Here is a 230,686-nt window from a genome sequence, read left to right as displayed (position 1 = left end):
AAAGTTAATTGGCCAAATCGCCTTGGCTTTTCTCTTGACCTGGGCAGCCAATCGCTTCCTGGGGCGAGGGACTGATCTTGTTATTCCCTTTACCTCGATTCACTTGGAATTAGGTTTGTTATACTATCCCTTTGTCGCTTTCATTATCGTGGGGATTACCAATGCCGTTAATCTGACGGATGGACTGGACGGTTTAGCGGCAGGTGCTACGACATTCAGTATGCTAAGCTATATCGGTATCGCTTGGCTGGCAGCTTCCCAAGGGGGAAGAGTGGCTATATTAGCCTATGAATCCGATCTTGCTGTCTTTGCGGCAGCTGTAGTCGGGGGTTGTCTGGGCTTTCTTCGTTTTAATAAAAATCCGGCCCGGGTCTTTATGGGTGATACGGGCTCCTTGGCCTTGGGGGGAGCGTTAGTCGGATTAGCTGTGCTAACCAAGACTGAGCTTATTCTCTTGGTTATTGGCGGGGTTTATGTGGTTGAGGCGATTTCCGTGATCTTACAGGTCATTTCCTATCAGACCACGGGTAAGCGAATCTTCCGCATGAGCCCATTGCATCACCATTTTGAACTGGGCGGTTGGAGTGAGCGGAAGGTCGTCATGGTTTTTTGGCTGGCCTCTATTCTTTGCGGTGTCCTTGGGGTAATAGCCTATATGGCTGGAATGTTCTAGGAGCACCGGCTATTATACCGCGATGCATAATCCCTATGACTTTTCCAAGAAGGTGAAAGAATGAATTTGAAAGAAAAAAAAGTACTTGTGGTTGGTGCTGGAAGAAGTGGATTAGCGGCGGTTAAAAGGCTGAAGGCCCTAGGCGCACGAGTCACCTTGACAGATCAACAGGAGCCGGGCCAACTCAGCGGCATCTCAGAATTGGGCTTGCAGGATGGACAACTTGTTTTGGGTCATATCCCTCAATGGCATGAAGTAGAAGCTGAAGTGATTGTCCTCTCACCAGGAGTGTCCCCAAAACTTCCTTTTATTCAAGAAGGGATTGCTCAAGGTGCTTTGATTTGGAGTGAAGTGGAGCTTGCCCTGAGGGATCACCCGGCTTTCAAGATCGGGGTGACGGGAACCAATGGGAAAACCACCACCACGACATTGATTGGAGAACTGGCCAAACGGACTGGAAAACCCACTCTGGTCGCCGGCAATATCGGTGTTGCCTTAAGCGATCAGGTAGAGGAACTGGGTGAGGAAGGTATTATTGTTGCTGAACTTTCCAGTTTTCAGTTGGAACTGGTGGACAGTCTTCGTATGAACGTGGGGATTCTCCTCAATGTTACCCCTGACCATTTGGATCGCCATGGAACCTTAGAGAATTATCTGGCAGCCAAAACCCGGATATTTGAGAATCAGAGACAATCAGATTGTGCCATTTTAAATTGGGATGATGACAAGGTTCGTGAACTGGCTCCTCATTTAAAAGCCAGGGTGGTCTTCTTTAGTCCCACTTCCCTTTTGGAAGAGGGATATGGAGTTCGAGGGGATGAGATCGTTCTCGCTGAAGGGGGGGGAATCACTCCCATCATCAGTCGGGGTGAACTCCAGTTAAGGGGTAATCATAATTTGGAAAATATTATGGCTTCTATCGCTGCTGTAAGGGAGCTGGGACTTTCTTGGGAGGAAATCTCTGAAGGTTTACGGGAGTTTAAAGGGGTTGAGCACCGCCAGGAAGTGGTAGGGACCTATGAGGGGATACTTTTTATTAACGACTCGAAAGGAACCAATCCTGACGCAGCGGAGAAGGCCTTATATGCCTTTGAGGAACCGATCATTCTCATTGCCGGAGGTAAAAACAAAGGCCTGGATTTCCATGATTTTATGAGAACGGTTAAGAAACAGGTGAAAAGCCTTGTACTTGTCGGATCGGCGGCGGTAGAGATGGAGGAAGCGGCCAAAGATGTAGGAATTCAGGATTACATACGGGCTAAGACCTTTGAAGAGGCTGTGGAGCTTGCTATTGCTGAAGGGGAGCCTGGGGATGTGGTTCTCCTCTCGCCGGCTTGTACAAGTTGGGATATGTTTAAGAGTTATGAAGAAAGAGGGGAATTCTTTAAGGAGTTAGTGCGTAGGCATTATAGGGAACCCATTTAAATTTTCAAAGGGGGAACTAGACAATGCCAAGACGCCGTCGCCCTGATCTGGTCTTACTCGGAGCAATCCTGGCGCTCCTTACGATAGGAATCGTAATGGTGTACAGTTCCAGCGCCGTTAAAGGATATGTGATGTATGACGATCCCTATCACTTTCTGAAAATGGAGGTGATGTGGGTTGTCTTCGGATTAGTGGCGATGGTTCTGGCCATGAACCTGGATTTGAACCTTTTGCGCCGCTGGGCAAAGCCTGCCCTTCTTATCGCCATTGTCTTATTGATTATGGTTAAAATTCCCGGGATCGGGCGTAGAGTAAATGGTGCTGACCGCTGGATTGGTCTTGGACCTTTATCCATTCAGCCTTCTGAAGTGATTAAACTGGCCATGGTTTTGGTCATGGCCAGCATATTAGCTATTGATCCTCATAAGATTAAGTCCTTTCGGCGTGGTCTGCTTCCCGTGTTGGGGCTTTTAGGCCTTGTAGCGGGGCTGATTATGCTCCAGCCTGATTTGGGAACAACCCTTGTTATCGCCGGGACGACTTTCTTTATGCTCATTGCCGCAGGTGCCAGAGCAAGCCATATTATTGCTTTAGGATGCTCTGGTGTGGGTTTGGTTGTTGCCGCTATTGCAGCGGAACCCTATCGGATGAATCGCATCTTCGCCTTTCTGGATCCTTGGGTGGACCCCTCGGGGAAGGGATATCAAACGATTCAGGCCTTGCTCGCTCTGGGGCCGGGTGGGCTTTTTGGCTTAGGTCTTGGGCAAAGCAAACAGAAATTTCTCTATCTCCCGGAGAATCACACGGATTTTATCTTCGCTATGATCGGGGAGGAACTGGGCTTTGTAGGAGCCACCATCGTGATTCTGCTTTTTTTTCTACTGGCCTGGCGAGGCTTCCGAGTGGCTATGGGGGCGCCGGATGCCTTCACTGGCTTTCTGGCGGTGGGGCTTACGGGGATGGTGTGCATACAGGCTATGATTAATATGGGTGTTGTCAGCGGAGTGCTTCCTGTTACGGGAATAACCCTACCCTTCCTGAGCTATGGAGGGACGTCCCTGGTCTTTACCATGCTGGGGGTGGGGGTGCTTTTGAATATTTCGCGGGAGTCGCGGTAGGGTCGCTTTGGGCAGGTTTGCAGAGTTTGTGTAAGAGGGGCTTTGCAAGAAATTGTGCAAGGGAGTTGCGTTACAGACGCTCGGAAATTACGTTCGCAGAGCAAACTAAGGGCTCAACTGCTTTTTGCATGTGGCGGGATGCCCGCCTAAATCGCTCCTGCTCTGTAGGCGGCGGGTCACGTCCCTGTGACCCGTCCCGCAGTCTGGGGTGCAGTTCAGCCCAAGTTTGCTGACTGCTCCCGTAAAAACCTCGCTTACTGTAATCGCAACTCGCTTCGCAGGATAAGGTGGCTGGGGAGTGGGGTCTTGCTGAGTAGGGCTTCGCTGGAAGTTGTGCAAGGGAGTTGCGTTACAGACGCTCGGGGTTACGGTCGCAGAGCAAACCAAGGGCTCAACTGCTTTTTGCATGTAGCGGGATGCCCGCCTAAATCGCTCCTGCTCTGTAGGCGGCGGGTCACGTCCCTGTGACCCGTCCCGCAGTCTGGGGTGCAGTTCAGCCCAAGTTTGCTGACTGCTCCCGTAAAAACCTCGCTTATTGTAATCGCAACTCGCTTCGCAGATGAGACCGGCTGGGGAGAGTCTCAAGAAGCACGCCTACACATATACTTATAAGTGAGACCCAAGGATTTTGCTAGACAGCAGGGAACGCCTTCAAAGCAAGCGGAAACCAATCTTCGCGAAAAGACTGCAGCGGAGTCGGGTTGGAAACAGGACGTTTCCAACCAGCCATTGAGAACAAGTGCGAAAGCAGTGCTTTCGAGGAGCGAATTGGCTGGGCACCCGACGGAGCGGAGGTCTTGAGCGATTAGATTGGTCCGCGCAGCTTATAGAGTGACTGCGTAAAGCAAAATCCTGGAGACCATCACTTCAAAGCAATGCCTGAAAAACGAAAGAAATGCCTGAAATACGAAAGTAATACCCAAAACAGGCTAATAAAACACCGCGAAAAACACTTAAGCAATCCAGATAAACTCACCAAAGACGAAGGGAGCGGACTTCCATGCGCGTGATTGTAACAGGTGGAGGAACGGGGGGCCATATCTATCCGGCTCTTGCCATCGCCAAGGGGATTCTCGCCCACCAACCGGATGCTGAAATTCTTTACATAGGTACTCGGGAAGGGATGGAAGCGCGCCTGGTTCCTGAAGCCGGTATTGAATTTGCAGGGGTTTCCGGACAAGGGCTCCCCCGCAAACTCAGCCTGGAGACCCTCAAGGTCGGGGGAAAGAGCTTCAAAGCTCTGTGGGAGACCAAACAAATTCTCAAAAAGTTCAAACCGGATCTTGTGGTAGGAACGGGAGGATATGTATCGGGGCCGGTGGTTTTGACAGCGGCCTTATTTGGGATTCCGACATTGCTTCATGAGCAGAACGCCCTTCCAGGAGTTACCAACAAAATTCTTACCCGTTTTGTGCGTAAAGTCATGGTAACCTTTCCGGAGAGCATTGCTCATTTTGGCGTAGGTCAGAAGTTGATTTTGACGGGCTTGCCGGTTCGTCCTGAGATAGGGAGACTATCCCGGAAGAAGGGGGCGGAATGTTTAGGATTGCGCTCAGATTGTTTGACTCTCCTTGTAACAGGGGGAAGCCGGGGTGCCCGCAGTATCAATCAAGCCATGCCTACAGTGCTTAAGCATTTGGCAGGCAGAAGAGATGTCCAAGTAATTTGGGCCACCGGCAAGGCTACCTATCAGGAAACCCTGGAGAGTTTAAAGGCCCAGGGGATTCAGTGGCAAAGAGAAAATTGGCGGGTGCTTGAATACCTGAAAGATATGCCTGAAGCGTTGGCTTGTGCCGATCTGTTTGTGGGGCGAGCCGGTGCAACGACCTTAGCTGAGATCATGGTGGCAGGTAAACCGGGGCTTCTTATACCTTATCCTTTTGCAGCTGAAAACCATCAGGAGTTTAATGCCCGGGCTTTAGAGAAAGAGGGCGCCGCCCGTGTTATTCTGGATAAAGATTTAACCGGTGAAAAGCTCTGGGCGTTGGTAAAAGAACTTACTGAAAAGCCTGAAAAGCTGCAAAAGATGGCTCAGGCTGCACAGGGTCTGGGCCAGCCTGATGCACTCAATAAGATCGTCAAAGTCTGCATGGATACGGCATGGAAATAATCCTCTCCCTTTCACACCTTCTGACTGGGCTGCATAACATATGACAGTCAGAAAGAAGGGAGTGGGTTTGCTTTGTGGCCAAAGCGGAAAATATTACTTCTCGTTCCCCAAAATAGGGATGGATGGCAAGGAATTCTTTCTCTGTTGAATGTCCTACATAGAGATGTTATAGTCAGAGAAACATCACCTGAAGCCATAGTTGATTGGGCAGATAGAACAATCCCGGGTCTGGAGGAGGAACTGTATGATGTATCCGATGTGGGACCCACAGAAATTTTCTATTGGCCTGGTATCCCTCAGGAGGATCCTTACCGACAATGGGGCCTCTCCCGGGGACTTATCCAAACGGAGCTTACAGAATTCCTACATAGGTATTGGGAAGAAGAAATTGTACTTCCGGTGAATCCAAAGTTAGGTGATAATGAACCTTTTTTGTGGAGAATATTAGACTGTGCCGGGTTTGAGCCTTCATTATTGTGGCAGACCAAGGAAGGTCAATGGGAGGCTCGCATCAATAACGGCCTTCATTGGATCATCCCTGAAAGCTGGTTTACAGAGTGTTGGGGCCATGAGATGTTTGGGCGCCGCCCGAAGCTGGTTCTAGCCGAAAGCTGTTGGGTTCGTCAGGGGGATCAGGTGGAGTTCTATTCCGATAAAGACCGATTCGAGTATCTGGGGGAAATTACCCCTTGTGCGGATAAAGCTCTGGATGATGCTGTGTATACAGTAATGCTTCAAGCACTCCAACTCGGGGTTCCCTGGAGAAGTATTCGGCGTGCCTATGATATGATGAACATAAGGTGGTATACCAATGATATGGCAAGGGATGAGTGGACAGGTCGAGCACCGGTACCCTCTGAAGAAATTGAATACCTGGCGGATAGGGGGGTTGGCTGAAACCGTCTGTTGGCCGGAAAATGAGGAAGAGCTCAGGGAGATTTGGCTTAAATGTCAGGAACAAGGAATACCTTTTCGTTTATTTGGCCGGGGCTCCAATGTTCTGTTTCCGGATGAAGGATTAACCGGGGTAACAGTGATTAGCACGGGCCTAGCTCAGTCCGCATGGGACTCTGAACGAGTCAGAGTGGGGGCGGGATACTCTTTGGCCCGGCTATCTCAAGAAGCTGCGGATCGCGGCTTGACCGGATTGGAGTTTGCCCGGGGAATTCCGGGCACAGTGGGTGGAGCTGTCGTTATGAATGCAGGAGCTCATGGAGGAAGCATCCAGGATATCCTGGAGGAGGTCAAAATTCTCACTCCACAGGGAGAATTGCAGCGACTTGCTAAACAAGAGATACAGTTCGGCTATAGAGAGTGTTCCTTACGGGACCAGGTCATCATCCTGGAGGGGATTTTTTGCCTAAAATCCGGAGATCCGGATGTGATTCAGGCAACTATGAGTGAGAACCTGGCTAAGCGAAAAGCTGCCCAGCCCTTAGAACTGCCCAATGCAGGAAGTGTGTTTCGGAATCCTCCCGGAGATTCGGCTGGACGTTTAATCGAGAAAGCCGGTTGGAAGGGAAAGAGATTAGGTGGGGCTCAGGTATCCTTAAAGCATGGGAATTTTATAGTGAACCAAGGAGATGCTACAGCCCACGATGTATTAGCCTTGATACGAGAGATTCAAAAGGATGTTCATCATCAATTCGGCGTTGAGTTAAAGACTGAGGTGCGGTATATCCCACCCAGCTAAGAGGGAGGAATCTTTCATGGCGATGGATCGGTATGTCATTACCGGAAAACAACGGTTGGAAGGTAGACTGCGCAATAGTGGAGCTAAAAACGCATCCCTACCTTTATTGGCAGCTTCTTTGCTGGTTTCGGGAAAGACCACTTTATTGGACATTCCCCATTTAGCAGATATCGGGAATATGATCGAAGTGCTTGAATACCTAGGTGCTCGTGTGGATGCTCAGCAAGAAGCCTTACTTGTAGATGCTTCAGACCTGGCCCGCTGTGAAGTGGATGAAGGGCTTATGCGTCAAATGAGAGCCTCCAATCTCATCCTAGGTCCCATCCTGGCTCGTAACGGCCGGGTGCGGATATCCAAACCGGGTGGATGTGCCATTGGCTCACGGCCCATGGATCAACATATCAAAGGACTGCAGGAATTGGGTGTCAAGGTCAAGGAAAAGCATGGCTATATCGAGGCTTGGGCGGATCAGCTCAAAGGGGCTAAAATCTATTTGGATCTCCCCAGTGTAGGAGCCACAGAAAATCTCATGATGACAGCTGTCCTTGCCAAAGGAACCACCACCATCTATAATGCAGCCAGGGAACCGGAGATTATCGATCTTCAGAATTTCCTTAACAAGATGGGGGCGAAAATCCGCGGTGCAGGAATGGATGTCCTGCGCATCGAGGGAGTGAGCAAGCTCTATCCTGTGGAGCATACGGTGATACCCGACCGGATCGAAGCGGGAACCCATATGGTAGCCGCTGTCATGACCCAAGGGGATATTGAAATCAGCAATGTGATTCCTGAGCATTTGGAACCTGTGACGGCTAAACTCCTTCAAGCAGGAGCGGAGATCATCATTGGGGATGACACTATTCGGGTCAAGGGCAATAGGAGAATTAAGGGAGTGGATTGCAAAACCATGCCTCATCCCGGTTTTCCAACGGATATGCAGCCTCAATTCATGGCGCTGCTCTCTACGGCTGAGGGAACCAGCGTTATTACTGAAACCATCTTTGAAAACCGTTTTCAGCATGTGGATGAACTTCGCCGCATGGGAGCCCAAATTACTGTGGAGGGGAGAACGGCTATTATCCGCGGTGTGGAAAGTCTGGAGGGCGCTTTTGTTGAGGCTACGGACCTGCGGGCGGGAGCTGCTCTTTTCCTGGCGGCCTTAGCTGCGGAAGAAGCAACTGTGCTGGAAAAAGTAGGGCATATAGATCGTGGCTACGATAATCTGGAGGAAAAATACCGCAGTGTGGGTGCCAAGCTAAAGCGGGTTAAATCCTAGAGTGTTGAAATCAAGGGCTTTTGAAAAGAAAGACATGACAGAGAGGATGGTATTCGATATACTGAGAGCTGGGGGGCGTGACCATGGAGCCTAGGAAATCGACTACATCCTTTCTCTATATTTCAATACTTCTTATACTATCCGTTGTAGGGATAAGCTTTTTTTTACAGTCCAGCTATTTTAACATTGAAGCAATAAGCATTGAGGGGCTAAAAGAAATCCCTCTCAATGAAATTGAACGTTTGACTACGGATGTAACAGGACAAAATCTTATTATGTTGGATCAAAGACAGCTTGAACAAAAGGTTCTGCTTCACCCTCTGGTGGAGTCGGTAGAATTTAAAAAGAAGTTCCCCAACCGCTTGGTTCTGGAGGTCAAGGAGCGTACTCCTGTAGCTCTGGTGCTTGTCAACTCAGGGGTAGTTGAGGTGGATGGCAAAGGGATTTATCTCCGTCGTCTGGAGGGATGGCCAGAGCAAAGCTATCCGGTTATCAATGGGGTGGCCCTTCCTGATACAGCAGGTCCCGGGCAGGAATTGGATCTCCCCGGACTTAGGGCGGCCCTTACTTTGCTAGGACAAGCTCCTCAGGAGTTAGAGCCTTGGATCGGAGAAATCTACGTTAATCCTATCCAACAGATGATCCTTTTTTTGACGGATGGAGTGGAAGTCCGTTTAGGCAAGGCCGATGCCTGGACAGAAAAACTTAAGTCCCTTTATACCCTGATCAATGATGAGGGGTATAAGTCCTTTAAGAATGGGGTAAGGTATATCGACTTTACAGCTGCTAAGCCTGTTATCGGCCGTTGATGAGGAGGAATTTCTTACATGTGGTTACCGTTTTTAGGTCTGATTCTTGGACTGGCTATCGGCTGGTTCAGCCCGTTTTCCGTGCCGGTTGAGTACTCAAAGTACCTCTCAGTGGCTATTTTAGCGGCTCTGGACTCTGTATTGGGGGGTATTCGTGCTAACCAGGAAAACCATTTTGACTCTGTCGTTTTTCTTTCGGGTTTCTTTACCAACATTTTGCTGGCCGGAATCCTTGCTTATGTGGGAGACCGAATTGGGGTGGACCTATTTCTGGCAGCTGTGGTGGCGTTTGGAGTCCGATTGTTTAATAACTTAGCTATTATTCGCAGGCATTTGATTAAAAGATAGAGATTGAGAACGATAAAAGGATTTCTTGGCGATAATCTGTGAACATTTGGGTTTATGGATAATATTTCATGTTAAAAAAATTAAAGTGAAAAGAAGGATAATATGCCTGTCCATAGAATTTATCACTGGTATGAGACTGTTTTGAACTGCGGGATTGTATATGAGGGATAAAAGGTTTTTTAATATAAGCGAGGGGGTCGTCAGCTAAATGCTTGAATTCGATATGGACTTTAATCAATTCGCTCAGATTAAGGTGATTGGGGTCGGCGGCGGGGGAAACAACGCTGTCAACCGCATGATTACGGCAGGTTTAAAAGGTGTGGATTTTGTAGCGGTGAATACCGATGCTCAGGCGATCAACCTCTCGCGGGCCGGACAGAAGGTCCAAATTGGCAATAAATTAACTAAAGGCCTTGGTGCAGGAGCTAATCCTGAAGTCGGCTCAAAAGCGGCTGAAGAAAGCCGGGAAGAATTAATTAGTGTCCTGAAAGGTGCCGATATGGTCTTTGTCACTGCCGGAATGGGCGGAGGTACTGGAACCGGGGCGGCCCCTATTGTAGCTGAAATCGCTAAGGAATTAGGTGCTCTGACGGTTGGAGTGGTGACACGTCCCTTTTCTTTTGAGGGCAGAAAGCGGGCCATGCAGGCTGAAAAAGGGATCGCTGAGCTCAAAAGCAAAGTCGATACCTTGATCACGATTCCCAACGATCGCTTGCTTCAAGTCGTGGACAAACATACCGCTCTTCATGAAGCCTTCCGGATCGCCGATGATGTATTGCGTCAAGGGGTTCAGGGGATTTCGGATTTGATTGCCGTTCCCGGACTGATTAATTTGGATTTTGCCGATGTGAAGACCATTATGCGCAACACCGGTTCAGCCTTGATGGGAATCGGCGGGGCGACGGGTGAGAATAGAGCGGCGGATGCGGCGCGGAAAGCTATTTCCAGTCCTTTGCTTGAGACCTCCATTGAAGGGGCTCAAGGGGTTCTGCTGAATATCACCGGAGGTCAGAATCTGACCTTGTTTGAAGTCAATGAGGCCTCTGAGATCATTGCTGAAGCCGCAGATCCTGAAGCTAATATTATTTTTGGTGCAGTGATCGATGAAAGCCTGAAGGAAGAGATTCGGGTGACGGTCATTGCTACCGGATTTGACCAACAAAAGTCCGCTACCAGTACCTTAAGAGGAAGTGCCAATGAAGCGATTCGCCCTGTAGCGGCAACATCTGAGGATCTTGATATTCCGGAGTTCTTACGTCGCAGACGTTAATTAATTTAATGAAATACATTGAAGCCAGGCTTTGATTGCTTAATGAGTATGCAAAGCCTGGCCTTTTATTATTGGCTCTCCAGGTCTTTTTCGGGGCAGGGTCGGCCTCCATGCCGTGCAGTAGCACATTTGCCGCAGCACAAGAAAAGGATGAAAAGTTTTTGCTCGGGTTGTGTAGCTTTACGCACAACGCGAACTCCATAGCTCCGGGGCTGGTTAACTCGCTTTCTTAACAGCTCCGCCAAACCTCCAGGTAATACTTGATGTGAACCGGTGGCTCCGCAACGTTAAGAAAGCCTCGTTAACCTGACCGCCCCTCCGCTTAAAGAAAGCTTGGCTTATGGTGAGTGAAGCGAAGCAGAAGCCTTAGCTGCCTTATACACAGTGAAATCCGTCCGCTTTTGTGCGTAAAGCTACGCTTGCGGGTCCCTTTTCAGCATTTTTTTTGGGGTCCTGGGGCCTTTTGCGAGGATTTTCCGGGGTTATCTTCAGGCATTTTCCCAGAGTAGCCGACTATGCCGCTCAAGCGGCGGTAAAGACGGAAAAAGCGGCTCGGGGCAGGCAACTTGCCCAGCATTTCTCACAACGCCCCGCCTGCTCAAACTCGAAAAACAGCCCAGGGATTTTGATTTACAGCAGAGAACGGATTTAAGCGAGCGGAAACAAAATTTCGCGAAAAGCACGCAGCGGAGAAAGGTTGGAAACAGGATGTTTCCAACCCGCCATTGAGCAGGAGCGATTTGGCGGGGCACCTTTCGGAGTGGAGGGCTTAAGCGTTAGTTTTGTCCGCGCAGCTTATGGAGCGAACGGTGTAAATCAAAATCCTGGAGAATCAGCTTTCAGAGCTTTCCGGAGTTTTTTCGGAGCAGGCTGCACTGTAAGTGGTTATCTTGCGTGCGAACAGTTGATAAAAATCGTACGATGATATACAATTATCGTACGAGGTGAGAATAAAATGGACGATAAGAAAGAAGGAAATACGAAAAAGGCGAGCGACGCGATTACAGCCACGGAGCTTAAAAGCAATCTGGGAATGTACTTGGATTATGTTATGAACGAAAATGAGGAAGTGGTGATCACCAAAAACGGCAAAAAAGCTGTGCGTCTTACCCCTTACATCACAGATGCCGACCGTTATTTCCTCATGAAAGAAAAGGCCCTGGACTACCAGTACGGCGGCAAAAAGGTCTCCTATGATGAATTTATGGAGATTTATGAGAAAAGCGAGCTGCGCATGGAATTTATCAATGGGGAAATCGTGCTGTTAAGTTCGCCAAGCACCCTTCATCAGGAAATCTCGGGAAACTTGCATGTTGAGTTTAAAGGGTATCTTAAAGGGAAACCCTGCAAGGTGTTCTATGCCCCTTTCGATGTGCATTTCCGCAAAGAGGGGTTCAAAGATCCCGATGTGATGCAGCCGGACTTGTTCATTGCCTGCGATGTGGCTGAGACCACCAATGAAAAAGGGCGCTATATGGGCACGCCGGTTCTGGTGGTGGAGATTCTCTCCCCCAGCACCCGTTCCAGGGATATGGTGGATAAGCTGAACACCTTTATGATTTCCGGGGTCCGGGAGTTCTGGATTGTCGATCCTGTCCAGGAAATTGTTCTGGTTTATGGCTTTAAAGACTTGGATATTGATCATTTTATGACCTACCGGAAACAGGACGCGGTTCGGTCCTGCTGGTTTCCTGATCTGGAGATTGTGGGGACTGAAATCTTCCCTTGAACCCTTGAAACGAACTTTGGCAACAGCGTGTTCTCCAATGAGATGGTCTGAAGCGACCGATTGGAGGGCATGCTGTTTTTGTCCATGGGCATGATTCTTGAAAGGGAGATGGACTGATTAGGACGATATTATCATAAAAGGCTTGCCGAAGAGCACAAGATCGTCATAGTACTCTTTGTTTAGAGCAAATTAACGCTTTTATTATATTTGGAAAATTCAAATAACTCTTTGACACTAACACTATTCGGCGTTATGATGATAATGTCGTGTGCTCCTTTTTCCCTCCATAGTGGACATAGACAGCAAAGGACATAATTTCTGCGCAATTGGTCGGCAGCAATATTATGAAATAAAGAATCAAGCCAATGAATCAAATTGATTCATCAGCCGGAGGGGGAGTAAGCGGTTGAAAATCCTCCACCTAAAATTAGGGACTAAAATCGCAATGCTCTCATTCCTGCTCGTTCTTTTATCCGTTTTTCTGGCAGGAGTGATTATTGTCAACCAAATTTCGGATAAGATGGAGAAAGAAATAGGACATCGAGCGATGGCTATTGCCCGAACGGTTGCCCAGTTAAGTGAGGTACAAGAAAATCTTAGCAAGTCTGAGGGTTCGAAAGTAATTCAACCTCTTGCCGAACGGATCCGTCTGGCCACAGGGGTTGAATATATCGTAATTTTTAATATGGAAAAGACAAGATATTCTCATCCTTATTTAGATCGCATTGGCACTGTCTTTAACGATGGAGATGAAGAGCTTTCTTTACAAAGAAAGGAATATCTCTCCCAAGCTGTAGGAGTACTGGGACCGTCGATTCGTGCTTTTGTACCTGTCCTGGCTGATGAAGGGACCCGTCAGGTAGGGGTTGTTGCGGTTGGAATTCTTGTACCTACCATCCGGGAAATCATCAGTACCATCAAGACTGAACTCTATTCTTCGATTCTGATAGGGTTAATTCTGGGGGGACTGGGTTCATTTTATTTGGCCAGCAATATTAAGAAGAATATGTTTTCCCTTGAACCCAACGAGATCGCGCGGATGCTGGAAGAAAGAGTGGCAATTTTCCAGGCTATGGATGATGGGGTTGTAGCCCTTGATATGGAGAACCGCATTACCGTAATTAATGAAAAAGCGTGCCGGATTGTAGGAATTTCTGAAAAGGAGGTAGGATGCCGCTTAAAAGAACTTCCTGCCTTTAATGCCTTAAACGATTTATTGGTGGCAAATGATCCTACGGAGACCACAGAGCTTATCCTAAATAATACTTGGGTTTTCGTGGATTTTTTGCCGGTCAGAGTCAAGGAGCAGATAGTTGGAAGGGTCATCACCCTTAAAGAAAAAACTGAAGTACGCAAAATGGCGGAGGAATTAACTGGAGTAAAAACCTTTATTGAAGCGCTGAGGGTACAGAATCATGAATCCCTGAATAAATTGCATACCATTGCCGGGTTGATACAGTTAGGGAAAGCTGATCAAGCCAGGGATTATATTTATAGAGTGACTGAGGAGCAACAGGAGGTTACAAGATTCCTGAGCAGTAAGATTAGGTACCCTAACGTTGCAGGCTTGCTCTTAGGAAAGTATAATCGCGGCAAAGAGCTGAAAGTCGATGTTTTATTTGATCCGGACTCGAATTTGAGTGAATTGCCGGAGGGCTTTGACAGCAGCACATTGACCATTATTCTGGGAAATTTACTGGAGAATGCCATGGAAGCGGTGGTGGGAAGTAAGTTAAGCGAAGTGCACTGTCGGATTAAGTATGAACACCATGAATTGGTATTGAGTGTAGAGGATACCGGGTCGGGGATTTCCTCAGAAAATCAAGCAAAAATTTATCAATGGGGATTTTCAACCAAAGGGAATGGCAATAGGGGAATTGGCCTATCACTGGTTAAGCAGACAGTAGATTTGTTAGGTGGGACCATAGAGCTGGAGTCGGGTAAATGGGGGACACGTTTTGGGGTTAGAATTCCATTGAATAAAATTCAAGCGTGATCACACTGAGGTCTTTTAGGAGAGGTTCAAAAGGAGGCCATAATCAATGAATCTGATTGACTTGATCCTAGTTGAAGACGATCCGATGGTAATGGAAGTAAATGAAGGGTTTATAAAGAGAATTGGAGGGTTTCGAATTTGTGGTAAAGCCAGAACCGGAAAAAAAGCGTTGGAAATTATTCGGAATTTGAGACCGCGTTTAGTAATTCTCGATATCTATTTACCGGACCTCAACGGAATTCAAATCCTTAAAGAGATCCGCCAACTGGGTATACCTACCGATATCATCCTGATTACAGCGGCCCAGGACGTGGCAACGGTCCAGGCTGGGCTGCGCTTCGGTGTGGTGGATTACATTATCAAACCTTTTAAATATGAGCGGATCCATACTGCACTCAACAATTATTACTCCTACGCAGAGCAGCTGCAAAATCGCTGGGAGATAAATCAGGAGGATCTGGACCGTTTGATCAAAATTCATCCCCATCAGGATACCCTTGCCAATAGAAGTCGGGAAGAGTTACCCAAAGGCTTGCGCGAAATTACCTTGCAGCAAGTTTATAATTTTCTTAAAGAAACCCCGATCGGACTATCGGCAGAGGAAGTGGCGGAAGGGGTTGGGCTGGCGCGGGTAACAGCCCGCAGATACCTGGAATATCTTGAAAAAATGGACCGGGTATTATTGGAAACTCAATATGGGGCAGTGGGCAGGCCCATCAACAAATATAAAATTGTACTTTAGGGTGCATTTTTTTATTTTTACAGACCAATAAGACCATAAATATCAAAAGGACCAAAAGGTTGTTAATTATCAGAAAATATAATAAATTTACAATATTCAGATAAAAGGATCAACAGAGGTACAATGTATGGCTAGAAATAGCTGGCTCTTTATTTTAAGTATGGTTGTTCTTTTATTGGCCGGATGTGGTACCAGAGTTATTGATGGTCAGCAAGTGGATAAAAAGGATAAGATCATCATCAAGTTTTCTCACGTCGTTGAGGAGAACACTCCCAAAGGTTTAGCCGCCATACGTTTTGCCAGTCTGGTCAGGGAACGATCTAAGGGCTCTATTGAAGTTCAGGTATTTCCAAATTCTCAATTATTTAAAGATGGTGAAGAATTTGAGGCCTTGAGCAGAGGGGATGTGCAGATGATCGCTCCCACCACTTCAAAAGTTGCCCAATTATTTCCCCAGTGGCAAATCTGGGATCTTCCCTATCTGTTTGATGATCTAGACAGTGTTCATCAAATAATAGATGGGCCTTTGGGCAGGACCTTGCTTGAACAATTACGCCAGAAAAGTATGAAGGGACTGGCTATGTGGGATAACGGCTTCAAACAATTGACCAATAACGATCATCCTATCACTAAGCCCAGTGATTTACAAGGGTTATGTTTTCGGATCATGTCTCAGGGAATCCTGGAAGAACAATTTCATTACTTTGGCGCCGACACCCTCTATCTACCCTTCAATGATGTTTATCAGTCTTTGGAAGAAGGGCGGGCTCAAGGCCAGGAAAATACGATCTCTAATATTTATACGAAGAACTTTGACCAGGTACAGAGTTATTTAACCCTCAGTCAACACGGCTTTATGGGGTATGCGGTCATAGTCAATGAAGAATTCTGGAATCAGCTGCCATCTCAGGCTCGGGAACTCCTGGAGACAACCTTGGCTGAAGTGACACTGTGGGAAAGAGATATCGCCAAAAAGTTGAACGATGAACAATTAAGTGAACTGCAAAAACGCAATAAAATCAAGATATACACCTTGGATAGTCAGGAGAAAAGGTTTTGGAAAGAGGATTTTGCTTTGGTTTATGCAAAATTTGTCCAAGAAAACGGCGCAGACTTTCTTAATGATGTGAAACAATCCATTGACTTGGCTGGGAATAGGTAAACGATGAGGTTTAAGGAGGTGGGACCGGATTGGGATGAAGTTACAATTTTAAAAATAAGGCAAGGGGGTGAAACTTCTATCTTCGAGGGGTTAATGTCTACAAACTAGATTAGATGAGGAGAGGGTTTAAATGAGAAAACCAATTTGGCGGTCATTAATGGCTTTTGTTTTAATTCTTGGACTTTTAGTCACCCTCGGTGGTTGTGGAAGTCAGAATGCCGCAGGATCAGCGGATGTGATTAAAGTGGGGATTATTCTGCCCTTAACCGGTAGTGAGGCCACTTTCGGCAATATGGAAAAGAATGCTTTTGAAATGGCATATGAAGAACTAAAAGCTGCGGGTAAAACAACGATAGGCGGTAAGGACATTCAGCTCTTGTTTGAAGATGATCAGGGAAAGCAGGATATGGCCAAGTCTGCAACGGAGAAACTTGTCAACCAGGACAAAGTCGTAATGATAAGCGGTGCTTACAGCAGTGCTTCTACTAACGTTATTGCCGGCGCGGCCCAGTCGATGAACATACCTTTACTTGTCACTACGGGATCAGCGGATGACATCACTAAGAAGGGCTGGGAATGGGTTTTCAGGGGTGCTGCCGCTCCAGCCAGTAAATACACGGTTGCTCTTTGGGAGATGCTTGATCAGGTCATAAAGCCAAAGACGGCTGCTATTATTTACGAAAGCACAGATTTCGGTAAGTCATCTGCCACAGGCTTCAGGGCCGAAGCAGAAAAAAGAGGGATAGAAATCGTCTATGATCAACCCTATGAGGCTGGAGCGATAGATTTTAAGCCCATGCTGGCTAAGGTTAAAACGACTAACCCTGATATGGTTTTTGCGGTCTCCTATCTGATGGATGCTTCCATGATCGTCAAACAATCCAAGGAACTGGATTTTAACACGAAATTGGTAGTAGGGGGCGGTGCTGGCTATACCCTGCCTGAATTCAGGGAAAATGCGGGTGAGGCTTCGGAATATATTGCCTCCAGCACTCTGTGGGTACCTAGTGTAACCTGGCCGGGAGCAAAGGAATTCTTTGATAACTATGTGAAGAAATATGGAAAAGAACCTGATTATCATGGCGCACAGGCTTATGCAACCATGCATATCATTGTGGATGCTCTTAACAGGGCTCAAGAGCTTAGCAATACAGGGATTCAAAAAGCTCTTAAAGAAACGGATCTGATGACAGTTATGGGTCCAATCAAGTTTGAAGACTGGGAAGGCTATACCAATCAAAACAGACCCTATACTTATGTAGTGCAATGGCAGAAGGGCAAGTTGGAAGTAATCTGGCCCGAAGATGTTAAATCGGCTCCCCTTGTCTATCCGGTGCCTAACTGGGGAGAGAGGTAATAATTCTTTAGTATAGTAGTGTAATGGAGCAAATAGAAGAAGTCTGATCTTCTTCTATTTGCCCCCTTGGATCAACGCAGAATATCTCGCATTGTATTGGGGGTAGTTATAATGGTTTTATTCGGCCAATCCGTTATCTCCGGTGTCCTGCTAGGGTCTATGTATGCTTTGATTGCGCTGGGAATGACTTTAATTATGGGAGTCATGAAAATAATCAACCTTGCTCACGGAGCTATTGTCATGGTAGGGATGTACGTTACCTATGTTTGTTTTCATCAATTTGGTCTTGATCCTTATCTGGGGATGTTCGCGGCAATGATCGTAGCATTTTTGTTAGGCTGCATCATCCAGAAGTATATGATTAATATCTTGGTTAAGGTTGAATCGATCCTTCCCCAGAATCAGGTTTTACTAACCATTGGGATAATGCTGGTTTTAACCGAAATTGCCCGGCTCATCTTTACATCAGACTATCGGTCAATAGCCACAGGCTATTCATCAAAAACCGTTTTTATAGCGGATATGTCAATCAGTGTGCCAATGCTCATTGGATTTTTTATTGCTATAGCGTTTACCACACTCCTACATCTGTTTTTGACTAAAACAGATTTGGGTAAGTCTATCAGAGCCACGGCTCAGGACCGGGATGCTGCGGTCTACATGGGAGTCAACTCTTCAAAGATTACAGTAATTACCTTTGGTATTGGCTCGGCTTTGGCGGCAGCTGGGGGGTCCTTGTTATTACCGATCTTTTATTTATATCCGGATGTGGGGCAGCTGTTTAATGCCAAGTCTTTTATAATAACCATTTTGGGAGGAATGGGCAGTACCATGGGTGCCATAGTTGGAGCTATCATCCTCGGTACTGCGGAATCATTGGGTGCAACGTATATTTCTATGGGGTACAAAGATTTAGTCGGCCTGATCATGTTTATTCTAGTTCTGTTATTTTTGCCAGGTGGCTTAAAAAGCTTTATCAGGAGGTGAGCGGGATATGAAAAACAAAAAGTTGCTATTGACAATTATAGCTCTTATCGCAGCGCTGGCGGTTCCATTGATTATTAAAGCCCCTTACCAATTGCATATGGTGATTTTAATCCTTATTTGGGCGACGATTGGTACAGCCTGGAATTTGCTCGGTGGATATGGGGGGCAGGTTTCCTTTGGCCACGCGGCATTCTTTGGGATAGGTGCTTATTCCGCAGGAATGCTGAACCTCTATTTGGAGGTATCCCCTTGGTGGGGTCTGCTGTTGGGACCTATCGCGGCTACCATGATCGCTTATCCAATTGGCTTGATTTGTTTCCGGCTGAGAGGCCCTTACTTTGCACTGGCCATGCTGGCCTTGGGTGAAATCTTTAGAATTCTATTTACTAACCTGTCGGTAACCAACGGTGCTCAAGGGATACTGATTATGCCGGAAATTACTTCAAAAGTTTTCTATTATTACATAGGCTTAGCAATTTTGGCTTTAACGATTATGACCACTTACAAGATTGTTAACTCTAAAATAGGCTATTATCTGGTTTCCATAAGGGAAGACCAGGATGCAGCAACTTCTCTGGGAATTCCGACGACGACCTATAAAATAATTGCCCTCCTACCCAGTGCCTTTTTTACAGGATTGGTTGGAGCGTTTTATATGAATTATGTATCTTTTATAGATCCGAAAATTGCGTTTAATTTAGTCAACGTCTCAATTATGATAATTCTGGTTGTTATGCTGGGGGGGCCTGCCACAACCTGGGGACCTACTATTGGCGCAGCAATTTATATAATTTTGGGAGAACTGTTTCGCGCAACCCTTGGAGCGGCTAATGTTCTGGTCTTTGGAATGCTTGTGTGCATAATCATCATGTTTATGCCTAATGGGATTATCGGGGCACTCACCAACCTTGGGCGACTATTGAGGCAAAAGAAAGGCTGGCCGGGAGGGACTAAACATGAGTCTATTTGAAGCAAAAAACATTGTTAAGCGATTTGGGGGCGTAGCCGCCGTTAATAACCTGAGTTTCACGGTTGAAAAGGGAGAAATCTTAGGGATTATTGGTCCTAATGGTGCCGGCAAAACAACCGTCTTCAATCTTATCAGTTGTTTTTTTCCCCCTTCTTCAGGAGAAATATACTTCAAAGAGAAAAGGATTGACCAGGTGCCGGCCCATGATATATGCGACCTAGGAATAGGGAGAACATTTCAAGTTGTTAAACCCTTAAAACGGATGACCGTGCAGGAAAATGTTATGGTAGGAGCATTTCTACGCACCAATAGCACGGCAAAAGCAAAAAGCAAGGCTGAGGAGATCGTGGATTTCTGTGGACTGACTAAGTTTAAAGATTATGAAGCGAAAAGCTTGCCCTTAGCACTGCGCAAAAGGCTGGAAATTGCCAGGGCCCTGGCCACGGAACCGGAATTGCTTATGCTTGATGAAACCTGTGCAGGCCTAAATCCGAGGGAGTCAGAAGAGGCAATAGCCATCATCAAAAAGATCCGAGATTCGGGAATGACAATAATCATTATCGAACACATCATGAAGGTGATGATGGGTATCTCTGACCGCATTTTGGCTATAAACTTCGGCAGCCAAATCACGATTGGAAAACCGCAGGAGGTAGCGAGTCATCCTGAGGTAATTAAAGCATATTTAGGTGATGATCATGCTTAAAGTAAAGAGCCTTAATGCATCCTACAAAGATCTGCAGGTTTTATGGGATGTTTCCTTTGAAGTCAGAAAAGGGGAGTTTGTGGTACTTCTTGGTGCCAATGGAGCTGGTAAAACAACCATTTTAAACACAATCTCGGGAATCGTAACAAATAAAAGCGGAGTTATAGAGTTTATGGGCACAGATATTGCCAAATTGCCTGGCTACAAAGTTGCTGCTCAAGGAATTATTCATGTCCCTGAAGGACGGCGTCTTTTTCCGGAAATGACCGTAAAAGAGAATTTGGAAATGGGATCGCTATTTCCTGAGGCTAAAGCCAAACGTAAAGAGACTATAAAAAAGGTCTTTGACTTATTTCCAATTTTACAGGAAAAGCAAAACCAGGAAGCGGGGAATCTCAGCGGTGGCCAGCAACAGATGCTTGCTATAGGCAGAGGATTAATGGCTTTGCCGAATTTACTTATCCTGGATGAACCCTCCCTTGGGCTTTCGCCGGTGTTGGTAAGCCAGATTTTCGATATAGTAAAAGAAATCAATCAACAGGGTGTCACTGTTCTGCTGGTCGAGCAGAATGTGGCCAAGACTTTAAGCATGTGCGACCGGGCCTATGTTTTGGAGAACGGCAGGGTAATCATGGAAGGTCAGGGTCAGGAACTATTGAACAATGAACATATCAAAGAAGCATATTTAGGAATATAACAAGTCATTTGTTTAAGGTAAGGTCGTGTTGGACTAATCTGAGGATTGTATTATGGTATGGCTTTGGGGGTGGAACATTGAGTTGCCTGGCAATTCAATGTTCCACCCCTTTTAGCAATTTTGGCGTCTGTCGATTATCCTCAAGCCCTATGTCGCTATTGCAGCACCATCGGATGATGGAAATTATTAACCTGCTGAAGTTTGCTTAACCGCGATTATGCGTCACCAGTCGCAATAGTTTTCCTAAATATTCCCACCTATTACGACAGCTTTTATTCACCATCTTCGGTATAATTTGGGAGAGATGGTTGAAAGGGCTGCAATGAGTCATGGAGAGGTATTTGGATCTTGATCTTTTAGTGAATGGGAGTATGGATGCCTTGCTCTTAATCCTCGCTGCCCGACTATCGAATCTTCCCTTTCGAGGCAAGAGAATTGCGGCGGGAGTAATCGCTGGAGAAATTCCGGTCATTCTATCTGCCTATGTTCCAGCCTCGTTGCTTTTTGATTTGAGCAAATATTTTATTCCTTGGCTGATGGTTTGGCTGGCCTATCCCTATCGGGGATTTAGGCTATATTTCAAGACTCTCCTGATATTTTGGGTCTTATCAGCCGGACTGGGTGGGCTTGTCTACGCCTTATGGGGCTGGATCAGCTTCGACGGCAGGATAGGGGGTTCTTTGCGGATTGGGCTGAAGAATCTTTGGATTTTGCCCTTGGTTGCAGGATTATGGTGGTTTACTCAAAAAGCGTGGCATCAAATTCTAGGTTCAGCGGCCCGGCAACAATCCTTTATCTATGACCTTGAGATTGATATGGGTAAAGGGAATTCCTTCAGGGTGAAAGCCTTGCTGGATACGGGGAATCAATTGCGGGATCCTTTGACCGGGTACCCAGTAATTTTAGTCGAAGAGGAAGCAGCGGTCGCCGGGATGCCGGAAGAGCTGCTCCCGGTTTTGCAAGGAGCCTGGCGGGATCTGGACGATCCCTGGCCTTGGCTTTGGCAGTCCGATTCTTTGTGGATTAAACAATGTGCCTTTATCCCTTACCAGGGAGTAGGGCATAGAAGCTGGCTTCTGGGTATCCGGCCCCAAAGGGTGGTTTGTACATCCTTGCCGGAACCGAAAGAAATGAAAGCAACCTTAGCTTTCGTGCAGCAGGTTCTTAGTCCGGATAGAGCCTATCAGGCCTTGCTGCACTCAGAGCATGTTCGAGGAGCGGAGGAAAGCTGATGAGAAGGATAGTAGAACGTTTCAAATTATGGGTATTGAAAATTAAATCAATGATTATAGCCAAGTTTACCGATTGGCGGGAAATCTATTATGTAGGGAGCAGTGAAGCCCTGCCTCCCCCCCTGAGCACGGATGAAGAGGGGGAATTATTAGAACGCCTTGAACGGGGGGATGTGAGTGTCCGAGATATCCTCATCGAAAGAAACCTGCGTTTGGTGGTGTATATTGCCCGCAAATTCGAGAATACGGGGGTAGGTATAGAGGATCTGGTCTCCATTGGAACCATTGGGCTGATCAAAGCGGTCAACACCTTTGATCCTCAGAAAAAAATTAAGCTGGCTACCTATGCTTCACGCTGCATCGAAAATGAAATCCTTATGCATTTGCGCCGCAATAACAAGACGAGAACCGAGGTATCCTTTGATGAGCCTTTAAATATTGATTGGGACGGCAATGAGCTCTTACTTTCTGATGTATTGGGGACGGAAAACGATATTATTTCCCGTCCGCTGGAAGAGAAGGTGGACCGTCAGCTTTTGCATTTGGCTATGGCCAGACTGACGGATCGGGAAAAACTGATTATGGAATTGCGCTTTGGTTTGGACAATGGTGAGGAAAAAACCCAGAAGGAAGTTGCCGATCGGCTGGGGATATCCCAATCCTATATTTCTCGGCTGGAAAAACGGATTATTCGTCGCTTGAGGAAAGAATTTATCCGTTTGGAATAAGTTTCAACTCCATCGGGCATACTCTTCCAAGAATAAAGGAAACTTGCTTCAGTGGAGTTTTAGACTCTATCTGAGCTTAGTTGACTTATCCTCACAGAGGAGAAATCGGCTTGGAGGGTGCTCAAATGGCTTTAAACAAAGTAGAAATCTGTGGAGTGAACACCTCAAAATTGCCTGTTCTTAGTAGCGCAAAAATGAAGGAATTGTTTGTTGCCTATCAAAGCGGGGAAAAAGAAGCTCGGGAGAAGTTGATTTATGGTAATTTAAGATTGGTTCTCAGTGTGATTCAGAGATTCACCAATCGCGGAGAGTATGTGGATGATCTCTTTCAGGTAGGTTGTATCGGTTTGATGAAGGCTATTGATAATTTTGATCTAAGCCAGAATGTCAAGTTCTCGACCTACGCTGTCCCGATGATTATCGGAGAGATTCGCAGGTATTTAAGGGACAATAACCCGATTCGGGTCAGCCGCTCCCTTAGGGATATCGCTTATAAGGCGCTCCAAGTCCGGGATCAGCTGGTTAATGAGTGTTCCCGGGAACCAACGGTGTCGGAAATTGCGGCTAAACTCACTCTTCCCCGGGAAGAAGTGATTTTTGCTCTGGATGCTATTCAGGAACCCATCTCTCTGTTCGAGCCCATCTATCATGATGGGGGAGATCCCATTTTCGTGATGGACCAGATCGGGGATGAGAAGCACTCCGATAACAGTTGGCTGGAGGGAATTGCCGTACGGGAAGCCCTGCGGCGTCTGAGTGAACGGGAGAAACTTATTTTGTCTCTGCGCTTTTTCCATGGCAAGACTCAGATGGAAGTAGCCGATGAGATCGGGATATCTCAAGCCCAGGTTTCCCGTTTGGAGAAGGCGGCTCTGGGGCATATGCGCAAGTATGTCTGAAGGGGCGCCGGCACCAGCAGGGGGTGAAACGTACCTGCATTGAGGCAAACGGAGTCCTGAAAAAGACTCGAAAATAGTGGCCTAATGACCTGACCTGAGCAATATATGTTAATTTTAAGGAAGAATAGCAGCCATAGTATAAACCCTCTTTCCATGGAATATATATGGAGAGAGGGGAGGTATAGTGGATGCGGATCTCTGAGCTGCGCTTACTGGATATAGTTAATATTAAAGACGGTCGCCGGTTAGGTCCTATTAAAGACCTGGATCTGGACCTTGAACGCGGTTCCATTAAAGGGATCGTAGTGCAGGGCGCCTCCCGGAGCTGGGGTTTCTTTGGGGGACGGACGGAGGATATCCTTGTTCCCTGGGAGCGGGTTAAAAAAATCGGGGTGGATGTCATTTTAGTGGATGCGACGGATTTGCCGGAGTTCAATTCCCTGGTGGACGACCGTCGGTAATGGCAATAGACATCTGTAGAGATAGAGAAAGCCTTCTGAAGGGCAATGCAGCCTTCAGAAGGCTTAAATCGTATAAAGATAGGACTTTTGGGGAGTACATCCCCCCGGAACTTTATGGTATAGTTAAAATTGAGAATCGTATGGGGGTAATTCGATGACTTGGAGTTGGCGTCAGGGAAAAGGCCTAACCTATCTTACCATTCCCTGCTGGGAAGCGGAGGGGATTCAGATTGGGTTTTCTACACGCTGGGGAGGGGTAAGCTTATCACCCTATGCCAGCCTGAACCTGGGGCTCCATGTTGGGGATGCTCCCGATAAAGTACAGATCAATCGTGATTTATGGTTTAAGGAATGGGATGTTCATCCATCCCAGGTTGCTGTTGGGGAACAAGTCCATGGAACCAGGATTCACCAGGTTAAAGAAGAGGACGGGGGACGAGGAAGCGAGTCCCTGGATAGCGCGATTGTCGGGGTCGATGGATTGTACACGATGTGCCATACCGGCCTGATGGCCTTTTTTGCGGACTGCGTTCCTGTGTTCTTTTACCATCCCCGCCTTCAATCTGTAGGAATTGCTCATGCCGGATGGAAAGGAACTTCGAGGAAGATCGTTGGTCAGATCCTGGAGGAATTTCAACGCCTGGGAGGGGAACCCGATGAGACTTGGGCAGCTATCGGACCAAGTATTGGGCCCTGCTGTTATGAAGTGGATGAACGGGTTATTGACGAGTTTGCCAAAAACTTTACCCAGATGCCTTTTATAAGACCAGGCAGAAGTGGACATGCACTACTGGACATAAAGGCTGCCAATGAGATGGTATTGAGGGAAGCGGGGATACCCCGGGAAAGGCTATGGATAGCCCGGGAGTGTACAGCATGTCATACGGACTCTTTCTTTTCTCATCGCCTTGAGGGTCCACATACAGGACGGATGGCAGGTTGGATTCGCCGGTTACCGAAAAGGGAGGAATAATTGTGGCCGTAATTTTGGTGGTTGATGATGAAGAACCAATTCAAGAACTACTTAAATTTAACCTTGAAAAAGAAGGCTACCAGGTATTGATCGCTTCGGACGGTTCTGAAGCATTACATATCCTTGAGGAGAAACAACCGGAGCTTTTAGTCCTTGATATTATGCTTCCTGGCATAAGCGGTCTTGAGGTATTGAATCAAATCCGCAAGATGCCCAGATTTGCCGATCTGCCGGTCATTATGCTGACAGCAAAAGGGGAAGAGATAGATAAAGTATTGGGGCTGGAGATCGGAGCCGATGATTATATTACGAAACCCTTTAGCCCGCGGGAGCTCGTGGCAAGAATCCGGGCAAGGCTGCGGCGGATAAAGCCTTCCGAAGAGAACAACGATATCGTTCGGCAGGATCTGCATATTGATTTGGACCGTTTTCGAGTATCCGTTCGAGGACAGCACATAGAATTAACTCCGAAAGAATTTGAATTACTGCGTGTCCTGGCGGCCTATCCTGGGAAAGTCTACACCCGGGATGAGCTTCTTGAACGAATTTGGGGATATGAATATGCTGGAGATACGCGAACAGTGGATGTCCATGTGCGGCATCTCAGACTAAAAATCGAAAAAGACCCTTCTAATCCTGAATATATCGAAACATTGCGCGGTATTGGGTATCGTTTGAAAGGATAGAACATGAAGATTAAGTGGCTTGTGTTAGGTCTTTATCTGTTGGTTAATTCCCTTTCAATACTGCTTTTCTGGCTGGGTGCTCAAGTACAAACAGGGATTCGTATGGATATCGATGTTTTGGCGATAGTTTTGGCGATTCTTCTCCCCGGGGGAATAATTTTCTTCTTTGCTTCCCAATTTGAAAGGCGAATCCGAAAAATTAATGATGCGATTGCAGGGATTCTTCAAGAGGAGTTTCGGCCGGCCCATCATCCAGAGGATTCCGATGAATTAGGAACCCTATCGAGAGCGATTACTAACTTGGGTCAGCAAGTCAATCTCAGCATGTTGAACAATCGACAAGAAGCTCAGAAGATCCAGGCCATTCTTGCCGGTATGCAGGAAGGAGTTATTTCCCTGGACCATGTGGGACGTATTGTATTGCTCAATCGTGCGGCCGAAAGGCTTTTCGGCAGAGAGCAGGAGGCTGTCCGGGATAAACACTTTAGTGAATTATACGGGTTTGAGGAGCTGGAAGACCTTGTGACTCAAGCTTTGGAAAAGGGTATCTCCGGCCAAATCGAGCTGGTTACCGATTCCAAGCTTATTATTCGGGCACAGGTCAGTCCTATAACCGGAGAGAAGGTCCGCTCTCAGGGGGCAGTGATTGTGTGCTATGACATTACGGAAATTCGCCGCCTGGAGCTGCTTCGGACGGAGTTTGTCGGTAATGTATCCCATGAGCTGAGAACCCCTTTAACCTCGATTAAGGGCTTTGTAGAAACTCTGCTGGATGGGGCGTCGGACGTGCCTCACTTGCGGGAGCGTTTTTTAAATATCATCCATAAGGAGACGTTGCGCTTACAGCGATTGGTGGATGAGTTGCTCACTCTTTCCCGAATCGAAAATCAACGACAGGACTCGGGTCAGGGCATGAGCAAAGTCCAAGAGGCTTATGAGAAGATACGTCCGGTGATTGAGCCTTATGCTGAGGCCAAAAAAATCGAGCTGGAAATTAAAATCCCCAGAGATCTGCCGGAAGTTGGTATAGGAATAGATTTATTAAGCCAGGTACTTCTCAACCTTATGGAAAATGCTGTAAAATATACAGTGAAAGGAAAAGTGTGGTTACATGCTTTTCATGATGACGGAAAGATTTTATTAGAATTCGGCGATACAGGATGTGGGATTCCAGAAGGGGACCTGCCCCGGATCTTTGAACGCTTTTACCGAGTGGATAAGGCCCGCTCCCGGGAACAAGGGGGAACAGGGCTGGGCTTAAGTATCGTCAAGCATATCGTCGAAGGAGTCAAAGGAAAAATTACGGTGGCCTCTGAACTGGGGTCAGGCTCGGTATTTATCTGCGAATTACCAACGGGAAATGGAGAGAAAAAGAATGAAGAGGAGTCCAAGGAGGGGAATTTATAAGGTTATTCGAGTGTTTGGCGTAGGAGTTTTTCTTCTTCTTCTCCTAGGTTCTCTAGGATGGGTTTACCGTTCCAGCTTCCTAACGGGATCACTTAAGGTTGATATAGCAAGGCAGGGGAGTATTGAACATCTCCAGACCGTTTCAGCAGTTTTTGCTAATGAAGAGGTCTTGCTTAAAGCGCCTGGTGCAGGAACACCGGAGTTTTTGGTTAAGGAAGGGGAAAGAGTACGCAAGGGAGACCTTATCGCCAGAATTCAGTCCGGAGGGCTGGCATTGGGACAGGAGACCTCTCCTTCCGCTCATCCCATCTATGCACCCAGTGGTGGGATTGTATTTTCCGTGATTGATGGCTTGGAAACTTATTTGACACCGGAAAATCTGTTGGCTATGGATGTGGGTAAAATTCTTCAACCAACCCAGGATTTATCCACAGCTCAGGAAGACCAGGAGGTACAACCCCCTCAGAACAGCGGCAACGTTGCAGCAGGGAGAGTCATCGGTAAGATCGTCAATAATCTCAAGCCTACAGTGGCGGTGATTAAGGTTGATCCAGATGAGTATGAGGTGGGGAAGAGCATTAAGTTGATCATCAATGATCAGAGCTACAATGCTAAGATTTTGCGGCTCTTGGATGAACCCCATGGTTTGGTTGTCCAATTTAACCAATATATCAATGGGACCAGCCGACAGAGGCTTCAGGATATTTCCCTTGTACAAAGGCCCCCAGTCAGCGGAGTGCTTATTCCTAAGAGCAGTTTATGGATTAAAGGGGAAGAGCAAGGGGTCTATATCGTTAAGGAAGGGGCAATTCAGTACCGTAAGGTAAAAATCCTGGACCAAAACGACCAGGTCATTTGTGTTGAGAACTTGCCCCATGGAATTCCCGTCATCACCAATCCCCGGATGGGGATAGACGGGTTAATCATGAATCTAAAAAATGTTTCTCAATCCTGACCTATATTATAAAATAGGCAGGAAACAAGCCTTCTTTGTAGAATTGAAACAAGATGGACGGTGTAAAAATGGATATATTTGGAAATCTATCTGCTGTACAGCAGAGGATTCATCAGGCTGCCGTGAAAAGCGGCCGGGATCCATCCGCAATAAAACTACTGGCAGTAAGTAAAACGATGAGCGTCGGGACAGTTGAAAAGGCGTATGAAGCAGGACAGCGGTTTTTCGCCGAGAACAGAGTTCAAGAGTGGCAGGATAAGGTAATACAACTTCCGAAGGATTGTGAATGGCATTTAATCGGACGTTTGCAAACCAATAAGGTAAAGTATCTTGACGAGAGGGTCACCCTTATTCACTCCCTGGACAGGCTTAGCCTGTTAGAAACTCTGGAAAGTCAAGGAGCTCAGCGGAATATTGTCTGGCCCACACTTGTCCAGGTTAATATTGCCCGGGACTCCCAAAAGGCAGGATTGCTGGAAGAGGAAGTGGAGGATTTCCTGACGGAGGCAGCAGGCTATAAGCATATTCGGGTGTATGGATTGATGACCATCGGGGCATTAAATGCTTCACCTGAGGACACTCAAGGCTTTTTCCGGCAACTTCGTCTGCTCAAGGAGCGGCTGGAGAAGAAGACCCTGCCTCATGTGAACCTCAAAGAACTATCCATGGGGATGAGTCAGGATTTTGAGTGGGCCATTCAAGAAGGGTCCACTATAATCCGGGTAGGAAGACAAATCTTTGGAGAACGAATAGATACCACCAATGAGTATATTAAAGGAGGTCGATGAACAATGGCTAAGTTATTTGACAAAGTTATTGGTATTATGGGTTTCGCGGATGAAGACTATGAGGACGATTATTTCGAAGAAGAAGAGGAGAAGGAAGAGATTCGCGAAGAGACCAGAGGGAGCGGCAGCCGCAAAGGAGCCCAGGTGGTCAGTATTCATACTCAAAAACAAATCAAAGTGGTGGTCATAGAACCCCAGGCTTTTGAAGACTCTCAAAACATCGCCGATCAATTAAAGAACCGCCGTCCAGTTATCGTCAACCTGGAAAATGCCGAGCGCAATTTGGCCAAGCGGATTGTGGATTTTGTCAGCGGTGCTACTTATGCTTTAGGTGGTAATATGCAAAAAGTCGGCAATGGCATCTTTCTCTTTGTGCCCAACAATGTGGATATCTCCGGAGAGATGAAAGATGATTTTAAAGAGAAGGGCTTCTTCTGGTCTCTCACAAAATAAGGAGTGATTATTATACTTTTCGTTTATCAAGTCACGGATACGGTTCTGATGATCCTTATGTACGCTATTATTCTGCGTGCTTTGTTATCCTGGATTCCCAATTTGCCCTATAATGCTTTTGTGCGTATGCTCTACGATATTACGGAGCCGCTGTTAAAGCCCTTTCGGCGTTTTCAGTTCGGGGGGGGAGGCTTCTCCATCGATATTTCGCCGATTCTTGCCTATTTTGCGATCATGATTATTCGCTCCGCTCTGCTGCCGGGATTATTCAGACTTTTAATGATGAGGTAGGGGTGGTCATCCTATGGGATATGGTATTGATCGCAGTGTCCTGAGTTTTTGGACAGAAAAGGAGAAAAAGCTGGAAGGGGCTCATTTGCTGGATTTGTGCAATGAGGCTCTGAAAAAGGCAAAGCCGGTATGGACTCCTTTTCTCGGACAGGCTTTGGGCAATTGGCTGGAGGGGATTCTGCGGCGGGAAGGTCTTGCTTTTCGACCGGAGGGTGGCTTTCCCGATTCAGAAAGAGTGCGGTTTCTCATCGGAGAGGATGCTGATGTCCTGGATAACATCCCCAGTGAGATCCGGACTTTGCGGGCGACCCCGGTTGATCCCCGGGGCAAGCTTGAACATCGGCAGGTTTTAGGTTCATTAATAGGTTTGGGCCTGAAACGGGAAGTTGTCGGGGATATACGTTTCACTGAACACAGTTGCCTTGTTGCCGTTGCCCAAGATATTTCCGATTTTCTTCTTAGCCAATGGGATAAGGCGGGAAGGGAACGGATTCGTGTGGAGGCCGTGGAGGGAGATGTAGAGGTTTCGGTGGAACAGGGGAAAGAGCGGCGTATTACAGCCGCATCTTCTCGTATTGATGCGGTGGCTTCCAGCGGTTTTAATGTTTCCCGCACTGTGCTTCAGGAGCTTATTCAACAGGGGAAAGTTAAACGGAATGATCTGCTGGTTTCCAAAGCTGATATGGAAGTGAAGCCTGGGGATATTCTATCCTGCCGCGGTTATGGCCGTATGCGTTTAATCGAGTTTCAAGAGACCCGCAAGGGGAGAATTGCATGGAACATCATACTTTATACACCTCATAAGCACTAAGAGGAGGATAATTATGGCATTAACTCCCATCGATATTCAAAATAAAGAGTTCCGCAAAGGGGTTCGCGGCTATAACACCGAGGAAGTGAATAAGTTCTTAGAAAGCGTCAGTAAAGAATTCGAGGGAGTCTATGCTGAGAATTTTGAGCTGAGAGACAAAGTTCAGCGTCTGGAAGCGGAGTTAAAGCAGTATAGGCAGTTGGAGTCCACTTTGCAGCAAACCATGGTGTTGGCTCAACAGACTGCCGATGATGTGAAGCAAGCGGCACGGCATGAGGCTGAGCTCCTCGTGAAGGAAGCTGAACAAGAGAAAGCTAAGCGCATGAACGAGGCTCAGAAGAAGCTTGATCAAGTGAACGAGGAGATTGAAGGGCTACAAAAGCGCCGGGAAATGATACGCACCCAATTGAAATCCTTTTTGCTCGCCCAACTTGACTTAGCGGAAGCTTTTGAAAAAGATCGTGTTTCTTGAATGCTTGCGAAACAATGAGTGATTGTGCTAGAATTAAATCTAGACATTTTTTGCACTTAAAAAGTATAAGTGCAACTAAGGCTTTTGCCTGCGCCTATGCAGGCTTGGCACAAGCCAAGTTTTCTTTAAAGGGGAAGAAGATTTCGCATGAAGTGCATTTTGTATTCGGAGCTTGGCTCCGACTTTCTTGTGCAGGGATTAGGATTACATGAAGAGGAGCAAGGTTCTTTCACAGGGAAGTTAGGTCGCCACGAAATAGAGATAACCTCTTCGCCGGACTCTTTGAAGAATCAAGAGGAAGTACAGGTCATCTATATTGGTAAAGCGGAACCTGGTCCTTATCGAGACGGAGACATCCTCATGGCTGGGAGCGATGACTTATTGGACCGTGCCTTTCATGCTTTGGATGAAATGGAGCAGCGTGGTGTGGTCGTCGGTTTATCCTCTGAGGCAGACTCCTATCAACTAAACTTAAACAGGGATGATCTCAATCAAACAACCCTGGCTTGGAAAGAGAAGAAAGTTCCCGTTCTTTGCCTGTTTATGAGAGAGCCAGTTGATTTGGAAGGTCAGGCCAAACTTGTAACCATCATTCGTAAGGTGTTAAATGATTAAGCACCCATCCTTTTTGGGCATTATATTCTATAAGTATCATTCATAAACTCTAAACAATTTTCATATAGAACAGCGTTGATAAGGACTGTCCTTGCTGGAACCTCTAAAGCGAGCAGGAAATGGTGAAAGCCTGTGAGGAAAATCAAGGAGTATCCCCTTAGAGTGAAGTGCTGAAATAAGAGTAAGCTTTCCGCCTAGTCCCCGTTAAAGGACCTCCGAGTGGCCATGGAATATGGCAACAAGGGTGGTACCGCGAGTGATATCCCGTCCCTTTTTTGGGTGCGGGATTTTTTATATCCACCGGATTCCCATGGCTTATGGATGCGGTGGGGTGGCGCCGGCAGAGGATGAAAGGTAAAGCTGCTGGGGTGAACGTACACCTCTAAGGCCGCGTATAGCAAGGAACAAAGACTAAGATTGGGAGGAATTTTAATTATGGATTACCGGAATACACTGAATTTGCCTGAGACAGACTTCCCCATGCGGGGAAACCTGCCTCAGCGGGAACCGGAAATTTTGCAGAAATGGGAAGAGGAAGATATCTATGCAACGGTGCAAAAAGCCCGGGCAGGACGGCCGAAGTTTGTTCTTCACGATGGCCCTCCTTACGCCAATGGTGATATTCACCTTGGCCATGCTTTGAATAAAGTGATTAAAGATATTATTGTCAAATACAAAACCATGGCGGGTTTCGATGCCCCCTATGTTCCAGGTTGGGATACTCATGGTCTGCCTATCGAGCAGCAGGTGATTAAGAAATTAGGTGTTAATCGCCATTCTGTTTCTGTCGTGGAATTTCGCCGGATGTGTAAAGAGTATGCCAAAAAATACATCGGTATTCAGAGGGAGCAGTTCAAACGGCTAGGTGTCCGGGGAGATTGGAAAAATCCATATATAACTCTGGAAAAAGAGTATGAAGCTGCACAAATCGGAGTCTTTGGCAAAATGGCGCGCAAGAAGTACATCTATAAAGGATTAAAACCGGTGTATTGGTGCCCCTCTTGTGAGACGGCTCTGGCAGAAGCGGAGATCGAATACGCTGAGAAGACTTCCGATGCCATCTATGTCAAGTTCCCTGTTAAGGAAGGGAAAGGGGTTCTTACGGATGAAAACACTTTTGTCATCATCTGGACCACTACTCCTTGGACTTTGCCCGCTAACCTGGCCATCACCTTGCATGGGGAGTTCAGTTATGCTCAGGTTCAAGTGGAGAAGGAGCATTGGATCGTCGCGGAAGGGATGCTGGAGAGCTTGCGTTCCCTTTGGCAGCTTGAGCTCCCTGTGGAAAAGCGTTTCGTAGGCAAAGAGCTGGAAGGTGTTATCTGTAAGCATCCTTTCATTGAGCGGGATTCTGTACTCATTCTGGGTGAACATGTTACCCTGGAAGCAGGAACAGGCTGCGTTCACACCGCTCCCGGACATGGGGAAGATGACTTTAATGTCGGTAAAGAATATGGGCTTCCCGTACTTTGCCCTGTGGATCATCAAGGGAAGTTCACCGCTGAAGGCGGGGCCTATGCGGGCATGAAGGTGGACAAAGCGAACCCGGTTATTATCGAAGATCTAAGAAGTCTCAATGCCTTGGTTCATGAGGATAAAATAAAGCATAGCTATGCCCATTGCTGGCGTTGTAATAACCCCATTATCTATCGGGCCACAGAACAATGGTTTGCTTCCATCGACGGATTCCGCAAAGCGGCCCTCGAGGAAATCGACAAGGTTCAGTGGATTCCTTCCTGGGGCAAGGACCGTATCTATAACATGGTAGCTGACCGGGGAGACTGGTGTATCTCCCGGCAACGGACCTGGGGTGTTCCCATTCCCATTTTCTACTGTGAAGATTGCGGGAAAGAGATCATTACCGATGAGACCATTGCTAAGGTTCAGGATATCTTCCGTGAGGAAGGGTCCGACGCCTGGTTTGCCCGTCCCGCTGCAGAGCTTTTGCCTGAAGGATTCACCTGTCCCTGCGGAGGTAAAACCTTCCGCAAAGAGACAGATATCATGGATGTTTGGTTCGACTCCGGAACCAGCCATACCAGCGTCTTGATGGAACGGAAGGAGCTCACCTGGCCCGCCGACCTGTATATGGAAGGCTCGGACCAACACCGGGGCTGGTTTAATTCTTCCTTGTCCACAGCGGTAGCCGCTTATGGAAAAGCTCCTTATAAGGCAGTTCTAACCCATGGCTTCCTGGTGGACGAAAAAGGACGCAAAATGTCCAAGTCCCTGGGCAATGGAGTGGACCCACTGCAGGTAACTAAGGAGATGGGGGCGGATATCTTAAGACTCTGGGTGTGCGCCGCCGATTATAAGAACGATGTAGCGGTATCACCACGGATTATGAAACAGATGTCCGAAGCCTACCGCAAGATTCGCAACACCTTAAGATTTTTGCTGAGCAACCTTAATGATTTCGATCCGACCAAGGACCGGGTGGATTATAAGGATTTGCCGGAGATTGACCGCTGGGCCTTGCTGCAGCTGGGTAAAGTTACCGAGCGGGTGCTGCAGGGGTATGAAAAATACGAATTCCACTGGGTTTACCATACGGTGCATAACTTCTGTGCCGTAGAACTAAGTGCCATTTATCTGGATATCGTTAAAGACCGTCTTTATGTGGAAGGAAAGAATTCTACCCTGCGCCGTGCTTCCCAGACCGTACTCTATGACGTTCTGAATGCTCTGGTGCGCTTGATTGCACCGGTGCTGACCTATACGGCGGATGAGATCTGGTCTTATGTTCCAGGGGTGCCCGCCGGTTCCCCTATTCAAACTGAGGAAATGCCAAAGGTTGATCCTCAGTGGATGGATGAAGCGCTGGAGCAAAAATGGGAAACCCTGTTGGCGGTTCGCTCAGAAGTAACGAAGGCCTTGGAAAAAGCCCGTCAGGATAAATTGATCAACCATCCTTTGACAGCTCAAGTAGATCTGTATCCCAATGCTAAACTGGAAGGATTCTTAAGAGATATTCCCAATCTGTCGGAAATCTTCATCGTATCAGCAGTTCAAATCCATAGCGGAGGAGAAGATAAACCTGAGGGTGTCATCATGGCAGAAGACTTGGAGGATTTCGGTATAGCTGTGAATTCAGCAGCAGGGGAAAAGTGTGAACGCTGCTGGATTTACGATACGGGTGTTGGAGAGAATCAAGAACATCCTAGTCTATGCCCCCGCTGTGCTTCCGTTGTAAGCCATCTCTAATAATAGCCTTTCTTTAATATTTCTACTTTTAAGACTTGGGCGGTACAATCCGCTCAAGTCTTATCTATGCTATCGGAACTTTCGTGGCACCGGTCGAGTTTTGTTTAATGTATCTAAAAGGATAACGTTTATTATTAAGGTAAAATCCATGGACAATAGTTTGAATACTTAGTATTATATTTAGTAATGAAAAGCAATGGGTTTATTTACATAATTTTTAGGATCAGGTACTAAATTTCACTTGATGTTTTCTTCTAAAATTTTGAAAAATTATTGACCTGCAGAGGTGGGAGTGAAGAGAATGAGACTTACAGAGAATCTGGCCAACCGGATCGTCGACTTGATTTATTCTGAGAGTGGGTTTCATGGAATTGTCTGTGACACGTCAGGGACCATTATTGCAGATTCAGCTAAACAACGGGTAGGCGTTGCCCATGCAGGTGCAAGGCGGATCATGACGACTTCTATCCAAGAAATCAGAATTACTGCGGAAGATGAAATTAATTCTCAAGGAAAACAGCGGGAAGGCTTGAATATTGCCATTTTACTCGATGATGAAAAGCTGGGGACCTTTGGAGTGGCCGGACCCTTGGAGATTGTTAGTCCTGTGGCGAAGGTTGCAGCTGCGATGATTGCTTTTTTACTTCGGGATGAAGAGCTGAAAGAAATTCTCAAGGATCATGTGGAGCGGATGGGAGAGGCCCTGGAACAGGCGGCTGGGGCCATACAGGAAATGGCGGCCTCTTCTCAAGAGGTGGCAAGTGTGAGTCAGACTGTAGCCACGGTAGCTCAGAATGCCAAGCAGCATGTCAAGGCCACAGAAGGTGTCACCGAATTTATTCGCCGGGTGTCGAAGCAGACCAATCTCTTAGGGCTTAATGCGGCTATTGAAGCGGCCCGCGCGGGAGAACAAGGAAAAGGATTCTCCGTGGTCGCCGGTGAAGTGCGCAAGCTTGCAGATGAAAGCAATCGCTCAGCTAATGAAATCAATGATTTGCTGATGACCTTTCAGGATACCATGGAAGAGATTGTCGATGGTGTGTTTCAAAACAATGTTATAGCTCAAGAACAGGCAAAAGCCACTCAGGAGATTGCTCAGATGGTGGAGGAGCTGCAACAGGTCGGCACTGAATTAAACGATCTCGCCCACAGGCTGTAAGGGATTAATTTGTACCTTTTATTATTTTGTGGAAATGGAATATTTGTGTAGACGAAAATCGGTTTGCTGACTATAATAAAAGCAGGTAAAAATACATAAGGTTCGAATGATCCCAGTAGGAGAGACTCAGTATCATGAGCGCCGAAGGAGAAACTTCCTGAATGTCGCCTGTTCAGAAGGGGAAACTCTCAGGCAAAAGTACTGCTGGAAGACGGAACTCTGGAGAGCTTCTCAGAAGAGAACACCAAAGGGGTAGCCCTAAACAAAGGGTAAATCTCTCAGGTCAAAGGACAGAGGTAGCGCGACGTGCTATTCCTCTGTTTTTTTATTTTGCACTATCAGAATGAACAGCCAAGTTTTCTTTATCTATGTTTCATTAATGTTTTTTCCGGTTTTGGTTAATACTCAATTCTAGGGAGGTGTCCTAAGTGACGAATCTAAAAAGAACACCACTGTATGAAAAGCATCAGCAACTAGGAGCAAAGCTCATCGATTTTGGCGGCTGGGAAATGCCGGTCCAATACGCCGGAGTCCTTGAGGAGCACAAGACGGTGCGCAGTAAAGCGGGGCTTTTTGATGTCTCTCACATGGGTGAGGTGGAGTTAAAGGGAAAGGATAGCCTTGCTTTCTTGCAGTACATACTTACCAACGATGTCTCACGGATTCAGGATAACCAAATTCAATATTCTCCTATGTGCGCTCCAGATGGGGGTGTCGTGGATGATTTACTGGTGTACCGCTATAGTCAGGAACATTTTTTAATTGTGGTCAATGCCTCCAACACGGATAAGGATTTTGCTTGGATGCAGGATAAAGCTCAGGGCTTTGAGATACATCTGGAAAATCGCTCTGAGGATTTTGCCCAGCTGGCATTGCAAGGCCCCTTGGCGGAGAAAATCCTCCAAAAGCTTACGAGGTTGGATTTATCTCAAATAAAGTACTATTGGTTTACACATGGGGAAGTGGATGGAGTCCTTTGCCTGATCTCCAGAACAGGGTATACCGGGGAAGACGGCTTTGAAGTTTACCTCCCTCCTGATCATGCTCCCCGGATGTGGGATAGAATCCTCGCAGTCGGGGCAGAGGAGGGAGTTCAACCCATCGGTCTTGGCGCCCGGGATACTCTTCGTTTTGAAGCCCGGCTGCCCTTATATGGAAATGAGCTCGGCTCGGATATTACACCGTTGGAGGCTGGACTGGGATTTTTTGTTAGGTTGGAAAAGGAACATTTTGTTGGCAAGGAGGCATTATCAGCGCAAAAGGAGAAGGGAATTCCGAGAAAGTTGGTAGGTCTGGAAATGATCGAACGTGGAATAGCCCGCTCCCATTATCCCCTTCAGAAAGTAGGAAAAGAAATCGGCTTTATTACCTCAGGCTCTTTTTCACCGACTCTAAACAAAAACATTGCCCTTGGGCTGATTCCCCCGGAGTATGCTCAAATCGGGGAAACCTTGGATGTCATCATCCGTGGGAAAGCCGTCAAAGCCCGGATTATTCCCTCTCAGTTCTACAAGCGGTAGGGTCAAGGGGAGTACCTTGGGAATTTCTATAAAACAATCAAATGGGGTTAAGAGACCTGTTCCTTTTCCCCGCAAAATAAGGAGGATGATAGTATGAATCCAGTAGAATTAAAGTACAGCAAATCTCATGAGTGGGCTAAGGTGGAAGGGAATACCGTGACTTTGGGGATTACGGCCCATGCCCAGGACAGCTTAGGTGATGTGGTCTTTGTAGAACTGCCTGATAACGATACCACTGTGGTGGCCGGAGAGGCTTTTGGAACCGTTGAATCCGTTAAAGCAGTGTCCGATCTTATTGCCCCGATTGGTGGCAGGGTTGTTGAATATAATGAAGAGGTTCTGGATTCTCCTGAACTCTTGAATAATGATCCTTATGGCGAGGGATGGCTGGTCAAAGTGGAAGTGGATGATCTGAAAGTATTGGAGCAGTTATTATCTGCCGCAGAATATGAGGCGTTTCTAGCGGAGGAGGGCCAATAAATGAATTATGTGCCGAACACGGTGGACCAGCAGGAACAAATCCTCACCCGGATTGGAGTAGGCTCCCTTGAAGAGCTTTTTGCGGATATCCCGGAAAGCGTTCGGCGCCAAGCTCAATTGAAGATTCGGGAGGGACTATCGGAGCTTGAACTGGTAAAATACTTCAGCAAGCTGGCTGCGGAGAATAAAACCGTAGAAGAGTATACCTCTTACTTGGGTGCGGGGGCTTATGAGCACTTTATCCCCAGCTATGTGGATCAGCTCTTACTGCGCTCGGAGTTCTATACGGCCTATACCCCTTATCAGCCGGAGATCAGTCAAGGGACCTTGCAGGCTATCTATGAGTTCCAGACTCTTGTCTGTGAGCTGACGGGTATGGACGGTGCCAATGCTTCCATGTATGACGGGGCGTCGGCCCTTGCTGAAGCAGCTTTAATGAGCTGTGATGCCACCCGAAGAAAGAAAGTCCTGGTACCCCAAACGATTCACCCGGAATACCGGGAGGTACTCCAGACCTATCTTCTTCCCCGAGGGGTAGAAATCCTTGAGGTCCCTTATGGGGAGGGGGCCGTGGATCTTGAAGCTTTAGAAAAAGTACTGAATACTGAGGTGGCGGCTGTCCTTCTCCAAAGTCCTAATTTCTTTGGTACCATAGAAAAGGCCCAAGAGATTGGCGAAATGGCACATGCCAAGGGGGCGCTTTTTGTCATGGTGGTTAACCCCGTGTCTTTGGGATTGCTTAAATCTCCAGGGGAGCTGGGGGCGGATATTGTGGTCGGTGAGGGTCAGCCCTTTGGCAATCCCCTGAATTTCGGCGGCCCTTATCTGGGGTTCCTGGCTTGTCGGGAAAAATATGTACGCCGGATGCCCGGGCGGATCGTAGGTGCCACCAAAGACAAAAACGGCAAGAAGGGCTATGTCCTCACTCTGCAAGCCCGGGAACAGCATATCCGCCGGGAAAAGGCGGCATCCAACATCTGTTCCAACGAGGCTCTTTGTGCCTTGGCCTTTACCATCCATCTCTCAGGATTGGGAAAACAGGGATTAAAAGAAATGGCAAGACTTAATCTGCAGAAGGCCCATTATGGGGCCCGGGAGATTAGCAAGCTCCCCGGTATGAGCCTTGCTTTCCAGAGTCCTTTTTTTCATGAGTTTGTGGTCAAGACTGAGATCAGTCCTCGGAAAATCAATGAAGTGCTTTTAAGCCATAAGATCATTGGCGGTCTTGAACTTTCCCGCTTCTACCCCGAACTGGATCATCATCTTCTCTTCTGTGTAACAGAAACAAAGGCTAAAGAAGATATCGACAGGCTTGTGGCCAGAATGGGGGAGATAAAATGAGAGCCTTAGAACCGCTGATCTTTGAACTAAGCAGGGAAGGGCGGACGGGAGTAAGCCTGCCCTCCTGTGATGTGCCGGAAATTCCTCTGGAGGATTTGATTCCTCAAGAGTTTTTAAGAGATAAGGAACCTGAACTGCCGGAGATCTCTGAGGTGGATGTGGTCCGCCATTTCACCCGGCTGTCTTCCTTCAATCATGGGGTGGATACAGGGTTTTATCCTTTAGGTTCCTGCACCATGAAATACAATCCCAAGGTGAATGAGAAACTGGCCCGATTGCCGGGCTTTAGTCAGATTCATCCCTATCAGCCGGAAGAATTGACCCAAGGTGCCTTGGGCTTAATGGTCGAACTCCAGGAGGAACTTGCCGAGATTACAGGCATGGATGCCTTTACCTTGCAGCCTGCTGCAGGGGCCCATGGGGAGATGACTGGAATTCTCATCATCAAAGCCTACCATGAGCATCGTCAGGATGTTAAACGCAAAAAAGTCATTGTTCCCGATTCCGCTCATGGGACCAACCCGGCAACAGCGGCCATGGCCGGATATGAAATCGTTCAGGTGCCCAGCAATAAGCGGGGAGGAGTGGACATCGAGGCTTTACGCCAGGTCGCCAACGATGAAGTGGCCGCCTTGATGCTGACCAACCCCAATACCCTGGGATTATTTGATGAAAACATCCTGGAAATCGCCCAAATCATCCACGATGTGGGGGGCCTGATCTATTATGACGGAGCCAATGCCAACGCCATCATGGGGATAGCCCGTCCTGGCGATATGGGTTTTGATGTGGTTCATCTTAACCTGCACAAGACCTTTTCCACTCCCCATGGCGGAGGGGGACCAGGAGCAGGGCCGGTGGGGGTGAAGGAATTTCTCGCTCCCTATCTGCCCAAACCTGTGGTGGCTCGGACGCCTGGGGGCCAATATACCTTGGATGCCCACCGTCCTCTCTCCATTGGCCGGGTAAGAGCTTTCCAGGCTAATTTCGGAGTATTGGTGAGAGCCTATGCCTATATCCGGGCTCTGGGCGGGGAGGGGCTGACTGCTGCATCCCATAATGCTGTCCTCAATGCCAACTTCCTTATGAGCATTTTGAAGGAGCATTATCACCTACCCTATGATCGGGTGTGCATGCATGAGTTTATTATCACCCCCAAAAATCTGAAGGATTATGGAATCCATACCTTGGATATTGCCAAGCGGCTTCTGGATTATGGTTATCATCCCCCTACGATTTACTTCCCCCTCATTGTGGAAGAGGCGATGATGATTGAGCCCACAGAGACGGAGAGCATGGAGACTCTGGAGGAATTTGCCAGGGTGATGATCCAAATCGCTGAAGAAGTGAAGCAAGATGCGGAAAAGGTGAAAAATGCTCCCTACGATACCCTGGTGACCCGTTTGGATGAAACGGGAGCTGCCCGCAAGCCTGATTTGCGCTGGCGGAAGTCCCAGTAAGGAATTCGTGAGCAATAAAAAAACTATTGTGTTGATGAAGAAGATCTCCCTGCCGTTTTTCGGCGGGAGATCTTTTTGTATAAACGAAAACCACCTGCTATGCAGGTGGTTCCAAGAAGCTTTAGCTATGAGTAGAAAAACCTACCCCCCTTTGATAGAATAGTGCAGGTTTCGCCAACCGCACTAGACAAAGAGGAGGTAGATATCCCAATGGATACAGAAAGTTTAGCACATACTCGATAGAACTGTAAATATCATATCGTATTTGCCCCAAAATATCGAAGACAAATCATTTATGGAAAAATCAAAAAGGATATAGGAAAGATAATAAGAACATTGTGCGATTATAAGAAAGTAGAAATCATCGAAGCCAATGCCTGTGCGGATCACATCCATATGTTGTGTCGATCCCTCCGAAATTAAGTGTATCGGCATTTATGGGATACCTGAAAGGGAAGAGCTCATTGATGATTTTCGATCGACATGCCAATTTAAAGTATAAGTATGGTAACCGGCATTTCTGGTGCAGAGGCTATTACGTTGACACAGTAGGGAGAAATAAGAAAGCGATAGAACAGTATATCCGAAAGCAGTTGCAGGAGGACATTGCAGCAGATCAACTAAGTATCAAGGAATTTGTAGATCCATTTACAGGGGAGGCTATAGAGAAGAAGAAAAAATAGCCCCCCAACCCCTTTAGGGGTAGCACGGGGCAGAGTGCGGTTGGCGGAACTTTCAGTGAGCCTTAAGGCTCAGCCTGTACCCTGCCCTTATAGGGCTAGAGCAAACCACCCGCTGAGCGGGTGGTCATGATTTGGTAAATGGCCCTTTTCTTTTTAACAGGACGGGTGCTTGAATAAAGAGCGAGGTAGGTCATTAGTCCTGCTTCGTTTAGGTCCCTAGGGAAAATCTAACATCTTCACATAATGTGACAAAATTAGCCAAAAACAAGATGCTATACTGGCTTAAACTACATAGAGACCCCCATTCCAACAGTCTGGGCACAAGCGGGTTGGGTTTAAGGCCTTTTTTTGTCAGAATCGACACATTGTTGTCACGATAAACGTGGAGGAGGAAGAGAAATGCGTACAAGAACCACAAAGAAAATCCTCAGCTTAGTGATTGCCATCATCTTTTTCATCAACGGTATCTTCACCGATGTTGCCCTAGCCCAAAGCGGCAGCGAAGGAAACAAAAAAGGAAACTACTATGGCCGTACCTTACCGGCCAAAGAAAAAATCAAAAACATACCCCCTCAGAAAGGAAAGACGAAAAAGCCCTTTAAAGAACCAAAAGAACTGAAACAGGATCCCCCCTATGAGCACCGTTTCAGCAAGGAGCAAGAGAAAATCAGCCGCAGAACAGCCAACAGCAAAACATTCAACGATCGGCAAGGGAAGGCCACCACCTTTGTCTTCATGGACAAAATCCATTTTCTCAATGAATCAGGCACCTATCAGGATGTGGACAACACCCTCGTGCCTGTAGACCAAAACAAAAAAGGGAGCAAAGGAAAACCGGCGAGTGTGAACGACTCTCCCGCAAACCAGAGCTATGAAAACAAAGCCAATGACTTCAAAGCCTCCTTTCCCGCGAGGCTTAGCAAAGGACACCCCCTCAACGTCAGCTCCGCCGGGGCCTCCCTCGGGCTGATCCCGCTGGAAGGGGACTTCCAAAACAGCACCATTCAAGGCAATACCATCCTCTATCACGATGTCTTCGATGGCATAGACTACCGCTATACCGTTCTGAACACCAGGATCAAAGAAGATATTATCTTCAACAACTATGTGGATAAAACTACATTCAGCATGTCCGTAAAAACAGAAGGCCTTACCCTTAGAGAAGAAAATGGTGCTATCTACGGCTATAAAAAAGGGAGCCACGACGCCTCTTGGGTGTTCCCGGCTCCCTATTTAATTGATGCCTCCGGCATCATCTCGACCAACGTCCAGATGCACCTGGAGAAAAAGCTCTTTACCAGCGACCAAATCATCATTACGATGGATCAAGATTGGCTCGCCGCCCCGGAGAGGGCCTATCCGGTAATCCTTGACCCGACCCTCACTATCGGCGCGGCAGCCATCCAAGATACCTGCGTTGAAGAAGGCTCTCCGGCACTCTATACCGATAATAGCTTTTCCTACATCGGTTTCGATGACGGAATCACCAGCGGCAACATAGCTAACCATCAAAGTGCTCATTTAAGAACAAGAACCTTTCTTAAATTTAACCTCCCCACCCTAGACGAAGACCAAACGATCACCTCCGCCCAATTCAATATGTATAAATACACCGCTTGGAGTGACGAACCCCGCACTGTAGAACTGCATCAAGTCAAAGAACCCTTTTCGATCACCGGTCTCACCTGGCTTAATCAGCCCCAAGAGACCGCATGGGCCGCCGAGACCACCATCACCGGCACGACCGGCTACTACCAATGGGATATAACCGGACTTCTTAACACGTGGTACAGCGGTACACCCAACGAGGGCATCGTTCTCCGCTACACCGAAGAAATGAAGCAGGCTGAAGTATTCTATTCAGCCGATGCCGCAGGCAACCCCACCCCTTACCTTGAATTCACCTATGAAGACCAAGGCAGCATCGATCCGAATCTCCCCTTAGAAAAACCATCCATCCAGCTCAGACCCTTTACCGCAGCCAATAACAATGGCTTGCTTCAGTTTGTCGGTCTGACTGCCGACGGAATGGCCCAACCAGACGCTACCGTCGATTATTACACCGTCGGGAGAGGTGGGGGATTATCCGGCAGCGCCCAAGCCGCCAAGGACTACCTTTATCCTAATTTTAGGCCCGAAACCCTCCCCGAACTCCAAGCCCTGATCGCCCAGGGCGGCTCATATAACCACTACCCAGGCCAAGAGAGCAACTGGCAAACCAGCTTTTGGCGACTCCCTGAACAGGACACACTCTACCATATTGAAGCCACCTTCACCGACAAAGAAGGAAAGATCAGCGGGGTGGGCATCAGTGACCCCTTCCAGATCTATCAGGCCAAAGCCAAAGATCTGCTGCCCCGCGTCGCCCACTTTTATGGTGTGGAAAAACGTCAGCTCATGCAAGATAACAACATGAAAGACGACCTGCTCACCGAGAACAACCTCATCTTCATCCGCGCCCCAAAGCAAAACCAAGGGAAACCCTATACCCCGAAAGACCTTACCGATGCTGATAAAAGGCGCATCGACGACCTCCTCGCCGGACGGGCCAAGAATTGTGAATTCGGCTTTGAACCGATCAACCTCCTCACCGGCAACTTTTACTATAGCGCCACAGATGTCAGTATCCCCGATTTCGGCGGCCCCTTCCAGATCAGCCGAGACTATAACTCAAAAATGATGACCCGGCGCGGCCCCTTCGGCCAAGGCTGGACCTCCATCCTCAGCCAAGCCATCGCAACACTGGCTGACGGCTCCCTCGCTTACCTGCGCAGCGACGGCAGTGCCATCACCTTCAGCAAAAAAACCGATGGGACTTACAAAGCCCCGCCCGGTGAAATCTACACCTTAGAGAAAACCGAAACCGGCTTTCGCCTCAAACAAAAAGATCAAACCACCTTCTCCTTTGCCCGCTCCGGCCTTCTCACCGGCATCGAAGACCCGCGGGGCAATAAGACCTTCCTCACCTATGATGAGGAAGATTTCCTCACCCTGATCACCTCCCCATCCGGCAAAGATTTCCCAGTCAGCATGGACCCCGAAGGACGCATCACCTCCATCACCCTCCCCAACCGGAGCACCCTTTCCTACACCTATGACCCAGCCGGCAACCTGGTCACTTTCCAAGATGCTGATGGCGAACAGACCCACTACCACTATGATGAGCAAGGGCGGATGCTCTCCTTTACCGATCCCAATGGTAACCCAGTAATCCACAACAGCTATGACGAAGACAACCGCATCACCGCCCAAACCGACGCCAACGGCCAGAAAAGCCGGATCATCTACCATGAGGGCTATAACGAAACCATTGACAATAACGGCAACAAAACCACCTACACTTATGACGAACACTACCGCACCAGCCAAATCATGAAACCGGATGGAACAAGGGAAGCTTACACCTATGATGAGGACAACAACCTCAAAACCTACCAAGATCCCCTTGGCCGGATCACTACCTACAGCTATGATCAGCGGGGTAACCGCGTCGAGGAAAGACGCTGGGACGGCTTAAGGCAATTCTACCGCTATGATGCTCAGAACAATCTCACCTCGCTCACCGATTTTAACGGCTACACCACTGATTTTGCCTATGACGCTCAGGGTGACCTCCTAAAGCGCACCACTCCGGACGGCAGCTTGACGGAGTATACATACAACGCCCAAGGTCAAATCACGAGCATCAAAGATCCTGAAGGCTACATCACCCGCTATGACTACCGCGGTGCCGATCTCAGCCAAGTGATCGATCCCTTGGGCCATACCTACCAATACTGGTATAACCCCCTCGGTCAACCCGTCACCCTCATCGATCCGGAAAGCAACCTCACCCGGTTCGCCTATGATCCCAGAGGAAAACTTCTCAATACCCTGCTCCCTGACCAGAGTATCCATCGCTACAGCTATGATCCTAATGGCAACAACACCGCCATGACCGACCCTAACCAAAATGTAGTCCTTTTCAGCTATGACAACATGAGCCGTTTAACGACTGTCCAAGATCCTTTAGGGAATCTCACCGAATATACCTATGACCGTAATGGCAACAAAATCAAGGAAACCGATCCGTTAGGCTACATAATAAGGTACACCTATGACTCCCTCAATCGCCTGATCGCAATCACCGACCAGGACCACGGCGTGACCCATTTCGAGCGCGATGCTCTCGGACGCCTCCTCGCGGTCACCGATCCGCGGGGTTACCGCAGCACCATTGCTTATGACGACCGAGTGGACAAACCGCAAACCATCACCACCCCCCTCGGACAAACCTCCAGCTATACCTATGATGCCCTTGGCAATCTTCTCCAAACCACCCACCCCGATGGCACCTCCCAGCATTATCGCTATGACTCCCTCCGGCGGCCCATCGAAATCACGGACATCAGCGGTGTCAAAACCAGCCTCCATTATGATCGCCTGGGCCGGGTTACGAGTGTCGAGGACAGCCTCGGCAGGGATTACCACTACAGCTATGATCCGAATGGCAACCTGCTCCAAAGCACGGATCCCTTAGGCTATAGGGTCAATTATACCTACAATGCCCAAGGTCTGCCCTTAAGCCGCACCAATGAGGAAGGTCAGACCACCGCCTATCGGTATACCAGCCTGAATGCTGTGGCCGAACTCATCGAACCAGGCGGCGCTAAACACTCCTTCATTTACGATCCCAGCGGCAACTTACGTACCCACACCGATGCCTTAGGTCACACCACCACCTACATCTATGACCCCCTCGATCGCCTCGCAGCAATCCAGGATCCCCTGGCCAATATAACCCAATTTCAGTATGATCCCGCCGGCAATCTCCACGCCCAGATCGATGCCCTTGGCAACACCACCACCTATGCCTACAACGGGCGCGGCCTCGCCATCAAGGCCACCGATGCCCTCGGCAATGTGAGCCAATTCCACTACGATGCTAGCGGCAACCGTACCGAACAGATCGACCCGGCAGAGGGCCGCTATGAGTGGACTTATGACGCCATGAACCGTCTCACCGGCACCACCGATCCCCTGGGACTCCACACAGTTTTCGACTATGATAAGATGAATCGTCTTGTGCGCCAGGAAGACAACGGCGGCAACCTGAGGCACCTCGCCTATGATCCCTCTGGCCGCCTCCGTGAGGAGCAAGATGTTCTTGGCCGCAGCACCACCTACGGTTATGACCTGGCCGGCAACCTCACCACCCTTACTGAAGTGGATGGCAATACCACCATCTTGGACTATGACCCGAAAGGCCGTCTGAGAACCGTCACCGACCCGGAAGGGAAAGTCACCTCCCTCACCTATGATGGGTTGGACCGGATCACAGGCAAACTGGAACCAGGAGGTAGGAATACTCTCTACCGCTATGACCCGGCCGGTAACCTGATCGAGGAGCAAAACCCCCTCGGGGCTCTTCAACACTATAGCTATGACCTCAACCATAACTTAATCGAGTCCCAAAACGCCAGGGGATTCAGCAAGACCTATACCTACGACCCCCTGGACCGGCCCATCACCTCCACTGATGAACGCGGAAACCAGGCCAGCTTTGCCTATGATCCAAACCATAACCTGATCCGGCACACCGATGCCTTAGGCAACATCACCCAGTATGCCTATGACCCCCTGGACCGCCCCATCATGGAGGTCGATGCCCTCGGCTTTGACAGTCATTACGACTACGACAGACTGGGACAACTCATCACCTTTACCGATGCCCGGGATAACCAGACCCATTACGAGTACAACCGGCATGGCATGCTCACTAATACCCTCGACGCCCTTCAGGGCGTGACGGCTTACCAGTATGATCTGAACGACAATCTCCTCGCCTTCATCGATCCCCTGGGAGCCGAGACCCGATTCACCTATGATCCTGTCCACCGTTTAACCTCAGTTACTGATCCGGAGCACTATAGCCGTTATTTCAGCTACGATGCCAAGGGGAACCTGGAGCAGGAATTCGACTCCGCCGGTAACATCAGAACCTCTACCTATGACATCATGCACCGGCAGCTCAGCGCCCGGAATACCGCCGGGCATCTCACCGACTACAGCTATGACACCCTAGGCAACCTACAAGCGGTGACCTTGCCTAACGGCAATACCACCACCTATGACTACGATCTGCTGGGCCGACTTACCCAGGTCACCGACCCGGAAGAGAAAGTCACTCAGCTGAGTTATGACATCCTCGGCAACACCGAACGCATTGCCCATCCCGGGAATCAGGAGGTTCACTATACCTATGACCCGGCCAATAACCTGGACAGCACAACCAATCCCTTAGGGGAAACCACCCGCTACGGCTACAACAAGAACAACCTGCCCGAATCCAGCACCGATCCCTTGGGGCACCAAACGAGTTACCGCTATAACCCTCTCAACTTACTCCAGGAGGTCGCAGATCCCCTGGGGAATACGACCAGCTTTGCCTATGACCCCAATACCAACCTCGCAGCCCTCACCGATCCTAACGGACATACCACCGGCTATGGCTATGACCCCTTAAACCGGCTGACCCAAGTGACGAGTCCGCTCGGCCATAGCACCCGCTACGGCTATGACCCGGCCGACAATCTCATCTCGGCCACCGATGGGAATGACCACACCAATAATTATACCTACAATCTTAGGCATGAACTCACCTCCCTGACCAATCCTCTGGGGGAACAGGACAGCTACACTTATAACCCGGTGGGGACCCTGCAAAGCCATACCGATCCCAAGGGCACCACCACGAACTATAGCTATGACATCCTTAACCGTTTAATAGGCAAGACTTATACAAAACCGCACCTCCCGGAGGGTGTCCCAGCCGGGGGTGAAACACCCCCTGCCGGTGGCACGGGGGAGGGCAGCGAAAGCACCGCTGATGAAGACGCAGCTGAAGACAGTGAAGATGTTGAGTATGAGTACAACCTTATGGGCAGCCGGGTCAGCCTGTTTGGCCCAGAAGGAGTCACTGACTACGAGTATGACTTCATGGAGCGCTTAACCTATGTCAGCTCCCCCACTGCCGAAGAAGTGAGCTATGACTATGATGAACTGGGCCGCAAAGCCCGAGTCATCTATCCGGACGGTAAGGCTGTCGAGTACCGCTATGATCTGCTGAACCGTATTGTTTCCGTCACCGACTGGCAGGGGCAAGAAACCACGACCTATGATGCCGACGGCAGGCGTACGGAAACCAAACTTCCGAACGGTATCCAAGTCCGTTATACCTATGATGCGGCCCATAGGCTGCTCAAGCTGGAAAATATCGGTGCCCAGGGCAAATTGATCTCCGGCTTTACTTACACCTATGACCCGAAGGGGAACATTCTCACCGAAACCCAAAACCAATCCGGGTCGGTATATAAGCGCACCTACACCTATGACGCCTCGGATCAAGTCATCGCTTTCAGTGAAGAAAAAGACCATGAACGAAGGCTCTACACCTATAGTTATGACCGGGCCGGCAACCGCCTGAGTCAGGAGATCCAAGGGGGAAATGACAGCAAACGCTTTGCCTACCAGTACAATGAGGCGGATGAACTGATCACGAAAACCCAAGGGGATGGGGGCAACCGGATCCGCTATACCTATGACCCCAACGGGAACCTGATCCAGGCGACCACTCAGGGCAACCAAAGCACCACTTATTTCTATGACAGTGAAAACCGGCTAATTCAGATCACTGAGCACCAGGGCAAAATCCAGACCTTTGGCTATGACAGCGATGGAAACAGGCTCTACAAAACGGTAGGCGTAGAGTATGAAGGCTATGAGGCCGGGAGCTATGAAGCTGAAAGCGAAGAGGAGAAGATCAGTTCTCTGATGCCGCCTTTAGCCGCCAATTTTGGCCTGTTCGGGCTGCAGAAATTCATTGCGGCGAATGATAAGGGCAATAACGGCAACGGTGGAGACAAAGGGAACAGTGGCAACGATGGGAACAAAGGCAACGGTGGAGACAAAGGGAACAGTGGCAACGATGGGAATAACGGCAAGGGTGGAGACAAAGGGAACAGTGGCAACGATGGGAATAACGGCAAGGGTGGAGACAAAGGGAACAGTGGTAATGATGGGAACAAGGGCAACAATGGCAACAACGGCAATAGCGGTAACAACGGTAACAACGGTAACAAAGACAATAACGGAAACAGCAGCAACAGTGGCAACAGCGGAGACAAAAGCAATAACGGAAGCAACGGCAATAGTGGGAACAAAGGAAACGGTGGCAATACCAAAGTCCATGATGATGGCAGTGATAAAGTCAAGGGTGGGGACAGCGGAAAGCATCTCGGGTGGTATAAAACCAAGCAGGATGCTAAAGAAAAGCCGGGCAACCCAGGATTACACCTGGGCTGGTATAAACAAGCGGAAAACCCCAAGGGACCTAAAGATCCGAATCACCCGAATAACCCCAATAATCCCAAAGATCCCGATGATCCGACCGATCCCGATAATCCCGACAACCCAAACCCAGATAAACCCTTGAACAAGCCCGATGCCTATGAGGTCATTAACTATTTCAACGACCTCTCTGTGGAACACACTCAAGTCTTAATGACGACGGATAAAGAAGGGGTGTACAGAGGAGTTTACACCTATGGTCTCGAAAGAATAGCGGAACGTGATCTGGCAGCGGTGGAAGGGGTTCCCAATGATCCCCTCTATTACCTCTATGATGGACGGGGCAGTGTGACCCAGCTTATCAATGATGCCGGACATGTGCGGGATAAATACCGCTATGACGCTTACGGTATGCCGATGCCCGGCGGAAAAGTGGGTCCGAACACCCGGCTGTTCAACAATCCTTACGGTTATAATGGTGAAGCCCATGAACAGGAGTCCGGCTTCCAGTACTTAAGGGCCAGGTATTATGACCCTGATGTGGGCCGCTTCATGAGCAGGGACAGCTATCTGGGGAATGTGATGGAGCCGTTGACCTTGAACCGCTATGCCTATGTAAGCAATAATCCAGTGATGTATGCTGATCCAAGTGGTCATATGCGTGAAGCAGGAGATAGCAGCGGAGTCATCGCCATGAAGCAGGGCAAGTATAAGCCCCTTGAGTATACTGTGACGCCAGGGGATACCTTAGGAGCGATAGCGCCTAAACATGGCACAACGGTTAATACATTGGTTCGGATGAACAACATTGCTGACCCTAATAGGATCTATGTTGGGCAGAAGATAAAGATCCCTGATCCTAGTACAGGGAGTCGCGGGGATTATGTCAAAGAAAAGACTGCCGGGAGGCAGGATTATAACAAGGTGGTGTGTCTTGAAATTCCTGGTCCTCAGGGGACGGGTAAAGCCAAAATATATGCCTCATTACAGTTGAGTGAAAGCGATCTTGAAGGTCCACTTCAACCAGTTATACGCGATTTTCAATCTTGGGTAGATCAAGCTCACGAAAAAAATCTAGATGATATGAGTCTTGCCGAAAGAATCGCAGTACCGCTATTTCCTAGTTCAGAATTACTTAGTGAAGTTAAAATAGGAATTATGCCGTTTGGAATAGGGGGTGTCTTTAAGGGCGCGGGTAAGGTTATAAGTCCATCGAATGCAGCAAAGCAAATAGTGAATGCAGAACGCACCGGCACAGCATTAATAAAATCTGATCCTACCCATAGAGCAGCAAGTTATTTAACAGAGAAGCAGTTAGCTGCAGGAAAGACTTTCCCCTTACAAGGTGGAGACGGAGTACAGCGAACCTTATTACAAACGCCTGGAGGATTAAACGGAAAGTCTGGAATTTATGAATATATTCTTGAACCAAATGGAATGGTATCCCATCAAAGATTTATTGGAAAGGGAATAATAACCGGGACACCAAACCAAGTGGTTAAACCATAAAGGAGACTCAAAATGAATACTTTAAATATTTTATTGCCATATGAATATGCTTCAGAAATAGTCAAATTAAATTGGAGGGACATTTTATTTGCAATCGAGCAAAGATTTATGACTCCAGATGCTGCAATAGATCATGCTGTCGCTGTAGTTAATCAAGTTGCTAATCCTCCAAAGGCGGCTGTTGAATTAGCTTGTTTGCTTAAAGGTGAATCTATCCACCCATATATTGAAGAACTGGTAAATGAAGAAGTTGACGATAATAATGATTCAGCGAGTGAAAAGATTATGTTTTTAACTCTTAATTGGGTATACAATCACAAAGCATCATATACTGAGCCACTTGAAATAGTTGAGATCATTTATGCCGATTTCAATTACCCTGAAGAAATAGCCAGTTTTGTGAGATATATGCCCAGTGAACAACCACCCCTTGCTTCTCTTGAATTGAATAGAGAGCGACTGTATAGAAATTGGAAGGAATATTTAGATAGGAAAGCTCAAAGCTGGAAATAAAAAATAACAGAGGTCAGCAATGACCTCTGTTCGAACCTTGACAAATGCAGAAATCTGCCAAGTGCAACCCCGATTGTGACCCCATAGCCGAAAACCTGGCCCCTAAGGGATCACCCTCCGACCCGCATTGCGGGGCGGTGTGAGCCGGAGCGGGGAAGCTCTGCGACCCCGCTCCTTTAACCTGCATGGTTTTCGACCCCATGGTTCACCCTGTATTTGAGGTGACGAAACACATTTTGCACTGCATTTTGAAGGGTAAGACCTTTTCGCAGAAGGCCGCCAAATCCGGTTTCATTTTTGTCGAAGGGGCAAACACCTTATGGCGGTAACTAAAACGCGACACAGGGGTACACGGTGGCTCACGGTGTTAAGCATTTGAGTGCCGGATAACACGTGTATTTATGAAAATGTAATATGCAGCTTTTTTGTAGAGTGCCAGCAACGAACAGATAAACCGTCTTGTATCCCATGGTTCATGGTGAACCATGGATTTACAGGAAATCTGCTCTATGGTAAAATTTGCGCCAGAGGGGGGTATAAGGGGGTAAAGCTTATCCTGTTCCCCCCTCTTTTTCTTTTCTGCAGTTGACAGTTTTGATACAAGCGCAGAAATGACTTGCAATCCGTTTCAGACAGAGTTAACATCACACATCAAAGCAAATAACCTGTTTGAAACGGTGAGTCTTGTGGTAGATAGGCTGTCGCGCCCTTGCCCGTTCTGAGAACGAAGGCTATCATCTGAGGTTGCCGGTACTCTGGCTTTATGTGGATGGCAGGACAAAAGAAGGGATGATATGCAGAGAAGAGAAAATTACCTCTATATCGGTATGGACTTGCATAAGGACACTCATACCGCTGTTCTGGTGAATTGCTGGAATGAAAAATTAGATGCAATTGTCATCGAAAATAGGCCCAGCGAGTTTAGCAAGTTGGCAAAGAAGGTTGATAAAGCAGCATTAAGACTGAATTTGTCACCGATCTACGGTTTGGAAAACGCTTACGGATACGGAAGAAGCCTTGCGGTATGGCTCATTGAAAAAGGTTATGTGGTCAAAGATGTTAATCCATCCTTAGCTTACGACCAACGCAAAAGTGCGCCCATGATGAAGAAAAACGACGAGCACGACGCTTATTGCGTAGCGACAGTGTTGATCAACCAGCTTCACACCCTGCCCGACGCAAAGCCGGAGGATAATCACTGGACACTGTCCCAGCTGGTCAACCGCAGGGACACCCTTGTTAAAGACGGTATCCGGTTGAAAAACGGTTTGCATGAGCAAGTTTCTGTTGCTTATCCCAGTTATCGTAGATTTTTCTGTGATATTGACCGGAAGACGGCGCTGTATTTTTGGAAACACTATCCGTCACCCATCCATCTGCGGAATAAACCCGTTGATGAACTGTTTGAAGAATTTAAAGCGATTGCGTCCAATACAACGAAACGTAAGATTGAATGGATATTTGAATGCGTCCATCATGATGGGGATACGATACGGGACTACCAGGAATCCAGGGATTTTATCACCCAAAGCCTTGCGCGTTGTCTTGAGCAGCAAAAGGAAGAAATAGCCCTGGTCGATTGTGAAATCGAAAAAATGCTGAAGTATTTTGACTATCAACTCACAACCATACCGGGCGTCAGCATAGCCACAGCAAGCAAGCTGATTGCCGAAATCGGTGATATACGCCGTTTTCCCAGTGCTGATAAACTGGCCCGTTATGCAGGAATTGCACCCATCAAGTTCAGCTCCGGCGGCAAAGGCAAGGAGCAAAGCTCGAAACAAGGAAACCGTGAGCTGCACGGATTATTTTACTTTCTGGCGGTATCCATGGTCACGGTTCCCAAGACAGGAAAGCCGAATCAGCCGATATTTTACGCCTATTATCAGCGTAAAATCAGCGAAGGCAAAACGAAACCCCAGGCGTTGGTCTGTATTATGCGACGATTAGTCAACATTGTTTATGGGATGATGAAGAACAAGGCGGAGTATCGCCCTTTCGCGGTTGAGGATCATGTTGTAGAAGAGCAGTAGCATAGCATTGAGATTATTTTTGAAAATTGAATACGGGTTCCCAACCTTAATCTGAGATATAGATTCTTCCACCTGAGGGCGCGGGTAAGAGCCTTACTAATGGTGCAAGGATGACAACCAATAAGGCACTTGATGCAGCGAGTGACTTTCTGGGGCCTGGGTACAAAGATATGGGTAATGGGAGGTTTGTGTCTGCCGATGGAACACGCCAAGTTAGAATGGGAGATTCAGATATCTTAGGACAACACGGTGGAGGGCCACATATGAATTTCGAAACAATGGTTCCGAATCCTGCTAAGCCAGGAAAAATGATGCCAGACCCAAAACAAAATATACACATATTTTTGGAGGACTAAAGATTTATGGAAGAATTAGTTTTTGAACTATTAAAGACAAAAGGGCTTGTTGAGGAAAAGGATAACTCAATTGCTAATAATGAAATTGAAATCAATGGAAACGAAGTGATTATTAAAGGAAACAAGAGGGGACTGATTTTACTTGCTGATTATTTAGTACAAATTGCTATTAGTGACAATACAAAACAACATATACATTTGGATATAGACAATTTCTTTGATAAGGCAAACTGTGAGATGATTATTTCGAAAGAGTAAAAAATGACTATCAAGAAATTGTGTTGATGAGAACGTGTCTGTTCTGCACATTTTAATTAAAAGCCATAGGGGTCAGCAATGACCCCTATAAAATCTTTCATAACTGCGGCTATCAGCAAAGCATGACCCCGGTTGCGACCCCATTGCTGCAAATCCGACCCTGATACTTATGTGCTTTCAGCCCGTACTGCGGGCTGATGTGAGCTGCGCCGGGGCGCTCTGCGACCCCGGCGCTTTAACCTGCATGGTTTTCGACCCCATGGTTCACCCCGTATTCGAGGTGACGAAACACATTTTGAACTGCATTTTGAAGGGTAAGACCTTTTCGCAGAAGGCCGCCAAATCCGGTTTCATTTTTGTCGAAGGGGCAAACACCTTATGGCGGTAACTAAAACGCGACACAGGGGTACACGGTGGCTCACGGTGTTAGCATTTGAGTGCCGGATAACAAGTGTATTTATGAAAATGTAATATGCAGCTTTTTTGTAGAGTGCCAGCAACGAACAGATAAACCGTCTTGTATCCCATGGTTCATAGTGACTTAGAGTAAAATTATCGTAGGCAAAAAGACAAAAAAAATTAGGAGAAGAGCTAAAAAAACTCTTCCCTAAATCACGAACTTCCTGTAATTTGGTAGTTGCTAAGCCACAAAGAACAGAGGTGCGTGACATGAATAGTTTAACCAAAGAAAAGATAACATTCAAGGATATTGAGAGAGATTTTTACAAAATAGGTTGTGAAGTTGCAAAAATGCTTCTCCAAAGGTTTCTGGAAGAAATCGATCTAGAACTTGCAGGACACAGGGATAAAGCAGTTCTAAGGCATAGAGGCAAAAAGACAACCTTAATCAAGACCCTAATGGGAGAAGTATCAGTCGATCGAGCGATATATAGGAAAGCTAAAGACGATGGTAGTCAAGAGTATGTTTATCTATTGGATGAAGCTTTGGGAATGGAAACAATAGGGTTTATGTCTCCCAATCTCGTAGAGAAGATCTTGGAATATAGTTGTGAAATGTCCTATAGAGAAGTGGCGGAAGCGGTTTCAACCTTAACGAATCAAACCATAAGCCACCAAGGAGTATGGAACATCGTTCAAGCCGTTGGAGAGAAGCAAATCGAAGCAGAAAAGGTGCTGGTGGAGTCATTTAAGAGAAATGAAGTTACCGCTATAACCCTCTCAACTTACTCCAGGAGGTCGCAGATCCCCTGGGGAATACGACCAGCTTTGCCTATGACCCCAATACCAACCTCGCAGCCCTCACCGATCCTAACGGACATACCACCGGCTATGGCTATGACCCCTTAAACCGGCTGACCCAAGTGACGAGTCCGCTCGGCCATAGCACCCGCTACGGCTATGACCCGGCCGACAATTTCATCTCGGCCACCGATGGGAATGACCACACCAATAATTATACCTACAATCTTAGGCATGGACTCACCTCCCTGACCAATCCTCTGGGGGAACAGGACAGCTACACCTATAGCCCGGTGGGAACCCTGCAAAGCCATACCGATCCCAAGGGCACCACCACGAACTATAGCTATGACCTCCTCAACCGTCTCATCGGCAAGACCTATACTCAACCCCGCCCCCCGGAGGATGTCCCGGCCGGGGGTGAAATTCCTCCTACCGGCAGCACGGGGGAGGAGAGCGAAGGCGCAGGTGAGGACAGCAAAGGCACCGCTGATGAGGGTGCCGCTGAAGACAGCGAGGCTGTGGAGTATGAGTACAACCTCATGGGCAGCCGGATCAGCCTGTTTGGCCAAGAAGGAGTCACTGACTACGAGTATGACTTCATGGAGCGCTTAACCTATGTCAGCTCCCCCACTGCCGAAGAAGTGAGCTATGACTATGATGAACTGGGCCGCAAAGCCCGAGTCATCTATCCGGACGGTAAGGCTGTCGAGTACCGCTATGATCTGCTGAACCGTATTGTCTCCGTCACCGACTGGCAGGGGCAAGAAACCACCACGACCTATGATGCCGACGGCAGGCGTACGGAAACCAAACTTCCGAACGGTATACAAGTCCGTTATACCTATGATGCCTCGGATCAGGTCATCGCCTTCAGTGAGGAAAGGGACCATGAACGAAGGCTCTACACCTACAGTTATGACCGGGCCGGCAACCGTTTGAGTCAGGAGATCCAAGGGGGAGATGACAGCAAGCGCTTTAGCTACCAGTACAATGAGGCGGATGAACTGATCACGAAAACCCAAGGGGATGGGGGCAACCGGATCCGCTATACCTATGACCCCAACGGGAACCTGATCCAGGCGACCACTCAGGGCAACCAAAGCACCACTTATTTCTATGACAGTGAAAACCGGCTGATTCAGATCACTGAACACCAGGGCAAAATCCAGACCTTTGGCTATGACAGCGATGGAAACAGGCTCTACAAAACGGTAGGCGTAGAGTATGAAGGCTATGAGGCCGGGAGCTATGAAGCTGAAAGCGAAGAGGAGAAGATCAGTTCTCTGATGCCGCCTTTAGCCGCCAATTTTGGCCTGTTCGGGCTGCAGAAATTCATTGCGGCGAATGATAAGGGCAATAACGGCAAGGATGGAGACAAAGGGAACAGTGGTAATGATGGGAACAAGGGCAACAATGGAAACAACGGAAACAACGGAAACAACGGCAATAGCGGTAACAACGGCAATAGCGGTAACAACGGAAACAACGGTAACAAAGACAATAACGGAAACAGCAGCAACAGTGGCAACAGCGGAGACAAAAGCAATAACGGAAGCAACGGCAATAGTGGGAACAAAGGAAACAGTGACAATACCAAAGTCCATGATGATGGCAGTGATAAAGTCAAGGGTGGGGACAGCGGAAAGCATCTCGGGTGGTATAAAACCAAGCAGGATGCTAAAGAAAAGTCGGGCAACCCAGGATTACACCTGGGTTGGTACAAACAAGCGGAAAAACCCAAGGGACCTAAAGATCCGAATCACCCGAATAACCCCAATAATCCCAAAGATCCCGATGATCCGACCGATCCCGATAATCCCGACAACCCAAACCCAGATAAACCCTTGAACAAGCCCGATGCCTATGAGGTCATTAACTATTTCAACGACCTCTCTGTGGAACACACTCAAGTCTTAATGACGACGGATAAAGAAGGGGTGTACAGAGGAGTTTACACCTATGGTCTCGAAAGAATAGCAGAACGTGATCTGGCAGCGGTGGAAGGGGTTCCCAATGATCCCCTCTATTACCTGTATGACGGATGGGGCAGTGTGACCCAGCTCATTAATGATGCCGGACACGTGCGGGATAAATACCGCTATGACGCTTATGGCATGCCGATGCCCGGCGGAAAAGTGGGTCCGAACACCCGGCTGTTCAACAATCCTTACGGTTATAATGGTGAAGCCCATGAACAGGAGTCCGGCTTCCAGTACTTAAGGGCCAGGTATTATGACCCTGATGTGGGCCGCTTCATGAGCAGGGACAGCTATCTGGGGAATGTGATGGAGCCGTTGACCTTGAACCGCTATGCCTATGTAAGCAATAACCCGGTGATGTATGCGGATCCGAGTGGGCATATGCGTGAAGCAGGGGATAGCAGCGGGGTCATCGCGATAAAGCAGGGCAAATATAAGCCCCTTGAGTATACTGTAACGCCAGGGGATACCTTAGGAGCGATAGCGCCTAAACATGGCACAACGGTTAATACATTGGTTCGGATGAACAACATTGCTGACCCCAATAGGATCTATGTTGGGCAGAAGATAAAGATCCCAGATCCTAGTGCAGGGAGTCGCGGGGAATATGTCGAAGAAAAGACTGCCGGGAGGCAGGATTATAACAAGGTAGAGTGTCTTGAAATTGAAATTCCTGGTCCTCAGGGGACGGGTAATAGTAAAATTGATTTAAATCCAATGCCGGAAATTACTCATTCAAAAGTGAATGCAGAAAAATATATTGGTAATATTGACTGGAATAAAATAATTGGACTTGATTTGTTTACAAAGATTTATAGTCCTGATGAAATTAGTAAATTTCCAAAAGAAATAACCTATAAAAGTGGTGATTATTCATATACGTATGTACTTACTTTAAGCCATCCAACTGTAGGTCTTTTGGGTGGCATGGAAATGGAGGAAGTAGACCAATATAGTTATCAGCTTGCTTTAACTAATGAACCTCAAGTGAAGATAGGGATTATTGATGTAACTGGATTTGGTAAAGGGGGGAAGTTAACTGGTAAGGGCGCGGGCAGTACGGGTCGTACAGTGGCTAATAATCTTAATGAGCAATTAGTTATGAAACAAGTAAAGTCCAATCCACTGAATGGAGCGACAAAAGTACCAATTGAGTTAAAGGATACTCGATGGCCAGCTACTGATGGATGGGTTAAAATGCAGAATGTAGTAGAAACTTCTGAAGGAAAAATTACTATACATTTTAATTACAATACAAATACTGGTGCAACAGCGGATTTTAAATTTAAATAAAGTAGGTGATTATTATAGCTGTTCTTTCAATTGAACGAATATGGGAGGATGTTGACTTCTTTGAAATTGAGGTCATAGCGCAATCAGAAATTATTAGCGCAAGTGTCAGAAGCTATACAACAGTAGCATCAATCAATGAACTTGCTTTGCGGTTGGCAACTTTCCCCCAAAAAATTGATGACAGATACATTTGGGAAAATGGCGATAAAGGAGATGACTCGACACCATATGTATCTCTTGAGTTTTGGTGCGAAGACAAACTCGGTCACATTGTTATTGAGGTCTATATGGAATTAGATGACGGGGCTTCATATAACAAGCATAATTGTTGTTTCTTTGTCAAGACTGAGGCAGGATTATTAAATAGTTTTGGTAAATCTCTTGTCCTTCTAAATGAACAGGGAATCGGCCAAAAAATAACTCTTTAATTATGGGTAAAGGGTTTAATGGAACTATTCTATTTCACACATAATATTGACTGATTAGAGTTACAATTAAGCCATAGGGGTCAGGGATGACCCCTATGTGAACCTTAATAAATGCGGATTTACGCAAACTATAACCCCTATTGTGACCCCAACGCCGTAATTCCGATCCCGAATAAAATCCTTCCTCCGACCCGCATTGCGGGGCGGTGTGGGCCGGAGCGGGGGCGCTCTGCGACCCCGCTCCTTTAACCTGCTTGGTTTTCGACCCCTAGGTCCACCATGGTTCAGGCTGATTATTTGGGCTTTTGTTTCTCCCGCAAAAGGCGGCCAAATTCGTTTTCAAAGTGCCGAAGGTAAGTTAATCCTACCCCTGCTGTCAGAAGCGGACACAGGGGCATACAATCGCTCACGTTGCTGACATATAGATTGCAGTTGCTGATGCATCAGATATAAACGACAAATACGCAGCCTCAATAGATTGCTGGTAACGAACATATACACTGGATTGTATCCCATGGTTCATGGTGAACCATGGATTTACAGGAAATCTACTCTATGGTAAAATTTGCGTCAGTGGGGGGTATAAGGGGGGACGAAAATCCTCCGTTTTTTCTTTTCTGCATTTGATGCTTTTCACCTTACCGGAGAAATGACTTGCAATAGCTTTCAGACAGAGTTAACATCACACACCAAAGCAAATAACCTGTTTGAAACTGTGAGTCTTGTGGTAGATAGGCTGTCGCGCCCTTGCCCGTTCTGAGAACGAAGGCTATCATCTGAGGTTGCCGGTACTCGGACTTTATGTGGATGGCAGGACAAAAGAAGGGATGATATGCAGAGAAGGGAAAATTACCTCTATGTCGGTATGGACTTGCATAAGGACACCCATACCGCTGTTCTGGTGAATTGCTAGAACGAAAAATTAGATGTAATTGTCATCGAAAACAAGCCCAGCGAGTTTAATAAGCTAGTAAAACGAGTAAATAAAACTGCTGTAAAACTAGGCTTGGCTCCGATCTACGGTTTGGAAAACGCCTATGGCTATGGCAGGAGCCTTGCTGTTTGGCTCATTGAAAAAGGCTATATGATGAAGGATGTTAATCCGTCCCTGGCTTATGATCAACGCAAAAGCGCGCCCATGATGAAGAAAAATGATGAGCACGACGCTTACTGTGTGGCAACGGTGCTGATTAACCAGCTTCACACCCTGCCTGACGCAAAGCCGGAGGACAATCATTGGACACTGTCCCAGCTGGTTAATTGCCAGGACACCCTTGTCAAAGATGGCATTCGGCTGAAAAATGGTTTACATGAGCAGGTTTCTGTTGCTTATCCAAGCTACCATAGATTTTTTTGTGATATTGACCGGAAGACGGCGCTGTATTTTTGGAAACACTATCCGTCACCCATCTATCTGCAGAATAAACCCGTTGATGAACTGTTTGAAGAATTTAAAGCGATTGCGTCCAATACAATGAAACGTAAGATTGAATTAATATTTGAATGTGTCCATCATGATGGTGATACGATACGGGAATACCAGGAATCAAGGGATTTTATCACCCAAAGCCTTGCCCGTTGTCTTGAGCAGCAAAAGGAAGAAATAGCCCTGGTCGATTGTGAAATCGAAAAGATGCTGAGGGATTTTGACTATCAACTGACAACCATACCGGGTGTCAGCATTGCCACACAAGCAAGCTGATTGCCGAAATCGGTGACATACGCCGTTTTGCAAATGTTGATAAACTGGCTCGTTATGCAGGAATTGCACCCATCAAGTATAGTTCCGCCGGCAAAGGCAAGGAGCAAAGCTCAAAACAAGGTAACCGTGAGCTGCACGGATTATTTTACTTTCTGGCGGTATCCATGGTCACGGTTCCCAAGACAGGAAAACCAAATCAGCCTATATTTTACTCCTATTATCAGCGTAAAATCAGCGAAGGTAAGACGAAACCCCAGGCGTTGGTCTGTATTATGCGCCGATTAGTAAACATTGTTTATGGCATGATGAAAAACTAGACGGGGTATCGTCCCCTTTGTGGTTGAGGATCATGTTGTAGAAGAACAATAATGATCGTTATAGCACAGCATTGAAATTATGCCATAATTTTTAAATTGAATACGGATTCCCAGCCTTAATCTGAGATATAGATTCTTCCACCTGAGGGTGCGGGTAAGAGTGAAACTAAAGCATTACAGACATACTATCCACCAAATAACGGCTTCTTAAAAGATCCAGTAAAGACCACATTGAGTCCTGGCACGAAAATTGATAGATATGGCTATCCGTCTGGATATTATGCATCGCCAGTAGGAACCCCTGCAGAGATGCGTGCTCTGGTACCGGGCTCCTTAGAAAAACCATATACGGTTTATGAAGTAATCAAACCGGTTGATACTTTATCTGGTCAAGCAATGCCATGGTTCGGTCAACCAGGGTTAGGAACTCAGTATAAATTTACCCAATCCATTGAAAACATGCTCAAGCAGGACATAATAAAGGAGGTGGGTAAATAACATGACAAAAAAAGAATTAATTAAACTTTTAGAAAAAGATAATATTCCTAAAAACAGCTACAGCTTAGATGGAGGACTTCCAAATGATAGATTGTGCTTAGATAAGACTCATTCGGGATGGGTGGTCTACTATACTGAGATGGGTGAAAAATACGAAGAAATTGGTTTCGCTTCCGAAGAAGATGCGTGTGAATATTTTTATAGACGTATAAGAGAAATGACCGGACGAAAATGACAGAATAAACAAATACCAAAGGACCTTCGAAGTTCATCTTCGGAGGCCCTTTTTCTCGTAAAGGATCTGACCCCCTCATAATTCGACAAAACTCGAAAGAATAGCAGAACGTGTCTGGCAGCAGTTGAAGGAGTTCTCAATACTTGATTTTTTGCAAGATAGATTTGAGCAAAATCGGTTTTGTTTTCGTACAGCATGTAATGTCCCAAGAAACTTTGGGAAATGCTAAGAAAAACCCTTAAGCTAAAGTAGCAATTTTCAGATACAGATTTTTGCCGAATTGTGGAGTATAATTAATCAATGTGTAGATGAGGAGACTCGTAAAATTTAAGCCAGGAGGTTATTATAATGCAAACCTTTAAAGTTCCCGTAGGAATTTCCAATCGACATGTTCATCTTTCAGAAGAACATATCGAAATTTTATTTGGTGCCGGACATCAATTGACTCGGACCAAGGATTTATCCCAGCCCGGTCAGTTTGCCAGTGAAGAAATGGTGACCTTGGTCGGTCCTAAGGGCTCCATGCCCAATGTGCGGGTGCTTGGACCGGCACGCAAAGCGACTCAAGTGGAGCTGGCGGCTACGGACACCTTTAAGCTTGGCGTCAAACCCCCGGTGCGGGATTCGGGAGATCTTTCAGGAACCCCTGGGCTGGAGCTGGTAGGCCCTGCCGGAAAAGTGCAGATTGAAGCCGGAACCATTATTGCAGCTCGTCATATTCATATGACTCCGGAAGATGCTGAGAAATACGGTTTAAAAGATGGGGACCATGTCAAGGTCCAGGTCAATGGACCACGGGCTGGTGTTTTTGAACGAGTATTGATTCGAGTTAACCCCAATTATGCCTTGGACATGCATGTGGATACAGATGAGGGTAATGCCTTTGGTTTAAAAAACGGGGATTTGCTGGACGCTATTATTGAATAAGAGAGTATTTATCTTAAAAGGGCTGCAGTGGGTATCACACTGCGGTCTTTTTTTACCCTATCAGAAAGCATAAAGGTTTAGGACAGTAAGTACGAGAGTAGTGCTTTCGCGGTGCCTGCCGAGTTTTGTTTAATGATGAGGTCGGAAAGGGAAGATTGGTTTAGGTTAAGAAAATAGTGTATTATAGTATATTAAGAGATTTAAGAAGACGAAGGATCTAGGATAAGGGGGGATTGTCATGCCTGAAGGGGTAAAACTCAAGGTCGCCGTGGTGGGAGGGGGTGCCGCCGGCTTGTTGGCAGCGGTAATCGCTGGGCAGGAAGGGGCCGAGGTCTCCATACTGGAAAGGAACCAAAGAGTAGGCAAGAAAATCCTGACCACGGGCAATGGGCGTTGTAACTTAACCAATATGGATTTGCATAGTTCACATTATCATGGCCAAAATCCAAAATTTGCTTATAGTGCTTTACAAAGCTTCGATAATCACCGAGCCATAGATTTCTTTGAGCGATTGGGTATTGCTCATAAGGTTGAGGAGGAGGGGAAGGTCTTTCCTTTTTCCAATCAAGCCTCCAGCGTTTTGGATGTTTTGCGCTATGAAGTGGAACGCTTGGGGATCGAGACGATTACCGAATCCGAAGTGAAAGAGATTCACAAGGTGAGCCAAGGCTTTGAATTGGTCCTCAAGGAGGGAAAGAGGCATTTTGCTCATCGGGTTATCCTGGCTGCCGGAGGTAAGGCTGCTCCCAATCTGGGCTCCAATGGCAGTGGCTATGCTTTGGCCGAGAAGCTGGGGCATCGTGTTGTGGAACCTTTTCCCGCTTTAGTCCAACTTAAACTGGAGTCCCCTTTCCTCAAGCAGATTAAAGGGATTAAATTTGATGGAGAGGCGGAAGTGCTGGTCAAGGGGAAAACTTTGGCCAAAGCCCAGGGGGAAATCTTATTTACGGAATATGGGATTTCCGGGCCCCCGATTTTCCAATTAAGTCGGACGGCTGCCGAAAAACTCAGGATGAAGAATGAAGTCTGGCTTAAAGTGGTGCTCCTCCCCGCTTGGTCCAGGGAAAGGCTTGACCAGTATCTGCGCAAGCGGTGGGAGGATTCTCCGGAAAAGAGCGTGCATTTCAGCTTTGTCGGCTTCATCAATAAGCAGTTGGTCCCCGTGGTCCTCAAACAGGTTGGCATTGAAGATATAAATAAGCCGGTGTCTGCTTTGACCTCCCGGGAAAAGGAAGGTATTTTGCACCTGCTTCAAGACTGGCGTTTTCAGGTCACCGGCACCAACAGTTGGACGGCTGCCCAGGTCACTGCCGGGGGTGTTGATGTTCGTGATATCAACCCCGGGACCATGGAATCCAAACTTGTGCCAGGGCTTTATTTTGCCGGAGAGATCCTGGATATTGATGGAGACTGTGGGGGCTATAACCTGCAATGGGCTTGGTCCTCCGGCTATGTGGCGGGGAAGAATGCAGCCGGCGGATGATGGAAGGTGGTGCGGGAAGATGATGACAAAATCCATTGCCAACCCGGAGATTTTTAAATTCATGGATACAGATCAAAAGCAATTCTATTATGGTGCATGTCAGCGCTGGTATCCTACGACTTGGCAGCGCCTTTCCGGCTGTGGTCCTTGCACTGCGTCCAATATCATGTATTATCTTACCCACACCGGGCCTTCTCCTCAGGAGGGTTTTCAGAGCCGCAATGAATGGGTGGCTCTGATGCAGGAGTTGTGGAAGTATGTTACCCCTTCCCTCAAAGGGGTGAATAAAATGAGTATGCTTTATGAGCCTTCGGTGGCATTTGCTCAGACCAAGGGGATTTCTCTTGAAGTGAAGCGCTGTGAGGTGCCTGAGGAGATGCAGCGCCGGCCATCACTGGCAGAGGTGGTGGATTTTTTGGCTGAAGCCTTGGACCAGGACGCTCCGGTTGCTTTTCTCAACTGGTGCAATGGCGAGGTGAAAAACCTGGACCGCTGGCACTGGGTCAATATAATTCAACTGGAGTTCGATGAGGAAAAGAAGAAAGTCTATGGAACGCTTTTGGACGAAGGCCGAATAAAGAAGATTGATCTCGCTTTGTGGTTGGAAACCAGCACATTGGGTGGGGGATTTGTTTATTTTAGGAAAGCAGGGAGCCTTTAGGCTCCTTTTTTCACTGATTTCTTTCTTTATGCCTGTTTAAGAAATGGATATAATAATGCTGTTGGGTTGTCTCTTTTATGGTAAGATGAGAGGGCATCAGTAAGAAAAATTGAGAAATTCAATGAGGAGAGAGCTATGAGTAGTGATTTCAGTTCCCGTTCAACCCAAAAGCGAAATTGGAAGATATGGTGGGAATTAATTCGCCCCCATACCTTGACCGCCGCTACAGTTCCGGTTCTGCTGGGATCGGTTCTGGCCTTGCTTGAGGGGAAGACTCATCTCCTGCTTTTTGCAGCCATGATGATTGCCAGTCTGCTCATTCAAGCAGCGACGAATCTTTTTAACGAATACTACGATTATAAACGGGGATTGGATACGGAGAAATCTGTAGGCATTGGCGGGGGTATCGTACGCCATGGTATGGCTCCCGGCCTGATTATGACCCTTGCTCTAAGTATGTATGGAATCTCGGTGCTGCTGGGAGTCTATATCTGTGCTTCCACCTCCTGGTGGCTGGCGGCGGTGGGGTCCGTATGTATGCTAATGGGTTATCTTTATACAGGGGGTCCTTATCCTATTTCTTATACTCCTTTGGGGGAGTTGTTTTCCGGTTTATTTATGGGCTTTTTGATTATTTTGATTGCCTTTTTCATCCAGACCGGTTATGTCTCAAGTACTGCTGCTTTAGTGGCGGTTCCCAGCGGTATTTTAGTGGGCCTTATTAATCTGAGCAATAATCTGAGGGACCGGGATGGGGATAAGGCCAATGGACGCAGAACCATTCCTGTCCTATTGGGACCGGAAAAGACTATCGTATTTATGGGGATTATGTTTGCTGTTGCTTTTCTCTGGATAGTGGGGCTTGTGGCAGTCCGGCTTATTACCCCGTGGGCTCTTTTGGCTTTACTGAGTATTCCTAAAGCGGCGCAAACGGCGAAAGGATTTGTAGGGAAGGTGGAACCGATTACCATGATGCCTGCTATGAAAGCCAGCGGACAGACCAATACCTTTTTTGGTTTGCTCTTGGCGCTGGGGTTATTGGTGGGGTATTTTCTCTAAGATAAAACTGACTTTTAATGAAGATACTGCCCGCCTAAGGCGGGTTTTCTTTCACTATTTTTTACGGAGCACTGGGCTGGAAGGTTTGGTAAAACCTTGGCGTATATTGATTTTGTGCTCAGCGTTAAGTGAGGGATAGAAAAGAGAGGAGGGGAAAGATTATGAAGGTGCTGGATCAAAAAATAGGTATTTTCTCCTGGTTTGGGTTCGTCCTTCCCTTTGAGGAAAGAATCGCTCTGATACAAGAAACGGGTTTTACAGGAACCTCTCTCTGGTGGGAGGATGAGGAGGAGCCCTTTCCTATGCCCAAGGAACGGATGCCGGCCTTAGTACGGGAAAGGGGATTAATCCTGGAGAATATTCATGTACCCTGGTGTGATGCCAATGCCCTATGGTCCGATGATAAAGCTTTGCGCAGGGCGATCATAACCAAGCATAAGCAATGGCTAGAGGATTGTGCACGGTTTGAGATTCCTTTGCTGGTTATGCATTTATGCGATGGGGAAAATCCGCCGGAGCCCAATGAGTATGGGTTGGAAAGTATGGGAGAGCTGGCAAAGGCTGCGGAGGAACAAGGAGTCCGGATTGCCGTGGAAAATACCCGCCGTAGGGATAGTGTAGAGTATGTTCTTCGGCATATTTCGTCCCGGGCTCTGGGTTTTTGTTTTGACAGCTCTCATCATAGGCTGACGGATCAGGAGGATTTTCATCTTCTCAGATCCTTCGGAGACCGCCTCCTGACCACTCATCTGTCCGACAATGATGGATTAAAGGATCGCCATTGGCTGCCCGGCCATGGAGTGATTGATTGGGTTAAAGTCGCCGGGGCCTTCCCGAGGGGGTATAAGGATTTTCTGACCTTGGAGGTATACCCTACTCCTTGGGAAGTACAAGAGACACCCGAGGAGTTTCTGGTGAGGGCTTATGAGAGAATTGCGGGAGTCAGAACTTTGCTTGAAAAGAATTCAAAACCTATCATGAGTGGTCCCGTTGCACTGCTTGATATATAGATGCTGCGGCTATAACAGTGATGAAAGGAAGGGGAAAATGATATGAAGAAACGTGACATTAAAAAAATGGTCCGCGGACAGAGAGAAACAGACGGCGCAGGCGTCCGTCTCATCCGTGTGCTGGGGAGCCGGGATGTGGAAGATTTTGATCCATTTCTTATGCTGGATTCCTTTGACTCGACGGACCCCTTGGATTATATAGCGGGGTTCCCTACCCATCCCCACAGGGGGATGGAGACCATCACCTATCTGATTTCAGGGGAAATCGAGCATGAAGACAGTCTGGGCAACAAGGACACCATTCATGCCGGTGAAAGTCAGTGGATGACAGCCGGCAGCGGCATTATGCATCAGGAAATGCCCAGGGAAGCCGGCAGAATGCTGGGATTACAGCTGTGGCTGAACCTGCCCCGGGGGGAAAAAATGGCTCCGCCCGCCTATTTGTCCATCACACAGGATATGATGGGCAAGGTACAAAAAGACGGGGCGGAGATCCGCGTCCTGTCGGGTCGCTTTGGAGAAGCCGTCGGAGTGACACCAAACCATATTCCGGCTTCTATCTATGATGTTTCTCTTGCTAAAGGGGGAGAGATTGAAATTCCCACGAACCTGGAGGAAACAGTGTTTATCTTTCTGATTGAGGGAGATGCCTCCATTAACGGAGAGTCGGTTTTATCCAAAACGGCCCTTCTGTTCGGGGAGGGGGACTATATTTCAGTATCCGCTCCTCCGGAATCTGAGCTGAGGTTCATTTTCTTTTCGGCCAAACCCCTGCGTGAGCCCATCGCCTGGGGTGGCCCTATTGTGATGAATACCCGGGAGGAACTGGAGCATGCTTTTGCGGAGCTGCGTAACGGGTCTTTTATAAAACATAACTAAAGGAATTTGCAGTATCCACATCCAGTGTATTCACGAAAGGCAAAAGCCGGTAAACCTCAGAGTTTGCCGGCTTTTCTCGTATCCGGATATTCAGCTTCATAGCAGCAAAAGTTAAAGAGAATTCCTTTTATAAGCAGAATTCAGTGTAATTTATTTTCACCTGGGGAACACTGATTTTGAAACCATGTGAGGTGAAGAAAGTTGACGGCCTCCGAAGAGGAAATGAGACATTCAAAAGAAGAAGCAGAGCGCGTTGATGAAGCTCTGGATGAAGCCCGGGCGCGAAATGCTGAGCCAACCGATTGGGAGGATCTGCGGGATAAGGTAACGGAGCTTTACTTGGTTCTGGAAAGGATCAATCTCACAGACTATATCGCCTATCTCAACAATCCCCGCAGACTTCTTTGGCTTAATTTTGGGGTCGGGCTAGTTAAAGGCTTAGGAGGTGCGATTGGGGCCACCCTCTTACTGGGCCTGTTAGTGATGTTTTTAAAGCGTCTGGTTCTACTCAATATTCCCGTTATCGGCGGAGTCATCGGCGAGATTGTCAAGATCGTCAATGCTCATAATGGATCTTAGACAAGGAGGAGACTTAGCATGGATACCACGAAGTACGCGCAGCTTATTGAACAACTGAAAAAGGATAAACAAGAAGCCATGGAAACAGCTCAGGAAGTGATTACGGGAGATATGAGAGAATCCATAGCCGAACTCTCCTTAATCGACAACCATCCGGCGGATATTGCCACTGAGGTTTATGAGCGCTCAAGAGATGTGGCCATCCGTGACCGTCTCCACCACCGCATCCAGGCTATTGATTCTGCTCTTCAGCGTTATGAGGAGGGGAAGTATGGCCTGTGTGAGCATTGTCAGAAAGAGATTCCCATGGGAAGGCTTGAAGCTTTGCCTTTTACTACGGTCTGTACTGAATGCAGCCGTCTTGAGGAAAAAGAAGAACAGCACTCCCTGCATCGGGACCCTGTGGAAGATGAATATCTCAACATGCCCTTCTCCAGGACGTTTAATGATGGCACGGATCGGGTGGGCTTTGATGGGGAAGATTCCTGGCAGGCCGTGGCCCGCTTTGGCACCTCGGATTCCCCGCAGGATTTGGGAACCAATCGGGATTTGAGTGATCCCAATACATTTTATGAAGATGGGGATGAAGTCATCGGTGCCGTACAGGCTGTGGAAACTCTCGATGTAGAACTGGAGCCCGGATATGAAAATACAGTGTATTATGGGAAAAAGCACGGCCGGACATAGTCCTTATCATGATTGCCCCATCCTGCCCTCCTATGATAATATAGACTGAGCAAATAGAAGTTCTGGGAGGGTAATCGCTTGCTGATATGGATAACGATTGGGGTTATTTGGTTTATTGACCGTGTGTTAAAGGTTTTAATTCAAGGGAATTTTACCCTCGGCGAATCGGTGGTTGTTATCCCTGACTTTTTTCATTTGACGTATGTCTTAAATCCGGGAGCCGCTTTCGGATTACTGCCGGGCCGGACCTGGATTTTTATCCCAACAGCCATTATTGTATGCATCGGGATTGTTTATGCCCAATTTAAGATACCCCGGCAAGAATGGCTGATGCGTTTGACCTTAGGGTTAATTGGAGGAGGTGCTCTGGGTAATCTCTATGACCGCTTGTTTATTGGCAAGGTCGTGGATTATCTTGATTTCCAAATCTGGCCCTTCGTGTTTAACTTTGCCGACAGTGCCATCGTCGTCGGTGTGGGGTTATTGATGATTAAGATGTTTCTTGAGGAACAAAAGGTACATAAAAGGACCTAATTGAAAAAAATGGGGATAGAACAGGGGATAACTATGGAGTGGGAAGGGTTAAATACTGGATTGGACGCTGAAGAACTGGAACTGGAGTTAGAGATCCAGGATAGGGATGACCAGGAATCGGAACCAAAGATGGAGTTTGAGCTTGCCGAAGGAACCCGCTTGGATGTGGGGGTTACGGAAGTGGTGGGTAAAAGCCGCTCTTTTATCCAGGGATTAATCGAGGATGGCCATGTCTTGGTCAATGGGGCCTCCAAAAAGTCCAATTATAAGGTACGGACAAAGGATAAGATTACGGTGGTCCTTCCTCCTCCCAAAGAATTGCAGGTGGAAGCAGAGGATATTCCTCTGGAAATCCTCTATGAAGATGAGGATGTATTGGTCGTGAACAAACCCCAGGGGATGGTGGTTCATCCGGCGCCGGGGGCATGGACCAAGACCTTGGTGAATGCCCTGCTTTACCATTGCCGGAATCTCTCCGGAATCAATGGAGTATTGCGCCCTGGGATTGTCCATCGTATTGACAAGGATACCTCTGGGCTTTTGGTCGTGGCAAAAAATGACTTGGCCCATCAAGGATTAGCTGAGCAGATCAAAGCCCACAGTATGGCCCGCCGGTATCTGGCCATTGTTCACGGAGTCGTGTTCGAGCCCTCGGGAACGGTGGAAGCTCCAATCGGCAGAGATCCTGCCGATCGCAAAAAGATGGCGGTGGTTTTTCAGAATGCCAAAGAGGCTGTGACCCATTATAAAGTCCTGGAGAGGTTCCGGGATTTTACCCTGATTGAAGCCCGGCTGGAAACAGGGAGGACCCACCAGATTCGGGTTCATATGGCCTATCTTAAGCATCCCGTTCTGGGAGATCCTCTTTACGGGCCCCGGAAGAACCCTTTTGGCTTACAGGGTCAGATGCTCCATGCCCAACTTTTAGGGTTTCAGCATCCGCGAACCGGGGAATATATGGAGTTCAGTGCTCCTCCTTCCGAGCTGCTCCAAAAGGTTTTGGAGGGGATTCGCAGGGATGGCCTTATTTCTTGATCAGGCTAAGATGCGGGAAAAAAGGTTTATTAACTAAAAATGGCTTAATTGCTTAGAATATTATGCCAATTTATTCGGACATTGACAGGGGACAAAATCTAATATAGACTAAATTCAATGAAGCCTTTAAAAAGGTCCCGTGAGACACAGAAGGCAGGAAGAAGTAGGGTAAACTGTCTGCTGTGGTGGGCAGTTTTTTTGCACTGTCAGAAAGTATAAGCTTGCGCTATATACTTTCTAAGCATAAGTGCAACCAGCGACTTCGCTTCCGGGACGCGTGAATTTGAAGTTGGCGAAGTCGGGTTTTCTTTATATATGCCGAAAGGAGTGCAACCCTTTGGAAGGAATCACAAAGAGCAAGATCCTTGATGTGGATGGAATTCGTAGGGCAATCACCCGGATAGCTCATGAAATCGTCGAGAAAAATAAAGGAACCGACGGGGTGGTCCTGGTGGGGATTCGCCGCCGGGGTGTACCTCTGGCCGAGCGGATTCAGCAGAAGATCGAGGAATTTGAAGGGGTTAAGCTTCCTTTAGGAATCCTGGATATCACCTTATATCGGGATGATTTGAGCCGGATCGATGTTCAGCCTGTGGTTCATCAGACCGAGGTGCCCTTTACCATTGAAGGGAAAACGGTCATCCTGGTAGATGATGTTCTCTATACCGGGCGCACGGCCCGGGCGGCCCTGGATGCCACCATGGATTTAGGACGAGCGGAAAAAATACAACTAGCCGTCCTCGTGGACCGGGGACATCGGGAACTCCCGATCCGTGCGGATTATGTGGGGAAAAATCTTCCCACTTCAAGCCGTGAGATTGTCTCCGTCTGCATTAAGGAGATCGATGAGACGGAAGAGGTCCTTTTGCTGGAGCGTGTGGATAAATAAAATCCATAGAAGCTGTCCTTTAAGAGCATGAAGCTCAAACTTCATAGACACCCTTTAAGAGCTTTCCAGAGAGTGAGCCAAGGGTAGAGAATGCAGGATACGTGTATCCTTATATCCTCTTGCCTTTGGCAAGGGGATTTTTTGTAACTATGAAGGGTATAAGAACCACGGATTCGTTCAAGGTAATAAAAAGGATAAGGGGAGAAAGAATATGGGCTGGTCACGTAAAGATTTACTGCATATTGAAGATTTGAAACCTGAGGAAATTCAACTCATTCTCAATACTGCCAAACCCATGAAAGACATCATGTCCCGGGCAGTAAAAAAATTGCCTACCTTCCGGGGGAAATCGGTCTACAATCTGTTTTTTGAATCCTCAACCCGCACCCGGACTTCTTTCGAGACAGCGGCGAAGATTCTCGGCGCCGATACCACCAGCCTGGCGGTGGCTCAAAGCAGTCTGAATAAAGGGGAGACCTTGCTGGATACGGTGAGAACCTTGCAGGCCATGAAACCGGATATCGTGGTCATCCGTCACTCCAGTTCCGGGGCGGCCCAGTTTCTGGCGAAAGAGCTCAAGGCCGGTGTAATAAATGCCGGGGATGGACAGCATGAGCACCCCACCCAAGCCCTGCTGGATGTGTATACTATGCAGGAGCGCCTGGGCAGTGTGGAAGGGCGCAAGATTCTCCTTGTGGGGGATATCCTGCACTCCCGGGTGGCCCGCAGCAATGTCTGGGCTTTGCGGAATTTAGGGGCGGAAGTGGTTCTGGTGGGACCGCCCACCTTGCTCCCCCCTGAGATCCACTCCTGGGGAGTGAAGACAACCTTTAATCTGGATGAGGAACTGCCCGGAACCGATGTGATCATGGCCTTGCGCCTGCAGCTGGAGCGCCAGCAATCAGGACTGCTCCCCAGCTTAAGAGAATACTCACAGCTCTATGGAATTACGGCGGAACGGGTCAAAAAGACGGACAAACAGACCTTGATCATGCATCCCGGTCCGGTGAACCGCGGGGTAGAGATCGAGAGCAGTATCGTCAATTCCAGCCAATCGGTGATTGAGGAGCAGGTGACCAACGGCGTCGCGGTCAGAATGGCTATTATGTACTTATTGATGGGAGGGGGAACCGGTTATGTGGTGGATTAAAAATGCTCAGGTTATTGATCCTGCTCAGAACATTTCCGATATCCGGGATGTCTTGATCGGAGAGGGGAAGATTCTCGAGCTTAAACAAGGAATCACCGAGGCCGAAGCCAAAGCAAAATCCGGAGGAACAGAGTGGCAGGAGATTGAGGCCGGGGGATGCTATCTTTTTCCCGGATTGATCGATGTTCACACTCATTTGCGGGAACCGGGCAGAGAGGACAAGGAAGATATCGCCAGCGGCTCCCGGGCAGCCGTCCGGGGAGGATTCACCACCATCCTGGCGATGCCCAATACCACTCCGGTACTGGATCAAAAAGCCCTTATCGAATATGTGGTGAACCAAGGGGAAAAAGTTGGTTTAGCCAGGATTCATCCCATCGCGGCCATAACCAAGGGCCAGGAGGGGAAAGAACTAGTGGAGATGGCGGAGTTGGCTGCCGCGGGGGCGATGGGCTTTTCCGACGATGGAAGAGGAGTTCAGCGGGGGGAAATGATGCGCCTGGCTCTGGAGTATGCCAAACTGACCTCCTGTCCGGTCATCAGTCATTGCGAAGATGAGAGCCTGGCCCATAAGGGAGTGATGCACCGGGGAATAGTCAGTACCCGTCTGGGCTTAAGAGGCATTCCCAGCAGCTCGGAAAGCGTCATGGTGGCCCGGGATCTTCTCCTTGCTGAGGAAAGCAGAGGGAAGCTCCACTTGGCCCATATCTCTGCTAAGGAGAGCGTGGACCTTATTCGTGAAGCCAAAAAGAGGGGGGTGGATGTAAGTGCTGAGGTCAATCCTCATCATTTACTCTATACCGATGAAGCCATTGCCCGGACCCCCTATAGCACATCCTATAAAGTCAATCCTCCCCTGCGCACGGAAGAGGATCGGCAGGCACTCATCGAAGGCTTGCTGGATGGGACGATTGATATGCTGGCTACGGACCATGCCCCCCACACTTGGGAAGAGAAGACCAATCCCTTTGATGAGGCTCCTTTCGGAATTTCCGGTTTAGAGACTGCTTTGGCCGCAACTTGGCAAGAGATGGTGATCACCGGCATTCTTCCGCAAGAACTCCTGATTAAAGCCTGGAGCATGAATCCTGCTCAGCGTTTCAATCTGTCGGGGGGAACCTTAAAAGTCGGCGCACCGGCGGATCTCATTCTTTTTGACCCTGAGCACACAGAGCTCATCGATACGGATTATCTGGCCTCAAAAGGCAAGAACACTCCTTTCCTGGGGCAGAGACTGAAAGGATTCCCCATCAAGGTCTGGGTGGACGGATGCTTGGTTCATGAAATCTAGGGAACCGAAGGGAGAAAAAGGAGGACTTAGAATGGCGTTTCTTGTATTGCAAGATGGTACTACTTTTGAAGGTGAAGGATTCGGAGCCTGGCCGGCAGATAATACTATGGAGACCCAAGCAGGGGAAGTGGTGTTTAACACCTCCATGTCAGGGTATCAGGAAATGATCACGGATCTTTCCTGTACAGGTCAGATTCTTGTCCTGACTCATCCTCAGATCGGGAATTACGGATGGCATGATGAAGAAAATGAAGCAGATAAAATTCTTCTTAAAGGGTTGGTGGTTCGGGAGCTCTCCCAGGGAGAGGGCAGCGGACATAAGGATCGTTCCCTGGAAGAGTTTTGTAGACTGCATAAGATCTGGGGACTAAAAGGAATCGATACCCGGGCCTTGACCCGCCATATCCGCAACCAGGGCACCCTCCCGGGTGTCTTTGCCCAGACCCGGGAGCAAGGAATGAACTATTGGGGGGAGTATGCCGACAACCTCCAACATAGGGAGAAGGAGCCCCATTGGGTTTATCAGGCCACCATCAAAGAAAGTTATGAGATTCCGGGGAGTGGTCCCTATGTAGCGGTTCTCGATTGCGGGGGAAAGCGCAATATTCTCCGCACCCTGCAGCAGAGAGGATTAAGAATTCGTGTCTTTCCCGCCTGGAGCAGTGCGGAGGAGATTTTAGCCACCTCTCCCAAGGGAGTATTTATAAGCAATGGACCAGGAGACCCCAGCGGACTGTCCGAGATCATTCAGACTGCCCGAGCACTGCTTCCTGAGCTGCCGATGATGGGGATCTGCCTTGGTCATCAGATTCTAGCCTTAGCTGCCGGGGGAAAAACCTATAAACTGCCCTTTGGGCACCGGGGAGGGAATCATCCCGTCCAGGATCTGCGCACAGGCAAAACCACTATGACGGCTCAGAATCACGGCTATGCCGTTGCAGAGGATTCTTTGGCAGGGACAGGGTTCCAAGTCATTCTACGCAATTTGAATGATGGAACGGTAGAAGGGATGGAGCATACCCGGTATCCCATTTTCTCCGTTCAGTATCACCCGGAAGGAGCACCGGGGCCGGAAGAGAACAAAGAACTTTTCGAACGCTTTTTTGCCGCTGTCGGAGCTTGAACCGATATCTGAAGGACTTGGGAAAGGGGAGGAACGTATGAAGAATAAAAAATGGAATAAAGTGCTGGTGATCGGTTCCGGTCCTATCGTCATTGGGCAAGCCGCCGAATTTGATTATGCAGGAACCCAGGCTTGCCGGGCTTTGCAGGAAGAAGGGGTAGAGGTGGTTCTGGTGAATTCCAATCCGGCCACCATCATGACGGACCAGGAAGTGGCGGACCGGATCTATATCGAACCCCTGACCAGCGAATTTTTGGAGAGGATTATTGAAAGAGAACGGCCTGACGGCATCATTCCCACCATGGGGGGCCAAACCGGTCTGAATCTGGCCTTCCAGCTGGCGGAAAAAGGGATTCTGCAGCGCTGCGGAGTTCAGCTGATGGGAACCTCCCTGGAAAGCATCACGAAGGCAGAGGATCGGGAACATTTCCGCAGCCTGATGAGGGAGCTCGGGGAACCGGTTCCTCCTAGTGTCATCGTATCCGACCTGGAAGGAGCCCTCAGTTTTGCCGAGGAGATCGGGTATCCCGTGATCGTCCGCCCTGCTTATACCCTGGGAGGGACTGGGGGGGGCATTGCCCATCATCGGGAGGAGCTCAGGGAAATCTCCAAAAGCGGTTTGCAGGCCAGTCTCATTGGTCAGATTCTTGTGGAAAAAAGCGTGGCAGGCTGGAAAGAAATTGAATATGAAGTGTTAAGAGATGGGCAAGGGAATTGCATCACCATCTGCAATATGGAGAATATGGACCCGGTAGGGGTGCATACGGGGGACAGCATCGTTGTAGCTCCCTGTCAAACCCTTACAGACCGGGAGATTCAAGCCTTGCGCACTTCTGCCCGTAGAATCGTAGAAGCCTTGGGGATTGAAGGGGGATGCAATGTCCAATATGCCTTGCATCCGGAACGGTTGGAGTATGTGGTCATTGAAGTAAATCCCCGGCTGAGCCGCTCCAGTGCCCTGGCTTCCAAGGCGACGGGCTACCCCATTGCCAAAGTGGCCGCCAAGATCGCTCTGGGATATACCCTTCCGGAGCTGACTAATGCCGTCACCGGCAAAACCACCGCCTGCTTTGAACCGGCTTTGGATTATGTCGTGGTCAAAATCCCCCGCTGGCCTTTTGATAAATTCTCCGATGCCGACCGCCGTCTGGGAACCCAGATGAAAGCCACGGGTGAGGTCATGGGCCTGGGTCGGAATCTGGAGACCGCCCTGCAAAAGGCTGTCCGTTCTTTGGAGATCAAAGCCTTTGGCCTCCTTCTCCCGGAATTCCAGGAGCTCTCCGATGAAGAGATACTGGAGCGCTGCCGGAAGCCTGATGATCAATTGCTGTTTATTCTGGCGGAAGGGTTGAGAAGAGGGCTAAGCCTTGAACAGATCCAGCAGGCCAGCCGTTGGAATCTTTACTTCCTCACAGCCATTCAACGGATTGTCAGGATGAGTGAAACTCTGCAGTCCTCCCCTTGGGATGAGGATCTTTTGTTGAAAGCAAAGAGAATGGGCTTTGCGGATCGGGAGCTTGCTCGTCTCTGGCAGACCACGGAAAAAGAGATTTATGCCTACCGGCAGGAAAAAGGCCTGCACCCGGTCTTTAAAATGGTGGATACCTGTGCCGGTGAATTTGAGGCGTTAACACCCTACTTCTACTCCAGCTATGACCAGGAAAGCGAGGGGATACCCTCCAGGAACCGCAAGGTCGTGGTCTTAGGCTCCGGCCCCATTCGAATCGGGCAAGGGATTGAATTCGATTATTGCTCCGTTCACTCCGTCCTGGCCTTGAAAAAAGCCGGTGTGGAGACCATCATTATCAATAATAATCCGGAGACCGTCTCTACGGATTTTGATACAGCGGACCGTCTCTATTTTGAACCTTTAACCTTGGAGGATGTCTCAGCCGTCCTGGACCGGGAGCAGCCGGAGGGAGTCATCGTCCAATTCGGCGGCCAAACGGCTATCGGCCTGGCGAAGCCCTTAGCTGAGAGGGGATATAAGATCCTGGGCACCAGCATTGAAGATATCGATCGGGCTGAAGAGCGGGGGCAATTCGATGAGGTGCTTAGTACCATCGGCGCCAAGCGGCCGAAAGGGGGCCAGGCTTCTTCCTTGGCAGAGGCCAGGGAAGTGGCGGCCCGCATCGGCTACCCCCTGATGGTTCGTCCTTCCTTCGTCCTGGGAGGCCGAGCCATGGAGATTGTCTATTCCTCTTCCGAACTGGAAAAGGTAGTGAACCGAGCCATGGCGGATTTTCCCGGTCAGGAGTTATGGATGGACCAGTACCTGGTGGGGACGGAGGTAGAGGTGGATGCCATCTCCGATGGAAACAATGTCAGCCTGCCCGGAATTATGGAGCATCTGGAACGGGCCGGGGTACATTCAGGAGACTCCATCGCCGTCTACCCTCCCTTGACTTTATCCGAATCTTTAATCGAGCGGATTACCCTGCTAACTACGGAAATCGCACGGGCCTTGAATGTTGTAGGCCTTCTCAATATTCAATACGTTATCTTCCAGGATGAAGTGTATGTGATTGAGGTCAACCCCCGCTCCAGCCGTACGGTTCCCTTTATCAGCAAAGTGACCGGACTGCCCATTGTGGATTATGCCACCGATGTCATCCTCGGGAAGACTCTGACGGAATTAAAGCTGCCCTTAGGGTTGTGGCCTGTCCCGGAACGGGTGGCGGTAAAAGTCCCCGTGTTTTCCTTCTCCAAGCTGCACCGGGTGGAACCTTCCCTGGGCCCGGAGATGAAGTCCACCGGGGAAGTGATGGGAGTGGACCGGACCTATGAAAAAGCTCTCTACAAGGCCCTCTTGGCGGGAGGATTCAATATGTCCGCCCATGGCAGCTTACTGGTGACCTTAGCGGACCGGGATAAGCAGGAGGGCATTCCCTTAGTCAAGAAGTTTGCCGACCTGGGCTTCCGCATCTTAGCCACGGAAGGAACAGCGAACATCCTCCGGGAAGAGGGGATTCAGGTTGCCCCGGTGGCCAAGCTCCATCAAGGCTCCACGGAAATTACCGATGCCATCCGGCAGGGTGTGATTCAATGTGTCCTCAATACCACTACCCACAATAAAAAGCAGGAAAGCGACGGCTTTGCCATACGCCGTACGGCGGTGGAGCAGGGGATTCCCTGCTTTACAAGCTTGGATACGGCCTCAGCTTGGGTCCATGTGCTTAGGTCCTTTCTGCCTAGTTTGATGTCGCTTAAGTAAGGGTGGGGGGAGCTGGGGCAGTAAGGGTATGAAAAGCGTTGTCCGGGGCGGGTAGCTTTACGCACAACGCTCTCTCCATAGCTCCGGGGCTGGTCAACTCGCTTTCTTAACAGCTTCGCCAAACCTCTGGGTAATACCTGATGTGAACCGGTGGCTACGCTAAGTTAAGAAAGCTTCGTTGACTTGACCGCCCCTGCGCTAAATCCGTTCGCTTTTGTGCGTAAAGCTACGCTTGCGGGTCCCTTTTAGCTTTTGCTTTGGGTCTTTCTCAGAGTTCTGAAAAGATACTTGAAAAACCACCCAAGGATTTTGCTTTAAGGCAGAGAACGGATTCTAAGCGAGCAGGAAAGCAATCTTCGCGAAAAGACTGCAGCGGAGTCGGGTTGGAAACAGGACGTTTCCAACCGCCCATTGAGCAGGAGCGATTTGGGCGGGAACCCGACGCAGCGGAGGTCTTGAGCGATTAGATTGCTCCGCGCAGCTTACGGAGTGAACGCCGAAAGCAAAATCCTGGAGAGATTTAGCTTTCAATGCTTGCGGACTTTTTTCAAGAAAATAGTTTTTTAAAAATGGAAAACTGGATTCGGATGAGTAAAATGCCGGAAAGGATGGGATAGAAATGCTGGATAAGGCTCAAGTCGTTTCTCACCAAATCATGGGTGATCCTCGCTATAAGATCATGAAACTGGTTCTTCGGACCGGCATCGCCCGGGAAGGGCAGCCGGGACAATTCGTTCACGTACAGGTTTCTACAGGATTGGATCCTCTTTTGCGCCGCCCCATCAGTATTGCCGATATTGACAGGGAAGCCCGGGAACTGACCCTGCTCTATCGGATTAAGGGGAAGGGCACGGAGTTATTAGCCCAGGCAAGGGTGGGGGAAAGCTTAAGTCTGATGGGCCCTCTGGGTAATGGCTTTACCCTGCCTGAGCAAGGAGCGCTTATCCTGGTTGCCGGCGGGATCGGAGTCTTTCCTCTTCTCCCTTTAGCCAAAGCAGCGCGGAAGAAAAATATTCCTGTGCGTTTGTATTGGGGCGGGGAAGATGAAGGTTTCTTTACCGGTGCCGGGCTTGGGCTTTGGCAGGATGCCGGCGTCCCGGTTTTCCTGAGTTCGATGGACGGAAGTATCGGCACCAAGGGCAATGTTCTGGACCTCATCCGCAAGGATTCCGCAGGTTCGGGAACTGGCCAAGGGTCCGAGTCTTCAGTCGCTATCTGCGGTCCTCAGGTGATGATGAAGGCTGTCAGCGAGTACTTTTTGCAAAGCGGAGCCGCTGTGGAAGTTTCTCTGGAAGAACGGATGGGCTGTGCGGTAGGAGCTTGCTTGGGCTGTGTGTGCACCTTAAAGGATGAGATCGGCGGCAGGATTCGCAGAGGAAAGGTATGTCAGGATGGGCCAGTTTTCCAAGGGAAGGAGGTGCTCTGGGATGATGAACAATGAGATGGCAAAGGTCAATCTGGAAGTGAACTTAGGACCTTTAACCTTGAGAAATCCTGTGCTCACCTGTTCAGGTACTTACGGCTTCGGAGAAGAATATGCGCCCTATTGTCCCGTTGACAAATTGGGAGGAATTACTCTCAAGGGGCTTACCCCGGAGCCTCGTTTAGGGAATCCTTTACCGCGATTAGCGGAGACCCCGGCAGGAATGCTCAATTCGGTGGGTCTGGAAAACCCCGGCCTCGAAGAATTTCTCCACTCCTACCTTCCTAATGTTCGGGAGCTGCCCACGACAGTCATTGCCAATATTTCCGGATTTTCCTTACAGGACTATGAAATGATGGCCGGTGCTTTTCAATCCGGTTCGGGAATCGATGCCCTGGAAGTCAATATCTCCTGCCCCAATGTGAGGCATGGGGGAATGCATTTCGGCACCCATCCGGAGAGTGCGGAAGAAGTGATTGCCTTGGTCAAAGGGAAGACGGATCTCCCTGTCATTGCTAAGCTGTCCCCTAATGTGACGGATATTGTGGAGATGGCCAAAGCAGTGGAGCGGGGGGGCGCAGATATCATCTCCATGATCAACACTCTGCTTGGAATGAGCATTGATATTGAACGCCGCCGCCCTCTCTTGGCCAATAAGGTAGGCGGATTGTCGGGGCCAGCCATCCGCCCGGTGGCTGTGAGGATGGTGTGGCAGGTGGCTCAGGCTGTGGATATTCCCATCATCGGCATGGGAGGAATACTCACCTGGCAGGATGCTGTGGAATTTATGCTGGCAGGGGCCAAGGCAGTCAGCATCGGCACAGGGAATTTTGTGAATCCCCTTGCTCCCTTGGAAGTCATAGAGGGGATCGAGGAGTATTGCCGCCGTCAGGGCTTTGCTTCGGTGGAAGAAATAGTGGGGCTGGCTCTGTAGCATGGAGGATCGAAGATAGCCCTTTCATGTCGCGATGCAGGCAATTCTCAGATAAGAGAAAGGAAGATGGAAATGGAGCTGGAAAGAACGGTGTCGGAGTACAATAGGAAGGTCATGGTGGCCATGGATGTGGATAGCCGGGAGAAGGCTTTAGCCTTGGCCGACCAAATTCAGGGGAGCGGCTGCTGGCTTAAAGTGGGGATGGAGCTCTATAATGCTGCAGGAGCCGGCATTATCCGGGACCTGAAGGAGAAAGGCTTCCCCATCTTCTTGGACCTGAAGCTCCATGATATCCCCAATACCGTGGAAAGTGCCGTGCGGGTTCTGGCCGGGTATGGTGCCGATATGCTTACCATCCACTGCAGCGGTGGTTATGATATGATGGCCCGGGCGGTCCAGGCCACTCATGAAGTTAAGAAGCAAAGGAACGCCGAAGAACGGATGAAGATCATCGGCATTACGGTCTTGACCAGTCTTGATGAAGAGAGACTGCAGAAGGACCTGGGGGTGGGCAGAACCTTACAGGATCAGGTAGTCGCTTTGGCTGAACTGGGGCAAAAGGCAGGTATTGACGGGGTGGTGGCCTCAGCTCAGGAAAGCTCAATCCTCCGCCAACATTCAGGGCCGGACTTCTTGGTCATTACTCCGGGGATTCGCCCCAAAGGCAGTGAAACTCATGATCAGGCCCGTACCCTTACCCCCAGGGAAGCTTTGGAGGCCGGAAGCTCCTATCTGGTGGTGGGCAGACCCATTACCCAGGCGCCGGATCCGCGGCAGGCTTTGGAACAGCTTTGGAATTAGGGCTTTATATAGAAATGTACAGTGCATTGGTTGGAAAGGAGTTTATGATCTATGACAGTATCGAATACATCCCTATCCCCGGAAGAGGTTTTAAACCTATTCAAAGAAAGTGAAGCCTTATTGGAAGGGCATTTTCGACTGACCTCAGGGAGACATAGCCGTCAATATATGCAATGCGCCAAAGTTCTGCAATATCCTCATCATGCAGCCCGCTTGGGAGAAGCGTTAGCGGAGTCCTTCCGGGACCAGGGGATTGACCTGGTGATCGGGCCGGCAATGGGAGGGATTTTGGTCGCTCATGAAGTGGGCAAAGCTTTAGGAACCATGGCCATTTTTACCGAGCGGGAGAATGGAGAAATGAAACTGCGGCGGGGATTTGAACTCCAACCGGGTATGAAGGTCCTCGTGGTGGAAGATGTGATCACTACCGGAGGATCGGTCCGGGAGGTTATAGAGGTGGTCAAATCCTATGGGGCAGAACCCGTGGGAGTGGGAGTGCTTGTGAATCGGAGCGGTGGAAAAGCTGACTTCGGAGTACCCTTGGCCTCCTTGCTGGAGATTGAAATTGAATCCTTCGACCCTGAAAGCTGCCCTCTTTGTGCCCAGGGGATTCCGGCTATCAAGCCGGGAAGCCGGGCTGTGCCGACGGGGAAATAAGAGCTTTTCCATTGGATTAGTCGAGATTTTTAATACACTATAAATGCTCTCCTTGAGGCAGCCGGTTTTTTATGACCTGTCTACCTAAGGAGAGCATACTTATTTAAGGCGGTCTTCCCGAAAAGAGGAGTGAGGGCTCCGGTGTCAAATAGTATACATAGAGGTTTTACAATCAGGGCGATACTGAAGAAGCATGGGAAGAGGAAGGAAAATGAATTTAGAGATTTATTTTAAACCTTTGCGGGAACCGGTTGTGTTGCCAATTCATTATAATTATTTGGTACAAGCAGCGTTATACAATTCCATTGACCAGGAACTAGCGGCCTTTTTGCATGAAAAAGGCTATAGCGACGGAACCCGCGCATTTAAGCTGTTTTGTTTTTCTTTAATACAAGGTACGTACCAAATGGATAGGGTGAAAAAAACCATTGCCTTTGAAGGAGAGATAAAGCTTACAGTATCATCTCCTTTACAAGATTTTTGTCAGTCATTGGTCAATGTCTTGCTTACCAAAGGGGTTATGCGTTTAGGTGCACAGGAACTGGAGATTGATAGGATAAATGTTCGCCAATATGAGGTGCGGCAAAATAAAGTAATGGTTAGAACACTTTCCCCGGTAGTATTATACAGTACGCTCCTTAGACCGGATGGCAGAAAATATACGGTGTATTTCCAACCGGGGGAGACGGATTATACCCGTTTATTCAATGAAAATCTTCGCAAGAAATATCGGGCTCTTTATGGAACTGGAGAACCAGAAGGGGAGGTGGAGATCAGACCTATTGGAACGCAAAGGATGAAGATTATAAATTATAAGAACACGGTAATTAAAGGTTATGCCGGTAAGCTGCTTTTAATTGGGCCAAAAGAGTTGCTTCAGCTGGCCGTTGATGGAGGAATAGGAAGTAAGAACAGTCAGGGGTTCGGATGTGTGGAGGTTCTAGACGGTTAATAAAAATGTCGTCGATGTGCAATAAGGTAAAAAAGCCTGGAGAGCGACGACAGGAGATAGGGCTTAATAAGCGGCCTGAGGCAAAAATGCTAATTTATAGAACTTTAGACGCTTGCCGTAATTGCTGATTTTATGCGGGTAAAATGGGTTTTTAGCTTACCTATGAGGAATTGAAACGACAGTCTCTTTGGGACTACGATATTAATTCGGCCTATCGTTTTTAGCTTACCTATGAGGAATTGAAACAATCGATATTTTTCAACATCCGTTACTCTATATTGGTTTTTAGCTTACCTATAAGGAATGAAACATGGAGTATCATAGTAACACCATCTAAAGCTTTTTATTTACTGATAGAGGTAGGATTACCGTAATGCCTGCGGTAATCCCTCCGGGGTGAAAAAAATGGCGCATGGATATTGTGGTAAAAAGGTGTTCTACGACAGGCTAAGATTAATATTAGGATTTTGAGCAAAGATTTGGGGTATGGGGGATTCTTATGGAGTTATTGGCTAAACCAGGTGTTGGTGGAATCATTGAGCACACTTTGAATGAAGTTCATTATATTTTACTTCAAGAGCGATATAAAGATGATGCCCCATTAGAATCAGGCATGATAGAAATCCCGGCTGGCAAGATTCGCGAATTCGAAAATATCTTTGATTGCTTAAGACGTGAAATATTTGAAGAGACCGGCCTTGAGGTAACGGAAATTGAAGGGGAACATGAATCAATTATCATAGAAATGAATGGCTATAAAGTAGTGACCTATACACCTTTTGCGTGTTCTCAAAATATTAAGGGTGATTACCCGATAATGGTAGAGACATTTATATGCAGAGTGCAAGGAAATATTATTACTCAAAGTAATGAAACAAAGAATGTTCGCTGGGTTTCGCTTGAAACTTTGAAAGAAATGATGTTGAAACACGAGGGCTGTTTTTATCCTATGCATATAACAACTTTAAAGAGATACATAATTTACAGGGAATCGCGGAGATAGTTTATTACTGTGAAAAGGAATAACTAAATTCTTATGTATTGTGTTACCGCCCGTCGTATAACACGAAGATTCCCGCGAGGGTGCGGTTAAGAGAGTTTATCGGGTGAGCCGCACCACATGTCCTCTGTTACAAGACTTGCAGTTTGGGGTTGTTAAGGAGAAGCAAGTCTTGCGCCAGCCCTGCGGGACGGACACGTCGGGAATCCCGGGGACGTTATACGATAGCCCAAAGGGTTTATTGTTATGGAAAAATACGGTATAATATGCTTGGGGGTGATAATAATGCAAGTGATTAACTATATTATGGCGAAGCGTGACCAAATTGTATCAATCGCATCTCACTACAAATTTTCTAATGTTAGACTATTTGGCTCAGTACTTAGAGAAGAAGAGAAGGCAGAAAGTGATATAGACTTTTTGGTTGAGTGTAGCGATGATTGTTCTTTATTTGATCTTATTTCACTTAAATATGATCTTGAGGAGATCCTAGGAAGAAAGATAGATGTTGTCACTCAGGATTCTATTCATTGGACATTAAAAGACAAGATTTTTCAGGAGGCTAGGCCTATATGAAAGATGACAAGGTCTTTCTTCACAATATTCTGGAGAGCATCATAAAGATTGAAACATATACGAACTCAGGAAAAGACAAATTCATGACATCAGGAATTATCCAGGATGCGGTTATTCGAAATCTTGAAATTATTGGGGAAGCGACAAAAAGAATTTCGCAAGAACTTAAAGAACAAACCCCTGAAATCCCATGGAGACAAATGGCTGGCCTTCGTGATGTATTAATACATGACTACATGGGGATTGCCTAAAAATTGTATGGAATGTGGTACAAAATGAGTTGCCACAGATCAAAATAAATATTATAGAACTACTGGATTAAGCACTGGACAACTTTGTTCAGTGCATGTTCGCATTTAGGGCTGGGCAATCGTATAACAGCGAATTCCCTAAAGCTGAGAGGATATGAATGTAGTAACCAGACTTCGGGAATTCACGAAACGTAGGTGAAATCACAATACACTAATACTCAAGACTACAAAGGATTCTCTGCCTAAATATGTCAGGTGACCGAGCTTATGTAGATCTCGATGACGTTGCATGTATTTTAGATGCAAGAAGGTTAAGTCAGCCGGGGCAAAAAAGTTGAAAAAATAACTATTTACGGAGGTTCGGGAAAGGCAATATGTACCCTGAAAGATTAACCTAAGTGCACTGGGAAAACTAAATAAAGTTGTTGCAGCCCTGGAGTAAAGCATGATTAAGTTCTCTGAGTATTTCCTTGGGATTAGCTTTAACATAGATAAGGAGGATTTTATGATTGAGCTCGCTTTTAGTCAAAGTTCTGCCGGCGGGCTAAAAATAGCAAAATAAATGAAACAGGAAGATCATATAAGCAACGCGTCCTTCGTTCTTGGTGCCACCGGGAAAGAACGGCAAGAAGCAAGGAAGACACATAATTGCGCTGGCATAGCTATAGAAGGCAGTCCGATGGATATAGAGGCGCTGACCCTTGCTTTGGATATTGGCGATATTTCGGATATGGATACTGGCGTGAACGTGCACCAAAAGCTGCTTGACGAGCTGTTTGCAGAGTTCCCCGGAGTGCCTGACGGAATAGGGGAAACCAATAAGCATGCTTTGGTACGGCTTCAGGAAGTGAAAGCGACGCAGGAGCCTATCCGTATGTGGGTCTGTGCCAGTAATCCGGAGGAATTATGCGGGTTGTATTATGCCTGTCATTTGTTGGTCGATGCCCTGGCCCCTCTTTCTGTTGTGCGTGTACCGGAGCAAATTGAAAAAGATAATGGTATTATCAGCTATCACAGCACAAGAGATATAGTCCCGGAAGCATTCGGTGCTTACACTGCCTGTGAGGAACCTATAAGCGAATTGCGCCGCAGGGTCTATGCAAATACCTGGGTGGGCTTGGTCCATGAAAATGCCCCGCTGCGTGCTGTAATTAACGGAAGCCTCATGGGTCTACCTAAAGATTTTTATGATTTTGCGTTGCGGGCTAACATGCCTGACGGAAAATTCAAGGTTGCCCAGTTAATTGGTAAAACATTAGGGCAAATTCCGGGTGTCGGAGACAGGTGGCTATTCCTACGGGTAAAAGCTATGCTGGAATCAGGGGAATTAATTAGGGTTTCAGCGGCAACAGAAGATTATCCCTATTCAGAAGTTGTAAAACGAAACTTTGCATATCGGCAATAACATATCTACTGACAAAGAAACCACCGCCTATTCGATGACTTTCGGTTTCATCAGAGATTGATCGCGGTTGTGACTGCGTTAAAAAGTGCGAAATACATCTTTTATAGTCGCCATGATGCTCACCTCACCTTATGGTTACCCTCTATAGTTAGTTAAATATGCTCCGGAATCGGAACAAAGAAAGGTATAATGTTGCGGGGACAAAATAGACGTAGACTTTTTTGGGATTTCTGAACTCAAACCCGGCTTTATCTATCGATCATAAGATTAAAATGGAATAGAATAGGTGCCAGAGGATGATTCAGTTGTTATAAATATGTTATTATATGTTAAGAACGGCACGCTACTTGGAGTAGAAAACAATAGGGTCGGAGAAAGGGAGAAACTCTAATCATTTAAAATTGTCGTCGATGTGCAGTAAGGTAAAAATACCCGGGGACCGACAACAAGGGATATGGCTTAACCAAGCGTTTTGTGGAGAAATAACTTTTTTTGGATTTGTTGTGCCTAGCCATGACTACTGATTTTGTGCGGGTGAAATGGGTTCTTAGCTTACCTATAAGGAATTGAAACGTAAATCAACATGTTTTATGGACTTAGTATCAATGGTTCTTAGCTTACCTATAAGGAATTGAAACTGGTGTGAAGAATATGAAGATAACAGGAGAAGAACGTTCTTAGCTTACCTATAAGGAATTAAAACTCCAGTTGCCGCTTTAATCGGCCATTTGTGACATGTTGAAATCATATAACGAAGTAAGAAAGCCTATTGATCTGCTGCTAGAACATTTGGTAGCCATGGCATCCAAACTAAATAGCTAAAGAGAATTCCTCTACTTAATGTTCCGCTTGACAATTACATACTGGAATCTTAGGCTGTTTCTAACCAGCGATCTAAAAAGGACGTAGTAAGCCGACGCCGTAAACCCACAGGACGTTAGCTGAGATGGCTAAGTAAAATTTTGGAGTGCGATATATTGCGAATAATGAAAGCAGTCATTGATTGCATACTCTGATGAGTCAGGAAATACTGGGTTAAATATCTTCGATTTAGCTTAACCCTTTTTCTGGACAGGAACAATTCTATCGGAAGTAGATATTGACTCACAAAATAAACAGGTTTTTGAAGAATGTGTAATGCTTTAGGAGGTTGTTGGGGCATGGTTTAGTCTTCAATATCCTAAGTATAGGCCCATCAGTAAAAAAATGTACATTTACTGAGATAACGGGACTTAGTTTTGAAGAATGAGTTAAAACAAGAACACTATTTTGAAATATCTGGGACTAATGATGATTTGGTAAGTCTTAGCCCAACTCAAGTAATTAGTAGGGTGGTACAGGACCATGAAGTAGAGTTATAACTCGCTATACAACCCTTTATCAATTAAGCAGTGATTTCATAACAAGGGAGGACAAAAAATGGCTGGTAAGAAAGGCATTCCGGTTTTGATCGAAAAAGAGGGACAATTAATGGCGGTCGTTAGTACAAAGGGGGATCCCAACGAGGTAATGGAAAAGGCCATGCAAGCACTATTTGGTTCGGTCTACGGGTTGAAGTTTCAACTGAAGAAACAAGGGATTGAGTTTAAAGTAGGGAAGTTAATTGGCCGGTGGCCAGATGCTCATTTGGTGCCTAAAGACCAGTGGACTGGAATATGGGGACTACCGGTTCCTCAAGGAACAACAGAATTGCCCCAAAAAAGTGCGGAGTTCCCAGTTCGATTGGAACATTGGGATTATGGTACAGTAGCCGAGATTCTACATATTGGTCCATACACAGAGGAAGGGCCTACTATACAAACATTACACACCTTTATTGAAGAAAGCGGATACGAAATTGTCGGTGTTCATGAGGAGGAGTACCTAACAAAACCGACCTCAAAAGTGGTGAAAACGGTAATTCGTTATCCGGTTAAGCAAAAATCTTAAGCGGCTGGGCATTTTATAATTTGACAATCCATAATGCGGCATTCACGAAACTAGAGGAAGATGCATGTTGCTAGGATGCTTCGTGAATACCTAGAACGTAGTTTGAAATCACTTAGATGAACAGGAGTTGTACTATGAGTGAGATAATTATCAGAAACCTAAGCGAGGAATCGATGGAAGAAACAGTGAAATTTATCTCATCCTGTCAGACTGTTGATGAGAGTTTTATTGCATGGCTTGGCTATTCACCTGAAGAAATCAAATCACAACTAATGAACATTACTCCATCGTTTACAGAAAGTTGTTTGATAGCCATAGACAGAGGCGTAATCTGTGGTTTCTTAGGAATTTATGTATCGGAAGAACAGTCTGTCCTTAGATTATTGGGGCCGTATGTTTCCACGCAAAAAAGCTGGACTGAGATTGCTTTAAAGCTGTTATCTGTCTTTAAGGCTAAAATACCAAAAAATATTAATCTGGCAAAGGTAGCTTTTTATGATGCAAATGTGAACTGCAAACGAGTGTATGAAGCAAACTATTTTAATGTATATAATGCAGAAAAGACTTTGATAATGGATAAAAAAAGTTTGATTAGTGCATTAGAAGTGAGCAGTCAGAAGATAAATGTTCGTTATTATAAATCAAGTGATTTTGACGATTTTATTAAACTCCATCCTAGAACCGCCTATTTTACCGGGCCAGAGGTAATTAGTAGGTTAAACCAGTATAATCAGTTGATTGTAGCTGAGGCGGACAATCATGTAATTGGATATGTTTATTTCGAAATGCTTATATCGGATGGATATGCAGAAATCTGTTTCTTAAATGTTTCTTCTGAATTTAGAAGCAGGGGAATCGGTTCACAATTAATTAACCGAGTGATCATAGAAGCATTTAAATATGATTGGGTTAACCACATTCAGATATCAGTTCGTGTGAACAACAAAGAGGCAGAGCGACTCTATACTAGAATAGGTTTTGAAGAGAAAAACGTAATAATAGCCTTACAAAGGGATTTGAAAGTATACCCTTGGGGCGATTTTACATAATAGAGTATTCCCGACAAAGGAGGGAGTGACTGGTGGAAAATTTGCAGGCACTACTTAAAGAAACTAACGTTCCATTTGAATTGATCAATCATGATATAGAAATCCGTACTGCCCAGGAAGGGGCTGCATATTTCAAAATTAACGTTGGACAAACTGCACCAACACTAATACTCAAGACCGACAAAGGCTTCTTTGCCTTAATTATGTCAGGTGACCGAGCTCATGTAGATCTCGATGAAGTTGCGAGGATTTTAGGATGCAAGAAGGTCAAGTTAGCCGGGGCAAGAGAAGTTGAAAAAGTAACTGGTTGTACCGTAGGAAGTGTCTCAATGGTGGGACATAATTTACCTTGTATCATTGATAAGCGATTATTTCAATACTCCAACATTTACGGAGGTTCAGGAAAGGCAACATGTACCTTGAAAATTAACCCAAATGCACTGGGAAAGCTAAATAAAATTGTTGCAACCCTGGAGTAAAGCATGATTAAGTTCACAGAATAGTTCTGGAAAGTAGTCGGCGATTTAGATTACAGATTTGAGACTATCAGACGCATGAATAATCATGATCTGAAGCATTACCCGGAAGATGAAGTCCGGAGGGGCTTATTGCTCTTCCGGACTTCATCTTGCTGACTTGATTCTTTTATATTCAAAATAAGTTAAGACAATCATGATAGCATCAAAAAGAGAAAGCAGTATGAGAAAAATAGACTGAGTAAACGTATAACGGTATATCTGATAAGCTATAAAAAGAATTAGAGAGGTGATAGTAAGCGGATACGCCCACAACTTTCTACGCCACAGCAAAAAAACCAGAATGCACTTTATAAGCCCATGAGACACAAGTAAAACACAGTAAAATGCTGCGCACTTACCGAAAAATTGTTACTTAAGCTAAGCAGAAAATTAGCTACCCTATCCCTTGGATCTTCCAATAACTCATGCTTAGTCAAAAAATGCGCTAAGAAATTCAGTCTACCCGGTGTGAGAAATAACATGAACACTCCACCAATGATCTCCGCCAATCCATGAATGCCTTTTAGAAGCAGCCCGATTTCAAAGCTTACATGAACTATATCTTTTTGCCTGTAAACATGGTTTTTCATTGATACCTCCATTTTGGTGGTAGTATTTGCCGTAAAGTACTTATTTATAACGGAACCTTTCCTGTATTAATTCGATTCCGTTCACAAATAAATAGCATCCCTGTAGGATTTAGAGGCGCTTATGAAATCCTGCTATGCTAATTACATCGGGATAGACAAACGAATTTCTGTCATGCCTAATATTGACAGGTAAAAAGGCAAGGAATATAATGACTTTAGAATCAATGACTTTGGAGTCAATAAAATATGAAAAAAAGCAACCGTCAACTGCAAAAAGAGCAGACGAAAGAGACCCTTTTAAACGCGGCGTACCAGCTATTCTCCAAGCAGGGCATCATGAATACCCGTATGTCCGACATTGCCCAGGCGGCAGGAGTATCTCACGGTACGGTATTCGCTCATTTTCAGACCCAGGAAATGCTGATCACGGAAGTGATCGAAACCTATGGAGAGAAAATTGCCCTGCATACTCATGAGGCGGCAAGTACCTGTGAGCATATGGAAGAACTCCTGGCAGCACATTTGACCGGAATTGGGGAATTCGAACTCTTTTATACCAGGCTGGTAATCGAAAACCGATTGTTGCCGCCTGGGGCAAGGGATGTTTGGATTTCCATTCAGTCCGCTATCTCTTTTCACTTCAGTCAGGTTGCTCAGCGGGAAATAGGGACGGGTCAAAGTATCGACCTTCCCCTTTACTTCCTCTTCAATACCTGGATAGGGTTGGTCCATCATTATTTGGCCAACGGAGATTTGTTTGCCCCGGAAGGCAATGTGGTCGGCCGTTACGGTGATACTTTGGTGGATAATTATGTGAAGATGATTCGCAGGGGATAAGGGTGAGGAAGGCGGGTGGGGCCTTGTACGATCTCATTCAGGTCGTGCCCACCCCTCGGTTCCCGCTTTGGAAGCAATAAATGTTTAACTGAGGAAGTTGAGTAAGGAGGATTGACGATGAAAACCTGTATTGCCTGCGGTATGCCCATGACGAAAGCCGCCGACTATGCTTTAGGAGACGAGAACAAAGAGTACTGCCTCTATTGCGCAAGGCCCGACGGCTCGATGCAGTCTTATCCGGAGAAAGTGGAGGGGATGACTGATTTTCTTACCCGCACTCAAGGTCTGGACAAAGAAGCGGCCCGGCAGATGGCTATCCGTACCCTGGCCAAACTCCCAGCATGGAAAGATCGGGAAATAACCTCTTGTTAGACCGGATGGGCTTGCAAGGACATTCCAAACCCCGTGTTTTAGACAGACACGGGGTTTGGTGTGCAAGACGGTAGAAAAAGAATTTCATCGTTTCATTCTCTTACGCGTAGCTTTGATCAAAAAATCATCCAATTTGCTTATATACCCGGCATGCACATGAGGATCGGGTTTCTCTTTTTGTGGAGGTTTAAGGTAAAGGATTATGTGAAAAAAATTAAAAAAATAAGTCAGATTAACTTTTCAAATAATAATGTTTGAACGAAGCAAAACATGACGCCAAAGAAAATTTGTTAATAAACAGACTAAATAAAGATCTCTCTGTACTCAATACTCCTATGGCTTCAGGCCTGGGCTAGTGTTTCCTCCAGTTTACCTGCCTCCGCCAGCGGGTTGCTTTTGGGATCCACGCGCACCCATACCAGCAAGTAGAAAAGGGGTCCCTTTTCGGTGCGGTCAATATACAGCAGCCGCCCACCCGTGCAGCTTGCAAAGACATACCCCTGCGCCTCCGCGTATTCCAGCAGAGGGGAGATGTCCTGCGGGCTCAGCGAGAAGAGGTCCCGCGTGGTGATACAGGTGCGGATGAAGCGGCCTCCGGGCTGGTAGTAGGAGCGGCCGCCCAGAGGAAGCTGGAATTTTTCTACATAATGGATGAGTGCGCCCAAGCCAATCTGGATGTCGTAAAGATCTAGCCCTTTTCTGCTGTTCAGTTCCTCCAGCGGTATGGTCGCGGACACATAGGTAAAGGGAAACTGCTTCACCCACTGCTCCATTCCGCGGTTCGGGAGAAAGCCCTCTTTTCGGTTAATCGTGGCCACCGCCCAGGTTGGCGGACCTTCGAATTCCTCCACCTTATTCAGAATCCGCACGCCGCAGCTTGCGTAGATCCGGGTTTCATGCATGCGTGAAAGTTCAAGACGAATCATCTCCATATCACGCTTCAACTCCGCTTCCCGGTCTGCCAAAAGCTTGTTGTACTCGCCGATGCTGTCGTAGGAATCCCGTATGGATTCAAGCTGCATACCATAGGTGCGCATTTCCCTGGTCAGCAGCGCCGTAAGTGCATCGTTTACAGTGTAGTCGTAATATCCGTTTTCCCTCACCTTCGGATTCAGCAGTCCGATCTCCCGGTAATGCCGGATGGTTTCCGGCGTTACGCCAATGCAATCCGCAAATTTTCGAATGGTGACTTTCATGAATATTTTCACCTCCGGGTATTGACTCTGTGGTCGCCCCATAGTATACCATGAATTTCACAAAGTCGTATAGTATATACGGCTAAAATTAGGAGGTAGAAGATGAAAAAGACAAAGGTTATCTCAATTCTATCGGTTTTCCTGTGCTTGACGCTGGGGCTGTCGGGTTGTACCGCCGCTCCTGCCGGTGCGGGAAGCTCGGCCCAGGGGGGGATCGTCCCCGGCGACTACCTAGGCGTGGGCAACGGTCGTAACGGCCCGATCGTGGTTAAGGTCACACTCGGGAAGGACAGCATCGACGCCATTAAAGTTGTAAGTGAAAAAGAGACACACAACACCGGTTCCGTACCCATCAAGCAGTACCCTGATCTGATCGTGCAGAATCAGACTTTGGATCTCGATATTGTAAGCGGGGCGACAGTCAGTAGCGCTGCCTTCCTGAACGCTGTCAGGAATGCGATCACCCAGGCGGGTGGCGATCCTGCCCAGTTCACTGGTAAAGTTATCGCCGATGTGCCCCATGAAGACACCACTGCGGATGTGGTGGTGGTTGGAGCCGGTGGCGCCGGCATGACCGCCGCGATAAGCGCGGCGAATGAGGGAAAGAAAGTCATCCTGCTGGAGAAGCTTGGCCTTGTGGGCGGTACCTCTAATTACTCCGTTGAGAGCTTCGGCGCGGTGGGAGATAAAACCCATATCGCGTTGGGCAGCGATGTGACCGCAGAGGAACAAGCGGCAATATTAACAAAGCAAAACCCCAACGGAACGGCGGAGGCCTTCAGCGTACTGACCCATAACAATGGTGCGGCGGCAGACTGGCTGCGCAGTATCGGCGCACAATTGACGGTGGCAAGCGGTCAGGTCAGCTCCACTTCGGCCCGCGAGGTGGGCGAATTTGGCAACACGATTGTATCGGCGCTCAAGGCAGAATGTGAAAAGACCGGCGTGGACGTGCGGGTCAACAGCAAAGCCACTGAGCTGGTTATGAAGGATGGCGTCGTGGACGGCGTCAAGGTTTCCACTAAGCAGGGTGACTACACCATTTCCGCTAAGGCGGTGGTCATCGCTTCCGGTGGATTTGCAGCCAACAACGACATGGTTGCCGAATATGCCCCCACTTTGAAGGGTTATAAGAGTTCCCCTTCCCCCGGAGGTACAGGAGACGGTCATCTGATGGCTCAAGCTGCGGGCGCGGACCTGAAGAACATGGATTATATTCGCGTTAACTTCACCTATACCACGGCAGAGAACGGCTACTACTATTATATGGGCAGCCTGTTCAACACCGGTGCGATTTTCGTGAACAAGGACGGCCAGCGTTTTGTGAACGACCAGGGTGCGTATGGAGTAGGTCCTCAGGTCGTTCAACAGGGTGGCAGTGGTTGGGCGATCTTCGACAATTCCCTTGTCGAGGGTGTTAAGGATGTGCGCGAGTACGAGAAGCTGGGCCTCTTCGTAAGTGCGAACACGATTGAAGAACTTGCGGACAAAATCGGTGTGAACAAGGAGAACCTCGTGAAGACGATCAACAATTACAAGGGTTATGTGGCTAACGGCAAGGACGAGGAGTTTGGCCGCGCTATGCTGAACATGACCTTTGATGAAGCACCGTTCTATGCTGCTCCCATGACCTGCCGCATACAGGGTACATTTGGAGGAATTAACACGGATGTGAATACACAGGTGCTTAAAACAGATGGAAACGCTATTCCCGGATTGTTCGCCGCAGGTGAATGCGCTAACGATGGGACTTGGGGCGCCAACCCGGCCGCCGTCAACGTCGTGTTTGGCCGTATTGCGGGCCAGAACGCCGCTGCGTACGTCAAATAACACCGGAATCACCTGATTTCATTTTGCAACGCAAAAAAGTACAGGGCAAGTCCAGCGTATGGCTAGGCTTGCCCTGTGACTTTAGCATTATATCGGCGCCACCGTTTACTCGGTGGCTTTTGGTTTTTCATCAGCAGAAATGGGCAAAATAGTTAAAGAACTATCCTGGGTTTCAATATACTCACTTTCCCCATCGCGTTGTGCATCCTGAAGATGATTAATCGCAGTTGTAACTGCGTTAAAAAGTGCGAAATACATTTTTTTATAATCCGCCATGGTGATCCCCTTTTGCTCCGTTATCGGAGCAATTATAACATAGGTTACCCTCTATAATCAAGGTAAATATGCTCCGAAATTGGAACAAGGAAAGGTTTAGAGCTATGGGACAAAACATCAAAGCGGATAAAAGTATTGGCGATAATATTCGCAAATGGAGAAACGCCAAGGGTATGACTCAGGAAGAGCTTTCAGCCCAATTACAGATACATGGCTGTGATATTTCCCGGGGAACACTGGCGAAAATCGAGGCCGGTATCAGGCATATTTCTTTGGATGAGTTACATGCCATAAAGACAATTTTGGAGATTACTTACGACGATTTTTTTATGAGGTAAAAAAAGATGGAATAGGTATGTGATCTATTAATTAATACCTAACAGAGATGAGAAGGTGAAAAAGATAAAAGAATACCAGCTATCGAATGGAATTAAGAACCCTTGCCATGGGATAACGGCCCATGTCGCCATCGTTTTCATAATAAAAAACTATAGCCTTTCCAATACAAACGATTGGAGAGGCTATATTATATAAATAAACCTAAAAATATCGAGAAATGGAATTTTTTATCATTTTCTTTAGGGGCAATACTTAATCTAAATGATACCGCATTGAAAATTATAAGTCTAGTATTTTTTGAATTTCCTTCTATACTTTAGATTGTAAATTCAAAGGGATAAAGGAGATTAATTATGTTTAATCAAAAGGAAAGTGATGAAAGAGAGTATTTAGGTGAAGTACAGAGAAAGCTCAAAACAGCGCTGGAACACATGAAAGAAACAATAGACCATTACTCCAGAGAAATATTAGAGACTAAGCGGTATATCTATGAAAATCAACTTGACCTTGCTGAAAAAGCGGCGAATAGAATCGCTGTTCATGATAGCGTTACCTTCGGAGAAAAAGCTATCAAAGAAAGAGGGAAGCTTCAAAAATTAATACAATCTCCCTATTTTGGAAGAATTGATTTTGCTGAGACAAAAGAAGGTAAAGGAGATCCATTCTATATTGGAGTGCATGCTTTTGCTGATCCCGCGACATCTCACAACATCATTTTCGACTGGCGAGCACCTATCTCAAGTATGTTTTATGATTTTGAGATTGGCCCGGCTTTTTATGTGGCTCCTGTTGGAAAAATTGATGGAGTGCTGACCCTAAAGCGGCAATACAGAATCAGACAAACTCAAATGGAGTATATGATTGAAAGCTCTCTGAATATTGGCGACGAAATTTTGCAAAAGGAATTAAGCCAGAATTCCGATGACAAAATGAAAAACATTGTAGCAACCATCCAAAGGGAGCAAAACGCTATCATTAGAAATGACAGTGCAAAAGTCCTGATCCTACAGGGGGCAGCAGGTTCCGGAAAGACCTCTATAGCATTGCATCGGGTCGCGTTTTTACTGTATCGCTACAAAGAGACTTTAACATCAAAGGATCTCCTGATTATTTCTCCTAATAAAGTATTCGGCAACTACATCTCCAATGTTTTGCCGGAATTAGGAGAAGAGAATATGGCAGAAATAAGTTTTGATGATATTGCCACGAGCATGCTTGGAAAGTATCACTATCAGAGTTTTTCTGAACAAGTAGAAAGCTTATTAGCGGATGAGGATGCCGAAGCAATTGCCAGAATTGAGTTTAAGGCGACAAACCTCTTTGTAGAGCAGCTCCAATCGTATTTGGAATATGCTGACGAAAACTATTTTGTTCCCACCGATCTGGCCCTCGGAAGTTTTTTTGTTTCCAAAGAAACCCTGCTTTCTAACTATCATGCTCTGAAAAGGCTGCCTATGAAGAAGCGGTTGCGTAAAATAGCAGACGATTTAATAGAAAAATACAAGAGACATACGAATAAAAAGATGGACGCCGCAATTTCCCGCCAAATAAGAGACAGCATACAAAAAATGTTTCAATTTACCGATACGCTTTTGCTGTATCAAAATTTTTACCGCTACCTCGGTCGGGATGATTTGTTCCGTTTTATCCGTAAAAATACGTTGGAGTTTTGCGATGTCTATCCCTTCATTTATGTGAAAATGTATTTTGAAGGAGAAGAACAGGATTACAAAAGTATACAGCACTTGTTGGTTGATGAAATGCAGGATTATACGCCTATCCAATATGCCGTTTTAGCGAAACTATTTTCCTGTAAAATGACCATTTTGGGCGACAGCTATCAAAGCGTAAATCCTTACAGTTCATCCTCCGCGGAAAAGATTCAGCCGTACTTTGCCGGATGTGATTGTATGGAATTGTGCAGGAGCTACCGTTCAACCATTGAAATTACCGGATTTACCCAAAAAATTTTAGAAAACAAAAAACTAATTCCCATTGAACGGCATGGTGACAAACCAACAATAACAGTATGTCAAACTCAGAAGGAACAGTTGGGCAAGATACGGCATTTGATTGAGCAATTCAGACAATCCGCACAGGCCTCCTTGGGTATTATCTGCAAATCACAGAAACAGGCAAGGCTGCTTTTTGAACAACTTCATACCGCTTATGACACTATGATTCTATTGAGTTTTGGCAGCAGCGAATTTCAAGATGGCATCGTCATCACTTCTGTACACATGTCGAAAGGACTTGAATTTGATCAGGTGATCGTGCCCGATGTTTCCGATGATCTTTATAAAACACAATTAGACCGGAGTCTATTATATATTGCCTGCACAAGAGCCATGCACAAATTAGATTTAACTTGTTGTGGCAAAAAAACGAAGTTTTTGAACTAAAACTGGTCTGCTACCTTCTGGCATTATCAATAGAATAAAGCCTTCGTTAAAGCGGGACAGCCGCCTAAGTTCGTAGGTATGGATGTTGTTCCATCATCCCCCCGCCGCAGCCTGGCTGGATTCGAAAGTGCATTCGAATCCAGGACAGGCTGTTTCATATTAAAGGAACAATTCTAAAGGCGAATGGGCTCAGATTACCACCGAAAATCATACTATAGTAGAGTATTAATCAAGTAACTCTAAAGGAGGTGAGTGACGTGGAATGGGTCTTGGCTATTCCACATGAACAGGCGTTCAAAAGAATAGAGGAACCTTGGGGCGGAGCAAAAACAAGTTACCTAACAGGGGTAAAAGAGATTCTGGAAGCAAAATACGGCCCGATAAGCTTTACGAGGCTTTATTTCGGTGAGGAATTCTGCGAAAGGGCGTTATCGACAGGGAAGGCTTTGGAAAAGGCGATTAGTACGGCTGAAGAACGTGGATGGGGATTTACTTACGTCACCCCCTATGTGACAGAGACTGGGCTGACTAAAGTCCAGCAGCTGCTGGACATCCTAGCGCAAACAAAACCTGAGGCTGAGGTTGTGATTAATGACTGGGGTGTGCTTGATTGGGTGACGGAGCATCATTCCACCCTTACTCCTGTTTTAGGCCGACTGATGAATAAAATTATCCGGGACCCCCGGATGCCGGATTCCTTGCGAAATTCGCCGGATCAAACTGTGATTCACAAGTTCCAGACCAGCTACCTGGCAGGAGGAGAGATGAAGGGCTTGCTTGATCAGTATCAGGTAGGACGGGTGGAACTGGATTATCCCCCTCAGGGGCTGGACCCAAATCTGCCGACTTGGGGTTATGACATCTCTTTATATATCCCTTATGGCGTGATTATGACAGGCCGGATTTGCCTGATGCAATCGTGGGGATTGGATGCCAAGGAAAAGTTCAAGACGACCGGGTCGTGTCCGCAGAAATGCAGGTTAGGTTGGCTGGAAATGTCCGACCTCAGTGGTCGGGTTAAGAAAGATAAGGACTGGCAAATTATGCAGAAGGGAAACACCGTTTTTTATCGTCAGAACAAAGGATTCCTGGCTGAAATCCTGACTGAGGCGGAAAAGATCGGGGTCAACCGGATGATTTTCCAGCCGGAGCCAATCTAATCGGAGTCATTAATCGATCAGGGAGGTGTACGATGAACATCCTGGCACCGGTAAGTTCCGTAAAGGAAGCGGAACGATTAATTGCACATGGCGCCGACGAACTTTATTGTGGAATAGGGCTTGGGGCATTGAAGAATAAGCCGGGGAACACCCAGCGGGAAATCTGGATCAATCGCCGCGAATCGGGTAACGCCAACATCCCCGACCTGGAAAGCTTGTCTCTGCTGGTTGACTTCGCCCATGCCCAAGGGAAAAAGGTATACCTGACGTTGAATCAACCGGGCTATGCCCAAGATCTCTATGAGGAGATTCTGGCTTTCGCAAGAGAGATCAAGAGGAGCTGCAAGGTGGATGCTTTTATTGTTGCGGATCCGGGGCTGATCCGGATGCTGATCGAGAAGGAACCGGATATCGTGATTCATGTCAGCAGCCTGGCCGGCGTTTTAAACAGCTCCGCGGTCCTGTTCTTTAAGAAGCTGGGTGTCAAACGAATCGTTTTTCCCCGTTATCTGGAGGCGAAGACACTTAAGAAGATCATTGACAGGGCGGGGGAAGATCTGGAATATGAAGTTTTTATCCTCAACGACGGTTGTATGTTTGAGGAATCCCACTGCCATGTCAGTCATCAATTTGGCGGCGCCTTCTGTCATAATCCGGCCTGGCGGTATAAGCTGATCCCGCCGGAAGAGGGCGGGGCTTTAGAGACATGGAAGTTAAGGAGCTTAAAAATTTCCGGGGAGACCTTTGAGCGCAATGTGGGTGATTTGAAAAGGTGGCAATGGATCGGGATTAGGAACAGCGGTGGGTATTTCGGAGTAAAATATCCGCTGGGCATGTGCGGTCTGTGCACCTTGCCCGAATATCGGGACATGGGGATAACCTCCTTGAAAATTGTGGGCAGGGAGGCCTCCCTGCGCAAGAAAGTCAAGAGCGTCGAACTGTTAAAGAAAGTATTGGCCTATCAAAGCGAAGGGCATATGCCCGATGAAGTGCGCGATTATGCCAGGACGAATAAGGGAGCCAGGATACTTTGCGAGAGCGGGTATATGTGTTATGAGCGTTAACTATCCTCATCTTCGCGGCAGACCAGATACTATTTATCCTGGCGAGAAAATTAGGGTCAGATAAGAATTATAAAAACAGCCCTCACTGTTTGAGTGAGGGCTGATTTACTATATTGGTTTATTGAAAACTCTGACCGATATCCGAGCTTTGTCCAGATTGTTGAGAACTCTGTCCTGTCTGCATTGAGCTTTGACCCATCTGCATTGAACCTTGTGCTCCTTGTTGTGATGACTGAGAGGTTTGAGGGTTTTGCGAGATATTTTGAAGTTGAGATTGAGCTTGCTCGATAAAGGATGCCATTTGATCTAGAGCATTCATCGATTGGATGGATTGACTAGCTTGATTTAAAGCTTGCGAAGCTGACTGAACAGATTGTTGAAGCTTGCTTAGATTTTGCTGTTGTTCCTGTTTTGATTGATTTTTAAATTGATTCATTTCATCAAATAACTGCGTTAATTGCTGCTGTCCTTGCCCTTGGGCTGAAGATGTATTTTGAGACCCCATGCCAGACTGTAAGCTAGAAATAGACTGCTGCATTTTACTAAACTGATCTTTTAAAGCACTTAGCTCCTCTGCAATTTCCATCTCCACTTTTACCCCAGTAAGACTTTCTAACCCTGTCATCTGCTTTTTAGTGCTCATTTTTACCCTCCTAAGTAATTGTTTTTCAATCTTCAATTATCATGTCCTAAAAATAAAAATATATGTTGAACAAACTTATTACCTCAACTTTTTTATCATAATTGTCACCTACCTATAGGTTGTGACATAAATATTCCCTGGAGATTGGATGATTATTAAACCACAAATATCCAATCCCAGGGCTTATTTTTATTGGCCTTATAGAAATTTTGTCATCACCCACTTTCGTCCATTGACAATGGTGATAGAATTGTAGTATTGACGCTTTATTCGACGGATAGTGGGCGTTTTGACTACACTTTAGCGGAGGACTACCTATGAAGTTCAGAAACATGAGGAAAATCTGGCAACAGGATTGGCGAAGAATTTCGCGCAACCCTGTTGCTATTATTATCGTCGCCGGAATATGCCTGCTTCCCTCCTTATACGCCTGGGTCAACATACAGGCTTCCTGGAACATCTACGAAAATACCGGTTCGATTCCGGTCGCCATTGTCAACAATGACCAGGCCACCACCTTTCGGGACAAGGAAATCCACATTGGCAGAGATGTGGTGGAGGAGCTGAAAGGAAACGACAAAATCGACTGGCAGTTTGTTAACGAACGGCAGGCCGATTTGGGCCTGGCGGACGGTACTTATTTTGCCGCCATTATCTTTCCGGAGGATTTCTCCGCAAAATTCACGACCATGTTTTCCGGCAACCCGGAAAAGCCGAAAATCCTTTATAAAGTCGATACCAAGATCAATCCCGTTGCAGGAAAAATAACGGAATCCGCCAAAAATACACTGGTGGAAGAAATCACCCAGAATTTTGTATTCACCCTTAACGAATCGATTTTTGCCATTCTCAATCCAGTGGGAAAAGATGCCGATACCAATTTACAGGACATTATAAAAATGAAGGATGCCATCGTAGGGCTGAACAACCACCTGCCCCTTGTGACCACGACGATGAACGCCCTGCACGACAATTCCGGCAACCTAAACCAGCTCCTGACCAGTATGAACGCAGCCTGGCCCCTGGTCGAAAGCGGACTGAACACAGTCAGCCAAACCGCTGTCAGCCAGCAGGAGCTTTCCCGCTCCACACAGCAGCGGCTGAACAGCTCCCTGGATTATATGGATACCAATCTGGCCTACATCCATACCTCCAGCCAGCGTGCCCACGCCCTGTTCCTGGAGTTGAACCTTGCGGTTTCGGAAGGAAATACCACAAAGATGAACACCGCATTCTACGATTTGGACGCCTTACTGCGTTCCATGGAAGACTCCGTGGGCGCGACCTCCACTTATCTGAGCCGTTACCAAAGAATCGACTGGAGCTCCGATACGAAAAATGCGGTGGCCAGGCTGACCTCCCTGAAAACCTCTCTGACCAACATGAAACAACAATTGATTGAGGTACAAAAAAATCTAAAGCAGTTTTCTGCTGATTCCGAAGAGCTTTCCGAATATCTGGACCGCACTTTTCCTCAGCTGGAGGAGCAAATCAACACCATCGATTCCTCCATCAGCAGCGCCATCGCAGCTCTGGAATCTGTGAACCAGTCCCTTTCCTCCGAGCAAATCACCGCCTTGATTGAAAGCCTTCGCGCCTTGCAGAACTCCGGCCTTAAGGATGGGGTTCTTGACTCCCTGGAGTCCCTGCAAGCCATTCAGAAAAACACAGGCGCGGCCCTTGAATCGGCCAATAAAGCCATCGATTCGGTGATTCAGTCCATCGATACCGTCCTGCCCAAAATGGATGCCGCCATAAACGTTTTGAACACCACCCAAAAGGCAGACGACATCAAAAAGCAAGAGCTGAGTCGGATGATCAACACCTTGAACCAGATCGATGCCAACCTGGGTGATATCCGGCAAAAGCTATCCGATATCCAGAACGAAGCCGGTGAAGCCGCGGCTCTCATCAAAGAAAAGGCCGACACCCTCCAGAATGATCTCTATCAGATCGAAAGCCGGACCAACGAAGCCCTGACCGATTATCATAACAGCATCCGCGGGGATTTGAACACCATCGGCACCCGCCTGGTCACCTCCGCCGACAACGCTGCCGCCCTGGCCCTATCCGCCCAGAAGCTGGGAGGGGAAATTGGGAGCATGATGCAAACCGCCCAGGAGGGCGCCCAGCTCACCTCGGAAATAAGCGGCAAGCTGCAGAACAAGCTTGTGGAATTCCGGGGCGTCATCGCAAGCCTGGGCGGCAAGCTGGAGTTGGTCAATAACAATGACATCGTCCAAATCATTTCCATTCTGCAAAGCAACCCGGAATTTATGGGCAGCTTTCTTTCCTCACCCTTCGAGCAGAAAACCGAATCCATTTATCCCATTCCCAACTACGGGTCCAGTATGACTCCAATCTATACCACCCTGGCCCTTTGGGTGGGGTGTCTGATTCTGAATTCCCTCCTCAGGACAGAGGTTGCTCCCTTTGAGGGCTCCGAAACCCTGACCCTGCGGGAAAAGCATTTTGGCAAAATGATGACCTTTTGCTCCATGGCGGTCATTCAAGGCCTGATTGTCGCCCTGGGCGACATCCTGCTCTTAAAAGTCCATGTGGTCAACGCCTTTCTCTTTGTCTGTGTGGCCGTCTTCTCTTCCGTAGTGTTCTGCATCATTACCTATACCCTATTTTCCACCTTAGGCAACGGCGGCAAAGCCCTGGCCATTATCTATATGATCTTTCAGCTGGCCGGCAGCGGAGGGAGCTATCCTATACAGGTCGACCCCGCCATTTTCAGGGTGTTTCAGCCCCTTTTCCCCTTTGCCTATACAGTGGGCGGCTTCCGGGAAGCCATCGCCGGCCCCCTGGTCAATGCCGTAATGCTGGATTTTGTGGTGCTGGGCCTATTTGCCTTTGTCTTTTTAATCAGCGGCTATTATCTTATCAATCTGCTTCATCCCCGGGTCCACCGTTTTGAGAAAAAATTCGAAAGCTCTGGTTTAGGAGAGTAAGGAGGGCGAACAATGAAGGGATCCAAAGGAACATTCTTTCAGAAAGTCGGGCATACCCTGCAGCATATCGCCCGGCATAGAATCCACCCCGTCTTTCTGATTTTTCGCAGGGATATCAAGACAATTAAAAACAACCGGGCCGCACTGGCGATTATTGTGCTCCTGTGCCTGCTGCCCTCTTTATACGCCTGGGTGAATATTTACGCCTGCTGGGACCCCTATGCCAATACCGGAAATCTGCCGGTGGCCATTGTCAACAACGATGAAGGGACGGTAATGAACGGGGAAATTATCAATGTAGGCGAAAAGGTGATGGAGGAGCTCAAGGAAAATCGATCCATCGGCTGGCAGTTCGTGGACGAATGGCAGGCCAACTATGGCCTGAATGAAGGCCAGTACTATGCGATGATTGAAATTCCCCGCAACTTTTCCGAACGCCTGACGAGCCTGGCCACCCCCACTCCCCAAAAGCCCGTGGTCACGTACCGGGTCAATGAAAAGCTCAATGCCATTGCCGCCAAAATCACTAATGTGGCAAAAGATCGCCTGATGGAGAGCATAGAGAGCAGCTTTACCAAAACAGTGAATGAAAAAGCTATGGAAATGATCAAAACAGGGACCGACAATCACGAGATCAGCCGCTCCGTACTCCAGGATCTGCAAAGCACTTTGCAAGAAGCGGACGGGGACATCGCCGCGGCCAAGCAACATATCGACAAAGCAGGGGAAAACGCCGCCAGCTTTCAAAACTATTTATTAGAAGCTGCGGCCCTTTCGCCCACCTTGACCGACCAAATCAACAGCTTACAGCAAATCACTGCCGCAGGCGGGTCCCTGGCCCAAAAGACCGACCGCACCATGCAGACCATCGCTAACAACATCAGCAGCGATTTAAGCCGGGTCCAGGAGCTGAATCGGCAGAATCAGGAGCTGATCGGCAGGCTGAAGAACATCAACGACACGACCCTCGATGAAAACACCAAAAGCCTTCTCCAGCAAAATATCGTGCTCTGTTCTTCACTGCATATCCTGATTCAGGCGGATATCTCCTCCTTAAGCGATCTGAACGCCACCTATCATTTAAACGCCCTGACCCTGCTGATCGATTCCCTGCGTTATGCAGACCGTTTGGTTGCCGCGCAACAAACAGCTATGATACAGATCCTGGATGGGCAAAACAGCACGGCCAAGGAAGCTGCCGCCCAGGCACTGGAGACCCTTTCCCAGCTCAGCGCCGAACTGAATCAGCTCGCCCAGAATCTGTCCGCCTCCTATGCCGCCCAGGGACTGCCCCTCTTACAGGGTCTGGGGGATAAAGTCGCCCAATCCCTGGACAATACCAGCGGGCTGGTGGGTTCCGCTCTGGCTATCGTTCCCCAACTGGACGCCTTGTCCGTCTTTGCCGCAGCGTCCAGCGGACTGGCCGCCCAGCAAAGTGCCCAGATGATGAACCGGCTCACCGATCTCCAGGAGGATCTTGATACCATCCTGGCGGAAATCAACAGCATTTCCTCAGAGGATCTCGACGCCCTGGACAACATCATCCAGAACCATTCCTCAGAAATCGCCGAGTTCGTCTCCTCCCCCCTGGACGTTGAACAGGTGGAAATCTATCAGGGCGGGACCTTTGGCGAAGGCCTTACCCCCTTTTATACCGTATTGGCGATCTGGGTAGGGGTCCTGCTGCTTTGTGCCTTTTTAACCGTTCACTGCAATGATCTGGAGAACCACAAGCTGAACCTGAAACAAAAGCATTTTGGAAAAATGACCCTGTTTTTGATCTTATCCCTCATTCAGTCCACCATCATCACCTTGGGAGATGTCTTCATCCTGGGGGTCAAACCGGCCGACTTTGGCTTGATGATGTTTTTCAGTATTTTGTGCTCCATCACCTTTGTAGTCATCATCTTTACCCTGGTTTCCTTATTCGGCAATGTGGGCAAAGCCATTGTGGTCATCATTATGGTCTTTCAGATTGCCGGCGCAGGCGGAATTTACCCCATCCAGACCAACCCCCGCATCTTTGGGCTCCTCCATCCCCTGTGGCCCTTTACTTACGGCATCAACGGCTTTCGTGAAGCCATTGCAGGTTCCAATTGGGCAAGCGTGCGCTTGAATGCCTCCGCTCTGCTGGGCTTCATTCTCGTCTTTTTGCCCCTGGCCGCTTTAAAAAAGCCCTTCCATAAGATCGGTGAATTTCTGGAGAAAAAATATAAAGAAGCCGGAATTTAAACAATCCGCCGCGTCCCAACAGGATGCGGCGGATCGTTTTTTATCGTCATAAGTGCATAGAGCCGGATTATTTGAGACACACTAGCAATGCTGTGGGTTATAACCCTCCCTATAGGGGAACCCCTCGATAAAACCCAGAATATGAGGTAGGGACGATGACAAAGAAAAAGCAATGGGTATTAAATGGAATTATTTTTACTCTTTTCTTTAGTTTTTGGTTGCTTTCCGATGGGGCGGTGGTCCTTGCTCAAACCAATTGCAATCAATGCCATGCCAATGTCGCCAATGATCTAAAAAGCTCCGTCCACAGCTCCTTGAGCTGCACAAGCTGTCACAGCGATGTAACGGCTTACCCTCACCCGTCAGGAGTACATGTGGACAAAAAGAAAAGCGTTGAATTATGCACCACCTGTCATACCGGGCGGGTAGCGGACAGTTATCAGCATAGTTTCCATGGCAAAGGGGTGTTCCTGGGAAGCCAACGGTCCGCCAGCTGTGTGGACTGCCACAGTGCTCATGAAGTTCTGGGTCAGGATAATCCTAATTCTCAAGTGGCCAAGGAGAATATTCCCCAGACCTGTGCCCGATGTCATAAAAATCCTTCCCCAGGCTTTACAGAAGGAGCGGAGCATTTCCAGCTTACGGCCATGGGCCCCGGAAAACCCATGTATTATACGGCTAAGTTTTTTGTTTGGCTGACTATAATTGCGATGACCTTACTGGTGATTCACATTGAAATGCAGTTGTACCGAGAATTACGAATCATCCTACAAAATCGCAAGAGGAGGTAATCCCGTGGGCCATGAACAAGTTTACCAGCGCTTTGATATTCACCAGCGCATCCAGCATATAGGAATGTTCACCAGTTTTATGATCCTCACTATAACCGGCTTGCCTATAAAATTCGAACAAAGCAAACTATCTCAGGGAGTAGTCTCCTTATTTGGCGGCTTTGACACGATGTTTTATGTCCATCTGCTGGGAGGAGCGCTGATGATCGTGGTAAGCATTTACCACTTGATTTACCTTGTATTAGTACCATTAGGCGGGAAAAAGAAATCCTGGGCTATTATGCCCAACTGGAAAGACTTCAGGGATTTGGCCCATAATCTTTCCTATTTCTTAGGGTTCAGAAAGAACCCCGCCCGCTTTGACCGCTATTCCTATAAAGAAAAATTCGACTACTGGGCAGTATTTTGGGGGATGCTCATCATGGGAGGATCCGGTTTGATGATGTGGTACCCTCAATTCTTCACTTTATTTTTGCCTCGTTGGGTCATTGATTCATCACGTTATGCCCATACGGATGAAGCCATCTTAGCCATTAGTGCTATTTTCATCTGGCATTTTTACAATGTCCATTTTAACAATAGATCCTTCCCCATGAGCAAGGTCTGGTATGTAGGCAATCTCACCCGGGAGGAGATGGAGGAGGATCATCCTGTGGAGCTGGAAAGAATTGAAAGAGAACGGGATGTACTGGATAAGGGTCAATCTAAGGAGTGAATGCAGTGGGAGAGTCAAAATTTAAAAACAGCATTACCTTGATAGTTGTTGAAATGATTGTTTATGCGGCGGCCCTTGCCGTGATTCTTAATTGGGCATTTCATTCCGCTATTTAGCAAGGTATGGCAAAAAGCCCGCAGGTTCCATTTGGATCCTGCGGGCTTTTACGTTCTTACTCGTTCTTGTTGAAGGTAGCTTAAGGCATTTCCTCCCCTTCGCGGGGCAGCAAACGTTCCACAATCTCCTCTTGCGGAGTCAAATAAAGAGTCCAATTCTTATCATAGATGACCATACCGGGTTTAGCGGCATTGGGTTTTTTTATGTTCTTAACATGAGTATAATCCACCGGAACCAAAGTGGAGCCCTTGGCCTGACTGAAATGGATGGCCAGGGCGGCCGCTTCCTCTAAAGTAGCATCATCGGGGAACTCTTCACCCTCCTCAAGGGGAATCAGCACATGAGAGCCAGGGATGTTTTTGGTATGGAGCCAGAGGTCTTGGGGGCGGCCTTTTTTAAGGGTCAGCCAATCATTTTGACGATTATTTTTACCCACAAGGATGGGGCGGTTTTGACTGGATAGATAGATTTTGGGCTGAGGGGATTCTGCTTTAGGGTCCTGTTTATTCCTCTTGGCATTCTTGCTGCTTTGTCCCTTACTATGTTTAGAATTCTTGCCGTTCTTCTTGTTTTTGCCGGGATTATTTTTTTCTTCCCCGGCCAAGGATTTGCCATGGTGTTTGCCGGACAAGTAATTCTCATCGATCAGTTCCTTATGAACCTCATCCAGCTCGGAGGGTGCAGAGGCTTGCTCCAGGCTTAAAAGAACGGAATGAAGATAAGTGATCTCCTCCTCGACGGCGTCTTTCAGAGGAGTTGTTTTTTGAATGGTGGCTTTCGCCTTATTGTAAAGCCGGTAATAACGTTGGGAGTTTTCAATGCCCGTGAGCTGAGGGTCCAGTGGAATCGTCACTTGGGGCAGAGATTCCTCATTATAATCCTCCGCCACAATTTCCCTCATCCCCAGTTCAAGACGGTAGAGGTTCGCTGTGAGCAGCTCCCCCCAGCGTTGGTATCTCAACCCCTTGGCTGCCGTGGCCAGGGTATCCTCATAGATGCCCTTTTTCTTGTTCAGATGCTGGAGCTGCTCTTGAAGGATTTTCCGCAGGGAACCCCTTTTGGCCTCTAAAGAATTGTTGGAGGCTTTGCTCTGATAAAAGCTCTCCACGGCCTCAGCCAGAGAGGTGAAGCACTGAGTAGGAAGGCCCTGATACTGCTGGAAAGGCAGAATCGTAAAAGCTGTAGGGAGAGAGTTGGGGCGGGTTGGATTAACTCCCCTCTGATAATAGAGGGTGGGTTCTAAGGGAGGAGTATGAGCTGGGTTAGCTAAAAGGGTATAGGCCTGGAAAATCCGGGATAGATCAATATCACCACATTGATCAAGGGAAATCGTCTGTTCCAATCCGGTCCGAGTTAAGATTTCCCGGGCCAGTTCCGGGCTGATCCCTGCATAGTACCTGACCAGCAAATCTATAACCTTTTCGCCAAGACCATCCTGGAAGAGGATATTTCGCCAATCTTCTTCTGTCCCCAGGGGATCCGCCTTTCCTTGAGAAGGAGGAGCAATATATAGGCGCCCGGGCAGAACCTCGCGATGACGGCTTAGGGCATGGGAATAGCGTTTTAGCCCGTCGAGGATAGCCCCGCTTTGAGGATCCACTAAAATAAGATTGCTATGCTTGCCCATGATCTCGAGATAAAGATAAAAGGTTGCTAAATCTCCATACTCGTTATAGTTTTGCACAGTGAGGAGTACGATCCGTTCCAACCCCAACTGCTCCAGAGCAAGGATTTTACCCCCCTCGATGTGTTTGCGCAGGATCATGCAGAACATGGGGGGAGAAGGAGGGTTTTTCTTGTTTTTTTGGGAAAGATGAAGCCGGGCTCCTGTGGCTGAGATGTTCAGCAGGAGTCGGTAGGACTGGCCCTGGCTGCGCAGTTGAAGATGGATTTCCTCTTTCTCCGGTTGGGTGATTTTATCTATTCGGGCCCCCTCCAGTTTGGGAGCTAATTCATGAACTAAATGATGTAAGGTAATGCCATCTAAGGCCATAGTTGTCTCCTCTCTATAGCGAAAAGTTCTATTTAAAGTTGTCCATAGTATAACACAAATCTTGGGTATTTTTCCTTCTCCTCCTGAATAAGCATGTACAAAAAGGTTGGACAACAGTCCAAAGGAGGACGATAGAGAAATGCGGCAGCAAGCATGGCATGTTTTGCCCTGGCTGGATGTGGTTAAGGCCTTGGAGGTGCATCCTGGGAAAGGATTGAACCTTAAGGAGGTTAACCGGCGGCTGGGCGAAGTGGGAAGGAATATTCTGGAGACCAAAAAAGGGGTTCATCCTGTCTTTCTCTTTCTCGGACAATTCAAGGATTTTATGGTGCTGGTTCTTTTGGCTGCGACCATTGTCTCCGCTCTCTTAGGGGAAATCGCCGATGCAGTGACGATTATGGCCATCCTGGTACTCAATGCAGTTCTGGGATTTATCCAGGAATTTCGGGCAGAGCGCTCTATTGAATCCTTAAAATCCTTAACGGCTCCGGAAGCCCGGGTCTTGCGGGATGGCCTGGAAAGCAGGATTCCTGCGGCGGATCTTGTTCCCGGGGATATCGTTCTCTTGGAGGCTGGGGATCGGATTCCCGCCGATATCCGCTGGATTCAGGCAGTGAATGTGGAAGTAGAAGAGTCCGCCCTAACCGGAGAATCCCATCCGGTGGCCAAGCGGGTGGCTCCCTTGACCGATGAACTGACCCCCATGGCTGATCGGGTGAATATGGGTTATATGGGTACCTCCTTAGTCAGCGGCCGGGGGGCCGGCGTCGTGGTCGCCACAGGAATGGAGACGGAAATGGGCGTCATCGCCGGGATGATCCAGAGTGTAGAAGAGGAAGAAACTCCTCTGCAAAAACGTCTGGCTCAGCTGGGCAAATATTTAGTCGTCATCAGTATTATCGTCTGTGGTATTGTGGTTCTGACCGGAGTCCTGCGGGGGGAAGGCTTCTATAAGATGTTTTTGGCCGGAGTCTCCCTGGCTGTAGCAGCCATCCCGGAAGGGTTGCCTGCTATTGTAACCGTGGCCCTGGCCATTGGGGTACAAAGGATGGTTAAACGCAAGGCCATTATCCGCAAGCTGCCTGCCGTGGAGACTCTGGGTTGTGCTACGGTCATCTGTTCCGATAAAACCGGGACCCTCACTCAAAATGAGATGACCGTCCGCCAAATCTATACGGATCGGAAAATGATCTCGGTAACCGGACAGGGCTATGATCCCAAAGGGGACTTTCATGGGGCGGATCCCGCCAAGGAAAAAAGCCCCCTGCAGGTCGCCCTGAAGATCGCCTCCTTATGCAATAATTCCTCCCTGAACCGTAAGGGGGTTCAGGTGGCAGGAATGTTCCGGGCAGCGGGCAAGGAGTCCCCCTGGGGAATTGAAGGAGACCCTACGGAAGGCGCTCTGCTGGTTGCCGCAGCCAAGGCGGGGATCTGGAGGGAAACCCTGGAACGTAAGGAAGAACGGGTTGGGGAGATTCCCTTTGACTCGGATCGCAAGCGCATGAGCGTCATCTATAAGGGGAAACGGGAAAAGAAGGCCTATGTCAAGGGCGCTCCCGATGAGATCCTGAGGCGCTGCCGGAGTGAGCTGACTTCCGAGGGCATTGTGGAATTAAATGAGATCAGAAGAAGGGCTATCCTCAAAGCCAATGATGAGATGGCCAAAAAAGCCTTAAGAGTACTGGCCTTAGCCGAGAAGCCCTTGCAGGAAAACGAACGGATCGATGAGCGGGTAGAGGAAGATCTGATTTTCGTGGGATTGATGGGGATGATTGATCCTCCGCGGGCAAGTGCGGCCAAAGCCATCAAAGTATGCCGCAAAGCCGGAATTAAGCCGGTCATGATTACCGGGGATCACCGTCTTACAGCGGAGGCTGTGGCCAGGGAACTGGGAATTCTCAAAGGAAATGCTGATGTAATACTCACCGGCTCCGATCTGGACCGGATGTCCGATGAAGAGCTGGAAAAGGAAGTCATGAATGTCTCCGTCTACGCCCGTGTCACCCCCAAGGATAAGCTGAGGATTGTCCGGGCTCTTAAAAAGAACGATCAAGTGGTGGCCATGACAGGGGATGGGGTGAATGATGCTCCCGCCGTCAAAGAGGCGGATATCGGGGTCTCCATGGGCAAGACGGGGACCGACGTGACCAAGGAAGCCTCGGCTATGGTCCTGGCAGACGATAATTTCGCTACCATTGTGGCCGCTGTGGAAGAAGGCCGGGCCATCTACGATAATATCCGCAAGTTTATCCGCTATTTGCTCTCCTGCAATATCGGGGAAGTCCTGGTGATGTTCTTAGCGGCTTTAGTGGGGTTGCCTTTACCTTTGCTGGCCATCCAGATTCTCTGGGTCAATCTGGTCACCGATGGGTTGCCGGCCATGGCTTTGGGAGTGGACGGCATGGACAAAGATATTATGAATCGCCGACCAAGAGATCCGGGAGAGAGCATCTTTGCCCGGGGTTTAGCCCGGAAGATATTGATCCGCGGTACAATCATTGGCTTAGGAACACTGCTTGTCTTTGTCATCGCTCTCTTTATGGGTGTGACTATGCTGGCGGCCCGAACCATGGCTTTTACCACTCTGGTCTTCTCCCAGCTCTTCCACGTCTTCGATTGCAAATCCGAGACCCGGGGTATTTTTGAGGTGGGAATCTTCTCCAATCCTTATCTGGTGGCGGCAGTGATCGGCTCGACCCTTATGCAGCTCAGTGTCATCTACATCGCCCCTCTGCAGGCCATTTTTAAAACCACGGCCTTAACGGGTTGGCAATGGGCATTGATCTTGCTGGTAGCCGGCGGCCCCTCGATTTTGATCGGCTTGTATCGCTTAATACGCAATGCGTGGCGGGGCAAAGAGATCATGGTGAGCGGAAAATAGGTGCGAAATAGATATGGGCAATAGTTTTTTGAGTCCGGGTGGAGCATTCTCCTATCCGGCCTCTTTTTTTCTCTAAATACTATACTTTCATCAATTTTTATCATCTATTGATATTTTCTATACATATTCACCCTACTATAGATTTTATAGCGCCATGTTAATAAGTATTGCGTAGGTAAAAGCTCGTCTTTATGATATAAGAAGATAAAGTATTTAAAAAGTATCAGAAAATGTAAGAGAAAGGCGGTTTAAACATGAGTGAAATTCAGCTGCCTAGCCAATTTGAAAGCTTTGCTGAAGCGCGGAAGCAAGGTTTCATTGCGGTCAAGAATTTAAAAGAGCAGGGGAAAAAAGTAGCGGGAGTGTTCTGTACCTATGCGCCGGTGGAAATTGTCCTGGCTGCGGGGGCCGTGCCCGTCGGGCTTTGCGCGTTCAGTGATGAAACCATCCCCGAAGCTGAGAAAGTACTGCCCAGAAACCTCTGTCCTCTGGTCAAGTCCAGCTATGGCTTTGCCATCACCGACAAATGTCCCTATATGTATTTTTCCGATCTGATGATCGGTGAAACTACCTGCGACGGTAAGAAAAAAATGTATGAGCTTTTGGGGGAAATCAAAAACCTCCATGTCATGCAGCTCCCTCAGACGCAAAATGACGAGGCGTCCCAAGAACTGTGGCATAAGGAAGTTCTGCGCCTGAAGGAAAGAATTGAGCAGGATTTTGGAGTGACCATAACCGATGAGGATATCAGAAAGGCCATTAAGATAAAAAATGAGGAGCGCAAGCTCTTAAAGGAATTCTATGAGCTCAGCAAAGCCTGCCCTCCTCCGATCACGGGGGCTGAGCAGCTTAAAGTGCTCTACGGCTCCCAGTTCAAGTTCGATCCGGAAACCAAAAACCGGGAGATCAGGGAAGCCATCGACAAAGTCAAGGCGGATCAGGAACAGGGTGTGGAGAATGTTTCCCCCTCTGCGAAAAGAATCCTGATCACAGGCTGTCCTCTGGCCGGGGTCACCGAGAAAGTGGTTAAAGCCATCGAGGAATCCGGCGGCGTTGTGGTAGGCTATGAAAACTGTATCGGGATCAAGCCCGTTGAGCGCCTGGTTGACGAAACCATCGATCCTTACCAAGCCATTGCCGACCGCTATCTGCAGATCGGGTGCTCCGTCATGACCCCCAACAACAACCGCTTGGAGATGCTAAGCCGGCTGGTCAAAGAATTCAAGGTGGACGGGGTTGTGGAAATGACCCTCCAGGCCTGCCATACCTACAACCTGGAAACCGCTCAGATCCGAAAGCACATGCAAAAAGAAGAGATGCCCTTTATCAGCGTCGAGACCGACTATTCCACTTCAGACGCCGCCCAGCTTAAAACCCGGCTGGCTGCGTTTATCGAGATGCTCTCGTGAAAAAGATCTTTGTAGGTATTGATTCCGGCTCCACCATGTGTAAATCCGTTGTCATGAGCGGGGAGCGGATCATCGATACTCTCGCGGTAAAAACCGGATGGAACCCCCAAACTTCCGCTGAGGAAAGCTTAGCCATCTTACGGGAAAGAAATGGTCTGGACAGCCAGGAAATCTCTGTTGCGGCGACAGGGTATGGCCGGGAAGCGATTGATTTTGCGGACTATACCATGACGGAAATCACCTGCCACGCATTCGGCGGTGTTTATCTTATGCCGGATATTCAGGGCATCATCGATATCGGCGGCCAGGACAGCAAGGTCATTCAGATTCAGGGCGGGAAACCGGTCAACTTTCTGATGAACGATAAATGCGCCGCCGGGACGGGCCGCTTTTTAAAAATGGCTTGTGATATCCTGGAGATTCCCCTGGAACAGATCGATGAATTTACCGATCCCCACCAGGCGGTTCCCATTAACAGCATGTGTACGGTTTTTGCGGAGTCGGAGATTATCGGGCTGCTGGCCATGCAGAAAGACCGGGCCCAAATCATGGCTGGGGTTCTCCAATCCATTGCCCGGAAAATACAGCAGCAGGCAGGGAGAATCGAGTTCACAGCGGATCAGCCCATTCTGATGACCGGCGGGCTGTCCCGCTCCGGGCTGCTCATGGACACTATAGCCCGGCATATTGGCTATGAGGTTAAATCCTGTCCTCATGCTGTGTATGCTGGTGCTATCGGGGCCTGCCTCTCTGCCGCCCAAAAATCCCAAAATTCTAAAACAAGGGGAGGGTGACCGGCTTGATATATTTTGACAATAGTGCGACAACCCTCATCAAGCCGCCGGAAGTGGGTGAAGCAGTAGCTTACGCCATCCATCATTTTGGCAATGCCAGCCGCTCCTTTTACGATGCCGCTATGACAGCCAGCCGGGAAATCTACAGGACCAGAGTGGCCATCGCGGATTTGGTCGGTTCTGAGGAGCCCCTGAATATAGCCTTTACCTCTTCCTCCACCGAGAGCCTTAATCTGGTGATCGGCGGCCTCGTGAAACAGGAGGATGCCGTCATTACCACCGTAACGGAGCATAATTCCGTCTTAAGGCCCCTCTATCTCAAAGGGTGTCGGCTGGATTTCATCGATTGTGATGAGGACGGGGTTTTACAGCTGGATGCCTTTGCGGAGCTGATCCGGCCGGAAACCCGCTTTCTGATCTGCACCCACGGGTCCAATGTTACGGGCAATATTACAGAGGTTAAAAAGCTGTATGACCTCTGCCAGGCTCATGACTTGATCATGATTCTGGATGTTTCCCAGACTATGGGACTGATCCCGGTCACCGGGGAGATGGCCGATGTGCTGTGCTTTACAGGCCACAAGGGTCTGTTCGGACCTCAGGGCACGGGGGGGATCATTGTCAACGGCCGGCTCCCTTTTGAGATTGTCAAGACCGGGGGAGCGGGGGTGCACAGCTTTGAGATGTTCCAGGACAAAGACATGCCCGATCTGTTTGAGGCCGGTACCCTGAACAGTCATAGCCTTTACGGCCTGCAAAAAGGGGTGGAGTTTATTCTCAGTATAGGGATAGATGGGATTCAAAGCAGGGAAAATCGCTTAACTCAATTGTTTGTCGATGGTATCAAGGAGATTAAAGACCTCAGGCTTTACGGGGACTTTTCCGGAAGGGACAGGTTGCCGGTTGTTTCCCTGAATATGGGCAGGATTCCGGCTGACCATCTGGCCGGATTACTTTGGGAAAAATACGGGATCGCCACTCGGGCCGGAAGCCATTGCGCTCCCCTACTCCACCAAAGGTTTGGAACCATGGAAACGGGGATGGTCCGCTTTTCCTTTTCTTACTTCAATACCGAGGAAGAAATTGAAATCGGGTGCAGGGCCCTGAAAACTATTGCGGAAGTGTATGGTTGACAATATGGAATATATCATTACCTTCAAAAACACCAACTGGGCGATAAAATCGGAACACTATCTGCTGGAAGAAAACCTGCAGGTGAAAGTGATGCCGCTGCCGACCCAAATCAGCGCCGGCTGCGGAATCTGCCTGCGGATACCTGCGACGGAAATTCAGACCGCTTTGGATATCCTCTCGGCTAAAGAGGTTGAGGACGTAGGTCTTTATACAAGGGTTGAGAAGGATCGTGGCTATAGCTACGGCGAAGTCACCGACCGATAATGTGCTGAATATCCTGTTCCATGATGACCGATTTTGAGTTTTTGACAGGCCTAAAGGGCCTGTCTGTTTTTGTATAAACGAAAACCACCTGCTATGCAGGTGGTTCCAAGAAGCTTTAGCTATGAGTAGAAAAACCTACCCCCCTTTGATAGAATAGTGCAGGTTTCGCCAACCGCACTAGACAAAGAGGAGGTAGATATCCCAATGGATACAGAAAGTTTAGCACATACTCGATAGAACTGTAAATATCATATCGTATTTGCCCCAAAATATCGAAGACAAATCATTTATGGAAAAATCAAAAAGGATATAGGAAAGATAATAAGAACATTGTGCGATTATAAGAAAGTAGAAATCATCGAAGCCAATGCCTGTGCGGATCACATCCATATGTTGGTGTCGATCCCTCCGAAATTAAGTGTATCGGCATTTATGGGATACCTGAAAGGGAAGAGCTCATTGATGATTTTCGATCGACATGCCAATTTAAAGTATAAGTATGGTAACCGGCATTTCTGGTGCAGAGGCTATTACGTTGACATAGTAGGGAGAAATAAGAAAGCGATAGAACAGTATATCCGAAAGCAGTTGCAGGAGGACATTGCAGCAGATCAACTAAGTATCAAGGAATTTGTAGATCCATTTACAGGGGAGGCTATAGAGAAGAAGAAAAAATAGCCCCCCAACCCCTTTAGGGGTAGCACGGGGCAGAGTGCGGTTGGCGGAACTTTCAGTGAGCCTTAAGGCTCAGCCTGTACCCTGCCCTTATAGGGCTAGAGCAAACCACCCGCTGAGCGGGTGGTCATGATTTTATATCCCTTTCGAAAAGACAGTTAATTTCTTTGGCATCACTACATTGGTTTAAGGGCTTCACAGTTATGCAGGCGTGCTTTTCTTAAAAAAGGGTTTTTATCCAGAGTGCAGAATACCTAAAAGAAACCACGAATATTAACTATTTTCAGTGGACTATTCAAGGCAAGAGGAGGACCATCATGTTTGAAGTATTGGTAGGAACTGTTTGGGCAGATCATATTGATGCACTATCCTATATCGTAGTGGGGTTATTGGCGATTTTCACGGTGTCCTTAATCATAAAAAAGGTCTTCAAATTAGCCCTCATCTTTACTTTAATTACGATTATGGCTTATTATATGGTACCGGATCTATTTGCTTCCTTTGTCCTTCCCTAAGCAAGAGGACCAAGGATAAGGGATAAGGAGTTGATGTTTAGCTATGGAAATCGTAAAAATGCATGGCCTGGGCAATGATTTTGTGTTTATAGATCACTTTGTGAGCGCCCCTGCAGAAACCCTTGATTATCCGGAGCTGTCCCGTAAGCTTTGTCACCGTCAGTTCGGGGTAGGCGGGGATGGGCTCATTGTCGTCCTCCCTTCGGAAAAGGCTGACGCCAGAATGCGTATCTTTAATTCGGATGGCTCAGAGCCGGAGATGTGCGGCAATGGCATTCGGTGTTTTGCCCGTTATATCTATGATCAAGGTCATGTGACCAAGAACCCCCTCCAGGTGGAGACCTTAGCCGGGATTCTAACGCTGCATCTTACCGTCGAAGGAGATAAAGTCACTGGGGTTCGGGTGGATATGGGCGAGCCGATCCTAAAGCCGGAACAGGTTCCGGTACTCATCCTGGGTGAGTCTGTGGTGGGGGCCAAGCTCAGTATGGATGGGCAGGAATTCGAGTTTACAGCGGTGTCCATGGGAAACCCCCATTGCGTCATTTTTGTCGAAGATTACGAAACCCTTGATTTTGAGCGTATGGGTCCAGCTATTGAAAAACATCCTCTCTTTCCTCGCAAAACCAACGTGGAATTTATCATAGTTAACAGCACCAAGGAATTAACCATGAAGGTATGGGAGCGGGGATCGGGCCCGACCCTGGCCTGTGGAACGGGAGCCTGTGCTTCTGCCGTAGCCGCCGTCCTCAATGGTAAGACCGAGCGGAGTGTGACGGTTCATTTGCCGGGAGGAGACCTGCAGATCGAATGGGGAGAAGATAACCGGGTGTATATGACCGGACCGGCGGCCTATGTATTTAAAGGGGTCCTGCTTGAGGATACCCTTAATTAAGAACAAAGACGTTTGTCATTGAATGATAGCAAAAGATGGACTGCTTCCTTGAGATGAGGCGGTCCATCTTTAAGTTGCGGATGATTTTGTCCCCAGTGTTGATTCCGGCTTCTTTTGCTGCACATTATATAAGGAAAGCTACATTACAATTCACTATCAAAAAAGTACCTTAAATTGTTTTTCTGAACTTTAATAGCTATAATAAATTTAAAATGTGAAAAAGAAAGTTGGTCTGGAAATGGCAAACAGCATGACAGGCTTTGGACGCGGGGAAGCTTCCGGTTACGGTTACCAATTTACTATTGAGTTAAAAGCGGTCAATCATCGCTTTTTCGAGACGTCGGTACGAATGCCCCGCCATCTGAATAGTTTGGAAGATAGAATACGGAAAATCCTCCAAAGCAAAATTAACCGCGGACGAATTGATGTCTTTGTTAATGTGAAGGAAACAGAAGAAAAAAAGAGATTGGTGAAGGTTGACAAAGATTTAGCCCTGTCGTATGATAAGACACTGAAGGAACTCGCTTTAGCTCTAAGTACAACCTATGAGACGGATATTTATCGTTTAGCCGCCTTGCCCGAGGTTTTTTCCGTAGAGGATACGGATATTGACCTTGAACTCATTTGGGAACCTTTAGGCCGTGCTGTTACAGAAGCCTTGGATGGATTCGTAGCCATGAGGAAGGTAGAAGGGGAAGGGCTGGCGGAAGATCTTTTGAGTCGTTTACATACCATCATGCTGGCTAAAGATGACATAGCAGGATATTCCGACACCATTGTCATAGATTATCAAACCCGCTTACAGGAAAGGATTGAGGTCCTTCTAGGGGATAAAGTGATCCTTGATGAAGCTCGCCTGGCTAATGAAGTGGCTTTTTTTGCAGATAGAGTATCCATTACCGAAGAGTTGGTTCGTCTGCAGAGCCATATTGACCAATGCCGGGAAGCTCTGAAAAGTTCTGAACCCGTCGGGCGTAAACTGGATTTTCTGGTTCAAGAAATGAATCGGGAGATCAATACCATTGGCTCGAAGGCTAATAATTTAAACATTACTCAGCATGTTGTTCAGATGAAAAGTGAATTAGAGAAGATCAGGGAACAAGTTCAAAATCTAGAATAATTGGAGGGTTAAGTTTTGGACATTAAATTGATTAACATTGGGTTTGGCAATATCGTATCCGCCAATCGCATTATCTCCATTGTCAGCCCAGAGTCGGCTCCTATCAAACGGATTATTCAGGAAGCACGGGATGCGGGAATGCTGATCGATGCCACTTATGGCCGCAGAACCCGGGCCGTGATTATCTGTGACAGCCATCACGTGATTCTATCAGCAGTTCAACCGGAAACCGTAGCCCATCGCCTCTCCGCGAAAGAAGCCAGCAACACTGCCGAAGACCCAGCTGATTAAGGGGGAGCATCGTGGAACAGAATCATGGATTATTGATTGTTCTATCCGGTCCTTCCGGGGCAGGAAAAGGAACCCTTTGCCAGGAGCTGTTAAGACAGATACCTCAGGTGAAGTATTCCGTGTCGGCTACGACACGCCAGCCTCGTCCTGGTGAAGTGGATGGATTGCATTATTATTTTCGAAGCCGGGAAGAATTTCAAACCATGATCGAACAGGATCAACTTTTGGAATGGGCTGAGTTTTGCGGTAATTATTATGGAACCCCGCAATTCGCCGTGGAACAAGCCATTCAAGCTGGGAATGATGTCATTCTGGAGATTGAAATTCAAGGGGCCTTACAAGTTAAGAAACGCTTTCCACAAGGGGTGTTTATTTTCGTTGTGCCGCCGTCCATGGATGAACTTTCTCAGCGCATCCATAAACGCGGTACCGAATCCGAGGAAGTTATCCAAAAACGACTGCAGACTGCTGCTCGGGAACTGGAATATGTGAGCGAGTATGATTATGTGGTCGTGAATGATGAGATTCCTCTGGCAGTAGATAAACTGAAGAGCATTCTTCTTGCTGAGAAATGTCGTGTCAAAAGAAAACCTTATGTATTTCAGGGGGTGTAACTATGAAACAGCCTTCTCTCGATATTTTGTTGAGCAAAGTGGATAGTAAATATACCTTGGTGCTGGCAGCAGCAAAAAGAGCCCGTACCCTAATGGAAGATCCGGAGTTTGAAGTGAATTACCGTGGAGCTAAGCCGGTAAGTCTTGCTTTTGATGAGATTGCCAAAGGCAAATATCATTTCGAATTGACCCGTGAGGGAATAAAATAATGTTGCGGGGCAAGAAAATCCTTGTGGGGATTACGGGTGGTATTGCATCTTATAAAGCAGCGGATGTGGTGAGCCGTCTCCGTAAGCAGGGCGCAACAGTGTATGTGGCGATGACTAAGGGGGCGACTGAATTTATTGCCCCCTTAACCCTGAGGACCCTTTCCGGTCATCCGGTCTATGTGGAGATGTTCGAAGAGCCCAAGGTGTGGAACGTTGAGCATATCGCTTTGGCGGAAGCCGTCGATGCCGTATTGGTTGCCCCGGCCACGGCTAATCTATTGGCTAAAATGACTGTGGGACTCGCCGATGATTTTCTCTCTACTGTCCTGCTGGCAACTAAGGCCCCTATCTTTGTGGCTCCAGCTATGAATCATAATATGTATCATCATCCCACTACCCAAGAAAACCTGAAGCGGTTGCAGGAACGTTCCGTGCGGATTCTTGGACCGGCAACAGGCTTTCAGGCCTGCGGTACGGATGGAGATGGCCGTATGAGTGAGCCCCAAGATCTTGTGGAGGCTTTGCAGAGCTTTTTTGCCACATCAGGATTATTGGCGGGCAAAAAAGCTCTGGTCACAGCCGGTGGAACCCAGGAACCCCTTGACCCGGTTCGCTATCTGGGCAATCGTTCTTCAGGTAGGATGGGTTTTGCTGTGGCTGAAGCCTTAAGGGAGGCCGGTGCGGAAACCATCCTCGTATCCGCTCCTAACGAATTGCCGACCCCACCGGGAGTGAGGCGAATCGCCGTGATGACAGCTGAAGAAATGCATGCAGCCGTCATGGACGAATTTGCTCATATGGATATTGTCGTCAAAGCGGCGGCCGTTGCCGATTATCGACCCCTAGCCAATGCCGAGCAAAAAATTAAAAAAGACGGGTCAAGTCTTACTCTGGAACTTGTACCCACTCCCGACATTTTGGCGGAATGCGGCAAGAAGAAAGAACGCCAATTTCTTGTGGGCTTTGCCGCTGAGACGGAAAAGCTTTACGAGCACGCTCAAGCCAAAATGCAGCGCAAAAATGTGGACATGCTGGTAGCAAATGACGTAACCAAACCTGGAGCTGGATTTGGCAGCCCTACGAATATCGTGAGCTTGCTTTTTCCGAATGGAAAAAAAATCGATCTGCCCCAAATGAATAAATTAGACGTAGCTCGGCGGCTGGTTCAGGAGATTGCTGAGCGCCTTAGTGAAAAGGAGTGACTTCATTGGTAAGAAAATTATTTACCTCCGAATCGGTCACGGAAGGACATCCTGATAAGATCTGCGACCAGATTTCCGATGCCATCTTGGATGCCATCTTTGCTAAAGACCCCAATGCCCGGGTCGCTTGTGAGACTTCGGTTACCACCGGCCTGGTTTTGGTCAGTGGCGAAATCACGACCAATTGCTATGTGGATATCCCTAGTACGGTAAGACAAGCCATCCGTGAAATCGGTTATACCCGGGCCAAATATGGCTTTGATGCGGATACCTGTGCCGTTCTCACTTCTATCGGGGAGCAGTCCGCCGACATCGCTTTAGGAGTGGACAAGGCTCTGGAAGCGAAAAACGGAGAGATGAGTGAAGAAGAAATCGAAGCCATTGGTGCCGGAGACCAAGGGATGATGTTTGGCTACGCTACCAATGAAACGGAAAGCTATATGCCTCTTCCTATTGACCTGGCTCACCGCCTGGCCCGCCGCTTGAGCGAAGTACGCAAGTCGGATATCCTGGATTATCTGCGTCCTGACGGCAAGACTCAGGTGACGGTAGAGTATGAGGACAATCGTCCCGTCCGTATCGATACCATCGTGATCTCCACCCAGCATCACCCGGAAGCCACCCAGGAGCGGATTCGCCGGGATCTGCTGGAGCATGTGGTATTTCCCGTGGTTCCGGCAGAGTTGCTGGACGAAAACACACGCTATTTTATTAACCCCACAGGCCGTTTTGTCATCGGTGGTCCCCAAGGGGATGCCGGCTTGACCGGTCGCAAGATCATCGTTGATACTTATGGCGGTATGGCTCGCCATGGGGGCGGAGCTTTCTCAGGCAAGGACCCCACAAAAGTTGACCGCTCTGCGGCTTACGCAGCCCGGTATGTAGCGAAAAACGTGGTGGCGGCCGGTCTGGCTGATCGCTGCGAAATCCAGTTGGCTTATGCCATCGGGGTAGCTCATCCCGTATCTGTTCAGGTGGAAACCTTCGGGACAGCTAAGATTGATGAAGAAAAAATCGGGGAATTGGTCAAAGCTAATTTTGACCTCCGTCCCGCTGGGATCATTAAGACCTTGGATCTGCGCCGTCCTATCTATCATCAAACGGCTGCCTATGGCCATTTTGGCCGTACCGATCTGGACCTGCCTTGGGAAAAGACCGATAAGGTAGATGCGCTGCGGGAGCAAGCCGGCTTATAGAGTATAAAGTTCAGAAGCAGATGGATAAGGCCGGAGGATTGTTTCAATAGGAACAATCCTTCGGCCTTGATTAGTTTAGAAGATAGAATAAACTCTTTATTTTTGGAATCTTAATCTTCTGAATAAAAAGATTCCTATGATTAAGCCAATGCTTCCCATAAGAAAGAGAGGTCCTGCTTGAGTGCCGAGTCCGCCAGATCCGCCAAAACCAAAAGTTTTTGCTTCATTTGCCTTTAATTTGATTTCATCCATCAATTCTTTAGTGTCTTTGAGTTGACCTTTTTCCAGCTTATAAGCGTCGTTGTCGCTAAAAGATAAGAATTGGCTGCCGTTGGAAGTTTTGCCGATCAAACCGCTAAGATGGAGAACCGGTTCATCGATATACTTCAGATCCTTCAATCCATTTAATGAGGCAATGTGCTCAAAGCGCACATAATCGATAGCATACTTTTCTTCTCTTACGCCAGAACCTATCAACTTGTAAGCTCCGCCTGCTTTCTCCACAATGTAGGTAATTCTATCCGAAACAGGTATGTGCCAGGTATTCGATTCTGTTAAAGCATCATATAAATCGATAGTTTGAGCCTTTCGGATTTTATGAACATTAATTCTGTGCACCCTATACCCCTTATCGCTTACTTTCATAGCTTCGGACGCTGTCAAATGGTGTGAAACATCACTTTCTTCTATCATCTGCTTTTGAAAACTCTTTACATCGAATTCAAAAGCATTTAGAACGTCATCAGGTAAATTCTCCATGGCCAGTGTGGGGGAACTAAAAATCAATATAAATAGTAAAGCCAGAATTGAAATTTTCGCTTTCACCAAAATCCCTCCTTCTTAATAGATTATCATGCTGTAAAACTTAATGCATCCAGCTTTTTGGAATAGAAAAGATTTTGACTTGACATTATAACATTTTCGGCTAAACTGAATTTAGTAGGTTTTAACAATTTAAGGATTTCAGGTGCCCTTCGCCAAGAAGGGAGAATAGGGAACCGGGTGCAATTCCCGGACGGACCCGCCACTGTAAAGAGGAGTCTCAGCGTTGGATGCCACTGGGTAACTGGGAAGGCAGCAATGAGACAATGACTCGAAGTCAGGAGACCTGCCTGGAGCCGGGAACACATGAAGTTTGGTAAAGTTCATGGTCATTTTGCTTTGTCTGAAAGGAAAAGCGAGGTGGCTATGGACTTTTTATTTTTGCAGAAAAACTATTTGGAGAGGAGAGTTGAATGGATTGGGGTATCAGGGAAGAGATGTTGAGGTGGTTTCTTTGAATGATACGCAATACCTTGTCGCAGCTTGCGACTCATGCGGTGCTATTGGTGAGAAAGAGCTGGATGTGGTCAAAGTTCCCTGGAGGATTACCGGCAGGTTGACGGCCCGGGTAGCCTTAATGGAAGTACTCGCAGTTGGAGCGGTTCCCCAGATGATGAGCATTGCCATTGCCAATGACCCCATACCCGCAGGGGAAGAAATAATGAAGGGGGTGAGAGAAGAGCTAAGGGCTTTGAACCTGATGTCCCTGCCTACGGCTATCAGCACAGAAAAGAATATGCCTACAAAACAAACGGGCTTAGGAATCACGGCCATCGGGCTTTGCGATCAAGATAAACTTCGCATTGGTAGATCCAAGCCGGGCAATAGCCTGTTTTGCCTGGGACTTCCTAAAGTGGGAACTGAGGCGGCTAACCCGGAAGATCCGGACATTCTGCAGGGGGTACATGTCGTTAAATTGCTTAGTGTCCCTGGAGTGTACGACATTATTCCGGTAGGCTCCCAGGGGATAAGGGGTGAAGCCGAAGCCCTTGCCAGGTCTATTGGTGCCCGGTTTATTAAAAATTCCCGATGTGAACTTGATATCCATAAATCAGCAGGACCTTCAACCTGTCTCATTTATACGGCATCAGAGGATATTGAATTAGGGGATTTTGGCAAGATACCCAACCATAAAATTGGCAGATTGGAAGAGGATGGAGGTGGAGGTCTCCAAACAGGAAATGAAGACTAAAATCCAAGAGAAATGTTAGCGGAAAGATTCAAATTAATGAAAGAAATGAAGGAGAGAATAACAATGATTGAGCCGGCAAAGAAAACAACGGTCCAAAAATCAGCTCAAAATATCAGACGAATTGCGATCATGGCGGTCTTTATCGCCTTGAGTGCGGTAGGAGCCTTGATTAAAATTCCCAGCCCACTGGGGACAGTGGCCTTAGATTCTGCTCCGGGTTTTTTCAGCGCTTTAGCCTTTGGCGGTCTCGAAGGCAGTATCGTTATTGCCATAGGCCATCTGCTGACCTCAGCGGTGGTCGGTTTTCCGCTGGGAATTCCTATGCATTTGGTCATCGCCATAGAAATGGCTGTCTTTGCGTTGATTTATCGCCTTGTCAATAAGAAAATCGGTTTGATTCCCGCTGTTATCATAACCTCCCTCCTCAATGGTGTGGTGGCTGCCTTTTCGGTCTTCCCCATAGGCGGTATGGGTGCTGTTTTAGGGTTAATGCCTTTTCTTTTATTGGGATCGGTATTGAATGTTGCGGTATCTGCTTTAGCCTATAAGGCACTTAAAGGAAGCCGACTGATCTAAAGGGGTGTTAGGGTGAAGCCAGTAATTGAATTAAGGGATGTCTCTTATCGCTATCCACGGTCAGAAGTCGAGAGTTTAAAACAAGTCAGCCTGGCAGTGAAAAAAGGAAAATTCATTGCTTTGATGGGTCCCACGGGAGCGGGGAAAACAACCTTAAGCTTGTGTCTGAATGGATTGATTCCCCAATTTCTGCAAGGTGAGATGCGGGGAGAGGTAATCGTTGGGGGTAAAGAGACTGATAAGATTCGGGTGCAGGAATTGGCCAAGCAGGTAGGGCTTGTACTGCAGGATGCAGAAAGTCAGATCGTCGGGCGAACCGTCGGGGAAGACGTGGCCTTTGGCCCCCGCAATTTCGGTATCTCTATGCAGGAGATTCAGCAAAGGGTTGCCCAAGCCCTGGCCCAAGTTCGGCTGAACGGCTATGATGAGCGCTCTACGGCGGAGTTATCGGGTGGAGAAAAACAAAGGCTGGTGATCGCCGGGGTGCTGGCCCTGGAGCCGGAAATACTGGTAATGGATGAACCGGCCTCCGAGCTGGATCCGGAAGGACGGTTCGAGATCTATCGGACCTTGGATGATCTCTGTCGTGAGGGTGAGCGGACGATTCTTGTCATTGAACATTCCAGTGAAGAAATCCTGCAAAGAGCCGATGAAGTCATTGTACTTAATCGCGGGAAAATTGCATGGCAAGGGGCACCGGAAGAGCTTTTTCGCAATATACCCCTTTTGCGGGAATTCGGGATAAAACCTCTTCCCGTCAGCTTATTAGGCTGGAACTTTTTGGAGAGAGGATGGATTGAATTCGAAGATGTTCCTTTAGATGTGGCCGGGGCGGAATCCTTGATCCGCAATTTGGTAAGGAAGAAAAATGCCCAGGGCAGAATAGCCTCCTTGGTTAAGCCCATAGAGAGAAAAGAAGTTCATCAAGAGGGAAGGGTGGAGGAGGGTCCCCGGAGTTCACCGTTGATTCAGGTTAAACAGCTTGTTCACCAATTTACATCAGGACAACTGGGTGTGCGGGGAATTGATCTCACTATTCAAAAGGGAGAATTTGTAGCACTGGTTGGTTCCAACGGAGCCGGAAAAACCACTTTAGCAAAACATATCAATGGCTTGCTTAAACCCACAGAGGGAGAAGTTCTCGTCAAGGGCCTGAATACGAAAGACTATGACACGGCTCAGTTAGCCCAAACCATTGGCTATGTGTTTCAGAACCCGGATCACCAGATCTTTTCCGTCTCAGTGGAGAAAGAGATAGAGTTTGGGCTGAAGAACGCCGGTTTTACCGGGACGGAGATGGAAAAGCGGATCGCTCAGGCTTTGGAATTAACCGGCCTGGAAAAGTACCGTCAGGTTCATCCTTATACCCTAGGTAAAGGGGAACGGCAGTTCATCGCTGTGGCTTCCGTTTTAGCCCTTACCCCGGAAATTCTCGTGATTGATGAACCGACGACAGGTCTTGATTGGGTGGGGGTGGAGAAAATCATGAAATTACTTCAGCAACTCCACAGAAAGGGGACAACCATTCTTATGATCAGTCATGATATGGACAGTGTTGCAGACTATGCAGAACGGGTTGTCCTTTTGCAGGAGGGTCAGGTTATAATTGATGCCCCTCCTTGGGAGGCCTTTGCAGATGAGTCTATCCTCCGGCAGGCGGCAGTTCTTCCTCCCCAATTATGTGTCTTAAATCAAAGACTGAAAGATTTAGGCTATCAGGCGAAATCGGCTGAAGAATTCAGGCGGATAGTGTTTCATAGTATTGAGGAGGGGGAGAGGAAACCTTGTTGATAGACTATTTGCCAGGGGACTCTCTGCTTCACCGTCTCCATATTCGTACCAAAGTATTTGGTTTTCTAGTGGTTATTATCTGGTGCTTTCTCTTTCAAAATCCTCTCTACAACTTGTGCTTTTTGCTTGGTATCCTCGTATTTGCGCTTCAAAGCAAAATCTCCTATAAGAAAGTTTGGCAGATGATTCGGCCTTTAATGCCCATCTGTCTCTTTCTGCTTCTTTTTACAGGAATAACATATCCTCCGGAAAGATTTCAAAGAGAAATAAGTCAAGTCATTCTTTTCTCCATAGCCAATGAGGGGCAGGTTGCATTGTCCGTGGGAGGGTTTTTAACGGGAGTTAATTACATCTGCCGCCTGCTTATTATGGTGCTGGGGTCTTCAATTCTGACCTTAACGACGCCGCTGGATGAATTTATGCAGTTTTTGAATCAGCTTAGAGTTCCGGCGGAAATAACCTTTATGATCACGACGGCCTTGCGGTTTATTCCCACTCTGGATAAAAAAAGATTGTTTATTATCGAAGCTCAAAGGGCCCGGGGCGCAAGGATCAATGATAAAAGCAGTATGGGACGGATAAAAACTTATCTTTTGATTATGGTCCCCTTATTTGTAAATTCCATTTTGATTGCCGAGGATCTGGCAAAAGGTATGCTAAACCGTGGTTATGGATATAGATCCTTTATGACCCCAATACGTGAATGCCCTTTGACAGCAAAGGATTACTGGGTTCTATGGGCTCTTCTGTTATTCTTAGGTGGCGGACTGTACATGCGGATCGGCTTAAACTCAGGGGTACTATGAATAAGAACGAAGTATCTAAATAATGGGCAACTCGGCTATCTTATATAAGACAGAAAACTTGATTTGTGATATAGTTAAATTAACTATTATAAACGAGCGACTTTTAGTAGCAACTATTTGCAGATAACTGGTTGGACCTCCCTTAAAGCAGCTTTAAGGCTCTTTAAAACGACGTTTAAAGATATTGCACTCCGACCACAATCGTAAATCCATGGAATGTAATTTAGGAAATATGAGGAGCATTCCTGTAGTAGTCAAAAATGATCTTTGTCAAAAAGAAGACCTCACGTTACAATTTGAAAGGACTGTTGGCCAACAGAATCCAATCAAAATAACGGAGGTCATCCCAAATGAATTTTACACAAAATGAGAAACTAAAGCAACTATCCGAAAGAAGTATTGTGATCGGAGTGGACATCGCCAGCGAGCTTCATTACGCCAGGGCTTTCGACTGGCGAGGAGTCGAGCTAGGCAAAGTATTCAAGTTTGAAAACAGTGCTGAAGGATTCAAGGATTTCTACGCATGGATTGAACATTTAAAAAGGCAAGCACAAAAGGACTGTACAGTGGTAGGCGCAGAGCCAACCGGCCATTACTGGTTTGGCCTGGCATCCTACCTAAAAGAGCAAAGCATAAAGTTAGTCCTCGTCAACCCATTCCATGTAAAGCGTAGTAAGGAGCTTGATGACAACCACCCCAGCAAAACGGATGCTAAGGATCCCAAAACCATCGCTAAGCTGGTCATTGAGGGTAGATACAATGAACCCTATATACCGGAAGGGATCTATGCAGAACTGCGAATAGCGATGGTTTGCAGAATGCGCATCCAAAAGGAATTGAACAGTATAAAAAATCGCATTCAGCGGTGGCTGAAAATCTACTTTCCCGAGCATGAAACGGTATTTGGAAAGTTTGATGCCACAAGTAGCATGCTGGTATTGCAAGTTGCTCCGCTACCTAAGGACATTGAAAGGCTGGGAGTAGAAGGAATAAACCGAATTTGGAGAGACAACAAGTTGAGAGCAGTGGGAATGAAAAGGGCTAAGAGCCTGTATGAAGCTGCTCAGAAGAGCATTGGTTGCACCGAAGGAGAGTCTTGTTCCCGAATGGAAATCCAGCTATTACTGCAAGACTATCATACTAAAACAGCACAATATGAGGCAGTCACTGAAACCATCGATGGGTTGTGCCGTCAGATACCCGAAGTAGCCAAGTTGCTTGAAATTAAAGGTGTTGGCCTCGTTACCGTGGCAGGTTTTCTCTCCGAAGTTGGAGATATTAGACGCTTTAATTCTCCAAAGCAAATTCAAAAGCTAGCGGGCCTAGCCTTGCGAGAAAGTAGCTCGGGCAAGCACAAGGGACAGACTACCATAAGTAAGCGAGGTCGAGCGCGGTTGAGGGCGATTCTATTTCAAGCAGTGATGCCGCTCGTCGCCAAAAACGCAGAGTTTGCAGAGATACACACCTACTATACGACAAGGCCCAAGAATCCACTGAAGAAGAAGCAATCGTTAATAGCCTTAAGCTGTAAACTGATTCGGGTGTTCTATGCCCTATTAACAAAGGGTATAGACTATGACCCGAAAAAGCTGATTCAAGATATTCATCGTCCAGTTGAGTATTTAGCAGCGTAACAGAATAGCAGAGAAACCATAAAAAGTAAACGGTCTGTGGGTAAAGCGTCACCACAGAAGCGAGTCATCCAGGTAACCTAACAAGACACAAGAGCTGGTAGTCAGTCGAATAAATCACCATTAGAGCAATGACTCGGTTGAGGAGCATAACTGACACCCAATCATGGATAGGTGGAACGAAGGAATTTAGGGCAGGTTTTATAACCTTGACCCTGTTAGACATGGGAGGTTTACCACCGTGAGAATTATGGGTTTACAACGGCCAACATATCAATAGCAGACGTTGGCTTTGCCATACCCGAATTCTCTGAATGAGGCATTCTATGCGAATTCTATCCGTGGTGAGTTAATTTGGTTCGTTAGAAATTCTATGAAAAAGCGAGATATTCAAAGAAATCACAAGATATTATAGGGAGGAGAAAGCAAATGCGTATTGCGCACGGAAATCTTTGTCGTAATGTTGTTGACCAGAATTTGACTCGGCACTCTGAAGAAACAAAAAGAGAGCGTATTCTCTCAGCTGTAAAACAACAACAATCAGCCGAAGAAGCCATGGCAGAACAGAAAAATCAGCAAGAAGCCTATCTGGAGGCAATGAATCAGCAAATGAAAATTTCTGGGGAGCAGATGAAAGGAGAAAAAGAAAAGCTGAAAATTTTGCTGACCTGCTTGGAGATTTCAAGACGGCTAGCAGGGGGAGACAAAGTCCCGCAGGCAGATCATCAGTATTTAATGAAACATGATTCGGCCCTTTATGCCAGGTCAATTTTGATGCGTTTTCCCAAGCACAATCCTCATGAGTATAAACAGCTTTCTGAGGATAGTGGGTGCCGGGACGAGCTGCAAATCGGCAGTTTAGACGGGAATGCAAGCTACCAAGGGTTAAAGGATGTCCTGGTACAGTGCGGTGGTGCCGTGCTTGATGTAACTGTGTAAGGCACGATTTTCCCTGAATCGTAGTCAAATCCTAAGTAAAAACAAGTGCAAAAATAGTAAAAATTGATTGAATATTTCATATTGACAAATATTTTTGACGTGTTAATATAAAGGCAGAAAACATCTTTTTATTTTGCCCCAAGCTGTATATACAGGTATATGTAGCTTGCGGATGATTAAAAATATTAAGGGAGTGAAAAGGATGCTGGATTTAAATGCATTGACACAAGCCATTGGGGATCTGGATGAAGGACAAGTGGTAAGCTTATTAGAGGAGTTTGTTGAATCCAAGCCCAGTATGGCTGATGCAAACCAAGTCGTTGCGGCCTGTCAAAAAGGGATGAGCATCGTAGGAGATTTTTATGAAAAGAAGGAATACTACGTTGGTGACCTTATTTTCGCCGGTGAGCTTTTAAGCCAGGCATTTGACATTTTGAAACCTGTGATTGGCGGAGACAATACCCAGAAGGTTGGCAGCATCGTCGTGGGTACAGTTCAGGGAGATATGCACGATATTGGCAAAAACATTTTTGCAAGCATGGTCGAGGCAGCAGGCTTTGATGTCTATGATCTTGGCATCGATGTAGAACCTGCCGTTTTTGTGGAAAAGGTAAAAGAGTTGAAAGCAGAAGTATTGGGCATGAGCGGGGTGCTTACCCTGGCCATTGACTCTATGAAAGCAACAGTCGAAGCCTTGGAAGCAGCAGGAATACGGGACCAGGTGAAGGTTATCATCGGCGGCAACCCTGTCACTGAGGAGGCATGCAAACAAATCGGAGCCGATATGTTTACTACCAATGCCGCCGAGGGAGTAAAAATATGTCAGAGGTGGGTGGAATAACATGTCTGATAGAATGGCTGAAAGAACACAATTATTTACCGATCTGATCGATGGAAAAATTCCTAAGCGGGTTCCGATCATGGGATCCTTTGCTCATGAGTTTGCTATTCAATATGCCGGTATGGATTTAAAAGAGGTCCAATGGGATACGACCAATTTAGAAGCTAGCTTTGAGAAAGTGTGTGAAGACTTCTATTCCGACCTCTTGCCTGTTTCAGCTTTCAGAATGCCCTCATTTTACAAAATATTAGGCTCAAGAAACTTTGTCATGGGTTCCAATGGTTTTCTGCAGCATCCGGATGTAGAAGGGCTTAAAGTAGAAGATTATGATGATTTTATTGCTTCCCCCTATAATTGTATCCTGGAAAAAGTATTGCCCAATTTGTATTCTGAGCTGGATACGGATCCTGTCACCCGCTCCCTTGTCATGGCGAAGGCCTTTAAAGCCTATACCGACGAAAATAACAATCTGTTTAGGATTTATGGGAATTTGATCGGTAAATTTAATTACGGTACGGTATCCTTTTTTGCCGGTTTTTGCGAAGCTCCTTTTGATATTCTGACCGACCAGTTAAGAGGTTTTAAAAATATTTCATTGGATGTAAGGCGGATTCCCGATAAGGTTGAGGCTGCTGTCAATGCTGCCACTCCTTTGATGATCAAAATGGGAACTCATGCTGTCCCAAATAAGTACAACGCTACCTTCATTCCCTTACACATGGCTCCCTATCTTAGAGGGAAAGATTTTGACAGATTCTACTGGCCTAGCTTCAAGAAATTGGTGGAAGGTCTGGCCGAAAAAGGTATGAGATCCTATTTGTTTGTTGAGCAGGATTGGATGCGCTACATTGACTATTTGGCCGAGCTTCCCGAAGGAACCGTTATGACCTTTGAGTATGGCGATCCGAAGCTTGTTAAGGAAAAGTTAGGCAAAAAGCATATTATCGGTGGTTTCTATCCCCTTACCCTTCTAAAAACAGGGACAAAGCAGGAATGCATCGATAAAGCGAAAGAACTTATCGACATCTTAGCCCCAGGCGGCGGATATTACTTTGCCTTTGACAAAGTAATCATCACCGCTGACAGCGTAAATATTGATAATACCAGAGCTGTTTTGGATTATGTAGCCAATAATGCCAATTATTAAGGAGGAGGCACTTTATGGACACCAATTACTATAAAACATGGGAAGAATATCTGGCCGGTCATCCGGAAATCGATGAGCAAGAAGCTCAGGTGATGGCACCTAAAATGCAGAGTTACGAGGATATGATGTTCGGCTTTATTATGTTCCTCTGCGCTTAAAGTATTACTATAAAAGACAAAGGGGCTGTCGCGAAACAGCCCCTTTTGTAACAAAAGGAGACTTAGCTATGATAATTATCGGAGAAAAAATTAACGGTACCATTCCCAGTGTAAAAAATGCGATTGCCGAGCGGGATGAAGAATTCATTCGTAACCTGGCCATCAAACAAACAGAAGCAGGGGCACATTTTCTGGATGTATGTGCCAGCACAGCGCCGGAATACGAAGTCGAAACCTTGATCTGGCTGATGAATATCGTTCAGGATACGGTCGATACTCCCTTGTGTATAGATAGCCCCAATGCCGCAGTGATTAAAGAAGTCTTCAAGTACGCCCGGCGTCCCGGATTGATTAACTCCGTCTCAGAGGAAGGGGATAAATGCGAGGTTATTTTCCCTTTAATTGAAGGTACAGAGTGGCAGGTTGTAGCCCTGACCTGTGATAACAAAGGAATTCCTTCCGATATTGAGACACGGGTGGACATTACGAAAAAGATTGTGGAAAAGGCCCAAAAGCATGGCATTACTCCTGACCGGATCCACCTTGATCCACTGGTATTGGCCTTGTCCGCTGACAATAAATCTTTATTGAACTTTACCGAGACTCTAAAATTAGTTAAAGAGTTGTATCCTACGATTAAAGTAACTTCCGGATTAAGCAATATTTCCTTCGGCATGCCCCTGCGGAAAGTGGTCAATCAAGGCTTTTTAACCATCGCTCTTTATGCAGGAATGGATTCTGCCATTCTCGATCCCACCAACCGGGATATGATGGCTACTCTTATGGCAACTGAAGCCCTGCTGGGTCAGGACCGCCTCTGCAGAAACTTCGCCAATGCTTTCAGAAAGAATAAAATTGGCCCAATCAAAGAATAAATGGGGAGGGTGTATGGTTAAGGATATCGAAGGAGGCACGGTGCTGATTGCCTGTAAAATGCTTCAGTACGAAATAATGAAAGCCATAGAAGAGGTCGGCTGCCAATATCCCATCATCTGGATGGATTCCGAATATCATACAGACCCTAATGGTTTAAGAACTAAGCTCCAGGAGGAAATCGACAAGCTTAAAGACAATACCACCACCATTCTCTTAGCCTATGGCTGCTGCGGCAATGGTACCGTAGGATTGAAGGCTACCACCGGGGAGTTGATCATTCCACGGACTGAAGATTGTATTTCAATGCTGATGAGTCAATGCGGCCAATCTTATTTGAGACCCAAAGCCACCTATTTTATGACAAAGGGTTGGTTGGAAGGGACCCACAGCATGGCACAAGAAATAGAGCACGCCGTCAAACGCTATGGGCCGGAACGGGCCAAAAAGATCTTTGAGCAGATGTTCAGGCACTATAAGTATTTAATGCTTATCGATACGAAATCCTATACTATTGAAGAATGTTTGGATGAAGTCAAAGTGTTGGCCGAAAGGCTTAATTTAGAACTGACTTTTGCCCAAGGGGATATATGGTTTTTAAGAAGACTGCTTTCGGGGAATATTGATCAGGATTTTTGCGTCATTCCCAAAGGTGAGACAGTAAGTCAACAGGATTTTGCTTGCTGTGACCAAGATCTCCCTCGACAGCCCTTTTGATCTGAAGGTATTTATGGAAGACGAAGTTGCCTATGAATTGACAAACAATTGAGTGAGAAATAAGATAATTACTGAGAATACTTCTGTGATATACCTGTCAGGGAGGGTGTAATGAAAGATTTTGGCAATACTGAAGAACTCTTGATCGATTATGTGGAACAACTCGAAGAAAAGAAAGTCTTTGAGCTTGCCAACCATGCATTAGAACAAGGGATGAATCCTTTGGACTTGGTCAACTTAATCATTGAAGGTATGGGCCGGGTAGGAAAGCGTTACGAAGATAAGGATTATTATATCGCTGACTTGATCATGGCAGGCATTATTTTTCGGGAAGTTTTGGGACTGAAGCCAATGACATCATACTTCAGCAGCCATCACAAAAAGAAAAGCGGCAAAGTTCTGATTGGTACTGTCAAAGACGATATCCATGATATTGGGAAAGAAATTTTCAGGGCTTTGTTAGAGACTCATGGTTTTGAAGTCTTGGATCTTGGTGTGGATGTATCTGGCGAAACTTTCGTAAAAAAAGCTCAGGAGTTTAAGCCTGATATTATTGGACTGAGCGGAGTCTTAACCAGTACCCTTGGTCAGATGAAACAGGTCGTTGACATTTTAGCCAGTGCAGGGCTTAAAGATAAAGTCAAGATTATTGCCGGAGCAAATTACCTCAACGCCGATGGCTGCAGTTATATAGGTGCTGACGCTTTTGCCACCGATGCATCAAAAGGGATTGAAATATGTTTGGAATGGATGAAAGATTCCAATCAGGTGGGAGAACCGGAAGATGATTAATCCCGTCTATCTTCATATTGTGGAAGAAATCAAACAGAAAATAAATAGCGGATATTTGAAACCGGGGGATGCTGTCGCTTCAGAAAACGCTCTCGGCAAAGAATACGGGGCCAGCAGGATGACAGTCAGAAAAGGGCTGGCGATTTTGGCGAAGGATGGATATATTTATTCCATTCCCGGCAAGGGCAGCTTTGTGCAAAAGCCAGAGTTGAATAAATACACCATTTACTATGACGAGATGAAAAACTCCATCAACACGGTAGACCGATCCCGTCTGCTGGAAGTCAATATTATCATGCCCGATGAAAAGCTGGCAGGGGAACTGCAGATAACCCGCAATAAAAATGTGATTGTGATTCGCAGATTGTTTTTTACCGAGGGTAAACCCGTCGCCTATGATATTAAATATCTGCCCTACTCTAAAGGGATGCCTATTGTGGAAGAGGAGATTGAACAAGCTACTTTTCCGGAAATGGTTTCGGGTAATGTGTCCTCTTTTTCTCTAAAAAAAGAACTGACCATTTATGCCCGGACGCCTGATGAAGAAATTAAGAACTACTTGAATATTCATAATGATTTGGCGCTGTTGGTTATTGAACAACGAATCCATAATGAAGAGAATAAGCCTATTGGCTTTTGCGTGACCTATTTTCGCGGAGATTATATTAAATTAATGGGCAGAAGTGAGTAGACTTGGTAAACCTGATAAGCTGCATCAATCTACGATGCAGTTTTATCTTTACACTATCTGAATGTATAAGTTTTTATCTGTGGGTGCATAGGGAGGAGGCATTGTTCTTGAAAAACCTTAGGATCATATTCCAACCTGGAGCAATCAGCGTACCGGTGACAGCCGGCACCACCATCATGGAAGCCATGAACCAGTCGGGGCTGGGAGAGGATTTCCCTTGCGGAGGAAGGGGAAAATGCGGAAAGTGCCGGGTAAAGGTTATAGAGGGCCTGGAGGATTTCACTGCCATCGATAAAGACCGCCTGACAAGCCAGGAGTTAGACGAAGGCATTCGGCTGGCTTGTATTACAAAAATAAATAGGGATATGATGGTAGAAATTCAAAGTCCCAAACAGTTGCAACACAATATTTTGAGTCATTCTGCGGACAAACAGTTTCATATTCATCCCCATCTATCGAAAGTGTTTTCGGAAATCGCCCAACCCTCTCTCAGTGAGCATAAGTCGGATTGGCAGCGATTAAAGGAAAGCCTGGCAGGGCATGGCTGCAGTGTGCAAGATTTGCAGGCTCCTCTCCCCCTGCTCCGTCAGTTGCCGGAGAGGATCAGGGAGTCGGATAACCGGGTGACGAGCGTAGTTTATGGTTCTCAACTATTGGGGATAGAACCGGGCGATACAGGGTTGACCATGTTGGGGATGGCTTTCGATATCGGGACGACGACGATTGTAGGATATTTGATGGATTTAAATTCAGGCAAAGAGCTTGAAGTCGTATCTACCCTTAATCCTCAGGCTCAATATGGTGGGGATGTCATATCCCGAATAACCTTTGCAGGGAAAGAAGAGAAGGGTCTGGATGCCCTGCATAAGGCGGTAACAGAGGCTATGAACAGGCTTATCGGAGAAGCTGCTGACAAGGTAGGGGCCGGCAGAAATCAAATTTATGGAGTTTCTGTTGCAGCCAATACAACAATACATCACCTTTTCCTGGGTATAAATCCTCGAACCATTGGGATGTCACCCTATGTTTCGGCCATTAACCAGGGACTGGTAGTGGATCCTGCGGACTTGGGACTGGAAATCAATGGCGCCGGTCGGGTTTTCGTCCTACCCAATATTGCAGGATTTGTGGGTGCAGACACTACCGCTGTTTTATTAGCTACAGAGCTGGAAAAAAGTGATCACGTTACCCTCGTGCTAGATATTGGTACGAATGGAGAGATTGTCTTAGGTTCAAAGAACCGGATGGTTGCTTGTTCAGCAGCGGCCGGTCCGGCTTTTGAAGGGGCCCAGATAACAAACGGAATGAGGGGCGCCGATGGAGCTATTGATCATATCTCATTTGGGGACGGTTTGGAATATACCGTCATCGGCAACGGGCGCCCTATAGGAATCTGTGGTTCTGCTCTCCTCGACGGAGTAGCAGGATTTGTAGAATTGGGCATGATCAATAAACGGGGTAAGTTCTTAGAGCCTGAAAAGCTCACAGATCCCAGAGCCCTTAAATTAATGGATAGACTCGTTAAATATGAAGGAGCCTTAGCTTTTCAACTGGTTGAAGCAGGGCAAACCCGACATGGCAGACCGATTATGATTACTCAAAACGATATTCGCGAGCTTCAGCTGGCTAAAGGGGCCATTGCAGCTGGTGTGAGGATTTTGCAGGAGGCCATGGGCATTGAGTGTAATGATATTCAAGAAGTTCTGCTGGCCGGGGCTTTCGGAAATTATCTAAATCCCCATAGTGCGTGTGTCATAGGCTTGATTCCCCGCGAGCTGGAGAACAGGATCAAGACGATCGGCAACGCGGCAGGGAATGGAGCGAAAATCGCCTTGCTTTCTGCACAGGAATTTTCCCGGGCTGAAGATCTTGCCGGGGCGGTTTCCTTTGTTGAACTGGGCAGTTATCCAGGATTTAATACTATTTTTGCGGAGAATACCTACTTTAAGTTGGATTGAGGGGCGGAGGATGATATGGCAGAAACAGGACCCTTTGAGGCTCTGATGCCGGAGGTAACTATAGAAGAACTATTTGCTGCCCAGGGAGCAGACCTGAGCAAACGCTCACCCAAACAGGAAATGGTCGATTTAAATAGGAAACTATTGGAGGAAGCTAAGGGATTTGCAAGGGTAAGAATCATCTGGCAGGAAGTCAAAGTGATCGGTTCGGGGAAGCAGGAACTCTATCTAGAGGACGGACTTACTTTTAAGGGGAGTCTATTACCTAAAGTGCTAGGCTCGGCAGATGGTGTGGTTTTGTTTGCTATGACCATCGGTGAGACTATTGATGAAAGAGTAAAGGACTATACCCATCGAGGTAAAACCTTGGAAGCCTTTATCCTGGATGCAGCCGGATCGGCGATCATGGCCAAAGCGGCCTATCATTCGATCTCCGAAATCGAGAGGCTCTATAAGGAAAAACAGCTTGACACGACGTTTTCCTTAGGGCCGGGACATTCCTACTGGAAAGGACTCGAAGATGTAAGGTCCATTATCGATTACCTGAAAGGGGAGCGGATTGGTATCAGCCTTACAGACTCCAACCTCATGCTTCCCAAAAAATCCATAGCTATGGTTATGGGAGTAGGAAGCAATTTACCGGACTTCAAGGGTAAAATCCATTGCGATTTTTGCCATCTTAAGGGAAATTGTACTATGAGGGAACTAGGTTCCAATAATTGCTGATTGCAGTCGTGTTTATGAGAACCGGTTCGCTGAGAGCTGTTTCTTTTTACTCGTAAAGAGAACCCTGGTCGCTTAATAAGTGGTCAGGGTTCTTCATTCTGGCCAGGTTTAACTAGATGAGGCCGCCTTGTTCGCCAATTTCTTGACGCAGCTGTTCAAACTGCGATTCATCTACAATAGCCGCCAGTAAGATATCTCGGCCGGAAACGGCTGTACCGCCCCCGTCACTCATACCGCTGGCTGAAGTATCTGCTGCGGTCAGAGGACCTACATCGCCGCTTATATCCCCCAGAGTCAAATCGGATAAGCTTCCGATTTGGCCTGTGACCGGATTCATCAGATGATCTGCAGCACCCTCAGGGAATTTATGGATTCTATCGATTTGAACATCTTTAATACCCATGCGTTTAATGTGGTTGGCAATAACTTCAGCCTGTTCTACCGTATTGAAATAAGCCAGAATGTTTCTTTCCGCCATGTTTCAAACTCCTTTCAAAATACCCCGAGTTTTTCAATAAATTTTAGTTTTTCAAAGGTATCATCCGCTGTTCCGGGTATTTCTATTCCCGTTTCTTTTGTTTTTAGCTAAAGATGATGGGGGAGGGAACGCTCCACTTGAACATGGCGGTCTTGGATCTATATAAAAAACCTATAGTGCATTAGTATCTGATAGCAATTTTCAATTTGACGCATCGAAATGTGTGCGATTATAATCGAATGTGTGATAATTGTGAAAATTAAAGAGAATGAAAGAGGAGGAAACTACCCAACTATGAGAAAATTGCTATCCCTAACAATGTGCCTGATCATGGCAATCTCCCTGCTGGCAGGCTGTAGCCAGGCTTCAGCTCCCGTTGGTGGTTCTGCTGCAGGCGGCGGTTCCGTTGCTTCTGACCGTGCAGACGCAGCGATCAATTGGCAGTACAAGACTGCCGACGAGACTAAGGCCATGCTGGATACAAAGGAGAGCGTCATCATTCTGGACAGCCGCCCGGATGACATGTATACGAAAGGCCATATTCCCGGCGCCTACCATGTGCCCAGCTATCCCGTGGATACTCAGGAGCTTGAAAAGGTGTTGAAAGACGCGGTGCCCAATCTCCAGGGTGATGACCCCATCGTGATAGTCTGCAAGACCGGCAATAAGGGGGCTAAACGGGCTATTTCCGTGTTACAGGACGAGGGCATTGCGGCCGAGCGTCTATTTATTCTGGAGGGCGGTGGTGAGGGGTGGAAATTCCCTGAGTATACGTCCACCGTCAACGATTCTGTCGTTCCCAAGTAGGTCGCCTCTGTGGTGACCACACTATTCACCGGCTGGTACATCGTCGATCTTCAGTAGATAAAGACAGAATGGGCAGTGAAGATGTGATTTTTGCAGATGTCCGGAGAGAGAATTCGATGCGGCTAAAGAAGGGCTGCCAGGGGGCTATTGCTCCCCCTGGCAGCCTTTAGCACATTGTGCCCGGCGGAGGTTCTTGCCCACCATAGAAATGAGGTGATGTCAATGAACAAACAAAGACGGCCGAAAAAATATACGAAGTGGATTGTTTTGGCAGCCATTGTCCTGGCGGTAATTGTCTGCCTTATTGTGCCTTCCCTTAGGACCGGGCTTGGCTCAGTCTTCGCCTTGCTTTCCTCAATGGATGTCAACCGGGTAGTAGAGTACATCCGCTCCTTCGGTCTCTGGGCTGCCGCCATTTCCTTCTGCCTGATGATCCTCCAGTCCGTTGCTGCCCCTATTCCTGCCTTCCTGATTACCTTTGCCAACGCCATCATCTTCGGCTGGTGGCAGGGGGCCATACTCTCCTGGTCCAGCGCTATGGCCGGAGCGGCAATCTGCTTTTGGCTTGCCCGACTTCTGGGACGGGATGCGGTGGAAAAGCTGGCCTCCAGGACGGCGCTGAGCAGCGTGGATGTATTTTTCGAGCAGTACGGAAAGCATACTATTCTTATCTGCCGCCTGCTCCCCTTCGTCTCTTTCGATTTGGTGAGCTATGCTGCGGGGCTGACAGGCATGAACTTTTGGGGCTTTTTCCTGGCTACGGGCATCGGGCAGCTTCCAGCCACTATTGTGTACTCCTATGTGGGGGGCATGCTCACCGGAGGGGCCAAACTCTTCGTCACCGCCCTTATGATCCTCTTCGCCCTCACGGTCTTAGTCTACCTGTTCAGGAAAATCTATCATGACCGGAAGAAGAAAGCCGCGGATGGGAAGTAGGAAACCTTGGGCCTTCCTGGGTTTGGTAGCGTTGGTGTTAATCGGCAACTCTATCTTCGGCTGGTCGGAGTATCTGGCTAACCAGGAGGATCTGCCCGTTATGCGGCGCGCTCTGGAGGATAACTTAGCCTTGGCCCTTTTGATCTACGGGGCCCTCACCGTGGCCGGTTGTGTGCTGCTGGCTCTGCCAGGGGTGACCTTTGCTATTGCGGCAGGGTTGCTCTTTGGTCCTGTGTGGGGCACCTTGGCCTGCTGGTTGGCCGTGACCTTGGGCGCCTGCCTGTCTTTTCTGGTAGGGCGCTACTTCCTTAAGGATGCCCTGAAGCCTAAGCTGGCAAAGAACAGATATTTCAACCACCTGCTCTTTACGGGGGCGGGGAGGAGCGATGTATTTTTGCTGGCGATCACCCGGCTGGTACCGGTCTTTCCCTACAATCTGCAAAATTTTGCCTATGGCATCACCGACATTAGATTTCTGCCCTACGCCCTATACTCGGCGCTTTTCATGCTGCCGGGCACTGCGGCCTATACCGTAGGGGCGGCGGGGATGGCCAGTCCGGAGAGGCGGGGCCCCTATCTAATACTCGCTGGGGCATTGCTGGCCGTTGTGCTGGCCACATCTTTCATATTAAAAAAGAAGGGGCTGAAGGAGTGAATACGGGACTGCTCATGACTCTGTTGGAAAAGAGCCATTATCCCTTCCGCAATTACCCTCAAGAGTCCTGTACCACCCTGCTCTTTTCAGGGTGCAGCTTCCCTTCCCAGTTCCCCAGGACTATGGATGCACTGGCGGTGTTGTGCCGGGAGCATGGGGTGGGCGTGGCCTACGATTGCTGCGGCAAGCCGGTGGCGGAGCTGAAGCGGGACGCGGTGCGGATCACGCAAGGCATGACTAAGCGGCTGGAGCGGCTGGGCGTAGGTGAGGTAGTCTGCCTGTGTCCCAACTGCATGGAATATCTCGGTGAAACTCTGGATTTGCCGGTGATTAGTGTCTACGCTCTGCTTTCCCGCTGGGGTTACGCCTGCCAAGGTCTGCCCCCGTCTGGGGTCGTCTTTCGCCCCTGTCCCGATCGGAAGGAGGGGCGTATTCTGGAGGAGATCAGTGAACTGTTGCCTCTGGAGGGCCTGCGTACCATGGAGAGAGTTCCCTGCTGCGGCCTGCGGGGGGATATCGCCATCCATGGCCCGGCGGCGGGAGACAAGCTGTGTGCCTTAGCGAAGGAGCAAGCGGCGGGGGAGACTATTTATACCTACTGTGCTTCTTGCTCCGGACAGTTCCAGCGCCACGGCTGCGGCCAAGTGCGCCATCTCCTCTCCCCCTTGCTGGGAGTAGAGGAGGAGCCGGATGCCGCCCGCGCCCTTTTAAACCGGGCGCGAAGAAAATTCAGGAAATAAAGGAGAAATGCACTATGGCAACCTATTATGAGGCAAAGGATCTGGAGAAATTCGGCACTATGGGGGAGTGTGTCCCCGAGCTATGGGAGAAATTCATGGGCTATTATAGTGCGGTCTTTGCCGAGGGGAACCTGACAGCCAGGGAGAAGTCTCTCATCGCCTTGGCCGTGGCCACAGCTGTCCAGTGCCCCTACTGCATCGACTCCTATACTCAGGACTGCCTGTCCAAGGGGGTCACAGAGGAACAGATGACCGAGGCTATCCATGTGGCCTGCGCTATTCGGGGCGGAGCCAGCCTGGTCCATGGAGTACAGATGAAAAATATCGTGAAGAAATTGGAACTGTAAGCCATGGGTGATGCGAGACTGGAAAGGCTGGACTGCATCCCGGCTTTTGAGACCAAATTTGAGGACAAAGCTCTGATGGATACCGCCGAGCAGCTTTCGGTGCTGCAAATCAACGTAGGAAAGAGGTGTAACCTGGCCTGCAAGCATTGCCACGTGGAGGCCGGACCCAACCGGACCGAGGTGATGAGCCGGGAGGTGATGGAAGCCTGCCTGCGCCTCTTGGATGAGAATTCCTTCGAGACGGTGGACATCACCGGCGGGGCCCCCGAACTCAATCCCCACTTCCGCTGGTTTGTGGGTGAGTGCGCCAAGCGGTGCTCTCATGTTATCGTGCGCACTAACCTGGCCATCCTATTGGAAGAAGGGTATACCGACCTGCCGGGATTCTACAGGGATCACCGCGTGAACGTGGTCTGCTCCCTACCCCATTACACCGCCAAGAGCACCGACCGTATGCGGGGAGATCAGGTCTTCCGACGATCCATCGAGGCCATAAAACGGCTGAATGCGGTGGGCTTCGGCAAAGACCCGGGGTTGGTCCTTGACCTGGTCCATAACCCGGGCGGGGCCTTTCTACCCCCGTCCCAGACCGCTATGGAGGCGGAATACAAGGAACACCTGCTGCGGGAGTACGGGGTGGTCTTCAACCATCTGTTCACCATTACCAATAACCCCATCGGTCGCTTCGGGGCCTTCCTGGAGCGCTCCGGCAACCTGGAGGACTACATGCACAAGCTCCACGGAGCCTTTAACGCCGTAACCCTGGAGGGCATGATGTGCCGCTTCCAGGTGTCAGTGGGGTGGGACGGCAGGCTCTACAATTGCGACTTTAACCAGGCGGCGGATGTTCCTGCGGCAGGCGGCGCCACGATCTTCGACTGGACGGGCAAGCCCATCGCGAAGCACAAAATTCGCTTTGGAAAACACTGCTACGCCTGTACGGCGGGACAGGGCTCCAGCTGCGGTGGAGCTACGGAGAGGGTATGATCTCCGTTATCATCCCGGTTTATAACGAGGTACATGCCCTGCCCAACCTTTTATCCTCCTTGGATAGACTGGAGGGGGAGTATGAGGTGTTGTTTTCCGACGGGGGGAGCACCGACGGTACTTTGGAGCTGCTGGCGGGCCGCCGAATGATAACCGGGGCCAAAGGGCGGGGGGCCCAGTGTAATCGGGCTGCAGCCGAGGCCCAGGGGGATGTGTTTTTCTTTCTCCACTGTGACAGCACCATCCCTTCCGACGCTCTCTTCCACATTCGGGCTGCTGTGGACAGGGGAGCGAGGTGGGGCTGTCTCACCCTTCGGTTTGACGACACCGGTTTTGCCTACCGGTTCGGGGGGTACATGTCCAACCTGCGGGTGCGCTGGGGGCACATCGCCTTCGGAGATCAGGGGATCTTTATGACCCGCGCCCTTTTTGAGCAAGTAGAGGGCTTTCCGGAGCTACCTATTATGGAAGATTATGAGCTCTCCCTGCGGCTGAAGGGAATGAAGGTATTTCCGGTGCAGGTAAAGAGCCGGATAATAACCTCATCCCGGCGTTTCCATGAGGGAGGGGTTTTCCGGGTGACTTGGGACATGCAGCGGTTGCGGGCTATGTACCGCCGGGGCGTGGACATCGGGACCATCAGCCAGGCGTATCGCGATGTGAGGAAAAGCAATGAGTAAAGGTGCGCTGATTTTGTTTACAAGGATTACCGTGCCGGGCAGGGTGAAGACCAGGCTGATGCCCTTTTTAAGCGGAGCGGAATGTGCCGCCCTGCAGAAGGCCATGACCCTGGACACGGCCCATACCCTTTCCACCCTGGACCGGGAACTTTTCATCTTTTACTCGGATGAGGGGCCGGTTGGGCTACTGGATGGACTGCCGGAGAAGGCGCACCTGTATCCTCAGGACGGGGCGGATTTGGGAGAACGGATGTACAATGCCCTGGACACTGTACTGGCCCTCGGTTATAAAAATTGCCTGCTTCTGGGCTCCGATCTGCCCCTCCTCGACGCTGAGGACGTGGAAAAAGCGGGCCGAATGCTGGGGGAAAACGATATTGTATTTTGTCCCTCAACCGATGGAGGGTACTGGCTGGTGGGGATGCACACGCCCTTCCGCCCCGTCTTCCAGGGGCAGCGGTACGGCACCGGCAGCGTTCTGACCGACGCTATGGCCTGCTGCGCTGCGCACGGCTTACGTGTAGGATTGGGGCCGGTCCGGCGGGATTTGGATACGCCGGAGGATCTGGCATGGCTCCAGGCGGTGAAGGCCGCCAATCCACAGGCAAAAGGACGGGTTATGGATTGGCTGCAGGCATGGAAGGCCGGTCGATAAGAATCACTAACCTGGATATGTTGCCATAGGTATTTTTCTATAAATAAGAGTGACATCACGCAAAGACGCAAAAAAGCACGGTGTACCCGTGCTTTCTATCTTAGACTTACCAAGCGGCAACAATGCCATCAGTTCGCGGTTCAGTGGCGCCGAATAATACATTGTTTTCATGACGCCAAATGATCTGTCCTCGTCCAAAGAGCCCGGTATTCGCGCTCCACTCGATCTCATGGCCCATACGGCTGAGGCCATCTCCGATATGAAAGGGGAGGGAACGCTCGACCTGAACATGGCGGTCTTTGACCCAAAGGAAACGTGGGGCATCTAAAGCGGCTTGGGGATTCAAATTAAAGTCGATGGTATTCATAAGAACTTGTACATGTCCTTGGGGTTGCATGAATCCTCCCATGACGCCAAAGGGTCCCACTGCTTTTCCATCTTTGGTGAGGAATCCGGGGATAATCGTATGATAGGGGCGTTTACCTGGTTCTAAGAAATTAACATGGTGTGGATCAAGAGAAAAATTATTTCCTCTATTATGCAAGCTAATGCCTGTTCCGGGAACTACGAGTCCTGATCCGAAATCCATATAATTGCTCTGAATCATGGAAACCATGTTGCCTTCATCATCGGCTGTAGCTAAATAAACTGTTCCCCCTTTAGGTGGGGTGCCCGGCTCTGGGAGAAGGGCAGTCTTGCCGATAAGCTTGCGGCGTTCCATGGCATATCCTTCTGAAAGAAGATCGCTGATTTTAACTTCCATGCTCCGAGGATCTGCTATATATTTTCGTCCATCCATATAAGCCAGTTTAATGGCTTCGATCTGCTTATGATAAGTGTCCAGGGTGTCCTTAGCGGAAAATTCAAATCCTTTAAGAATGTTAAGAGCCATGAGGGCTACTAAGCCATGACCATTAGGGGGAATTTCCCAGACATCATAGCCTCTGTAATTTACATTAATGGGATACACCCAGAGGGGTTGATACTCTTCCAGATCCCTTTTGCGGAGATAGCCGCCGTATTTTTGGGAGAAGGCAACCATCTGATCCGCTAGGTCTCCCTTATAAAAGGCTTGGGCCTTACTTTCAGCAATCTGGGCTAGAGTACGAGCATGGTCAGGGGAACGCCACACCTCGCCGATGAAGGGGGCACGTCCTTGGGGAGCAAAGGTCTTAAACCAGGATTCATACTCTTCCCCCTTGAGATCTTTGGAATATTTCTCGTAAACTATTTGCCAATTCTGACCAAGCACAGGAGAGACAGGATAGCCCTTCTCCGCATAATCTATGGCCGGTTTGAGAACTTCACTCAGAGGCAGCCGGCCAAAGCGTTCCGATAAGGCAGCCCAAGCCGCAGGTGCTCCCGGAACCGTCACGGGAATCCAACCGTATTGGGGCATTTCCTTATGCCCGGCTTTAATGAGATCGTGACCGGAGAGGGAAGCAGCGGCTGTCCCGCTGGCATTCAGTCCATGAAGCTGGCCTTTGGTCCAGACGAGAGCAAAAGCATCGCCGCCGATGCCGTTGGATGTGGGCTCAACCACTGTTAAACAAGCAGCAGTAGCAATGGCCGCATCAATGGCATTTCCGCCCTTTTTAAGGATGTCCAGACCGGCCTGAGCGGCCAGTGCTTGGGAAGTCGCTACCATTCCCCGGTTCGCATAACTTAAGGATCGCTTTGAAGGATAAGGATGATACAAGGGATCGTAAAGCATGATAACCTCCTATTTCTACTATGATTATTACAGGGTAAAGTCTAAGCTCGTTATTCTTAGTGAAAAGGAGCTTATATAGGGGATTGTTGCTTACAGCAAGTTATAGCCCCATCATATCATTGATTAGGAGCTAAGGAAATCCCCTGAGTTTCTTATCATCTGCTGGTGCCGTCAGCAGCATGAAATTCTGAAAGATGAGAAAAAGCACGCCGGCTCAAACCAACGCGCTTTCGTCTTAGTGCTTAATCGTAAATTCCTTAAGCGATTTCTTTTTTATTTTCGGGCGCTTCATCCTTCTCTTCACGGAGAACCAGATTGAGGATAATCCCTGCTAAAGTGGCATAAGCTACACCATGGCTGGAGACTCCGATTCCCACGGCAAAGATGACAGAAGCGATAATTAAGTTCTTGTTCTTAGAGAAATCCACTCGAGCTTCAATCAGGGTGCGAAGACCGGTGACTCCGATCATACCAAAGAGATAAAGGGATACGCCACCCATAACCGCTGTGGGGATGGACATAATCAAAGCCTGAAGAGGATTGACAAAACTCAGGATAATAGCGATAAAGGCTGCTACCCAGATATTGAAAGTGCTATAGACACGGGTGACCGCCAGTACACCGATGTTTTCACCGTAAGTGGTCACCGGAGGGCCGCCTAAGAAGCTGGCGATTCCGGTGGCAAGACCATTACCCAGTAAGACTCGGTTGAATCCTGGCTTCTCGATGGGATCCGAATGGGTGATATTTCCCAGGACAATCATATGACCTAAATCTTCAATAATGGTGACAAAAGCCAGGGGAGCAAACATAAGAAGTGCGGCTTTATCTAAGGCAGGAGCCTGCCAGGTGTCGAAGTTAACCGGGGAGGCAATGATGTCATTAAGAGAAGCCGTCACTCCGGTGAAGTCTACTAAACCGGCAAAGGCAGCGACAATATAGCCGACGACGATTCCGGTGAGAATCGGAATAATCTTTAAGAAACCTTTGGCGTAGATACTCAGAAAAGCGGTAACTGCTAGAGTAAAGATAGCAATATACCAGTTATTGGCGGACATATCAGCAGCTACCGGGGTTAAGCTTAAGCCGATAATAGCGACGACAGGACCGGCGACCACCGGGGGAACGATTTTATGAACCCAGGAACTTCCAAAGTAACTCATAAGTGCAAACAAAAGGACATAAATAATTCCGATGGTAAGGGCGCCGCCCATAGCAGCGGCTAAATTGTTTTGATCCTTAACGAAATAAGTTAAGGAGGCAATGTAAGCAAAGGATGAGCCGAGATAAGCAGGGACTTGACTTTTGGTCAAAAGAAGAAAGACGATGGTTCCAATCCCTGAGGAGAGAAGTGCGATCGCCGGACTTAATCCGGTGAGGAAGGGGACCAGTACTGTGGCTCCGAACATAGCAAAAACATGTTGTAATCCGAGGGGTATCGTTTGGGCAAGAGAGAGTCTTTCATGAATCTGAACTTCTCTAATCATGGATCATCCTCCTTTTAGTTGAAAACAAAAAACCTCTTCCTTGCCCGCAAGCAAGAAAGAGGTGTCCATGCACATAGTTCATGGTACGCCATTTCCTTCTTAGCCTCACGGGACTAATTTAAAGGTCACGGAATATTTACCTTGTTTAGAGCATAGCATAAGTAAAATTAGTTTGGCAAGAGTTTTTTGGGATGATGTTCTTAGAAAGAAGATTAAGTTATTATTTCGTCTATTCTGTAAATTTACAGACGTAAAATAGCGAAACGAAGAGAATATTAGTCCATAAAAAAGCAGGACTCTTTTTCTTTTCAGAGAATTAATTTCTAATTGAGCTGATATAAACTAGGAGGTATGGTTTTATGATTGTCACAACAACCCCTAATATTGATGGTCGCAAGATTCAAAGCTATCATGGAATTGTCACGGGCGAAGCTATTATGGGTGCTAACATAGTGCGGGATGTGTTTGCAAGCATCACTGATATTATTGGCGGCCGTTCAGGAGCCTATGAAGAAAAACTTCATGATGCTCGTGAAATAGCCCTAAAGGAAATGGAACAAAATGCTGCGCGTATGGGAGCCAACGCTGTGGTCGGTGTGGATATCGACTATGAAGTGGTAGGTCAAAGTGGAAGCATGCTTATGGTGAGCGTCTCAGGAACAGCTGTTACCGTGGTGTGAACGAAGCTATAGTTTGGGATTTTGAGGGATGTTGGAAAAGCCGGCATCCCTTTTTGGATTGTGTTCATTGAGTAAGGTTTTAGGTATTTATCAGCTTTTATGATAAAATTAAGACTTAAGAAAGAATTAAGGAGGCGATGAAAGTGCATTATGCAGAAGTACTTGTGGATGTGGCCAATCGTCGCCTCGATCAAGTGTTTCACTATCAGATTCCTGAGGGGATATCTCTCAAAAGAGGGATGAGGGTCCTTGTGCCTTTGCAATATCGTCAAGTCCAAGGAGTAGTGGTCCGACTAACGGAGCAGTTACCCCAGGATATGGTCAACCCAACCCTAAAACCTATTTTGGGGATTGTTGACACGACGAATGTAGTGCCTGAAGACCTTATGGATTTGGCTCTGTGGCTGGCGGAGACGACGATCTGCTCCATCGCCCAAAGCCTTCATACCGTTTGGCCCCTTCTTAAGGGTAAGGTGGAAGAGTATGTCCTTCCCCTTGCCTCGCAAGAGGATGAAGATGTTAAGACTTTAAAAATTCTGGATTCTGAGACCTATCAAGCTTTAGCGGTTCTCTTTCGGTCGCGGAATAAGGCCTTGCCCTTAAGTACTTATCTTAAGCGTTCCGGATTATCCAAGACTCAAGTAGAACAACTGGCCAAGCAAGGCTGGATCAAACTGGAGTCCCGCTTTACATCGGGTGTTCCCCGAAGCGTTCAGACTGCTCTTACTTCCAAAGAGAGGGTTTTTAATGGGGTAGAGGATATAGAATCAATGAACGGTACTCCTCATGAGGCCTATGTCAAATTTGATGCTCACAAAGCGTCGGATTGCCGCTGGGAACTCACTCCGGAACAAGCGAAAGTGTGTGAAAAAGTTACCCGGGCACTAGAAAAACAGCGATATGAAACCCTTCTTTTGCATGGGGTAACCGGCAGCGGAAAGACAGAGGTCTATCAGAGGCTGATTGGGGAAGTATTGGCAAAAGGTGGTTCAGCCATTTTACTGGTTCCTGAGATTTCTTTAACTTCTCAGATCGCCCGCTATTTCCAAGAGCAATTCGGAGAGCAGTTAATTGTACTCCACTCAGGATTACAAGTCGGGGAAAAGGCCAAGGCCTGGCAGGATATTCTCCAGGGTAAAATCAGGGTTGTTATTGGGGCCCGTTCAGCGGTTTTTGCTCCTTTGCCTAATTTGCGCCTGATCATATTGGATGAAGAGCATGAGGGCGCTTACCGCCAAGAGGAAAATCCCAAATACCATGCGCGCAATGTGGCCCGTAAACGGATGGAACAACTTCAGGGAGTGGTACTCTTGGGAAGCGCTACCCCTTCCCTGGAAGCCTATGCCGCAGCTCAGACCGGTAAAGTTCCTTTGCTTGTGATGGAAAATCGGGTCAACCAACGTCCCCTTCCTCCTGTAGAAGTAGTGGATATGCGGGAGGAATTGATTAAAGGGAATCGCAGTATGTTTTCCTTCGCCCTTCAGGACAAATTAAAAAGGACTTTGGAGCGGGGAGAACAGTGCATGTTGTTCTTAAACCGCCGCGGTTACTCTACCTTTGTGGTGTGTCGGGAATGTGGTTATGTGATTCGCTGTCATGACTGTGATATAGCTCTGACTTACCACAGTCAAGGCAATATTATGCGTTGTCATTATTGCAATCATGAAGAGATTCCTCCCCGTACTTGCCCCGAATGCGGCAGTCGCTATATTCGTTTTTTTGGGCAAGGGACTCAGCGGGTGGAAGATGAGATTAAAGGGCTTTACCCTGCAGCACGAATCCTCCGTTTGGATTTTGATACCACCCGATCCAAAGATGCCTATGAGGACATCCTGGGAAAATTCCGCCGGCAGGAGGCGGATATTCTTGTGGGTACGCAAATGATGGCCAAGGGGCTTGATTTTCCTAATGTCACTTTAGTGGGAGTTGTGGCAGCTGATCAAATGCTGAATATGCCGGATTTTCGGGCCAGGGAGAGAACCTTCCAGCTCCTAACCCAAGTGGCCGGTCGGGCCGGCCGCAGTCAAAAGCCCGGGCAGGTTGTAATTCAGACCTACGCCCCCGAAGATAGGGCGATTATTCAAGCCTCGCAGCATAATTTTAAGGGATTCTTTTGGGAAGAGATCGGCTATCGGAAGGCGAGAAATTACCCTCCCTTTACTCATGTCATTCGGGTGACCCTTATTCATGAAAAGGAAGAAAGAGTGGTAAAAGGAGCTCATAGCTTAGCAAGCTGTTTAAAACTAGGAATGGTATCCGACGAAAATGGGAATACTTCCCTAGATATTCTCGGCCCTGCTCCGGCTGTGATGCCTCGCCTTAAAAATCACTTTCGCTGGCAGGTCTCGGTCAAAGGAAAATCGATGGATACATTACGTGAATTCTTGCATGAAGGTGTCCAACGTTTTGCACGAGATTCCATCAGTTCGGGAATTCAACTGAATATCGAAGTGGATCCATTAAGTATGTAAGACACTGTCGAATACTATGGACATGTAATATAATGATGATAAGCGAGAAGAAAGGGGAAATCGTGAAATGGCGATTTATCAGGTTGTAGAAATCGGTTCTGAAGTGTTGCGGGAGAAAGCTGTTCCTGTAAAAGAGATAACACCCAATATTGAAAAGCTTTTAGATAATATGTTGGAGACACTCTATGATGCCAATGGGGTGGGCCTGGCAGCCCCCCAAGTGGGAGTCTCAAAACGTGTCGTCGTCATCGATGTAGGAGAAGGCCCCATGGAATTAATCAATCCTGTCATCATCGAAAAAGAGGGAGAAGACCTTGATGATGAAGGATGCTTAAGCATCCCCGGTGTAACCGGTCAGGTAGCCCGGGCAGCCAAAGTCAAAGTAGAAGCTCTCAATCGCAAGGGAGAACTCCAGGTCATTGAAGGGGAAGGGCTCTTGGCCCGCTGCCTGCAGCATGAAATCGACCATTTGGAAGGGGTACTCTTCGTTGATAAAGCGAAGAAAACCTATCGCAGGTAAATACTCCTTGGAGGATACTGGAGGAGCCTTTCACGCTGCTGATAGTGAATGAAAAGCTTGCTCGGGTCGTGTAGCTTTACGCACATCGCTTACTCAATAGCTCCTGGGCTGGTCAACTCACTTTCTTAACAGCCGAGCCAAACCTCTGGGTAATACCTGATGTGAACCGGTGGCTCGACTAAGTTAAGAAAGCCTCGTTAACCTGACCGCCCCTCCGCTAAAACCGTTCGCTCTTGTGCGTAAAGCTACACTTGCGGGTCATTGGGGTTACTATTTTAGTCTTTTTTCAGGCCTTTATTAAAATAGCCTTCGAAAAACTTCCTGAAAACATCCTGAAAAGATGCCAAAAGAGATGCTTGAAAGACCACCCAAGGATTTTGTCTTACAAGAGTGAGCGAATTTAAGCGAGCGGAAACAAAACTTCGCGAAAAGCACGCAGCGGAGTCGAGTTGGAAACAGGACGTTTCCAACCGCCCATTGAGCAGGAGCGATTTGGGCGGGGACGCGACGGAGCGGAGAGCTTGAGCGTTAGTTTTGTCCGCGCAGCTTATTCAGCGAACGGTGTAAAGCAAAATCCTGGAGACTCTTTCAATAATAAGCTTAAAAAAACCTTCGAACTTTCAATACATAGTTAGGAGCAATCACTATGCGACTCGTTTTCATGGGAACGCCGGACTTCGCCGTTCCAACCCTCCAAGCCCTGGCGGCTCACGGTCACGACGTGGTGGGAGTTTTTACCCAGCCGGATCGTCCTTCCGGCCGGGGAAAGAACCTGAAGCCCAGCCCGGTTAAAGTAGCCGCCCAAAGCCTGGGGCTTGCTGTTTATCAGCCTCACAAAGTAAAAAGCCCCGAGGGCCTGGAATCCTTGAAGGAACTGGCCCCGGAGGTCATCATCGTGGTGGCCTATGGACAAATATTATCCAAAGAAATTTTAGAATTGCCCCTTTACGGCTGCATCAATGTCCATGCCTCCCTTTTGCCGGATTGGCGCGGTGCCGCACCCATTCATTGGTCTGTCCTTGAGGGAGATCAAAAGACCGGCGTTACGACTATGCAGATGGATGAAGGGCTGGACACGGGGGATATGCTCCTAAAGGCCGAGCATCCGATTGGAGAGGATACCACCACCGGGGAACTTCATGACGCTCTGGCTCAAGCCGGCGCTCAGCTTTTAATCACTACTTTGGAGCAGCTCCAAAAGGGAGAATTGCCCAGAACACCTCAAAAGGGGCCCGTACGTTATGCCTCCCTGCTCACCCGGGAGCACGAGAAGATCAACTGGGCGCGCGGTGCTCAAGCTATTCATAATCAAATTCGCGGACTGAATCCTTGGCCCGGTTCCTATACTACCTTTAGAGGAGAAACGGTCAAAGTATGGAAGTCAACCGTCTCTGCAGAAGAAAAAGGATATGATTTTAAACTGGGTGAAATTATAGAATGTAACTCTCAGGGCCTGCTCGTTCAGACCGGGGAAGGGTTGATCCGGATTACTGAGGTGCAGCCTGCAGGGAAGAAGCCCATGCCGGCCCGGGATTTTTTCTTAGGTCGTCATGGACAGGTGGGAGAGGGTTTCTCGTGAAGGATGGACAAAGGATGAACAAAGAATGAATAAAATGACCGCGAGAGCCTTGGCTGTACAGATTCTCCAGCGTATAGAGGAAGAAAAAGCTTATGCCAATCTGGTAATGCAAAAGTCTCTTCACGATTTAAACGATCCTCGAGAACGTCAATTGACCACTCTCCTGGTCAATGGGACTTTAAAAAATCGCCTCACCCTGGATTATGCTTTAAGGCGTCACCTTCGCAAACCTTTATCTCAATTACCCCATGAGGTACGTTGGATTCTCAGAATCAGTACCTTTCAAATTCTCTACCTTTCTAGGATTCCCGAAGCTGTGGCCATCAACGAAGGAGTAGAATTGACCAAAAAGCATCAGGGCAAGTACACATCCTTAGTGAACAGTGTATTACGGAGAGTTTTCGAAAGCAGTTGGGATATTTCCTGGCCTAGCAAGGAGAGGGAGCCCATACGTTATCTCTCCCTGCGCTATTCTCATCCCGAGTGGATGGTGAAGCGCTGGTTGAAACGATATGGGATGACAGATACTGAAGCCTTATGCCAAGCCAATAATGAGCCCGCACCTGTTTGGATCCGTACCAATACCCTGAAGATTTCTCGAGAAGGCTTACAAGAAAGGCTGGAGAGAGAAGGCGTAAAGGTGACCCTTGGGGAACGGGTTCCGGAAAGCCTGGTAATAGAAGAATTCGGATCCCTGGATAAACTGCCCAGCTTTCAAGAAGGGCTCTTTACCGTTCAGGATGAAAGCTCTCAATTGATTGCCCATGTTTTGAATCCCCAAGCCGGGCAAAAGGTTTTGGATGCCTGCGGTGCCCCGGGAGGGAAAACCACCCACCTGGCCCAAAGGATGGAGAATAGGGGCGAAATTCTCGCTTTTGATATCCATCCCCATAAGGTGAAACTTATCGAGGATCTGTCCGCACGCCTGGGAATTACTATCATTCACCCCCAGGCAGGGGATGCCCGGGAACTGGCAGGGGTAGAGGATTCTTCCTACCATAAAGTGTTGGTGGATGCGCCTTGTTCAGGGCTTGGGGTAATTCGTCGCCGGGCAGATATGCGCTGGAATAAGGAAGAGGAAGAAATTAAGGCCTTACCTGAGTTGCAATTAGCACTATTGGAGAGGGCGGCTCAATGCGTTGCTCTAGGTGGAGAGCTAGTCTATTCTACCTGTACTATTGAGCCTGAGGAAAATTTCGAAGTGGTTAAGGCTTTTCGTGCCAAATACCCCGAGTTTACTCCCGTTAATCTCGCCGAGGATTTTCCTTATTCCTTAAAATCTGAACAAGATATTAAACAAGCCGCCAAGGGGTTTCTGCAGATTTTGCCCCATAAACAGGGTATGGATGGCTTTTTCTTAGCGAAATTTCGCCGAGGTGAAGTTTAGGTGGAAAGATTTGGGTGAATACTATGAAGAGAATGGATTGCCGAGATTTGAATCAAAGGGAATTAACCCGGCATTGTGTAGAGCTGGGACTGCCGGAATTCCGGGGACGCCAAGTGTTTCAATGGGTCCAGCAGAAAGCTGTTCAAGACTGGGAAGAGATCAGGAACATCGGAGCAGGGGATCGGCAAAAGCTGCAAGAAGGCCTCTTCCTACAACCTTTGAGGAAAGTCAAGGAACAGATCTCTCAAGATGGTACTCGAAAATTCCTCTTCCGTTGTACTGATGGCGAAACTATCGAGTGTGTGTTGATGGACTATGATCGTCGGAAGAACAGAGATCGCCACACGGTCTGCGTTTCTACCCAGATCGGTTGCGCTGTGGGCTGTGCCTTCTGTGCTACCGGACTAGGGGGATTGCGGAGAAACTTAAGCCCTGGGGAGATCTTGGGTCAGGTTTTGGACATCACCTACATCATGCGTCAAGAGGATCCGGATTTTCAGGTCACGAATATTGTCTTTATGGGCATGGGAGAGCCTTTATTAAATTATGATGCGGTCCTCAAAGCCATCGAACTGCTAAATGATCGGTCGGGTCAAGGGATTGGGATGAGACGAATGACCATCTCCACCAGCGGGGTAGCACCAAAAATCCGGCAACTGGCCAAAGATAACCCTCAAGTAGGGTTGGCGGTTTCTCTGCATAGTGCCTATGACAAGACTCGGGATCAACTCATTCCTATGAATCGCAGGTATCCTTTAGCAGAACTTATGGAAGCCTGTGAAGAATATACTCATTTGACGAACCGTCGCATCACTTTCGAGATGGCCTTAATTTCCGGTCAGGCGACCCCGGAAGCCGCTGAAGAAGCAGGACATCTCTTAAAAGGACAATTAGCCCATGTGAATCTCATTCCGGTCAATCCTGTAGCAGGAACTGGAATGGCCCGGCCTACTCCCAAGGAGATTCAGAAGTTTGCTCAGATTTTAGAGAGTATGGGAATCCCCGTTTCTGTTCGTGAAGAAAAAGGAACGGATATCGATGCAGCCTGCGGCCAATTAAGACGGCAATTGGAGTGTGAGCAAAATGAACCTACTGGCCCGTTTTGAAGAAGTAGCTGAAAGTTTGTTTACGGGTATGTTTAAAAAGAATAATAATTCCCGACTGCAACCTGTTGAATTGGCTAAAGAACTGGTTCGCATCATGCAGAAAAACAAGCAGGTGAGCATTTCCCAAGTCTATGTGCCCAATGTCTATCGGGTTTTTCTCCACTCCAATGATTGGAGTCCTTTTGCTAATTTTGGGGATGCTTTTTTGATTGAGCTTTCCAAATATCTGTATGCAGAGGGAAAGAAAAGTGGCTTTACTTTTTTAAGTAAGCCCTCGATCGAACTCCACTCCGATGATACAGTGAAACCCCATGAAATGTTCATTGAAGTGGATTTTGACGATTCCATCGAGGTCTTTTGGGAAGACGATGACGAGTACGAAGAAGAGTCTCAGGAATCCAGCGAGTCTTCGGATTGGCGGGATCAGACCAATATCTTTCAAGGGGAGCTTCCTTATGATCTCCGAAATTCCTATGAACAGAGCAGGAAAATTCGTTATGTCCTCGAAATAATTCAGGGACCGGACTCTGGAAAAACTTTCCCTTTGGAGGAAGAGAACATCCATATCGGACGGCATGGTCAATGTGAAATCGTCTTGCAGGACCCTGAGGTATCGCGGAGGCATCTCAAGCTCAGCGGCGGAGGAGAAGACTGGGTGATTGATGACTTAGGCAGTACCAATGGAACTTGGCTTAATGGGCAGAGGATTGCTAAGCAAAAAATAGGCTTAGGGGACCGGGTTGAAATAGGGCAAACGGTCTTCATCCTACGCCACCGATAAACTGCCTGCTTTAGGAATAGAGGTTAGTAGAGCGCGGAGGTTTCTATGCAAGGAATTTTAGTACTGGGAAGGATACTTTTCATTGGATTAATTTATCTCTTTCTTTTTCGTATTCTTACGGCCTTATTAGCGGATTTGCAGGTTAAGGGGTTAATTCGCAAGGGGGAAAAGGATTTTGGGCGCTTTGAAGTGCTCTCAGGGGGAGAGCACTTGCCTAAAGGCCGTGTGTTTCGAATTGACCAAAAAGGCCTGAAAATAGGCCGTGGGAAGAATAACGATGTGGTTTTAGCCGATCACTTCGCTTCCATGGACCATGTCCTGGTACGTCATCATAAAGGGGTGACGACCCTGGAGGATTTAGGAAGCACCAACGGAACCTGGGTCAATGGAGAGCGGATCTACTCCCCGGTTCAACTGGTTGCTGGAGATTATGTGAAAATTGGAAGTATTACCTTCCAATATTCGAGGTGGCAAAATGAGAGTTCTAAGCTTTAGTGAAACAGGCTGTGTGCGCAAAAATAACGAGGATGCCTACCTGATTCTGCCGGAGTACGGCGTGTATGCAGTAGCCGACGGTATGGGAGGGCATCTTGCGGGAGAAGTAGCAGCACGGACAGCACTTGATGAATTGACCAAGAGTGCTCCACATTTAGTGGACCAAGGGGATGACGAGTTGGAGAATCAAGTCAGGGAGATTTTGATTCGAGCCAACCGGGAAGTGTATATGAGCTCTACCCGGAACCCTGCTACTGAAGGAATGGGCACGACTTTGACGGTCCTGGTCTTTAGAGAAAGTAAGGTCGTCCTTGCCCATGTAGGGGATAGTAGAGCCTATGTATGGCGCAATGAGCAATTGGTTCAGCTGACCCGTGATCACTCTTTAGTGAGTGAGCTGGTCCGTCTGGGACAGATTTCTTCGGAAGAGGCGGATAGCCATCCCAAGCGCCATATGCTGGTAAGAGCGGTGGGAGCCGGATGGGACGTAGAGGTTGACTCCCAATCCCTGGACTTTCAGGCGGGAGATGTCTTTTTTCTCTGTACGGATGGGGTATCCAATGTGATGAGTGATCGGGAGTTAGAAGAGGAGTTCTTGCAGAAATGTTCGTGGGAAGAGCACCTGGAGCGCATTTATCAGCTGATCATAGAACGAGGTGCACCCGATAATTTTACAGCGCTATGCTGTATTGCGGAGTGACAAAATGAAAAGGGTCTGGATATTACGTTTATTAATCTTAAGTGTCCTCTGGGTCGGATTGGGTGTCTTGACCTTAGATGGTAAAACCAACGAGCAAATCCTTTGGCAGGCAGGGGTTTTTTCACTGTTGCTCTTAATCGGTGCAGCTTTGGAAAAGCTTGTGGCCTATAAAGGGGATCCCTACCTGTTGCCGACAGTTCAGCTTATTCTCGTGATTGGACTGGTCTTTATAACGCGAATACGGCCGGCCTCTGCCTTGAAACAATTCTGGTGGGCTTGTCTGGGGCTGTTTATTTTTTATTGCGTTCTCTATGCCCTGCGGGATTATCGAGCCTTAGGGCGTTTTCGTTATCTTTCTGGTTTAGGCGCTGTGGTCCTGTTACTGATCACCCTGCTTTTTGGGATTACCCAAGGGGGAGCAACCAGTTGGCTGCATATCGGGGGCATGAGCTTTGAATCAGAGGAATTAGTTAAGGTGGCTATGCTCATCTTCTTCGCTTCGTATTTGAGTGAGCATGAGGAGGTTCTGCGGGTTGGGACAGTACAAATCGGCCGGCTTTCTTTGCCGGACTGGCGGACCCTTGGACCCTTTTTGGTCATGGGAGGATTTTCTCTCCTCTTGTTAGCCGCTCAAAAGAGTTTAGGTACAGCCCTGGTGTTCTATTCCCTGTATATGTTGGTTCTCTATGTGGTGACAGAGCGGGTCCTTTATCTCGGTGTTGCTCTGCCTGTCTTCTTATGTACAGGAACTTTAGGATATTTTCTTTTTGGGCATGTTCGAGTTCGTGTTGCCACCTGGCTCAATCCCTGGAGTGATCCCAGTGGTGGAGGATATCAAATTGCTCAATCCCTCTTTGCCATTGCCGGAGGGAAGATTCTGGGGACCGGCCTGGGCAATGGTATCGGAGCTTCTCAGGTGCCTGCTGCCAGCACGGATTTTATTTTTTCCATCATTGCGGAAGAACTTGGATTTGCCGGTGCTATGGCCTTATTGGTGCTCTTTTTGGTAGTGGTTTTGCGGGCATTTCATATTAGTATTCAAGCGACAGACCGCTTTGGCCAGATTTTAGCGGCAGGTATCGGAATTCTGGTGGGGACGGAAGCCATCATTATCCTGGCCGGAGTCACCAAGCTCTTGCCTTTAACGGGAATCCCCCTGCCTTGGGTTAGTTATGGAGGGAGCTCCCTGCTTATTCATTTTTTGCTTCTCGGAATTTTAGCCAATATTTCTCATGCGGAAGCGACAGGTCCTTCGCATATCAAGAATAAGGGAAGGGAGTATGCCGCATGAAAAAGGGCTTAAGAAATGTAGCCATAGGATTCTCCTTAAGCATCATTGGCCTAAGCTTTGGTCTTGTCTATTGGCAAGTGGTACGTTCGACGGAATTGATGGATAACCCTGCCAATCGCCGGCTTATTCTTATGGAGCAGCGGGTGGTTAGGGGAGGAATTTTCGACAGAAATGGCGAAGTATTGGCTCAGACTGAAGTGAATGAAGACAAAAAAACTCGAATTTACCCTAAAGGTGAAGCTTTAGAGCCCCTTATAGGTTATGCGACTCTGCTCCGTGGTTCGGCCGGATTGGAGGCTTATCTCGGAGATTGGCTTTTAGGGATCAAAGATGCTACGGCACAACAGACCCTGGAGCAGGTATTCCAGCTTCCCCGCCGGGGCAATGATGTGGTCCTTACTTTGGATTATGGTTTGCAAAAGATTGCCTATGAAGGCTTAAAAGGAAAGATTGGTTCGGCGGTGGCCATCAACCCTCGCAATGGGGAAGTCCTGGCCCTAGTCAGTCAGCCGAGTTTTGACGGAAATAAAATAGATGAGAACTGGGAGAACATCAGTAAGAATCCGGGGAGTCCCTTTTTAAATCATGCCTTTGCTCTTTATACACCAGGGTCCACTTTAAAGGTCATGACTTCTGCGGCACTCCTGCGGGCAGGAATCGATACAAGCGATCTCTATCATTGTACAGGTACAGCGGTGATCAATGGACAAGTGATCCGTGAACAAAATGACAAAGCCCATGGCTGGGTGAATTATAACCTCGCTTTGGCTGAGTCCTGCAATACCTATTTTGCATCCTTTGGTGTGGAAGCGGGAGATAAGGTTTTTCTGGAAGCGGCCAAATCCTTCGGGTTTGGCCAGGAGATACCTTTCGAATTGCCGGTGAAGCGCAGTACCTTGACCAATGAAGAAGCGGTGCCTCACCGCATGGATGATAATCTGCTGGCGGCCAGTGCTTTCGGGCAGGGAGAAGTCTTGGTTTCACCCTTCCATATGGCCCTGATTACAGCAGGCATCGCCAACGAAGGGGTGATTATGAAACCCCACATTGTGGAACAGGTGATGGATGAGGACCAGAATGTACTCTATAGGAAGAAACCCGAGCCCTGGTTAACCCCTCTCTCTTCTCAAGAAGCGGAAAGGATTAAAAGTGCCATGATCACGGCTGTTAATGAGGGGACAGCGGCTCCTGGCGGAATTGTTGGGTTTCAGGTAGCCGCCAAAACGGGTTCGGCTGAACCGGGAGGAAATGTTAGGACCCATGCTTGGTATATTGCTTTTGCTCCGGCGGAACATCCCCAGATCGCTGTAGCAGTCCTTGTCGAGAATGGGGGTACCGGGGGAGGGGCTTCAGCGCCTATTGCCCGAGCAATCATTGAGACCGCATTAAGGCAGAAAGCAGGTGATAACTCGTGAGCAAAATTTTGAGTAATCGCTATGAAATAATCGAAAAAATAGGATCCGGTGGCATGGCCATTGTCTACAAAGCTAAGGATCTTTTATTGAACAGGATCGTCACCATTAAAATTCTCCGTGAGCAATTTACGGCAGATGAGGAATTCGTTCGCCGTTTTCGGAGAGAGGCACAGTCGGCAGCCAGTTTGTCCCATACCAATATCGTATCCATCTATGATGTAGGCAAGGATGGAGAGACGGAATACATCGTCATGGAGTATATTGAAGGGCAGAACCTGAAGGATATTATTCGCAATTATGCGCCCTTATCCACAGAACAGACTTTGGATCTGGGCATGCAGATTGCTGAAGCCATTCGTCATGCCCATGAGCATCATATCATTCATCGGGATATTAAACCTCATAATATTCTTGTTACAGAGGATGGACGGATTAAGGTCACGGATTTTGGAATTGCCCGGGCTGTTTCAGCGGCAACCATGACCCATACTGGAGATATTGTAGGTTCGGTCCATTATCTTTCACCGGAACAGGCCAGGGGAGTTCAGACCAATGAGCAATCCGATGTTTATTCCCTAGGGATTATTCTCTATGAACTTTTGACGGGCAAGGTGCCTTATGATGGGGAGACCCCGATTTCCATTGCCCTCAAGCATTTGCAGGAATTAGCCGTCCCTCCCAGCAAGCTGAACGCCAGGGTCAGCCCTGCTCTAGAGAATCTGGTGATGAGAGCCATTGCCAAATCTCCGGATCAGCGTTATGCCACGGCCAAAGATTTATTGCAGGATCTTCGCAAAGTTCAGGCCGGCTTGCCTGTGGACAAGACAGTCGATGAGGACCAGGACTTGGAAAGCACCCGGGTTCATCGCTCCTTAAGCGCGGGGGTGAACTCCGCTTTAGCTTCCGAGGAAAAAGAAGCAGGCCGGAAAAAAACCAAGGTCCCACTATTTCGTAAACGCTGGCCATGGGTAGCTTTGCTTGCCTTTGTCCTGATCATGGGGGGAGGCTGGGCTGTTTTCTCGCAATGGTTTAATGTAGGGACCACCACAGTTCCTCCGTTGGTGGGAAAAACAATTCAGGATGCAGCTTATTTTGCTGAACGAAACGGTTTATACTTAGACCCGAACACTCAGGAAGAATACAATGATGAAGTGGAGAAGGGGAAGATTACGCGCACTGACCCTGAAGAGGGTGCCGTTGTAAAAAAAGAACGGGGCATCAAGGTCTGGGTGAGCTTAGGCTCTAAGCCGGTGATATTCCCCAATTTTAAAACCGGAAACACCACTCGGGAAGCGGCCCTTAATACTTTAGAAAGTATGGGTTTCAAAAAAGAAAACATCTCTGTCCAGGAGGATCAAAACTCTTCCCAGCCGAAAGATATTGTGGTGGGGCAGGATCCTGCTCCCGGTGTAGAATGGTTTAAAAATGGTTTAGTCAGCTTAACCGTCAGCGCTGGAAAAGTGGACAAACCGACGCCTTTGCCCAGCGTTATTGGACAATCATCGGATCACGCTCAAGCGATTTTAAAGCAATATGAATTGGTCGTGGTATTGGGAGATAGTGTGAATTCTACCGAATACCCCCCGGATGTGGTGATGGATACTGTTCCGAGACCGGGTGAACTGGTTAATAAAGGGGATACCGTCAAGATCATCATCTCCCGGGGCCCGGGGCCGATAGCCTTTAATCCAGTCGTTTTGGGTCATGTAGCCAAGCTGGATAAATTTAATCCATAGATGTAGTAAAAAATAAAGTGCCAGGACTCTTTTAGAAGGGGTAAAAATGAACGCATGATTTCTGGAATATTACTCAAGGGATACAGTGGATTTTATTATGTGTTTGCGGAAGGCCGGGTATGGGAATGTTCCCTGCGCGGTCGCTTTCGCATTCGCAATCAAGAATTTCTGCCGGGAGACCGGGTGAAGATTTTACCGGGAACAGGGAATAAAGGAACGATTGAAGAAGTGGAGACTCGCCGTAACTCCTTGGTTAGGCCGACCATAGCCAATGTGGATCAGGCCTTTCTTGTCTTTGCCTGTGTGTCTCCTACGCCTGATCTGAACTTGCTCGATCGGCTCATCGTTCAAGTTGCAGCATCTCAGATTAAACCCATTATCATATTAAATAAAATCGACTTAGGGAGCCTGGAGGAAAAAAACACTGCGGGAAATACCTTTCCGGCAGATGGGTTGGATTTCTATCGGGAGCTGGGATATGAGCTGGTCAAGGTGTCCACAAAGACCGGGGAAGGATTGGCTGAATTGCAAGAGCATATCAACGGCAAGGTGAACGTTCTGGCAGGTCCTTCCGGTGTAGGGAAGTCCAGCCTTGTGAATGCCTTATCCCCCGGCTTGGAACTAAAAACCGGGGATGTCAGCCGCAAGCTGAAACGCGGCCGTCATACGACCCGCCATGTGGAACTTATGGTTTGCGGGGAAGGGCTGTTGGCCGATACCCCTGGGTTCTCTTCTCTCTATCTTCCCCATATGAAGCGGGAAGAACTGACGGATTATTTCAGGGAGTTTCAGGATGCAGGAGAATGCCGCTTTGCGGATTGCCAGCATCATAAGGAGCCGAATTGCGCAGTAAAAGCTGCGATGGAAGCAGGAGAAATTCAACAATCCCGCTATGAACACTATTGTCAGTTTTTAGAGGAAGTTATTGCAGCTGAGAGGAGATATTAGGATGATAAAAATTGCACCATCCATTTTATCGGCAGACTTTGCCCGTTTAGGGGATCAAGTCGCCTTAGTAGAGAAAGCAGGGGCTGAGGTCTTACATATTGATGTGATGGATGGGCATTTTGTCCCCAACATTACGATTGGTCCTTTAGTGGTTAAAGCTCTGCGGCCTCATTCTAAGATGCGCTTCGATGTTCATTTAATGATTGAGAATCCGGAACGCTATATTGAGGAATTTGCTAAAGCCGGGGCGGATCATATTACTGTACATTTGGAAGCAACGCCTCATATCCATCGTGCTATCCAACAGATTAAGGGATTGGGTCTTACCGCAGGGGTTTCCATTAATCCGGCTACACCTCTGGATGGGCTTAAGTACATCCTCGATGAATTGGATATGGTTTTGATTATGAGCGTTAATCCGGGCTTTGGGGGGCAGAAGTTTATCCCCGCGGTTCTTCCCAAGATCGAAATTCTTCATCGGCATCTCGATCAGATGCAATCTTCCTGCGCAATTGAGGTAGATGGAGGAATCAATCTTGACACGGCTCCTGCTGTGGTCAAAGCCGGGGCCAATGTCCTGGTTGCCGGGGCGGCGGTATTTGCCCATCCTGATCCAGCCCGAGCAGTTCAAGAGCTCCGGGAAGCCGCCCAAGGTTATAAGGGGTGACGTAAGGTGAGAATTGCCGTAGTAGCCAATGGAGAATGGGATCAGGAATGGGGTAAACGGGAGCTGGCTTCTTATGACCGGCTTATCGCGGCGGACGGTGGGGGGAATCATATCGTCCAAGCGGACTATATTCCGGATGCTTTGGTCGGTGATCTCGATTCCACTGAGCCTGAGACCATGGAAATCTGTCGTAAAAAGGGAACTGCTATCCTTAGCTATCCCGCCGAAAAAGATGAGACAGACCTGGAGCTGGCTTTGGAGTATGCTGCCAAACTAATTGAGCAGGAGGAAAAGGCAGGATCGCAAGACCAGGAGATCAAAGAGATCTTTTTGCTGGGGGCAATTGGAGGGCGAATCGATCATTTGTTGGGGAATCTCTTTCTTTTGCGGGGCTTCTTAAAAAGAGGATTTCGGATTCGCATGAAAGGGCCTGATCAAGAGCTTTGGCTCTTGGAGGGGCAAGGAAAATTGATAGGGAAAAAAGGGCAAAAAGTATCGGTTATACCTGTGACGGAAAAGGCCGTCGTGCGGACCGAGGGCCTCTATTATCCTCTTTATCAAGAGATTTTGTATCAAGAATCTCCCCGAGGGATAAGCAATGTTTTTTTGGGGGAAGATGCAATAGTAGAAGTCTCGGAAGGAACGGCTCTGATCGTCATGTTGAGCCCTGATAACATAAGATGATTCGTGGGTTTTAATTCGGTCCATCCATAGTGATCAATGGACAAAGAACTTGTGTTTACGAATAAAGCAATTGTGTTGAATGAGGTTGATAGAAAAGATGAACAACAAATATTCAGATGAATTATGGCTGGGCACCCTGGGAAATGGAGAGGTTCGCTGGGTTGCCGTAGGGATGACCAACACTGTGGAAGAGGCGGCTAACCGCCATCACACAACACCTGTAGCCACCGCGGCATTAGGACGGCTTATGGGAGCATCCTTGCTCCTGGCCAGCTCGATGAAAGCAGAGGAGGCCATTACCTTACGGCTTCTTGGGGATGGCCCTTTGGGAGGGGTGGTTGCCGTAGGCAACCCTCAAGGAGAGGTTCGAGGCTATGTTCAGGAACCTCAGGTGGAGCTCCCTTTAAACTCTAAAGGGAAACTGGATGTATCCGGTGCCGTAGGTGCCGGAGAATTTGTGGTAAGCCGCAGCCTGGCCAATGGGGAAAGCTATACAGGGATGGTTCCCTTGGTCAGTGGAGAAATTGCCGATGATTTGGTTCATTATCTGCTTAATTCTGAGCAGGTACGATCCGCCGCCCTTCTGGGCGTGATGGTAGGGAAGGATTCCCATGTGGCTGGAGCTGCCGGAATGCTGTTCCAATTATTACCGAATGCCTCTGAAGAGAGTGTCCAAGCTCTGGAAGCACTGCTGGCTCGGATTCAAGGTATCAGTCAAATTGCTGCAGACAGTACCACTATGGAAGAATTAGTCCGGGAGCTCATAGGAGATCTGGACTATCGTGTTCTGGAAAAAAGGCCGGTGCAATACAAATGCACCTGCTCCAAAGAACGGGTAAGCGAGACATTGATCAGTATCGGGAAAGAAGGCTTTGAAGAACTTCTCGAGGACAAACAGGCTGAGCTCGTGTGCCATTTCTGCAATGAGCATTACCGTTTCAACGAAGAGGATCTGCGTGAGCTTTATGAGCAGGTGAAGTAGAGCTTCATGCGATGGCGTCATCGGTGAAGTGAAGAAGCCGCTGGGGTCGTGTAGCTTTACGCACAACACTCACTCCATAGCTCCGGGGCTGGTTCACTCGCTTTCTTAACAGTCGAGCCAAACCCCGCTGCTTTCTGCATGTAAACCGGTGGCTCGCCTATGTTAAGAAAGCCTTGTTCACCCGGACGCCCCTCCGCTAAATTCGTTCGCTTTTGTGCGTAAAGCTACACTTGAGGGTCTTTTGGCTCTTTTCAGCCCTGTTTTGGGCTTGATGTAAGCTACACTTAAGGTTCTTTGGGTCACTCTTTGGAGGCCTTCCCGGGCGAATAGCCGACCATGCCGCTCAAGCGGCGTCGGTAAAGACGGAAAAAGCTGCTCGTCGCGTAACTTACCCTACAAAGCCCCGCATGCACGAACGTAAAAACCCGAAAAGCAGCCCAAGGATTTTGCTTTACAGAAGAGAGCGGATTTAAGCGAGCAGAAACAAAACTTCGCGAAAAGCATGCAGCGGAGAAAGGTTGGAAACAGGACGTTTCCAACCGGCTATGAGAACAAGTGCGAAAGCAGTGCTTTCGAGGAGCCGATTTAGCCACGAAACCCGGGTGAGGGTTTCGCCCAAGCCGCCACGCCACGGAGATTACTTAGCGGCGCAGGTGCACCCGACGCAGCGGAGGGCTTGAGCGTTAGTTTTGTCCGCGCAGCTTATGGAGCGACCGGTGTAAAGCAAAATCCTGGAGAATTAGCTTATAGGATCTTTTTGGGGGCAAGCTAAAAGGAAAAGAGCTCGAGTTTCCTCGGGCTCTAAAAAACTAAAGCTGATACCGTTATAACGATATCAGCCAAGTTTACATTATATGTGATGGAATTGAGACATTATACTGCACGTTGAACTTTACCGGAACGTAAGCATCTGGTGCAAACACTGATCCGGGTCGGAGTGCCGTTGACGATGGCGTGAACCCTTTGCAGGTTAGGTTTCCAAGTCCGCTTTGTCCGGATATGGGAGTGGCTGACCTGAATACCTGAAGCAACCCCTTTTCCGCAAATAGCACATACATTAGCCATGCTCTTACCTCCTTTACACCGGAAATGATACCTATGTATTCTATCAAATGTTTACTGGATTGGCAAGGTTTTTCCGAACCTTTTCGTTGAAAGATAGTTAAATCTTTTTTACCGGCTTTATTTCCCTGAAATATATCCAAAAACTGTACAAGTTGAATATAATAAAACCGTAGATATAATATTAATTGCGTATTAGCATAATTTTCTTTGAACATTTCATTAATACTTGGTAAAATAGTGACGATATGGACACATGCCGATAAAGGGAGGTCCTTGTATATGGGTAAAGAGATTAATAATAATTTGGGGAAAATCGATATCTCTGAAGAGGTTATTGCGACGATAGCCGGCGCTGCTGCAGTCGAATGTTATGGTCTTGTGGGGATGGCTTCCCGAAAATCTTCGGATAAGTTCTCCGAGCTCCTGGGCCGCGAAAATTTAGCCCGTGGAGTTGTCGTATCCATCGATGATAATCAGGTCGTCATTGATTTGTATATTATTGTAGGTTATGGAGTTAAGATTTCTGAGGTGGCTGCCAATGTTATAGAAAGGGTTCGCTATACCACTGAAAATCTAACCGGCCTAAAGGTAGCGCAAGTCAATGTCAATGTCCAAGGTGTCCGTGTCTTGGAATAGGTTCTGAAGAGTAGGGGGATTATTTTGAATGGAGATATAGGCAATATGATTACAGGACAACAGTGGAAACAAATGATGCGCTCCGGTGCGAGAGCATTGGAACGTAAGAAGCATGATGTGGATGCATTGAATGTTTTCCCCGTACCTGATGGTGATACCGGAACGAATATGAATTTTACGATTCAATCGGCTGTGAAGGATGCCGATAAGACTTCGGGGGCGACCATAGCTGAAGTCGCTGCTGCAGTCTCTATGGGTTCCCTGATGGGCGCTCGTGGGAACTCCGGGGTTATTTTATCCCAGCTTCTGCGGGGTATTGCTAAAGGTCTTGAGGGGCATAAACAAGCCGGCGGGCAGCAAATCGCCCAGGCATTACAGATGGGTGTAGACACTGCCTATAAAGCCGTAATGAAACCTGTTGAGGGAACTATTCTGACGGTAGCCCGGGAAGTGGCGAAAGGGGCACAAAGCAGCGCCAAACAAGGCTCAGATCCTTTGAAGGTTCTGAAGGATGCCTATATGCGCGGACAGCTTACCCTGGAGAAAACACCGGATATGCTTCCCACCTTGAAGCAAGCCGGGGTGGTGGACGCTGGAGGGCAAGGGTTTCTCATTATATTGAGTGGTTGGATTGCAGCACTGGAAGGCCAGGAGATTGAAGAGGAGGAAGTTCGCTCCGCTCCACAAGCTGAACCCCAAATGATGCGGGGAATTACTGCAGTAGAGGATCTGGAGTTCCCATATTGTACGGAATTCTTAGTTAAAGGCAAGAACCTCCAAGTTGAAAAAATTCGTGAAGACTTAATGGCGCGTGGAGATTCCCTTTTGGTTGTAGGCACAGAAGAAGTGGTAAAGATTCACGTTCATGTCAAGAATCCTGGACAGATTTTGGATTATGCCATCCGATGGGGATCCCTTCATGAGGTAGCGATTCATAATATGTTAGCCCAAAATGAAGCGATGGCCCATGCTCAAAAGATGGAAGAAATTCCGGAGGAAAACCTGGAAAGAACCGGTCAAGAGCAAGAACCTGGCTCCAGGGAAGAGAAAGAGCACGGTATCGTGGCGGTAGCCATGGGTGAAGGGATTGCAGAGGTCTTTAAAAGCTTAGGTGTGGATGAAGTCATTTTTGGCGGCCAAACTATGAATCCCAGCACGGAGAATTTAGTGGAAGCGGTTCGCAAGGTTCCCGCTAAAAATGTTTATATTTTGCCTAACAACGGCAATATCGTGATGGCTGCCCGCCAAGTTCAAGATATTGTTACAGATCGCAATGTGTTTATTATCCCGACCAAATCCATCCCTCAGGGTATTTCCGCCTTAGTCAATTATAATCCTTATGGTGAGGCTGATGAGAATGCCAGGAATATGGAAGAGGGGCTGTCCCTGATCAAATCAGGAGAAGTCACTTATGCTGTCCGGGATTCTCAGTTTGGTGACTTAGAGATCAAAGCAGGGGATATCCTGGGCCTGGTTGAAGATATTATCCAAGTTACGGGAAAAGAACGCCTTCAGGTCGCCCAAGAGACCTTGAGCAAAATGAATTGGAAAGAACATGATTTGCTTACGGTTTTCTACGGTGAAGACGTTTCCGAAGAACAAGCTGAAGAGCTTAGAGCATGGATTGAAGCTGAAGCTCCCCATATCGAGCTGGAGCTTTATCCCGGCCATCAACCCCTGTATTATTATATTTTCGGGGTAGAATAATAGGCAATGAACAATACCCTCCGGAGCCATCCGGAGGGGTTTTTACAATGAAGACCAAGACGATGAGTAGGGAGAGATTGCTATGGGACGGAGTACCGTTTTTGATTTGATCGGCCCGGTTATGGTCGGTCCCTCCAGCTCACATACTGCAGGAGCGGTACGGCTGGGGGCCATGGCCAGAAAGATATGCGGCGGTCAGATCATTGAAGCTGTGTTAACCCTTCATGGCTCCTTTGCGGAGACCGGCAAGGGGCACGGGACAAATCTCGCTTTGGCTGCCGGACTTTTAGGAATGCATACGGACGACGAAAGGATCCCCCAAGCCTTAGAGATTGCTAAAGAGCAGGGAATCGCCGTTAGTTTTAATACGGGAGACTTGGGAGATGTGCATCCCAATACTGTCAAGATCAGGTTAAAAGCCAAGGCGGGACAAGAGGTGGAAGTCGTGGGTTCCTCCATAGGCGGCGGCCGGATAATCATTGGCGGAATTGATCAATTTAAGGTAGAGATCATGGGGGATTATCATACCTTAGTGGTTCTGCAAAAGGATCTGCCCGGTGTGGTAGCCCAGGTCACTTCCTTGATCGCCTCAACTCAGATCAATATCGCCCAAATGCGAGTTTCCAGGGAGAAAAAAGGGGCTCACGCTCTGATGATTATTGAGACGGATCAAGCCATCGATCCGGCAGCCTTGGCTCTGATCAAGAAGCTTCCGGCTGTGAACCAGGCCATGGCTATAGAACCCCTGGAATAATGGTATTCAGATCAATCCTTGTTTTTATACAAATAACTAACTACCGAAGGGTGTATTAGGAGGGAAGTTCATGCGTTCCACCATGGATTATCTAGCCCTGGCTGAAGAAGAAGGGAAGACGCTTGGCGAAATCGTCTTGAAGGAGCAAGCTGAAGAGGCAGAGAAAAGTCAGGATGAGTTAAGAAAAAGAATGGCCGTCAATCTTCAGGTTATGAGGGAAGCTGTTCAAAGCGGACTGACGGGAGAAAGAAAGTCCTTATCAGGATTGGTGGGCGGGGAAGCCCTTAAAGTAGAAACTCTACGTCGATCAGGAAAGAGCTTAATCGGAGAGCGAGTCAATGGAGCTATCGCCAGAGCCTTAGCGGTGGTGGAGGTCAATGCCAGTATGGGTAAAATCGTGGCATCTCCTACGGCCGGGTCCTGTGGTGTACTTCCGGCAGTACTTCTAACTGCTGAGGAAGCCCTTGGATCTTCCGAGGAAGAAGTGGTGACGGCCCTTTTTTGTGCTGCCGGAATCGGCATGATCATTGCCGACCGGGCCAATGTCTCAGGAGCGGAAGGTGGGTGCCAGGCCGAGATCGGCTCCGCTGCGGGAATGGCCGCAGCGGCAGCAGCAGAATTGGCAGGGGGGAGCCCCAAAGCTTGTGTCCACGCTGCAGCCATAGCTATCAAATCCTTCCTAGGTCTGGTTTGTGACCCTGTAGCCGGTCTTGTGGAAGTCCCCTGTGTCAAACGCAATGCTACCGCAGCCACAGTGGCTCTTACCGCAGCGGAGATGGCTTTGGCTGGAATAGAAAGTGCGATTCCTTTAGACGAAGTCATTGATGCCATGAACGAAATCGGTAAAAGTATGCCCTGTTCTCTCCGGGAAACGGCTCAGGGAGGATTAGCCATCACCCCAACCGGGCAAAGAATTCAGGCGGAATTCTTATGATCGGAAACCAAGGAAAAATAGTCCTGAATCATCTCCAACGAGCGATTGCCGCAGAAGAAAAACAAGGCTGCTGCAATACGGGAGTCATCGGTGGATTTCATCTCTTTTTAAAAGGGATTCTCAGTCGCTTGGAGCAATTGGAGAAGGACGGAGATTTTAATGTACTTAAGGATATTACCAACCACTATAAGGACTGGAGCCCTTTACAGCGCCGTCAGGCTTTAGCCCATCTTCGCCGCTTTATCGAAGAACATGAGGAATTAGAGGCTCAAGGCCAAGCTCCTCCGGTTTATGATTCCTTGAAACCTGTAAACCTGGAATATGGCGGGCCAGGCATATCTAAACAACCGCAACAACCGAAGCCATCGGATATCCCCCCTGCCTCCGAGCCCCCCGGCTCCGATAAAAAAGAGAGACTCACCAGGCCCACTCCACCCCGCTCTTTGCAGTTTCTTAAAGGAGTGGGGCCGGAACGGGCGAAGCTCCTGGCCCAAATCGGTTTACATACGGTAAAGGATCTCTTTTTTTATTTTCCCCGTCGTTATGAAGACAGAAGTTTGCGCCGTATTGGGGAACTTAAGGATGGAGAATTCGCATCCGTTGCTGGAAAAGTAGTGGCCGGGCAAATCGCCAGGGGTAAGATGAAGGTGGTTAAGCTCAGCATTGAGCAGGATGGCCGCTTAGTCTACGGAGTCTGGTTTAACCAAACCTATATCCTCAAACAATTCCCCGTAGGAACGCCCGTTATTGTTACGGGAAAGGTCCGGTGGCAGCAGCGGGTTCCTGAAATCCAGGCTACCGATATTCAAAAGGCGGGAGCAGCACAGCCGGCGGGTATCGTTCCCGTCTATTCCGAAACAGCCCGGCTTTCCTCCAAAGTGATACGAAGCATTGTTCAGGGAGTTTTAGATCAGGCTCCGGAGCTGTTTCCCGAGTTTTTACCTCCAGAGGAAGGAAAAGGATGGGTTCTCCGTGCCCAGGCCTATCAAGAGATTCATTTTCCCCGGTCCCTCCACAGTTTGGGTCAGGCACGTGAACGATTGGTTTTTGAAGAGGTCCTTTTTCTGCAACTGGCCGTCGCACGCTTAAGAGCTGGGGTACAAAGGGAAAACAGCCCTCAGCTCAAGGGCGGAGAGAGCTTGGTTCAGAAGTTTTTCGCGAACTTGCCCTTTGAACTGACCCATGCCCAAAAGCGGGTAATTGAAGAAATCTTTCGGGATATGGCCAATACACAGGGTATGGCCCGTCTGGTCCAGGGAGATGTGGGCTCAGGCAAGACGGCAGTGGCTATGGCAGCCTTATTGATGGCTGTAGGTTCAGGCTACCAGGGTGCTATGATGGCTCCCACTGAGATTTTAGCCTTACAGCATTACCAATCTCTGGAGGCTGCCTTTAACCCCCTTGGGCTTCATGTTGTTTGCCTTTTGGGCAGTCAGACCAAAAGTGAAAGGGATAAGATTCTTGCCGAAATAGCCTACGGCAAAGCTCATGTCATCGTCGGAACTCATGCATTAATCCAAGAAAGTGTTCAATTTCACTCCCTGGGATTAGCCATTACCGATGAACAGCATCGTTTTGGAGTGAAGCAGAGAACTTCCCTCCAGACCAAAGGTGAGAATCCTCACGTCCTGGTTCTTACCGCCACTCCGATTCCCCGGACATTGGCCCTGACCCTCTATGGCGATCTCCAGCTCTCCGCTTTGGATGAAATGCCCCAGGGCCGTAAGCCCATCATGACGCGAAAATTAACGGAACGGGGTCGGTCAAGCCTGGAAAAGTTTATGGAAGAGCAGATGGAAAAGGGCCGACAAATCTATGTGGTATGTCCTCTCGTGGAAGAATCGGAAAACGTAGATCTGATTTCGGCTACAGAGCGGTTTGAATCCTTGCAGGAGCGGTTCCCTAACCGCCGGATAAGTTTGCTTCACGGCCGTATGAAAGGGGTTCAAAAAGAAGAGATCATGGCGGCCTTCCAGAAAGGGGAAGTAGATATCCTGGTCTCCACTACTGTGGTGGAAGTGGGAGTCAATGTTCCCAATGCTACCGTGATGGTCATCGAAGGAGCGGAACGCTTTGGTTTAGCCCAGTTGCACCAGCTCAGAGGAAGAGTGGGCAGGGGCGGGGAGCAGTCCTATTGTTTCCTCTTGTCCGATGCGAAAAGCAGCCGCCGTCTCGATGTTCTTTGTGAGACTCAGGATGGCTTTAAGATTGCCGAAGAAGACTTAAAGATCCGGGGAGCAGGAGAATTGCTGGGGACAAGGCAGCATGGGATTATGGAATTACGTCTGGCAGATTTGTCCCGTGATGGGCGTCTTGTGGAACAGGCTTATCAATTGGCACAAAAAGTTCTCGCCCACCCTGACCGCTATCCCAGAGTATGGCAAGAATGCGATCAATTTTTTTCTTTAGAAGACATTGGTCTTCATTAAATTCCAGCTTCACCAGCTATTGTCGGGAATATTATGACCTTCTTAGAAGATAATAAAAGTAAAGTGAAGTAAATTGATTAGGGCGGCGATGTAGGTCTGCCCTAAAATTAAAGAAAATAAGAGGAGGGCTTACGTATGGCAGATACCAAACAAACAAATCAACCTGTACTCAGTGCTGCTTTAGAGCAATTCAAGTATGAAGTGGCTCAGGAAATCGGCATCGCAAATCGTAAGCATAAGAAGTTCCCTAATACCTAATAGTATGGATTCAGCAAAAGAGAGCGAAGTTATCGCTCTCTTCTTGTTATTGCATATACATCTGATATTCCTCGACGCTGATACCGGGATGGAGGCTCATGCCTAAAGCTCCGGCGATAATCCGGGCGGTGGTCTCAATCAGGGAATCGATTTCTTTGGGAGTGACCATGAGATTGTTGTGATAGGGATACAGAGCTTTTTCCAGAATCTGCTCAAAGGATTTGGGGCTGAATTCTTTGTAAAGCCGGTAAAGAGATGGACTGGTCTTTAACTCATCCAGAAGGGATTCCAGACAATTGTTGGCGATGATCGCAGCATTCATGACAGTAGGAAGACCGATGGCGATGACTCGGCAACCTAAGGTCTCTTCATTGATTCCTGTGCGGCGATTCCCTACACCGGCACCCGGCGAAATTCCCGTATCGGAGATTTGGATGCTCGTCCCGATACGTTCCAGGGAGCCTGCGGCTAAAGCATCGATGGCGATCACCAGATCGGGCTTAACATGTTCCACGATGCCGCGAATGATTTCGGCTGTTTCGATGCCGGTGATACCCAGAACTCCGGGAGCTATAGCGCTGACTTTCCGCAGTTTGCCCCGCAGTTCTTCCGGTGTATAATTAAATAAATGACGAGTTACAAGACTTTTATCAATAACTTGAGGACCTAAAGCATCGGGAGTGGCATTCCAATTGCCCAAGCCGACTAAGAGAATGCTGGCTTCTTCGGGTAAGTTCATTAACTCAGAAAGTTTATCGGAGAGGGTCTTGGTAATATCCTGGTGGATTAAGTAATTGTTGTCATGAACCTCCGGGACGTCGATGGTGATATAGGTTCCTTTGGGGCGTCCCATTTCCTGAATCCCTTGCTCATTCAAAATTTTAATCGTTGTCACAGTGGCATGTTCAAGTTCTTCTTTCTCCATGCTCACACCCGGTATCTCGGTTTCCGCATCTCCCCTCAATAATTCATGGGCTTCAACGGCCAGATCGATATTAACATTAAAGGCGCGAAGTAGATCTGCTTTTTCCAAAATAGTATCCTCCTTAAATTTCAATATCCGTTAAAGAAAACCCGGCTTCGCCGAGCCTTTAACCCATACCTCCAGTGAAGCGAAGTCGTTGGTTGCCCTTATGCTTAGAAAGTATATAACGCAAGTTTATACTTTCTGATAGTGTAAAAAAAATCACTGGCCCTCGCGACCAGTGACCAATGAGGAGAAAACGAAAGGAAGAACTGGATGGGGGAAAGGTCCCGAATTAAAAATCTCGACGACCAATTTTAGTATTTACAGCAAAAATGCTTTTATTCAAGATTTTTAGGGAAGAATTTAGAAGATTGTGTTATACTTATGCTGAAATAAAATTGATACTTTCTGTACAACCCCACTCGAACGGAGTGAAGACTATATGCGGATTATTGCCGGATATTACCGTGGGCAGCGTCTGAAAACTGTTCCCGGAATGAACACCCGGCCAACAGCCGACAAGATTAAGGGAGCTATTTTCAATGTGCTGCGGGAAAAAATCGCAGGTGCCCGAGTCTTGGATTTGTTCTCAGGCACGGGAAATTTAGCTCTGGAAGCCTTGTCGCGGGGGGCAAAAGAAGCGGTACTGATTGAAAAAAGCCACACGGCGCAACACATTATTCGTGAGAATATTGAACATATGGGGGTAGAAAATGCCAGGCTCGTAACTATGGATGCCTTTACTTATCTTGAGCAGCATGGAGAAGAGGTCTTTGATTTGATTTTTATTGACCCGCCATACCATCGAGGCCTGGCGGAGAAAGCCATAAAGCTTTTGGCGGAGCCTTGCCGGCTTACCTACTCGGGTGTGATCATCGTCGAAACGGCAAAGGATGAAAATCTGGAGAGTTACGAACCCTTTGAAATTAAAAAAACAGGGGAATACGGAGATACAAAGATCTGGTATCTGCAAAGAATGGAATGAACAGATTGGAGAGGATAGCCTTGGAAAATGATGTATTAGCATTACTTGATGAATTAGAAGAAATCGTGGATCGGGGAACGAAGATCCCGATGACCGGAAAAGTATTGGTAGATGATAATGTGGTTTTTGATTTGATTGATCGGGTAAGAGCCGCTCTTCCTGAGGAGCTTCAGAACGCCAAATGGGTATTGTCGGAAAGACAAAAGATCATAGATGAGGCTCAATCGGAAGCAGAGCGACTGCTGGAACGTGGAAAAACTTACATAGAGAAAATGGCTGAAGAGAGCGAGGTTGTGAAGCAAGCTCAAGTTTACGCTGAAGATATTGCCCGTCAAGCCCAGGTTTATGCTAAAGAAGTTAAATTAGGTGCCATTCAGTACACCGATGAAATGCTCCTCCAAGTGGAACAAAATGTGGCTGAGACGCTGCAGGCAGTCCGCCGCAATCGGGAGGAACTGCGGAATCTGGCCAAACGTGATCAAAGGGAAAAGCCGAACGATAAAGGAAATTCAGCTCAGGTGGAGTCTTGACTCCCGATAGTTCCGGTGGAACTATCGCACTTGTTTCTGAAGCCTAGTTTCGTATATCCTCACAGAGGACAAAGCCGCAGAGGCAAGAGAATAAGGGATACCCAAGGGTACCCTTTTTCAGGCTAGAGTATGTGCATTTTATTACAAATGTGATATCATGGAAATCAGAAGTTATTTCAGTGAATAAAAGACTCGGATTCCCAGGCTGAGCAGCAAGAAGAAGAGCATAATTCCACAGAAAACCCAAGAGCTCATTTGCCAGGTCTCCATGAACCCAGAGGGACCGGGAGCGAGGTGTAGATCAAAGACAGGGATCTTCATAAGATTTAAGAACAACTGGCTTAAAACCAAAGCGAGGATGGAGTGAAGGATCCTTCCTATGACAAAGGGCAGCAGCCGTAAACCCGCAGTACCGGTAAAGCTGGCGACCTGGGCAAAGGTGGATAACCCTCCCCATCCCAAAACGGCAGCAAGAAGTCCAACCTTGAGATTAAGGCTGGAAAAGGAGTCTATAACTGAACGACAGCCTAAGGTTGCCTCCAACACTCCGTTCATCAAAGCTGAGACTTCCTGGCTGGTAATCAAGCCGCCGGATAGCCAATGGATGAAGATGCCGATGCTATGAGTTATGTGATAGGTTTCAAGCATATTCACCAGTACAGAGAAAAAAACAATAAAACCTCCCACCACAAGGATGGTATTGACACTTTGACGTACTGCATCCCCGAACATTTGACCAAAAGGCCGTAAATCCTGACCTTGAGCTTTTCTTAACTCTATAAAGGCTCGGCTGAGGGAGGCAGAAGCAGGCGAGGGGGATGCTTTCTGAGCTCCGTAAAAGCGAAAGAGAATGCCTACCAAGAGGTTGCCTAAGTAAACGGATCCTACCAAGACGATTCCCAATTCCGGCTTTAACAGCATACTTGAAGCCACAGCTCCAAACATGAATCCTGGGCTGGGGTTGCAGGTAAAGGTTAAGAGCCGCTCCCCTTCTATTTGGGTGAGAGCATTTTCCTTGCACAGTCTTGTCGTAAGGATCGCCCCGATGGGGATACCAGAGGTGAGGCTCATAGCTACCACAAAGGAAGCCTGACCGGGTAAACGGAATACCGGACGCATTAAAGGCTCCATCAATACTCCCATGAAGTGAACAAAGCCGGAAGCAAGAAGGAGTTCAGAAAGAATAAAGAAGGGCAGCAGTGCAGGAAGTACGTAATGCCACCATAAGGAAAGACCATCCGCTGCCGAACGAACCACTTCTTGTGGGTAATAGAACATTCCTAGGGCTAAAAGAAAAAAGGGAATAACCCGAAAGATAGAAGCCATATCTCACCCGCCCTTCCACATAAATATATATGGAGAAAGGAGGTCTATTAGAAGAAGTTTTGATCACAGGGGGGGTGGCTATGGCCAAAGGCTTAGTTCTGGGAGCAGGAGGAGCACGGGGGTTGGCGCACCTGGGTTTTTTGCAGGTGCTGGAAGAAGAATCCGTCAAGGTAGATTATATCGTGGGGTGCAGCATCGGTGCTGTATTTGGCGCCCTTTGGGCAGCGGGGACGGATCTCTACCGGTTGGAGCAGCTCATTACTTACCAGGGTTTTAGTAAGATGCTTTTGGATCTTTCCGTATCTCGGGATGGCCTCATTAAAGGAGAAAAAATCCTTGAGGCTATGCGCCTTTTAACCAAGAACCTAACCTTTGAAGAGCTGAAGACTCCCTTGGCTATTGTCGCTACGGATATTGAAACAGGGGAAGGGATTGTTTTTAGGGAAGGCAGTATAGCTCATGCTGTGCGGGCCAGCATCTCCATTCCTGGTGTCTTCAAACCTTATCCCTATCAAGGTCGGCTCTTTGTGGATGGGGCTGTAAAAAACCGTTTGCCCATTCAAGTGGTTAAGGACATGGGAGCAGAGAAAGTATTGGCAGTGGATGTAAAGAAGGGGCTTTCCACGAAGCTTAATACGGCAATGGATGTCATGCTGCAAGCTCTTGAAATCTTAGAGGAAGAGGCTTTCAGCACTCAAAAAGAAAAGGCTGATGTACTGATACAGCCCGAAGTCGGCCATATAGGCGTTTTGCAATTTGATTTGGCCGCAGAGGCCATTGCCTTGGGAAGAACTGCAGCAAAGTCGAAACTTTTTGAAATTGTTCGAAATTTCCACTGACTATTGAAATGCAAGCGAATTATGTTAAACTTATTAGGGTGTTTTCCACTACGTGGATAAGTCAACTAGGCATCAGATGGAATTGAAACTCCACCAGATGCAAGTTTCCTTTATCGTGTGATGATATAAAGAGAGATTCACACGAATTTGTATTATTTTTTAAAAAAACAAAAGAAAAAGTCTCTTTCTGGGTAAAATGAAAAAGAAGAACTTTGCCTAGAGTAAAAGCTCTTTTCAGACGATGTGAGTTAGGGCGAAAAAAGACAAAGAAAAGAGACAAAAGAAAAAATGGGTGGAAAAGAAAAATAGGGGGTAATCAATAGTGAAGATTCTTGTTATTAACTGTGGGAGTTCCTCGCTGAAATATCAATTATTGGACATGGATACTCAAACACCGATCGCAAAAGGTTTAGTGGAGCGGATCGGACTTCCGGGTGCAGTGCTGACACACCGTCCGGCTGATGGGGAAAAAGAAATCATCACTGCGGAAATTCCTAATCATACGGTAGCTATTCAAATGGTTCTGGATGCCTTAGTGAATCCTGAATATGGGGTAGTGAAAAGTCTTGAGGAAATCGGTTCCGTGGGTCACCGTGTGGTTCATGGCGGTGAAAAATTTGCCAGTTCCGTATTGATTACGGATGAAGTCATGCAAGCTCTCGAAGAGTGCATCGAATTGGCACCTCTTCACAATCCCCCCAATATTGCAGGAATTGAGGCCTGTCAAAAATTAATGCCGGGAGTGCCTCAAGTGGCAGTCTTTGATACTGCCTTTCACCAAACCATGCCCCCTCATGCCTACCTCTACGGATTGCCCTATGAACTTTATGAAAAGTACAAAATCCGTAAATATGGTTTTCATGGGACTTCACATAAATATGTAAGTCAACGGGCAGCAAAACTCCTCAATCGTCCAGTTGAAGGTTTGAATCTGATTAGCTGTCACTTAGGTAACGGATCTTCTATTACCGCTATTAAAGATGGTAAATCCATTGAAACTTCTATGGGTTTTACCCCTTTGGAAGGCTTAATGATGGGGACTCGCTCCGGGGACTTAGATCCGGCCATTGTTTCCTTCATCCAACAAAAAGAAAACTTGTCATCAGATGAAGTCAACGATTTCCTGAATAAGAAATGCGGAGTGCTTGGTCTTTCCGGAGTGAGCAGTGATTTTAGAGATATTGAACAAGCTCGTGATCAAGGAAACTACCGTGCCGCCTTAGCGCTTGATGTCTTTGCTCATGATGTGAAAAAATATATCGGCTCCTATGCGGCCGTCTTAGGTGGGGTAGACGCCATTATCTTTACTGCCGGTTTAGGTGAAAATTCCGCGGAGATGCGGGAAGCAGTCGTGGATGGCCTTCAATACCTCGGTGCCAAACTGGATCTGGAAAAGAATAAAGTCCGTGGGCAAGAAACTGATATTTCCACACCTGAGGCAACCTGTCGTGTACTCGTCATTCCTACGAATGAAGAGCTGATGATTGCTTTGGACACTTTGGATATTGTTAAGAAGGGGTAAGGAGTTTTCCTTGACAAAGAAAATCCTGCAAATTATAATAATGGTTGTGTATTGGAGTGGTCATTGTGAATATTAATGTCGCTCAAATTCGCCGTGATGAAAATGGAACTGCTCATTTTGATTTAAAGGAAGATTTTTCGGCCTTTGAATCTGAACTTGAGGGGGTGGATTTTGTCGCTCCTGTACACGTTCAACTTCAGGTGAACAACACGGGGAAATCTTTGGTTGTTAATGGGTCGATTGAGACTGAGATTAAGGCTCAGTGTGGCTGCTGTCTCGAACCTTTTCACTATCAGATCCATCAGGATTATGAGGATGAATGGGTCTTCGCTCCCCAAGCTACGGAAGAGCAATTGGAGACGGCGCTGATTTTCCATAAGGATGAGATCGAACTCACAGAGCATATTCTTGAGCAAATCGTGTTGGCCTTGCCAATGAGGTTTATCTGTTCTTCCGAGTGTAAAGGGTTGTGTCCTGTTTGCGGTGCGAATCTTAATGTAAAATCTTGCGAGTGTATCCAGGATAACATTGATCCGCGTTTTGCTGCACTGGCCAACTGGTCTCGTGAAGATTGATTATTCGAAAGTTTAAAGGGGGTGTAATCAATGGGTGTTGCTCAACATCGCCAATCCAAATCCAGAGTACGTAAACGCCGGGCTATGTGGAAGTTAACTGCACCAAACCACATCGAATGCCCCCAATGCCATAAACCTAAAATGCCTCATCATGTTTGCCCAAGCTGCGGTTTTTATAAAGCCAAAGAAGTTATTTCCATGGGTGAATAAGGTAAAAAGAGAGAAGCCAAGTGGGCTTCTTTTTTTTACTATCAGAAAATATAAAGCAACAAGTGCGAAGGCAGTGCCTTCGTGGCGAAGCCGGGTTTTCTTTAGTATTTTGTGTCGTTTTTCTTCTAATTTTAAAGTATCATGATTCGTAGAAGGGTTGCTGCTTGTCATCAGAATCAACCTAAGATATAATATTAGTACCAGGTCGTAAAATAATAAAAGTTGGTGGTATTATGACAAGACATCATAAACATGAACGCCATCAAGCGTTACGAGAGGAAATTGAAAAGAATCCATTTTCTACAGATGAAGAGCTTGCCAGGCATTTTGGGGTAAGCGTCTCCACAATTCGTTTGGACCGGACGGAACTCAATATCCCTGAGCTTCGGGAACGGACTCGCGCTGTCGCTCATGAAGCTTATGACACCCTAAAGTCTTTAGGAGAAGCTGAGCTGGTTGGGGAGCTCCGGGAGCTTCATATTGGAGAATCTGGTTCCACCCTACTTAAGATTGAAGAATCCATGGTTTTAAGCAAAGCACGAGTCACTCGGGGACATCATTTGTTTGCTCAGGCCAATTCCCTGGCTATTGCCCTTGTGGATGCAGAGATTGTGGTCACAGGAAGCGTGGATATGAAGTTTTTACGTCCAGTTCGTTATGGAGAAATGGTCTTGGCTGAGGGAAAAGTCCTGCGGAGCAAAGGGAATAAGTACTGGGTTGAGATTACATCCCATGTGAACCAAGACATTGTTTTGACCGGGACTTGGGTAGTTTTTGCCGTCGAAAAGCCCTTGGAAGTGTAAGAAGGGAGAGTTCATATGATAAGAATCGCTGTAGACGCCATGGGAGGGGATCATGCCCCGGGAGAGATTGTCAAAGGAGCATTGCGAAGTATAGAATATTTTGATATAGAGATCATTTTAGTCGGGCAACCTGAGCTTATCAAGGAATTTCTGCCTCAGGGTGAATTGCCGGCTAAGGTGCGCATCAAGGAAGCCGCTGAGGTGGTAGGAATGGATGAGCATCCGGCTCAAGCCGTGCGCAGAAAAAAGGATTCCTCCATCGTTGTGGCCACCCGTTTAGTGAAAGAGGGAGAAGCTGATGCTTTGGTGAGTGCAGGAAGCACAGGGGCGCAAATGGCGGCGTCCTTACTTGGTTTGGGCCGCATCAAAGGGATTGATCGACCGGCCATCGTGACCGTGCTGCCTACATTAGAAGGAGGAAAGCTCCTGCTTGATGTGGGGGCCAATCCCGACGCCAAACCGGAACATCTCCTCCAGTACGCTATGATGGGAAGCATTTATGCGGAGAGCATCCTGGGTATCGAAAATCCCAAAGTGGGGCTTTTAAATATTGGAACGGAAGAGACCAAAGGGAATGAACTGACCCAAGCCGCCTATCCCCTCCTCCAAAAAGCTCCCTTAAATTTTATCGGGAATGTGGAAGGCCGGGCTATACCTTACGGTCAGGCGGCGGATGTGGTAGTCTGCGAAGGATTCGTTGGGAATGTGGTATTAAAGACCACCGAAGGATTGGCTGGAGCGCTCTTTCAACTGATTAAAGAGAAAATAACCTCCACACCCCTGCGTAAACTGGGGGCTTTGGCCATTAAACCCGGGTTAAAAGAAATCGCCAAAATGATGGATTATGCGGAATATGGAGGGGCCCCCCTGCTTGGAGTTAATGGCATCAGCATTATTTCCCATGGCAGTTCTAACGAGAAGGCCATATTTAATGCTATCCGCGTAGCTAAAGAATGTATTGAGAGCGGTTTTATTGAGGAGATCAGGAAAGAATTGCCACGATTTACCGTCCCACAGGAGTAGGCTGCTGATAGATTATTGTACTCAGGAAAGAAGGAAGCATCATGATTAGTGTAGGAATCGTGGGCACAGGTTCATATGTACCCGACAAGGTTTTAACGAATTTTGATCTGGAACAAATGGTAGATACCAATGACGAATGGATTGTCAGCAGGACGGGGATTAAGGAACGGCATATCGTGGATCCTGAGACTCCGGTCTCTGAGCTTTGCTATCAGGCGGCATTGCGGGCCTTGGAGGATGCAAAACTACCTCCGGAAGAGCTGGATTTAATTATCATCGCTACCATAACTCCAGATTTTACTTTTCCGGCTACAGCCTGTATTGTTGCTGAACGTCTCGGAGCAAAAAAGGCTGCAGGCTTTGACATGCAGGCTGCCTGTACGGGATTTTTGTACGGAGTAGCTACTGCCGCTCAATTTATTGCTTCCGGTATCTATAAAAATGCCCTGGTGATTGGCGGCGAAACCTTAAGCAAGATTTTGAACTGGGAAGACCGGGGAACCTGCATCCTGTTTGGGGACGGAGCCGGTGCGGCAGTTTTGCAGCAAGTGGAAGAGGGTTATGGATTCTTAGGCTATGATCTGGGTATGGATGGTTCGGGGGGCAGCCTTTTAGCTATGCCGGGAGGTGGCTCCATGCACCCTGCCTCCATAGAAACAGTGGAAAAGAAAATGCATACCATCCATATGGCTGGAAGTGAAGTGTTCAAATTTGCCGTCCGCGTTATGGGTGAGACCGCTTTAAAAGCTCTGGAAAAAGCAGGTTTAGGGATCGGGGATGTGGATTGCCTTATTCCTCATCAGGCCAATACCCGCATTGTGGATTCGGCAATCAAACGCCTGGGTATTGATTCTAAGAAAGTGATTGTCAATCTGGACAGATATGGGAATATGTCCGCGGCTTCGATTCCTGTGGCCCTGGATGAAGCGGCACGGAGCGGACGTTTAAACTATGGAGATATTATGGTAATGGTGGGCTTTGGCGGAGGACTAACCTGGGGAGCCGCCGTAGTCAAGTGGTCCAAGAGAGGGGTTTAGTCAGTGATAAAAACAAAAATTTGTGATCTCATCGGCATTGAGTATCCTATTTTTCAAGGAGGGATGGCTTGGACAGCCACAGGAGAACTTGCTGCGGCGGTGTCGGAAGCAGGGGGCTTAGGAATCATCGGCGCCGGGCAAGCTCCTGCAGATTGGCTGCGCCAGGAAATCCATAAGATTAAAAAGGTAACCGGCAAGCCTTATGGTGTCAATGTAATGCTCATGTCTCCTTTTGTAGATGATGTGATGCAAGTGATTGTGGAGGAGCGGGTTCCTGTCATTACTACGGGAGCGGGCAATCCAGGAAAATACATTCCCATGCTCAAAGAGGTGGGAACGAAAATAATCCCGGTAGTGGCTTCTGTGGCTTTGGCCAAACGCTTGGAAAAAGCGGGGGTCGATGCTCTGATCGCTGAAGGCATGGAATCCGGGGGCCATATTGGTGAGATCAGCACACTTCCTTTGGTACCTCAGGTGGTGGATGCCGTAAGTATTCCTATCGTTGCCGCCGGGGGAATTTACGACGGACGGGGAATGGTGGCGGCCTTAGCTCTAGGTGCAGAGGGGGTACAGATGGGAACCCGTTTCATGTGTGCGGAAGAGTGTACCATTTCCCCTAAGGTCAAAGAAATGATACTCAAGGCCAAGGATCGGGACACTGTCATTACAGGGCGCTCCACGGGCCACCCTGTCCGCTGCCTGGGCAATAAATTAACCCGGGAATTCGAGCAATTGGAAAAAACGGGAACGGCTCCGGACGTTCTGGAAAAAATGGGTGCAGGAAAGCTGCGCTTGGCCATGGTGGAAGGAGATACCCAGAACGGGTCCGTGATGTCCGGGCAAATCGCCGGAGCGGTTCATAAGATTGAACCGGCGGCTGATATTGTTCAGGATGTGATGCGGGGGGCTGAGCGGGAGCTCGCACGGCTCAGTCAGCGGTTTGGGAGATAGTTCTATCTGGGCGTTTGAGTCGGAATCTCTAGGATTCTCCGGGATTCTCCAGGATTTTGCTTTCGGCGTTCACTCCATAAGCCGCGCGGAGCAATCTAATCGCTCAAGACCTCCGCTCCGTCGGGACGCCGCCCAAATCGCTCCTCGAAAGCACTGCTTTCGCACTTGTTCTCAATGGGCGGTTGGAAACGTCCTGTTTCCAACCCGACTCCGCTGCAGTCTTTTCGCGAAGATTGCTTACCTGCTCGCTTAAATTCGTTCTCTGCCTTAAAGCAAAATCCTTGGGTCTGTCTTATTAGGTTAGCGGCTTTTCGGGCGGGAGAGAGTCTGAGCTCTTCTGTTAGACACTAAAGACCCGACAGCGTAGCTTTTCGCACAATAGTGAACGATTTACACGGAGGGGCGGCTGGATGAACGAGGCTTTCTTAACGTAGCGGAGCCACCGGTTAACATCAGGTATTACCCGGAGGTTTGGCGCAGCTGTTAAGAAAGCGAGTGCACCAGCCCTGGAGTGTTTGAGTGAACGATGTGCGAAAAGCTACGTGACCCGAGCAAAAACCAAAGAAGTACACGCCCAAACAATAACCCCAAAAGCAAACTCAAGGGTGAAAGGAGCAAAAGGATTTGGCCAAAATAGCATGCATTTTCCCTGGCCAAGGCTCCCAATATGTAGGAATGGGCAAAGAACTCTTTGCCACCTCTTGGGGGAAAGAAGTGTTTGAGACTGGACAGCGTGTTCTTGGGGAAGAATTTATACAGATCCTTCTCGAAGGGCCGGAAGAAGAATTGAAAAAAACCGCCAATACCCAGCCTGCTATCCTGCTGACCAGTGTGGCGGCCTGGCGGGGGCTACAGGAGGCAGGGATTCGCCCTGATTACTTTGCCGGTCATAGCTTGGGTGAGTATTCAGCTTACGTGGCGGCAGGGAGTATTTCCCTTGAAGATGCCTTAAAGATTGTGCGCCGCCGGGGAGAATTGATGCAGGCGGCGGTCCCTGAGGGCAAAGGAGCCATGGCGGCCGTTCTCGGCTTGGAGAATGTTAAGGTTGAGGAAGCATGTCGAAAGGCACGGGAGGAAGGAAATTGGGTCGTTGGAGCGGCTAATTATAATTCTCCGGGGCAGGTCGTGATCTCCGGAGAAAGTTCTGGGGTACAGAAAGCTTGTCACTATGCCAAAGACCTTGGGGCAAAACGGGCCATGCCTTTAGCGGTCAGCGGACCTTTTCACTCTCCTTTGATGGAGAAAGCTGCTAAGGATTTGCGCCCGGTACTTGAAGCCGTGAATTGGCGGGAACCCAGTGCTCCTGTGATCTCCAACATTGATGCGGAAGAGGTTAAGGAGAGAAGGAGTATTGTGGAGAGTCTGGTGAGACAAGTCAGCGGGGCGGTGCTTTGGGAGCAATCCATTCGCTACCTGGGAGAACAAGGAGTAGATACCTTTATTGAACTGGGTCCGGGGAAGGTTTTATCGGGACTGGTTAAGAAAATTCTCCCCAGTGTAACCCTGATGAATGCTGAAGATTTATCTTCTCTGGAAAAGCTACTTGCATATTTAAAGGAGAGTAGATAAAATGTTGCTGGATAATAGTGTAGCCATTGTCACGGGAGGAAGTCGCGGCATTGGACGTGCCATTGCCTTGGAACTGGCTCGTGCAGGGGCTAAAGTGGTGGTGAACTATGCCGGACATGGGGAAAAAGCAGAAGAGACCCTTCGTCTCATTCAGGAGTTGGGCGGAGAAGCTTGTGCGGTTCAGGCTGATGTAAGCAAGGTTGAAGATGTGGAACGACTGATTCAGACCACCCTTAAAACCTACGGAAAAGTCGATATCCTGGTCAATAATGCGGGAATTACCCGTGACACCTTGCTGCTGCGTATGAAGGAAACGGATTGGGATGCGGTCCTCGATACGAACCTCAAAGGAGTCTTCCTATGCACCAAGGCTGTCAGCAAGTCCATGATGAAGCAGCGATCCGGAGTCATTATCAATATCTCCTCAGTGGTAGGTATTAGCGGTAATGCAGGGCAAGCAAATTACTCTGCGGCAAAAGCAGGAATCATCGGCTTTACCAAATCCATTGCCAGAGAGTTGGGCTCCCGTGGGATTCGGGTTAATGCCGTAGCTCCGGGGTATATTTCTACAGATATGACGGAATCCTTAGGAGAAGAGGTCAAGGATCAGGTCATGACCCAGATTCCTCTGGGCAGAATGGGTCAACCTGAGGATATAGCCAAGACGGTAGTCTTTTTGGCTTCACCGGCAGCTTCATACATCACTGGGCAAACCCTAGCCGTAGATGGCGGCATGGCTATGTAATTTTTCATCAAGCATTGAGAGGAGGTGAACAGGCAGCATGGGCGTTTTTGACAAAGTGAAATCTATCGTAGTGGATCAACTTGGGGTAGAGGAAGATGAAATTACATTACAAACCACCTTCGCAGATCTGAATGCGGATTCTTTGGATATCGTTGAACTTATTATGGCTCTTGAAGAAGAATTTGATCTTGATATTCCGGATGAAGATGCGGAGAAAATTCGTACTGTAGGTGATGCAGTAAATTACATCAAGGAAAACCAATAATCCTGAGTACATAGAGAGTCCCGTAGAATGCTGCGGGACTTTCTTTAAAGCCTTATTCTTTTCAATTCAAGAGGGTAAATTAGAAGCTAATTTTAGGATCAGGTCCTAATTTGTAGACCCTGATCTCTGTCTCTTGTACTGAAAGGTTTAGTATAGAAGAATGACATTAAGCATTCGATGAGGAAAATACTGGTATCATAATGCTTTAGATTTGATTGGAGGAACTTAAGTGAAGATTCCAGAACTGCGCCTTGCCCATCATATCGCCAAGATGCCCATTATTCAAGGAGGGATGGCCGTTAGAGTATCCATGGCTCCTTTGGCAGCGGCAGTTGCAGAGGAAGGCGGAATCGGTTTGATTGCCGGAAGCGGTTTAAGTATTGAGGAGTTAAAACAAGAAATCAGGGAAGCAAGGAAGCGCACGAAGGGGATTATCGGGGTTAATATTATGTTTGCAGTGCGTGAGTTTGCTCAGCTTGTCAAAGCAGCCTTTGATGAAAAGATTGATCTGCTGGTTTCCGGGGCGGGTTTCTCCCGGGATATGTTTACCTGGGGCCAGGAAGCGGGAGTTCCTGTGGTTCCCATCGTATCTTCAGCGAAGCTGGCACGCTTATCTGAAAGGCTCGGTGCAGCAGCGGTGATTGTGGAAGGAAATGAAGCAGGGGGACATTTAGGAACGGAACGCTCCATGCGGGAGATTCTCCCTGAAGTTAAGGAGGCCGTGAAGATCCCCGTCATTGGAGCGGGGGGAGTCATGGATGGCAACGATGTAGTGGAGGTTCTGCGCTTAGGGGCTGACGGAGTGCAAATGGGAACCCGCTTTGCTCTCAGTGTCGAGAGCAGTGCCGCTCCTGAATGGAAGCAGCATCTCATCGACGCTCAGGAAGAGGATATAGTCATCCTTCATAGCCCTGTGGGTTTGCCGGGACGGGGAATCCGCAATCCCTTTACGGATGCCTTGGCAGAAGGAAAGGATGTCCGGCGTATAGGCTGTGATCAATGTCTAAAGCATTGTGAGCGGAACTTTTGCATTATGGAGCGTTTAATCAAAGCTCAGCAAGGGGATATGAAAGAAGGTCTTGTGTTCTCAGGCGCCCATTTTTCCCGAATCAAAGAAGTTTTATCGGTTCATGAAATTTTTGAAGATATTCGTGAACAAATACTCCGGGCCTAAACAAGAGATGGGTTTATTTTTTCCGATAGTGCGATTAAAGGAGGATAAAGATGGAAAAGAAGCGAGCGGTTATTACAGGAATGGGAGTGGTTTCCCCGGTCGGGAATAACCTTGAAAAATTCTGGGACAGCTTAATTGGAGGACAATCAGGAATTGATGTTGTTACTCGCTTTGATGTGGGAGACATGCCCACCAAGGTGGCAGCCGAAATTAAGGATTTTGAACCTACGGATTGGTTGGATCGCAAAGAAAGCCGGCATATGGATCGCTTTACCCAATTGGCTATGGCTGCGGCTAAAATGGCCGTCCAGGATTCCGGGTTAAATCTGGAGCAAGTGAATAAGGAACGAGCCAGCTGCATTGTGGGAACCGGAGTGGGCGGGGTCGCGACCCTGGAACAACAGAAAGAGGTCCTCATGAATAAGGGGCCGGGGAGAATCAGTCCCTTCTTTGTTCCCATGCTGATCTCCAATATGGCAGCAGGTCATATTTCCATTGAATTTGGTTTCCAGGGTTCCAGCTTAAGCGTTGTCACGGCTTGTGCCTCGGCGACCAATGCTATCGGAGAGGCCATGCGTCTTATCGAGCATGGCTATGCCGATGTAGTTGTTTGCGGTGGAACGGAAGCGCCCATTGTCCCCTTGGCCTTTGCGGGTTTCTGTGCCATGAAGGCCATGTCCACAGAGAAGGAAAACCCCAAGGAAGCATGCCGTCCTTTCGATGCCAGAAGGTCGGGGTTTGTCATGGGTGAAGGAGCGGGAATCCTTGTGCTGGAGTCCCTTGAGCATGCCCAAAAGCGTCAGGCCAGGATTTATGCAGAGATTTCAGGATATGGAAGCACCTGCGATGCCTATCATATCACTTCCCCGGCACCGGGAGGAACAGGGGCCATCCAATCCATGAAGGCAGCTTTGGCAGGGGCCAAGGTATTGCCGGAAGAAGTGGATTATATCAATGCTCACGGCACGGGAACCCAGGCCAACGATTCTGCAGAAACAGCGGCTATTAAAGCTCTCTTTGGTGAAGCTGCTCAAAAAGTTGCCATCAGTTCCACCAAGTCTATGACAGGGCATCTCTTAGGAGCGGCTGGAGCTATCGAAGCCATTGCCTGCGCTTTGACGATTAAGAATGGTATGATTCCACCCACCATGAACTACGGGGAACCTGACCCGGATTGCGATTTAGATTATGTCCCGAATACCGCGCGGAAAAAAGAAGTTCACGTTGCTTTATCAAATACCTTTGGTTTTGGAGGACATAATGCTACAATTGTATTAAAACGTTTTTGATGAGTAAGGAGTATGACGGTGGAAAAGAAACATCAGGGTACAGCAAAAACAACGAAGCATAATCTTCATGGGAATAAACGCCATAAGTATCATGCGGATACCGTGAAACGGATTCCTACAGGAATTGGCTTAGCGAAACGATTGGAGTTGGACGATCCCCCCAATCGCTTGTTCACTACTGCTTTGACCCACCCTTCGTACTTGTTTGAAAATCCACAATCCGGTCTGGAAAACAATCAAAGACTGGAGTTTCTGGGTGATGCCATCTTGGATTTTGTGGTAGCGGAATATCTTTACTTGAGTTATCCGGAGCGACCTGAAGGAGAATTGACGAAGATGCGGGCTGCGGTGGTGAATGAGAGCACCTTGGCCCGCACCGCTAAGAAGATTCGGCTGGGGGAAGAATTGCTCCTGGGTAAAGGAGAACAAGTCTCAGGTGGCAGGGAGAGGCCTTCCATCCTAGCGGATGCCTGGGAGGCCATAGTTGGAGCTGTTTATCTGCAGTATGGCTTCCAAGAGGCCAGGCGGGTGGTTCTGACCTTGCTGAAGGAGGAAATCGCTGAGGTGGCCCAAGGGAACTACGGCGATTACAAGACCATGCTTCAGGAGAAAGCGCAGCGGGAAGAGATGGAAGTGACCTATCGAATCCTTGCCGAAGAAGGTCCGGATCACAATAAGCGTTTTACAGCCGGGGTATTCCTTCAGGGGAATCTACGGGGTAAAGGGATCGGTCGGACTAAAAAGGAAGCGGAACAACGGGCAGCCCAGCAAGTCTTAGATGAGCTAGGGGGGGAGAAACATGGCTAAGGCCGATACTCTCCCTGTTTTCTTGAAATCCATTACAATCCAAGGGTTTAAGTCCTTTGCGGACCGAGTGAAGCTGGAATTGGGGCATGGCCTGAGTGTGGTGGTCGGTCCTAATGGGAGCGGGAAAAGCAATGTAGCCGATGCCATTCGCTGGGTATTGGGGGAACAGAGTGCCAAGAACCTCCGGGGCAGCAAGATGGAGGATATCATTTTTTCCGGAAGCAGTGCCAGGCGCCCCGTGGGGATGGCGGAAGTCTCTCTGTTTTTTGATAACTCCACAGGGATCTTTCCTCTGGAATATCAGGAAGTGATCATCACCCGCCGAGTCTATCGGGATGGCGAAGGGCAGTATTTTATCAATCGCTCCCCCTGCCGGCTTAAGGACATACATGAGCTTTTTATGGATACCGGTGCGGGAAAAGAAGGCTTTTCCATTATTGGTCAAGGCCGGGTAGAGGAGCTTCTCAATCAGCGCTCCGAAGATCGGCGGACTTTGATCGAAGAGGCTTCAGGAATAACCAAATACCGCATGCGCAAACGGGAAGCACTTAAACGTTTGGATGAAACGGAACGCAATTTAGAACGGATCAGGGATATCCTGGCAGAAATCGAAGGGCAACTAGGACCTTTGGAAGAGCAAGCCGCCATTGCCAAAGAAGCTGTAGAATTAACCACAGAACAAAAGGCTTTGGAGATTGAGGTGGTGGCCTTTGATCTGAAAGAAGTTCGGAATAAGCTTGCCTCAGCGGTACAGGAAACGGAAGAGCTTCAATTGGCTATCGCTGCGGCAGTAGCGGATTTAGGCCAAAAGGAAAGTGAGATTCTCAGCAATAAAGTGAAGCTTAATCTTCTCGATGAGCACATCCAGAAGCAGCAGGAGACCACCTACCAATTGGATCAAGCGGTCAATGAAATCATCCAGGAACTGCGGCTCCGCCAGGAGAGGGAAGGTTATCTCGGTGAGCAAATAAACCGTGTCACCACGGAACTATCCACTTACGATGAGAAGGTTCGCCAGAGTGCAGAGCAACTCAGAGCCTTGGAGGATAGAAAATCTCTCTTACATAAGACCTTGGACCAGGCCAATCAAAAGTTAGCCGAGGATGAACAATGCTTAGCTGAGGCTAAAGCAAGAAATGGCTTAGAGGAAATCGAAACCCTCAGAGGTAATCTCTCCCATCTGCAAAGCAAGCTTGCCGAGTCCACCACAGGATTAAGCCGCATTACCCATCAGTTGGATACCTTGAACTCAACCCATCAGCAGTTGATTAAAGAAAAAGGGGATAAAGAAACCGGTCTGCTTTCCTATGAGCAACAGGAAGACCATGTCCGGGAGCAGATCGAAGCTCAGGAAGGGATACAGAAAGATATCCGGCTCAAGGCAGAGAGGACGCATCAGGAGATAACCCAGCTCCGTGAACAAAGCAAAACAGAGCAGAAGGAGCTCCAGGAGCTTCATCGGGAGTTGGAGAAAAAATCAGCCCGCTATCATGCCCTTAAGAATCTTGAAGACTCTTTGGAAGGCTATCAGCGGGGTGTCCGGGAGCTGATGCTGGCGAAGAAAAAGAATATTCCTGCCTGCGGAGACCTCTGTGGAACCCTGGCTGATCTCCTTCAGGTTGAAGAGCGTTATGAGGTAGCCATAGAGGTTGCACTGGGGGCAGGCATTCAAAATATCGTGACCGAAACGGAACGAGGCGCCAAGGAAGCCGTTCATTATCTGAAAAGCCGCAATCTGGGTCGAGCCACCTTTTTACCCCTGGATGTGATTCAAGGGGGGAAAACCAATGTAGCCAAAGAGGCCGCTAAGGACCCTGGCTTCATCGGTGTGGCGGTGGATCTCATCGCCTTTCAGGAAAAATACCGCAAGGCTTTCGAATCCCAATTGGGGAGAACCCTCATCGTTACAGATATGGAGGCAGCTACCCGGGTAGCGCGAGCTTCGGGCTATCGGGCCCGCATCGTGACTCTGGAGGGGGAACAGGTTCACCCAGGCGGGTCCCTGACCGGGGGGAGCTTGCAAAGGAAGGGCTCCAACATCTTAGGGCGTTCCCGGGAAATAGAAGAGCTCCGGAAAGAGTGCGAAGAGAGAGGTACCCGGCAGAGAGAACTTGAAGTCAAGGCGGGGACTCTCAGCGCCCAGATCCGGAAAGGTGAGGAAAGCCTTAAAGGCCTTATGGGTGAAGAGCAGGAGCTTAAATCCGCTATGGCGGTGCTGAGAACTCAAGAGGCTAATCTTCGGGAGCAGATGCAAAGGATTCGCGATGAAATAACCGCCCTAACCATCCGTATGGCAGGGATAGAGCAGGAACGGAATGACCTGCAAAGTCATAAAACCCTTGGGGAAGGGGAGCAAAGCAAGCTTGCGGCAAGCATCAAAGAAGCTCAAGGGGCCTTGGTTTTACAAGAAGAGAAGAATCAAAAAGCCGGCCAGGAGATGGAACTCCTGCAAGAAAGACTGACCCAAACCAAAGTACAGGCAGCCAAGTGGGAGCAGGAGCTGAAACAGGCAGCGGAGCGCTTGGAGCAGGATCAGGCCCTTTTGGCGGAGAATCGGCATCTTTTGGAGCGCAAGCGCAAGGATCTAAAGGATTTGGAAGAGGGCAAAGCCCGTCTGGCCTTCGAACAAGAAGACTGGGAGGGCCGCCGCAGGGAAGCGGGAGAGCAGCTACAGCAAGCCCAGGAAGTTCTCATCGCTTTGCGCAAAGAGCGGGAAGTTCTGTCCAAGGAGCTGATGGATCAGGAAGGCCTCGCCCAAAAGAAAAGACAGGAGCAGCAAGCTCTGGAACAAAAGCTGCATAACCTGGAGCTGAAGACCGCTCGCTGGGATGCCGAATGGGAAACAGGGTCCAAGCGTTTGCTGGAAGAATTCGCTCTGACCTGGGATGAGGCTCAGTCTTACCAAAGCGAAAGAAACCGTGCCGAGCTGGCGTCCAGAGTCCAGGAGATCAAACTAAGGATGGAACTGCTGGGCCCTGTGAACCAGGCGGCCATTGAAGAATATCCTAAGCTCCAGGAGCGCTACGATTTTCTATCGGTGCAAGGGCAGGATCTTGAAGAGGCCAATGAGTCCCTCCATCAACTCATTGCCGAACTGGATAAGACCATGTCGGAACGCTTTGAAGAAGGATTTATAGCCGTGAACGAAGCCTTTAAAGTGGTCTTCAAGGAGCTGTTCAACGGGGGCTATGCGGAACTTCGTTTAGTGGACCCGGCCAATCTCCTGGATACGGGGGTAGAAATCATCGCCCAGCCCCCGGGGAAAAAGCCCCAGCTTCTTTCCCTTCTCTCCGGTGGAGAGCGTGCTCTGACAGCCATTGGTCTGCTCTTCGCCTTGCTTAAGGTGAAGCCCAGCCCTTTCTGTATCCTTGATGAAATCGAGGCTTCTCTGGATGATGCCAATGTCAGCCGCTTTGCTCAATACATCCACCGCTTGGCGGACTCCACCCAGTTCCTGGTGATCTCTCACCGTAAAGGAACCATGGAAGCAGCTGATGTTCTCTATGGCATCACCATGGAGGAATCCGGTGTATCTAAGCTGCTGTCCGTTCAGCTGGAAGGCCAGGACAAGGATACGCGGACCGCTTGAGAGGATTGCGCAAGTTTGAATAAGCTAAAATAGACCTAATGATATAGACTAAATAGAAAAAGGATACTTCTCTTTTAAAGGGAGGTATCCTTTGGTTTTTAGCTACTCGGGGAGTATAGGCTTGTGGGTGCATAAGGGCATATCCTAGAGATAAACGTGAAATAACCCCTAAAAGCAACGACGGATCAACTGCAAAGCAAAAATTTTAGCCCTAGTCAAGTGAGGGGGCTTTTGCTATCATAAATTGTGAGGATAATTCTAAATTTTCAGTCCCAACGCGATAGAGGGAGGAGGTGTTAGTACATTGGGACCTTGGAGGAATTCATTTGCACCGAGTTTTCTGAGTAAAATAGTATTAGATCACAAGAATCCTAAACATTAAAAAACAGGGTATTCAATATATAACCCGATTTTCTGGCAATATGCTAATGTCTTATCTGTTAACACAAAGATTGATCACCTGTCCCTGAAGTAGGCTAGTAGGTCTTTTTAGGAGTTGTTCCATTTTGTGTGGGGCCAAATACCTTATGGAACTGATTAAGGAGAATGTAATGTGAAAAAGAATAAGTTTTTTTATTACTGTGCTGGCTTTGAGTCTAATGCTTTTAAGTTTAACAATATTAAAAGCGCCTGATTACATAAATGAAATTAAGCCATATCTAGATATTATGCACAAATTAAATTTAGAATATGGTTTAGAAGGTGACTCAAAAATAAGACTGGTTCAAGGTGAAGAACAAAATTTCTATTCTCATGTTAAGAATATGTCTTTAAATGATTATGAGCAAAGTTTACGTGATGCCTATGAGCAAGCGCTCCGTATTCCTACAGTGATAAAATCAGACCCAAACTTTAGCATTGAATATGGCTATTATTTATCTGACAACTATTCATATGATAATGAAATTAAAGAAGGTAAAAGGATTGCCGCAAAAAAGATAAGCCATGGCCTCCTAAACTTCTCTGCCTACCCTAAATAAAATTTCAAAAATACTCCTTAGGAATGAACGCAATGATAATGGCGATTTCTGTTTTTTGCCTTTTCTCACTGATTCTAAGGCGGCGGTTTTTGTTAAGCAAGATAATGACAAACGATTTTAGCCTTTTGAGGCAGTAAAAATAGCGAATCGAAGGCATGAAGATATGGTGAGTGAATTTATTAGATCCTCATTAACTTTAACCAGTAAAGAATACCCAAGGATTTTGTTGGTTAAAAGATAAAATAGGTATCCTCCCAAAAAGGAGATACCTATTCTTTGGTCAATAAATAGTTTTTTGTATCAGATTTCAGGCACTAAATAACTTTTATTCCGTTATTTATAATTTCTCTTACAAACGGATTATTCTCAGTAAATTCGTGTAGGGAAAAGGGGTGAGGTTCTATTCTATTGTCGATGTTTCGTCTTAACTTCATTAACATATGTGTATCCTCAATAATATCACCTGAAAAGCCTTCAGCAACTACAGCGACATCAATGTCACTATCTTGCCGATTTTTGCCATTTGCATAAGAACCAAAAAGATAGACGCTATGCAAATCCAAATGTTTTTTGAGGTTGGCTGCATACTTGAAAATAATTGCATTTAGTTGCTCTCTAGTATCGAAATCAGCCATAATCTCAGCTCCTTAATCTCTGTTATCCTTTCCTCGGTGTATGTATCTGTGCACTTCTTATAGAAAGTTTGTTGGTAATCAGGATATCTGGTACTTATGTTAAAAGTTGTTATAAGGTCAAGTAAATCTTCCCTTGTATTATCTGTAGATAGCCCTGCTTTGTTTGCTAGTAAAAGCAAATTATGAGTTCGTGGCACGTTTTCTTCAGCAACATTTTTAACGAATAACGCTTTGAGAAGTTTTTCTATAACTAAATGTCCAAGGAATAGACTCCAGTGATAATCTTTACTTTTGAACAAATTCATCATTGTAAGATAGTCTTTATCTGATGAATCTCTCCAATAGTTAATAATATCTTCCGCCTGCATCGTTCACCACCCCCATACTTAATATAAGTATAACATAAAACTTTAATATTGTAATTATTTCCAGAACAAAGCGAAATGAAAACCTCTACTGGTAAACTTAATCCCGTCCACTACGATAAAATCGTCTCCCTTGGACTCTATATAGGCTAATCTATAGGCAACCTTGAGTTTGCCAATTTCGAATGCTTGCTCAATCATGTCTTCTACATCCTCGGCATAAGGTTTGTCCGGCTTGATATGTATATGTGTAAAAGCAAATCCCGATCGATAGTAAAGGAATAGTCGCCATTACATTTGTATTCATTTAGTACCCTCTTCAGCTTAAATTGATTATTTAATTAGGCATAATAGGAATTTCCTTACAATGATAACTTCTATGCCGTTTTTATGCCCAAAGGGGAAGTATATGCTCCTGATGGTCTTTGCTCTTTAAATTCATGGTATAATCTGTAATGAGAATGTTTTTGAGAATGGCCTGCATCGTTCCTGAAAGGAGTGGGATTTATGTCCCTGCCGCTTTACAGACAGATATCCAATCACCTTTTCGGTACATCTTGTATGGTTTTTGCTGCTCCCTTTGATTTGAGAATCCCTGAAAGAGAAGGATGAAGATGTTGCTTCTGTGGTGCAGTCTGATCCAGTTGTAATATGTGAGAAGGCGGAGTTAAAAATCAACAATCTAGAGTAATCATAGCTTTTAAAAACTTTATAAGCAGGAGGGAAAAATGCCTTACATTAAAGTTCAAGGGAAAGATATTTTTTACCGGCAAAACGATAAAGCTATTTCCCACAGACCGACCATCTTATGTGTGCATGGTGCCGGCGGAACTGGAGAGAAGTGGGCAAATCAACTATCCGGTATCAAGGATTATCATCTTATTGCTCTCGACCTTCCTGGCCATGGACTTTCGGAAGGAGAAGCGATTAATTCCATACAGAGTTATAAGGAATATATCTGGGAATTTGCCCAAGCCATAGAGTTAAAATCTTTTGTCATCACGGGGCATTCCATGGGTGGCGCGATTGCCATGCAGTTTGCTTTAGACTATCCGGATTGGTTAAAAGGCCTGATCATTGTTGACAGCGGCGGAAGATTGAGGGTGAACCCTGTGATGCTGGAAAGCTTGTCACGGGGAGAACATCTGCTGGAGAGTGTTCAATTCAGCTATTCTCCTAAGGCTGCTGCAAAGATTCTGGAAGATGCTGTTGAAGAAATGAGAGCTGTATCAACTCAGGTTTTATGGGCAGATTTTCAAGCCTGCAATAACTTTAATGTAATAGAGAGTGTTCAGCGGATTAATCTGCCTACTTTGGTTATTTGCGGACAGGAGGATAGAATGACGCCGGTTAAGTATTCTGAATATCTTGCTCAGCAAATACCTCAGGCATTACTTGCGCTCATTCCAGATGCCGGTCATATGTCCATGATTGAACAGCCGGAAGCTGTCAATAAGGCTATCATGGAATTCATGCACACTCTATAGTAGAGTTTTTTTACCAATTCTTGTACATACTCGACATCAATATACAAAGCAAGATTTGCAGGAACTAAGACGACGAATCCATCAAAAGGCGAAGGCTGAACCTACGTACCGCTTTTGGGGGTTATTCACCCACATTACCAAGATGAGCACCCTGGATCAAAACTACAAAATAATACAGAGTCCTGAATGTCACCTCCGGTCATTCAGGACTCTGTTTGCCTGGGAAAATTTATAGCTTACTTATCAATTGAACCAAGTTCTCTTTTATTCTTTTGATCTCCTCGACCGGCTCTCCGCCCAGATCAAAGAGGGCTTTGCCATCCAGGTCGGCATCCATAATCTCTCGGCTGAAAGTGACATGGCCCAGCAGAGGAAAATCACTCAGAGCTTCTTGTACAAACTCCAAATCCTTAGCGCTTCTCACTTTGCTGGCCACCACAAAAACCCTTTCGATTCCCAGATCATGGGCCAGTTCCTGAATTTGATGTGCCGTCTGAACACTTCGCCGCCCCGGCTCGACCACCACGATCAAGGCATCCACCGCACCTGCCGTTCCCCGGCCCAAATGCTCAATGCCGGCTTCCATGTCCATGATGACCACTTCGTCTCTCTGCACTAAAAGGTGCTGCATCAGCCGCTTGATGAGGGTGTGTTCCGGGCAAACGCATCCTGATCCGCCCTGCTCCACCGTACCCATCAAGAGCAGCTTAACACCTTCATGCTCAACACAAAACTGCTCCGGCAAATCATCTACCTTAGGGTTGAGGATGAAAAAGGTGCCATAACCACCGTCTGCCCCCGTCCTCTCCTCAGCCAGTGCCTTCATCTTGGCGAAGGGAGTAATTCCCCGGTAGTTTTCCTCAGGAATACCCAGAGAGGAAGCCAGATTAGCATCAGGATCTGCATCCACCGCCAATACCCGGTAACCATCAGATGCCAATAGGCGAGCCAATGTTCCGGAAAGGGTTGTCTTTCCGACACCGCCTTTGCCTGTTACCGCTATTTTCATCACTTAACCCCCTGTTTGTTGTTTCTATAGATTTAATCCGGCCCGCTTCTCCTGAATCACGGCGAATAATTTCTTGGCCGCCTCTTCGGGATCAGTCTCAACGATAAAATAGCCCCCCGTAATATCCTTGATCTTCTCTGTCAATACTTCTGTGACCACCTGGGACCCCAGGACTTGAGGAACAGTTCCCAGATGAGTGGGCAGGCCTAAGGCTACGGCCCAGGTGCCGATGGCTACCGCTTTTTCCGACATCGCTTCAGGAGCGGAGGCCACCAGTGGCAAGCGATCCAGATCAACCCCCAGCTTTTGCGCTATGGCGACAGCTACGGAAACGGCACGGGTATTGTCTACGCATGATCCCATGTGGAGAACGAGAGGCAGAGGCCCATTCAAACCATTGGCCTGGCCGATGGCTGTCAGGACAGCTTTCAATCCATCCCCCGCATATTCCATGGTTGCTTCCTGGGTCATCAGTCCATGCTTAGCCAAAGCACCGGCTCCACAGCCTGTTGCTAAAAGAAGAACATTATCGGCTGCCAACCGTTTGGCCAGCTCAACAAAGTTTCGATCCTGTAGGGTGTTGGTGCTGTTGCAGCCGGCAAATAGACAGATCCCTTGAATATTTCCATTCACAATATTGTCCAATAAAGGTTTAAGAGGATCGTGAGCATCAAGCTGACTCAGGGCTCCGACCACCGCTTCGGCGCTGAAACCGACGATCGCCTTTTCTTTAACCTGAGGGATATTCACCCGCTTGGGATCCCGACGCTGGTAAGCTTCCACAGCCAGCTCCAGGATTTTTTTAGCGGACTCTATGGCCGTCTCCGTCTCGAACTGAATATGGGTAGCACCCGGGATTTTTGTGGTAGGCATAGTGGTGATGAGCTGAGTATGGAAACACTGGGCAATCGCTCCCAGGGAAGGCATAATACACTGAACATCCACCACCATGGCTTCCAAAGCGCCTGTTAGAATAGGCATCTCCTGGGAAAGATAGTTGGTCGCCAGGGGCACACCATGACGTACCATCACTTCATTCCCGGTACAGCATACGCCAACGACATTAAATCCACCTGGTGCTCCGGCTTGCTTAGCCAAGTCATTCATCATAGCCGCTGCATCGCACACCATCTCACTGAGCAGGGGATTATGCCCATGGACGGCAATATTAATGGCATCTTCCCTAATGACGCCCAGGTTGGCCTCGGTTACTGTGGGTGTAGGGGTTCCGAAGAGAGCATCGGAAAGCTCGGTCGAAATATACATTCCCGTATAATCGGCTACCGCTCCTTTTACTCCTCCCAGAAGAATATTCACCGGATCGGCATCACAGCCCACATGAGTCCGGCTCATAATCTCAGCAACGGTAGCATCGATATTGTGAGGCATGACATCCCATTGTTTTAATTTGGCCGCCCGCTCTTCAGTCATAGTCAATTCTGCCCAGCGGCACGGAACTTTAGAATCCTGACGGGAGTAATCCTCCAGGGACACTTCAGCCACTTCTTTGGTCAATTCACGAATGCTTTTTCCTTCGCAATCGATCCCCAGCCTTTGGGCGATTCTTTTCAACTTTTCTTCATCCTTAATCTTATAGGCGGGGGCATTTCCTTTTCCGACCTCCTGCATGGTCAGGGCAATATGGCGGCCGTGGTCGGAGTGAGAGGCTGCTCCGGCAGCAATGCCGCGGATCAAATTGCGGGCCACGATGGTATGAGCATCTGCGCCGCAAATTCCTCGTTGGGCTCCATTGCCAAAGGGATCGACCCGGCAGGGACCTTTCCAGCAAATGCGGCAGCAAACACCCATTTTGCCAAAACCGCATTGAGGTTGCTGATCTTTATGGCGATCCCAAACGGTTTGGATCTTCTCTTTTTCGGCCACAGGCAGCAGTTGCTGTACTGCTTCGTCGATGGAAAATCTTAAATTCATGATCCTTTCCTCCTTTAGTCTACGACACTCTGCATTCGCTATTCCTTTATAAGCTGAGCGAAAGGGCTTTTGTCGGGCAGGCCTGAATGCAAGCACAGCCTTCTGCTTTAATTTCTTTATTCCGGCTAAAACACAGGTCACATTTGAGGGCTTTGGTCCGGTTGTTCTTTCTTCCATCCGATCTTTCGACCACTTCCGTCGTCATGGTGATTGAATCGAAGGGGCAGGCCTTGGCACAAAGCTTGCAACCAATACAAGTTTCCCGATTAAGCTTGACGATCCCCTCTTCCTGATACAGTGAGCCGTTCGGGCAAACCTTAACACAAGGAGCATCCTCACACTGACGGCATTGAGCGATCACCACTGTGGTTCCTTGCTGGAGGACACGCATGCGCGGCTTAAGCTTCATTTCGATCTCACATCCTGCATGGGCCAGGCCACAAGCCAGTTCACAGCTTTTGCAGGCTAAACAACGGCTAAGATCAGCATGGATGAAACGGTTCTTTCCATTAGACATAAAGCAACACCTCCTCATCTCTGCCCTTTCATCGATAGAAAGGGTAAATTATGTCGATTTCATCGTACCATGTATGATTACAGAATTATGTCAATTAGCAGACAAAGGAGAGTGAATTTTCACTCTCCTTTGTCTATAAAAACTATTCCATTGGCAGTTTGGTTTTATTTCAGCTTATCATTCTTTATCGAGCATCTTCTTTAACATGTCCATGTCTTTAATAATAAGGGTTCGCCTATTCACTTTCAGCAATATGCCGCTCCTGTAAAAATCGTTGAGCAGAAAGGATACGGTCTGGCGGCTTGTTCCCAATATAGTTGATATATCCTCCACATTTAACCCCAACTCCAGCTGAATTCCCTCATCCACTTGACACCCCTTATCTTTTGCTGCATTCATTAAAAATTCAGCTAATCGAGTGTGCGCTTCCTGAAAAACCAGCCCATTAATAATGGTGATTGAGTTTTTCAAAAGGTCTCCCAATACTTTAATCATAATCAGAGAAAATTGTGGATAGCGGGTGATCATCTCACCAAACTTTTTAGTCTCAGCCACCAACAGTACGGTGTCATTATCCAAAGCCTGGGTAAAGGCTCTAGTATGCATGGAGAAGATATCCCCTTTTTCTAAAATAGATAGGGTAAACTCCTTATCTTCATAAGATAAAAAAACCCGTACCCGCCCGTTTTCAACGAGCATGACTAAATCCTCTTCATGATTAGGAAAAGATATGATCTGCTTCTTTTGGAAAGCCCGCTCTTGAAATATGGATAATAAATCACTGTATTCCGGTGACCTCAAAGCCTTTATCAAATCAATATCTGTCAATTTCATTCTGGCAGGCATGATGATCCACCTTTCGCTGTTAGTTTCCTAATTTCCCCTATTATAACTAGCACACTATGAACATACAAGCCCCCTCATAATTCGACAGATTATACATATAGAGTGGCAATAGAACGAAAAAGCGAGTCCGCGTTTTACGCCAAAGGACTCGCTTTTCATTGAAGTGCGCTGTATCCATCAGTTTTCCACTCTCTCATCCAGACATTTAAGCAGAAACTTTCTCAGATTTTTTCGATACTCCCCATGCACATCCTTATCAATGTTAACCAGTAGATCCAGCTCATAGGTCAGTTCCTTGAATGCTTTTTCCAGAGCTTCAAATTTAAAAGCGACTCGATGAGTGGCGTTTTTAATTTGGACGGCGGTAAGATCGGTCCTCAACTTCTGATTGTTTTTGAAGAGCTGGCTCTCTTTGAGTTTACTGTTCTCAGCTGTCTTTTTCGCCACATCCTGTTCCAGATTTTGTTTTTCCTTTTCCAGCTCCTCTGTTCTGAGCTTCAGCCCATCGCGCTCTTTTTTCAGCTGGTTGTTTTTCTCCTTTTCACTCTCCAGAGCTTCCTGCAGCTCCCTATTCTCCTGCTCGGCTTCCTCTTTTTCCTGCTTGGCCTGCCCCCGCTCCTTGATGGCCCTCTGTAGCTGGCGCACGGACATATTTTCTATATCCAGTTCGGCGATGAACTCTGCCCGCTCTTCTTCCGGAACATCCAGAAGGGCTAAAGCCTGGGAGTAGGATAGAATCTGCAACGTTGATGATTCTTCATCTTCCCCCTCCGGGGAGCCTCTCCTTGCATGCCCGTACTCTCGGGCGACTTTCATATACCTCTCTGCCGTAAACTGGGAATAATTCACATGTTCTTGCAGCCATTTTCCCCAATCCCCATAAGGAAGAAGGGATTTGGCCTCGATCAGCCGCCGGCCTATTTCCACAGCAAAGGTTAACTGGATTCTCCCTCTGGATTCTTTATAGCTGTTGATCTCTGCCGCGATAATCTGCGGAGTACGTTCGCTTACCAAATCACTCATGACAATCCCTTCCCGGGTTTTTACTATAGTATATGGATTTGTCCCAATTGGTGACAACTTGTAACACCCAGGGAAGGGACTAAAATAAATAAAAGTAGTGCCGAAAGGAAGTGAATGGGGAAGTTTAGGCGGATTTCCAGGATTGACTTATATTTCTTACACATGTAGTATATAATTATCTTACAAGTGTAAGAAATGTTGTGATATACTTGTAAACTACTTTGTAATAGATTGTTGGAGGTGCGTATCTTGAAGGCAATTCCTCAAATTTCAGAGGCAGAACTGGAAGTAATGAAAATACTATGGGAGCTGAAAAGCTGCACCAGCGCTCAGATCATAGAAAGATTAGCGGAAGTATCGGACTGGAAACCCAAGACCATCCATACTTTGATTACCCGGCTGGTCTCGAAAGAGGCGGTCAGCGCCGTAAAGATCGATGGTAAATCCTATCTCTATTCACCTAATGTCAGTGAAGAGGAATATAAAAGCTATGCGAATAAATCCTTTTTACACAAGCTCTATAATGGTTCACTGAATCTCATGCTAGCCAGCTTTATTAAAGAGCAGCATCTATCCAAAAGAGAGATAGAAGAACTTAAAAAGATGTTAGATGAGGAGATGTAAACATGGAAGCTGTCTTTAAGATAGTTTTAACAACATCCTTCTATGCCGGTATTGTCGGGATGGTCATACTCCTTGTTAAAAACGTGTTGAAAGATAAACTCAATCCCCGATGGCATTATTTGCTGTGGATAGTCCTGCTGGTCAAGTTAATTCTTCCGTTCGGCCCGGAAAGCGCGTTGAGCTTATATAATTTTCTTGAACCGCTGTCTCAGGAAATCAAATTTTTCGACCTGCCGGAAACGGTCGGAGATGCAAGCACTTTTTGGTCGGAGGGGGCTCAAACCGGGAATGAACTGCCTGGGCCCCCGACCAAAGGGTCCGTTGCTTCAGCTCAGGATTTCAGTACATATGCTGCGGATGTACTTCCTATCATTTGGCTTTCAGGGCTGGCTTTTATGCTTGTATGGCTGATCTATGCTAATGTTTCCTTTGCCGGAAAGCTAAAGACCCATGCCAAGCCGGCACCCCCCGCTGTTCAGGCCCTTTTAGAGAAATGCAAAACAAAGGCTAAAGTAAAAGGGGATATCGCTGTCCTTATCCAGGATATCGTAAAAGCGCCTTCCTTAATCGGCATTTTTAAACCAAGGATCTTGCTGACTCCGGATATATTACGCCTGAATGAACAGGATATTTCCTATATCATGCTGCATGAGCTTACCCATTACAGGAGAAAGGATGTATGGGTTAACCACCTTCTGCTTACCCTGCAAATCATTCATTGGTTTAACCCTGTTATTTGGTACTGTTTCATGCGCATCCGCCAGGACATGGAAGTTGCGGCAGATGAGCGTGTTTTAAGCTTATTGAGCGTAAACGAGCATAAGGAGTATGGGAAAGCCCTGCTAGCGGTTCTGGAAAAGATCAATACAAAAACGACATTAATGCCAAGGCTGGTGGGTATGGCCGATGACAGAAAAAATATCGAAAGAAGGATCAAGATGATTAAAATGGCTGACTTTTTTAACCGTAATCGGCCAAGGATCGTCCTCACCGGCATTCTCTGTGTGGTACTTTTAGCCGGTCTTTTGTGGACATCGGCTTCAGTTCAAGCAACGCCTTATGAGATCGGTGATTATACCTTTGAAACACCGGCGGACTGGGAAGTAACCGGGAGCGGGACGGAATTGTTCTTCAGCAAAGATCATCATCCCTTGGGGGGTGTTCAGATCTTAAATTACGACCCCGATCAGCCCCTTCCTGTCCCCAACCATTCTCTTACCAAGAGTAAACGGGAACTTCCGGGACTGATCACAAAAGGCATCTTAATGAACTTTGAGCTGACGCAGAGTGCAGCCTCCGGGGATAATACCGTGCTTGACGAAAAACACCTGTATTTGATCTTTGCTCAGGATCAAAGGGTCTACGATTTTTATGTCAGCACGGCATATAGCGACGAAGCTGAACTGATCAAAATCGGCCAAAGCATTAAGTTAAAACCAAAAAGCGCAGCCCAGGAGAACAACGCAGACGTCATATCACAAAATTTAGAGGATCAGCTCGCAACGGGTCAATCCATCGAGGAAGCTGTAAGTCTTGCTGTTAAAGGGCAGGGGAAGGGATACCTTCAGGGAGAGGTCCTGACCGAAGGCCATAAGATAGTTGAAGTCGAAGAAAAGGACGGGACAGTGATTGCCTATACTGTAGCCAGCGTCGGGTGGTTTGGTTTTGAAAACGGTATCTTTACCGGAACCAGCGGCAGCGGAGCTATTCCCACCGTTATGACCTTTGCCAGGAATTCGAATGGGGAATACAGCCTGCTGGAATATAAGGAGGCCATGGATGGTAAAGGGTATACGGAGTCCATCAAAAGGAATTTTCCGCAAAGATTATGGGATAACGTACTCTCCGCTGAACATTATCCTGAATTAGCAGTGCAAAAAGAAGCACAGGCTAAGCAGTATCTGCAAAGTATCGGCAGGGATGCCCAAGTCAGCCTGGGATATGTGGAGAAAAAACTGGTTGATATTAACGTAGAAGCTTCCAATAAACTGTTTGCCGAGCTTACCAAATGGGATCCCGAGCTGAATCGCTTTCCTTACTGGATCGGGACGAAAGAATACCTTGATCAAGGAGAGCGGTTTATCTATGAAACATCTCAGAATAAAACCAGTGACGGGTATGATCTTATAACCTTTCGCAAGAGTAAAGAAGATGGCAAGATAGAACTGGAGTATCAGTATAAAATTGTCGGGAACGAACTGACACTGGTTTTTCTGCAGAGTACTCCGCAGCTTAAACCATAGTCCATCCTCCAATAGGACAAATATCTAAAAGGTTTTGCGCGTTTCTAAGTTAAAAAGCTCTCCTGATTGAGATAAAGGCAGCAATTTATAGCTTTCTTTCCAACAAGCCTTTTCTGTTGAGCAGAAGTTCATCTGATGTCAGATGGATGAGAAGTTCCTCTATCGCCGAAATGCTCGCCAAAACACAGATAATGTACATCAATACATCTGTATGAGAAAAAGAAAGTAATAATGGAAATAGAAATAAGACCAAACCGGTGGCTTTATTTCCATAAGTATGAAGACTTGCAAAACTGTTATATTTTATCTGGGCAACAATCATTGCTGCCAATCGAATGACGCCAATAAAAATAACCCACAGGAGAATAGCTGCTTCCGGGTTTATGATTGGCAAAAGTATAACGAGCAATATACCCACCATGACCAGATCGGCTAGGGAATCAATCTTTGCGCCAAGGTTGCTTGTGGTTCCTGTCTTTCTGGCAATAAAACCATCGAGCATATCGCTGAGTCCACAGGCAATATAAATGACGTAAAAGCTCAGGCTCAATGGCTCTACGAAAAGCAAACCAAAGGAAAGTAATATCCTGCTTAATGATAGCCAATTTGGCATTGATTTCATGGGGTACCTCGCCGCAGCTCCGCAATCAAGGAAGCCATTCGCTCATCGATAGAGTTCATCAAACCACCGCCTTGAGTGTATTATGCTGTATATAACACACTATTGCAAAATAATATTCAAATGCTGCAAAAGTTTATTTTTCTAAGGAAACCCCAGACTGTTATGAAGATTTCGCTCAGTTTGAGATCTTATCTCTTTGGAGTGCAATCTTGATCTTGCTTAATGATTTTAAGAAATTGCAAAATATTCTTATAATAGATATAATTAAGCTGTTACTTATCAGAGTGCGACACTAGTTGATGACTATTTTAGCAATATAAAATGAGGAGTGAGAGAATTGGAATGGTTGACACTAAGCATCAATGGGCGTGAAGTCAGCGTACCAAAGGGAACGACCGTGCTGGAAGCTTGCCGGATGCATGATATCCCGATTCCTACGTTGTGCCACGACCCGGAGCTTACCCCTGCCGGAGCCTGCCGCTTGTGTGTCGTTCAGATTGAGGGAATGCGCAATCTACCGCCATCCTGTGTCACCCAGGCGACTCAGGGCATGGTGGTTCATACCCAAAATGAAAAGGTACGAGAAGCGCGCAAAACCATTTTAGAACTCTTGGTGGCCAATCATCCTTTGGATTGTATGACCTGCCAGAAAATGGGGGATTGTTCCTTGGCCGAGTATGCCTATGAGTACGGCGTAAAGGGTGAAAAATACCAGGGGGAGAAGCGTCAACTTCCCATCGAAGATTCCAACCCCTATATTTTGCGGGATCTGAACAAATGCATTCTATGCGGAAAGTGTATTGCTACCTGTGAAGCTGTGGAGGAAAGAGGTATCATCGGATTCGCCTATCGTGGTTTTCAGGCCAAGGTGGCTACCTTTATGGATACCGACCTGAAGGATTCAACCTGTGTCTACTGTAACCGCTGTGTGGCAATTTGTCCGGTTGGGGCTTTAATTGACAGAAACACACTGGGTAAAGGCAGAGCATGGGAGATCCGGAAAGAAGAAGTCACTTGCACCTTCTGTGAATCAGGCTGTAAATTCGAAATCAATTCCAAGGATGGCAAAGTCATCGGAGTCACTGCCAAATCAGCGTCCAGTGGACGGCCTCTTTGCCTCAAAGGACGAATTGGTTCTGATTTCCGTTATAACCCCGAGCGTAAAGAAAAACCCTTTGTCAATAAGGATGGAGAGTTTGTCCAAATTACCTGGGCGGAATTCCTCGGACTGGGGAATATTGCTGAGAAGCTCGCCTTGCTGGCGGAGTAACATGTCGGTTGTTTGATACTGTTGACAGCATGATATCCACCTTTATGCAGACGGCGACTGGCAGATGCCAGAAGCCGTCTTGTTGTTCGTATGCCATATGGCGGGGAACAATGGACATCCCGAGGGGGGAAGGATACGACACCGGTCAATTCGGTACATCCGGACTACCAACCGGACTGTGTTTTTATGTTCCATTTTTATTAGAAAAAGAGGTTGAAGTTGACAACATAAGAGGGGAGAAAGCTTGAGTGGTTTGCACTGGAGAACAAGGTCATAAGGCAAACTATCCCAGACATATAGTATTAGAAAGGGAATGCCTTGGAGGTGAGGAGGGTGCTGTCCCCGAGCCTGGAAGATTACTTGGAAGAAATCTACCGTTTTTCCTTGGAAAACAGTGTAGTAAGAGTAACGGATATCAGTAAGAAACTTGGCGTATCTCTGCCTTCGGTGTCCAAGGCCCTTCATAAACTAAACAATCAAAGCTATATCAATTATCGCCGTTACGGTGAAATTGTCCTTACGGATCAGGGGTGTCTGAAAGGCAGTTACTTGGTGGAGAGAAACCAAATGCTGCAAGAGTTTCTGTCCTTGATTCAAAGTCAATGTGATATTCCCGCTGAGACGGAAGCCATAGAGCACTATATATCCGATTCTACGATACAGTCCCTACGTCGGCTGGTTACTTTTTTTAAGGAAAACCCAACCTGTTATGAAGCCTTCATTCGGTTTGAGTGTGATCAGAATTAAAGATAACCCTAACGACGAATTCGCGGGGCCGTTTCCTACCTGAGCAGTAGAGAACGGCTCCTTTGTTGTTCCCCGGGGAGTGTGGTTAGATTTTATTCTTGGCAAGGCAGAGTTTCCTTGCTATCCAAGTCACACTTTATTTTCATCTTTAATACAGTATAAAAAAACATAATTCACCTGAAAAAAGGAATTGGTTAAAAAGTTAACTCAGTCTAACACTGAAGGGAGTTGTGACTCATGGATTCACTATCGCTTATTCCTCTATCTACCCTTAAGCAAGGAGAGAAAGCTTATGTAGTCGATCTTGAACTGGATGGTTTATTAAGACGTAGAGTGCTTGATTTGGGCATCGTTCCCGGAACCTCCCTCCAATGTGTGGGAACCGCCCCAGCGGGAGACCCTATTGCTTACTTAGTTCGCGGAACAGTGATTGCTCTCAGAAGTAAGGATGCGAAGTCAATCCGAGTAAATTCAACCTTAGTATAAAAGGCCAAGTCTACCGTTGTGGTGAATATGGATGTCTATGGAGAGTGAGTACAATGAATTTAAAAGGAAGAATCCAGAGAGAAAGCTTTGGTATAAGCAATGCGGAAAACCAATGGATTATTGCTTTAGCCGGAAACCCCAATGTGGGTAAAAGCACAGTGTTTAACGCTTTAACCGGTCTGCGCCAACACACCGGTAACTGGCCGGGAAAAACAGTGAACAATGCCCAGGGTTACTTTACTTATCGGGATCAAAGCTTCATGCTCGTTGATTTACCGGGTACTTATTCCCTTCTGGCTCATAGTGTTGAAGAAGAAATTGCCCGGGACTTTATTTGCTTTGGTCAGCCGGATGCCACGGTGGTGGTTTTGGATGCCACCTCCTTGGAGCGTAATCTTAATCTAGCCCTGCAGATTATGGAGATCACTCCCCGGATCATAGTCTGTGTCAACTTAATGGATGAAGCCCGCAAAAGAGGAATCATCATTGATTTTGATGCTTTGCAGAAGGAACTTGGAGTACCGGTGGTAGCCACGGCGGCCCGGCTCAATCAAGGGCTCGAGGACTTGCAAAAAGCAATTTTTGATATTGTAGTGAGAAATCAAGCGACTCAGCCCAAGCAAATTGTCTATTCTGAGGATGTGGAGCGAGCCATTCAGCTCCTCCAGCCCAAGATTGAAAAAGTAGGTATGGGTAATGTTCTCAGCCCGCGCTGGCTCGCCCTTCGGCTTTTGGATAGCGATCCTGCCTTCCTTGAAGAGATCGGTCGTTTCGTTTCATTAAATGAAGATAAAGAGGATAACCCCCAGAGCAAGGGGGGGAAGGTAGCGTTATGAGCAGTATCAATCCGGATCCTTTATTAAAACTCTATAGAGATTCAGAAACGATCAGGGAAGATTTCGGCCACTCCATCACAGATCGTGTGGTTATCGATATTTTTGCGTATTCGGAAAAACTGGCCAATCGAGTGGTCTGTCGTGAAAAAGTGCAGGCAAGCTCGTGGAGGGAAAGCATCGATAAGATTGTCATTTCCAGAACCTTTGGTTACCCAATCATGCTGGGTCTTCTCGGGTTAATCTTTTGGATTACTATCGTGGGGGCTAATCTTCCCTCCCAACTCCTGGCTACGGTACTTTTCGCTTTCCAGGATCTTCTTACCCAAGGTTTTAATACCTTAGGTGCCCCGGCCTGGCTCCATGGTTTCCTGGTGTTGGGGATGTATCGTACACTGGCTTGGGTGGTTTCAGTGATGCTGCCGCCTATGGCTATCTTCTTTCCCCTGTTTACCCTCCTGGAGGATTTGGGCTATCTGCCCAGAGTGGCCTTTAATCTGGATAATATGTTCAAGAAAGCCAGGGCTTGCGGCAAGCAATGCTTAACGATGTGTATGGGCTTCGGCTGCAATGCAGCAGGTGTGGTATCCACCCGGATTATCGATTCCCCAAGGGAGAGACTGATTGCTATTCTAACCAATAATTTCGTTCCCTGTAATGGACGTTTTCCGACCCTCATTGCCATTGCCTCGATCTTTATAGCGGGTATGGCAGCCTTTTCCCAGTCTCTTTTAGCGGCAGGTTCGGTCATTTTAATGGTGCTTCTGGGTATCTTGGTCACCTTTGCGGTGTCCTGGGGGTTGTCCGTGACCCTCTTAAAAGGAGAACCTTCCTCCATGGTTCTGGAACTGCCCCCCTATCGCCGGCCAAAAATACGCGCCGTCCTTTATCGCTCCATGCTGGACCGTACTTTATTTGTTTTACGCCGGGCGGTTATTGTGGCAGCCCCTGCAGGAGCCTTGACCTGGACTTTGGCCAATATCACCGTAGGGGATGCAAGCGTTCTTACCCATATTGCAGCGTTCCTTGATCCGGTGGCTAGAGCAATCGGGCTGGACGGTTTTATTCTCATGGCCTTTATCTTAGGGATACCGGCCAATGAAATCGTGATCCCGGTCCTCCTGATGAGCTATTTGGCTACCGGACAATTAACAGATTTCAGCAGTCTGGCGGAGTTGAAAGAGGTGCTCTTAGCCAATGGCTGGACTTGGCTTACAGCTCTGAACACCATGCTCTTCTCCCTATTGCATTGGCCCTGTGCCACCACCCTCCTTAGTATGTATAAAGAGACCGGAAGTAAAAAATGGACCGCCCTGGGCTTTTTTCTCCCCACGATTATTGCCTTTGCAGTATGTTTTGTCCTGGCTCAGATTGTTTATGGATTGGGGCTCGTTTAATAGAGTATGGGTGAGTTCTTCAATCCGCTTAAGAGCTGGAGTAAGTGCTGTATTTAGTGGTAATAAGAAGCTAAGATAATGAAGAGTTATATTCCATTTTGTTGGAATATAACTCTTTTTAATTTAAACTGGATTAGTTTGAGAGCCTGACCAGATTGTGATACAATAGCGTCAAAGGTGTGCCTATGTATAAGGAGGAAGTCCAGGTGGCTGGTTTTTTTACGAAATTAAAAGAAGGATTGACAAAAACTCGGGATCAGTTTGTTACTAAAGTCGAAGAAATTTTAACAGGAAAACGGAAAATTGATGAAGAGCTTTACGAAGAACTTGAAGAAGTATTGATTCGCTCCGATGTGGGAGTGAATACTTCCTTTGAGCTGGTTGAAGGGTTACGCAAAGAGGTCAAGAAAAGAAAATTACAGGAGGCCGAAGAGTTAAAGGTTGTTCTCAAAGAACTTATTGCTGAGCTGCTGGGGCAAGAAGAATCCATGAATTGGGCAGAACGCGGTCCCAGCATCTTTCTGGTGGTTGGTGTCAATGGTGTGGGAAAAACCACGACTATCGGCAAATTAGCTCATTATTTCCAAAGTGAAGGGAAAAAAGTTATTTTGGCTGCCGGAGATACCTTTCGGGCAGCGGCCATTGATCAGCTTGAGGTTTGGGGACAGCGGGCCGGTGTGGAAGTGGTTAAACAGAAAGAGGGAGCAGACCCTGCGGCGGTAGCCTATGATGCTCTCCAGGCGGCGAAGTCCCGGGGAGCGGATCTGGTCATTATGGATACTGCCGGCCGACTACATAATAAAGTCAATCTAATGGAAGAACTGCGCAAGGTTAAACGGGTCATTGAACGGGAAATTCCCGGAGCGCCTCATGAAGTTCTCCTCGTGCTTGATGCGACAACGGGGCAGAATGCTCTCCAGCAAGCCAAGCTTTTTCAGGAAGTCGCCGGTGTGACGGGAATTGTTCTCACGAAACTGGATGGTACTGCCAAGGGCGGAGTGGTCCTGGGCATTCAAGGTGAAGTCAATATCCCGGTGAAATGGATCGGAGTAGGGGAAGGGATGGAGGATTTACGTCCCTTTGTTCCACAAGACTTTGCCAATGCTCTTTTTGACCAACCTCAGGATGAGGAGGAAGAGATCTGAATACCTTCGCATTGATCGGCGGAACAGGATTAGAGAATGTTGCTCTGCTGGATTTCCGCGCAGAAAGCATCGATACCCCTTATGGAAGGGTATCCGTGGATATCGGGCGCTTTGGGACTCATGATGATCCGATTGTTTTCATGAGCCGTCATGGCAAAGGGCATACGGTGCCTCCCCATTTGGTCAATTATCGGGCCAATCTATGGGCTTTAAAAGACCTTGGTGTCCGTAAAATCATTGCCACGGCTGCTGTGGGCTCCCTTTCCTCCCGATTCAAATTGGGAGATATTGTGCTTTTGGATCAATTTCTTGACTTTACCAAGAGTCGTCCCCAGACCTTTTATGAAGGGGGAGAGCAGGGCGTACTCCATGTGGATATGACAGAACCCTATTGTAAGTCTGTACAAGCAGTCATTCGTGAAGCTGGTGAGTCCCTGGGTGTGTCATTGGAGGACGGGGCTACATATGTATGTACAGAGGGGCCGCGCTTTGAGACCCCGGCTGAAATCAGGATGTACCAAATTCTCGGCGGAGAATGCGTAGGGATGACCAGCGTGCCCGAAGTTATTTTGGCCAGAGAATGCGGTATGTGCTATGCTTCGATTGGGATGGTTACCAATGAAGCGGCAGGAATAGCCAATCACCCCTTAACCCATAAAGAAGTCGTTGAAAGTTTGCAAGCTGCCGGAAAGACGGTGGCCGGGTTAATACAAGAAGCATTTCGGATACTTCGCCACGAACAGGATTGCCGGTGTCAAATGGGTAATGCAGAGGTCGGTAAGTTTTAGAAAGGCGGTACGAAGGTGAAAGCATTAGAGTGGATGGGGGATTCCCTGAAAATATTGGATCAGACCCGTTTACCTGTAGAAGTTAATTATCGGATGGCTACAACCTATGAGGAAGTGGCGGAGGCCATTGAGAAAATGGAAGTTCGGGGTGCTCCGGCTATCGGTGCAGCAGCTGCCTATGGATATGCCTTGGGAGCGATGGGTTACTCTGGTGAGCCGGAAGGCTTGCAAAGCCATATGGAAAAAGTTCAGCACCGTTTGGCAGGGACCCGTCCTACAGCGGTCAATCTTTTTTGGGCCCTGCGCCGTATGGAGGATCGGCTCAGGGATCAGCATGGGGTCAAGGAACTGTCGGAAATCCGCAAAGCGTTGGTGGGAGAAGCGGAAAGCATAGCTGAGGACGATCGTCGTGTCAATCGTTTAATAGGAGAACATGGGAACACCATCGTGACCGCTGAAGCCAGCATTCTTACCCATTGCAATGCAGGTGCTTTAGCCACGGTGGAGTATGGTACTGCCCTTGGGGTGATACGTGCCGCACAGCAGGCGGGGAAGAAAGTTCATGTCTACGCAGGTGAGACCCGGCCCTTCTTGCAGGGGGCCCGTTTAACAGCCTTTGAATTGATGAATGATCAGATTCCCGTGACACTCATTGCGGATAATATGGCTGGTTTTTTAATGCAGCAGGGTAAAATTGATTTGGTCATTGTGGGTGCGGATCGTATCGCAGCCAACGGAGATACGGCCAATAAAATAGGCACTTACTCCTTAGCCGTATTGGCTCATGCTCATGGAATACCTTTCTATGTGGCGGCCCCCACTTCGACTATTGATCTGAAGGTCCCTGGCGGGCAGGATATTCCCATTGAAGAAAGACATCCTAAGGAGTTAAGAGAGGTTTTTGGGGTTCAGGTTGCCCCGATGGAAGTTCCTGTCTATAATCCTGCTTTTGATGTGACCCCTTCGAAATTGATTACTGGAATTATCACGGAAAAGGGTATCGTATCTTCCCCTTACTCTGTGAATTTATTAAAGATGATGGTGCGCTCTTAATGCTCAAAAAGAAAATCCTTGAAATTGGTCAAAAAATAGCTCAAAGTGGTATGGTTGCCGGTACTTGGGGGAACATCTCCGCCTGGGATGCCCCTCAGAATGGGTATTGGATTACTCCCAGCGGGATGGATTATTTCATCCTAAAGGAAGAGGATCTGGTACTGCTGAGTCTGGACAGCACTGTGCTGGAGGGAAAGCGCAAGCCTTCCTCGGAGCTGCTGCTCCATGGGGAGATTTATAAACAGCGGCCTGATGTTAAGGGAATTGTGCACACTCATTCCTCATTTGCCACAGCCCATGCCGTATCCCGGATTCCCCTCCCTGGGATTGTGGAGGATTTGGTCATGATTGCAGGAGGTCAGGTGGAGGTCGCCCACTATGATTTACCCGGCACGCTGGAGCTTGCTCTTAGTGCTGTGCAGGCACTGGAGGACAAGAATGCTGTCTTTCTTGCCAATCATGGCTTGGTTGGGGTTGGTTATTCTCTGGAGGAAGCTTTTAAGGTATGTCAAGTCGTGGAAAAAAGCGCTCAGATTCATATTATGTCCCGGCTGTTAGGTGAACCGGCAGTGTTAAGCCATGAGGATATTCAACTCATGCGCCGCACCTATCAAGAAAGCTATGGGCAATGAACCGGGTAGATTAGACCTCCAAAGGATTGGGGGTCTAAATCATTGGTTGTTAAGGAGTGATATTTATGTCCAAAATTCTCATTCGCGCTATGGTATTGCCCATGACCGGACCGGAGGATTTCTATCCCGAGGGGGAAATAGGGATTGAAAATGATCGGATTCTTTTCGTTGGGGAGAAGGGCTCTGCTCCGGAGGGCTTTATTCCTGATCAGATCATAGATTTGCCTGAAGATGTGGTCATGCCGGGACTCATTAATACTCATACCCATGCAGCAATGACCATGTTGAGAAGTTATGCTGATGATTTGCCTTTGATGCCTTGGCTGCATACGAAGATTTGGCCTTTTGAGGATAAACTATCCGATGAAGATATCTATTGGGGAACATTGCTGGCTCTGGGAGAAATGATCCAATCAGGAACCACCACCATGCTGGATATGTATGCTTCTATGGAACAGGTGGCGAAAGCCGTTTTGGAAGCCGGAACCCGAGGGGTTTTATCACGGGGAATGATTGGCAACGCTCCCAATGGGGAAAGAGCTTTTGCTGAGAACATAGACTTAGTGAAGAATTATCATGGTTCCGGTAACGGACGGATTCAGGTTATGTTTGGTCCTCATGCTCCTTATACTTGTTCCGGGGAGTATCTGCAGCGGGTCAAGAGGGAAGCGGACCGTCTTGGGGTGGGGATTCACATTCATGTGGCGGAGACAGAGGACGAGATAAAAACCATACGGGAGCAATACGGCAAGACTCCGGTACAATGGCTGGAAGAGCTGGGCTTATTCGGAGGGCATGTGGTTGCCGCCCATTGTGTTCACTTGACCGAGGAAGATCAGGAGATTATGGCCAAAAGGAATGTTTTTGTTGCCCATAACCCCGAAAGCAATATGAAATTAAACAGCGGCACGGCGCCGATTCCCGAACTCCGTTCACGGGGAGTTGTGGTTGGATTAGGGACGGATGGAACTTCCAGCAATAATAATCTGGATATGTTTGGGGAAATGCGCTCAGCGGCATTTCAGCAGAAGCTCTTAAAAGGTGCCACCGCTATGCCTGCCTATGAGGTGTTGCATATGGCCACCGTGGACGGGGCGCGGGCTTTGGGGCTTTCTGACTTGGGTAAGCTGGCACCGGGCTATAAAGCGGATTTAATCTCCATCAATTTTGATCAGCCTCATTTTTATCCGAGGTTCTCCATTTCCGCCCATTTGGTCTATGTAGCCCATGCCGGGGATGTACGTACAGTCATGGTGGATGGCAAAATCCTTATGCAGGAACGCCGGCTCATGACAATGGATATCAAACGGGTTTGTCATGAGGTGGAAAAGCGGGCCAAGGAGATAGCGCAAGGCTTGTAGTCTTTTTTAATTCTATAAAATAAAACTTTCCTTCATTAATATAGGCGCAAAATTCTTGAAATAGGAAAAGAGAAAAAATATGTGAAAAATATGTTTGAAGAGAAAGTAAAATTACTTGACAAAGCAGGAAATATACCCTAAAATAGCGCAGTAAAGTAAAAATCCTTTACGGGAGGCTTTTTGCATTGGAACGATTTGCAAAAATGGCATTACTGGCGGATTTTTATGGTCCTCTTTTAACTCCCAAGCAGGGGAGGATTTGGGATCTCCATTATGAGCAGGATTTCTCTTTGGTGGAGATTGCTGAACTTGAGAATATCAGTCGGCAAGCAGTCTATGATTTGTTAAAGAGGACGGAAAAGATCTTGCAGGGGTATGAGGATAAGCTGGGCTTGATTCATCGCTTTGTGGACGAGCAGCATAAATTATCCGAAGTCTATCAATTAGTGCAGGAATTCGAGCAAAAGGATTTTTCCAACGAGAAAGCCTGGGAACGGCATCAATCCATAAGTCAAAAGATTGATGAAATGTATAGGGATATTGAAGCTTCCTAGTCTTAGATCGGGTCCGGAAAGTGAGGGCTGGTATGTTTCAAGGCCTAAGTGAAAAATTACAAGAAACGTTTAAACGGTTAAAAAGCAAAGGCAAGCTCACGGAAGCGGATGTCAATGAAGCCATGCGTGAAGTCCGTATGGCCTTGTTGGAAGCCGATGTGAACTTTAAAGTGGTTAAGGATTTTGTCGCCAAAGTCAAGGAACGTTCGATTGGACAGGAGGTTCTCGAATCTCTCTCCCCTGGACAGCAGGTGATTAAGATTGTTAACGAGGAAATGGTAGCCTTAATGGGCGGCGTTTCCAGTAAGATAAATATTTCATCCAAGCCTCCCACGATCATTATGCTGGTGGGCTTGCAAGGGGCCGGTAAGACGACCCATGGCGCTAAGCTGGCCAATATGTTAAAGAAGCAAGGGAAACATCCTTTGTTGGTCGCCTGTGACATTTATCGTCCGGCAGCTATCAAACAGCTTCAAGTCCTTGGTGAACAAATCAAGGTTCCTGTGTTTTCATTAGGCCAGGAAAACCCTGTAGAGATCGCTGCTGCCAGCCTTCAGCACGCCAACAGTCAAGGCTTGGATGTGGTGATCATCGATACTGCAGGCCGGCTGCATATTAATGAAGAGCTTATGGGGGAACTCAGAGATATTAAGGCCTCTGTGAAGCCTCACGAAATCCTGCTGGTGGTCGATGCCATGACCGGGCAGGATGCCGTGAATGTAGCAGAAAGCTTCCACAACGAGCTTGGGGTGGATGGAATCATCCTGACCAAACTGGATGGGGATACTCGTGGGGGAGCGGCTCTCTCCGTGAAAGCCGTAACCGGTTGCCCGATTAAATTTGCCGGTATCGGGGAAAAGATGGATGCTATCGAACCCTTTTTCCCGGAACGAATGGCTTCCCGTATTTTGGGAATGGGAGATGTCCTGACCCTGATTGAAAAGGCTCAGGAAGCTTTTGACGAGAAGCAGGCCCGGGAAATGGAGCAGAAGCTTCGCAAGCAGGAATTTACCTTGGACGATTTCCTGGACCAGATGCAGCAGCTTAAGAAGATGGGGCCGCTAAATTCCCTGCTGGAAATGATACCCGGTGTCGGGAAGCAGATGAAAGATGTTCAGGTCGATGAAAAAGATATGGCCCATGTCGAAGCCATTATTCATTCCATGACTCCCGAAGAGCGCAGAAAACCCGCCCTGATTAAGGATTCCAGAAAGCGCCGCATCGCTAAAGGAAGCGGGACCAGTGTTCAGGAGGTAGGGCGCTTGCTGAAGCAGTTCGAGCAGATGCAAAAGATGATGAAGCAGTTTGCCGGCGGTTCAGGTATGGGGATGATGGGCAAGGGCAAAAAGGGTAAAAAAGGGAAGAAAATAGGTTTTCCTTTCCCTTTTAAATAATTTTCTAGTTCTACTTATCTTTCCGAAAGGTGATAAGTATCCTGGTGAGGAGGTGAAAAACATGGCAACAAAAATTCGTCTTCGCCGCATGGGTGCTAAGAAGAATCCTTTCTACCGTTTAATCGTTGCGGATTCTAGTTCTCCACGCGATGGTCGTTTCATTGAGGAGATTGGCTTCTATGATCCTACGAAACAACCGGAAGTCCTGAATATTGATGAAGAAAAAGTAATGAAATGGTTAGCAACTGGTGCTCAACCTTCAGATACAGCGAAGTCTCTTCTTCGTAAAGCTGGGGTTCTCGCTAAGTACCATGAGTCCAAGAAGTAATTGGATTGTTGGGGGTGTTCCTGTGAAGGAACTCGTAGAAGTTCTTGCGAAAGCTTTAGTCGATCACCCGGATCAAGTGTTGGTTGCTCAATCGGAAACGGAGAAATCCGTTCACCTGCAGCTCACCGTTGCTCCGGAGGATATGGGCAAAGTGATTGGTAAGCAGGGAAGGATTGCTAACGCTATACGCACGTTAGTAAAAGCTGCTGCGGTCAAAGATGGCCGTAGAGTGCATGTTGACATTGATCAGTGATGTGTTGAGAAGGGCCTTGAGCCCTTTTTGACGTTAGGTGCTTCTGCTTTTTAGATTTGGGTAGGGGTGTATCCAGAATACTGGGGCGTGTAGCTTTACGCACAACGGTCACTTCATAGCTCCGGGGCTGGTTCACTCGCTTTCTTAACAGCTCAGCCAAACCTCTGGGTAATACCTGAAGTGAACCAGTGGCTGAGCTATGTTAAGAAAGCCTCGTTCACCTGGCCGCCCCTCCGCTTAAAGAAAGCTTGGCTTATGGTGAGTGAAGCGAATCAGAAGCCTTAGCTGCCTTATACACAGTGAAATCCGTTCCCTTTTGTGCCTAAAGCTACACTCGCGGGTCTTGCTTAGTCTTCTTTCGGGCTTCACCTAAGCCTTTCCCGAGCGGGTCGCCGACCATGCCGCAAGCGGCGTCGGCAAGGCTGAACAAGCGGCCCAAGCCAAAATTCACAACACCCCGCCCGCTCAAACCTAAGAAGCAGCTCAAGGATTTTGCTTTCAGGCAGAGAACGGATTTAAGCGAGCAGGAAAGCAATCTTCGCGAAAAGACAGCAGCGGAGTCGGGTTGGAAACAGGACGTTTCCAACCGCCCATTGAGCAGGAGCGATTTGGGCGGGCACCCGACGGAGCGGAGGTCTTGAGCGATTAGATTGCTCCGCGCAGCTTATGGAGTGAACGCCGAAAGCAAAATCCTGGAGAATTTAGTTTTTGCGCTTTTTAAAGTACTTTCCTCAAAGAAGGAGTAATGTCTTTTATGGATGAGGTTTTAATCGGTGAAGTCATAAAGCCCCATGGGGTTCAAGGGGAAATCAAAGTGTATCCCATTACGGATAATCCCAAGCGGTTCAAGAAGCTTAAGGAAGTTATCCTGGTGCAGAATCAGGAGCGGCGTTGCTTGAAGGTTCTTAATGCCAAAGTCCATCAATCGGAAGTGTACCTGACTTTGGAAGGGGTTAATACCAGAGATGAGGCAGACGTCCTAAGAGGATGGGCGGTAAAAACGGACCGCGACCAGGTTCCCCCTCTTAAAGAAGGCTGGTATTACTTCGAACTGGAGGGTATGCAAGTCTATGAGGGAGAGGCTTTATTAGGGACCTTGACCCAGGTGATTCAAACGGGGGCTAATGATGTTTATCTTGTTAAGGGGGATAAAGGGGAGATCTGCGTGCCGGCTTTGAAGACGGTAGTGAAGCATGTGGATGTAGCCGGAAAGCGGATGGATGTAGAGCTGCCCTCCGGACTGATTGATGGTGACGAAATACGATGATGAAGTTTACCGTGTTAACCCTATTTCCGGAGATGTTTGCACCTGTTCATGAGAGTATTTTGAAACGCGCTCAAGCAGCACACCTCATTGACGTGAGTTTGATTAATTTTCGGGATTACGCTGCAAGTAAGCATAAGAATGTGGATGATGTTCCTTATGGTGGAGGAGCGGGGATGGTGCTCAAGCCGGAGCCTCTCTTTGCTGCTCTGCGGGATTTGCCGCCCTGCGACCGTCGACGGCGGGTTGTTTTGCTCTCTCCTCAAGGGGAAGTGTTTCAGCAGCAGAAGGCCAAAGAATGGAGCAGGTTGGATGAGCTGGTCTTTATTTGCGGTCACTATGAGGGATTTGACGAACGTATTCGCAGTCTTGCTGATGAAGAGGTTTCTTTGGGGGATTTCGTTCTGACGGGAGGAGAACTGGCAGCCATGGTGATGATGGATGCAGTGGCTCGTTTATTGCCCGGCGTGCTGGGGGAAAAGGCATCGGCTGAGGAAGATTCCCATAGCGAGGGGCTTTTGGAATACCCTCAGTATACTCGTCCCCCCTTGTTTGAGGGGATGGAGGTTCCAGACATTCTTTTATCCGGTCATCATCGGCGTATTGAGGATTGGCGAAGAAAGGAATCCCTGCGTCGTACTTTCTTAAAGCGCCCTGATTTGTTCGCCAAGGTAGAATTTCAAGCGGGAGATTTTAATTTATTAGAGGAACTGATTCATGAGCATCCCGAACTGGGGAAAGAACGTTCTCGCTGGGAACATTTAAGGCCCAAGCCCAAAAAACGCAGACAGAAGAAGTCTGAATTTAATGGGACTGAGAATGCAGAATAAGGAGGAACCATCATGGGCGATTTGTACGTCGCATTGCTTCATGCTCCAGTCTATAATAAAAACATGGAAACCATCGCGACCTCCATCACCAATTTGGATATTCATGACATCGCTCGCAGTGCCACTACATACGGAGTGAAGCGCTACTATATTGTCCATCCCGCTGAAGCTCAAAGAGCCTTAGCTCAGCGGATTATGGGGTATTGGCAGGAGGGCTTTGGTGCAGAATATAATCCCAATCGCCAGGAAGCCTTTGCCCGGGTTAAATTGGCTAGTGAACTTGCCGAGGTTGAAGAGGAGATTTTTAAGGAACAAGGGAGAAAGCCTTTGAAAATAGCCACGGATGCCCGGCGATATCCCAATACCTTAGGTTATGCTGCCGTACGGGATAAGATCGAGAATGGGGAGGAACCTTTGCTGTTGCTCTTCGGCACAGGCTGGGGGCTGCTCAGGGAAGTTATGGAGGATTGTGATATCATCCTTGAACCTATCTATGGGCCTGGTGAATGGAATCATCTTTCCGTTCGTTCAGCAGCAGCTATTATTCTCGATCGTTTAAGGGGACATTAAGGGAATTTTAAAAGCCCTCAAATAGTGATCTAATGACCTACTAGCGTAGCTTTACGCACAAAAGCGAACGGATTTCACTGTGTATAAGGCAGCTAAGGCTTCTGATTCGCTTCACTCACCATAAGCCAGCTTTCTTTAAGCGGAGGGGCGGTCCGGTCAACGAGGCTTTCTTAACGTAGCGCAGCCACGGTTCACATGCAGAAAACAGCGGGGTTTGGCGACGAAAGTGTCCAGTGGACAGTTTCGCTCAAGGCGGCACTCCTCAAAGAACACTTATCCGCCGCAGATGCTGTTAAGAGAGCAAGTTGGTCAGCCCCGGAGCTATGGAGTGAGTGTTGTGCGTAAAGCTACTCGACCCAAATAATATTTTGTGATTTTTAAAGTTGCATACAGCTTATTGTTTATGATACAATATCACGGTAAAACGGATGGTCCGCTCACTGTGAAAAGCATGGTGCTTAAACATCGGCTCAGTGTATGAACATCTATGCAAGGAAGGGGGGAATCAATAATGGATTTTATTCGCATGATTGAAGAAGAGCAAATGAAAAAAGATCTTCCTGCCTTCCGTCCTGGAGATACTGTACGTGTCCATGTAAAAGTTGTCGAGGGTTCTCGGGAACGTATCCAGGCTTTTGAAGGGGTTGTTATCAAGATGAAAGGCGGCGGTCTTCGTCGGTCTTTCACAGTGCGTCGGGTAACCTATGGTGTAGGAGTAGAGCGGTCTTTCCCGCTGCATTCTCCTCGAATTGACCGTATTGAGGTGGTACGCCGTGGTGTTGTACGCCGTGCCAAACTCTACTACCTACGTGGACTTTCAGGTAAAGCTGCGCGGATTCGCGACCGTCGCTAGCAATAAGATGGGCCGGAGCTATCCGGCCCTTTTATTTATAGATAGGGGAAGACATTAGTAAAAAAACCATTCGTTTTGTCTTAAAAACGCTGTATGCTCCTTAAAATTTCTGTTCATACTAGTGAAGAGTTTGAAATAGGGAGGAGAAAAACAGTGAGGAATAAGACAAAAATCGGATGGTTAATCTGGGTCATTGCAGCAGTCGTCATTTGTGCTGCTCTTTTACGTTTATTTGTACTTCAGCCCTATACTATTTCTTCAAATTCCATGGAGCCTACTTTGCTTCCAGGGGATAGAATTCTCGTGAATCGTTTTGCTTACCAATACGGAGCACCCGCTCGGGGAGATATTGTGGTTTTTGCCTATCCGAAAGATACCAGCCGTACTTTCGTCAAGCGGGTCATTGCAGTGGAGGGTGAGACCGTTGAGCTCAAAGGGAATCAAGTCTATGTCAACGGATCACTGATTCAGGAACCTTATCTGAAGCAAGGGGATCATTCACCCTTTGAACCCGAAACGATCCCTGCTGAAAATATCTTTGTTTTAGGCGACAACCGTCGGGAGAGCGGTGATTCAAGAGAATGGGGAGTTTTGCCGAAAAGTTATATCATAGGGAAAGCTTGGTTTGTTTATAGTCCGCTCCAAAGATTTAAGTTTTTTTGGTAGACGGTAGATAAGAAGGTGTTTCGTTGAGTATTCAGTGGTTTCCCGGCCATATGGCCAAAGCAAAGCGGTTGTTAGTGGAACAGCTGCGTTGGGTGGATGTGGTCATCGAATTGGGAGATGCCCGTTTGCCAGAAAGCAGCAGAAACCCTCTGCTGCAAGAGATGTTGGGGGATAAGCCTAAAATCGTTATACTGAACAAGGTGGATTTGGCTGATCCTTATTGGACGGAGATCTGGACACGTAAACTTCGTCAGTCCAGCCCGGTATTGGCAGTAAGCGCAACCGGCGGTGCCGGGGTGGGCAAAATTGTTCCTGAAGTCGAGCGGCTCATGGCCCATAAAATAGAGAAATGGACGGCCAAAGGAATTCGTGCCCGCAGTATCCGGGTGATGATCGCGGGAATACCCAATTGTGGAAAATCCTCTCTGGTGAATAATCTCATAGGAAGTGCAAAAGCTAAAACAGGGAATAAACCGGGAGTGACCCGGGGCAATCAATGGATTCGCATTCACGACAGGGTGGAATTGCTCGATACGCCGGGATTGCTTTGGCCGAAGTTCGAAGACCCAGAAGTGGGCAGAAAATTAGGTGCTGTAGGCGCTATCCGGGATGAGGTTTTAAATCTTGAGGAGCTGTCCCTTTGGGTATTGGAGCATTTAAAGGAGAATTATCCGGAGGCTTTAAAACGATACACTGAAGATGTCCAAGGTTTGGATCTGGAAGGGATTGGACGAAAGAGGGGCTGTTTGGTTAAAGGGGGACAGGTGGATACCCTGAAAGCGGCTCAGATTTTTATAAGGGAATTTCGGGCAGGATCTTTAGGGAAGTTTACTTTAGATCGTACGCCGAAATAATTGATGATACTATCCAAAAGAAATTTTTGAAGAGATTAGGAAAGAGGAAAAATACGTTGAAGGCAATATCTCGAATGAGTATTCGTGAAGTGAGTGAGGTTCTCAATACTGAACCTTCGGAGGAACTTCTTAAAGCCTGTGCTCAGGACTCACGTCAAGGTATACAGAATCTGATTGCTCGTTATTATAAGGAGTGGGAAGCTCGTCAAGTCGAAGAAGAACGCATCGAAGCGTTATTAATGGAAGAGAAACAGTTGTGGAGCAGCGGGTATTTACATATAGCCGGGATTGATGAAGCGGGGAGAGGTCCTCTGGCCGGCCCCGTCGTGGCAGCTACCTGCATTCTCCCTGCCAAATTTAATTTGCCCGGACTCAACGATTCCAAAAAGTTGACCGAGAGCAGACGGGAAAAACTGTTCCAACAGATAAAAGAGCAAGCTATCGGGTATGCTGTCGGCAGTGCGGAACCTGCCGAGATCGATGGATTGAATATACTTCAGGCCACCAAATTGGCCATGAAGAGAGCCGTGGAAAGTTTAAAAGTGCGTCCCCATTTTTTATTGATTGATGCCTTGGAATTACCAGGTTTCAAGATACCCCAAAAAGGCATCGTGGACGGAGATGCCTTAAGTGCCAGTATAGCGGCCGCATCCATTTTGGCAAAAGTCTCAAGGGATCACTTAATGAGTGAACTGGACAAGGTTTATCCTGAGTATGGATTTGCCAAAAACAAAGGCTATGGTACCAGAGAACATCTTATGGCTCTGCGCCGTTATGGAGTGAGTCCCATTCATCGAAGGAGCTTTGCGCCGGTTCAACAGCAACTGGATATCGTTTGAAAATACTTATAATTTGCATTCAAGATATTAGACATACATAAATGTTGACTATTCATAAACAAATATGGCACAATGAGTTTGGCTTATGGGAAATATATTTTTTATATGAAGGGGGGTAGGGAGATGTCAGATAACTTTGCTGCTGTGGGGATTGCTCTTGTGGTAGCAATTGCCATCAACTTAATTATGATGTTGATGCCAAAACTCTTAGCTCCAAAAAAACCGGTTCCTGAAAAGTTAACACCCTATGAAGGCGGTAACGTGACCATAGGAAGGACCTGGTTGGGTTTCAAAAGCAATTATTTTCTTTATGCTCTTGTTTTTACAGCTTTTGATGTAGAAACGGTATTCCTGTTTCCATGGGCGTTGTCGTTCCGACAACTTGGAACCTTCGCTTTTATTGAAATGTTCGTATTCATTGTCATTCTCTTAGTTGGTTTCTGGTATGCTTGGAAGGAAGGTGCATTAGAGTGGATGTAGCAAAAGAGAAAGAACTCCGCGAAGCCGAAGCTCTTATGGAAAAAAACATGCTGCTCACCAGTGTTGATAAAATTCTGAACTGGGGACGGGGGCATTCTTTTTGGCCGGTAACCTTCGGTTTAGCTTGCTGTGCTATCGAAATGATGGCTGCAGGTGGTCCGCGTGTTGACATCTCTCGTTTTGGGTATGAGGTCTTCCGGGCGTCACCTCGCCATGCCGATGTCATGATTGTCGCTGGAACATGTACTCGCAAAATGGCTCCTCTTCTGCGGATGATTTATGACCAGATGCCTGAACCGAAATGGGTTATTGCTATGGGCAGCTGTGCCGCTGCAGGTGGTCCTTTTGCGGATTCCTATTCCATGTTGACAGGTGTGGACAAAGTAGTCCCTGTCGATGTCTATATTCCTGGCTGCCCTCCACGGCCGGAGTCCTTAGTATATGGGTTGCTTCAACTTCAACATAAGGTGAATCACCCAGACAAGGTGAGGTTATTGAAACATGGGAAATAATGAAGTATTAAAAAAACGTGTGGATGATTTAGCATCCCGGGTCGGCGGAACCGTCGAAGAGATGCTCGATACTTTAGTGCTTACCGTTAAGGCACCTTATATTACGGAAACCTTAACGGCAGCAAAAAGCTTCGAAGAAGTGCCTTGTGACTTTCTCCACGACATTGGGGGAGTGGATAAGTTAGACCACTTCGAAGTGGTCTATCAATTAAACAGTTTGCGCGGACCACAAAAACTCAGAGTCAAAGCGATTGTAGATCGCGACAATCCAGTGATTGATTCAGTAACCCGACTTTGGGCAGGTGCCGATTTCATGGAGCGGGAAGCTTATGATATGTTTGGCATTCAATTCAAAGGGCATCCCAATCTGAAACGGATTTATATGTGGGATGACTTCGAAGGGTTTCCACTTCGCAAAGATTATGTCACAGAGCCTGCGGAAGTTCGAAATGTTATGCGCGTGCGCAGGGAAGATGATTAAGGGGGTAGAGCCATGTCTGATATATACAATGAAGGAACAGAAGAACTCCTTTTAAACATGGGCCCCCAACATCCGAGTATGCACGGCGTATTTCGTATGATTGTTCGTTTACAGGGGGAAACTGTTACCGGTATTGAACCTAAGATTGGTTATTTGCATCGCGGGTTGGAGAAGATCGCAGAAAGCCGTACCTATCCGCAATTTATTCCCTATACCGATCGTTTGGATTATCTGGCCTCACCTCATAATAATCTGGCCTATGTCCAAACTGTTGAAAAATTAATGGGCCTTGAGATTCCGGAGAGAGCGGAATACCTCAGGATTATTTTAGCCGAGTTGGCTCGTATCGCCAGCCACCAGGTATTCATCGCCAGTTCCGCCTTGGATATGGCAGGATGGACGGCTTGGGGATATCCTTTCCGGGATCGGGAGAGAATCCTTGATCTGTTTGAAATGATAGCAGGCAGTCGTTTGACTGTGAATTGCATGCGGATTGGCGGAGTCAGTTCAGAGCCTCCCGCAGAATTCTGGCCTGCTTTGGAATCCTTCCTGGATGATATGCCGGAAAAGATTGAGGAGTATTTTAACATTTATATGGGCAATGAAATTGCCCAGGCACGGATGAAAAAGATAGGTATTCTCACCAAGGAGGCTGCAGAGAATCTTTGCATCACGGGTCCGGCTTTACGGGCTTCCGGTGTCCAATATGATGTACGGAAGGCTGAGCCTTATGGGATTTATGATCGCTTTGATTTTGAAGTTCCGGTGCTTTACGGTTGCGATAACTATGATCGCAATCTGATCCGTTTCATGGAGATGAACGAAAGCCTTAAGATCATTCGCCAAGCAATCAGGGATATCCCTGAGGGTCCGATTATGGCTAAAGTGCCTAAAATTATTAAACCACCGGTCGGTGAAGTCTATCATCGCGTGGAAAATCCCAAAGGTGAACTCGGTTTCTATATCGTAAGTAATGGAACACCGAAACCTGAGCGGGTTAAGATTCGGGCCGGCGCCTTCGTCAACCTTCAATGTTTAAGTGAAATTGGTGTGGGCACCTATATTCAAGATCTTATCGCAAGCTTTGCATCCTTGGATGCAGTACTTGGTGAAGTGGATAAGTAATACTCTCAACGAGGGGAGAAGAAGATGGAAGCTATACGTGCTTTAAATGAGTTGCCACAAAATATTGCGGATGCCATCCGTGGTTTGTTTGCGGATCCGAATTCGATTTGGGCAGACTTAACCATGACCTTAATCGGGATGATACTTATCATCGTAGTGATCGTCATTTCAGCGCTTTTACTGATTGTTCTCGAACGTAAAATTGCTGGTTGGGGATCCCAGCGTCCCGGTCCAAACCGCTTAGGTCCACGTGGATGGTTTCAAACGATTGCCGATGCTCTGAAGTTGCTGGGTAAAGAAGATCTTGTGCCCGCAAACGCGGATCGGTTTATGTTTAAGATTGCTCCTATGTTTATATTTGGTATTCCCATTTTGACCTTGACCATTATTCCCTTTGGTTATGCCATGACCGTTATCGATCTGGAACTGGGTGTGTTTTTCTATCTGGGAATTACCTCGATATCCACTCTTGCCCTGTTAATGGCAGGATGGAGTTCCAACAATAAGTATTCATTGCTGGGTGGTATGCGTGCTGTTGCACAGATGATCAGTTACGAGATCCCCTTGATCTTCTCACTTCTTGGGGTTGTCATGCTGACTCAGACCTTTAATTTAACGAAAATCGTGGAAGCACAGGCGACATTGCCCTTTATTTTCTTACAGCCTTTAGCATTTATAATCTTTTTGATTTGCGGACAAGCGGAAGTCAACAGGGCGCCATTCGACCTTTTAGAAGCTGACCAGGAAATCATCGCCGGACCCTTTACGGAGTACACAGGATTGCGCTGGGGATTATTCTACCTTGGTGAGTACGCTAATCTTGTAGCTATGTGCGCATTAGCAACCACCGTATTCCTTGGTGGCTGGCAAGGGCCGGCAGTTTTACCGGGCTGGGCTTGGTTCTGGTTAAAAGTAGGTCTCTTGATCTTTGTCTCCATGTGGGTTCGTTGGACGTTCCCGCGGATTCGGATTGACCACTTAATGCATTTGGCCTGGAAGGTCTTGTTACCGCTCGCGCTTCTCAACATCTTGTTGACGGGTTTGGGGATTTACATCTATCAACTCGTGATTGGAGGGTGACAGAGTGTTAGGTAAAGGATTATTAACGGGAATGGGCATCGTACTCAAGAAGATGCTCGGACCAAACGTCACAGAGTTCTATCCTGAGGTCATGCCGGATCTTCCCAAGGCCGTTCGCAGCTCGATGGGACTGGAACCGGAAAAATGCATTTCCTGCACATTGTGTGCTTTGGCCTGTCCGAACAAGGTCATTACTTTAACCAGTGAAAAGGATGAAAACAATAAAAAAGTTCTTAAATCCTATCACATGGATGTGGGACGTTGTTTGTTCTGCGGCCTATGCACGGAAGCATGTCCGACGGATGCACTGACAGTGACCCAAGAGTTTGAGAACTCCGTCTTCTATCCCGAGGATTTATATTGGGACATGATTGAGCGTTCGAAGCGTAATCGGAAGGAGGGCAACGAATGAGTACTATGGCGACGATTGTATTTTTCATTTTCGCCATAATCGCCGTGGCTTCAGCATGGGGAGTTGTCACCTCGAAAAATATTGTACACAGTGCCTTTTTCTTGGCTCTTTCCTTTGCTGGAGTTGCCGTCCTGTATGTTCTCTTAAATGCTGAGTATCTTGCAGCAGTTCAACTTTTAGTTTATGCAGGAGCAATTTCGATTATGGTTATCTTTGCAGTCATGCTGACCTTAAGGGGCGATGTGGCTGTAAGCAGCCCTGTTACAAAAAAATGGACCCAAGGGGCTTTGGTGGGTTCCCTTGTCTTTATTGTTTTGGCCTTGGTTATTCTGACCAACAGTGATTGGCGAATTCTTGCCATGCCTGCACTTGCGGGAGGGACTACAGTGGAGCTCTCCAAGCTGCTCTTGACATGGTATATGGTACCTTTTGAAGCAGCTGCCATCCTTATTACAGTAGCATTGATTGGGGCAGTGATTATCGCGAAAGGAGGGCATGAAAGCAAATGAGTATAAGCGTTGGGCTTGGATCCTATCTTTTGGTTGGAGCGATGCTTTTTTGCCTGGGGCTCTACGGAGTTTTCGTGAAGCGAAACATCATTGCCATTCTCATGTCCGTTGAATTGATGCTTAACGCAGTGAATATTAACTTCATTGCTTTTAGTCGGTTTGCCCCCTGGGCTAGTCCCGGGACAAATCCCCTCATTGGACAGGTGGCCGCAATCTTTGTTATCGTTGTTGCTGCAGCGGAAATTGCCGTGGGATTGGCGTTGGTTATCGCCATTTACCGCAATCGCCGTACCACGAATGTGGATGAATTCAACTGGTTGAAGTGGTAGAGAGTCTATGGAGAGGTAGGTGTTCAAGGAAATGAATGATCTTTTTCAATGGGCATGGTTGATTCCCTTTTTGCCCTTCCTGTCGTTTCTACTCATCGCCTTAGTCACAAAGCGATCCAAAAGACTGTCCTCCACCATTTCTATTTTGGCGATTCTTACTTCGTTTGGATTGTCCATAGCTATCGGTCTTGGTGTAATTCAGTCTGGCTCGCAAGTCGTTGAAAACCCCGTGTTGACCACTGTGAACTGGCTCAGCATCGGCGGACTTCATATTGACTTTGGAACACTCATTGATCCTATGAGTGCGATGATGTTATTTGTAGTGACCTTGGTTGCATCCATGGTTCAGATTTACTCCATCGGATATATGCATGGAGACCCCGGTTTTTCACGTTATTATGCCTTTCAATCTTTATTCGCAGCTTCCATGCTGGGCATGGTTTTAGCAACAAACCTTTTGCAATTGTTTATCTTCTGGGAGCTCGTAGGACTATGCTCTTATCTGCTCATCGGATTCTGGTTCTTTAAGGTGTCCGCCCGGGAAGCGGCCAAGAAGGCCTTCATTACCACCCGTGTAGGGGACTTTGGCTTGCTCTTGGGAATTCTCTTCCTCTATAACCAATTCGGTACCTTGGATTTTTATGGTCCTGGTTCCTTATCCGTTCAAATGGCGACCAACTTCCAGGATTTTGCCCTGATCGGCGGAGTAAGTTATCTTACCATCATGGCAATTTTGGTCTTCATCGGGCCTGTTGGGAAATCCGGTCAGTTCCCCTTACACGTCTGGCTGCCTGATGCCATGGAAGGTCCTACACCCGTCAGCGCCTTGATCCACGCTGCAACCATGGTTGTAGCCGGGGTCTATTTGGTCGCACGGATGTTCTTCCTCTTTGATAACGCGTCTCCTTTTGCTCTGCAGCTGGTGGCAGGAATGGGTGCCTTTACGGCAATTTTTGCGGCCACCATTGCCATTGCGCAGGACGATATCAAACGGATCTTGGCTTATTCAACTTTAAGCCAATTGGGGTATATGATGTTCGCCCTTGGTGTCGGCTCCTTAACCGCCTCCATGTTCCACCTGATGACCCATGCCTTCTTTAAGGCCTTAATGTTCTTAGGAGCAGGTTCTGTCATTCATGCCCTGCATGAAAAGCAAAACATCTGGGATATGGGTGGACTTTGGAAGAAGATGCCGATTACAGGCACGACCTTCTTCATTGGGGTCTTGGCTATCGCCGGTATTCCGCCTTTTGCCGGATTCTTCTCCAAAGATGAAATTCTTGCCGCCGCATTGCATAATGGTCATCCTATCATCTTTGCAGTAGGCTTGTTTACCGCCTTCCTGACCGCCTTCTATATGAGCCGTCTCTTCTTTGTGGCCTTCATGGGTAAAGAGAAGCCGGAAAATCATCCTCACGAATCTCCTTGGGTGATGACCTTGCCTTTGATCATCCTGGCCTTCTTCAGCGTGGTCGGCGGATGGGTTGCCTTGCCTGAGCATAGTTTTGGTTTCTTCGTTCGTTACGGCGCGTTCCACCCTCATGCTATGGATTGGCTTGTTGCCTCTGTTTCCATTATCGCAGGAGTATTGGGGATCGGTTTGGCCTACATCACTTATGTGACCCGGGCTATTAAAGCTGAAAATGTGGTTGCCCGTTTCCCTGGTGTCTATAAGCTTCTTAAAAACAAGTACTATATCGACGAAATCTATCTC

The 230,686-nt window shown here is 47.6% G+C and carries 221 protein-coding genes, 4 pseudogenes, 3 riboswitches and 1 other annotated feature (2 of these 229 only partly in view); of the genes and pseudogenes, 203 read left to right on the top strand and 22 right to left on the bottom strand.

The window, feature by feature from the left end; translation table 11 throughout:
- The 81 genes and pseudogenes from mraY to DESDE_RS16350 form a co-directional block, all read left to right on the top strand.
- A protein-coding gene (gene mraY / locus DESDE_RS16745; RefSeq protein ID WP_014795210.1) for a phospho-N-acetylmuramoyl-pentapeptide-transferase crosses the window boundary here: on the top strand, positions 1-673 show its 3' portion. 335 nt of this gene lie to the left of the window's left edge; 673 of the gene's 1,008 nt are visible here — the last part of the coding sequence; the start codon falls outside the window, past its left edge; the stop codon is at positions 671-673.
- Between the two features lie 60 nt (positions 674-733).
- On the top strand, positions 734-2,098 hold the full coding sequence (murD, locus tag DESDE_RS16740) for a UDP-N-acetylmuramoyl-L-alanine--D-glutamate ligase (RefSeq protein WP_014795209.1): 1,365 nt from the start codon (positions 734-736) through the stop codon (positions 2,096-2,098).
- Positions 2,099-2,121: 23 nt separating this feature from the next.
- Complete coding sequence (gene spoVE, locus DESDE_RS16735; protein ID WP_014795208.1) at positions 2,122-3,216, top strand: stage V sporulation protein E; 1,095 nt, start codon at positions 2,122-2,124, stop codon at positions 3,214-3,216.
- Between the two features lie 1,000 nt (positions 3,217-4,216).
- A complete protein-coding gene (gene murG, locus DESDE_RS16730) occupies positions 4,217-5,326 on the top strand; it encodes an undecaprenyldiphospho-muramoylpentapeptide beta-N-acetylglucosaminyltransferase (protein WP_014795207.1) in 1,110 nt (369 codons plus the stop codon).
- Positions 5,327-5,398: 72 nt separating this feature from the next.
- Positions 5,399-6,223, top strand: coding sequence for a hypothetical protein (locus DESDE_RS16725; RefSeq protein ID WP_014795206.1), 825 nt, complete (start codon positions 5,399-5,401; stop codon positions 6,221-6,223).
- Complete coding sequence (gene murB / locus DESDE_RS16720) at positions 6,153-7,019, top strand: UDP-N-acetylmuramate dehydrogenase (RefSeq protein WP_014795205.1); 867 nt, start codon at positions 6,153-6,155, stop codon at positions 7,017-7,019. Before DESDE_RS16725 ends, murB begins: the two co-directional genes overlap by 71 nt.
- 16 nt (positions 7,020-7,035) lie before the next feature.
- Entirely contained in the window at positions 7,036-8,295 is a 1,260-nt protein-coding gene (gene murA, locus DESDE_RS16715) for a UDP-N-acetylglucosamine 1-carboxyvinyltransferase (RefSeq protein WP_014795204.1), read from the top strand.
- Between the two features lie 83 nt (positions 8,296-8,378).
- Entirely contained in the window at positions 8,379-9,104 is a 726-nt protein-coding gene (locus DESDE_RS16710; protein WP_014795203.1) for a cell division protein FtsQ/DivIB, read from the top strand.
- 18 nt (positions 9,105-9,122) lie between these two features.
- Positions 9,123-9,452 (top strand): small basic family protein, encoded by a 330-nt coding sequence (locus DESDE_RS16705; RefSeq protein ID WP_014795202.1) that lies wholly within the window; start codon positions 9,123-9,125, stop codon positions 9,450-9,452.
- Between the two features lie 208 nt (positions 9,453-9,660).
- Entirely contained in the window at positions 9,661-10,722 is a 1,062-nt protein-coding gene (ftsZ, locus tag DESDE_RS16700; RefSeq protein WP_014795201.1) for a cell division protein FtsZ, read from the top strand.
- 463 nt (positions 10,723-11,185) lie between these two features.
- Positions 11,186-11,374, top strand: coding sequence for a hypothetical protein (locus tag DESDE_RS21870; protein ID WP_156831330.1), 189 nt, complete (start codon positions 11,186-11,188; stop codon positions 11,372-11,374).
- Positions 11,375-11,419: 45 nt separating this feature from the next.
- Complete coding sequence (locus DESDE_RS16695; RefSeq protein ID WP_014795200.1) at positions 11,420-11,647, top strand: hypothetical protein; 228 nt, start codon at positions 11,420-11,422, stop codon at positions 11,645-11,647.
- A gap of 30 nt (positions 11,648-11,677) precedes the next feature.
- On the top strand, positions 11,678-12,451 hold the full coding sequence (locus DESDE_RS16690; RefSeq protein ID WP_014795199.1) for a type II toxin-antitoxin system Phd/YefM family antitoxin: 774 nt from the start codon (positions 11,678-11,680) through the stop codon (positions 12,449-12,451).
- 406 nt (positions 12,452-12,857) lie between these two features.
- Positions 12,858-14,447, top strand: coding sequence for an ATP-binding protein (locus DESDE_RS16685; protein WP_014795198.1), 1,590 nt, complete (start codon positions 12,858-12,860; stop codon positions 14,445-14,447).
- A gap of 46 nt (positions 14,448-14,493) precedes the next feature.
- Positions 14,494-15,189: a response regulator gene (locus tag DESDE_RS16680; RefSeq protein ID WP_014795197.1), complete on the top strand. Its 696-nt coding sequence runs from the start codon at positions 14,494-14,496 to the stop codon at positions 15,187-15,189.
- Positions 15,190-15,316: 127 nt separating this feature from the next.
- Positions 15,317-16,351: a DctP family TRAP transporter solute-binding subunit gene (locus DESDE_RS16675; protein ID WP_014795196.1), complete on the top strand. Its 1,035-nt coding sequence runs from the start codon at positions 15,317-15,319 to the stop codon at positions 16,349-16,351.
- Between the two features lie 130 nt (positions 16,352-16,481).
- Positions 16,482-17,708: an ABC transporter substrate-binding protein gene (locus DESDE_RS16670; protein WP_014795195.1), complete on the top strand. Its 1,227-nt coding sequence runs from the start codon at positions 16,482-16,484 to the stop codon at positions 17,706-17,708.
- Positions 17,709-17,819: 111 nt separating this feature from the next.
- On the top strand, positions 17,820-18,695 hold the full coding sequence (locus DESDE_RS16665) for a branched-chain amino acid ABC transporter permease (RefSeq protein ID WP_014795194.1): 876 nt from the start codon (positions 17,820-17,822) through the stop codon (positions 18,693-18,695).
- 7 nt (positions 18,696-18,702) lie between these two features.
- Positions 18,703-19,665, top strand: coding sequence for a branched-chain amino acid ABC transporter permease (locus tag DESDE_RS16660; RefSeq protein ID WP_014795193.1), 963 nt, complete (start codon positions 18,703-18,705; stop codon positions 19,663-19,665).
- Positions 19,652-20,371: an ABC transporter ATP-binding protein gene (locus DESDE_RS16655; protein WP_014795192.1), complete on the top strand. Its 720-nt coding sequence runs from the start codon at positions 19,652-19,654 to the stop codon at positions 20,369-20,371. Before DESDE_RS16660 ends, DESDE_RS16655 begins: the two co-directional genes overlap by 14 nt.
- Positions 20,364-21,068 (top strand): ABC transporter ATP-binding protein, encoded by a 705-nt coding sequence (locus DESDE_RS16650; protein ID WP_014795191.1) that lies wholly within the window; start codon positions 20,364-20,366, stop codon positions 21,066-21,068. The genes DESDE_RS16655 and DESDE_RS16650 overlap by 8 nt, the downstream gene beginning before the upstream one ends.
- 329 nt (positions 21,069-21,397) lie before the next feature.
- Positions 21,398-22,300, top strand: coding sequence for a sigma-E processing peptidase SpoIIGA (locus DESDE_RS16645; protein WP_028305611.1), 903 nt, complete (start codon positions 21,398-21,400; stop codon positions 22,298-22,300).
- Positions 22,300-23,028 carry an RNA polymerase sporulation sigma factor SigE gene (gene sigE, locus DESDE_RS16640; RefSeq protein WP_014795189.1) on the top strand — a complete coding sequence of 243 codons (729 nt, stop codon included), beginning with the start codon at positions 22,300-22,302 and terminating at the stop codon, positions 23,026-23,028. The genes DESDE_RS16645 and sigE overlap by 1 nt, the downstream gene beginning before the upstream one ends.
- 125 nt (positions 23,029-23,153) lie before the next feature.
- Positions 23,154-23,927 (top strand): RNA polymerase sporulation sigma factor SigG, encoded by a 774-nt coding sequence (gene sigG, locus DESDE_RS16635; protein WP_014795188.1) that lies wholly within the window; start codon positions 23,154-23,156, stop codon positions 23,925-23,927.
- 188 nt (positions 23,928-24,115) lie between these two features.
- Positions 24,116-24,388, top strand: coding sequence for a YlmC/YmxH family sporulation protein (locus tag DESDE_RS16630; RefSeq protein WP_005811353.1), 273 nt, complete (start codon positions 24,116-24,118; stop codon positions 24,386-24,388).
- A gap of 154 nt (positions 24,389-24,542) precedes the next feature.
- Positions 24,543-25,361: a peptidoglycan editing factor PgeF gene (pgeF, locus tag DESDE_RS16625; protein ID WP_014795186.1), complete on the top strand. Its 819-nt coding sequence runs from the start codon at positions 24,543-24,545 to the stop codon at positions 25,359-25,361.
- Positions 25,362-25,363: 2 nt separating this feature from the next.
- Positions 25,364-26,047: a response regulator gene (locus DESDE_RS16620; RefSeq protein WP_014795185.1), complete on the top strand. Its 684-nt coding sequence runs from the start codon at positions 25,364-25,366 to the stop codon at positions 26,045-26,047.
- A gap of 3 nt (positions 26,048-26,050) precedes the next feature.
- A complete protein-coding gene (locus DESDE_RS16615) occupies positions 26,051-27,454 on the top strand; it encodes a sensor histidine kinase (protein ID WP_014795184.1) in 1,404 nt (467 codons plus the stop codon).
- The gene (locus tag DESDE_RS16610) at positions 27,423-28,409 is read left to right on the top strand and encodes an HlyD family efflux transporter periplasmic adaptor subunit (protein WP_014795183.1); all 987 of its coding nucleotides are present in this window, start codon (positions 27,423-27,425) and stop codon (positions 28,407-28,409) included. Before DESDE_RS16615 ends, DESDE_RS16610 begins: the two co-directional genes overlap by 32 nt.
- Positions 28,410-28,477: 68 nt before the next feature.
- The gene (locus DESDE_RS16605; protein WP_014795182.1) at positions 28,478-29,197 is read left to right on the top strand and encodes a YggS family pyridoxal phosphate-dependent enzyme; all 720 of its coding nucleotides are present in this window, start codon (positions 28,478-28,480) and stop codon (positions 29,195-29,197) included.
- A gap of 3 nt (positions 29,198-29,200) precedes the next feature.
- The gene (locus DESDE_RS16600; RefSeq protein WP_014795181.1) at positions 29,201-29,650 is read left to right on the top strand and encodes a cell division protein SepF; all 450 of its coding nucleotides are present in this window, start codon (positions 29,201-29,203) and stop codon (positions 29,648-29,650) included.
- Between the two features lie 3 nt (positions 29,651-29,653).
- Entirely contained in the window at positions 29,654-29,941 is a 288-nt protein-coding gene (locus tag DESDE_RS16595; protein WP_019851096.1) for a YggT family protein, read from the top strand.
- A 13-nt stretch (positions 29,942-29,954) separates the two neighbouring features.
- Positions 29,955-30,752 carry a YlmH family RNA-binding protein gene (locus DESDE_RS16590; protein WP_014795179.1) on the top strand — a complete coding sequence of 266 codons (798 nt, stop codon included), beginning with the start codon at positions 29,955-29,957 and terminating at the stop codon, positions 30,750-30,752.
- Positions 30,753-30,765: 13 nt separating this feature from the next.
- The gene (locus DESDE_RS16585; RefSeq protein WP_014795178.1) at positions 30,766-31,224 is read left to right on the top strand and encodes a DivIVA domain-containing protein; all 459 of its coding nucleotides are present in this window, start codon (positions 30,766-30,768) and stop codon (positions 31,222-31,224) included.
- Between the two features lie 147 nt (positions 31,225-31,371).
- A complete protein-coding gene (locus DESDE_RS16580; protein WP_014795177.1) occupies positions 31,372-31,839 on the top strand; it encodes a hypothetical protein in 468 nt (155 codons plus the stop codon).
- 66 nt (positions 31,840-31,905) lie between these two features.
- Positions 31,906-32,114 (top strand) — a binding site (T-box leader).
- A 160-nt stretch (positions 32,115-32,274) separates the two neighbouring features.
- The gene (gene ileS, locus DESDE_RS16575) at positions 32,275-35,043 is read left to right on the top strand and encodes an isoleucine--tRNA ligase (RefSeq protein WP_014795176.1); all 2,769 of its coding nucleotides are present in this window, start codon (positions 32,275-32,277) and stop codon (positions 35,041-35,043) included.
- A gap of 301 nt (positions 35,044-35,344) precedes the next feature.
- Positions 35,345-36,202, top strand: a complete 858-nt coding sequence (locus DESDE_RS16570) for a sugar diacid recognition domain-containing protein (RefSeq protein WP_014795175.1) — start codon at positions 35,345-35,347, stop codon at positions 36,200-36,202.
- Between the two features lie 106 nt (positions 36,203-36,308).
- Positions 36,309-36,416: riboswitch (glycine riboswitch) on the top strand.
- A 1-nt stretch (position 36,417) separates the two neighbouring features.
- Positions 36,418-36,500: riboswitch (glycine riboswitch) on the top strand.
- A 130-nt stretch (positions 36,501-36,630) separates the two neighbouring features.
- Positions 36,631-37,722: a glycine cleavage system aminomethyltransferase GcvT gene (gcvT, locus tag DESDE_RS16560; protein ID WP_014795174.1), complete on the top strand. Its 1,092-nt coding sequence runs from the start codon at positions 36,631-36,633 to the stop codon at positions 37,720-37,722.
- A 93-nt stretch (positions 37,723-37,815) separates the two neighbouring features.
- Entirely contained in the window at positions 37,816-38,202 is a 387-nt protein-coding gene (gene gcvH / locus DESDE_RS16555; protein ID WP_014795173.1) for a glycine cleavage system protein GcvH, read from the top strand.
- A complete protein-coding gene (gene gcvPA / locus DESDE_RS16550) occupies positions 38,203-39,543 on the top strand; it encodes an aminomethyl-transferring glycine dehydrogenase subunit GcvPA (protein WP_014795172.1) in 1,341 nt (446 codons plus the stop codon).
- A complete protein-coding gene (gene gcvPB, locus DESDE_RS16545; protein ID WP_014795171.1) occupies positions 39,540-41,003 on the top strand; it encodes an aminomethyl-transferring glycine dehydrogenase subunit GcvPB in 1,464 nt (487 codons plus the stop codon). Before gcvPA ends, gcvPB begins: the two co-directional genes overlap by 4 nt.
- Before the next feature lie 258 nt (positions 41,004-41,261).
- A pseudogene (gene tnpA / locus DESDE_RS16540) lies at positions 41,262-41,686 on the top strand (IS200/IS605 family transposase).
- 399 nt (positions 41,687-42,085) lie between these two features.
- On the top strand, positions 42,086-51,523 hold the full coding sequence (locus DESDE_RS16535; protein ID WP_014795170.1) for a DNRLRE domain-containing protein: 9,438 nt from the start codon (positions 42,086-42,088) through the stop codon (positions 51,521-51,523).
- 12 nt (positions 51,524-51,535) lie between these two features.
- On the top strand, positions 51,536-52,036 hold the full coding sequence (locus DESDE_RS16530; protein ID WP_014795169.1) for a DUF2247 family protein: 501 nt from the start codon (positions 51,536-51,538) through the stop codon (positions 52,034-52,036).
- 794 nt (positions 52,037-52,830) lie between these two features.
- A complete protein-coding gene (locus tag DESDE_RS16525) occupies positions 52,831-54,069 on the top strand; it encodes an IS110 family RNA-guided transposase (protein WP_014795168.1) in 1,239 nt (412 codons plus the stop codon).
- Between the two features lie 110 nt (positions 54,070-54,179).
- On the top strand, positions 54,180-54,425 hold the full coding sequence (locus DESDE_RS16520; protein WP_041917290.1) for a hypothetical protein: 246 nt from the start codon (positions 54,180-54,182) through the stop codon (positions 54,423-54,425).
- Between the two features lie 6 nt (positions 54,426-54,431).
- Positions 54,432-54,683 (top strand): Imm32 family immunity protein, encoded by a 252-nt coding sequence (locus DESDE_RS16515; protein ID WP_014795167.1) that lies wholly within the window; start codon positions 54,432-54,434, stop codon positions 54,681-54,683.
- A gap of 669 nt (positions 54,684-55,352) precedes the next feature.
- A complete protein-coding gene (locus DESDE_RS16510) occupies positions 55,353-55,991 on the top strand; it encodes a UPF0236 family transposase-like protein (protein ID WP_014795166.1) in 639 nt (212 codons plus the stop codon).
- Complete coding sequence (locus DESDE_RS16505; RefSeq protein ID WP_345787849.1) at positions 55,892-59,158, top strand: RHS repeat-associated core domain-containing protein; 3,267 nt, start codon at positions 55,892-55,894, stop codon at positions 59,156-59,158. Before DESDE_RS16510 ends, DESDE_RS16505 begins: the two co-directional genes overlap by 100 nt.
- A 5-nt stretch (positions 59,159-59,163) precedes the next feature.
- The gene (locus DESDE_RS16500; RefSeq protein ID WP_014795164.1) at positions 59,164-59,586 is read left to right on the top strand and encodes a hypothetical protein; all 423 of its coding nucleotides are present in this window, start codon (positions 59,164-59,166) and stop codon (positions 59,584-59,586) included.
- 832 nt (positions 59,587-60,418) lie between these two features.
- Positions 60,419-61,657: pseudogene (locus DESDE_RS23040) on the top strand (IS110 family RNA-guided transposase).
- Positions 61,658-61,836: 179 nt separating this feature from the next.
- Positions 61,837-62,103, top strand: a complete 267-nt coding sequence (locus tag DESDE_RS21335; RefSeq protein WP_158309877.1) for a TNT domain-containing protein — start codon at positions 61,837-61,839, stop codon at positions 62,101-62,103.
- Position 62,104: 1 nt separating this feature from the next.
- Positions 62,105-62,338 carry a hypothetical protein gene (locus DESDE_RS16485; protein ID WP_014795163.1) on the top strand — a complete coding sequence of 78 codons (234 nt, stop codon included), beginning with the start codon at positions 62,105-62,107 and terminating at the stop codon, positions 62,336-62,338.
- 348 nt (positions 62,339-62,686) lie between these two features.
- The gene (pduL, locus tag DESDE_RS16480) at positions 62,687-63,265 is read left to right on the top strand and encodes a phosphate propanoyltransferase (RefSeq protein WP_014795162.1); all 579 of its coding nucleotides are present in this window, start codon (positions 62,687-62,689) and stop codon (positions 63,263-63,265) included.
- 238 nt (positions 63,266-63,503) lie between these two features.
- Positions 63,504-64,748 carry a BaiN/RdsA family NAD(P)/FAD-dependent oxidoreductase gene (locus tag DESDE_RS16475; RefSeq protein WP_014795161.1) on the top strand — a complete coding sequence of 415 codons (1,245 nt, stop codon included), beginning with the start codon at positions 63,504-63,506 and terminating at the stop codon, positions 64,746-64,748.
- A gap of 19 nt (positions 64,749-64,767) precedes the next feature.
- A complete protein-coding gene (locus DESDE_RS16470) occupies positions 64,768-65,409 on the top strand; it encodes a hypothetical protein (RefSeq protein ID WP_014795160.1) in 642 nt (213 codons plus the stop codon).
- A gap of 135 nt (positions 65,410-65,544) precedes the next feature.
- On the top strand, positions 65,545-66,468 hold the full coding sequence (locus tag DESDE_RS16465; RefSeq protein WP_014795159.1) for a 1,4-dihydroxy-2-naphthoate polyprenyltransferase: 924 nt from the start codon (positions 65,545-65,547) through the stop codon (positions 66,466-66,468).
- A gap of 161 nt (positions 66,469-66,629) precedes the next feature.
- Entirely contained in the window at positions 66,630-67,478 is an 849-nt protein-coding gene (locus tag DESDE_RS16460) for a sugar phosphate isomerase/epimerase family protein (RefSeq protein WP_014795158.1), read from the top strand.
- A gap of 42 nt (positions 67,479-67,520) precedes the next feature.
- A complete protein-coding gene (locus DESDE_RS16455) occupies positions 67,521-68,357 on the top strand; it encodes a pirin family protein (protein WP_014795157.1) in 837 nt (278 codons plus the stop codon).
- A gap of 201 nt (positions 68,358-68,558) precedes the next feature.
- On the top strand, positions 68,559-68,936 hold the full coding sequence (locus tag DESDE_RS16450; protein ID WP_014795156.1) for a DUF5665 domain-containing protein: 378 nt from the start codon (positions 68,559-68,561) through the stop codon (positions 68,934-68,936).
- Positions 68,937-68,954: 18 nt separating this feature from the next.
- The gene (locus DESDE_RS16445) at positions 68,955-69,623 is read left to right on the top strand and encodes a TraR/DksA C4-type zinc finger protein (RefSeq protein WP_014795155.1); all 669 of its coding nucleotides are present in this window, start codon (positions 68,955-68,957) and stop codon (positions 69,621-69,623) included.
- Positions 69,624-69,701: 78 nt separating this feature from the next.
- Positions 69,702-70,157, top strand: a complete 456-nt coding sequence (gene lspA, locus DESDE_RS16440; protein ID WP_014795154.1) for a signal peptidase II — start codon at positions 69,702-69,704, stop codon at positions 70,155-70,157.
- A 33-nt stretch (positions 70,158-70,190) separates the two neighbouring features.
- Positions 70,191-71,192 carry an RluA family pseudouridine synthase gene (locus tag DESDE_RS16435; RefSeq protein ID WP_174270179.1) on the top strand — a complete coding sequence of 334 codons (1,002 nt, stop codon included), beginning with the start codon at positions 70,191-70,193 and terminating at the stop codon, positions 71,190-71,192.
- A 337-nt stretch (positions 71,193-71,529) separates the two neighbouring features.
- Positions 71,530-72,081 carry a bifunctional pyr operon transcriptional regulator/uracil phosphoribosyltransferase PyrR gene (gene pyrR, locus DESDE_RS16430; RefSeq protein ID WP_014795152.1) on the top strand — a complete coding sequence of 184 codons (552 nt, stop codon included), beginning with the start codon at positions 71,530-71,532 and terminating at the stop codon, positions 72,079-72,081.
- Between the two features lie 211 nt (positions 72,082-72,292).
- Complete coding sequence (locus DESDE_RS16425; protein WP_014795151.1) at positions 72,293-73,231, top strand: aspartate carbamoyltransferase catalytic subunit; 939 nt, start codon at positions 72,293-72,295, stop codon at positions 73,229-73,231.
- Positions 73,218-74,522, top strand: a complete 1,305-nt coding sequence (locus tag DESDE_RS16420; protein WP_014795150.1) for a dihydroorotase — start codon at positions 73,218-73,220, stop codon at positions 74,520-74,522. The genes DESDE_RS16425 and DESDE_RS16420 overlap by 14 nt, the downstream gene beginning before the upstream one ends.
- A 31-nt stretch (positions 74,523-74,553) precedes the next feature.
- A complete protein-coding gene (carA, locus tag DESDE_RS16415; protein WP_014795149.1) occupies positions 74,554-75,645 on the top strand; it encodes a glutamine-hydrolyzing carbamoyl-phosphate synthase small subunit in 1,092 nt (363 codons plus the stop codon).
- 37 nt (positions 75,646-75,682) lie between these two features.
- Positions 75,683-78,859, top strand: a complete 3,177-nt coding sequence (carB, locus tag DESDE_RS16410) for a carbamoyl-phosphate synthase large subunit (protein WP_014795148.1) — start codon at positions 75,683-75,685, stop codon at positions 78,857-78,859.
- A gap of 257 nt (positions 78,860-79,116) precedes the next feature.
- Positions 79,117-79,326 carry a hypothetical protein gene (locus DESDE_RS21935; protein WP_083838568.1) on the top strand — a complete coding sequence of 70 codons (210 nt, stop codon included), beginning with the start codon at positions 79,117-79,119 and terminating at the stop codon, positions 79,324-79,326.
- A gap of 152 nt (positions 79,327-79,478) precedes the next feature.
- On the top strand, positions 79,479-80,300 hold the full coding sequence (locus tag DESDE_RS16405) for a dihydroorotate dehydrogenase electron transfer subunit (protein ID WP_014795147.1): 822 nt from the start codon (positions 79,479-79,481) through the stop codon (positions 80,298-80,300).
- Complete coding sequence (locus DESDE_RS16400; RefSeq protein WP_014795146.1) at positions 80,287-81,216, top strand: dihydroorotate dehydrogenase; 930 nt, start codon at positions 80,287-80,289, stop codon at positions 81,214-81,216. The genes DESDE_RS16405 and DESDE_RS16400 overlap by 14 nt, the downstream gene beginning before the upstream one ends.
- A gap of 72 nt (positions 81,217-81,288) precedes the next feature.
- Complete coding sequence (gene pyrF / locus DESDE_RS16395) at positions 81,289-82,017, top strand: orotidine-5'-phosphate decarboxylase (RefSeq protein ID WP_014795145.1); 729 nt, start codon at positions 81,289-81,291, stop codon at positions 82,015-82,017.
- Between the two features lie 51 nt (positions 82,018-82,068).
- On the top strand, positions 82,069-82,674 hold the full coding sequence (pyrE, locus tag DESDE_RS16390) for an orotate phosphoribosyltransferase (RefSeq protein WP_014795144.1): 606 nt from the start codon (positions 82,069-82,071) through the stop codon (positions 82,672-82,674).
- Positions 82,675-82,885: 211 nt separating this feature from the next.
- Positions 82,886-83,626: a CRISPR-associated endoribonuclease Cas6 gene (cas6, locus tag DESDE_RS16385; protein ID WP_014795143.1), complete on the top strand. Its 741-nt coding sequence runs from the start codon at positions 82,886-82,888 to the stop codon at positions 83,624-83,626.
- A gap of 499 nt (positions 83,627-84,125) precedes the next feature.
- Positions 84,126-84,629, top strand: coding sequence for an NUDIX hydrolase (locus tag DESDE_RS16380; protein WP_014795142.1), 504 nt, complete (start codon positions 84,126-84,128; stop codon positions 84,627-84,629).
- Positions 84,630-84,911: 282 nt separating this feature from the next.
- On the top strand, positions 84,912-85,202 hold the full coding sequence (locus DESDE_RS16375; protein ID WP_014795141.1) for a nucleotidyltransferase family protein: 291 nt from the start codon (positions 84,912-84,914) through the stop codon (positions 85,200-85,202).
- Complete coding sequence (locus DESDE_RS16370; RefSeq protein WP_014795140.1) at positions 85,199-85,453, top strand: HepT-like ribonuclease domain-containing protein; 255 nt, start codon at positions 85,199-85,201, stop codon at positions 85,451-85,453. Before DESDE_RS16375 ends, DESDE_RS16370 begins: the two co-directional genes overlap by 4 nt.
- A 562-nt stretch (positions 85,454-86,015) precedes the next feature.
- Positions 86,016-86,858: a DUF3658 domain-containing protein gene (locus tag DESDE_RS16365; protein WP_242831268.1), complete on the top strand. Its 843-nt coding sequence runs from the start codon at positions 86,016-86,018 to the stop codon at positions 86,856-86,858.
- A 1,419-nt stretch (positions 86,859-88,277) separates the two neighbouring features.
- On the top strand, positions 88,278-88,787 hold the full coding sequence (locus DESDE_RS16360) for a GyrI-like domain-containing protein (RefSeq protein ID WP_014795137.1): 510 nt from the start codon (positions 88,278-88,280) through the stop codon (positions 88,785-88,787).
- A 134-nt stretch (positions 88,788-88,921) separates the two neighbouring features.
- A complete protein-coding gene (locus DESDE_RS16355) occupies positions 88,922-89,836 on the top strand; it encodes a GNAT family N-acetyltransferase (protein WP_014795136.1) in 915 nt (304 codons plus the stop codon).
- A 32-nt stretch (positions 89,837-89,868) separates the two neighbouring features.
- Positions 89,869-90,315 carry an aminoacyl-tRNA deacylase gene (locus DESDE_RS16350; protein ID WP_014795135.1) on the top strand — a complete coding sequence of 149 codons (447 nt, stop codon included), beginning with the start codon at positions 89,869-89,871 and terminating at the stop codon, positions 90,313-90,315.
- 144 nt (positions 90,316-90,459) lie between these two features.
- On the opposite strand, the pseudogene DESDE_RS16345 reads toward DESDE_RS16350, so the two are convergent.
- A pseudogene (locus DESDE_RS16345) lies at positions 90,460-90,956 on the bottom strand (DUF2127 domain-containing protein).
- A 234-nt stretch (positions 90,957-91,190) separates the two neighbouring features.
- Here DESDE_RS16345 and DESDE_RS16340 point away from each other — a divergent pair.
- Together DESDE_RS16340 and DESDE_RS16335 are read left to right on the top strand one after the other, a co-directional pair.
- Positions 91,191-91,781: a TetR/AcrR family transcriptional regulator gene (locus DESDE_RS16340; RefSeq protein WP_014795134.1), complete on the top strand. Its 591-nt coding sequence runs from the start codon at positions 91,191-91,193 to the stop codon at positions 91,779-91,781.
- 117 nt (positions 91,782-91,898) lie between these two features.
- On the top strand, positions 91,899-92,153 hold the full coding sequence (locus DESDE_RS16335; RefSeq protein ID WP_014795133.1) for a zinc ribbon domain-containing protein: 255 nt from the start codon (positions 91,899-91,901) through the stop codon (positions 92,151-92,153).
- A gap of 341 nt (positions 92,154-92,494) precedes the next feature.
- On the opposite strand, the gene DESDE_RS16330 is transcribed toward DESDE_RS16335, so the two are convergent.
- The gene (locus DESDE_RS16330) at positions 92,495-93,349 is read right to left on the bottom strand and encodes a MerR family transcriptional regulator (RefSeq protein WP_014795132.1); all 855 of its coding nucleotides are present in this window, start codon (positions 93,347-93,349) and stop codon (positions 92,495-92,497) included.
- A 102-nt stretch (positions 93,350-93,451) separates the two neighbouring features.
- Here DESDE_RS16330 and DESDE_RS16325 point away from each other — a divergent pair, with 102 nt between their 5' ends.
- Entirely contained in the window at positions 93,452-95,179 is a 1,728-nt protein-coding gene (locus tag DESDE_RS16325; protein ID WP_014795131.1) for an FAD-binding protein, read from the top strand.
- 105 nt (positions 95,180-95,284) lie between these two features.
- Here DESDE_RS16325 and DESDE_RS22130 read toward each other — a convergent pair whose 3' ends face one another.
- Positions 95,285-95,455, bottom strand: a complete 171-nt coding sequence (locus DESDE_RS22130; RefSeq protein ID WP_014795130.1) for a hypothetical protein — start codon at positions 95,453-95,455, stop codon at positions 95,285-95,287.
- A 104-nt stretch (positions 95,456-95,559) separates the two neighbouring features.
- Here DESDE_RS22130 and DESDE_RS16320 point away from each other — a divergent pair, with 104 nt between their 5' ends.
- The 4 genes from DESDE_RS16320 to DESDE_RS16305 all read left to right on the top strand — a co-directional run bounded on the left by DESDE_RS16320 (position 95,560) and on the right by DESDE_RS16305 (position 100,420).
- Entirely contained in the window at positions 95,560-95,793 is a 234-nt protein-coding gene (locus DESDE_RS16320; RefSeq protein WP_014795129.1) for a helix-turn-helix domain-containing protein, read from the top strand.
- 354 nt (positions 95,794-96,147) lie between these two features.
- Positions 96,148-98,196: a HelD family protein gene (locus DESDE_RS16315; RefSeq protein ID WP_014795128.1), complete on the top strand. Its 2,049-nt coding sequence runs from the start codon at positions 96,148-96,150 to the stop codon at positions 98,194-98,196.
- Between the two features lie 248 nt (positions 98,197-98,444).
- Positions 98,445-99,356 carry a hypothetical protein gene (locus tag DESDE_RS16310; protein WP_174270150.1) on the top strand — a complete coding sequence of 304 codons (912 nt, stop codon included), beginning with the start codon at positions 98,445-98,447 and terminating at the stop codon, positions 99,354-99,356.
- Between the two features lie 32 nt (positions 99,357-99,388).
- Complete coding sequence (locus DESDE_RS16305) at positions 99,389-100,420, top strand: peptidase U32 family protein (protein ID WP_014795126.1); 1,032 nt, start codon at positions 99,389-99,391, stop codon at positions 100,418-100,420.
- A gap of 118 nt (positions 100,421-100,538) precedes the next feature.
- Here the strand turns inward: DESDE_RS16305 and DESDE_RS16300 are convergent, their stop codons facing one another.
- The gene (locus tag DESDE_RS16300; protein WP_014795125.1) at positions 100,539-101,063 is read right to left on the bottom strand and encodes a hypothetical protein; all 525 of its coding nucleotides are present in this window, start codon (positions 101,061-101,063) and stop codon (positions 100,539-100,541) included.
- 317 nt (positions 101,064-101,380) lie between these two features.
- Here DESDE_RS16300 and DESDE_RS16295 point away from each other — a divergent pair, with 317 nt between their 5' ends.
- From DESDE_RS16295 to DESDE_RS16280, 4 genes are all read left to right on the top strand, one after another.
- On the top strand, positions 101,381-104,020 hold the full coding sequence (locus DESDE_RS16295; RefSeq protein WP_014795124.1) for a YhgE/Pip domain-containing protein: 2,640 nt from the start codon (positions 101,381-101,383) through the stop codon (positions 104,018-104,020).
- A gap of 12 nt (positions 104,021-104,032) precedes the next feature.
- Positions 104,033-106,252, top strand: coding sequence for a YhgE/Pip domain-containing protein (locus tag DESDE_RS16290; protein WP_014795123.1), 2,220 nt, complete (start codon positions 104,033-104,035; stop codon positions 106,250-106,252).
- Positions 106,253-106,407: 155 nt separating this feature from the next.
- Positions 106,408-107,043, top strand: a complete 636-nt coding sequence (locus DESDE_RS16285) for a cytochrome c3 family protein (RefSeq protein WP_014795122.1) — start codon at positions 106,408-106,410, stop codon at positions 107,041-107,043.
- Positions 107,044-107,047: 4 nt separating this feature from the next.
- Positions 107,048-107,758 carry a formate dehydrogenase subunit gamma gene (locus tag DESDE_RS16280; RefSeq protein WP_014795121.1) on the top strand — a complete coding sequence of 237 codons (711 nt, stop codon included), beginning with the start codon at positions 107,048-107,050 and terminating at the stop codon, positions 107,756-107,758.
- Between the two features lie 196 nt (positions 107,759-107,954).
- Here the strand turns inward: DESDE_RS16280 and DESDE_RS16275 are convergent, their stop codons facing one another.
- Entirely contained in the window at positions 107,955-109,868 is a 1,914-nt protein-coding gene (locus DESDE_RS16275; protein WP_014795119.1) for an Rqc2 family fibronectin-binding protein, read from the bottom strand.
- A gap of 139 nt (positions 109,869-110,007) precedes the next feature.
- Between DESDE_RS16275 and DESDE_RS16270 the strand changes: the two genes are divergently transcribed.
- The 14 genes and pseudogenes from DESDE_RS16270 to metK all read left to right on the top strand — a co-directional run bounded on the left by DESDE_RS16270 (position 110,008) and on the right by metK (position 123,067).
- On the top strand, positions 110,008-112,749 hold the full coding sequence (locus DESDE_RS16270) for a calcium-transporting P-type ATPase, PMR1-type (RefSeq protein ID WP_014795118.1): 2,742 nt from the start codon (positions 110,008-110,010) through the stop codon (positions 112,747-112,749).
- A 254-nt stretch (positions 112,750-113,003) separates the two neighbouring features.
- Positions 113,004-114,158: a double-cubane-cluster-containing anaerobic reductase gene (locus DESDE_RS16265; protein WP_014795117.1), complete on the top strand. Its 1,155-nt coding sequence runs from the start codon at positions 113,004-113,006 to the stop codon at positions 114,156-114,158.
- Positions 114,155-114,952 carry an acyl-CoA dehydratase activase gene (locus DESDE_RS16260; protein WP_014795116.1) on the top strand — a complete coding sequence of 266 codons (798 nt, stop codon included), beginning with the start codon at positions 114,155-114,157 and terminating at the stop codon, positions 114,950-114,952. Before DESDE_RS16265 ends, DESDE_RS16260 begins: the two co-directional genes overlap by 4 nt.
- Positions 114,949-116,085 carry an aminotransferase class V-fold PLP-dependent enzyme gene (locus DESDE_RS16255; protein WP_248283098.1) on the top strand — a complete coding sequence of 379 codons (1,137 nt, stop codon included), beginning with the start codon at positions 114,949-114,951 and terminating at the stop codon, positions 116,083-116,085. The genes DESDE_RS16260 and DESDE_RS16255 overlap by 4 nt, the downstream gene beginning before the upstream one ends.
- A complete protein-coding gene (locus tag DESDE_RS16250) occupies positions 116,078-116,350 on the top strand; it encodes a putative Se/S carrier protein (protein ID WP_014795114.1) in 273 nt (90 codons plus the stop codon). Before DESDE_RS16255 ends, DESDE_RS16250 begins: the two co-directional genes overlap by 8 nt.
- Before the next feature lie 204 nt (positions 116,351-116,554).
- A pseudogene (tnpA, locus tag DESDE_RS16245) lies at positions 116,555-117,028 on the top strand (IS200/IS605 family transposase).
- Positions 117,029-117,342: 314 nt separating this feature from the next.
- Complete coding sequence (locus DESDE_RS16240; protein ID WP_014795113.1) at positions 117,343-117,540, top strand: hypothetical protein; 198 nt, start codon at positions 117,343-117,345, stop codon at positions 117,538-117,540.
- 43 nt (positions 117,541-117,583) lie between these two features.
- A complete protein-coding gene (dapF, locus tag DESDE_RS16235; RefSeq protein WP_014795112.1) occupies positions 117,584-118,435 on the top strand; it encodes a diaminopimelate epimerase in 852 nt (283 codons plus the stop codon).
- 238 nt (positions 118,436-118,673) lie between these two features.
- On the top strand, positions 118,674-119,555 hold the full coding sequence (locus tag DESDE_RS16230) for a YicC/YloC family endoribonuclease (RefSeq protein ID WP_014795111.1): 882 nt from the start codon (positions 118,674-118,676) through the stop codon (positions 119,553-119,555).
- Between the two features lie 15 nt (positions 119,556-119,570).
- Positions 119,571-119,846, top strand: coding sequence for an extracellular matrix/biofilm regulator RemA (gene remA, locus DESDE_RS16225; protein ID WP_005811866.1), 276 nt, complete (start codon positions 119,571-119,573; stop codon positions 119,844-119,846).
- An 11-nt stretch (positions 119,847-119,857) separates the two neighbouring features.
- Positions 119,858-120,460 (top strand): guanylate kinase, encoded by a 603-nt coding sequence (gmk, locus tag DESDE_RS16220; RefSeq protein ID WP_014795110.1) that lies wholly within the window; start codon positions 119,858-119,860, stop codon positions 120,458-120,460.
- A 2-nt stretch (positions 120,461-120,462) separates the two neighbouring features.
- Positions 120,463-120,669: a DNA-directed RNA polymerase subunit omega gene (gene rpoZ / locus DESDE_RS16215; protein WP_014795109.1), complete on the top strand. Its 207-nt coding sequence runs from the start codon at positions 120,463-120,465 to the stop codon at positions 120,667-120,669.
- The gene (gene coaBC / locus DESDE_RS16210) at positions 120,669-121,871 is read left to right on the top strand and encodes a bifunctional phosphopantothenoylcysteine decarboxylase/phosphopantothenate--cysteine ligase CoaBC (protein WP_014795108.1); all 1,203 of its coding nucleotides are present in this window, start codon (positions 120,669-120,671) and stop codon (positions 121,869-121,871) included. The genes rpoZ and coaBC overlap by 1 nt, the downstream gene beginning before the upstream one ends.
- 5 nt (positions 121,872-121,876) lie before the next feature.
- Positions 121,877-123,067, top strand: coding sequence for a methionine adenosyltransferase (gene metK, locus DESDE_RS16205; protein WP_014795107.1), 1,191 nt, complete (start codon positions 121,877-121,879; stop codon positions 123,065-123,067).
- A gap of 96 nt (positions 123,068-123,163) precedes the next feature.
- Here the strand turns inward: metK and DESDE_RS16200 are convergent, their stop codons facing one another.
- A complete protein-coding gene (locus tag DESDE_RS16200) occupies positions 123,164-123,892 on the bottom strand; it encodes a hypothetical protein (RefSeq protein WP_014795106.1) in 729 nt (242 codons plus the stop codon).
- A gap of 123 nt (positions 123,893-124,015) precedes the next feature.
- Positions 124,016-124,197: riboswitch (cobalamin riboswitch) on the top strand.
- Between the two features lie 110 nt (positions 124,198-124,307).
- Between DESDE_RS16200 and DESDE_RS16195 the strand changes: the two genes are divergently transcribed.
- The 15 genes from DESDE_RS16195 (at position 124,308) to DESDE_RS16130 (ending at position 138,727) form a co-directional block, all read left to right on the top strand.
- Positions 124,308-125,081, top strand: coding sequence for an AIR synthase related protein (locus DESDE_RS16195; RefSeq protein ID WP_014795105.1), 774 nt, complete (start codon positions 124,308-124,310; stop codon positions 125,079-125,081).
- Between the two features lie 63 nt (positions 125,082-125,144).
- Positions 125,145-125,657, top strand: coding sequence for an ECF transporter S component (locus DESDE_RS16190; RefSeq protein ID WP_014795104.1), 513 nt, complete (start codon positions 125,145-125,147; stop codon positions 125,655-125,657).
- Between the two features lie 12 nt (positions 125,658-125,669).
- Positions 125,670-127,448: an ABC transporter ATP-binding protein gene (locus DESDE_RS16185; RefSeq protein WP_014795103.1), complete on the top strand. Its 1,779-nt coding sequence runs from the start codon at positions 125,670-125,672 to the stop codon at positions 127,446-127,448.
- Entirely contained in the window at positions 127,442-128,254 is an 813-nt protein-coding gene (locus DESDE_RS16180) for an energy-coupling factor transporter transmembrane component T family protein (protein ID WP_014795102.1), read from the top strand. The genes DESDE_RS16185 and DESDE_RS16180 overlap by 7 nt, the downstream gene beginning before the upstream one ends.
- A 350-nt stretch (positions 128,255-128,604) precedes the next feature.
- Positions 128,605-129,888: an IS110 family RNA-guided transposase gene (locus DESDE_RS16175; protein WP_014795101.1), complete on the top strand. Its 1,284-nt coding sequence runs from the start codon at positions 128,605-128,607 to the stop codon at positions 129,886-129,888.
- Between the two features lie 426 nt (positions 129,889-130,314).
- Positions 130,315-130,824: a hypothetical protein gene (locus tag DESDE_RS16170; protein ID WP_014795100.1), complete on the top strand. Its 510-nt coding sequence runs from the start codon at positions 130,315-130,317 to the stop codon at positions 130,822-130,824.
- Positions 130,825-131,026: 202 nt separating this feature from the next.
- Positions 131,027-131,665, top strand: coding sequence for a cobalamin B12-binding domain-containing protein (locus DESDE_RS16165; protein WP_014795099.1), 639 nt, complete (start codon positions 131,027-131,029; stop codon positions 131,663-131,665).
- 1 nt (position 131,666) lies between these two features.
- Complete coding sequence (locus DESDE_RS16160) at positions 131,667-132,812, top strand: uroporphyrinogen decarboxylase family protein (protein WP_014795098.1); 1,146 nt, start codon at positions 131,667-131,669, stop codon at positions 132,810-132,812.
- A gap of 14 nt (positions 132,813-132,826) precedes the next feature.
- The gene (locus DESDE_RS22125; protein WP_014795097.1) at positions 132,827-132,970 is read left to right on the top strand and encodes a hypothetical protein; all 144 of its coding nucleotides are present in this window, start codon (positions 132,827-132,829) and stop codon (positions 132,968-132,970) included.
- Positions 132,971-133,038: 68 nt separating this feature from the next.
- On the top strand, positions 133,039-133,845 hold the full coding sequence (locus DESDE_RS16155) for a methyltetrahydrofolate cobalamin methyltransferase (RefSeq protein WP_014795096.1): 807 nt from the start codon (positions 133,039-133,041) through the stop codon (positions 133,843-133,845).
- A gap of 13 nt (positions 133,846-133,858) precedes the next feature.
- Positions 133,859-134,560 carry a DUF1638 domain-containing protein gene (locus tag DESDE_RS16150; protein ID WP_014795095.1) on the top strand — a complete coding sequence of 234 codons (702 nt, stop codon included), beginning with the start codon at positions 133,859-133,861 and terminating at the stop codon, positions 134,558-134,560.
- A 111-nt stretch (positions 134,561-134,671) separates the two neighbouring features.
- Positions 134,672-135,352, top strand: coding sequence for a cobalamin B12-binding domain-containing protein (locus DESDE_RS16145; protein ID WP_014795094.1), 681 nt, complete (start codon positions 134,672-134,674; stop codon positions 135,350-135,352).
- Positions 135,345-136,043: a GntR family transcriptional regulator gene (locus DESDE_RS16140; protein ID WP_014795093.1), complete on the top strand. Its 699-nt coding sequence runs from the start codon at positions 135,345-135,347 to the stop codon at positions 136,041-136,043. The genes DESDE_RS16145 and DESDE_RS16140 overlap by 8 nt, the downstream gene beginning before the upstream one ends.
- Positions 136,044-136,150: 107 nt before the next feature.
- Positions 136,151-138,001: an ASKHA domain-containing protein gene (locus DESDE_RS16135; RefSeq protein ID WP_014795092.1), complete on the top strand. Its 1,851-nt coding sequence runs from the start codon at positions 136,151-136,153 to the stop codon at positions 137,999-138,001.
- Positions 138,002-138,016: 15 nt separating this feature from the next.
- Positions 138,017-138,727 carry a vitamin B12 dependent-methionine synthase activation domain-containing protein gene (locus DESDE_RS16130; RefSeq protein ID WP_014795091.1) on the top strand — a complete coding sequence of 237 codons (711 nt, stop codon included), beginning with the start codon at positions 138,017-138,019 and terminating at the stop codon, positions 138,725-138,727.
- 112 nt (positions 138,728-138,839) lie between these two features.
- Here the strand turns inward: DESDE_RS16130 and DESDE_RS16125 are convergent, their stop codons facing one another.
- Positions 138,840-139,205 carry a hypothetical protein gene (locus DESDE_RS16125; protein WP_014795090.1) on the bottom strand — a complete coding sequence of 122 codons (366 nt, stop codon included), beginning with the start codon at positions 139,203-139,205 and terminating at the stop codon, positions 138,840-138,842.
- 243 nt (positions 139,206-139,448) lie between these two features.
- On the opposite strand from DESDE_RS16125, the gene DESDE_RS16120 reads away from it, so the two are divergent.
- The 8 genes from DESDE_RS16120 to DESDE_RS16085 all read left to right on the top strand — a co-directional run bounded on the left by DESDE_RS16120 (position 139,449) and on the right by DESDE_RS16085 (position 145,012).
- Positions 139,449-140,012, top strand: a complete 564-nt coding sequence (locus DESDE_RS16120) for a rhodanese-like domain-containing protein (RefSeq protein ID WP_242831267.1) — start codon at positions 139,449-139,451, stop codon at positions 140,010-140,012.
- Between the two features lie 216 nt (positions 140,013-140,228).
- Positions 140,229-140,948: a TVP38/TMEM64 family protein gene (locus DESDE_RS16115; RefSeq protein WP_041917422.1), complete on the top strand. Its 720-nt coding sequence runs from the start codon at positions 140,229-140,231 to the stop codon at positions 140,946-140,948.
- Positions 140,938-141,603, top strand: a complete 666-nt coding sequence (locus tag DESDE_RS16110) for a TVP38/TMEM64 family protein (RefSeq protein WP_174270177.1) — start codon at positions 140,938-140,940, stop codon at positions 141,601-141,603. The genes DESDE_RS16115 and DESDE_RS16110 overlap by 11 nt, the downstream gene beginning before the upstream one ends.
- Positions 141,600-142,343: a heterodisulfide reductase-related iron-sulfur binding cluster gene (locus DESDE_RS16105; protein WP_014795086.1), complete on the top strand. Its 744-nt coding sequence runs from the start codon at positions 141,600-141,602 to the stop codon at positions 142,341-142,343. The genes DESDE_RS16110 and DESDE_RS16105 overlap by 4 nt, the downstream gene beginning before the upstream one ends.
- A 14-nt stretch (positions 142,344-142,357) precedes the next feature.
- Complete coding sequence (locus DESDE_RS16100) at positions 142,358-142,690, top strand: arsenosugar biosynthesis-associated peroxidase-like protein (protein WP_014795085.1); 333 nt, start codon at positions 142,358-142,360, stop codon at positions 142,688-142,690.
- A 3-nt stretch (positions 142,691-142,693) separates the two neighbouring features.
- A complete protein-coding gene (gene arsS, locus DESDE_RS16095) occupies positions 142,694-143,677 on the top strand; it encodes an arsenosugar biosynthesis radical SAM (seleno)protein ArsS (protein ID WP_014795084.1) in 984 nt (327 codons plus the stop codon).
- A complete protein-coding gene (locus DESDE_RS16090; RefSeq protein WP_014795083.1) occupies positions 143,674-144,357 on the top strand; it encodes a TIGR04283 family arsenosugar biosynthesis glycosyltransferase in 684 nt (227 codons plus the stop codon). Before arsS ends, DESDE_RS16090 begins: the two co-directional genes overlap by 4 nt.
- 13 nt (positions 144,358-144,370) lie before the next feature.
- Positions 144,371-145,012, top strand: coding sequence for a TIGR04282 family arsenosugar biosynthesis glycosyltransferase (locus DESDE_RS16085; RefSeq protein ID WP_242831266.1), 642 nt, complete (start codon positions 144,371-144,373; stop codon positions 145,010-145,012).
- 106 nt (positions 145,013-145,118) lie between these two features.
- Here the strand turns inward: DESDE_RS16085 and DESDE_RS16080 are convergent, their stop codons facing one another.
- Positions 145,119-146,726: a gamma-glutamyltransferase family protein gene (locus tag DESDE_RS16080; RefSeq protein WP_014795081.1), complete on the bottom strand. Its 1,608-nt coding sequence runs from the start codon at positions 146,724-146,726 to the stop codon at positions 145,119-145,121.
- Positions 146,727-146,983: 257 nt separating this feature from the next.
- On the bottom strand, positions 146,984-148,213 hold the full coding sequence (locus tag DESDE_RS16075; RefSeq protein ID WP_014795080.1) for a solute carrier family 23 protein: 1,230 nt from the start codon (positions 148,211-148,213) through the stop codon (positions 146,984-146,986).
- A 359-nt stretch (positions 148,214-148,572) separates the two neighbouring features.
- Between DESDE_RS16075 and DESDE_RS16070 the strand changes: the two genes are divergently transcribed.
- From DESDE_RS16070 to hslO, 17 genes are all read left to right on the top strand, one after another.
- A complete protein-coding gene (locus DESDE_RS16070; RefSeq protein ID WP_014795079.1) occupies positions 148,573-148,893 on the top strand; it encodes a heavy metal-binding domain-containing protein in 321 nt (106 codons plus the stop codon).
- Positions 148,894-149,036: 143 nt separating this feature from the next.
- On the top strand, positions 149,037-151,364 hold the full coding sequence (gene priA / locus DESDE_RS16065; protein WP_014795078.1) for a primosomal protein N': 2,328 nt from the start codon (positions 149,037-149,039) through the stop codon (positions 151,362-151,364).
- A 67-nt stretch (positions 151,365-151,431) separates the two neighbouring features.
- Positions 151,432-151,884: a peptide deformylase gene (gene def, locus DESDE_RS16060; protein WP_014795077.1), complete on the top strand. Its 453-nt coding sequence runs from the start codon at positions 151,432-151,434 to the stop codon at positions 151,882-151,884.
- Between the two features lie 449 nt (positions 151,885-152,333).
- Complete coding sequence (locus tag DESDE_RS22905) at positions 152,334-152,519, top strand: hypothetical protein (RefSeq protein ID WP_083838567.1); 186 nt, start codon at positions 152,334-152,336, stop codon at positions 152,517-152,519.
- Between the two features lie 11 nt (positions 152,520-152,530).
- On the top strand, positions 152,531-153,463 hold the full coding sequence (gene fmt / locus DESDE_RS16055; protein ID WP_014795076.1) for a methionyl-tRNA formyltransferase: 933 nt from the start codon (positions 152,531-152,533) through the stop codon (positions 153,461-153,463).
- Positions 153,464-153,488: 25 nt separating this feature from the next.
- Positions 153,489-154,850: a 16S rRNA (cytosine(967)-C(5))-methyltransferase RsmB gene (rsmB, locus tag DESDE_RS16050; protein WP_014795075.1), complete on the top strand. Its 1,362-nt coding sequence runs from the start codon at positions 153,489-153,491 to the stop codon at positions 154,848-154,850.
- A 14-nt stretch (positions 154,851-154,864) separates the two neighbouring features.
- Complete coding sequence (gene rlmN, locus DESDE_RS16045) at positions 154,865-155,956, top strand: dual-specificity RNA methyltransferase RlmN (protein WP_014795074.1); 1,092 nt, start codon at positions 154,865-154,867, stop codon at positions 155,954-155,956.
- Positions 155,934-156,737, top strand: a complete 804-nt coding sequence (locus DESDE_RS16040) for an FhaA domain-containing protein (RefSeq protein ID WP_014795073.1) — start codon at positions 155,934-155,936, stop codon at positions 156,735-156,737. The genes rlmN and DESDE_RS16040 overlap by 23 nt, the downstream gene beginning before the upstream one ends.
- Positions 156,738-156,782: 45 nt before the next feature.
- Positions 156,783-157,232, top strand: a complete 450-nt coding sequence (locus DESDE_RS16035) for an FHA domain-containing protein (RefSeq protein WP_014795072.1) — start codon at positions 156,783-156,785, stop codon at positions 157,230-157,232.
- Positions 157,213-157,932, top strand: coding sequence for a Stp1/IreP family PP2C-type Ser/Thr phosphatase (locus tag DESDE_RS16030; RefSeq protein WP_014795071.1), 720 nt, complete (start codon positions 157,213-157,215; stop codon positions 157,930-157,932). The genes DESDE_RS16035 and DESDE_RS16030 overlap by 20 nt, the downstream gene beginning before the upstream one ends.
- A gap of 4 nt (positions 157,933-157,936) precedes the next feature.
- A complete protein-coding gene (locus tag DESDE_RS16025; protein ID WP_014795070.1) occupies positions 157,937-159,223 on the top strand; it encodes an FtsW/RodA/SpoVE family cell cycle protein in 1,287 nt (428 codons plus the stop codon).
- Positions 159,220-160,638, top strand: coding sequence for a peptidoglycan D,D-transpeptidase FtsI family protein (locus DESDE_RS16020; protein WP_014795069.1), 1,419 nt, complete (start codon positions 159,220-159,222; stop codon positions 160,636-160,638). Before DESDE_RS16025 ends, DESDE_RS16020 begins: the two co-directional genes overlap by 4 nt.
- Positions 160,635-162,374 (top strand): Stk1 family PASTA domain-containing Ser/Thr kinase, encoded by a 1,740-nt coding sequence (pknB, locus tag DESDE_RS16015; protein ID WP_014795068.1) that lies wholly within the window; start codon positions 160,635-160,637, stop codon positions 162,372-162,374. The genes DESDE_RS16020 and pknB overlap by 4 nt, the downstream gene beginning before the upstream one ends.
- Before the next feature lie 54 nt (positions 162,375-162,428).
- Complete coding sequence (rsgA, locus tag DESDE_RS16010) at positions 162,429-163,322, top strand: ribosome small subunit-dependent GTPase A (protein ID WP_014795067.1); 894 nt, start codon at positions 162,429-162,431, stop codon at positions 163,320-163,322.
- Position 163,323: 1 nt separating this feature from the next.
- The gene (rpe, locus tag DESDE_RS16005; RefSeq protein WP_014795066.1) at positions 163,324-163,989 is read left to right on the top strand and encodes a ribulose-phosphate 3-epimerase; all 666 of its coding nucleotides are present in this window, start codon (positions 163,324-163,326) and stop codon (positions 163,987-163,989) included.
- 6 nt (positions 163,990-163,995) lie between these two features.
- Entirely contained in the window at positions 163,996-164,673 is a 678-nt protein-coding gene (locus tag DESDE_RS16000; RefSeq protein ID WP_014795065.1) for a thiamine diphosphokinase, read from the top strand.
- A gap of 97 nt (positions 164,674-164,770) precedes the next feature.
- Positions 164,771-165,655: an Hsp33 family molecular chaperone HslO gene (hslO, locus tag DESDE_RS15995; protein WP_014795064.1), complete on the top strand. Its 885-nt coding sequence runs from the start codon at positions 164,771-164,773 to the stop codon at positions 165,653-165,655.
- Positions 165,656-166,528: 873 nt separating this feature from the next.
- Here the strand turns inward: hslO and rpmB are convergent.
- Complete coding sequence (gene rpmB, locus DESDE_RS15990) at positions 166,529-166,720, bottom strand: 50S ribosomal protein L28 (RefSeq protein ID WP_005813371.1); 192 nt, start codon at positions 166,718-166,720, stop codon at positions 166,529-166,531.
- Positions 166,721-166,999: 279 nt separating this feature from the next.
- On the opposite strand from rpmB, the gene DESDE_RS15985 reads away from it, so the two are divergent.
- The 6 genes from DESDE_RS15985 to DESDE_RS15960 all read left to right on the top strand — a co-directional run bounded on the left by DESDE_RS15985 (position 167,000) and on the right by DESDE_RS15960 (position 173,438).
- A complete protein-coding gene (locus tag DESDE_RS15985) occupies positions 167,000-167,356 on the top strand; it encodes an Asp23/Gls24 family envelope stress response protein (protein WP_005813375.1) in 357 nt (118 codons plus the stop codon).
- Between the two features lie 24 nt (positions 167,357-167,380).
- Positions 167,381-169,063, top strand: coding sequence for a DAK2 domain-containing protein (locus tag DESDE_RS15980; RefSeq protein ID WP_014795063.1), 1,683 nt, complete (start codon positions 167,381-167,383; stop codon positions 169,061-169,063).
- Between the two features lie 82 nt (positions 169,064-169,145).
- On the top strand, positions 169,146-169,817 hold the full coding sequence (gene sdaAB / locus DESDE_RS15975) for an L-serine ammonia-lyase, iron-sulfur-dependent subunit beta (RefSeq protein ID WP_014795062.1): 672 nt from the start codon (positions 169,146-169,148) through the stop codon (positions 169,815-169,817).
- A 70-nt stretch (positions 169,818-169,887) separates the two neighbouring features.
- The gene (sdaAA, locus tag DESDE_RS15970) at positions 169,888-170,751 is read left to right on the top strand and encodes an L-serine ammonia-lyase, iron-sulfur-dependent, subunit alpha (RefSeq protein WP_014795061.1); all 864 of its coding nucleotides are present in this window, start codon (positions 169,888-169,890) and stop codon (positions 170,749-170,751) included.
- Entirely contained in the window at positions 170,748-173,180 is a 2,433-nt protein-coding gene (recG, locus tag DESDE_RS15965; RefSeq protein WP_014795060.1) for an ATP-dependent DNA helicase RecG, read from the top strand. Before sdaAA ends, recG begins: the two co-directional genes overlap by 4 nt.
- A 135-nt stretch (positions 173,181-173,315) precedes the next feature.
- Entirely contained in the window at positions 173,316-173,438 is a 123-nt protein-coding gene (locus DESDE_RS15960) for a small, acid-soluble spore protein, alpha/beta type (protein WP_005813383.1), read from the top strand.
- Between the two features lie 46 nt (positions 173,439-173,484).
- Here DESDE_RS15960 and gpr read toward each other — a convergent pair whose 3' ends face one another.
- On the bottom strand, positions 173,485-174,471 hold the full coding sequence (gene gpr, locus DESDE_RS15955; protein ID WP_014795059.1) for a GPR endopeptidase: 987 nt from the start codon (positions 174,469-174,471) through the stop codon (positions 173,485-173,487).
- A 331-nt stretch (positions 174,472-174,802) separates the two neighbouring features.
- On the opposite strand from gpr, the gene rsmD reads away from it, so the two are divergent.
- Together rsmD and DESDE_RS15945 are read left to right on the top strand one after the other, a co-directional pair.
- A complete protein-coding gene (gene rsmD / locus DESDE_RS15950) occupies positions 174,803-175,390 on the top strand; it encodes a 16S rRNA (guanine(966)-N(2))-methyltransferase RsmD (protein WP_427846212.1) in 588 nt (195 codons plus the stop codon).
- A 20-nt stretch (positions 175,391-175,410) separates the two neighbouring features.
- On the top strand, positions 175,411-175,920 hold the full coding sequence (locus DESDE_RS15945; RefSeq protein ID WP_019851046.1) for a hypothetical protein: 510 nt from the start codon (positions 175,411-175,413) through the stop codon (positions 175,918-175,920).
- A 171-nt stretch (positions 175,921-176,091) separates the two neighbouring features.
- Here the strand turns inward: DESDE_RS15945 and DESDE_RS15940 are convergent, their stop codons facing one another.
- On the bottom strand, positions 176,092-177,246 hold the full coding sequence (locus DESDE_RS15940; RefSeq protein ID WP_014795056.1) for a nucleoside recognition domain-containing protein: 1,155 nt from the start codon (positions 177,244-177,246) through the stop codon (positions 176,092-176,094).
- Positions 177,247-177,326: 80 nt separating this feature from the next.
- Between DESDE_RS15940 and DESDE_RS15935 the strand changes: the two genes are divergently transcribed.
- From DESDE_RS15935 to DESDE_RS15860, 16 genes are all read left to right on the top strand, one after another.
- The gene (locus DESDE_RS15935; protein ID WP_014795055.1) at positions 177,327-178,085 is read left to right on the top strand and encodes a patatin-like phospholipase family protein; all 759 of its coding nucleotides are present in this window, start codon (positions 177,327-177,329) and stop codon (positions 178,083-178,085) included.
- 322 nt (positions 178,086-178,407) lie between these two features.
- Entirely contained in the window at positions 178,408-179,607 is a 1,200-nt protein-coding gene (locus DESDE_RS15930) for an acetate kinase (RefSeq protein WP_014795054.1), read from the top strand.
- A gap of 65 nt (positions 179,608-179,672) precedes the next feature.
- On the top strand, positions 179,673-180,182 hold the full coding sequence (locus DESDE_RS15925; RefSeq protein ID WP_014795053.1) for a YceD family protein: 510 nt from the start codon (positions 179,673-179,675) through the stop codon (positions 180,180-180,182).
- A gap of 30 nt (positions 180,183-180,212) precedes the next feature.
- The gene (gene rpmF, locus DESDE_RS21320; RefSeq protein ID WP_014795052.1) at positions 180,213-180,392 is read left to right on the top strand and encodes a 50S ribosomal protein L32; all 180 of its coding nucleotides are present in this window, start codon (positions 180,213-180,215) and stop codon (positions 180,390-180,392) included.
- Positions 180,393-180,625: 233 nt separating this feature from the next.
- Positions 180,626-181,195: a transcription factor FapR gene (fapR, locus tag DESDE_RS15915; RefSeq protein ID WP_014795051.1), complete on the top strand. Its 570-nt coding sequence runs from the start codon at positions 180,626-180,628 to the stop codon at positions 181,193-181,195.
- Positions 181,196-181,213: 18 nt separating this feature from the next.
- Positions 181,214-182,218, top strand: coding sequence for a phosphate acyltransferase PlsX (plsX, locus tag DESDE_RS15910; protein ID WP_174270176.1), 1,005 nt, complete (start codon positions 181,214-181,216; stop codon positions 182,216-182,218).
- A gap of 41 nt (positions 182,219-182,259) precedes the next feature.
- Positions 182,260-183,255: a beta-ketoacyl-ACP synthase III gene (locus DESDE_RS15905; protein WP_014795049.1), complete on the top strand. Its 996-nt coding sequence runs from the start codon at positions 182,260-182,262 to the stop codon at positions 183,253-183,255.
- A 3-nt stretch (positions 183,256-183,258) separates the two neighbouring features.
- Complete coding sequence (gene fabK, locus DESDE_RS15900; RefSeq protein ID WP_014795048.1) at positions 183,259-184,206, top strand: enoyl-[acyl-carrier-protein] reductase FabK; 948 nt, start codon at positions 183,259-183,261, stop codon at positions 184,204-184,206.
- 624 nt (positions 184,207-184,830) lie between these two features.
- On the top strand, positions 184,831-185,775 hold the full coding sequence (fabD, locus tag DESDE_RS15895) for an ACP S-malonyltransferase (protein WP_014795047.1): 945 nt from the start codon (positions 184,831-184,833) through the stop codon (positions 185,773-185,775).
- A 1-nt stretch (position 185,776) separates the two neighbouring features.
- Entirely contained in the window at positions 185,777-186,520 is a 744-nt protein-coding gene (gene fabG, locus DESDE_RS15890) for a 3-oxoacyl-[acyl-carrier-protein] reductase (protein ID WP_014795046.1), read from the top strand.
- A 37-nt stretch (positions 186,521-186,557) separates the two neighbouring features.
- The gene (gene acpP / locus DESDE_RS15885; RefSeq protein ID WP_014795045.1) at positions 186,558-186,785 is read left to right on the top strand and encodes an acyl carrier protein; all 228 of its coding nucleotides are present in this window, start codon (positions 186,558-186,560) and stop codon (positions 186,783-186,785) included.
- Positions 186,786-187,014: 229 nt separating this feature from the next.
- Positions 187,015-187,959, top strand: a complete 945-nt coding sequence (locus DESDE_RS15880) for an NAD(P)H-dependent flavin oxidoreductase (RefSeq protein WP_014795044.1) — start codon at positions 187,015-187,017, stop codon at positions 187,957-187,959.
- A gap of 50 nt (positions 187,960-188,009) precedes the next feature.
- Positions 188,010-189,248 carry a beta-ketoacyl-ACP synthase II gene (gene fabF / locus DESDE_RS15875; RefSeq protein WP_014795043.1) on the top strand — a complete coding sequence of 413 codons (1,239 nt, stop codon included), beginning with the start codon at positions 188,010-188,012 and terminating at the stop codon, positions 189,246-189,248.
- 18 nt (positions 189,249-189,266) lie between these two features.
- The gene (gene rnc / locus DESDE_RS15870; protein ID WP_014795042.1) at positions 189,267-190,055 is read left to right on the top strand and encodes a ribonuclease III; all 789 of its coding nucleotides are present in this window, start codon (positions 189,267-189,269) and stop codon (positions 190,053-190,055) included.
- Positions 190,048-193,644 carry a chromosome segregation protein SMC gene (smc, locus tag DESDE_RS15865; protein ID WP_014795041.1) on the top strand — a complete coding sequence of 1,199 codons (3,597 nt, stop codon included), beginning with the start codon at positions 190,048-190,050 and terminating at the stop codon, positions 193,642-193,644. The genes rnc and smc overlap by 8 nt, the downstream gene beginning before the upstream one ends.
- 581 nt (positions 193,645-194,225) lie before the next feature.
- Positions 194,226-194,624 (top strand): hypothetical protein, encoded by a 399-nt coding sequence (locus DESDE_RS15860; protein WP_014795040.1) that lies wholly within the window; start codon positions 194,226-194,228, stop codon positions 194,622-194,624.
- 314 nt (positions 194,625-194,938) lie between these two features.
- Here DESDE_RS15860 and DESDE_RS15855 read toward each other — a convergent pair whose 3' ends face one another.
- From DESDE_RS15855 to DESDE_RS21495, 3 genes are read right to left on the bottom strand one after another with little or no spacing between them, the layout of a single operon-like run.
- Positions 194,939-195,259 (bottom strand): nucleotidyltransferase domain-containing protein, encoded by a 321-nt coding sequence (locus DESDE_RS15855; protein ID WP_014795039.1) that lies wholly within the window; start codon positions 195,257-195,259, stop codon positions 194,939-194,941.
- Positions 195,229-195,627: a HEPN domain-containing protein gene (locus DESDE_RS15850; protein WP_014795038.1), complete on the bottom strand. Its 399-nt coding sequence runs from the start codon at positions 195,625-195,627 to the stop codon at positions 195,229-195,231. Before DESDE_RS15850 ends, DESDE_RS15855 begins: the two co-directional genes overlap by 31 nt.
- A gap of 54 nt (positions 195,628-195,681) precedes the next feature.
- Positions 195,682-195,825, bottom strand: a complete 144-nt coding sequence (locus DESDE_RS21495) for a hypothetical protein (protein ID WP_242831265.1) — start codon at positions 195,823-195,825, stop codon at positions 195,682-195,684.
- A gap of 527 nt (positions 195,826-196,352) precedes the next feature.
- On the opposite strand from DESDE_RS21495, the gene DESDE_RS15845 reads away from it, so the two are divergent.
- Positions 196,353-197,111: an alpha/beta fold hydrolase gene (locus DESDE_RS15845; RefSeq protein ID WP_014795037.1), complete on the top strand. Its 759-nt coding sequence runs from the start codon at positions 196,353-196,355 to the stop codon at positions 197,109-197,111.
- Positions 197,112-197,340: 229 nt separating this feature from the next.
- Here the strand turns inward: DESDE_RS15845 and DESDE_RS15840 are convergent, their stop codons facing one another.
- The 5 genes from DESDE_RS15840 to DESDE_RS15820 all read right to left on the bottom strand — a co-directional run bounded on the left by DESDE_RS15840 (position 197,341) and on the right by DESDE_RS15820 (position 202,438).
- Positions 197,341-198,120: an ATP-binding protein gene (locus tag DESDE_RS15840; RefSeq protein ID WP_014795036.1), complete on the bottom strand. Its 780-nt coding sequence runs from the start codon at positions 198,118-198,120 to the stop codon at positions 197,341-197,343.
- Positions 198,121-198,144: 24 nt separating this feature from the next.
- Positions 198,145-200,052 (bottom strand): anaerobic carbon-monoxide dehydrogenase catalytic subunit, encoded by a 1,908-nt coding sequence (gene cooS, locus DESDE_RS15835; protein WP_014795035.1) that lies wholly within the window; start codon positions 200,050-200,052, stop codon positions 198,145-198,147.
- Positions 200,053-200,098: 46 nt separating this feature from the next.
- Positions 200,099-200,569, bottom strand: coding sequence for a 4Fe-4S dicluster domain-containing protein (locus tag DESDE_RS15830; protein ID WP_014795034.1), 471 nt, complete (start codon positions 200,567-200,569; stop codon positions 200,099-200,101).
- Between the two features lie 177 nt (positions 200,570-200,746).
- Positions 200,747-201,415 (bottom strand): Crp/Fnr family transcriptional regulator, encoded by a 669-nt coding sequence (locus tag DESDE_RS15825; protein WP_014795033.1) that lies wholly within the window; start codon positions 201,413-201,415, stop codon positions 200,747-200,749.
- A 177-nt stretch (positions 201,416-201,592) separates the two neighbouring features.
- Positions 201,593-202,438, bottom strand: coding sequence for a DUF3102 domain-containing protein (locus tag DESDE_RS15820; protein WP_014795032.1), 846 nt, complete (start codon positions 202,436-202,438; stop codon positions 201,593-201,595).
- Positions 202,439-202,672: 234 nt separating this feature from the next.
- On the opposite strand from DESDE_RS15820, the gene DESDE_RS15815 reads away from it, so the two are divergent.
- Together DESDE_RS15815 and DESDE_RS15810 are read left to right on the top strand one after the other, a co-directional pair.
- Positions 202,673-203,062, top strand: coding sequence for a BlaI/MecI/CopY family transcriptional regulator (locus DESDE_RS15815; RefSeq protein WP_486599222.1), 390 nt, complete (start codon positions 202,673-202,675; stop codon positions 203,060-203,062).
- A gap of 2 nt (positions 203,063-203,064) precedes the next feature.
- A complete protein-coding gene (locus tag DESDE_RS15810) occupies positions 203,065-205,305 on the top strand; it encodes a M56 family metallopeptidase (RefSeq protein WP_014795030.1) in 2,241 nt (746 codons plus the stop codon).
- An 85-nt stretch (positions 205,306-205,390) separates the two neighbouring features.
- Here the strand turns inward: DESDE_RS15810 and DESDE_RS15805 are convergent, their stop codons facing one another.
- The gene (locus tag DESDE_RS15805) at positions 205,391-205,927 is read right to left on the bottom strand and encodes a CDP-alcohol phosphatidyltransferase family protein (RefSeq protein ID WP_014795029.1); all 537 of its coding nucleotides are present in this window, start codon (positions 205,925-205,927) and stop codon (positions 205,391-205,393) included.
- 337 nt (positions 205,928-206,264) lie between these two features.
- Here DESDE_RS15805 and DESDE_RS15800 point away from each other — a divergent pair, with 337 nt between their 5' ends.
- The 14 genes from DESDE_RS15800 to DESDE_RS15735 all read left to right on the top strand — a co-directional run bounded on the left by DESDE_RS15800 (position 206,265) and on the right by DESDE_RS15735 (position 218,168).
- Positions 206,265-207,197 carry an NADH-quinone oxidoreductase subunit G gene (locus DESDE_RS15800; protein WP_014795028.1) on the top strand — a complete coding sequence of 311 codons (933 nt, stop codon included), beginning with the start codon at positions 206,265-206,267 and terminating at the stop codon, positions 207,195-207,197.
- 333 nt (positions 207,198-207,530) lie between these two features.
- A complete protein-coding gene (locus tag DESDE_RS15795) occupies positions 207,531-207,944 on the top strand; it encodes a metal-dependent transcriptional regulator (protein ID WP_014795027.1) in 414 nt (137 codons plus the stop codon).
- Between the two features lie 237 nt (positions 207,945-208,181).
- Positions 208,182-208,430, top strand: coding sequence for a FeoA family protein (locus DESDE_RS15790; RefSeq protein ID WP_014795026.1), 249 nt, complete (start codon positions 208,182-208,184; stop codon positions 208,428-208,430).
- Between the two features lie 53 nt (positions 208,431-208,483).
- Positions 208,484-209,266: a FeoB small GTPase domain-containing protein gene (locus DESDE_RS15785; protein ID WP_014795025.1), complete on the top strand. Its 783-nt coding sequence runs from the start codon at positions 208,484-208,486 to the stop codon at positions 209,264-209,266.
- Positions 209,263-210,660 (top strand): nucleoside recognition domain-containing protein, encoded by a 1,398-nt coding sequence (locus tag DESDE_RS15780; protein ID WP_014795024.1) that lies wholly within the window; start codon positions 209,263-209,265, stop codon positions 210,658-210,660. Before DESDE_RS15785 ends, DESDE_RS15780 begins: the two co-directional genes overlap by 4 nt.
- A 206-nt stretch (positions 210,661-210,866) precedes the next feature.
- On the top strand, positions 210,867-211,805 hold the full coding sequence (gene ftsY, locus DESDE_RS15775; protein WP_014795023.1) for a signal recognition particle-docking protein FtsY: 939 nt from the start codon (positions 210,867-210,869) through the stop codon (positions 211,803-211,805).
- 11 nt (positions 211,806-211,816) lie between these two features.
- On the top strand, positions 211,817-212,593 hold the full coding sequence (mtnP, locus tag DESDE_RS15770) for an S-methyl-5'-thioadenosine phosphorylase (RefSeq protein WP_014795022.1): 777 nt from the start codon (positions 211,817-211,819) through the stop codon (positions 212,591-212,593).
- Between the two features lie 15 nt (positions 212,594-212,608).
- Entirely contained in the window at positions 212,609-213,646 is a 1,038-nt protein-coding gene (mtnA, locus tag DESDE_RS15765) for an S-methyl-5-thioribose-1-phosphate isomerase (protein WP_014795021.1), read from the top strand.
- Positions 213,646-214,278, top strand: coding sequence for a class II aldolase/adducin family protein (locus DESDE_RS15760; protein WP_014795020.1), 633 nt, complete (start codon positions 213,646-213,648; stop codon positions 214,276-214,278). Before mtnA ends, DESDE_RS15760 begins: the two co-directional genes overlap by 1 nt.
- A gap of 65 nt (positions 214,279-214,343) precedes the next feature.
- Positions 214,344-215,639 (top strand): amidohydrolase, encoded by a 1,296-nt coding sequence (locus DESDE_RS15755; protein WP_014795019.1) that lies wholly within the window; start codon positions 214,344-214,346, stop codon positions 215,637-215,639.
- 185 nt (positions 215,640-215,824) lie between these two features.
- Complete coding sequence (ylxM, locus tag DESDE_RS15750) at positions 215,825-216,193, top strand: YlxM family DNA-binding protein (protein WP_014795018.1); 369 nt, start codon at positions 215,825-215,827, stop codon at positions 216,191-216,193.
- Between the two features lie 32 nt (positions 216,194-216,225).
- The gene (gene ffh, locus DESDE_RS15745) at positions 216,226-217,587 is read left to right on the top strand and encodes a signal recognition particle protein (protein ID WP_014795017.1); all 1,362 of its coding nucleotides are present in this window, start codon (positions 216,226-216,228) and stop codon (positions 217,585-217,587) included.
- Between the two features lie 61 nt (positions 217,588-217,648).
- Positions 217,649-217,915: a 30S ribosomal protein S16 gene (rpsP, locus tag DESDE_RS15740; protein ID WP_014795016.1), complete on the top strand. Its 267-nt coding sequence runs from the start codon at positions 217,649-217,651 to the stop codon at positions 217,913-217,915.
- Positions 217,916-217,937: 22 nt separating this feature from the next.
- Entirely contained in the window at positions 217,938-218,168 is a 231-nt protein-coding gene (locus DESDE_RS15735; protein WP_014795015.1) for a KH domain-containing protein, read from the top strand.
- A gap of 328 nt (positions 218,169-218,496) precedes the next feature.
- Here the strand turns inward: DESDE_RS15735 and DESDE_RS21865 are convergent, their stop codons facing one another.
- A complete protein-coding gene (locus tag DESDE_RS21865) occupies positions 218,497-218,754 on the bottom strand; it encodes a hypothetical protein (protein ID WP_158309876.1) in 258 nt (85 codons plus the stop codon).
- A 168-nt stretch (positions 218,755-218,922) separates the two neighbouring features.
- Here DESDE_RS21865 and rimM point away from each other — a divergent pair, with 168 nt between their 5' ends.
- The 16 genes from rimM to nuoL form a co-directional block, all read left to right on the top strand.
- Complete coding sequence (rimM, locus tag DESDE_RS15725) at positions 218,923-219,435, top strand: ribosome maturation factor RimM (RefSeq protein ID WP_014795014.1); 513 nt, start codon at positions 218,923-218,925, stop codon at positions 219,433-219,435.
- A complete protein-coding gene (gene trmD, locus DESDE_RS15720; protein WP_014795013.1) occupies positions 219,432-220,262 on the top strand; it encodes a tRNA (guanosine(37)-N1)-methyltransferase TrmD in 831 nt (276 codons plus the stop codon). Before rimM ends, trmD begins: the two co-directional genes overlap by 4 nt.
- Positions 220,263-220,274: 12 nt before the next feature.
- Positions 220,275-220,832, top strand: coding sequence for an RNA methyltransferase (locus DESDE_RS15715; RefSeq protein ID WP_014795012.1), 558 nt, complete (start codon positions 220,275-220,277; stop codon positions 220,830-220,832).
- Between the two features lie 511 nt (positions 220,833-221,343).
- Positions 221,344-221,685 (top strand): 50S ribosomal protein L19, encoded by a 342-nt coding sequence (gene rplS, locus DESDE_RS15710; RefSeq protein WP_014795011.1) that lies wholly within the window; start codon positions 221,344-221,346, stop codon positions 221,683-221,685.
- Between the two features lie 153 nt (positions 221,686-221,838).
- A complete protein-coding gene (lepB, locus tag DESDE_RS15705) occupies positions 221,839-222,351 on the top strand; it encodes a signal peptidase I (RefSeq protein WP_014795010.1) in 513 nt (170 codons plus the stop codon).
- Positions 222,352-222,374: 23 nt separating this feature from the next.
- Entirely contained in the window at positions 222,375-223,205 is an 831-nt protein-coding gene (ylqF, locus tag DESDE_RS15700; RefSeq protein ID WP_014795009.1) for a ribosome biogenesis GTPase YlqF, read from the top strand.
- Positions 223,206-223,261: 56 nt separating this feature from the next.
- Positions 223,262-224,044, top strand: coding sequence for a ribonuclease HII (locus tag DESDE_RS15695; protein ID WP_014795008.1), 783 nt, complete (start codon positions 223,262-223,264; stop codon positions 224,042-224,044).
- Positions 224,045-224,167: 123 nt separating this feature from the next.
- Positions 224,168-224,524: an NADH-quinone oxidoreductase subunit A gene (locus DESDE_RS15690; RefSeq protein ID WP_014795007.1), complete on the top strand. Its 357-nt coding sequence runs from the start codon at positions 224,168-224,170 to the stop codon at positions 224,522-224,524.
- The gene (locus DESDE_RS15685) at positions 224,515-225,036 is read left to right on the top strand and encodes an NADH-quinone oxidoreductase subunit B (protein WP_014795006.1); all 522 of its coding nucleotides are present in this window, start codon (positions 224,515-224,517) and stop codon (positions 225,034-225,036) included. The genes DESDE_RS15690 and DESDE_RS15685 overlap by 10 nt, the downstream gene beginning before the upstream one ends.
- The gene (locus tag DESDE_RS15680; RefSeq protein WP_014795005.1) at positions 225,026-225,517 is read left to right on the top strand and encodes an NADH-quinone oxidoreductase subunit C; all 492 of its coding nucleotides are present in this window, start codon (positions 225,026-225,028) and stop codon (positions 225,515-225,517) included. The genes DESDE_RS15685 and DESDE_RS15680 overlap by 11 nt, the downstream gene beginning before the upstream one ends.
- 12 nt (positions 225,518-225,529) lie before the next feature.
- On the top strand, positions 225,530-226,642 hold the full coding sequence (locus DESDE_RS15675; RefSeq protein WP_014795004.1) for an NADH-quinone oxidoreductase subunit D: 1,113 nt from the start codon (positions 225,530-225,532) through the stop codon (positions 226,640-226,642).
- 24 nt (positions 226,643-226,666) lie between these two features.
- The gene (gene nuoH, locus DESDE_RS15670) at positions 226,667-227,722 is read left to right on the top strand and encodes an NADH-quinone oxidoreductase subunit NuoH (RefSeq protein WP_014795003.1); all 1,056 of its coding nucleotides are present in this window, start codon (positions 226,667-226,669) and stop codon (positions 227,720-227,722) included.
- A 4-nt stretch (positions 227,723-227,726) separates the two neighbouring features.
- On the top strand, positions 227,727-228,134 hold the full coding sequence (locus DESDE_RS15665; RefSeq protein ID WP_014795002.1) for a NuoI/complex I 23 kDa subunit family protein: 408 nt from the start codon (positions 227,727-227,729) through the stop codon (positions 228,132-228,134).
- Positions 228,131-228,643: an NADH-quinone oxidoreductase subunit J family protein gene (locus DESDE_RS15660; protein ID WP_014795001.1), complete on the top strand. Its 513-nt coding sequence runs from the start codon at positions 228,131-228,133 to the stop codon at positions 228,641-228,643. Before DESDE_RS15665 ends, DESDE_RS15660 begins: the two co-directional genes overlap by 4 nt.
- The gene (gene nuoK / locus DESDE_RS15655; protein ID WP_014795000.1) at positions 228,640-228,972 is read left to right on the top strand and encodes an NADH-quinone oxidoreductase subunit NuoK; all 333 of its coding nucleotides are present in this window, start codon (positions 228,640-228,642) and stop codon (positions 228,970-228,972) included. Before DESDE_RS15660 ends, nuoK begins: the two co-directional genes overlap by 4 nt.
- A gap of 19 nt (positions 228,973-228,991) precedes the next feature.
- On the top strand, positions 228,992-230,686 hold the 5' portion of the coding sequence (nuoL, locus tag DESDE_RS15650; protein ID WP_014794999.1) for an NADH-quinone oxidoreductase subunit L. It continues 264 nt past the right edge of the window; only the first 1,695 of its 1,959 coding nucleotides appear in the window; its start codon is at positions 228,992-228,994; its stop codon lies beyond the right edge, outside the window.

It is taken from the genome of Desulfitobacterium dehalogenans ATCC 51507, from assembly GCF_000243155.2.
In the GTDB taxonomy this organism is placed as follows: domain Bacteria; phylum Bacillota; class Desulfitobacteriia; order Desulfitobacteriales; family Desulfitobacteriaceae; genus Desulfitobacterium; species Desulfitobacterium dehalogenans.
This window is presented reverse-complemented; position numbering and strand designations above follow the sequence as displayed.

Bases quoted from the DNA above. Each gene is read 5' to 3' on its own strand.
- DESDE_RS16150 (WP_014795095.1), top strand. From the start codon at position 133,859: ATGGTTAAGGATATCGAAGGAGGCACGGTGCTGATTGCCTGTAAAATG.
- DESDE_RS16100 (WP_014795085.1), top strand. From the start codon at position 142,358: ATGGCAACCTATTATGAGGCAAAGGATCTGGAGAAATTCGGCACTATG.
- pgeF (WP_014795186.1), top strand. From the start codon at position 24,543: ATGACTTGGAGTTGGCGTCAGGGAAAAGGCCTAACCTATCTTACCATT.
- DESDE_RS16145 (WP_014795094.1), top strand. From the start codon at position 134,672: ATGAAAGATTTTGGCAATACTGAAGAACTCTTGATCGATTATGTGGAA.
- DESDE_RS16655 (WP_014795192.1), top strand. From the start codon at position 19,652: ATGAGTCTATTTGAAGCAAAAAACATTGTTAAGCGATTTGGGGGCGTA.
- rpe (WP_014795066.1), top strand. From the start codon at position 163,324: ATGATAAAAATTGCACCATCCATTTTATCGGCAGACTTTGCCCGTTTA.
- DESDE_RS16335 (WP_014795133.1), top strand. From the start codon at position 91,899: ATGAAAACCTGTATTGCCTGCGGTATGCCCATGACGAAAGCCGCCGAC.
- rsgA (WP_014795067.1), top strand. From the start codon at position 162,429: ATGATTTCTGGAATATTACTCAAGGGATACAGTGGATTTTATTATGTG.
- DESDE_RS16170 (WP_014795100.1), top strand. From the start codon at position 130,315: ATGCGTATTGCGCACGGAAATCTTTGTCGTAATGTTGTTGACCAGAAT.
- fmt (WP_014795076.1), top strand. From the start codon at position 152,531: ATGCGACTCGTTTTCATGGGAACGCCGGACTTCGCCGTTCCAACCCTC.
- DESDE_RS16320 (WP_014795129.1), top strand. From the start codon at position 95,560: ATGGGACAAAACATCAAAGCGGATAAAAGTATTGGCGATAATATTCGC.
- def (WP_014795077.1), top strand. From the start codon at position 151,432: ATGGCGATTTATCAGGTTGTAGAAATCGGTTCTGAAGTGTTGCGGGAG.
- DESDE_RS16020 (WP_014795069.1), top strand. From the start codon at position 159,220: ATGAAAAAGGGCTTAAGAAATGTAGCCATAGGATTCTCCTTAAGCATC.
- DESDE_RS16025 (WP_014795070.1), top strand. From the start codon at position 157,937: ATGAAAAGGGTCTGGATATTACGTTTATTAATCTTAAGTGTCCTCTGG.
- DESDE_RS16365 (WP_242831268.1), top strand. From the start codon at position 86,016: ATGAAACAGGAAGATCATATAAGCAACGCGTCCTTCGTTCTTGGTGCC.
- DESDE_RS16160 (WP_014795098.1), top strand. From the start codon at position 131,667: ATGTCTGATAGAATGGCTGAAAGAACACAATTATTTACCGATCTGATC.
- DESDE_RS16650 (WP_014795191.1), top strand. From the start codon at position 20,364: ATGCTTAAAGTAAAGAGCCTTAATGCATCCTACAAAGATCTGCAGGTT.
- coaBC (WP_014795108.1), top strand. From the start codon at position 120,669: ATGTTGCGGGGCAAGAAAATCCTTGTGGGGATTACGGGTGGTATTGCA.
- DESDE_RS16525 (WP_014795168.1), top strand. From the start codon at position 52,831: ATGCAGAGAAGAGAAAATTACCTCTATATCGGTATGGACTTGCATAAG.
- DESDE_RS15810 (WP_014795030.1), top strand. From the start codon at position 203,065: ATGGAAGCTGTCTTTAAGATAGTTTTAACAACATCCTTCTATGCCGGT.
- DESDE_RS16305 (WP_014795126.1), top strand. From the start codon at position 99,389: ATGAACATCCTGGCACCGGTAAGTTCCGTAAAGGAAGCGGAACGATTA.
- rplS (WP_014795011.1), top strand. From the start codon at position 221,344: ATGGATTTTATTCGCATGATTGAAGAAGAGCAAATGAAAAAAGATCTT.
- DESDE_RS15780 (WP_014795024.1), top strand. From the start codon at position 209,263: ATGAGCAGTATCAATCCGGATCCTTTATTAAAACTCTATAGAGATTCA.
- DESDE_RS16605 (WP_014795182.1), top strand. From the start codon at position 28,478: ATGGATATATTTGGAAATCTATCTGCTGTACAGCAGAGGATTCATCAG.
- DESDE_RS16040 (WP_014795073.1), top strand. From the start codon at position 155,934: ATGAACCTACTGGCCCGTTTTGAAGAAGTAGCTGAAAGTTTGTTTACG.
- DESDE_RS16325 (WP_014795131.1), top strand. From the start codon at position 93,452: ATGAAAAAGACAAAGGTTATCTCAATTCTATCGGTTTTCCTGTGCTTG.
- DESDE_RS16070 (WP_014795079.1), top strand. From the start codon at position 148,573: ATGATTGTCACAACAACCCCTAATATTGATGGTCGCAAGATTCAAAGC.
- DESDE_RS16035 (WP_014795072.1), top strand. From the start codon at position 156,783: ATGCAAGGAATTTTAGTACTGGGAAGGATACTTTTCATTGGATTAATT.
- fabG (WP_014795046.1), top strand. From the start codon at position 185,777: ATGTTGCTGGATAATAGTGTAGCCATTGTCACGGGAGGAAGTCGCGGC.
- DESDE_RS16165 (WP_014795099.1), top strand. From the start codon at position 131,027: ATGCTGGATTTAAATGCATTGACACAAGCCATTGGGGATCTGGATGAA.
- hslO (WP_014795064.1), top strand. From the start codon at position 164,771: ATGAACAACAAATATTCAGATGAATTATGGCTGGGCACCCTGGGAAAT.
- rpmB (WP_005813371.1), bottom strand. From the start codon at position 166,720: ATGGCTAATGTATGTGCTATTTGCGGAAAAGGGGTTGCTTCAGGTATT.
- murG (WP_014795207.1), top strand. From the start codon at position 4,217: ATGCGCGTGATTGTAACAGGTGGAGGAACGGGGGGCCATATCTATCCG.
- DESDE_RS16295 (WP_014795124.1), top strand. From the start codon at position 101,381: ATGAAGTTCAGAAACATGAGGAAAATCTGGCAACAGGATTGGCGAAGA.
- DESDE_RS16330 (WP_014795132.1), bottom strand. From the start codon at position 93,349: ATGAAAGTCACCATTCGAAAATTTGCGGATTGCATTGGCGTAACGCCG.
- DESDE_RS16710 (WP_014795203.1), top strand. From the start codon at position 8,379: ATGGAGCCTAGGAAATCGACTACATCCTTTCTCTATATTTCAATACTT.
- DESDE_RS21495 (WP_242831265.1), bottom strand. From the start codon at position 195,825: ATGATTGAGCAAGCATTCGAAATTGGCAAACTCAAGGTTGCCTATAGA.
- cas6 (WP_014795143.1), top strand. From the start codon at position 82,886: ATGAATTTAGAGATTTATTTTAAACCTTTGCGGGAACCGGTTGTGTTG.
- DESDE_RS15960 (WP_005813383.1), top strand. From the start codon at position 173,316: ATGGCAGATACCAAACAAACAAATCAACCTGTACTCAGTGCTGCTTTA.
- DESDE_RS16175 (WP_014795101.1), top strand. From the start codon at position 128,605: ATGAATTTTACACAAAATGAGAAACTAAAGCAACTATCCGAAAGAAGT.
- smc (WP_014795041.1), top strand. From the start codon at position 190,048: ATGGCTAAGGCCGATACTCTCCCTGTTTTCTTGAAATCCATTACAATC.
- acpP (WP_014795045.1), top strand. From the start codon at position 186,558: ATGGGCGTTTTTGACAAAGTGAAATCTATCGTAGTGGATCAACTTGGG.
- DESDE_RS22130 (WP_014795130.1), bottom strand. From the start codon at position 95,455: ATGGCGGATTATAAAAAAATGTATTTCGCACTTTTTAACGCAGTTACA.
- DESDE_RS16470 (WP_014795160.1), top strand. From the start codon at position 64,768: ATGATGACAAAATCCATTGCCAACCCGGAGATTTTTAAATTCATGGAT.
- DESDE_RS16355 (WP_014795136.1), top strand. From the start codon at position 88,922: ATGAGTGAGATAATTATCAGAAACCTAAGCGAGGAATCGATGGAAGAA.
- DESDE_RS15785 (WP_014795025.1), top strand. From the start codon at position 208,484: ATGAATTTAAAAGGAAGAATCCAGAGAGAAAGCTTTGGTATAAGCAAT.
- carB (WP_014795148.1), top strand. From the start codon at position 75,683: ATGAAGAATAAAAAATGGAATAAAGTGCTGGTGATCGGTTCCGGTCCT.
- DESDE_RS16030 (WP_014795071.1), top strand. From the start codon at position 157,213: ATGAGAGTTCTAAGCTTTAGTGAAACAGGCTGTGTGCGCAAAAATAAC.
- spoVE (WP_014795208.1), top strand. From the start codon at position 2,122: ATGCCAAGACGCCGTCGCCCTGATCTGGTCTTACTCGGAGCAATCCTG.
- murB (WP_014795205.1), top strand. From the start codon at position 6,153: ATGAGTGGACAGGTCGAGCACCGGTACCCTCTGAAGAAATTGAATACC.
- fabF (WP_014795043.1), top strand. From the start codon at position 188,010: ATGGAAAAGAAGCGAGCGGTTATTACAGGAATGGGAGTGGTTTCCCCG.
- DESDE_RS16155 (WP_014795096.1), top strand. From the start codon at position 133,039: ATGATAATTATCGGAGAAAAAATTAACGGTACCATTCCCAGTGTAAAA.
- DESDE_RS16370 (WP_014795140.1), top strand. From the start codon at position 85,199: ATGAAAGATGACAAGGTCTTTCTTCACAATATTCTGGAGAGCATCATA.
- DESDE_RS16380 (WP_014795142.1), top strand. From the start codon at position 84,126: ATGGAGTTATTGGCTAAACCAGGTGTTGGTGGAATCATTGAGCACACT.
- DESDE_RS16315 (WP_014795128.1), top strand. From the start codon at position 96,148: ATGTTTAATCAAAAGGAAAGTGATGAAAGAGAGTATTTAGGTGAAGTA.
- ffh (WP_014795017.1), top strand. From the start codon at position 216,226: ATGTTTCAAGGCCTAAGTGAAAAATTACAAGAAACGTTTAAACGGTTA.
- DESDE_RS15805 (WP_014795029.1), bottom strand. From the start codon at position 205,927: ATGAAATCAATGCCAAATTGGCTATCATTAAGCAGGATATTACTTTCC.
- DESDE_RS16680 (WP_014795197.1), top strand. From the start codon at position 14,494: ATGAATCTGATTGACTTGATCCTAGTTGAAGACGATCCGATGGTAATG.
- DESDE_RS16520 (WP_041917290.1), top strand. From the start codon at position 54,180: ATGACAACCAATAAGGCACTTGATGCAGCGAGTGACTTTCTGGGGCCT.
- DESDE_RS16425 (WP_014795151.1), top strand. From the start codon at position 72,293: ATGGGCTGGTCACGTAAAGATTTACTGCATATTGAAGATTTGAAACCT.
- DESDE_RS15675 (WP_014795004.1), top strand. From the start codon at position 225,530: ATGTCTGATATATACAATGAAGGAACAGAAGAACTCCTTTTAAACATG.
- cooS (WP_014795035.1), bottom strand. From the start codon at position 200,052: ATGAATTTAAGATTTTCCATCGACGAAGCAGTACAGCAACTGCTGCCT.
- sigE (WP_014795189.1), top strand. From the start codon at position 22,300: ATGAGAAGGATAGTAGAACGTTTCAAATTATGGGTATTGAAAATTAAA.
- gcvPB (WP_014795171.1), top strand. From the start codon at position 39,540: ATGAGAGCCTTAGAACCGCTGATCTTTGAACTAAGCAGGGAAGGGCGG.
- DESDE_RS16465 (WP_014795159.1), top strand. From the start codon at position 65,545: ATGAGTAGTGATTTCAGTTCCCGTTCAACCCAAAAGCGAAATTGGAAG.
- DESDE_RS16535 (WP_014795170.1), top strand. From the start codon at position 42,086: ATGCGTACAAGAACCACAAAGAAAATCCTCAGCTTAGTGATTGCCATC.
- DESDE_RS16615 (WP_014795184.1), top strand. From the start codon at position 26,051: ATGAAGATTAAGTGGCTTGTGTTAGGTCTTTATCTGTTGGTTAATTCC.
- DESDE_RS16340 (WP_014795134.1), top strand. From the start codon at position 91,191: ATGAAAAAAAGCAACCGTCAACTGCAAAAAGAGCAGACGAAAGAGACC.
- DESDE_RS16290 (WP_014795123.1), top strand. From the start codon at position 104,033: ATGAAGGGATCCAAAGGAACATTCTTTCAGAAAGTCGGGCATACCCTG.
- DESDE_RS16075 (WP_014795080.1), bottom strand. From the start codon at position 148,213: ATGATTAGAGAAGTTCAGATTCATGAAAGACTCTCTCTTGCCCAAACG.
- DESDE_RS15820 (WP_014795032.1), bottom strand. From the start codon at position 202,438: ATGAGTGATTTGGTAAGCGAACGTACTCCGCAGATTATCGCGGCAGAG.
- dapF (WP_014795112.1), top strand. From the start codon at position 117,584: ATGGAAATCGTAAAAATGCATGGCCTGGGCAATGATTTTGTGTTTATA.
- DESDE_RS16600 (WP_014795181.1), top strand. From the start codon at position 29,201: ATGGCTAAGTTATTTGACAAAGTTATTGGTATTATGGGTTTCGCGGAT.
- trmD (WP_014795013.1), top strand. From the start codon at position 219,432: ATGATGAAGTTTACCGTGTTAACCCTATTTCCGGAGATGTTTGCACCT.
- rpsP (WP_014795016.1), top strand. From the start codon at position 217,649: ATGGCAACAAAAATTCGTCTTCGCCGCATGGGTGCTAAGAAGAATCCT.
- DESDE_RS22125 (WP_014795097.1), top strand. From the start codon at position 132,827: ATGGACACCAATTACTATAAAACATGGGAAGAATATCTGGCCGGTCAT.
- DESDE_RS15690 (WP_014795007.1), top strand. From the start codon at position 224,168: ATGTCAGATAACTTTGCTGCTGTGGGGATTGCTCTTGTGGTAGCAATT.
- DESDE_RS16375 (WP_014795141.1), top strand. From the start codon at position 84,912: ATGCAAGTGATTAACTATATTATGGCGAAGCGTGACCAAATTGTATCA.
- DESDE_RS16115 (WP_041917422.1), top strand. From the start codon at position 140,229: ATGTCAATGAACAAACAAAGACGGCCGAAAAAATATACGAAGTGGATT.
- DESDE_RS15905 (WP_014795049.1), top strand. From the start codon at position 182,260: ATGATTAGTGTAGGAATCGTGGGCACAGGTTCATATGTACCCGACAAG.
- DESDE_RS16240 (WP_014795113.1), top strand. From the start codon at position 117,343: ATGTTTGAAGTATTGGTAGGAACTGTTTGGGCAGATCATATTGATGCA.
- DESDE_RS16230 (WP_014795111.1), top strand. From the start codon at position 118,674: ATGGCAAACAGCATGACAGGCTTTGGACGCGGGGAAGCTTCCGGTTAC.
- DESDE_RS16485 (WP_014795163.1), top strand. From the start codon at position 62,105: ATGACAAAAAAAGAATTAATTAAACTTTTAGAAAAAGATAATATTCCT.
- DESDE_RS15850 (WP_014795038.1), bottom strand. From the start codon at position 195,627: ATGCAGGCGGAAGATATTATTAACTATTGGAGAGATTCATCAGATAAA.
- DESDE_RS16435 (WP_174270179.1), top strand. From the start codon at position 70,191: ATGGAGTGGGAAGGGTTAAATACTGGATTGGACGCTGAAGAACTGGAA.
- DESDE_RS15755 (WP_014795019.1), top strand. From the start codon at position 214,344: ATGTCCAAAATTCTCATTCGCGCTATGGTATTGCCCATGACCGGACCG.
- DESDE_RS15715 (WP_014795012.1), top strand. From the start codon at position 220,275: ATGGGCGATTTGTACGTCGCATTGCTTCATGCTCCAGTCTATAATAAA.
- DESDE_RS16140 (WP_014795093.1), top strand. From the start codon at position 135,345: ATGATTAATCCCGTCTATCTTCATATTGTGGAAGAAATCAAACAGAAA.
- DESDE_RS15940 (WP_014795056.1), bottom strand. From the start codon at position 177,246: ATGGCTTCTATCTTTCGGGTTATTCCCTTTTTTCTTTTAGCCCTAGGA.
- rimM (WP_014795014.1), top strand. From the start codon at position 218,923: ATGGATGAGGTTTTAATCGGTGAAGTCATAAAGCCCCATGGGGTTCAA.
- murA (WP_014795204.1), top strand. From the start codon at position 7,036: ATGGCGATGGATCGGTATGTCATTACCGGAAAACAACGGTTGGAAGGT.
- DESDE_RS16405 (WP_014795147.1), top strand. From the start codon at position 79,479: ATGCTGGATAAGGCTCAAGTCGTTTCTCACCAAATCATGGGTGATCCT.
- recG (WP_014795060.1), top strand. From the start codon at position 170,748: ATGATCGGAAACCAAGGAAAAATAGTCCTGAATCATCTCCAACGAGCG.
- DESDE_RS16475 (WP_014795161.1), top strand. From the start codon at position 63,504: ATGCCTGAAGGGGTAAAACTCAAGGTCGCCGTGGTGGGAGGGGGTGCC.
- DESDE_RS16690 (WP_014795199.1), top strand. From the start codon at position 11,678: ATGGACGATAAGAAAGAAGGAAATACGAAAAAGGCGAGCGACGCGATT.
- rsmB (WP_014795075.1), top strand. From the start codon at position 153,489: ATGAATAAAATGACCGCGAGAGCCTTGGCTGTACAGATTCTCCAGCGT.
- ftsZ (WP_014795201.1), top strand. From the start codon at position 9,661: ATGCTTGAATTCGATATGGACTTTAATCAATTCGCTCAGATTAAGGTG.
- DESDE_RS16460 (WP_014795158.1), top strand. From the start codon at position 66,630: ATGAAGGTGCTGGATCAAAAAATAGGTATTTTCTCCTGGTTTGGGTTC.
- DESDE_RS16530 (WP_014795169.1), top strand. From the start codon at position 51,536: ATGAATACTTTAAATATTTTATTGCCATATGAATATGCTTCAGAAATA.
- DESDE_RS15760 (WP_014795020.1), top strand. From the start codon at position 213,646: ATGCTCAAAAAGAAAATCCTTGAAATTGGTCAAAAAATAGCTCAAAGT.
- nuoH (WP_014795003.1), top strand. From the start codon at position 226,667: ATGGAAGCTATACGTGCTTTAAATGAGTTGCCACAAAATATTGCGGAT.
- DESDE_RS16610 (WP_014795183.1), top strand. From the start codon at position 27,423: ATGAAGAGGAGTCCAAGGAGGGGAATTTATAAGGTTATTCGAGTGTTT.
- DESDE_RS16300 (WP_014795125.1), bottom strand. From the start codon at position 101,063: ATGAGCACTAAAAAGCAGATGACAGGGTTAGAAAGTCTTACTGGGGTA.
- DESDE_RS16515 (WP_014795167.1), top strand. From the start codon at position 54,432: ATGGAAGAATTAGTTTTTGAACTATTAAAGACAAAAGGGCTTGTTGAG.
- DESDE_RS16570 (WP_014795175.1), top strand. From the start codon at position 35,345: ATGAGACTTACAGAGAATCTGGCCAACCGGATCGTCGACTTGATTTAT.
- rpmF (WP_014795052.1), top strand. From the start codon at position 180,213: ATGGGTGTTGCTCAACATCGCCAATCCAAATCCAGAGTACGTAAACGC.
- DESDE_RS16455 (WP_014795157.1), top strand. From the start codon at position 67,521: ATGAAGAAACGTGACATTAAAAAAATGGTCCGCGGACAGAGAGAAACA.
- DESDE_RS16265 (WP_014795117.1), top strand. From the start codon at position 113,004: ATGAGTGAAATTCAGCTGCCTAGCCAATTTGAAAGCTTTGCTGAAGCG.
- DESDE_RS16090 (WP_014795083.1), top strand. From the start codon at position 143,674: ATGATCTCCGTTATCATCCCGGTTTATAACGAGGTACATGCCCTGCCC.
- sdaAB (WP_014795062.1), top strand. From the start codon at position 169,146: ATGGGACGGAGTACCGTTTTTGATTTGATCGGCCCGGTTATGGTCGGT.
- DESDE_RS15935 (WP_014795055.1), top strand. From the start codon at position 177,327: ATGGCCAAAGGCTTAGTTCTGGGAGCAGGAGGAGCACGGGGGTTGGCG.
- carA (WP_014795149.1), top strand. From the start codon at position 74,554: ATGGCGTTTCTTGTATTGCAAGATGGTACTACTTTTGAAGGTGAAGGA.
- DESDE_RS16585 (WP_014795178.1), top strand. From the start codon at position 30,766: ATGGCATTAACTCCCATCGATATTCAAAATAAAGAGTTCCGCAAAGGG.
- sdaAA (WP_014795061.1), top strand. From the start codon at position 169,888: ATGCGTTCCACCATGGATTATCTAGCCCTGGCTGAAGAAGAAGGGAAG.
- DESDE_RS15985 (WP_005813375.1), top strand. From the start codon at position 167,000: ATGGGTAAAGAGATTAATAATAATTTGGGGAAAATCGATATCTCTGAA.
- DESDE_RS16250 (WP_014795114.1), top strand. From the start codon at position 116,078: ATGGTTGACAATATGGAATATATCATTACCTTCAAAAACACCAACTGG.
- pduL (WP_014795162.1), top strand. From the start codon at position 62,687: ATGCAAACCTTTAAAGTTCCCGTAGGAATTTCCAATCGACATGTTCAT.
- DESDE_RS16130 (WP_014795091.1), top strand. From the start codon at position 138,017: ATGGCAGAAACAGGACCCTTTGAGGCTCTGATGCCGGAGGTAACTATA.
- sigG (WP_014795188.1), top strand. From the start codon at position 23,154: ATGGCTTTAAACAAAGTAGAAATCTGTGGAGTGAACACCTCAAAATTG.
- DESDE_RS16510 (WP_014795166.1), top strand. From the start codon at position 55,353: ATGAATAGTTTAACCAAAGAAAAGATAACATTCAAGGATATTGAGAGA.
- DESDE_RS16275 (WP_014795119.1), bottom strand. From the start codon at position 109,868: ATGGCCTTAGATGGCATTACCTTACATCATTTAGTTCATGAATTAGCT.
- DESDE_RS15825 (WP_014795033.1), bottom strand. From the start codon at position 201,415: ATGCCTGCCAGAATGAAATTGACAGATATTGATTTGATAAAGGCTTTG.
- DESDE_RS16285 (WP_014795122.1), top strand. From the start codon at position 106,408: ATGACAAAGAAAAAGCAATGGGTATTAAATGGAATTATTTTTACTCTT.
- rpoZ (WP_014795109.1), top strand. From the start codon at position 120,463: ATGAAACAGCCTTCTCTCGATATTTTGTTGAGCAAAGTGGATAGTAAA.
- murD (WP_014795209.1), top strand. From the start codon at position 734: ATGAATTTGAAAGAAAAAAAAGTACTTGTGGTTGGTGCTGGAAGAAGT.
- DESDE_RS16675 (WP_014795196.1), top strand. From the start codon at position 15,317: ATGGCTAGAAATAGCTGGCTCTTTATTTTAAGTATGGTTGTTCTTTTA.
- DESDE_RS16110 (WP_174270177.1), top strand. From the start codon at position 140,938: ATGGGAAGTAGGAAACCTTGGGCCTTCCTGGGTTTGGTAGCGTTGGTG.
- DESDE_RS16445 (WP_014795155.1), top strand. From the start codon at position 68,955: ATGGATACCACGAAGTACGCGCAGCTTATTGAACAACTGAAAAAGGAT.
- DESDE_RS16705 (WP_014795202.1), top strand. From the start codon at position 9,123: ATGTGGTTACCGTTTTTAGGTCTGATTCTTGGACTGGCTATCGGCTGG.
- DESDE_RS16190 (WP_014795104.1), top strand. From the start codon at position 125,145: ATGATTGAGCCGGCAAAGAAAACAACGGTCCAAAAATCAGCTCAAAAT.
- gcvPA (WP_014795172.1), top strand. From the start codon at position 38,203: ATGAATTATGTGCCGAACACGGTGGACCAGCAGGAACAAATCCTCACC.
- DESDE_RS16080 (WP_014795081.1), bottom strand. From the start codon at position 146,726: ATGCTTTACGATCCCTTGTATCATCCTTATCCTTCAAAGCGATCCTTA.
- DESDE_RS16645 (WP_028305611.1), top strand. From the start codon at position 21,398: ATGGAGAGGTATTTGGATCTTGATCTTTTAGTGAATGGGAGTATGGAT.
- DESDE_RS16125 (WP_014795090.1), bottom strand. From the start codon at position 139,205: ATGGCGGAAAGAAACATTCTGGCTTATTTCAATACGGTAGAACAGGCT.
- DESDE_RS16580 (WP_014795177.1), top strand. From the start codon at position 31,372: ATGAAGTGCATTTTGTATTCGGAGCTTGGCTCCGACTTTCTTGTGCAG.
- DESDE_RS16270 (WP_014795118.1), top strand. From the start codon at position 110,008: ATGCGGCAGCAAGCATGGCATGTTTTGCCCTGGCTGGATGTGGTTAAG.
- DESDE_RS16590 (WP_014795179.1), top strand. From the start codon at position 29,955: ATGGGATATGGTATTGATCGCAGTGTCCTGAGTTTTTGGACAGAAAAG.
- DESDE_RS15830 (WP_014795034.1), bottom strand. From the start codon at position 200,569: ATGTCTAATGGAAAGAACCGTTTCATCCATGCTGATCTTAGCCGTTGT.
- arsS (WP_014795084.1), top strand. From the start codon at position 142,694: ATGGGTGATGCGAGACTGGAAAGGCTGGACTGCATCCCGGCTTTTGAG.
- DESDE_RS16665 (WP_014795194.1), top strand. From the start codon at position 17,820: ATGGTTTTATTCGGCCAATCCGTTATCTCCGGTGTCCTGCTAGGGTCT.
- nuoK (WP_014795000.1), top strand. From the start codon at position 228,640: ATGAGTATAAGCGTTGGGCTTGGATCCTATCTTTTGGTTGGAGCGATG.
- fapR (WP_014795051.1), top strand. From the start codon at position 180,626: ATGACAAGACATCATAAACATGAACGCCATCAAGCGTTACGAGAGGAA.
- DESDE_RS15660 (WP_014795001.1), top strand. From the start codon at position 228,131: ATGAGTACTATGGCGACGATTGTATTTTTCATTTTCGCCATAATCGCC.
- DESDE_RS15680 (WP_014795005.1), top strand. From the start codon at position 225,026: ATGGGAAATAATGAAGTATTAAAAAAACGTGTGGATGATTTAGCATCC.
- DESDE_RS16630 (WP_005811353.1), top strand. From the start codon at position 24,116: ATGCGGATCTCTGAGCTGCGCTTACTGGATATAGTTAATATTAAAGAC.
- DESDE_RS16670 (WP_014795195.1), top strand. From the start codon at position 16,482: ATGAGAAAACCAATTTGGCGGTCATTAATGGCTTTTGTTTTAATTCTT.
- DESDE_RS15845 (WP_014795037.1), top strand. From the start codon at position 196,353: ATGCCTTACATTAAAGTTCAAGGGAAAGATATTTTTTACCGGCAAAAC.
- pyrF (WP_014795145.1), top strand. From the start codon at position 81,289: ATGGAGCTGGAAAGAACGGTGTCGGAGTACAATAGGAAGGTCATGGTG.
- DESDE_RS15790 (WP_014795026.1), top strand. From the start codon at position 208,182: ATGGATTCACTATCGCTTATTCCTCTATCTACCCTTAAGCAAGGAGAG.
- DESDE_RS15855 (WP_014795039.1), bottom strand. From the start codon at position 195,259: ATGGCTGATTTCGATACTAGAGAGCAACTAAATGCAATTATTTTCAAG.
- ileS (WP_014795176.1), top strand. From the start codon at position 32,275: ATGGATTACCGGAATACACTGAATTTGCCTGAGACAGACTTCCCCATG.
- DESDE_RS16360 (WP_014795137.1), top strand. From the start codon at position 88,278: ATGGCTGGTAAGAAAGGCATTCCGGTTTTGATCGAAAAAGAGGGACAA.
- DESDE_RS16400 (WP_014795146.1), top strand. From the start codon at position 80,287: ATGATGAACAATGAGATGGCAAAGGTCAATCTGGAAGTGAACTTAGGA.
- DESDE_RS16420 (WP_014795150.1), top strand. From the start codon at position 73,218: ATGTGGTGGATTAAAAATGCTCAGGTTATTGATCCTGCTCAGAACATT.
- DESDE_RS16660 (WP_014795193.1), top strand. From the start codon at position 18,703: ATGAAAAACAAAAAGTTGCTATTGACAATTATAGCTCTTATCGCAGCG.
- DESDE_RS15840 (WP_014795036.1), bottom strand. From the start codon at position 198,120: ATGAAAATAGCGGTAACAGGCAAAGGCGGTGTCGGAAAGACAACCCTT.
- gcvH (WP_014795173.1), top strand. From the start codon at position 37,816: ATGAATCCAGTAGAATTAAAGTACAGCAAATCTCATGAGTGGGCTAAG.
- pyrE (WP_014795144.1), top strand. From the start codon at position 82,069: ATGACAGTATCGAATACATCCCTATCCCCGGAAGAGGTTTTAAACCTA.